Genomic DNA, 230,686 nt, shown 5'->3' on the forward strand with positions numbered 1-230,686 from the left:
TATGTTATTGTGATGCTGTTTTGAAAAGAAGTTTTTTATTTTAGCTTGGATGAAAGAGTTGACGTTAAATCATCAAAATTTATGAGGGGTCCTACAGGTCCGACAGCAGTTAGTGTTGGAGTGGAATTTGTAAAAAGACGATGTGCTAAGTCAGTTAATCTTTTAGGAGTGATGAGATTGAGGCGTTCAATTGTTTCCGATATTGGAATTGGTCGACCATAAAGGAGTATTTGGCGAGCAATGAGATGTGCTTGACTAGAGGGATTTTCCTGTGACATTGTCAGATTCGCACGATATTGCGTTTGTGCTCGTTGCAGTTCATTGGCGTGAATGTTTTTACTGACCTTGGAAAGTTCATCAAGAATCACGGGAATAAGTTCTTTGAGCCCTTCTTGTCCGGTAGCTGCGTGAACACCAAAAAGCCCAGTATCTGAAAATCCCCAATGAAAAGCATAAATAGAATAGCATAATCCACGTTTCTCTCTTACCTCTTGAAAAAGACGTGAAGACATACCACCACCAAGAATGATTGAAAGAATTTGGGCCGCATAAAAATCACGCGCGTGATAAGCACGCCCTTCAAACCCTAGAACAACTTGTGTATCCATTAAATCGCGATATTCACGAAAGTCGCCACCGACATAATTTGCAAGATTAGTAAGAGGTGCGGTTGAATGGGAGCGAAAAGTACCAAGACGACTTTCAACTTCTCGCAAGAAACTTTCGTGTTTTACAGCTCCTGCAGCAACGACAATCATACGATCTGCACTATATTGTTTATTGATGAAATCATGGAGATCAGTAGATGTAAATGATTGAATAGTTTTAGCTGTTCCTAAAATAGAGCGTCCAAGGGATTGATGACGAAAGGCTGTTTCTGTAAAGTGATCAAAAACAATATCATCAGGAGTGTCATGAGCGGCACCAATTTCCTGAAATATTACTTGTTTTTCTCGTTCTAGTTCATTGTCGTCAAATTTTGAATGCATTAAAATATCGGCTAAAATGTCTATAGCAAGTGGAATATCGCTTTTAAGTACACGTGCAAAGTAAGCTGTTGTTTCAATACTGGTTGTGGCATTGATTTCACCGCCAACATCTTCAATATCGGTTGCAATTTGAAAAGCAGTGCGGTTTTCGGTTCCTTTAAAAGCCATATGCTCAAGAAGATGAGCAATACCATGCTGTGTGGAGGTTTCATTGCGTGAGCCCACTTTAACCCATATTCCGAGGGCAACACTATCAATTTGTTGCATTGTATGTGTGGCGATAGTCAAGCCATTACTAAGGCGACATATATCTACATCCATGTATTTACAACTCCATTAAATAAGCTAAATACCTCATTGTAAGGGTATTAGAATATTCTTGATTTAAGTTAATGCAGCTAACTTTAATAAGATGCACGCGATTTTAAAGAAATATAATCTTTTACTATTTTTTCATCATTAGCAAGACTTATAAAGTGTTCTTCGCGTTTCATTACATCATTGAGATGAGATGGCCATGGGGCATGAAGTCCACAAGCACTTTTAATAGTATCAGGAAATTTAGCTGGATGAGCCGTGGCAAGGACGATCATTGGAATATGCGGTTTTTTGTTTTTACGCGCTACTTGAAGAGCGACGGCTGTATGTGGATCAACAAGATAGCCACTTTCCTTATAGACACTATCAATTGTTTGAGCTGTTGCAGCCATGTTGCTTTTCCCAGCGGAAAATAGGGAACGAATATTTTTGAGTTGCTTTTCATCAAGAGTAAAACGTCCTGATTGTTTCAAGTTGTCCATTGCATTGCGAATCCACATTGGATCACGATTGCCACTTTCAAAGAGCAAACGTTCAAAATTAGAAGAGACCTGAATATCCATAGAAGGTGATGTTGTATGAACTATTGGTTGTGTTTCGTAAATACCACTGGTCAATGTACGTGCAAGGATGTCATTATCATTCGTTGCGATGACCAGTTGAGCAATGGGTAATCCCATACGGGCTGCAACATAACCTGCAAAAATATCACCAAAATTTCCAGTAGGAACAGTAAATGAAACAGCTCTATCAGGAGCTCCTAAGGAAAGCGCAGATGAAAAATAGTAAACAATTTGCGCCATGATACGTGCCCAATTTATAGAATTAACACCTGAAAGCGCTCTTTTTTTACGAAAATTGTGGTCATTAAACATTGCTTTGACAAGAGCTTGGCAATTATCAAAATTTCCTTCAATTGCAATGGCATGAACATTTGAACATTGATTGGTTGTCATTTGCCGTTGTTGAACAGGTGATACACGTCCTTTGGGAAATAAAATAAAAATATCTGAGTGTTCTTTTCCAGCAAAAGCTTGTATCGCAGCCCCTCCTGTATCACCTGATGTTGCAGCAATAATCGTTGCAGATCTATTTTTTTTAGTCAAAACATAATCCATCAGCCGAGAAAGAAACTGCATTGCAACATCTTTAAAAGCTAAAGTAGGACCATGAAAGAGTTCAAGGATAAATTCATCTGCTCCAGTTTGTCGTAACGGACAGATTGCTGGATGGTGAAAGGTTGCATAAGATTCAGCGATCATACTTTCAAAAGCTGTATATTCGATTTCGTTATTCACAAAGGGCCACAAAATAGTTTTAGCAATTGTTGTATAGGATTGGCCACGAAGTGCCCGTAACGCATCAAATGAGAGCTGAGGAAATTTATCTGGCAGATAAAGTCCTCCATCACTTGCCAACCCTGTCATGATCGTTTCCGTAAAGCTTAAAGCAGGAGCTTCACCTCTCGTGCTGATATATTCCATAAGTCTTGTCCTTTTTTATTTCTGGAAAATTGGTGAAGTTATTTATTTCACGTTTTTCATAATATTTAAATTATTAAATGGATAGTTTTTTTACTCAATAATGAAAGGCAATAGTCTAAAGCATTTTTATTTTTGAGATATAAACGTCAAAAGTTCACAGAAAATCTGTTAAAGTCGAAATTTTTTTCTCTATTATTCATTCACTTAAATTTTGCAATATATCTTCATTTGTGCACCTTCTTAAATAATAAAATCAAATAGATAGAATGGTATTTATTGAAGAATTTTTTTTGTAAAACTCAATCATTCATATTTATTTTATGCTCTTATACTTTGTAACAATTAAATCTGCTAAAATGAATGTTGAAATGATATAAATCAAAATTCATACTGAAAGATTTATAAGGTAATTTTATGGCATTTCGTGCGCAAATTTATACTTTGAATAATTTTTGTTTAGCTTAATTTATTATTTTGTATACTAATAGATATTATATTTGTTCTATACAGTATGGTAACCTAAATTTTATCCATAGAAAACATACGACAGCCTGCTACATGATGTGAAGCAGGCTGTAAAGTATTCTCATTTTAAATAGAAAAAAATAACTAAGTATCTTTGAATTATTTGCCTTTAAGTTTTCCTATTGCCCATCCGATTGTCCCGCTAAATATGGACATAAAAAATCCAGTCAAGAATCCAAAACCCAAAGCTCCTACTGTAGAAAAAACTCCTAGCGTAATTGGTTCAAATACTTTCTCAAATTTTCCTTCAATGGCAGTTTCACTTTTTGCTCCATGAGTGAAACTTGGGACATAAAGAGAAGCTATATCGATAGCTTTTTTCTTTCCCTGTTCTATTAGAGAGACAGTTTCCCATTGAATATCATTTTTCAAATGATTGGCATGAACATTTATAACTTGTGAAAGCAAAAAAACAACTGCTATAAAAATATTTAATATATAAGTTTTCAATACTTTAATCATAATTTATCACCAATACTTTTATTTTAATTTGAATTGAATTGAATAGATGCATCGGCAGAATTAGTGCACATTGAGAGAAACAGAAGCATTTAAAGCTTTTTCATTCTTAATGTGATAATTCATTAGTTTTTTGTCATCAACAATGGATAAATACAAAATATATCCATAGTTTATATTTCGTATGAGAAGGTTTTATTCTAATAAAATTTCAATTTTAACGAGATTTAAAATACGATATTATTTTACCTATTATCCATGCTAAAAACATGCCTATCGTACTTGATGCATATCCAAGTGCCATCCCAACACCAAAGGTTCCGAGTGTAAGAGGTTCAACGACCTTTTCAAATTTTCCTTCAAGAGTAGTTTCATTATCCACTCCAAGATTTAGAATGGGGCTATAGAGAGAAACGGTATGGACTGTATCCTGTCTTTTCTGCTCTATGGCAGAAACAAAAATATTCTCACGATGAGTATTATTTTGCAAATAGTTTGCATGCACATTTACAATCTGTGAAAGAAAAAAGGCAGACATAATGAAAATACTTAACATATGATTTTTTAACAATTTAATCATAATTTACCTCAAATATTTTATAATATTCAATATATATATATGCGTAAATTTATACTTTGGATATTTGGATATAATCTACAACATTTATCTCTTGTATCAAGAGAAGCTTCATTATGTAATTATTTACAACAAATAATAGATTCATAATGAAGCTATTATTCTAGAGTTCTAGACGAGACTGAATTATTTGAACATTAACACTATGTCCTTTATCCAACTTATTATCGATCCTATAAAGCTCATTGCATATCCAGCAAACAATAGTCCCACTCCTATAGTCATAGGCTCAACGACCTTTTCAATTTTCCCTTCACCTGTTGTTCCATTTTCTGTTTGATAATTTACAGATGGAACATAGAAAGAAGTCGTAGAAACTACATCAGATTTTGCATACTTTACTTGTTCCATTGGGAAAACAGAAAGTTCCTCTTTTGGAGTATCGTTTTTCAAATAGTTTGCATTAACATTTACAGTTTGTGAAATAAAAAAAGTGCTCGCTATAAAAATGCTTAAGATATAATTTTTAAATATTTTGACCATAACTTTACCTCAAATATTTTTAATTTATAGATGTAAGAAAATATACATAATGTTTATATATCTCACACTATATACAATTTTGATATTTCAATATGTATTTTTAGTCAATAATAAAAATACATATAAAAATATAAATATAATTTTTTATAAACATTATTGTAAAAAAGTAACAGTAATAATTACAGAAATATTTTTTAAAATTTTATGAATTGTTTTGTTATGTGTTATATATAAATAACATGTGGTCATCGTATAATTTTTATAAAATGATATTAATATTATTTTTTAAATACATTTATAGATACTAAAAAATATACAATTATCTCATAGTATAAAGTAGAGCTCGAATTGGATAGAGATAAATGATATTATCTTTGTCTCGCCAATGTGAACAGCATATTACTGTGATGTAAAGCAGTGTATAGAAGAATATCAATTCAGACACATTTATGAGTGCTGAAAGATCGGCATTAGATAATATTTTTAACATTTTCTTCTTTCCAAACTGAAAATCCGCTTTTATTTTTAGAAGGGGTGTCTTTCCTAAAGTTGGATTACTTTTGAAAAGATCTGATTTCATTGCTTATTTAAAAAGTCTATGTAAGTGCTTTCGGAAAAATTTGAGCAACTACTGGTATCTCTTTACGTTGTTTAAGGTTATTATATGTTTCATATTTATGTGCTTTTTTAAGAAATCCGTCTCAAGGTACTCAAGCCTATTTTGCAATAATAGATATGATGATAAAGCCCCATAATATAAAATTCTTAGGGCATCAGAATCTTTGACGTTTACAAAGAAGAAAGATGGCACCGCCATACACTTTGCTCGCTCCTAATGTTGCTACAGATCTTTGCCTCTTGAGATGATTTATTAAGAGGCATTTTTATTTCTTTATTTAATTCAGCATATCCAGATTTGAAATGAGAGAATCTCACAATATTCGGTTTTTTCATTTAATTTGAATAATGATAAATTATGATTATAAATCAATGTTTTTGCCTGTAAATTACTTGCTATGAAATGTTTTTTATAAAATGCACATCTTCATAAGAATGTATTCTTTTTATCTTTTGTAATCTTAGGGAGGTTGTACCAATTGATGCTGTTTAAATACTGTTTAAGCAGTAAAGTAAATAAGCCTTCAACAAGTTTACGAGATTTGGATTGAGTAAATATAAGCCATTCTAACTCAACAAGGACACTTTTATTGTTTTCAATAAACTCTTGTGTTCCATAGATTCTGGGAATTTTAATATTTTTTTCCATAATCAATACGCACATACCCTACAATTTTACTATAGTGTGTGATTTTTTTGATCAGATGAAAAAGGCTAGCAATTTTCATATCTTATCGAGCAAGGCATCGTAATATTCCTTTTTTGACAAATATAATAATTTATCCGGATGGGCTGCTGAGGTTGGGAGTGGATATCGGAGTTGAGATAGATAAGCAGGGTTTGATTGTTATGAGCTTGCACCCCTGTTTTTTGCTTTTTTAAAGCACGTGCAATGGTTAACTGACTTATGATTACTCAACGAGGTGCTATATTTTTTTCCTTCACATTGAGATACAATTCACCCGTGTTGTGAATTACGCATTTATTGAAGTTATTATAAAAGAAGTAGCGAGAAGAGAAGGGCATTTGAGTAAAAATGCTTCTTACAAGAGTTTACAAACTGATATATTCAAGAGATTTTTTATAATAGATCTCGCCATACTGCCATTGCTTCTAAGACTTCTCCTAAATGAGCATGTTTTGCGATAACTGTTTCTGCGCCAGCTTCTGCAAGTGCATTAGAGTGACCAAGATAGCTATGGGATCCTCCCGTAAAGCCGATGACACGCATGCCTGCTGCTATGGCTGCGTGTACACCATGAAGTGAATCTTCTATAACGATAGTGTTTTGGGGCTCTGCCTGTAATTGTTGTGCGGCAAAAAGGAAAATATCAGGGGCCGGTTTCGTTCTTTTTGTTCCAACTTCAGGTGCTGAAAATATTTTACCTTCAAAAAGGTCATAGAGATCAACCGTGGTGAGCATCTCTTTTATATCTACGCTTTTTGCATTAGAGCAGATACAGTAGGGATAGCGTGTTTGAATAATTTCTACTGCTTCTCTTACATCATCAATAGCCCGTAATTTAGTTTTTATTTGTGTACGAAAAATATTAGTCATTTGATCTATGAGATGAGCAGAAATTGGTTTTTCTGTTTCCTGTTCAACGTGTTTAAGAATATCGCGAAAGATAAGTCCTGCAAAACGCTCACTTAATTCTTCGGGTGATATTTCATATCCTGTTTGTTTGAGCAATTGAGATCCAATTTTTGCTGCAAGATATTCAGAGTCGACGAGAACCCCGTCACAATCAAAAATAATAAGATCTATCTGAGGCATAAGATATTCCTTTACATGTTACGAGATGGACAACTTTTATGAAAACGATATTGAGAGGATCTTATTTCATAAAAATCTGCTTTGAAAATGATTCTTAATTCTTTTACGAAATAAAAGATATGGGAACAGTACATTGAAAAAAAGAAAAATAAGGTTTCATTCATATGAAAGTTTTTTTACTTAAAAAAACAAAAACAATTATCAATTTTGTATAATTTTAACGATACGTTTACGCTATTTTGTAAATATGGATTGGTAATGCGGGCCTATAAACTATTTTGGTTGATTATAGGGCAAATTCAGTTAATTTTGTTGGGTTTTTCATGACAGTTATTCAGCTTCAAAAAGATTTTCTTCGTACCCCCTCACAGATGCCATGGCGCAATAAAATTTTTAAAGGAGATTGTGTTTCTGTTCTAGAAAAACTTCCAAAACATTCCATTGATATGATTTTTGCGGATCCACCCTATAATTTGCAATTGGACGGAGCTTTATACCGTCCAGATCATTCGCTTGTTGATGCGGTTGATGATGCATGGGATCAGTTTGAGAGTTTTGCTGCTTATGATGCTTTTACCCGTGCATGGTTGCTTGCTTGTCGTCGTGTATTAAAACCCAACGGAACACTTTGGGTTATCGGATCTTACCATAATATTTTTCGAGTTGGGACGGCATTACAAGATTTAGGTTTTTGGATGCTTAATGATATTATTTGGCGCAAAAATAATCCGATGCCTAATTTTCGAGGACGCCGTTTTCAAAATGCTCATGAGACGCTTATTTGGGCCGTACGAGATCAAAAAGATAAAAAGTACACATTTAATTATGATGCCTTAAAAGCGGCAAATGAAGATCTACAAATGCGTTCAGATTGGCTTTTCCCTCTCTGCACTGGAGCTGAACGTTTAAAGGATGATTCAGGGCGTAAATTACATCCAACACAAAAACCGCAAGCGTTATTAGCGCGTATTATTATGGCTTCTAGTAAACCTGGTGATGTTATTCTTGATCCGTTTTTTGGTTCGGGAACAACAGGTGCTGTTGCCAAGCTTTTAGGGCGTGATTTTGTTGGGATTGAACGCGAGCAAGATTACATTGATGCAGCATGTGAGAGAATTGCATCGGTTAAACCTTTAGCGCAACCAGAACTAGCGATTTTGGATAGAAAAAAAGCAGAACCGCGCGTAGCATTCAACAGTTTGCTTGAAGCAGGTTTACTCTATCCCGGAGAAGTTCTTTATGATCGCAAGAAGCAAGTATCTGCTATTGTAAGAGCTGATGGTACGATTATGCATGGTGGTGAAGCGGGTTCAATTCACGCAATGGGAAGAAAGGCTCAAGATTCGCAGAGTTGTAATGGTTGGACATTTTGGTATTATGAGGAAAATGGACGCTTGAAGTCCATAGATCATTTAAGAATGATCATACGTTCACAAATGTTAAAAACGGGTGTTTTATGAACTAAGCTGATTGCTTCATTCTAGAGTGATCATCAATGTATCTGATCTTGATTGAGATGGAGGTGGGGCCGTTTATGCCTTTCTTAGATGTTTTTTATTGACACACTAATCTCGCTTGTAAGCGGCAAGCGAGTATTTTTATGCTTCTTGTAGAAGAAATTAAAATGAGAAACTTTCACTCTATGTTCTAATTTGAGTTCCAAAACAGTAAAATTTCAATATAATTTTATGAAAATGAAAGACTAGAATTAAAAGGCTCATTCAGAAGTTCAAAATTAAGTGCTTTTTTGAGATAATACGTACATCTGTAAAGTGTGTATGATGTAATTTATTTATAAAGATAATTTAGCGTTATTCACATTGAGTTTCCCCGAATATCGTCAAATTTTCTTATTTCAAACGTGTTCCATATTGAATCAATGAAATTTACTTGCTTACATGTCATCAGCGGAGTTGGCGTGTGAATAAAAATTGTTAAAGAAAAAATTAAAAGTACCTTTTATGAACCGTTTCAAGTGCCAAGGGTTGTTTTAGGGGACTGGTAAATATTAGGGGACTGGTAAATATAATGATGGTACGGATTTGCTCCTTCATAAGCGAAAAAAGGATAGATCCTGAAATTTAAATCTAAGCTTTTCTATCCCTCCTTAATTCTTATCTGTAGGAAAAATTGGTTATTTCATTTTTTTAAATTTTTCTTTTACAGATTAAGAAATGGTTGCTAGAGATACAAAAGTCTCTGTTAGAAAACATTTTTACGAATAGGGAAGGTTATTTAAATCTGAAAGAATTGGGAAGTGCTACAGAAATGGCTTTTTTCATAACAGTAGGTAGTGCTTCTTCGGCAAGATGTTGAATGTTACACCACCAACCATTTTCACAATTCATTTCATGAACATCCTCAGTATAGTAAACATCGAGTTTTAGAGAAAAGTGAGTAAAAACATGCGTAATTTGTCCTTTGAATTGCCAATTGGCAGTAAAGGGTGCGTTTTGGAGCCCATTTTCGTTGTTTATGCCAATATTGTTAGGAATTTGGGTCATTCCACCAAGGAGCTTTTGCGTCTGTCGTTTTTCCAAATAAATTTGTCTCTTTTTATTAAGGACCACAAAAGCAATACCTGTTTTTGAAGGGCGTTCTTTTTTAGGGGCTTTGACTGGAAAAGATTCCGGTTGTTGCGTCTTTGCTGCTTTACATAAACATTGAAGAGGGCAGATATAACAAGATGGTTTGCGTGGAGTACAAATTGTTGCTCCTAAATCCATCATTGCTTGAGCAAAGTCACCAGGACGATTTAAAGCAGTAATTTTTTGTGTTTTTTCTTTAATTTCAACTTTTGCTTTTTGTAATATTGAAGTGATAGCAAAAAGGCGCGCTACCACACGTTCGACATTACCATCAACCACTGCTACAGGGTGATTAAAAGCAATTGAAGCAATGGCTGCGGCAGTATAATCTCCAATACCGGCTAGAGTTCGCAATTCTTTTACAGATTGTGGAAATTGTCCTGCGTAGTTTTCAACAAGTTGTTGCGCACATTTTTTAAGATTACGTGCGCGTGAATAATAACCAAGTCCAGCCCATGCTTTCATGATGTCATCTTGTGAGGCTTTTGCTAAAGAGGAAAGATCAGGCCATAGTTTCAGAAACTTTTTAAAATAAGGCTTAACTGTTTCAACGGTTGTTTGTTGAAGCATGATTTCAGAAAGCCAAACTTGATAAGGATCAGGACGGATACCTTGTTTTTGCTTTTCGGGGGTAATCCGCCATGGGAGATGTCTGTGATTTTGATCGTACCAAGCAAGGAGGTGCGAAGAAATTTCATACATGATTGTTTTCAAGCATAGGAAGATATAAAATGCAAAAGAAAAAATTATTTATTTTGTTGATATTTCATAAATTGAGGAGGCAATAATTTTTAGATGAAACAAATGATTTTAATTTAGTAAGCGATTGAACAATGATCTAAAAATGAGAAAACAACTTAAAAAACATATCTTTTATTCTCTTTCTGAGACGGTATACAAAATACTTGATCCAGTTTTACGCAAACGGACAGGGCTTAATGTAGCGCTTATAGAACATTGGCCACAAATTGCGGGCTATGATATCAGTGAACATACAATGCCGCTTAAAATTATTTGGAAACGTCGTGCAGATCAAGATGATGTTTTTCAGCCAGCAACACTTGTTGTCGCATGTGAAGGATTTGCTGCGTTAAAATTGATGCATGAAACAGAGGAGTTACTTCATAGAATTAACGGATTTTTTGGCTATATTGCTATTGATCGCATCAAGATTGAGCAAAGGAGTATGTCGGTTTTTATGAATCACTTGCCTCTAAAATCATCTTTGAGTGAACAAGACAAAAAATGCGTGGGAGAAATGCTTGAAGGAATTGAAGATAAAAGCTTGCGCCAATCACTTTATAAACTTGGCTGTTGCATTTTCTTGGAAAAAAATAATAAATAGAAAGATATTTTATATATTTTTCTTTAATATATGAGAAAGCATTGGATTCTTATTCGTTAATAACAACAGAAAAGTATTATTTATGGTAAAATATCGTTCTTTTTTATCTTTCGGGATAATTTTTCTCTTCATAACGATTGTACAAAACAGTGTAACAGTTGCTTTAGCGCGTGATCCAAAACCAGTGGCAACTGTTGATATGGAAGAGCTTCTCCAATCGGATAAAGTAAAGGATCGCTTTGAGGGAGAGGCGGATGCACCGGTCATCATTGTTGAGTATGCTTCGTTGACATGTGCCCATTGTGCGCATTTTTATAATGATATACTTCCTCAAATTCGTAAAAAATATATCAAAACAGGAAAAGTAAAACTGATTTTCCGCGATTATGCTTTTGATCCTCGGGCAACAGCAGGTTTTATGTTGGCACGGTGTGCACCGGAAGATCGCTATTTTCCTTTGATAGAAGTTTTATTTCAAAAACAAAATGAATGGGCTTTCGGAAAAGATGCTCTAACACCATTGAAAAAAATTGGCTTAATGGCTGGTTTTACAGATGAAAGTTTTACTGCATGTTTGAAAAATCAAGCCATTTTAGATGAAGTGAATGCATCCTTTGAGCGTGGTAAAGAGCTTGGTGTTACAGCAACGCCTACTTTCTTTATTAATGGTAGTAAATATGAAGGTGCCATGAAAGTAGAAGACTTTTTTTCGGTGATTGATAGTTTTCTTAAAAAATGAATCTTAATCTTCCAGAAGATGGATAGTGATACTTTTTGTCATTATCGCTTTTGGAAGGATTAATAGTATGCATTTATGAAGCAATATTTTTTGTTAAGCCGATTTTGAATCAAATCATTGCTTTTAAGTGAGCCTAGGTTGAATGATGTTTTGATGCTGATATGGGAGGATTTGTACAGTGAAAAAATGGGTTTATAGTTTTGGAGATGGAAAGGCAGAAGGAAGTGCAAGTGAGCGTAACCTTCTCGGAGGTAAAGGGGCTAATTTGGCAGAAATGAGTAATCTTGGTTTACCCGTACCACCCGGATTTACGCTGACAACAGAAGTTTGTAATTTTTATTATGCCCATGACAAATCATATCCAGAAGAGCTACAGGAATCTGTTAAGAAAGCACTAAAACGCGTTGGTGAACAAACAGGACGTGAATTTGGAAGTGAGCAAAAGCCACTTTTGCTTTCTGTTCGTTCAGGGGCTAGGGCTTCTATGCCAGGGATGATGGACACAGTGCTTAACCTTGGCATGAATGATGAGACTGTAAAAGCCATTGCTTTACAAGCTAATAATGAACGTTTTGCTTATGATAGTTATCGGCGTTTTATCCAAATGTATTCTAACGTTGTTTTGGGGTTAGATCATGCGTATTTTGAAGAAATTCTTGATGAAGCAAAAGTACGCAATGGTTACACTATTGATACAGAAATGACAGCAGATGATTGGAAGAACATTATTACTTCTTATAAAGCATATGTTGAAGAAAAATTAGGAAAACCTTTTCCACAAAATCCTGAACAGCAGTTATGGGGAGCAATTGGAGCCGTTTTTTCAAGTTGGATGACAGCACGTGCAGTTACCTATCGCCGTTTACATAATATTCCTGAAAGTTGGGGAACGGCAGTTAATGTGCAAGCTATGGTTTTTGGCAACATGGGTGAAGATTCGGCAACAGGTGTTGCTTTTACACGCAATCCATCAACAGGGAAAAAAGAGCTTTATGGTGAATTTTTAGTTAATGCGCAAGGGGAAGATGTTGTGGCGGGCATTCGAACGCCTCAAAATATTACAGAAAATGCGCGTATTGTTGCTGGCTCAAATAGGCCGTCATTAGAAAAAATTATGCCTGAGGCTTTTTTGAAATTATGTCAGATAGCGCAGAAGCTTGAGCAGCATTATCGGGATATGCAAGATCTCGAATTTACCATTGAAAAAGGTAAATTATGGATGCTTCAGACTCGTTCAGGAAAACGCACGGCTCGTGCGGCTCTCAAGATAGCAATTGAAATGGTTGAGGAGGGGTTAATAAACCGTGAAGAGGCTGTGATGCGTATTGATGCAAAGTCGCTTGACCAACTTTTGCATCCAACACTTGATCCCAAAGCAGAACGTTTTGTTATAGGACGTGGTTTACCTGCTTCTCCTGGAGCCGCAACTGGTGAAATTGTTTTTACTTCAGAAGAGGCAGAAACTGTGTCGGCAGAAGGTCGCAAAGTTATTTTGGTCCGTATAGAAACAAGCCCAGAAGATATTCATGGTATGCATGCTGCGGAAGGAATTTTAACAACGCGTGGCGGTATGACAAGTCACGCTGCTGTTGTTGCGCGGGGGATGGGAAAACCATGTATTTCTGGTGCTGGCAGTGTGCGGATTGATTATAACACAAATACGCTGTTTGCTTCAGGAGAAAGCTTTAAAAAAGGTGATGTTATCACAATTGATGGTGGAAGTGGAGAAATTTTCAAAGGGAAAGTTGCAATGTTGCAGCCTCAGCTTTGCGGAGACTTTGCAAAATTAATGGAATGGGCTGATGGGATGCGACGTATAAGAGTTCGCGCTAATGCTGATACACCATCTGATGCCCGTATGGGGCGCTCTTTTGGGGCTGAGGGTATAGGTCTTTGCCGTACGGAGCATATGTTTTTTTCTGATGAACGTATCGTGGCCATGCGTGAAATGATTTTAAGCCATGATGAAAATGGTCGTCGTAAAGCACTAGATAAGCTTTTGCCAATGCAGCGTTCAGATTTTATTGAATTATTTGAAATTATGTGTGGTTTACCTGTTACTATCCGCTTGCTAGATCCACCATTACATGAATTTTTACCTAAAACGAAAGCAGAAATTCTTGATGTTGCAACAGCTATGGGTGTTTCTGCTGAAGTTCTTGCTGAACGGGCTCAGCAGTTGCACGAATTTAATCCTATGCTTGGATTACGTGGATGCCGTTTAGCTATTACTTATCCTGAAATTGCAGAAATGCAAGCGCGGGCGATTTTTGAAGCAGCAGCAGAAGCTGCCCAAAAATCTGGATCTCCTGTTATGCTTGAAATTATGGTGCCACTTGTTGCGCTTAAATCTGAACTTGATTTTGTAAAAGCGCGTATTGATCAGGTTGCTGAGGAAGTGATGAAAGAAAAGGGAAGCACTATTCAATATATGGTTGGGACGATGATTGAGCTTCCAAGGGCGGCGCTTCGAGCAGATGAAATTGCTGAAACTGCTGAATTTTTTTCATTTGGAACAAACGATTTGACACAAACTACTTTTGGGATTTCCCGTGATGATGCTGCTCCTTTTTTGGCAACCTATTTTCAAAAAGGTCTTTTAGAGCAAGATCCTTTTGTGTCTATTGACCGTGATGGAGTAGGAGAACTTATTACCATTGCTGCACAGCGTGGACGATCAAAGCGTGCAAAAATAAAATTGGGAATTTGCGGTGAACATGGAGGCGATCCTGCCTCTATTGCTTTATGTGAAGAAAATAATCTAGATTATGTTTCGTGTTCTCCTTTTCGAGTACCAATTGCTCGTTTAGCAGCAGCTCAAGCCGCAATAGCAAAAAAGGGTATAATGGGTTAATATTTTTTTGTTGTATAGTTATTACTAAAATAAATTTTTATATATTCTTTTATTTTCTTTAATAAAGGAAATAAAGTGCTTCTAAAATGCACGATAAGTTATGTTACACGAGAAAGTGTTTTTTTGAGAAGTTTATGAGAGAAAATATGAAGCAGGATAGACAAAGATGTATTATTAATACACTTTCTATTGACGAACCTCTTGATAGAGAGAAATGTGTTATTGTGCAGTCAATTTACACGTTTGCTTTTTTATAGGGGAATGAATTCCTCACGCAAAATAGAATGCTCCAAACAAATGCATTTTTTTGCACATCATGCTGTTTGAGATAGACATTTCTCAGTGGATGCCCCATTTCACATTGACATTCGTGGAATGGGGATTGTGTAAAATTTCCCGTAAGTTTATAAAAATCTTCCCAAAGTATATAAACTCTACTATGCACTACCATCTTTACATTTATGAAGGAATATCAAAGTTATACAATATGTTGATTTATAATGATAATTTATCATTTCAACTTCTTTTATAATGAATCAATCAAAACCATGTTTTTTGCATGTTACAGGCGGAATTAGCGTCTGTGAATAAAAATAAAGCAAGGATATGCTTCTTATGAATCATCTCAAGTGTCAAGAGCTGTCACAAATTGAAGGTAGGTATAGTGTTGTAATGGTGCCCGGCTTGCTTCGTCACAAGCATAAAGATGATAGCGCACAAGTGGGGTTGCTATTATTATTCACGGGCCGTTGTTGCGAAATGGGCTTGGGTGCTTTAGAAATGTTTTTTTAAGAAAGCCCGTGAATGGCAATCCACATATATTCCGTTTAGGACATTTTGTTTTACGTGAGGAGGCGTGGGCCCAAAAAGATACGAGCTAAAAAAAGCATGAGGCAATAGGTAATCTCCATTATTTTAAAGACATTGCTTTAGATGTCTTTGAAAGTCGTAAAGCTGAATTAAAAGGAAATGGCAAAGATGAAAATTGGTTTCTCCCCTTAAAATTTCATATTCTTCCCAAATTAGACTGTCTCTCTGTTTCAGAGAGTATACAAACAGAGATACGTAATGCCCTTGCCTCCTATTTGGCATACAAAAGCTATAGCAGTTGAGAAAGTACTAAAACTGTCTTAACATTTGCTTCAAACATGCTGCTGCGTTAGGTTTAGATGTTAATTTATAGGCGACACCAAAAGCACACGTTCTCTTAGAAAACAACGTCATAAAACACAAAACTTTCCAGCAATAGATTGGAGAGAATTGCCGATTTTTTATCAGACACTTTGCGAAACAACAACCATAATACAACTAGCTTTACGTCTACTTATCCTTACAGATGTTTGCACAAATTCTTTGCATCATATTTATAAAGATCAAATTGACGATAAGATATGGACAATTAGTGGCTCGATAATATGAAAGGTTTACGTGATACTACAAAAATTTCGTGTCCTTTTATCATCAGAAGCAATAAAAATTCTAGAACGACCGCGTTTGCTATTTTGCAATATTTCTTTTTTCTGCAATCGGTTGTGGTTTTCTTACAGCAAGTTGTATGGCTCAATATGTAATGTGTAAGAAAACCATTCTGATCGATTGAATATAAGAGGGCTTGAGATGAAGGAATGTTTGAGGGCATTAAACAAGCGAAAGATGAATTATCATTATAAATTAAGAGATTATTTTTATAGTATAGATGATTAGCTTCAATTTAATAAACCAATTTCACGCATTTTCATTAAAATTGTGTGATTAATTTTACCTGTTACAGGAAGATCAAACATTTTTTGAAATTGTTTTAAGGCTTCTATCGTCTTTTGATCTTCTATTCCTGTGACAATAACCTCTTCATTCCCAAAAATATGTAAAGCTTTTTGCACTTGTATAATATCTTCGACAGAAGGCTCTGAAATAGCTTCTTTTAAGTGCGTCATATTTTTTGTTTCTATTTCGCTCTGCTTAATTAATATCGCAATTTCATCTGTTGCGGGATTAGATAGAACATTCTTTTGCATTCTCTGAGCAGCTTGTTGTTTCCATAAAGTGATGGCACGGCGTGTTTTAGGTCCTTCCAGTCCATCTAAAGGTCCATCATAAAGTCCTAATTTTGCTAGTTCTTTTTGCTTTTCCAGCATGCTTGCTGATTGAGGAGGTAAAGGTGAATTTGTATGGTGATGACTTGGAGAATGTAGAGAAGTTACACGAGAGAGTTCTTGTGATTTTGCTTCTTTTTCCAATAAAGTAGAGCTCTTCCCTATACTTTGAACGGAGGAAAATTTCATTTGAGTTAAAATATTTTGATGCGTTGTCATTTGCGAAAATAAAGCATTAAATGAAATAAATAAAAAACTAATGCTAAAAAGAAGAGATCCAACAAAAAATAAAGTATTTTTTCGTGTATAGAAATAAAGAGTTTTTGCTATCCAAAAAATAAAATGAAAAATTATAAGAAGAAGTGTTATAACAATACTACTAGAGTATTTACGGTGTTTTACAGTTTTTTTTCGGGTCGTCTTTCGTTTTTTTGTCATCATTTTTATTTTCAGTTGCGTTTATGTTTCACAAAGAAACGAATGCAAATTAGTTCTTACTTTTCGCTAGAGAGAAATGCATTTACATTATTGTTTTTTCCTTTCAAACTCCTAGAATAAGCAGCTTCATTCTATCAATGTATAAGTTGATCAATCAACAAGAGCTCTTATCAATTTTCATTAATTTCAGATTTTACAAATCTTTCAATATGTATAAAGAGAACATCGAATGATTAACGTTCAAGAGCATTTTAGTGTTTGCAAACTGCATTATCACATATAATCATCTCAATAATAATATCACGTTATTCTTCATTTTTGGCGCAGGTGTTTGCCTATCATTTAAAAACAAGTTAGAGACTATTTTTCTATAACGTTAAAAAGATAAGAGTCATTATATTCTTTACAATTTACATATATAGGGTTACTTTTCTGTAAACGGTTTGGTGAGAATACTGGTCTCTTAAGGTTATTATATTTTAGTGGAGCTACTTTTGTATCAATTAAATTGATGTTTACAATGTTATAGAAAAACTTGTCTTGAGATATTGAGATGGAGTTATAAGAGATGAAGGTATTGTTTGATCTTTTGATCGACATATTGATCATGTTGGTGATGTTCTAGTAAAAGTTTTATAGATAATATAAATATTTTATCACTACTAGAGTCAGAATAACAGAGTCTGACTCTTTTTAGCCTTTTCAACTAAGCTAAGATGATGAACTATTATTTAAAATAAGTATGTACACAATATGGAAAAGAAATTGGACTCTGTGTTTAATCCTTATCTCATTGCTACACTTTCTTGTGGAATAAAAGGTTATAAATGTGGGGGGTACATTTCTTAACTCTTATGCACGATCATGGTTATATCTCTCACTTTTTATCATGGTATGTTCATTAATATGATCAGCCTGTAAGTGTATAATTGGGATGTTAAATTTTTACTGAATAGACAATGTATCCCATTTTATACAGCGGCATTGTGCCATATTTATAAAAAAGCCAATGATATAGATCCAATAAATGAATACTCAATTTTATAAAAAACAAATTTTATAAATTGTTTATAAAGAAACAGTGTATAAAATGCTTCTTTTATTGTATTTACCACTGCGGTACATTGATTGCCCATGATACGTTTTTTAATCAAATTATCATTTTTTTTATTTTTTATTTTTGTCATTATTTCATTTTTTGTAGCAGATCCAAACAGTAACCATTCTTCTAGCCCCAAAAATAATGAGACAACAACGAGCGATGTGATTATTGCTTTTAAGAAAGCTTTAAATGACTTAGGAGCATTTTGTGACCGTAATATAGAAACCTGCAAAGTAGGAAAATCATTTTTAAGTTCACTTGGTGAACGCGCATATTACGGTGCGAGAGCTGCTTATGAATATTTAGGCAACATATTAGGGAACAACAATAATATCAGAGATTTCCCCTAATGTTTCTTGCAAAATCGCAATACAAGAGTTCTTATAAAGCCATACAATGTTATCTTGAAATAAGGATTTTTAACGTTCTTTGTGTTATTTATGTTAGGAAGAATAAATATTTATTTTTTATAAGTGTATTTAAGAATGATTATTCAAACGAAACAGGACTAAAATAATGGCGGAAACAATCGGTAATATCATAGAGAACTTTTCGCTTTTGGATAATTGGGAAGATCGTTATCGTTATGTCATTGAGCTTGGCCATGAATTGCCACCTTTTCCGGAAAGCGCTAGAAACGATGCTCACAAAGTTCCTGGTTGTGTTAGCCAAGTGTGGCTTTTATCTTCACGTAATAACTCAGAAGATCCAATATTGACGTTTCAAGGTGATTCCGATGCTCATATTGTGCGTGGACTTATTTACATACTTCTTGCTTTTTATTCAGGCAAAAAAGCTTCTGAAATTCGCAATTCTGATGCTCAAGAGCTCTTTGAAAAACTTGGTTTAAATGAAAATCTTACACCACAACGATCAAATGGTCTGAAATCAATGATTAAACGGATTCGTAACGAAAGCTATATATAATCCCCTTGGTAGAAATTATTATATATACAAAAGCTTCACACAAAACATGTATACTAAAATCAAATTTATACACAAAACCATTATTTTCGCAAAATAAGATTATTTAGTTTTTTTCCGTTTACTTTTGCGTCCAAGACCCATTTCTTTGGCCAAAGCTGATCGTGTTTTTGCATAATTAGGCGCCACCATAGGATAAGAACTATCTAACTGCCATTTTTCACGATATTCCTCTGGCAACATTCCATAATGTGTCATGAGATGACGCTTTAGAGATTTAAATTTCTTTCCATCTTCAAGGCAAATGAGATAATCAGGAAATACTGAACGCTTTGGATTAACAGCAGGCCTTTGTTTTTCAACTTCGACTTCTGTTAACTCTAGATTTCCTGCTTTACGAAAAGCAGCATGGACATCAGCAATTAAACTTGGCACTTCAGTCGGTCGAATAGAATTATTACTCACGTAGGCAGCAACAATATCAGCAACCAATGTAATAACTAAATTGCTTTCAGTCTCTAAGACTGCACGATGTTCCATTCTTGTTTCCTTTAATTTAAAATTGAGTAATTCAAAATCGAGATATAGTGCATATACTCATGATATAAAGATCTCATGCACACGAGTTTCATATTGTACAAAAATCTTTTTTGTCAATTCAATTATTCTATAAAATTGCCAAAACACAAAAAAATCAAATAAATACCTCTTTTTTGTCATAATATAAAATAAGAAAAACGAAATTATTACATGCTAAAATATATTTTTACCCTATAACATATCATACATAATATACAATACATTAGAAATATAAAAAAATATAGGATAAAATTTATTTATTTTTTTTGATAATGTAAAAATAAAATTACTAATTATAAAAATATAATATATAAATTAGTATTTTTTATTTTGAATATTTATAATTGAGTAATTTTATTTTTAATAAATTTTAAATTTATTTTTATTATTTATACTTATTAAATTTAATAATAAATAACAATCTATATTATAAATAAGACACAGTGGAATTACTTATAATATAAAACTATTCATTAAAACGACATATAATATTTTTATGTTTTATACACAAACGAAAACACTTTAAATATACTTATTGCTTTCTATAAAGTTATAAGATTATACTGTTTCAAAAAAAATCAATTCTTTTTCTCATAGTTTAATTGTCTTACCAGTCACTTTCGTTATAAAAATGGTATTATATCCCTAGAAAACAATAGCTGTGATATGTAATGGACAGAAAGATATTAGTTTTAAAAATTATCATGGCGCTATTTTTACAAGTGAATAGAACTTATAGATTTTTACACTTGCATCAATAATTGTGATTCTAACATATAAACGAAGCTGTTAACATATTTTAATATAGGATTGTGTATGACCCGCACTTTTGCAATTCCTCCCAAAGCATCTAGAATCACTCATAAGGAAATATATCATGGTATTTTTCGTGATGATCCCTATCATTGGTTACGTGCGTCTAACTGGCAAGATGTTTTTAAAGATCCTAACTGTCTTGATCCAAATATTCGACATTATCTTGAAAAAGAAAATGCTTATCAATCAGCTCAAATGGCTGATACAAAACCATTACGAGATTTGCTTTTTACCGAAATGAAAAACAGGATCCACGAGAATGATAGTTCTGTTCCTATAAAACATGGTCCTTTTGCTTACGGATTCTCTTATGTTACCGGAGGCCAACAACCACATTATTTTCGGACACCAAGGAATGGCGGAGAAAAAAACGTGTACCTTAATGGTGATGTCTTGGCAGAAGGCAAAGAATATTTCAAATTTGGTTCAGTTCAAGAATCTCCTGACCATATACATGTGGTATGGACCTATGATGACAAAGGATCAGAATTCTATACAGCTAAAATTCGTAATTTTGAGACATTGTCTGACTGTATGGACACAATTACTGATACATCTGGTCAAATTGTATGGGATGCTAAATCTGAAGGTTTTTTCTATACTAAAATGGATAAAAATCACCGACCTTCAGAGCTCTATTATCACCGATTAAACACTGATCAATCACAAGATAAGCTTATTTTTCGCGAAGACAATCCAAGTTTTTTCTTAGATGTAAGCGGCTCTAAGCTTAACGATATTATTTATATTAATATTCATGATCATGAAACATCAGAGATCTGGTTGATTCCTGCTGAGGCGCCTTTTACTAATCCCCAATGTGTACGGAAACGACAAAAAGGTATTGAATATTCACTTACAGCAGGTGGTGATGTCTTCTATATTCTGACCAATCTAGATAATGCAAAAGATTTCAAAATTATGGTAGCGCCATATACATCCCCACAATCAGAAAATTGGTCTGAGTTTGTCCCACATCAGCTTGGGTGCCTAATATTATTCCATGATGCTTATCAAGATTTTCTTGTCTGGATCGAACGGTTTGAGGGGCTTCCACGTATAAAGGTAATGGAACGTACCACTAAACAAGTTAATTCCATTGCTTTTACTGAAGAGGCTTATTCTTTAGGTCTACAAGGGGTTGCAGAATATAACAGTCCAACTATTCGTTTTTCCTATTCGTCTATGACAACACCTGATCAAGTGTTTGATTATGAGATGAAAAGTCGTAAACGAATGCTTTTAAAAACGCAAATAATTCCCTCTGGGCATAATAAAGATGCATATGTAACACGACGTATTACAGCAATAGCAGACGATGGTGAGAAGATTCCTATTTCACTTTTTTATCACAAAAACACTCCTCTTGATGGTGGTGCGCCTTGTCTGCTTTACGGTTATGGTGCTTATGGGATCTCTATTCCTGCCAGTTTCAATAGTAATATACTTTCTCTAGTAAACAGAGGTTTTATTTACGCGATTGCTCATATTCGCGGAGGAAAAGAAAAGGGAGTAGAATGGTATGAGAAAGGAAAACATCTCTTTAAGCACAATACATTTACAGATTTTATTGCTTGTGGGCGTTACCTCGTAAACAATAAATTCACTTCTCACGACCGGCTTATTGCTCATGGTGGTTCAGCAGGGGGCATGTTGATGGGAGCCATTGCCAATATAGCTCCACAGGATTTTGCTGGAATCGTAGCGAATGTGCCTTTTGTTGATGTCTTAGCGACAATGTTAGATGCTTCATTGCCACTCACACCTCCAGAATGGGCCGAATGGGGGAATCCTCTTGAATCAGAAGAAGATTATAAGCTTATTGCTTCCTATTCGCCCTACGATAATGTCAAAGCTCAAAACTATCCCCCTATACTTGTGATGGCAGGATTAACAGATCCTCGTGTAACTTACTGGGAGCCTGCAAAATGGGTGGCAAAATTACGAGACTTAAAAACAGACGATAATGCAATTTTATTACGTATTAATATGGATTCAGGGCACGCTGGTGCAGCTGGACGTTTTTCAAAGCTAGAAGAAATTGCCTATATCTATGCATATATTCTAAAGATAACAGGGAAAGACTGTTGCTAATCCATAATATCTTTGTTTGAAAGTCCCTCATAATTTATTGGTTTATAGGGACTTTCATACACTAAAAAATTATCTAGATAGCTTAAAGTTCACATTCTTCATAAAGTTTCAAAACATAGTCCCAATTAATTAAATGGTCTACAAAGGATTCGAGGTACTTCGGTCGAGTATTGCGGTAATCAATGTAATAGGAATGTTCCCACACATCGACACCTAAAATAGGCCGAGCATTGTGAATTAAGGGATTTTCGCCATTAGGCGTTTTCATAATTTCAAGCTTGCCATCTTTAACAGCAACCCACGCCCATCCAGAACCAAATTGGGCACTAGCAGCAGCAATAAAATCAGCGCGGAATTTGTCGTAACCACCTAGATCAGCGTCAATAGCTTTTGCTAACTTTTCAGGAAGTTTTTGGCCACCACCATCTTTTTTCATCCAAAGCCAAAAGTGGTTATGATTGTAATACTGTGCTGCATTATTAAACAAACCAATATTTTTTCCAAAACTTTTTTTAACAATATCTTCAAGGCTTTCATTTTCTAAGCCTAACTCTTTCACAAAATTATTGGTGTTGTTAAGATAAGCGAGGTGATGCTTATCATGATGATATTCAAGCGTTTCGCGTGACATATAAGGTGAAAGGGCATCGTAATCATAAGGCAACGGGGGCAATTCAAAAGCCATTTAAAAATCTCCTCGATTCTAATTGTTAAGCTTACTTCATAAGCCTAATTTGCCATTTACCGAATTTAAAAGCAAATGTTGAATACCTATTTGTATGAAATTAGTTTTAATGTCTCTCTTTTTGTAAAAGAAGCTTTTAGGAAATGCATGCTCATTAATCAAAAGGTCCTCGGTCTATATAAAGATTGCTTCTGAAGATTTTTTACATCTATGAATGGGTAATAAATATCATTATCTTTTGAATAAAAAGTAAATGGAAATAGCTATTATTCCTTGTTTTTGTATCTATATTTTTTCAAATACCATATAAAATGTTTTTAATTTTTGCAAAACTCTTCTAACCTATAGGTGTATCATAGTGTTTTCAACAGAATATTAAGTGTTATTTTTTAGGAGATATTTTTCAATGTGCTTGATTTCATTTTATGGCACCATCCGTGAATAATATAATGTAAAAACCGGTGGACATTACCATCTTTACGCTTAATAAAAGAGCACAGCAGCACTATCACATACTTTACCGGTCCCCAATGGTGACAGCTTTTATCTTAGTTAAGCAAGATGAGATTTTAGTATATCAAGAAAAGCAAATCATATGCTAATTTATTAGATACATGAGTAAACTACAAGATTTTCATTTTCTGTTCCTAGGACATCAATACAAAGAGCAAAATAATTGGTGGATAAATGGTTTCTATTTGTGTTAAAAGCACAACCGTATATCAGTTTCTGCTACGAATTTGTATTGATGCAATGCCATACAAGACTCAGGCACTTTATGATAAAAAAGTAAGGTCTTTGATTTTCAGATATTGCGTCCAATCACAGGAATCGCTATAAGGTGCAAGAGTTGCTATAAAGCATGTTTTTTTGGGGTATAGCCAAGCGGTAAGGCACCGGTTTTTGGTACCGGCATTCCCTGGTTCGAATCCAGGTACCCCAGCCAATTCTAGTAAAATTAGTTAATCAAATTTCGGCTTGAGAGTGGATCAATCCCCTTAACCGTCTGTTGCTATTCATAGCAAGTCTGGTAAGCTGAAAAATACCCATTTGTAGCGGATTAGCTCTAAATATGGAAAGGCTTTCTTTTACTATAGCTATCGCTTAAAGAGCTCTTTTAAAAGCTTCTTTTTTATAAGAGGGAGGGGAAATGGTTTATCCGCACTTGCTTTAGAAAAACTATTTGGCTGGATTTTGTGCTCTGTAGCAACACCAGCGCGCAATTTTTCGTATTTCACCATCTTCATTACGTCGAACAGCGTAGCAATAATGCTAATTAGGAAACACATACCGCTGCATGTCACGTACCATACCAGCAGCATGTCCATAGGGTGCTACACAATCAATAAACCATACGTATTTTCCATTCTGCCAATCCGCATCGGGTAAAAATTCTCCCTTATCAAGCATAGATTGATGATTTTTTTCATCTAAAAAAGCCCAAGTGATAAAGGCACAAAATTCTCCACGTTCATTTTTATAGAGTTTATATTGCCCAGTCTGTAAGGCGGGTCCTATGTTGCGTTCAATATCCCAAATTCGCCAGCGGCGGTATAAGGGAGATGTAAGCATTAAAACAATCATGGCACCCAAAGCCGTAAGAGGATCTATGAGTGATGGTGATGAATTTTCATTTACAGACATTATCTTTCCTTTAGAGATTGTTCTAAAACTTTGGTAATAGGTTCAAAGAAATAGGAAATGAGACGCCGTTTTGAGGTAATGACATCCGTTGCCACAGTCATGCCAGGGATAAATTTAAGATGTTTGTTATTCAAAGTGATGTGATCTTGGTCAATTTTGATTAAAACAGCGTAGACACCATTAATTTCTTTATTATAGCGCGCTGTAGCGCCTACATTAACGACTGTACCGTGGATAACACCGAAACGTTCAGGTGGAAAGGCAGAAAACTTGATGTAAGCACGTTGGCCCTTTTCTAAAAAACCAATATCTCGATTATCAAAAAACGCTTCAACAATGAGACCACCTGCATCAGGGACAATACGCATAAGCGTTTTACCAGCTTCTACAAAGCCGCCCAAAGTATGGATACTTAAATCATCGATACGTCCATCAACAGGCGCATAGAGTGATAAGTGGTCAAGATGGTATTGAGTGCTATCAAGCTTTGCTTTTAATCCTTGAAGATTCAGTTCTGTTTCACGCGACAGTTGGCGATAGCGGGCGATTTCATCGGAAATGAGACTTTTCCGTTGTTGGCGGAGGGTGTTTATTTCGGCGGCATTTTCTTCCAAACGTCTTTGATTGGTTAAAATTTCATGCTCGACATTTTTAAAGTCATGTAAACGCTCTAAATAAACGGCTTGGCTAATGACTTTTGTTTCCATTAGGCTTTTTGCAGCTTTTAATTTTCCTTGGCTTAATTGACGATCATCTTCCAACCTATCTAATTGCGCATGTTGTGTTGCACCGCTGCGCTCGACGCGGTCCGCTTGTGCTTTTAGCGCTCTTAATTTATCTTGGAGAGATTGAAGGGTAGCGCTAATGAGTTTTTCCCCTTCTATTCTTGCAGTCGTGTTGCCAGAAGGAGGAGCTGGCAGATAGGCAAGCCCTTTGGCTACAAAATCTTTATCCAAAGGATCACTTTCATGCAAAGCTGTTAAAATAGCTGTTGCGATTTGTGCTTAAAGGGTTTGTTGCGCGATATCTGCTTGAACACGTGCGCACTCATTGAGGGCTTCACGGGGATCTAATTGAATAAGGAGATCACCTTGATGAACAAATAGCCCTTCTTTTACAAGGATTTTCTCAATGCGTCCTGTATTTTGCGCTTGGACCAGCTGAACGTAAGCGGTGGGAATAACACTTCCTTGCCCCCGTGCAACAATCTCTGTTTTTGCGATAAAGCTGCCGATCACAATAAAGAGAAATAAAGCAATTAAAACAGCAACAACCATATGAAGCGTTGGTGACAAAGGGCGCAAATAGGGAGCTTTATCTGCCATTTTTTGCCTCCAAATCAGTAAAGTTTAAGACGGTTGCATGCTGAGGAAAGAGGTCACTTTTGTGGGTAATAACAAGAACAATACGTTCTTGCGAAAGTTTATATAAATGCTCAACAATTTGTGCACTGACAGTGTCATCCAATGCGGAAGTAGGTTCATCCAAAATAAGAAGGCTTGGGTTTATCAGAAAGAAACAAGCCAAAGCCAAGCGTTGGCGCTGACCACCTGATAAAAAACCACCTTGCTCTCCTACTTGAGTATTAAGTCCTAAAGGCAACTGAGCAATCAAATCATGGCAAGCACTAACATATAGTGCAGCGTCGATTTCATCTTTAGTGGCATCTGGTTTGGCAAGAAGCATATTCTCAAGAATGGTTCCGGAAAAAAGGCAAGGATTTTGAGGAAAATACGCGATTGTTTCACGCACGCTACGGACATCAAAATTCTGTAAAGGTTGGGCGTTAATCAATATCTTTCCGCTTGTTGGGGGTAGAGTCCACAAAGGAGCTTCGCCAAGGTTGTTTTTCCGCACCCTGAAGGACCAAGTAACATAATTGGTTGCCCAGGTTGTAAACAGACATCAAGATGATTGATAATGGACTTATCTCCATAAGAAAAACAGAGATCGTTGGCTTCAAGATGAGGAGGAGCGCTGAGTTGAAGAGGCGGCTTTTCTTCTTCCCATTCTGAAGGGGAGTTAAGAATATCGCCCAAACGAAGACGAGAGATTTTCAAATGCTGCCATTCTTCCCATAGGGATGCAAGGCTTAAGATAGGACCAGAAACATTTCCAGCGAGGAGATGAAAGGCAATAAGTTGCCCTAGCGTAATCTGGTTTTGAAGAACTGCTTGAGCACCAAAAAAGATAATAAAAATAGTGAAAAGATCACCAAAAATATGGCTCATGGCTCCATTGAGAAGATGCAATTTACTGGTTGTAAGGCTTTGATCTAAACTACGGGCTAGAGTTTCTTGCATGCGTATCGTATGAGCAGATTCTTTTACGTGTGCTTTAATGGCTTCAAGATTGGTAAAACTTTCAATAAGGCGCGATTTATGGACAGCTTGCAGAGTGAAAGCACGGCGTAATTGGCGGCGCAAGAAGGGACCGACTAGCGCTAAAGAACCCATTTGTAAAGGTAAAATGATAAGGACAATAAAGGTCAGTTTCGGACTAATGGAAAAGAGTGCAGCAATATAAATAATGGCAAAGAGAACATTTAGCACAGTTGTGGCGATGGTTCCTGTTAAAAAACCGCGAATTGTATCAACTTCTCCAATACGTGAAAACAATTCTCCCACTTGCCAACGGCGTAAAGTGGGCAAGGAGAGACTTAAAAGATGGGTGTAAATGCGCCGTCCAAATTCTAGCGTAAGCCGATTGGCTAAATAAGCTCCTAAGTAGCCTGATAGAGTGCTAAGAGCAGTGCTAAACAGCATGATAGCAACCATCAAGACAACGATAGCATAGAGACTTTCAATACGCTGAAAAGGGAGAATACGGTCGATAATCGCTTGAAAAATAAAAGGATTCACCAAGCCCAGCAAACGCAAAACAACAGCAACGCAACTGAGTTCGATAACATAATAGATATATTTCTTTGTTGTTCTTGTAAACCAAGAGAATGATACAGGTTTTTCTTGTGAATGACTCATTTGAATTTATGATTTTATTTAAGAGAAAGAGCGATTGATGTCGCATATTTAAACAGTATTGTAAATAGTATTATATTTATACAAAATATACATTTTGTATAAATATAATATAAACATAATTTATTTATTGTTTATACAGTATTTTATTGTTATTTATACAAATTATATTTGACATTTTCTAAAATGAACAATAATGAATTTTCCACTGTATCGTTGTGATACAGTTATTTTTAATAATAAAAAGAGGATTTAAATGGGTAGTTCAAGCTCATCAAATGATTCAAGTAGTAACTCACATCCAAAAAGTTGGCTTTTTCCAGAAGAAGATGATTGTAGCCCAGGAGCTCATGCCCAAGCAGCAGGTGCAGGCGGCATCATAGGAGAAATAATAGGAGGTATTGCTGGTGCAGTTGGAGGTCTTTTTTCTGGACCGAAAGGTGTCGGTTCTGGCTTTGTCAATGGAGCAATAGGAGGTGGACTAGCAGGAGCTGGTGACGCTGTGGTAGATAAATACAATGCATGCTATACGGCACCAAGTTGTGAAACAAGCGATTATGTTGAAGCAGCTGCCATACACGGAGGCATAGGAGCAGCAGCTGGTGCATTATTTGGTCCGCAAGTAGCACTAACAGGCGGATTAGGAGGAGCTGCTGACGGTTTGATAGATAAGTACAATGAATGCCATCCGAATCCAAGTTGTGAAGTAAGCGATTATGTTGTATCAACAGCCATAAAGGGAGGCGCAGGAGCATTAATTGGTTTATTAGGTGGTCCGGAAACAGCAGTCGCAGGCGGAGTAATGGGAGCTATTAGTGGTTTTAAAGATAAGTACAATCAATGTCATCCGTAAAGTAGAGGGAGGCTGTTTCTAATTTATTTAGAAAATAGCTAGTAAGATATTTCTGAGATCAGTGATATTGTAAACATACTTTAAAGCTATGGCTAAACTGATTTCAGGGATATTTTTGTGTATGATAATAGATATTTTATTTTGGATTTTTTTGTTATGAATACTTTTACTGGCTCCTTATTGGCAACGTTTATATGTGGATTTTTAATGTTTTCTTACAATAGATTTAAAGGTGAGAACTGGAGTATAAAAAGGACAATATTATCAACAATTATGTTTTTTATATTATATTATTCTGGAAATTTATTAGTTAAATATATGGGAATTTTATAAAAATTATTTATATATAAAATTATAATTATTTGAGTTAAGTTTATTATTTGAATTATAATCTATTGCTCTCTCTATTAAATCATTCATAAAGTAGATGAAATTTCAGTCTGGATTTTTTGTTATGCATACTTTTACTAGCTCCTTAATGACAGCAATTGGATTTGGACTTTGCATGTTTTTTTACAATAGATTTAAAGGTAAGAACTGGAGTATAAAAAGGACAACATTATCAACAATTAGGTTTTTTATATTATATTATGCTGCAAATTTATTAATTGAATATATGGGAATTTTAAAATAACATAAAATAAAGTTATTATCAGTATTTTATTATTTATTATAATTTATGTATTTTTACAAATTATAGTTTATTTTTTGCTAAATAGCATGCTCATCACATGATTCAATTAGTAACTCACATCCAAAAAGTTTGCTTTTTCCAGAAGAAGATGATTGTAGCGCAGGCGCTCATGCCCAAGCAGCAGGTGCAGGCGGCATCATAGGAGAAGTAATAGGAGGTATTGCTGGTGCAGTTGGAGGTCTTTTTTCTGGACCGGGAGGTGTCAGTTCTGGCTTTGTCAATGGAGCAATAGGAGGTGGAATAGCAGGAGCTTCTGGAGGTCCTGTTGGTGCGCTCGGTGGAGCAGTAGGCGGCGGACTAACAGGAGCTGCTACCGGTTTTATAGATAAATACAATCAATGCCATCCGTAAAGTGGAGGGACACTGTTTTTAATTTATTTAGAAAATAGCTAGTAAGATATTTCTGAGATCAGTGATATTGTAAACATACTTTAAAGCTATGGCTAAACTGATTTCAGGGATATTTTTGTGTATGATAATAGATATTTTATTTTGGATTTTTTTGTTATGAATACTTTTACTGGCTCCTTATTGGCAACGTTTATATGTGGATTTTTAATGTTTTCTTACAATAGATTTAAAGGTGAGAACTGGAGTATAAAAAGGACAATATTATCAACAATTATGTTTTTTATATTATATTATTCTGGAAATTTATTAGTTAAATATATGGGAATTTTATAAAAATTATTTATATATAAAATTATAATTATTTGAGTTAAGTTTATTATTTGAATTATAATCTATTGCTCTCTCTATTAAATCATTCATAAAGTAGATGAAATTTCAGTCTGGATTTTTTGTTATGCATACTTTTACTAGCTCCTTAATGACAGCAATTGGATTTGGACTTTGCATGTTTTTTTACAATAGATTTAAAGGTAAGAACTGGAGTATAAAAAGGACAACATTATCAACAATTAGGTTTTTTATATTATATTATGCTGCAAATTTATTAATTGAATATATGGGAATTTTAAAATAACATAAAATAAAGTTATTATCAGTATTTTATTATTTATTATAATTTATGTATTTTTACAAATTATAGTTTATTTTTTGCTAAATAGCATGCTCATCACATGATTCAATTAGTAACTCACATCCAAAAAGTTTGCTTTTTCCAGAAGAAGATGATTGTAGCGCAGGCTCTTATGCTCAAACAGTAGGCACAGGCGGTCTCGTGGGAGCCGTATTAGGAGGAGGGGCTGGGTGCAGTAGCTGGTCTACCTAGAGTAGTAGGAGGCGGATTATTAGGAGCTGCTATCGGTTTGATAGATAAGTACAATCAATGCCATCCGTAAAGTGGAAGAACACTGTTTCTAATTTATTTAGAAAATAACGATAAAGATATTTCTGAGATCAGTGATATTGTAAACATACTTTAAAGCTATGGTAATTGATTTCAGGAATATTTTTGTTTAAGACAATAGATATTTTATTTTGGATTTTTTTGTTATGAATAATTTTACTGGCGCCTTATTGGTAACGTTTATATATGGATTTTCAATTTTTTTTACAATAGATCTAAAGGTAAGAACTGGAGTATAAAAAGGAAAATATTATCAACAATTACGTTTTTTATATTATATTATTTTGGAATTTTATTAGTTAAATATATAGGAATTTTAAAATAATATAGAATTACGTTATTATCATTATTTTATTATTTATTATAATTTATATATTTTTACAAATTATATTTGATTTTTTGCTAAATAGCATGCTTATCAAATGATTAAAGTAGTAACTCACATCCAAACAGTTGGCTTTTCCAGAAGAAGATGATTGTAGCGCAGGCTCTTATGCTCAAACAGTAGGCACAGGCGGTCTCGTGGGAGCCGTATTAGGAGGAGGGGCTGGGTGCAGTAGCTGGTCTACCTAGAGCAGTAGGAGGCGGATTATTAGGAGCTGCTATCGGTTTTAAAGATAAGTACAATCAATGCTATCCGTAAAGTGGAAGAACACTGTTTCTAATTTATTTAGAAAATAACGATAAAGATATTTCTGAGATCAGGGATATTTTTGTTTATGATAATAGATATTTTATTTTGGATTCTTTGTTATGTATACTTTTATTAGTTCCTTAGTGACAGCAATTGCATTTGGATTTTTCATGTTTTTTTTCAATAGATTTAAAGGTGAGAACTGGAGTATAAAAAGAATAATATTATCAACAATTATATTTTTTATAATATATTATTCTGGAAGTTTATTAGTTAAATATATGGGAATTTTAAAATAATATAAAATCAATTTGTTATATTATTTTAAAATATAATTATAAGGTGTTATTTGTAGAGTTATTTATAAAAAATAAGTTATTATTTTTATATAATATTTATCTTTAAAAAATTTTTACTGATTACATTGGGATAGATACTTTAAATCAGTATTGTCATCAAGAGTTCTGTTTTTTATTTCCTATTTTTGAATCTTTTTAATTATTTAAAGAATGAGTTGTTTTGAGATTATTGTCTTTTGTATAAGCATTGTCAGTTTATAGTTTTTGAAAAGTGATTGTTTGCTTATGTATCATGATTTATTGAAAAATAAGCAATTTTTGTGAAATAAAGTGTCTTCTCTCTCGCTCTTGATCGTTATTCATCGTCTTGTGAAAGAGGAAGGGAAGCGATTTCCGTATCAAGGGCATCCATAAAATCGATAATAAAAGCAGCATTCGTTCCCAAATCTCTTGGCAAATAACGAGAAGCAGAACGCATATCAACAAAAGTGGTATCCCCTTCATCAGTTAAGCGTATCACGATATCCGAAATAAACCCAAGGTAAAAAGTTTTAGCTCTCGTTTCAATATAAAGCGCATTTTCTTCACCTTTAAACTCTCGTTGAGCCACAACAGGCCAATCATAGTCTGCTAAAACATTAAGAACAGATTCGCGAATATGGTCAGGTGAACCATCATAACGGCGCCCCGATAGTTCTGGCCATTGTGACATTTGTAATGTTTCTTGTTCAGTCAAAACACTTTTGAGCGGTAAAGCATCGCTGGGACGTATTGTGCGAAAAAAAGCCGGCGGGCTTTGTGTATCGGTAGAAATATCGTAAAGAGCCGGTAAGGTAAACCAAAGTCCAAAAAATAACATCAGTGGTGTAGCCGTTATTACCGAATAAATGATCCCTTTTAAAGCTTTCATTCCCCCTAGGGCTCCATAGACCCATAAGCTGTAAAGTGCTTTTAAAGCAAGAAAAAGAGAAATAATCACACAGCCGGTAGAGATTCCGATCAAAATTATGAAGTCGGTTACGTTAATGACGGAAAAACGTTGTAAAATGACTGAAAATAATAAAATAAAGAACGCTAATCCACCAAATCGAGGGGACCATACTGCTGCTCTTGAAACGAACCGAACATATCTCTTCTTCATGAAGTTTTTTCCCCTCAATTGTAAACTATAAGCCAAGTTTTTTCAGAGTGCCTATCTTACAAAAAGCTTCTGCTTATAAGAGAAAAATAAAGCACTTATTTTTGAGGTCAAGGATGCATAATGTCTTATAAGTTTCCAGCGATTATTTTCGCACTTCATTGAAGGTAATCAGTATTTCTTCTATAGTTTATCATGTCATTGATGCGAACTTTATGGAAACGTTTGTAAATAAAAAGAAATAAATTCAAATAGCAAGCTTACAGTCGTTAACAGCATATTTTTCTAGAACTTTACTCTTGATTTTTCTCTTCTGATTGCGGGGAGTTTTTTCTGTCAGATAATGCGTATCAAATAGGATATGATGATGTGCAATAGAGATTTCATTCTACCTCAATAAAAAATTGAGGGATCTACAATCAGACAAACTTGAATTCGAGTATTCGATTAATAGAGAAAAAAGATAACCATTTTGAGAGGCTTCGTTTATTTTGTGTAGAAAGTAAGGTGTTGTCCAAATGAGAGGTTAGTCCGTTTTTATTCATAAAATATGCGGCAGGTCGCAGATGAAAGGAAAGCTTCACTTTCCTTTTTTGCAAGTGAAGAAGGGGCAAAAATACGTAAAATGACAAAACCTTCATTCAAATTTTTAGCAACCAAAACTGAATTAGCATTTATTTTAGGTTTTGATTTTTTGAGTTCTATTATTTGTATTGGTTTTCCAATAATAAGATCGAGTGTAGCATCAGGGGCTGTTCGGTCATTAAGGCTATAGAAAATAATTCCTTTGTGTGTGTAAGCAGCGAGTGACCAAAATTGTCGTGTTTTCAAAGCTTTTAAATGAACAGGTCCATTTTCAAGATTAAATCTGCAGACTTTAAGAAGAAAGAGTGGATCAGCAGATTGTTGAATAGGATTATCGGGAGTAAAAGCAACAAATTGATAAGGGGCGCCGGATTTTTTAAGTGCTGTCCATATATTATTTTGTGCCCAATAGGGGATGAGAAAGAGAACGCAAATATGAACGATAATAGCGCCAATGATTGCAAGAAGTGCGATATAAATGAATCTAGTCACAATTTATTTGTCCTGATGGAATTTGTTCTATTGATGGCATTGTAAGCTTTTGTAATGCCGTTGCAGAGATGATTGGGGTATCGTATAAGGTAAGAATAAGCCCGAATTCTTTTTGACTAACTGTTGCAAGCCAATTGCCGGCTTGCGGTGTAGGTGAAATATTGATGCGCAATGAGCCATCATGCTCATAAGTAATAGCGTTCGTGTGGAGTTCAAAAGGTATTTCTTTGGATGAAGTATAGGGCTTTAGGGATTTGTCAGCTGTATAAAGGGTAAAAAGACGGGTTTCAGGAATGGTGCCTTTGAGCAAATAATGACAGCGAGGGTGGAGTGGACGCCCTTGGTTATCTTGCCAAATCTGGAATTGTATACCTTCAGTACGTCCGAGTGAAACAATGCCTTGTTTAGCGGTGCGGGCGCGGGTATAGGGATCCATATTGGCGGTTCCCATTTGTGGATAAGCACTCCATTTTCCAATTCTAAAGAGTCCAAAATGATGAAAGGAATTGAGCACATAATCGACACTCAATTTTCCACATAAAATAGAAAAAGCGAAGATAAAAAAGAAAATGGTGATATTAAAAAACATCAGTGAATATCTTGAATTCAAAATGTTGAATCTCCAGTTGTTTTCATCTTCAAAGAAATTGCAGATGGTTTTTTCAGATCTTTGTTAATCAATCGCACAATATTCAATGTTTCAGGAGAAAGCGTAGAGGGTGTTGGGGGAAAAAATTCAGAATCTACATGGGAGGAAAGTATTGGGGGATGATAAGGAAGAAGAGAATCTTTAACACCATAGAGTTGTTTGAGCATAATATTTTGGTGTGCAGCAAGCATGATGCGTTGCCATATCATGGCAGGGACTCCACCCCCAAAAGCACGATTCATCGGTGAAAAGTTATCATTTCCCATCCATACCGCTCCAGTATAATTACCAGTAAAGCCAACAAACCAAGCATCACGATAGGATTGTGATGTTCCAGTTTTCCCAGCGACAAGAGTCATAGGCAGAGCAGCACGCTTACCAGACCCTCGTGTTGTGACACCCACCATCATTTGGTTCATATAAGCTGTTGATTGTTCACTCAGAACTCGGTGTAATTTTTTTCCGTTATGTTCGAGATCCCACACGACACGACCATCAATTGTTTTGATTTGTGTAAACCCATGACGATTACCAGCTATCCCGCCATTCGCAAAGACATTAAAGCCTGTAGCTTGATCCATGGGGGTCATGTTGGAAGTGCCAAGAACCATCGTTTTGTGTGATAAAATATGCGCGTTAATCCCCATATTCTTGATGAGATCTATGATGGGTTGGGTATCGCGGTGAAGATATTGATAGGTGAGATACACAGGGACTGTATTAATGGAAAAAGCTAAAGCTGTTGCTAAATCAATTTTCCCCAAATAACGACCAGAATTATTTTTTGGTGTCCACCCCCCCCAATTGATGGGAGCATCTAGAACGATTGTTGAGGGAGACAGTCCGTGTTCCAGTGCGGTTGCGTAAACATAGGGTTTGAATGAAGAACCAGTTTGCCGTCCGCCTTGTGTTGCTCTGTTAAATTGACTCTTTTTATAATCTAGTCCTCCAACAATTGCGCATACGGCACCGTTATTATCGAGTATAACAGTGGCAGCTTGTGTTACGCGATATTGTTGACCATATTGATGTAAATGATATGCAATTGATTCTTCTGCTGCTTTTTGAATATTCGGATCAAGGGTCGTTTGAATAATTAAACTATGGCTTGGAAGTTGATTACGCATTTTTTTGACTTCCTCGAATGCCCAATCAAGAAAATAATCAGCCTGATTATTTTCTATTTGGGGAAGTGCCCTAGCAGGGTGGCGATGCGCATTGATAATCTGGCTCTTCGTCATAAAGCCACTATTAACAAGATTAGAAAGGACTACATTGGCACGTGTTTGAGCCGCAAAGAGATGACTATGAGGAGCATATTTTGTTGGAGCTTTAAAGAGTCCTGCTAACATAGCAGATTCACTTAAGGATATATGACGTATGTTTTTTCCAAAATAAAATTTTGCCGCTGCGGCAATACCAAAATTATTTCCTCCCATATAGGCCCGGTCAAGATAAAGTTGTAAAATCTGTTTTTTGCTAAAATTTGCTTCTAGCCAAAGAGCAAGATAAGCTTCTTTGATTTTACGTGTTATGGTTCTCTCGTTTGTTAAGAATAAATTTTTAGCCAATTGTTGTGTGAGAGTTGAGCCACCTTGCACCACACCGTTAGCTTGCATATTTTGTGAAATTGCCCGTGTAAGTCCTTGAAAATCAATACCCCAATGATCAAAAAAACGACGGTCTTCTGTAGCAAGAACCGCTTTAATGACAGTGTCAGGCATTTCTTCAACGGGGACAGAGATCGCTGGCAATGCACCACGGTGCCCAATGGAATTTCCATAGCGATCTAGAAAAAGAATGGAAAAGTTTTTAGGAGAAGACCAATCTGTTTTGGTCAGTTCAAAAATAGAAATGCCTAAAATAGTGAAAAGAGTAAATCCCATCAACCCTAATGTCAGTATTTCATCGAGAACTTCAACGATAAAACGTTTCCATCCTTGAAGATGAAAATTTTGTGAGACGATTTTTGCCTTTTTCCAGAAAAAACTGTTAGCAGAACGAATGTGATAAAGCGCTGTGTCTAATCGTGCGTCTAATTCAATGAGAGCAGGACTGTGAAATGGCTTACGATGTTGCCTTTTCTTTTTTTTAAAAAAATCAAACATTTAAAGAGAGCCTATGGCAAAGAAATACAACCAAACAAATCTACAATAATTATATGGAGTAGAAGTATTTTTTTGCTATAGTGCTAACAGAGAAAGAGTTTATTTTAGAATTATTCATTTTTCGTAAGATAGTGTATTAAGATTTTATTATTTTATTGAATAAATTTTATTCTCATTATTAAAAATATTTTATTTTGAGTTTTTAAAAATTTGGAATAATATTAATGTGTTCTTCTGTAAGATAGAGGATAAATTATTTCCATTTGTGATTTTTAAGTCGACCCAAAAAAACCATTATTTCTTTTATCCTTTATCAAGGAAAAGAAGAGATGGGTTACTGAAATATTTATGATGAAAAAAAAATTCTTGTTTGTGATAATAGCAGCTTTTTTAGGAGCAGATTCTGTTCTAGCTTCTGGGTGTGCTGAAGTAGGTAAGAAGGTTGCCGCGCAAGAGAGCGGGGTTCTCGTCCGTTCAAAATCGGTAGTTCAGGACGGAAAGGACATGTGTGCAATTGTAGTTGTTGTACCAGCCCGTAATGGTGAAAAGTTACGTCGTGTTGAGTTTTTTGTTCCTGCTGATTAGTTTTTGGCAGATGGTGTTGTGATGCGTATCTTAATCGTTGAAGATGATCGGAATCTTCACCATCAATTAGTAGAAGCTGTAAGACGTGCAGGATATGTCTCCGATAGTGCTTTCGATGGTGAAGAGGCTTATTTTTTAGGTAGCACAGAGTCTTACGACGCGGTGATACTTGATATAGGTTTACCGTATATTGATGGTATTCGTGTTGTTGAAAAATGGCGTCAAGAAGGGCACTCCATGCCTGTTTTAATGCTAACAGCGCGAGACCGTTGGTCTGATAAGGTGCACGGTATTGATGCTGGGGCTGACGATTATGTTGTGAAGCCATTTCATTTGGAGGAAGTGATGGCGCGTTTACGGGCATTAATTCGTCGCGCTACGGGACATGCGACAAGTGCATTATGTTGCGGAAATGTTTTGTTGGATACGAAGACGTCTCGTGTTTTTGTGGATGGTCAGTTGATTAAACTAACATCTTATGAATTCAGACTACTTTCGTATCTCATGCATCATTGTGATAGGGTCATTTCAAGAACAGAGCTTACTGAACATCTTTATGATCAGGATTTTGATAAGGACTCGAATACGGTGGAAGTCTTTGTAGGTCGGTTACGGAAAAAGCTTGGAGTGGATTTGATTGAAACTATTCGAGGAATGGGGTATCGCGTGAGAACGCTAGGTGATTAATGAATACTTTCGAAGAGAATAATTGGTGTAGGAGGTTCTTTTTTGTAATTACTCGATCTCTCAGTTTACGTGTTATGGTCTTATCAACATTATGGGTTGTTATTTCTCTTTTATCGATTTCTGCAGTAAGTATTTTATTTTATAAACGTTCAACTGAACAAAGCCTAGAGCGTATTCTTTCTGCTCAACTCTACAGTCTTATTGCAACAGTGACGGTGTCATCGGAAGGTACTTTGAGAGGAGGGGCTGGGATTGATGATATTCGTTATTCTGATCCAACAACAGGATGGTATTGGGAAGTTGTTGCGATATCCCATAATTTAAAAGGAAGATTGACATCCCCCTCATTGGGAACAGGCGAGATATTTACACCAAGTGATGTTGATATACCTTTTGACAATAAGTTCTTTCGCTCTTATCGGATAAAGGGGAACAATGGTCAAAAGCTACAAGTGATTGAGAGTGATGTTGTTCTTGATAATGAAAATCATATTGCACGTTTTCGGCTTGTTGGGAATATCGATGAAGCTCATGCCCAGGTAAAGGAATTTAAGCGAACTTTGCAAATTTTTCTTTGGAGTTTTGGTATCGGGAGTGTCCTTATTAATATTGCTATTATTTTCTTTAGTTTTCAACCGTTGAAGCTTATTCGACGCGCATTGAATGATATTCGCGAAGGAAAAGTTCACTATGTGAATACGGATTTAGTAAGCGAAGTAATGCCGCTTGTACAAGAGATGAATGCTCTCATTAATAATAATCAGCGTATTATTGAGCGATTTCGCACACAGGTTGGTAATCTTGCTCATTCATTGAAAACGCCTCTATCCGTGATTATGAATGAGACAGATAAGATGCGCGGAGAAAAGGCTTGTTTGTTGAGAGAGCAAACGCAAATAATGCAAGCTCAAATCAATCATTATCTTCAGCGTGCGCGGATTGCAGCACAATGCGATAGTATTGTCTATCATACGTCTGTTCGCAGTGTGCTTGAACGTTTAGTGCGGGTTATGAAAAAGCTTAATCCTGAAAAACAAATTCAATTTATTATGGATGTTGATGATATTGTTTTTTCTGGAGAGAAGGAAGATTTAGAAGAAATTATAGGGAATTTGATTGAAAATGCTACTCAGTGGTCTCGAGCAAAGGTTTTGATCTCTTGTTGTTTAGAAGAAAATGTTGAAGAAACAGAATATTTTAGTATCTTTGTAGAAGATGATGGCCCTGGTTTAACAGAAGACAAAATGGAGGAAGCATTAAAAAGAGGGCGGCGGTTTAATGAAAGTAAACTAGGGGCAGGTTTAGGGCTAGCAATTGTTTCAGATATGGTCAGTGAATATGGTGGCAAGCTCTTTTTATCACGTTCTGATTTGGGTGGGTTGTATGCAAAAGTTTTATTACCTAAGATGGGAGAATAACATATTTTCGCCTTAAGCAAGAAATGTCTATAAAGTTTGTAAAGCAGTATTTTCAGATAATACATAAAGAGTAGGGAAACATTGTTTTTAGTTTCTTTGCTTAATTGATATATATGATAGATATTTATAATATTTTCCATGAAAAAATGAATTTTTATCAATTCACATCACTCTTCTCATGAAGATGGTAAAATGTAAGCGAGTCATTCTCTGTGCGTATTGGAAAAAAATGATATGCTTTTATTAATTTTTGCAGCATTTTTTCTGACTTTTCTGGCAAGTATTCTTTTTCTTTCACTACGTTTTGACGATGATATAAAGAAAGAATGGAAAGTTCAAACCGTGGATGGCTATAGAAGTCATAAGCATACGATTGAGTTTAACAAGCTTTATATGCATTATAAAAAAAGAAATATTCTTAAGGCTTTAAGTATTTTATTTGTTCTTCTTATGACATGGAATATTTATGGTCTGACAGGCAGTCCAGAAGTGAAAAGTTATTTTTTTAGCGAATTAATGGATAAGGATCCTAAAACTCTTAGTAAGCAAGAAAAGCTTATTCGTTTACAAGTGCTTTTTTTCCGTGCACCTCATGATGGCAAGCTAGCAGATGCGTTAGCGGTAGGGTATCTCGAAGAAAGCCTTTTTCAAGAGGCTGTGAATACTTATTTAGACGCACTTCGTTTGAATGGAGAAACAGCTCCAAGGCTTGTAGGATATGGTTTAGCATTGGTTGGTTATGAAGGGGGAGTGATAACACAAGAAGCACAAAATGCTTTTCAAAAAGCAGCAGATTTAGCGCCAACAGATTTTTATCCACGTTTGTTGTTGGCCGATGCATTGCATCAAGCAGGAAAAACTGCGCAGGCAGTGCAATTTTTACAAAGCTTTCTTGATACAATGCCTGAAAATTTTTCAGGACAATCACGTGTTAAAAAAATGATGATTCAGTTACGTGATTTATCGCGTGAGCATACAGAGAAAAGAAATCTTGCACCTGTGTAGAAGATGTGCAAAGCTCTTAAGAAATAAAATATTGATACTTAATTATAACGTATTTAAACTTTTTTCGCAGAGTGTCTATGAACAGTCAATCTTTAAAGAGTTCTGCCTCATGGAAGGTTATTTTAGAGCAGCGAAAAAAAAGGCGCTTACTGATCATATTATTATGTTGTTTGGTTATGACAATTGCAGCAAGTCTCATAGTGTATGCAATGCGTCATGCGGTCAGTTTTTTTAGAATGCCCTCTGAAATTACAAGAGAAGATATTTTAACGGAGCGCCCTTTGCGTTTGGGTGGCTTTGTTGAAAAGGGAACCGTTCAATATGTTGGAGAGAGAGGCGTTATTTTTTTTGTAACGGATAACAAAAAACATGAAAAAGTAGTTTTCAACGGTGCCTTACCGGATCTTTTTCGTGAAGGTCAGGGAGTGATTGTAGAAGGGCATTTTGATAAACAGGGTTTTTTTATAGGGATGCGTATTTTAGCAAAACATGATGAAACTTATATGCCTAAAGAAACAGCTGATCGTTTGAAAAAATATTACAGTATGGAGAAATAATTCGATTGTGCTTGTCGAACTGGGTCATATTTTTTTAGCTGCAGCATTTTCAGTAAGCTTATTAGGGGCGTTCTTACCTGCTTTAGGTGTTTGGTGGAGAGAGCGTTTGTTAATGCAAACAGCTGTTCCTCTAGCATATATCACTTTTACATTACTACTTTTATCTTTTTTAGTGATAATTTATGCTTATGTCGTATCTGATTTTTCTGTTTTGAACGTTGTTGAAAATTCTCATTCAGAAAAACCGATGCTCTATAAAATTATAGGTGTTTGGAGCAACCACGAAGGCTCTATGTTGTTATGGGTTTTAAGTCTTGCTTTTTTTAGTGCATTGATGGCCTTTTTTAGCCAACATTTTCCAGAAGATTTTAAGACGCTTGTTTTAATTTGCCAAAGTTGGATTACAAGTGCTTTTCTTTTATTTATTCTTTTTGTATCCAACCCATTTTTACGTGTGAATCCACCAGCATTACAGGGAAATGGTCTCAATCCTCTTTTACAAGATATCGCATTAGCAATTCATCCACCGCTACTTTATTTAGGTTATGTCGGTTTTTCACTTTGTTTTTCTTTTGCCGTTGCGGCATTGATTGTGGGACATGTTGATAGAATTTGGGCGCGTGGGATTCGTCCATGGCTTTTACTTTCTTGGTGTTTTTTGACATTGGGTATTATGGTTGGCTCCTATTGGGCTTATTATGAGCTAGGATGGGGGGGCTATTGGTTTTGGGATCCTGTTGAAAATGTTTCGTTTATGCCTTGGCTTTCAGGAACGGCTCTTTTACATTCTGCTCTTGTTCTCGAAAAACGAGAAATATTGAAAAGTTGGACTTTGTTTTTAGCGCTGCTTACTTTTTCCCTTTCTCTGATGGGAACTTTTCTTGTGCGTTCGGGGCTTTTAGTTTCTGTTCATAGTTTTGCTGTTGATCCAGCACGGGGGCAAGCAATTCTTGCACTTTTATTGTTTTTTACAGGAGCGGCTTTTCTTCTTTTTGCTTTGCGCACCCCTATTTTAAAAACAGGAAATTTTTTTCAACCAATTTCACGTGAAGGGTTTATTGTTTTAAATAACTTGTTACTAACAACAATAACAGCAACAGTATTGATTGGTACGCTTTATCCTTATTTTATTGAGATATTAACAGGACAAAAAATTTCTGTAGGGGCTGCTTTTTTTAACCTTACCTGTGGACCGCTAATGGTTTTGCTGTTGTTGTTTGTTCCGTTTGGGACAATGATGGCATGGAAACGCGGTGATTTTCTTGCAGTTTTTGAACGGTTATGGTTTGTTTTTGTATTGGTTGGTATCGTCTGTTTTGTAATATTTTATGCGACATCTGTGCGTGATATTTTTGCCGTTTTAGGGATTGGGCTTTCAGCGTTTGTTTTTTTAGGCAGTTTAGCGGATCTATGGGGAAAGAGTGGATATGGCAAGAGAGCTTTTTCAGTACGCGTTAAGAGATTTCTTGGATTGCCATGGTCTACTTTTGGTGCAGCAATAGCACATATGGGATTAGGTGTTACATTATTTGGTATTGTTTGTGTGGCAAGTTTTGGGCAAGAACGTATTTTAATCATGAACGTAGGGGATAGGGTGACGATAGCGGATAAAACGCTTCATTTTGATGCAGTGTATGATGATGTTGGTTCGAATTATTCGGCAATGGAGTTTTATTTTAAAATATATGAAAATAAAAACATTGTGGGTCATGTAACAGCCTCAAAGCGATTTTACTCGAGCCAAAATACATCAACAACAGAAGTTGGTCTGAAAAATCATGGCTTATCGCAGCTATATATTGTACCAGGACATATCGATAATCGGGGTCTTGTTGTGCATGTATGGTGGAAGCCTTATGTAATATGTATTTGGTTAGGGGCATTCATGATGGCTATGGGGGGATGTCTTTCTCTTCTGGGGTATTGGTTTCGCATTGGTATGTACAATAGGGTAATGCCTGCTTTAAATTTTTGGAAAAGACATTGAGATGAAAAAAATTCTTTGGATTGTATTTTTTTTAATTGCAACGTTTCCTTTTCAATTAGCAATAGCAGTAGAGCCGGATGAGATTTTAAAGGATAAGATTCTTGAAGCGCGAGCACGCCATATTTCATCGCATTTACGTTGTCCGGTTTGTCAAAATCAATCAATTGATGATTCAGATGCTGCTTTAGCACGTGATTTACGGCTTTTAATTCGGGAAAGGCTAAAAATGGGCTATAGTAATCAGCAAGTCACTGACTTTCTTGTTGAGCGATATGGTGAATTTATTCTCTTGAAGCCACCATTGAATAAAATAACTTGGTTTTTATGGTTTTCGCCTTTGATCATTATCATCATTGGCGCAAGTATCATATTTTTCCACTTCAAACGGAACAATCATGAGAAAATAATGAGTTATGTGAATGAAGAAGAACAGCCAAAAATGCCATTGCATTAAAAAAGATGTTATATAAAAGAAAAAAATCAGATCATCTGCAATGAGCATACAATCTTATTGTAATTATATTAGGGAATACTGAAACCTTACAAAACTTTAATAATTTAGACAGAAAATGGTAAGGTCTGGTGTTTTATAAGTGATCGAAATTGGAATAAAGGTATGATTGAATAGGAGCATAGAGTAAATGGTTAAAAAGGCTTTCTTTAAAACATTTGTCGCAGTGAGTTTTTCTGCGATATTGGAAAGTGCACTGTTTTTTAGTGGATGTACATCAAGCTTGTGGATAACAAAGGCTCATGCAAGTTCTGTATTTACTTCGTTAATACAACAACAGGGATTTGCCGATATTGTTGCTCAAGTGAAACCAGCCGTTGTAGCAGTACAAGTAAAGAGCAATAAAAAGAAAGAAGATAGGTTCTTTAGCAACTTTTTTAGTGGTCCAGGACTTGATCAATTACCAGACCAGCATCCTTTAAAAAGATTTTTTAAAGAGTTTTATGATTTTGATAAACCTAAAAATAAATTTCCCCACCAATCGCAAAGACTCCGTCCTGTTGCTTTTGGATCGGGTTTTTTTATTTCGTCTGATGGGTACATCGTGACCAATGATCATGTGATTTCTGATGGAACAAGTTATACTGTTGTTCTTGATGATGGTACAGAATTGAATGCAAAGCTCATTGGGAAAGACCCCAAAACCGACCTTGCCGTATTAAAAGTGAGTGATAAAAGAAAATTTTCCTATGTTGATTTTGGTGATGATTCAAAGCTTCGTGTTGGGGATTGGGTTGTTGCCATTGGGAACCCATTTGGCCTTGGTGGAACTGTGACAGCAGGTATTGTTTCTGCACGTGGACGTGATATTGGCACTGGTGTGTACGATGATTTTATTCAGATTGATGCTGCTGTTAATAGAGGAAACTCTGGTGGTCCAACGTTTGATCTTAATGGAAAGGTTGTTGGGGTTAATACAGCAATTTTTTCTCCTTCTGGAGGAAATGTTGGGATTGCTTTTGCTATTCCGGCAGCGACTGTAAAACAGGTTGTACAACAACTTATTGAAAAAGGTTCAGTTCAACGTGGTTGGTTAGGTGTTCAGATTCAGCCGGTAACAAAGGAGATTTCCGATTCAATAGGTTTGAAAGAAGCCAAAGGTGCTTTGGTTACTGATCCGTTAAAAGGACCGGCAGAAAAGGCTGGTATTAAAGCGGGTGATGTAATTATTTCAGTGAATAATGAAAAGGTTGCTGATACACGTGAGCTGGCGAAACGTATTGCAAATATTAAACCAGGAGAAACGGTAACTATAGGGATTTGGAGATCAGGTAAGGAGGAGAGTATCAAGGTTAAGCTCGCTTCAATGTCTGAAGATGAAAGTAAGAAAGAGGCTTCAAAATATTCAAATGAACGGGGTGATTTAGATGAAACATTGGAAGATTATGGTCTGATTGTTATACCCTCTGATGATGGTGTAGGGGTTGTCGTAACGGAGGTCGATACCGATTCAGATGCTGCAGATAAAGGGATACGTCCTGGTGATATCATTGTGACAGTAAATAATAAACCGGTTAAACGAGTCTCTGATATTGTTAGTACAATCAAAAATGCTCAGCAGTTAGGACGAAAGGCTATACTCTTACAAGTGCGAACAAATGATCAAAATCGTTTTGTTGCTCTACCAATTTTGAAAAAATAAGGCTTTAGTTGTAGGACAAATGTTTATTAAACATTTGTCCTACAACATAATAAAGTAATGGAGATACGTTTTATGAAGATACTCGTTATTGAAGATGATCATGAGACGGGGCATTATCTCGAAAAGGCTTTTTTGGAAGTAGGGCATTCCGTTGATGTTGCTTATGATGGGGATACGGGATACGCTTTAGCGACCACGGAAAATTATGACGTTATGGTTGTTGATCGAATGCTTTTGCATCGTGATGGTCTTTCTATTATTGCTGAATTGCGCGCTAAAGGCAATGAAACACCGGTTCTTATTCTGTCTGCTTTAGGGCAAGTCAATGATCGTGTAACGGGGTTGCGTGCAGGGGGAGATGATTATTTGACAAAGCCTTATGCTTTTTCTGAACTTCTTGCGCGTGTTGAAGTTTTACAACGGCGGAAAAATCCTAAAGAAGCAGAAACTGTTTATTGTGTAGGTAATCTTGAGCTTGATCGGCTAGCACATACGGTAAAACGGGGTGATAGAAACATTCTATTGCAACCACGAGAGTTTCGTTTACTTGAATATTTGATGCGCTATGCGGGGCAGGTTGTTACACGCACTATGCTTTTGGAAAATGTTTGGGATTACCATTTTGATCCACAAACGAATGTCATTGATGTCCATATCTCCCGTTTGAGAGCCAAAATTGAAAAAGATTTTGATGTTCCCCTTCTCCATACCGTGCGTGGAGCTGGATATATGCTGAAAGCACCAGATAACAAAGCATGAATCGTTTGATTAATATAATGCGCACGACGGCGCTAAGGCTTTCAGCACTTTACATTTTATTGTTTGGATTGGTGGCAACAGGGCTTTCTATTTATATGACGGCATTTTCTGCTTCATTGTTAACAGAGCAAACTGAACAGGCTTTACATGAAGAATTAAAGTATATTGAAAATGCTTATAATTATGGGGGATTATCCTTATTAATGCGCACTATTGATTATCGTTCAAGACAACCAGGAGCATTTCTTTATCTTGTCACGGATTCTATGGGGCGTATTTTAGCAGGAAATGTAGCACGTATTGAATTAGGTCTTTTGAATCAGAGTGGTTTTATTTCTACCTCTTTTTTATACTCCCGTTTTGGAGAACATGGCAAAACAAGTGAACATCGCGCTTTGGCGGTTATTGTTGATTTACCTAATGCTATGAAGATTCTTATAGGACGCGATTTGGATGAGCCAGAACGTTTTGCAGTGGTTATTCGTAAAGCTGTGGTCATTGCACTTGCTGCAATGGTTGGAGGCGCTTTACTCATATGGTTTTTTGTTGGCAGGAGAGCTTTACAAAGGATTGATCATGTAACGGCTGCATCACAGCGCTTGATGGATGGTGATTTCAGTGGGCGTTTACCTGTCTCTGGAGTAGGGGATGAGTTTGATCGATTGTCAGCTAATCTTAATGTTATGTTAGACCGCATTGAAGAGTTAAATATTGGTTTACGTCAAGTATCAGATAACATTGCTCATGATCTGAAAACGCCGTTAACGCGTCTTAGAAATCGCGCTGAAGAGGCGCTTTCAGGAAATAAGACAAAGCTTGAATATCGTCAGGTCCTTGATAGGGTTATTGCAGAATCAGATCAACTTATTTGTACGTTCAATGCGATTTTAATGATTTCACGTATTGAGGCCAGCAATGCAATTGAGCATCTTGAAATGATGAATATGAAACTGATCCTTGAAGATGCTGTTGAGATTTACGAACCTTTTGCTGAAGAGTCAGGTGTTTTACTTCGGTTGGGGAATATATTTAATAAAGACCTTAAGTTGAATCGTGAGCTTGTTGCACAATCAATTTTTAACCTTATAGATAATGCCATTAAATATGCGTCTAAAGGTGAAAGGAAAGCGGAGGTTTGCTTATCAATGGAATATCGTGATGAACATTTATTAGTTGTTGTGAGCGATAATGGACCAGGAATAGCAGAGGATAAACTTGAAAAAGTGACAGAACGATTTGTTCGTCTTGAAGAAAGCCGCACACAACCTGGGTTTGGGATTGGTTTAAGTATAGCAAAAGCAGTTATGAAGCTTCACGGGGGTGAGTTGTTACTTGAAAATGCAAATCCAGGGCTTAGGGCTGTTTTGTTATTTCCTTAAAGATATTTTTCTTCACTTTTCTCTTTTCATACGTAACAACTATTTTAAAAGTATAAAGCAATAGAAAGGAAGGCAAAATGCTTTTCAAGGGAGCGCAGACGAAACAAGCTTTTTTAAAAACACAGCTTCTCCCTTTATGCCCTCTCGATAAAAGTGGTTCCCAATGGTTAAAAGACATGGAAGAACAAGCAAGGGAAGAAGGTTTAGAATCTCTTATTTCCCTTATCTTAGAGAGTGGAACGCAGATTGATTTTATCAGTTCAGTTATGACCTTATCTCCTTTTTTGCGTGAGGTTTTAATTGCCAATCCATCATATCTTAGTGCTTTATTAAATGTTGATATAGAAACAAGGCTGAGCGAAATTATAGATGATATTACGGCTATTGATAAGGATGAAACTATAAATGAAACTTCATTAATGGCTGCTTTAAGGCGCAAAAAAAGAGAAGCGCATGTTCTCATTGCTTTAGCTGATTTGAGTGGTGTTTTTACTTACGAAGTTTCATGTGCTTGGTTGACACGTTTGGGCGAAGCAGCATTAAGTGTAGCGCTGCGTTTTCTATTAAGAGAAGCGCATGATCATGGTAAGATCAATTTATTAAGCCGTGAGAATCCAGAAAAAGACTGTGGTTTAATTATTTTAGGGATGGGAAAATTAGGAGCAGGAGAACTTAATTATTCTTCTGATATTGATCTTATTGTTTTCATTGATGAAACATCACCTCATATTGGTAATCTTTCTGAAAGTGTTGACGTATTTTCTAAAATGGTACGCCGATTAATCCGTATCATTCAAGAACGCACTGCGGAAGGATATGTTTTTCGTCTTGATTTTCGGCTTCGTCCAGATCCAGGATCAACCCCTTTGGCCTTACCAGTAAGGACTGCCTTGCGGTATTACGAAGGGCGTGGACAAAATTGGGAACGAGCAGCCATGATTAAAGCACGTCCAGTTGCTGGCGATAAGAGGGCAGGTTTTAACTTTCTTAAAGAGCTTTTTCCCTATGTGTGGCGGAAATATTTAGATTACGCTGCTATTGCTGATATTCATTCGATCAAACGTCAAATTCATGCGCATAAAAATTACGGTCAAATTGCAGCTTATGGGCATAATATAAAGTTAGGTCGTGGTGGTATTCGTGAGATTGAGTTTTTTGTTCAGACACAACAGCTTATTGCCGGTGGGCGTTTTCCTCAATTACGTGGACGTCAGACAGTTGCAATGTTAGCAGAACTTCACACGCTTGGTTGGATTAGTGAGAAAACAAGAAATAGTCTTATAAAAAGTTATGCTTTTCTTCGAAATGTGGAACATCGGATTCAGATGCTTTTCGATGAACAAACACACCTTCTTCCAAATGATATTGCTCAATTCACGAGTGTTGCCTATTTAATGGGTTATCAAGACAGTAACAGTTTTATCCGTGATTTATTAAAAACACTTCAGGTTGTTGAAAAACATTATGCAGCACTGTTTGAGAATGAGCAAGAACTTGGTTTAGAAATTGGTAATTTAGTTTTTACAGGTGAAGAAGATGATCCGGAGACATTAATAACGTTAAGCCGTTTAGGCTTTGAAAGAGCAAGTGATATTTGTCGTATTATGCGCACTCTCCATTGTGGTCGTTATAAAGCAACGCAATCAGCCGAAGCACGCGAGAGATTAACGGAATTAACACCAGCTCTTTTGAAAGCTTTTGGTGGGACAAAACGAGCTGATGAGGCGATGTTGCGTTTTGATAGTTTTTTACAGGGCTTACCTTCAGGAATTCAGCTTTTTAGTCTTTTACAGTCTAATCCCTCTCTTTTGGATATGCTTGTCCTTATTATGGGTGCTGCTCCACGTCTTGCAGAAATTATTACACGCAGATCCCATGTTTTTGATGGAATGTTAGATCCGAATATTCTTTCAGAATTACCAACAAAAGCGTATTTAGAAAAACGGCTTGAATATTTTCTTGAAAATATTCTTTCTTATGAGGAAATTCTCGACCATTTAAGAATTTTTGCAGATGAACAACGTTTTTTAATTGGTATTCGAATTTTGAATGGTGCAATTACAGGAGAAAGAGCGGGTTTTGCTTTTACTGCGCTTGCTGATCTTATGATTACAAAAACATTTGCTGCCGTTCAAGAGGAATTTTCTCGTCTTCATGGTAGTATTAAAGGGGGGCGTGTTGGCATATTGGGTATGGGGAAGCTTGGAAGTCGCGAATTAACAGCAGATTCCGATGTTGACCTCGTTTTGCTTTATGAACACGATGATGATGCAGAAATATCTGATGGAGAAAAGCCTCTTTATATCTCTCAATATTATACGCGTTTAGCACAGCGCCTCATTTCTGCTTTATCCACTCTTACAAGCCAAGGTGTTCTTTATGTCGTTGATTTAAGGTTACGGCCGTTAGGCAATAAAGGACCTGTTGCTGTTTCTTTTCCATTTTTTAAAAAGTATTATCGCCAAGAAGCATGGATATGGGAATATCTTGCTTTAACAAGGGCTCGAGGCATTGCAGGAGATCCTGATTTTTTACAAAAGCTAGAAAATGAAGTGTGTGCAATTATTGCTATTTCTCGTGATAAGAAGGAAGTTGCAAAAGAAGTATGTGAAATGCGTTCCTTGATTGCAAAAGAAAAGCCGCCAAAAAATCAATGGGATTTAAAAACGATGTCTGGTGGCATTATGGATTTGGAGTTTATTGCTCAATTTTCTCTTATTACGCATGTCATTGAGTTTCAAATTGGAGCAACAACAGCTGATATTTTAGATCACTTACCAGACAGTTTTCTTAATCAGTCATGTATTGCTGATTTACATTATGCCTATCATCTTTATACAAATTTGAGTCAAATTATACGGCTTTGCTTAAATGATTCTCTTGATCCCAATGATATGCCACCTGGATTAAGTGACCTTTTGTTAAATAGTGTTGGGGAACCTGATTTGCTTCGTGTTGAAAAACTAATTGCAGAAACTGGGCAATTGGTCTGTTCAGTTTTTACAAAAATCATGAAACATTAAAATAATTTTATAAGAATAATAAAAATTATTAATTCCGTTTTTATATATTAATTTTTGTCTTTTATTTCATTACACACTTGAGAGGGTTAGAGTGAAGTTCTCTACTGGTTTCTCAAGTGTGATGAAAAAAAATTTCTGTTAGATGTGTCATTCTTTATACAAAAAGCGATGAGTGACGAGTTTAGTGAATGATATTCTTTATGAGCCTTATCTCATGTGTATGATAAAAGCATATGGGTCATTTATTAAGCAGCGGTATATCAGATACATTTATGAATTAAGGGATATTCAACACAAAAATATATGCAAGAGTGTTTTTATCGTACATATTTATATAAAAACTTATAGAGATTATGTCTCATTACACTAATAATACCAAAATATTAAAATCAATATGATAAAAATCTTTATTGATTACATATCTCATTTTTTCAAAAAATTGATATTATAATTATTTGTATAATCATGATTAATATGAAGCTATAAAAGCTAATATGTAATAATTAATGGAAATATAAAGCATATTTAAATTTTTTTATAATATTATTTATTAAAACTAATTTTATTTTTTTATAACTGTGTCATTTTTGCTATAGATTTTTAAAAAAAACTGTGAAACTATTTACTATTATTTATGTATCACATTAGCTTTTAGGGGAGCAATTATGATTACAAAGTATTTAGTCTCAACATCTATCTTTTCTTTAATTTCAATTTCTGTAGTACAGGCGGCGGATATGGTTACTCCTGAACAGCCCGTTCCTGTTATTGCAGCTCCTGCTTTTTCTTGGACAGGATTTTATCTTGGAGGACAGATTGGTAGCTTTTCAGGTAAAACAACTGCAAGTTATTTAAAAGATGAGACGGGGATATGGAATCCAATTGGAAAGGAGGATTTACCTAAACTTTCTGGTTTTATAGGGGGAGTTTATGCAGGTTCCAATATTGATATCGATAATGGTTTTATTATAGGTATTGATACGGATATTATGTGGTCTGATAAAAAGGGTACAAAAGATATTAATCGACCCAAAAAAAGTCAAACTGAAGAAGATTCTTCAGAAGAAGCAAATCTAACAAGAGATTCTCATGAGGAGGATTCGACAATACCTATTGAAGCTGTACGTCATACTTTAAAACAAAAATGGGCTGGTGCTACGCGGGTGAGAGTTGGTTTTGCGATTGAGCGTGTAATGCCTTATGTTTCTGGAGGGATTGCTTATACGCAACTTCAGAATATTTTTGGGTTAGTTGCTGACAGCAACAACAGAGCAGTTAATTTTTCTGATTGGTTGCATGATGAAAAAAAGACCATGATTGGTTATACCCTCGGAGGTGGTGTTGATTTTGCAATGGCTGATAATGTTATTGTGCGTGCAGAATACCGTTATTCAGATTTTGGTAAGAAGAAGTTCGTGCATGATAAATTTGAAATGGGCTACAAGACAAACGATTTCCGCGTGGGTGTAGCTTATAAATTTTAGTTTTTGCCGAATTAAAAATTCAAAAGTCTCATTTTAGAATGAGGCTTTTATTTTTTAGATATGTGCAGTGAAATATCCTTCACTCAAAAGAGTTACTATTTTATTCGAACAATACGTTTATTTATAAATATAATTTACTTTTTCATGTTGAGTGAGAGACCCAAGTATCATAAGATTTTCTCATTTTAAACCTATACCATGTTGAACCAGTGAAAACCATGTCTTTTGCACGTCAAAAGGAGGGAGAGCCGTGAGATAAAAAACATGAAAGAAAGAATAAAAATACTCCTTATGAACCTTCTCAAGTGCCAAAGGCTGTCGCTGCATTGGGACTTGGCAAAGTGTGAGATTTTGATACTAGCTGGCTTTTTCATAAACGTAAAGATGGTGCTGCTAAATGGACTTATCATTACATTATTCATAGGTGCTGTGGGAAATGGATTTGGGTGCTTTAAAAGATGCTTTTTTAAAACAAACACATGAATTGGCAACTTAATTGCGTTTTGTTTTATTTGAAATACCTCTCATACAATCGACGTTTCTGTTTTTCATTGTCGTAAGATATTTATTTAATAACAAAAAATCGTTAAAGCACGTAAAACTACATCCGCAATAAAACTTAATAATAATAATTTATATTAATAAAATATCTATAAAGATTATTATAAAGTGATTTATAGGAAAAAATAGATAGCAAATTATGAATTTATCGAGACATAAAAAACATTATTAACTATGCCTATTATAGAAATAGAATCTATTATTTTTATAAATCTTTTAAATGTACGATAATAAATGTCGAATGAAATAGTAGGGGATTATTTAAAATATATTTACGATAAATCTGTATTGACGATAAATCAATCAACATCATTTGTTCATGAACTACAAGTATGTTTGGTTATTGAAATTATATACTTTAGTTATTGATTTTCAGGTATAGAATCTGAATGAGGTTCTCTATTATTCTATAGAATATACATCACTGTAGTGGTATAAGGATTTTGCGCATTAGATGCTTTTGGAGGAGTGTATGATAAAATTCAAGGCATGATTTGTGTGTAGAACTTTGTGAAGTCAATCACATGCACAATTAGCAGGTGGAATCTGTGCGACAAGAATCTGGATTATTTATAGATCAGGTGTGGTAGAAGTTTTCGTCCTTTAGGACGGGAAGGAAGTAGACCGATGAGCTTGTAAAGCCAGTCATATAAGAGGGGTAGCAGATAGAATTCTCTGAGAGAAATTAATTTATCGACAGAGAAAGTGAAACTTTGTCTTTTAAGGAGAAAAAGGGAAATAAGAATTATGATTTCCAAAGGGATATGAAATAAAAATATTTTCGTTTTTGGTTGTTTTGGCAACTATGAAGGTGTTTAAAGATTAATTGTTTCAATACATGCAATCTCGTTTTGAGGGTTGATAATGCTATAACGTTGCAATTGGCAGTGCCATTGATTTTGTAAGTGTTCAATGGAAAATAAATTAAAGCCTGCGGGTGGTTTTTTATCACCAAAAGCTTGTGATGCGGAAGGAACACCAACAATAGGAATTTTTTTAATTGGTCCTTCAATGTAATTCAATGTGGGTAAATGAGTATGTCCGTGAAGAATAAGTTCGCAACCGTGATATTTGATAACGTCTAGAAAACGTTTTATATCTCGTAGTTTTTTATGCCAAGATGTTGCCTTGGGAAAGGGGGGATGGTGAATCATGACGACACGAAAAAGGTTACGCTGTGCTGCTTCCTTTAAAAAGAGCGGTAAAGTTTGCGCTTGCATTTTACCAAAATAACCAGAAGCTTGAAAAGGTGGTGTCGCGATGGCTGAAGAAGTTGCTATGATGGCGACATTTTTGCGAATGCGCATATAAGGAAAAAGAAAGGCGCTTTTTTGAGGGACATCACCTGTGATCCAAGGTTTAAAAAGAGTACATGCTTTTTGGAAAGCACCGCGGACATAGGCGTCATGATTTCCAAATGTCAAGGAAATATCTTGAGGTTGTCCTAAGTTAAGTAGCCAACGATGTGCTTGTTCAAATTCCTTATCTAGAGCAAGATTAACAAGATCACCAGAGATCACAAGATGATCAGGTTTTTTTTTGTTCAAGACATCTATTAAAGTTTCTAGGACATTTGTTACCATTTGACTCTTACGTTTTCTTTGCCAATTCAGATAACCGGTAAGACGCTTTCCAGAAAGTTCAAAAAGGGAAGGTTGCGGGAGAGGGGAAAGATGTACATCCGATATATGGGCAAGATAAAACATAAAAGCTCGTAGAGTATTAAAAATGATTTAGATAATAAGCATAAGATAAGTTGATACTTAAAGGCAAGAAGGATTGTAAAATGAAAAATAGCTTGTTGAAAATATGAGAAAATTCTTTTAAGAATTAACGCTGTATTGTATTTTTTATGAAAAGAACAACATAATACAACATATCATTCTTGGTAGCCGATATGTTTTTTCTATGATGGGATAGACTTTAAAATGATGGTCATAAAGTTTTAAGACTTTTAAACAGCTTTCATACGACCACACATTATCATAAAAAATCTAATTATTCAGTATAAAATGCAAAAGAATGTATTGTATTTATCAGGAATTTTTACGGTTTTTGGCTGCCATGTATTGCTTTTAACGGGAGATTTTTTCACGCAAAACAGAACGATTCAAGAAGAAGATCCCAAATAAAATATCATTGTGTTGTACATTCATATATTTGTTTTGAAGAGATATTTCCCAGTGCGCTTGATCGCATTTCACGAAAGTTCTCAATTCTATGAAAAGTCTCGTTTATAAGGCTTATTATGCGCCACCATTTTACATTTATACAAGGTGCAAAGTAAAACCATCATACTATTCCCTCCCAATTTTGTGAAAATCCTTGCTTTAAGAGGATTCATAAGAGGTACTTTACTCTTTTCTTCAATGGTGTTTATTCATACAGATCTCTTTTAATGATGTGCAAGCGAGTGATTTTAATTAATTTAATATAGAAAGTATTACAAAAAAGAAAAACCCTACAGGGAATAATAACTCAATATGACAATAATGATAAATTATCATTATAGATCAATGTTTTTATCTAATTGTAAAAGACAAGAAAATACACAAAAAAATAAGCTGAATTTTAAGACTATTATATGAAATTTCAGATTTTTCAACGGCTTTCACGATACCACATGCTGCTCAACAGTAAAAGGCAAGCAAGCAGCGCCAAGAAACCAGAAAATATCGAAAAATAAAAGGTATTAATTAAACGGGTTTCTGTCGCTTCTTTCAGAACAATTGAATGTGCTGGGGAAGAAGACGGGTTTATTTTTGATTGAATCAGCTTGAATGGAGGAAGATGAATGTTTTCTTTTCCCTCAGGGTGTAACCGTCCGATGTAACCACCGGTGTGCTTAATAATGGGAGCTAGTTTTTCTTGTGTTGAAATTAAGTCAAACAATTCAAGATTATCGAGTATCCCTACAGAAGAAAGTATTGTTAAATCGCCATTTTTAATGGTAAAAATTCCTGTTTCATCAGTGGTCCCGGTTGCGCTGAAGAGACCTTCTTGCTCTTTGGTGAGAGTGATATTTTCTTTTTTTCCAGAAGGAAAGGTTATTTCAGCGGGTTCTGGATGGTCTTTTAGAGTTTGGCGGCGAATTGTTAAATGATGATGGCTGCTGGTTGCACTTAATTTTTCTTCCTCAAGCTCTGGTTCTTTCATGAGCCAATGGGCAATACGACGATAAAGAGCTGCATAAGGACCGCCGCCTTCGAAACCTCGTGCCCAAAGCCAACTTTCATCGGAGAGCAACATGCCTACACGTCCTTTATCAACATGCGCGAGAAGTAAAAGTGGTTGTTCATCGGCTCCTTTCATGAGGGCGATTCCGTTATTTATGTTTTGAATAGCAATTTGTCGCAACCATTGCCCCCATTGAGAAGCTGGAAGGTTAAGTGTTGCAAGTCCCCTTGTGACAGGATGGCGCTCACCTTCTTTGGTTAATGTGGGGCGAAAAGGCTTTTCAATAATAGTTCCATTGGGCAATGCCGGTAGAATGCTTATTAAAGGTGTTTTCGCAAGTGAGTTGTTTTTTGTAAATTCAGGTCCTGTTACCATCAGCAATGCACCCCCCTTTTGTACATATTGGGCGATATAATCATAATAGATTAAGGGTAGAGCAGCAGAGTGCTGGTAGCCATCAAGGATGATGAGATCAAAGTTATTAATCTCTTCAACAAAGAGTTTTCTTGTCGGAAAGACCACCAAGGATAATTGGCTTAAGGGCGTATTATCTGCTTTGGTGGGAGGACGTAAAATAGTAAAGTGAACAAGATCAATATTGGAGTCACCTTTCAAAAGGTCTCGCCATGTCCGTTCTCCATTATAAGGAGCACCTGAAATAAGAAGAACGCGTAAATTTTCTCTGATTCCTTCAATGATTGTTATGGCGCGGTTGTTTTCAAAGCTTAGTTCACCTTTGTGTGGATCGGTTATCACTTGGATAATATTTTTTTCAGCATGAGGAAGGGTAATTTCAGTTTGAAAAATCACGCCAGGAGTTACAGAATAATGGCCAATGTCTTGCCCATTGACGCTTAATGTAATATTTGCTTTCTGTGGTATTGTTTTTTGGGCTGGCCCTTTATCTTCTACCAAAATGGAGAGCGTTTGTGGTTTGTTGACAAGGGCAAAGCGTGGAGGAGAAATAAACTTGATTTGGCGATCAAATTCATCTGAGTGCCCTGTAATCAGGGCATTGAGAGGGGCTTCATGATGAAGGTCTGATAGGTCAGGAATGTCATGCACTTGTCCATCGGTGATAAAAATGGTTCCTGCATAACGAGAGGGCGGTACATCAGATACTGCTTGTTTTAAAGCCTCAAACAAATTCGTTGAGGGCGCATACTGATTATCAGCAAGTTTTCCAGCTTCAATAAAGCGTGGTTCAAATTGTGGATAATGCGCTAATGCTTGCGTTAATTGCGCGCGCGCTTCATCACTGTCGTTTGTACGTGTTCCAAATGTTTGGCTTTTGCTGCGGTCAATAACAATACCTACGGTGCTTTTCAGTGGTTCGCGCTGTTCTTTTATGATCATTGGATTGAGCAAAGCAAGGATGAGGGCGCTTAATGCCATCAGACGAAATAAAGAACCTTGACGTTGCGTAACAAGACCAACAACGACAAAAAGCATTGATATTCCACTTAAGAACAGAATCCAAATGAGTGGTAAAAAAGGCTGAAAAGTGAAAAATGATATCATTGCCTTCTTTCTCTTTTAAAGCGTTCCAAGAGTGCTGGAACATGAACTTGGTCCGCTTTATAGTTTCCTGTAAGAACATAAAGGACAATATTTAAACCTGCACGAAATGCCCATAGACGTTGCATTGGATCATTGGGAACAAGGGGATATTTCCATGTCCCTTTTTCATCGAGTGCCCAAGCCCCGGCAAAGTTATTGGCGGTGATGAGAAGAGAACTTACATTATCACCGCTAGCAAGAGAATTTTTATTTTTTTTGTTTGTTGATGAGGATTCAATCCATAAAGGTGAACCACGGTAGAGACCAGGAAAATCTGGCATAATATAAAAAGAACGTGCAACAACATGATCCGTTGATGCTGGCTCAATGGATGGAATATTTAACTCTTTTAAGATATCTCGTAATCGTTGCGTTTCTGGAGTGGCATCTCCTTCAAGATTAAGATTACTCTTTATCTGATCGCGTGTGTCAAATAAAATTGTTCCCCCATGTTTCATAAAGTTATTTATTTTTTCAAGACTTTTGGGGGTAGGTATAGGACTCTTAACATCAATTGGCCAGTAAATAAGAGGATAAAAAGAGAGTTCATCTTTATCGAGATCAAGTGCTGTAACAGAGCCTGGGGTAAGCATTGTACGTTCTGCGATAAATTGACTTAACGCTTCTAGACCACTTTTACTCGTTGTATCAATTTCATGATTATTGGTTATAACATAGGCAAGATGTGTTGCACCAGCAGCTTGTACACTATCATGATGATTTTCTTTCGTTTGTGCATGAAGTGTTGGATCATATGAAAATAAGGCAATAAGACTTATAAAAGGGAGGAGAAATATATTACGCCGTTTCATGAAAGAAAAAATATCTCCCATCCATAAAATGAGAAAATTGTCAAAGGCGAATAATAAGATGGCTAATCCTAAAAGTGGACCGATAAGATTTTTTTCTTTTGTATCGTAAGATAAAGGGCTTTTATTAAGAGAAGTTGGCAATGATGATTGTTTCATCAAGTGCGACGAATGAGTTAAGAGATTGAGTGCATAAAAATCGCTTTTGACACCATAAAGTCCTGGGGGAGTATTATAGGAAGGATGGGGTGGATTTTGAGAGTCAAAGACCAGTGGAACAACATGAGAGGGCGGTACTTGTAATTGTCCGTCAGCGGCTATGGTTCGCCACGGGTTTTGTACCATTGTTCTTTTTTCTCTATGTGTTAGGTTGGTGTTTTCGTGAGACCCTAATGTGATTAGTTTTTGCAACATTTGTGCAAAAAAGCCAGAAAGAGGAAGATTAGACCATGTTGGGTCAGGAGCAACATGAATGAGAATGAGGGTTCCTTTACCACGTTTTGCTGCGGTAATAAGAGGGGTTCCATCCGCAAGGCTAAGCCACGTTTTTTCAAAAAGATCTGGGGCTGGTTCTGCGAGGATTTGGCGCGAGACAGAGACATCTTCTGGAAAAGGGAGATCAAAGAAAAAACTATTTTTTGCAAAAGGAGCAAGCTTTTGTGGTTTCGTCCAAGACATAATACTTCCAAGGAAACGTTGACCCTGACGCAGCGGTATCGGAAGGAGACTATCATAATGTTCTGCACTACTGAGTTTTTCTCCTGCAAAGCGGATGAGTGTTCCCCCTTTATTCACAAAATCAGAAAGTTTTTTTTCTGCTTTTTCAGGCATGTTAACCATGTCGCTCATAATGAAAACAGATGGATTTTGTTTAAGCAAATAATCAATATCCGTTGAAAGCTCTCTTCCACCGGCGGTTATAAGCTGTGTATATTCCTGTAATGCTTTGATAATGTAATAAAATGGAGAAAGTAAAGGCTGTGCCATTTCATTGGTATCGGGTGATAGAAGAGCAACACGGCTTATCCTATTATGGCTGTCTACCAAGAAAGTTGCAGCAGCATGGTTTTGATTATTCATTTTTATCCAAGCGATGTCATTGCGTAGTTCAAGTGGTACATCAAAAGGGACAAGAGCTGTTGTTTCTCCTTCAGAAAAATTTTTCGTAAATTGACCGAGAAGTTGATTGTTTGAATCGTAGAGGTTGAGTGTAGCGGAAGTTTTGCCGTGTGTTGTTGAGCGGATAATACGCGCGACCATACTTCCATCATTATTTTCTACGGATGTTATACCGATTAAATCGGAAATATCCGCCAAATACCATAAGAATTTTTCAGGTTTTAATTCTTCAAGCAAAGCAAAAGTTTGCTCATCTTCATTTGTTTGTAATCCATCACTTAAATAAGCAATATCAAGAGGTTTTCCTTTGGTTATTTTTCTGAGTTTTTTTAAGACATGCACACGGTTGACAGACCAAGGACGCGGTTGCAAATGCATTAAATGCTGTTTTATAATCTTAGCTGGTTGGGGCTCTATATTGGAGATATCATTTTCAGCCGTTGCAACAAGGTAAATATTTTTTTGCTGTTTTTCTGCCTGTGTAAGGAGCATTTCAGCGATAGAGATGCGCTTTTTCCATTCTTTTACAGAAGCCCAACCATTATCAATAATGAGTGCAAGGGGTTGAGATCCCGAAAAGCTGATTGGTTTTTGATTCCACGTGGGGCGTGCTAAAGCTATGATAACAAGTGCCGCTATGGTTAAACGCAACAAGAGCAACCACCAAGGTGTATGTTTTGCTGTTTCCTGCTGATGAGTCGGTTTGGGTAAGAAGCGTAACGGAGGGAAAAGCTCTTTACGCGGAGATGGAGGAGTTATCCGCAACAGCCACCAAATGACCGGTAGGAATAAAAGCCCTAGTAACAGAAAGGGAGCAGAAAAACTCAAAGCGCCCCCCTTTTTTGCAATGGAGAGCCGCCCATTGTATTTGCAAGATAAAAAATGGTCTCTGTTAAAGGTTGATCCGTTGTACTAACATGATAAGACCATCCTTGGCGTGCGCAAAAATTTGCCAATTCTTGTCGCCTTGCGTGATATAGTTTACAATAGTTCTTACGAAGATCTTCTGCTTTTGTGGAAACATGTTTCTCTTTCGTTTCAGGATCAAAAAATTCTGTGTGGCCTGTGTAGGGAAAGCTTTCTTCTGCGGGATCAGAAATTTCAATTAAATGAGCTGTCACCTGTTTTGTAGTTAAAACAGTTAAATGTTGGATGATTTTTTCAGGATAGTCGAGAAAATCACTCATTATAACGACATGTGAAAAGCGTGTAATCGTTGAAAAATCCGGAAATGAATTTTCATCTGAATGATTTTCTAAAGCAAAGGCTATTCGCTCTACGACATTTGATGTCATTGTGGGGGACATTAAGTTTGGAATAGCAATATGTTCGCCACTGCGAGCAAGAAGTGATGCTAGGGTAAGGGTAAGAATAATGGCATGATTACCTTTAGAGATTTTAGAAAAGCGCGAACAGTAATGCATTGATGCGCTCTGATCGAGACAGAGCCAAACGATTTGTGTCATTTGCCATTCGTGTTCGCGGAGATACGTATTTTCATCACGCGCTGAGCGACGCCAATCAATGCGGGTAATGGATTCTCCTTCCATATAGGGACGAAATTGCCAAAAGTTTTCCCCATTACCGCGTTTACGTTGTCCATGCCATCCGGTTATCAGTGTATTAGCGATATGACGCGCTTGTAAAAGGAAATATGGCATTTTGCCAATATCCTTATGGAGTTCATTTGCCAGCGACAATGGAGGCTTTTGTAAAACTTTTTTGCCAATAGCCATTCAAAGAGCATCTTTCACAAGATTATTGATAATATCTTTTACGGTTATATCTTCAGCACGGGCAGAAAAATTAAGAGCCATGCGGTGTTGTAATACGGGATAGGCCAATGCTTCAACATCATCAAGTGAGGGGGCTAAGCGTCCATAATAAAGAGCACGGGCGCGAACACAAAGTGAAAGGGCTTGTGATGCCCGTGGACCAGGTCCCCAAGAAACATAAGTATTAGCAAGGCTATTGTCTTTATGAGGGCGAGTTGAGCGGACAATTTTTAAAATAGCTTCGATCACATTTTCTGAAAGAGGCATTTTGCGAACGATATTTTGAATTTTTTGCAATTTTTTGGCAGATAAAATTGGTTTTGCATTTGATTTCTTTTCTTTTGTTGTTTCTAAAATGATCCGTCGCTCTGTTGTGAGGTCAGGATAGTCAATATCGATTTGCATCAAAAAGCGATCTAGTTGCGCTTCAGGAAGTGGATAGGTTCCTTCTTGTTCGAGAGGATTTTGCGTTGCAAGAACATGAAAAGGTTGTGGCAAATCATAACGGTTCCCTGCAACAGTAACATGATATTCTTGCATAGCTTGTAAAAGGGCTGACTGTGTCCGTGGAGAAGCACGATTGATTTCATCGGCCATGAGAAGTTGCGTGAAAATAGGACCTTGAATGTATCGAAAAGAACGTTTACCGTCTTTATCGGAATCCATAATTTCAGAACCAATAATATCCGATGGCATTAAGTCAGGAGTAAATTGGATGCGTTTTTCGTCAAGCCCTAAGACTGTTCCCAATGTTTCAACAAGACGTGTTTTTGCAAGTCCTGGAGCACCAACAAGAAGGGCGTGACCACCAGCAAAAATAGCGATTAAAGCATATTCGATTACCTGATTTTGCCCAAAAATAACTTTGTCAATTTCTTGTTGTAAAATATCCAATTCTTTGTGTGCCGTATCAATATCATCAATAATGACTTGAGCCTCATGATTGATATTGACCTTTTTTACAGAATTGGATGATGGATCATGTTGACTCATATTTCTTCCTTAAGGCGTTTGTCGCAAAAATGGTAATTTTCTCTGCATGATAATGGATATCTTATTGTTTGTAACAGAAAATGAGAAGAAATGAAGTATCATATGCCATTTTTTCATATTCGTATACAAGAAGAGAAAAGTTTTTTGGAAGGAATAGACGTGTTTTATAAGGGATGTCTTAAAAATTTTGTTGTATGAAGAGAGTTCTTTAAAGCAATGAAGACAACTTTTTTGAAAGGTTAAAGGGTGAACATAAGACAGGACTTCAAACAGGTTGCGTGGTTACAACAAAGGGATATCCAAACACTTCTTCGTGTTTTGTCTTTGGAGGGAGAAGAGGCGCGTATTGTAGGGGGAGCAGTGCGCAATCAACTGCTAGGGCAGCCTATTAGTGATATTGATATTGCAACAACCTGTTTGCCGCAACAGGTTATTGCACGTGTAGAAGAAGCAGGATTTAAAGCTATTCCTACAGGGATTACTTTTGGTACAATAACAGTAGTTGCTCATTCATGTTCCTATGAGGTTACAACGCTTCGCTGCGATATTGAAACAGATGGTCGTCATGCAAAAGTGGCATTTGGTCGTGATTGGAAAAAAGATGCTGAACGGCGGGATTTTACGATAAATGCGCTTTATTGTGATGCTGCTGGCAATCTTTATGATGATGTGGGAGGTTTGAGTGATATTGCTAGCCGAACAGTTCGTTTTATTGGGATTGCAGAAGATCGTATTTGCGAAGATTATTTGCGTATTTTACGTTTTTTTCGCTTTTTTGCATGGTATGGAGCAGGGCGACCTGATGTACAAGGATTGAAGGCATGTGTTCGTTTAAAAGACGGTTTAAAAAAACTTTCTTCTGAACGTATTTGGGCAGAAATGAAAAAGCTTCTTACGGCGTTTGATCCAACGCGTGCTCTGTTATGGATGCGACAAAGCAGAATTTTGGCACTCATTTTTCCTGAAACAGAACGATGGGGTATTGATGCAATTCACGCATTGGTGAAGACAGAACACGCTCTTGGTTGGAAAGTTGATCCATTGTTACGGCTAGAAAGCCTTCTTCCTCCTGACCCCATACGTCTTCATGAAATGGCACAGCGCTTGCATTTTTCCCATAAAGAAAGAACGCGATTAAAAGAATGGGCAGAGTTAGAAATAATAAACCAAAACAGTTCTGATCATTTTGTGCAAAAACTGATTTATTTTCATGGACGACAGCCAGTTTTAGATCAATTATCGTTGTCTGTCGCTGCATCACATCTCGATAATCTGGAAAAAAGTGATGCTTTGCAAAAAGCAGAGGATTATGTCAAGCTTCATCAACTTGCCAAAAAATGGCAGATTCCAACTTTTCCCATTAATGGTAACGATTTAATAAAGAAAGGTTTTGCTAAAGGTGTGCTTTTAGGAAAAAAGCTTAAAGAGTTAGAAATGATATGGGTTGAAAGCGGATTTTTAATGGATCGTCATGTATTATTAGAAAAAATTGATTTATAATAATAATTCATTATTCGTCATGTGAAACAAGAGCTCTGAATATTGTAAGGTTATTTCAAACCTGTTCTTATTACATCAATCAAAATTATAGCCTTACACATTACAAGTGGGGAAATCCGTGTGAGGAAAAATGATTACAGAGAGAAAAAAAGTCTCGTATGAACCATTTCAAAGATAAGGATTTTGAAAGTGAAAACGGATAAAAAGAATAATGATAGCGGTTTGCACTTTGTATGAGCATAAAGAGGGGGATGTCCAATGGATTTTTACTATGAGGAGTATTTAATCATTCATAGGTGGTGATATGAAATGGATGTGATGAGCATTAAGAAATATTTATTTTATCAGCACTTGATTGTTGGAAAATGATAAGCGTTATACGCTCTAACTGTTCTTTATATGTTGTATATTGTTTTCGTGATAATTTATGGGTTTTTATAGGCATTCTGTAAGTTATTCCAAAAGTATTATTGAACTTTATGCGCTTTTAATTACTCATTATATTCTACTAAAGATTTTAATGGAATTGTTGTGTTTTTATAGATTACAGTTTCTTTCATGATAACCAATTTGTCGTAATGCTTCTCCCGTTGTTATGGCTACGCACATGGCGAGATTTAGAGAGCGTGCCTGTGGTTGCATGGGAATTTTCAATGTGTAATCGGCAGCTTCATGAACATAATCGGGAACCCCAGCTGTTTCACGACCAAAAAGTAAAACATCATTTTTTTGATAGCATATCTGCGTATAGCATGTTTTTGCTTTTGTACTTAAAAGCAACAGACGGCGGTTAAAGTGTTTCATGGAGCTTATAAAATGTTGCCAATCGATGTGTCGTTCTAAGGAAGCATATTCGAGATAATCCAATCCTGCGCGTTTGAGATTACGATCCGACAGATTAAAGCCTGCGGGTTCAATAATGTGCACATGTAAACCAAAACAAGCGCTGAGACGTAAAATCGTTCCAGTATTACCAGCGATATCAGGTTGGAAAAGAGCTATATGAAGTGTCATGTTCTCTGTAATATGATTTTTCTTTCGACTTTGTAAAGAAGCGCCACAATTTATTCGAAAAATATGCTTTGAGAAATACATGTTTTTTTACGTTTAATTTTTATTCACTTTAAATTTCAGGGAAAAAGTTATGTACACAGGTTTGTTTGGGATAAGAGAGAATCTCCCTATTAGGGACTTCCTTTATATTGAGCGATACATGAAATGGATTGGCTCATTATGTTGAAAAGTGGGATATTTAATAAGGTTAGATCATCCATTTTAATGAAAATCAACAAAATATGCTTTTTATGCAAAAGCAGAAGCGGAAAAAATACTCATTCAACCAGTTGGAATTGAGGGAGGGAGAGGTGCTGTAAATGTGTTAAAGAAATAATCGATAAGCTCAACTTATTTACTGAGACCTGGTCATAACAAGACTATGTTTCTTTCTTTAGGAGTGTTTATTTACACGCTATCTCCATTTTTCACAGGCGGGGGAGTAATTTTGATTGATTAATATGAATAGGTTTGAAATGAAAGAAGTTTACGGTGTTTCAGTATTTCATTCACTCTGTAAAACGATGAATTATCATTATAAAGCAGTTTTTTGTATAGACCATACAAATGGCAGAAGTTTTTTACAGGCATGTTGTTATGGTTGAGGCAACTCAGTGATCAAGCATTGTACAATGGGAGAGGGTATGGTAGAAGAATGTTTTAGCAAATAGTCTCTTTAAGTTAAGGCCATGGTTGAGCAAACGAGGCGGGATTTTCTGTTTTTGGTAACAGCTGTTGCAGGAGCAGTTGGAATGGGAGCGGTTGCGTGGCCTTTTATCCGTCAGTTGCGTCCAGATGAAGCTATTTTGGCATCTTCCTCTGTTGAGGTTGATCTTTCTGGTATTGAAGAGGGGATGTCGGTGACGGTAAAGTGGCGAGGACAGCCTGTTGTTATTCGAAATCGTACGACAAAAGAAATTGCTGATGCGCGCGCTACTAAATTAAGTCTTCTAAAAGACCGTCAAGCGCGAAATCCTAATCTTGAAGGTGAAAAAGAAGCAACAGATTTTGCGCGTTCAGCAGGTAAAGGACGTGAAAATTGGCTTATTGTTATTAATCTTTGTACGCATCTAGGCTGTGTAACACTTGGGCAATCGGGTAAATTTGGAGGATGGTTGTGTCCTTGTCATGGGTCTGTTTATGATACTGCTGGAAGAGTGCGGTCAGGTCCAGCTAACTATAATTTGGCTATTCCACCTTACCAATTTCTTTCTGATACTTTGCTCAAAATAGGATAAGGTTATGACAAGCTTTCCTCCTTATTGTCCTAAAAATGCTCTTGCTCGTTGGTTTGATAAGCGTTTTCCTCTTCCTCGTTTTTTTTATAATACATTTATAATTTTTCCTGTTCCGCGTAATCTTAATTACTTTTACACATTTGGCGGTATTTTGACCATTATGCTTTTATCACAGCTCTTGACTGGTATTGTCTTGGCTATGCATTATGTTCCAGATATTCATTTGGCTTTTGAAACTAGTGAACGATTTCGGCGTGAAGGGCAGTTTGGTTGGCTTTTTCGTCCATGGCATTCTGTAGGATCTTCGTTTTTTTTTATTGCTGTTTATATCCATTTGGCACGTGGACTTTATTATGGTTCTTATAAAAATATGCGAGAAATGGTGTGGGTTACAGGTATTTTTATTTATATCATCATGATGGCAATAGCATTTTTTGGTTATGTGCTTGTTTGGGGGATGATGTCTATTTCAGCGGCTTCAGTGATTGCAGGGCTTTTAAAAACGATACCTTTGGTGGGGACATGGTTGCATGAGACACTTCTGGGTGGTTATGGCGTAGGACAACCAACGTTGAATCGTTTTTATGTTTTCCATTATGTTTTATCATTTGTTTTGCTTCTTTTTGTGGGGCTGCATATTTGGGCAATCCATTGTGTTGGGCAAGGCAATCCAACGGGTCTTGCTATACAATCAGATAAGGAAACGGTTCCATTTTCACCTTATGCGCTTATCAAAGATATTTTTGCTATTACTGTTTTTCTGATCTTCTTTGCCTGGTTTTTGTTTTATATGCCCGATTATATGGGGCAGGCTGAAAATTATAATGTGGCAGATCCTTTAAAAGCACCTCTTCGTGTGGTTCCAGAATGGTATTTTTTGCCTTTTTATGCGATACTTCGTGCTATAACTTTTGATATTGGTATTTTCCCTTCCACTTTTGTGGGCTTTGTTTTATTCGTCAGTTCGATTTGCATTTTAATTTTTGTGCCATGGTTAGACCGCTCTAAAATATGTTCAGCAAGATATCGACCTGTTTATAAAATTTTCTTTTGGGCGTTGGTTATTGATGTCGTTTTCCTTGGTTGGTTGGGGTCAAGAGAAATAAATGACAAAATCCTTTTATGGACGCAATTGGCTACGGTTTATTATTTTATATTCTTTTTGGTTATTTTGCCTACTTTGCCAGCCTTTGAAAAAAATTGTTCTCTTCCTTCTTCAATTATGCAAGATTTAAAACAGAAAAAAAAGAGACTATGGTAAATGTTTTTGTCGGACTGATTGTTATCGTTGCTATGAGCTTTTCTGCTCAGAGTTTAGCGAGAGATGCCTCTGATCAGGAGGAGGAATTTATTTCTTTTCCTTTAAGGATTCCTAAAAAACAAGAATGGAGTTTTTCAGGTCCATTTGGGTTTTATGATAAGGCGCAATTGAGGCGTGGGTTAAAGGTTTATAAACAAGTTTGTTCCAGCTGCCATGGGCTAAAATATGTGGCTTTTCGCAATTTAAAAGCTCTTGGGTATGATCAAGAACAGATTAAAGCTTTGGCGGGGCAATATGAAGTGCGCGATGGTCCTAATCGAGAAGGAAAATTTTTTAAACGTGCTGGGGTTGCAACGGATTATTTCCCTTCTCCCTTTGCGCATGAAGAAGAAGCAAGATTTATTTTGAATAGTGCTTATCCTCCAGATTTGTCATTGATGGTACGTGCACGTAGTGTATCTTTGCCTTTTCCTGCTTTAATTACTGATGTATTATCTCATTATGATACAGCGGGTCCAGATTATATTACAGCTCTTTTAACAGGATATCAGAAGGCACCAGAAAATATGAAAATTGCTGAGGGTTATTGGTATAATCCTTATTTTATTGGCGGGAATTCTTTAACTATGGCTCCTCCTTTGAGTGATGGTATGGTTTCTTATGAAGATGGAACTCCAGAAATCATTGAACATTACGCGCGCGATGTTTCTGCTTTTTTGATGTGGGCTGCCGATCCTCATATGGAAATTCGTAAAAAAACCGGTTTTCGTGTTATTTTATTTTTAATCATTTTTGCAGGGCTTGTTTATATTTTAAAAAATCGTATTTGGTGTGGTTTAGAAGAAGAGTTAGAGAAAGAAACAAAAGACGAAATAAAGAAAAAATGATAAAGCGACAAGGCTTGAAAGAGTATAGAGTATAAAGAGCATAAGGAACAAATCTGTTTATGATGCATTGAGATTTTATAAAGTAAAAGCAAAGTAAAAACGGAGATGTTAAAATGAAAAAAATTGCATGTACTACTCTTATGTCAATTTTGATGGTTTCTAGTACTTACGCCCAGTCTTTTGAAGTGCCTTCAAAACCTGAAATGATCTCTTCTACGGGTATTGTACAGGTGGGGGTAGATAAGTCTGTGCGTTATGTGACACCTTTAGCAACGGATTTTGTTGCTTCCAGCCTTATAGGCGCCAATGTCTATAATATAGAAGATGAAAATATTGGTGAAGTAAAAGATATTATTTTGCGTGAAAATAATATTGCAGGGTTTGTTGTTGCTGTTGGTGGTTTTCTTGGCATAGGCGAGAGTTATGTAGTCGTTTCTCCAGAAACAATCCAGATGACAAATGATTATGGTAAATGGAAACTCATTACAAATGCGACAAAGGATTCTTTAAAGGACGCTCCAACATTTAAATACGAAGGGCGTTGGGCGCGCTAATTTTATATGTCCATTCTTTAATGGATAAAACTGTTGCTATCATAATAATATGCTAGCAACATTTTTTTTGTTCAAAAAATTCTTGGCAGCTTTTGCTACAAGATTCCAAGGACCTATTACAAGGTTTTCAAGATAAACTATTAAGACAGAGTGAAGATTTAAGTATTATGTTTAAATAACATGACATCGCCATCTTGTACAATGTATTCTTTTCCTTCATCGCGGGCTTTTCCTGCTTCTTTTGCACCACTTTCTCCACCCAGAGCAATATAGTCATTGTAACTGATGGTTTGGGCACGAATGAAACCGCGCTCAAAATCTGAGTGAATAACGCCAGCTGCTTGGGGAGCTTTTGTACCACGCGTAATTGTCCATGCTCGTGTTTCCTTAGGCCCACAGGTGAAGTAAGTAATGAGATCAAGCAAAGAGTAGCCAGCACGAATAAGGCGATTTAAACTTGGTTCGAAGAGTCCTAGAGCATTGAGATATTCTGATGCTTCAGCATCACTCAGTTGTGTGATTTCCGCTTCGATAGAAGCAGAAATGATAATGCTTTGCGCATTTTGCTCTGTTGCCATTTTTTCAACTGTTTGGGTAAAGCTATTTCCATGAGCGGCGTCATTTTCGCTTACGTTACAAACATAAAGTACAGGCTTGGAGGTTAAAAGATTCAAACTCTTAAGAATGGGGTGTTCATCGGAAGAGATATCTTTGAGTAATAACCGGACAGGGTTTCCCTGTTGCAGTATGTTTAATGCTTTTTCCATAAGGGGTAAAATTGTGAGAGCTTCTTTATCTTTTCCGGTTGCTCGTTTACGAATTTGTATGATTCGTCTCTCAAGACTTTCAAGATCCGCAAGCATGAGTTCGGTTTCAACGGTTGTGGCATCACTAACAGGATCAATACGCCCTTCTACATGGGTAATATCTTCATTTTGAAAACATCGTAAAACGTGGACAATGGCATCGACTTCGCGAATATTGGCTAAAAATTTGTTTCCTAAACCTTCGCCTTTTGAAGCTCCTCGTACAAGCCCCGCAATATCGACGAAGTTAATGCGTGTAGGAATTATTTCTTTTGAACCAGCGATTGATGCAATTTTTTCCATTCGTAAATCTGGAACAGCAACTTCACCGGTATTGGGTTCAATGGTACAAAAAGGATAATTGGCAGCCTGTGCAGTGGCTGTTTTTGTTAATGCATTAAAAAGAGTTGATTTCCCAACATTAGGTAATCCGACAATACCGCATTTAAAGCCCATGAGAGTCTTTCTTTTCTTTTGATTTTATAGTCAAGATAGCTTCTTTTTTATAGCATATTTTCAGAAGAGTTATAGTCTTTGTGTTGCGATAAGTGAGAAAAAAGTCTAAAGTAACAGATAATCTGCTTTTTTACCTTAGTTCTTCTTATCTTAATGCTCTCCTTAGTCTCAAGGATAAGAAAACTTCGAATTAATGTTAATAATGTGCTAAGTTTTTCATGATATGCAAATCTGCATAAATAATTAATCGGAGAAAATAGAAGAGTGTTATCTCGTTGTGCCTTTTTAATTGCAGCACTTTTAGCTTTGGCTGGATGTGCTACACATCAGTCAGATATGTCATCGGTTCCTTTTCAACAAGTTCGATACATTCCACCAGAAATACAGGCTTTGTACGGTCCTGTAACGAATGAGACCTATTTGTTACCTGCTGTTGATCTTGCGACAATTGATCCAAAGTTTTGGCGACAAGAAGTGATTTATTATACATCTTATCCACCTGGAACATTGGTTATCGATACGCAAGAGTGTTTTCTTTACCTTATTGGTGAAAATGGAAAGGCTTTGCGTTATGGGATTGGGGTCGGTAAGGAAGGTTTAGCATTTGATGGTGAAGGGGTTGTACAGCGCAAGCGTCGGTGGCCAAATTGGGCTCCTACTGCAGCTATGATGGCTCGAGAACCAGAACGTTATGGTCATCTTGGGAAAGGAATGCCACCAGGACCCGATAATCCATTAGGTGCGCGGGCACTTTATTTGTTCAAAAATGGGAAAGATACACTTTTCCGTATTCATGGCTCACACGAATCGTGGTCAATTGGGCGTGCTATTTCAAGTGGGTGTATTCGTTTGCTTAATCAAGATATTATTGATCTTTATGATCGTGTTCCCGTTGGTTCGCGTGTTGTGGTCTTACAAAACAATAGGAGTATTCCTACAGTTTATAGTCAACAATCAAATGGCTATGATCCGCTACAGTCGACCATTCAGCCAAATGATTTTTTTTAATTTAGGGGAGAAGATTGGAGAGAGCCATTTGAATCTTTTGGTTTGCTGTTCAATCTTCTCTTTCTCTCAAAAGAGAAGATAAGCCTTTCTTTTTCAAAAGTGTACATAAGCTTGTATTCTTATTCTGTTTTCTAGCTTCTCACGTTGCCAACAGATTTTGCCTTTGAGAAAGTTTATAAGAGGCATTTTTTTCTTTTTTCAAGAGTTCTTATCCATATGCTTCACGCGACTGTGATACGCAAGTCAATGGCTTTGATTGTTTTTTATCGTTTGTGAAATTTCATTCATAAAGAGGGATTTATCATCTTTTATAAGGAGAGCGATATTTTTTGCAATTGCCTCTAAGAGAGGGGATAACCATTCTTGATCAGATTTGGTAAAATTTCCCAGAACATGCTGATGAACAAGTTCTTTTTTTCCAGGATGACCAATTCCTATGCGTATACGACAATAGTCAGTACCACAATGGGCATCAATAGACTTAATACCATTATGCCCATTATTTCCTCCACCAATTTTTATACGAACTTTTCCCGGTGACAGGTCTAACTCATCATAAATGATGATCAAATTCTTCAAATCTAATTTATAAAATCGCAAAGCTTCACCGATAGCTTGACCAGAAAGATTCATAAAAGTTTGCGGTTTTATAAGAAAAATTTTCTCATTATTTATGAAACCATTGGAGATTTCTGCTTGAAACTTCTTCGACCATGGAGAAAAAGAGAAGGACTGATAAATGGCATCAACAGCCATAAAACCGATATTATGGCGGTTATTTTGATATTGTAAACCAGGATTGCCAAGACCAGCAATAAGCCACATGTGCATCTTCAGTCAAAGTATGAGTAAGATAATGTCTCATAAATTAAGGCGGAAAGAATTCCCGCCTTTTGAATTTTATGAAGTTTGCGTGTCTTCTTCATCGTCTTCTTGTTCAGAAGTTTCATCACTGACATCCATGCCAGCAGGAGCTGAAATGGTTGCAATGGTAAAATCTCGATCTTGGATGATGGGAGTCACATCTTTTGGCAGTTGCACTGCTGAAATGTGAATAGAATCACCAATAGAGTAGCTGGCGAGATCAATTTCAATAGCTTCAGGAATAGCACTTGCTGGAGCAGTACATTCAATTTCGTGCCGGACAATATTGAGGACACCACCCTTTTTAAGTCCAGGTGCTGTATCTTCATTGAGGAAGTGGACAGGAATATTCACTTCTACAACGGATTTTGCTGAAATGCGTAAGAAATCTACATGGAGGGGAAAGTCACGCACGGGATCTAATTGATAATCTTTTGGCAAAACCATAATTTTTTGCTTGTCAAGAATAATCGTTGCAATGGTGGTACGAAAACCACCGGCATGAATTTTGTAGAAAATTTCTTTATAGGGAACTGTTATTGCCAAAGGGGGTTGTTTTTCACCATAAATGACAGCAGGAATAAGACCGTTGCGGCGAAGTTCACGGGAGGACCCCTTACCAACCCGCTCGCGTTTTTCGGCCTTAAGAGTGTAGCTTTTGCTCATAATTTAAGTCCTTTTTACATGATTGGAGATCCTTCAAAAACAATAATAGTTTTTGCATGGATATGAAGATATGCGCTAACCAACAGCGATCGCTCCATTCTGCGTTGCCTCCAAGGGTGTCTACGCAGAAGCTTGTTCTATAATTCAAACTATTCATAGATGCAAGAGTTGTGGGAAAAATCGATGATTTCTACCGTTAAAAAGGAGGAAATGTTACAAATTACGGTGTGGATGGAGAATCAACCAATATGCGCTGGCACTGATATGTTCAAAATCAAACACTGGAGATGTTATGAAGGTTGAGATTGCCTTGGGTGAGATGTCAGAGAGTCGTGCTTTGCATAAATCGATGCCAGCACTTCTTGATCTGGAAGAATTATTGGCGACACGTCTTCTTGTACAAGGTAATTCCGGTTCAGGGAAATCACATCTTTTACGCCGTCTTTTGGAGCAAAGTGCTAAGTGGGTGCAGCATTGTGTAATTGATCCAGAAGGCGATTTTGTAACTTTGGCAGATAAATTCGGTCATGTTATTGTAGAGGCTCAACGTAGTGAATTAGAATTGACTCGTATTGCTCATCGCATTCGCCAACATCGGGTTTCAGTGGTATTTAATCTTGAAGGTTTGGATACTGAACAACAGATGCGTGCTGTAGGGGCTTTCCTTGGGGCACTGTTTGATGTGGAACGTGATTATTGGTATCCTATGCTTGTCGTTGTCGATGAAGCACAATTGTTTGCTCCAACTGCGGCAGGAGAAGTTTCTGATGAAGCACGTAAGATTTCTCTTAGTGCTATGACCAATCTTATGTGTCGAGGTCGTAAACGTGGTCTTGCTGGTGTTATTGCGACACAACGTTTGGCTAAGTTGGCCAAAAATGTTGCTGCTGAAGCTTCAAACTTTTTAATAGGGCGGACTTTTTTAGATATTGATATGGTGCGCGCTGCTGATCTTTTGGGAATGGAGCGCCGCCAAGCGGAAATGTTTAGAGATCTTGAGCGGGGGAATTTTATAGCTTTAGGTCCCGCTTTATCACGACGTCCCTTACCAATCATTATCGGTTCTGTTGAAACTTTGGCACGCTCTTCTAGCCCTAAATTAATGCCACTTCCAACAGAGCGGGATGATGTGCAAGAGCTCGTTTTTACTGCTTCACCAGAGGAAATTTTAAAGCCATTTAAACAAATACGAGAGCCGATGAGGGAAAAATCAATGCACGAGATGTTAGAGGAGGTAGTGCATAAAAAACAAGAGTTGTTGGAAGAACCCCCAAGTTTATTTCCTGAACTTTCTGATGTTGAGCGTGACGGCCAAGCAGAACATATTATTCGGGAAATTCTTGAAGATTATGAGGCTTTTTATCGTTCAACAGCGGTGCTTTATCAAGATTTTTCAGTTCGTTGTCGTATCCATGGTATGTCAAAGGTTCCTTTTAATCTTTCACAGTTTCGGCGTAAATTGGCTATTGCTCAGGCTTTTGTTGATGAACAAACGGCTGTCAGTGAACATTGGAAACATATTTTGCAGATATCAGAAAGTTTAGAAGAAGATGTCCAAGGAGTGTTCTTGAATGTAGCACAGGCTGCATTAGGGGGAAAGCCATGTCCATCGGATGCATTTTTAGCACGTCTTTATGGAACTCATTCTTTAAGCCGTGCACGCCGACTTTTAACCTACTTTGAAGAGCGTGGACTTATTGTTATTCACACGCATTTTAGTGGTCAACGTATTGTTGCATTTCCTGATCTTGGTGTTGAAACAGCACCCGGAGACCCCAAGGAACCACTTTAACCAAATAAGCTGGAAACCGATTGTTCTGCTGCTGTCCTTGCTATTGCTTCCCCAATAAGGTCGGCAATGGGCAAAACACGAATATTATGGGCGTTCTCAATAGCTTGTGTTGGCATAATTGAATCTGTAATAACCAATTCTTTCATCTCTGAATTGCTAATTCGTTCGATTGCATTACCAGAAAGAACACCGTGCGTGATATAAGCCGTGACACTATTGGCACCATGTTTAAGCAGAGCACTTGCTGCATTGCATAAAGTTCCACCTGAATCAACAATATCATCAAGCAAAAGGCAATCTTTTCCCGATACATCTCCAATGATATTCATAACCTCTGATTCACCGGGACGTTCACGACGTTTATCCACAATAGCAAGCAAACTGTTCAAACGCTTGGCGAGCGAGCGTGCGCGTACAACACCACCCACATCAGGTGAAACAACAATAACATTTTCAAGAGAATAATGCACTTTGACATCGCGAGAAATGACAGGAACAGCATAAAGATTATCCGTAGGGATATCAAAAAAACCTTGAATTTGTCCTGCATGAAGGTCTAATGTTAAAACACGATGGGCCCCTGCTTCAGTAATCAGGTTGGCAACAAGTTTTGCGGAAATGGGAGTACGCGGACCAGGTTTACGGTCTTGGCGTGCATAGCCAAAATAAGGGATAACAGCTGTGATGCGACGTGCCGAAGAACGGCGAAGCGCATCAATCATGATGAGCAATTCCATCAAATGATCATTGGCAGGATAGGATGTAGATTGCAAAACAAACACGTCCTGTCCACGTACATTTTCATGCAGTTCTACAAAAATTTCTTGATCAGCAAAGCGCTTTACAGTTGCTTTGCCTAAGGGGATGTTCAAATAATTTGCAACATCTTCAGCTAGGCGTGGATTAGAATTTCCGCAGAAAAGTTTCATAGTAGAACCTCTAAATCATCATGGTGGGAATGCGACACGGTTTTTAATTTCTTTTTATTAAATTGCAAGAGAACGATTACAAAAGCCTTACAATTTTATCGATTATTGTTAAAGAGCTATGCGGTATGTTTTCTCTTTTTCCAAAAGTTTGTTGCTTTTAGAGCAAAGTTTTTTCTCCATGCGACAAAGAAATACGTATTGATTAAGCTTTTTGGTTATTACTTTATAAAAAAATGCTTTCAATATGGGGAATGTTTCATATTTAAGATGAATGAAGGGGAGTAAATAACAAAGAAGTATAATCTTGCTTTCAATCATTATAACTAAACATTGAAAATGATTCAGAGCAAATGCTATCATATTTTATGGGCTGGTAAATGATTTTGTAAAAAAAGCAAAGTACAATAGGATTTATTTTTACATTTGGGTAAAAATTTTAGTTTTGCAGTTTTGGTATTGTTTTAAAAAATAAAAGGGGATCATCTTTTATTTTTTAGCATAATAGTAGAAATTTGCCGTCCGTAATCAGGTTCACTACGGTGTATTGCACGGCGATAGGAGAAAAAACGCTGTTCATCTTTGTAGGTGCAAAGCTCTACACAAGAAGCATTAACGCCTGCTTCTATGAGTTGATGCATAATGAATGCCCACAGATTAAAGTAAAAGTGATTTATTTTGTCTTTTTTTATAAAATATTTTTGGTATTTACTGTGGCAATCAATAAATTGGTCGTAAAATTCGCTTGTTACTTCATAGTGGCAAGGACCAATACAAGGTCCAAGGACTGCTGTTATTGATTGTCTTTTGGCTCCTTGTTTTTCCATAACAGCAATTGTTTTCTCGATAATTCCATTTAAGCTTCCGCGCCAGCCAGCATGAGTTGCAGCGATGACACCTGCTTGTGGATCAGCAAACAGAATGGGTCCGCAATCTGCTGTAAGAATGCCGATTACGAGTTCTTGTGTGGTGGTAACGAGAGCATCGGCTTTAGGAGGGGAGCCGATAAAAGCTTTATCAACGACAACGACTTCACAAGAGTGTATTTGATTGACAGTGACTAAATTTTGTATCTCAACATCAAAATAATGAGCGACCAAAGTGCGGTTTTGTATAATATGTTCAGGGTGATCATTTGAGCTTTGGCCAACATTAAGGCTTTGGTAAAGGCTTTTTGAAACACCACCTTGACGAGTAAAAAAACCATGTTCTATCCCATGGGTTTGTAAAGTAGAAAGATTTTTTGCAAGAATGGGATGAGGGATAGATTTCATAAAAGTTCCTTATGGAGATTATTGGAAGCGAGGGTGGAGATGTTTATTTTAGTCAATGAATATTTCAGATACTGATGTGCTTATTGACAAAAGCGACGGTTATCAAAATTGGGGAGGTATGGAGATGTTTTTATCACAAACATGTAAAACTTTAAATAATTTTCCCATTTGATCTTGACCAGCAAGCCGTTCGATGTCCTGGCGGATTTTGTCTTGTAGTGTAGCACTTTTACTTACTCCAAGCTGTTTTGCGCGCTCCAGTAGCCCCATTTTTAAAAGAAAATCTCCTTGCTCGAAGATTTCAGCAAAACAACCTTGTTCAAGGGCTATGTTTTTTAAAAAAGAAAAATCAACATGGGATGTTAAATCATGTTCACCAGGGGCATCAAAAATATCACGGAATCTATGTTTTGACAGTGCTTGCAGTGTATCGCCAAATGCAAGATCAGCAGCACCATAGTCGATAAGTAAAGCAGAACCTGTCACTTGTACTAAATGGTGGCTGATTTGTTGCATGAATTGATGCCGTAAGGGGGAATATTCAAAAATTGTTCCGTCAGGCACTTTAGAACAATAGGTTTGTAGATAAGAAGAGGGAAGTTTATGCGGGGCAGCAATAAAGATGAGATCTCCATCTTGATTGACTGTAATGCAGCGCTCTTTCCATTCTCCATTGACTTTAATATATTGGTTGATAGGGAGTGTATCGAGAAGTTCATTAGCTATGAGGAAGAGAGGTTTTGAGGGGATTTGATTAAAATTTTCAATGCTATGGATTTGTTTTTGATAAGGGCAAAGGCGCTTTTTTTGTTCTTTTGCGAGTTTTTCACTTATTTCAAGGAGAAAAACCTCAGCTGCATTAAATGCTGTCGTAGATAATTTTTGAATGGTACGCAAAACATCATCCATGAGAGTTCCACGTCCTGGACCTATTTCAGCGAGGATAAAAGGGTGAGGACAACCATGAGCGTTCCAGCTTGCGAGAGTCCAAATCCCAATCATCTCTCCAAATAATTGGCTTATTTCGGGTGCTGTAATGAAATCACCAGCACGTCCAAAAGGTGTTTGTGTTTGATAATAACCAAATTGAGGATCGGTAAGTGCCAACGTCATATATTGGCTAACAGTGATTGGTCCATTAAGGGCAATAATTTCTTTAATTTTTTCTTTTAGATTGGTCATTTTCTGTCGATTTATATTTAAAGGCGTGGAGAAGAAGATAAAACCCTAAAAGAAGCATGGGAAGAGATAAAGCCATGCCATAGGTAAAACCAGTAGAATGGAAAAGAGTCGAAAACCATTCTGGATCTTCTTGAGGCGCACGGTAAACTTCAGAAATGCTGCGTGCTACTGCGTAGCCTATAATAAATGTTCCTGCAACAGCTCCAGGGCGCTTTAATGCCTTGAAGGCAAAAATGATAAGGCATAAGATGATGAAGAGAAGAAATCCTTCCATGAAAGCTTCGTAAAGTTGGCTTGGATGGCGCGGTAGATAGTGAGGATCGAGAGGAAAACAAACAGCCCAAGGACGTGTGGTAATATTGCCCCATAACTCTTGGTTAATGAAGTTGCAAATTCGTACAATGCCGATACCAATAGGAGCACCTGCAGCAATGATATCAAACATGGCTCGTATGTTAATATGATTTTTGCGGGCAAACCAGACCATAGCAATGATAATACCAATAAGTCCGCCATGAAAGGACATTCCCCCATCCCATACGGCAATGATAGCACTTGGATGGTTAAAATAGTAAATGGGATCCCATACAAGAACTTGTCCTAAACGCCCTCCGACAACAACACTTATGGCAGACCAGACAACAAAATCTCCGATCTTTTCTTTATCCATAGGAGGGTGGTCTCTATACCATAGAGATGTTTTTTTTAATAATTTTTGCGCATACCACCAAGCAAAAAGAATCCCCACCACGTAACCAAGTCCATACCAATGAAGTGCTATGGGACCTAGCTGGATAATGACAGGATCAAGAAAAGACGGAAAAGCAATGGCTGGACAAGAAAGATTGTTCATGAATTAAGCATCTTACATTATACGAGATGAATATAAAGTGACTCTGATGATCAGAAATGACAGATGAATGCACAATGGTCAAGTCAGTAGGGAGGCTAGTCAGAAAGGGGAATAGATTTCCACTGGTTTATTGCGGTAAAAAAATATGGTGATAAAAGAAATATTAAAAAATCTTAAAAAAAATCGTCATGAAAAATCTGCACAGTATGTAAAATATAGGGTAAAAGGAACAAATTACAGTATCTAAATGTTATGAGAATACGCTATAATGCGTGCGTCAATAATTAAAATTTAAGGAAAAATGTTATGCGTAATGGATCAAATCGTATTCTTGATGAATTAGCAAAATTAACAACAGATGCTGCTGACGTCGCGCAAGGTATACGACGTGAAGCTGGAACAGCTTTTCGTGTGCAGGCTGAAAAGATAGCAAACAAACTTGGTCTTGTTTCTCGCGAAGAGTTTGAGACTTTTAAGGAGATGATGCTGAAAATCCATGCTGATAATGCTGATTTGAAAAGGCGTCTTGATGATTTAAAAAAAGATGATTTAAAAAACGCAGACACAAAAAAAAAGTAAGATAGTTTCTTAAAAAAAGAATCTTCAAAAAAATATCCCCAATTTTTCAATATGATGCGTGAAACTAAAAAATGCTTAATCTTGAGTCTGTTAGAGCGGAGCATTTGTCTATTTTTGATTTTTTTTTGGGTAAAATACATTTTTTTGAATCAGGGGGGCTGGCGCTATGAAATTGTATCAATACACTGAAAAGACTTGATGATTCGTTTTATGACTATCAGGTTGCCCTAAACAGCGCGATTGTGTTCTGGGTGTTTGTGTGCTGTCGATGTTTTTATGTGTATTTGTTTGTTGTAAAGGTTCTGATTGTAGCAAAATATTGTTACAGTTTAGGCGGTTTATATTCTGTTGACAATGTTTTTAAGATGATTGAGGATTGTGATGAGGCTTGCATTTTGGGCCACAGAGAGAAAAGAGCACCCTGTTGACTTTATCGAACAGATTGCCTGTGAATATGATTGGTCGTTTGAGCGGGATGCGCAAGATGAAATTAGCGTTTGTGTGGAAGGAAAGCGCGCAAATTATCGTCTTGCTTTTTCATGGATGGAAGAGCATGAAGCACTTCATTTGGCTTGTTCGTTTGATCTTTTTATTAAAAATGCTCGAACAGCTGAAATACAGCGCTTATTGCTAGCAATTAATGAAAAGTTGTTGTTGGGACATTTTGATTACTGGCAAAGGAATAATTCAGTTATTTATCGGCAAGGTCTTCTTTTGGCTGGTGGGATGCATCCATCTCATATACAGGTTGAAACATTGTTGATACATGCACTTAAAGTCTGTGAAAGCCATTATGTTGCATTTCAGATGGTTGCTTTGTCGGGAGAAAGTGCTTACAAGGCACTGCAGTACACTTTGTTTGAAACTGTAGGGAATGCCTAAAATACACAGTCTGTTATTTTTACAGATGGTTTGCTGAAATATTGCTCATAGGGGGATATCAAGAATAGCGCGTAATCCTCCGAGTGGGCTCTCATCTAATTGTATATTGCCACCATGGCTGCGTGCTATGTCTTGAGCAATAGAAAGACCAAGTCCTGTTCCACTTGCATCTTGATTTCGCGCTTTATCAAGTCGAAAGAATGGCTTAAAAACTTCTGTGCGCATATTTTCATGAATTCCAGGTCCATTATCATCGATTATTAATATAAAAGATTCTTGTTGAGAGTTAGCTGTTAGTGTAACGGTTGTGCCATAACAAAATGCATTTGATACAAGATTGCTGACCAAGCGTATGAAAGCACGGGGACGTACTTGTATTTCTGTAGGACCTTCAATGGTGTAAGAAAATTGACGTTTGTGAAGATGAGCATCGGCGGAGAATTTTTGCATAAGAGCATTTAAATCAAAAGTCTTGACACTTTCACTTCCTTCACCACGAGCAAAAGCAAGATAATCTTCTAACATATTTTGCATGTCACTTACATCTTGCTCAAGCGGTTTAATATCAAAGTCAGTATTTACTAATGCTAGCTGAAGTTTAAAGCGTGTAAGAATGGTTCTTAAATCATGACTTACTCCTGAGAGCATCATGGTGCGTTGTTCGATTTGGCGTTCAATACGTTCTCGCATACGTAAAAAAGCAATGCCAGCACGACGGACTTCATCAGCTCCTTGTGGTTGAAATCCTTTTGGTAAAGGACGACCGCGTCCAAAGCTTTCTGCTGCTTCAGCCAATTGTTGAATGGGTTTGATTTGGTTGCGCAAAAAGTAAATTGCTATCAGCAATAAAACAAGCGCTGTTCCTACCATCCAGCTTAAAAAAATAGCAGTATTGGAAGCGTAGGCTTGGCTGCGTGGAGCAAAGACGCGTAAGATGTTGTGACCAAGGTGGATACGGATTTCAACAAGATTAGAATCGCCTACTGTATCAATCCAGAAGGAGCGGTTAATTTGGCGGGTGATTTCTTCACTCAGAAAATAATCAAGAATTGCGAAAAATGGTTTAGGTCCTGGAGGGGGAAGAGGGGAAGGGGGCAGGATAGAAATATTTAATCCCATGCGTTGTTGTGCAATACGCTTGATATCTTCATAGTTATCTTGTTGCGGATATGTTTCAATGATATCGATAATAGCTGAAATGTCATGCACGACAGCTATTGAAAGACGCTCGGTTACCATTTGCCAATGGCGTTCCATAAAAACGTAAGCAATGACTGTTTGCAGAAGCACCATAGGAGCGATAATAATGATCAAAGAGCGGGCATAAAGCCGTTTAGGCATTTTTTTCGTTAACCATCGAAGAAAAAATCTTAAAGGTTTGATCATTCTTGTGCCTATTCAATAGAGAGTTTATACCCTATTCCTCGCACGGTTTGGAGCCATATAGGCAGTGGTGGGTTTTTTTCGATTTTACGACGAAGGCGGTTGATCTGTACATCAATGGTACGTTCACTTATATTGCTGTCATCGGTCGCGAATTTATGGCGCGGAATTGTATTGCCTGCATTTTCGGCAAAAATGACCATCATTTCTTGTTCTTTATCTGTTAATTTAATAATTTCTCCCCCTTTTTTGAGTTCGCGCCGTGAAATTGAAAATATATAAGGTCCAAAAACGATCTGCTCAATTTTGGGTTGGTGAGGGGGAAAACCACGCCGTAAAATGGCATTGATACGAAGAAGAAGTTCACGAGGGTCAAAAGGCTTAGCAAGATAATCATCTGCACCCGCTTCTAAGCCATGGATACGATTGTCTATTTCTGATAAAGCTGTTAGCATGAAGATAGGAACATCCTTTGTTTGCCGGAGTGAATGAGTAAGATCAATACCGTTTTCACCAGGCATCATGACATCAACAATAAGAAGATCAAAATCTAAACTTGCCAACAGTCGTCTTGCTTCATTAGCATTGGCTGAAACTGAAACACGAAATCCATTTTTAATGAGAAACTGAAATAAAAGATTGCGGATACGAGTGTCGTCATCAATCACAAGAAGGTGAGGTGCGTCATCACACAAAACTTGAACATGATCGGACATTCTTAAAAACCTTGATAAAAATTTAGTTTACACAAAATGCAAGTTTACATAAGTTGTATAAAGCTGTCGAGCAGCACCTTTACCTTAAAGGAGAGAAAGTTTTATTTATAAATTTAAAAAAGTTATTTTTGAAAAGGATATTATGGGTAGTCTTAATATACATATTATTCCAGTTACGACATTCCAACAAAATTGCACTTTGCTTTTTGATAGTGAATGTAAAACGGGGGTTCTCGTTGATCCCGGTGGTGATTGGCCGCGGATTCAAGACGTAATCGAAAAGAATGGCGTTATCGTTGAGGCTATTTGGATAACACATGGTCATTTTGATCATGTGGGAGCAGCAATGCAAGCGAAAGAGGCGCTTAATGTAAAAATTATCGGTTCACATTGCGATGATAAGCCTGTGATGGATGCCGTGAGCGAAAGCGCAAAAAATTACGGCATCACTGATGCATGCATCTGTATTCCTGACCAATGGTTAGAAGATGGTGAGTGCGTTCATTTTGCTGGACATGTGTTTAAGGTTTTTCACACCCCAGGACATTCTCCTGGTCATGTTATTTATTTCAATGAAAAAGAACGCTTAGCTCTCTTGGGTGATGTGCTCTTTCGTGGTTCTATTGGACGCACTGATTTCCCCTTCTGTTCTCATGAAAAATTGATGCACTCTCTTCGAGAAAAAGTTTTACCCTTAGGCGATGATGTTTGTTTTATCTGTGGGCATGGTCCTAAAAGTAGCATAGGCTATGAGCGCCAAAATAATCCTTTTCTTCAAGATTTTAATATATGAGCAAACAAAAAAACGCTTTGAAGCGTTTTTTTGTGCCATTTAAGACTTTTTTAGTAGAACAGAAGTTAATTTATTGGGGCATAACAAATGTGTTCCAAACCATTACGGTCTCGAAAAGTCCCTGTTTTAGGGTTGAAGGAACGGTATTTTTTCTTGCAATAGTTAAGCCAATCAGATTCTAATGATTTCTGGAGTGGCTCATATTCCACCGTTTGCTGCACTTGATAAACTCTTTGATTTTGCGGAACTTTTTGATAAATCACCTGATTTTTTGGTACTATTTGATAAACCACTTGTGGCTGTTCTGGTTTTTTTAAAATTGTACCAAGAATACCCACTGCTAAAGCATCTCCTGAGTTGTCTATATGAATATTACTGTGTTTTGTCTTTTTGCGCTCAATGTGATGATATGTTTTGTTTTCAACATGATGATAATGATGATGATAATGATGATGATGATGATGTTGTTGTTGTTGTTCTGTCCTATTATGTTTGGCTTCAAATCTTCTAGAGTTTTCTTCAGAACGCTTGCGGAAATCATCAACAAACTTTTGGAAATCATCAGAATGACAGACATTTTTGCTATCAGAACAACGGGAGCTAGAAAAACTGGAACGCCAAATATCAATTTCCTTATCCATTTCCCTTGTCGCATCATCTCTTTCTTTACGCATCTTCCTCATCATATCATCTATTTCTCTCGTGATAGAGTGAGTAACATCCCATGCCATATCCGCAAGCGTTGTATTTAGCGGCATGAAAACGGTTGCAGTTGACATTGCTGATAATACCGCTAGCTTGATCACCTTTTTCATAATGATGCTCCTTGTGTAAATTCGTATTTTTCACATCCTACACATTTCAAACTGAATAGAGCCTGAACAATTTTGGACTTTATTGTGACAAAACAAAAGAAAATTCATTTAGTTAAACCCATTGCAGGTACAGTAAAATAAAATCATGAAAGAATTTTGATTTCAATTAATGTACTCTACTTGAGGCTAATTAATAAGTTTTTATTGACCCCACCCGATTTTTTACTATGGAATATAAACTCTTTATTTAGGGATAATTTTTGTATCATTTGATACAATATAAATTTAATAATAGGTGTATAAATAAAAGTTATCATTTTTTATCATATGCTTATGGTGCTATGATAAAGTCTTATTTTAATTTATTTGTATTATAGAACAGCGTCCTATTTTAATATTATCTTGTGAGGATAAATAATATTTTAGTTCGATATCAGAGTATAAATGTATAAATATAATATATTTTAGGAATTTATATATATAAGATGTTTTCTTTAAATTTGTCTGCTTTTTTAGAGTTTAGAAGTTTTTTACTTTTTTAGGGATTTTTTTATAACGCGGTTTAACAAGAAAAATTGCTTAATCGGCCATACGCTTTGTGAGAACTGTCACCAATGTGCGGTAGCCTTTTTGAATTGTTTTACGAATTTCATTCACAACATCATCGACTTGATTGCTGGCTGGACGAACCTCTGTTGGTGGATCAATGAGCCCTGTTGGACAAATAATTTGTTCTGCAAAAGTGCCATGAGATTGTTATATTTCCCAGCGTCCTGGTGTTGCAGAGACGGCAATAGTTTGTGGGGGCGCATGGCATCCCATTCTGCTTCCATGAAAAATTGATGCAATCCCTTCGAGAAAAAGTTTTTCCCTTAGGCGATGATGTTTGTTTTATCTGTGGGCATGGTCCCAAAAGTAGCATAGGCTATGAGCGCCAAAATAATCCTTTTCTTCAAGAGATTTAAGGGGGAGGGCATCAAAAACCCGCTTTAGAGCGGGCTTTTCTCAATGTTAATTCAATTTACTGGAGCATAGCAGACATGATTTAAGCCATCACGGCCTCGAAAAGTACCTGTTTTAGGGTTGAAGGAACGGTATTTTTTCTTGCAATATTGAAGCCAATCAGATTCTGATGATTGTTGTACTGGCTCATATTCCACCGTTTGCTGCACTTGATAAATCACCTGATTTTGTGGTACGTCTTGATAGACAATTTGTGGCTGTTCTGGTTTTTTAAAAACTTTACTAAGAACTGCACCTGCTGCAAGAGCAAGAATGCCCAATGCTAAAGCATCTCCTTGAATATTACTGTGTTTTGTCTTTTTACGTTCGACATAATGATATGTTTTGCTTTCAACATGATGATGTTGTTGTTCTCTCCATGTCTGGCTGAAATAATGACGCTTGTGGGGATCATCAAAAGAGTGATGTTTACTATGAAAAGAATGGGAGCTAAAATTGCGAGACGGTAAACCAGACTCCCTCTTCATTTCACTCATTTGATACCATGCCATATCCGCAAGCGTTGTATTTAGCGGCATGAAAACGGTTGCAGTTGACATTGCTGATAATACCGCTAACCTGATCATCTTTTTCATAATGATGCTCCTTGTGTAAATTCGTATTTTTCACATCCTACATGTTTCAAACTGAATAGAGCCTGAATAATTTTGGACTTTATTGTGGCAAAACAAATGAAAATTCATTTAGTTAAACCCATCTCAGATACAGTAAAATAAAATCATGACAGAATTTTGATTTCAATTAATGTACTATGCTTGAGGTTAATTAATAAGTTTGTAGTAAGAGTACCCGATTTTTTACTATGGAATATAAACTCTTTATTTAGGGATACTTTTTGCATCACTTGATACAATATAAATTGAATAATAGGAGTATGAATAAAAGTTATCATTTTTTATCATGATTTTATGGTTCTACGATAAAGTCTTGTTTTACTTTATTTGTGTTATAGTACAGTGTAATATTTGAATATTCTTTTGTGAGTCTAAATAATATTTGAGTTCGATATCAGAGTATAACTGTATAAAGATAATATATTGTAAGTAATTTTTTGATATATACAAAACATTCTCTTTAAATTTGTCTGCTTTTTTAGAGTTTAGAATTTTTTTACATTTTTAGGAATTTTTTATAACGCGGTTTAACAAGAAAAATTACTTAAAAAGTTAATAAAGTTTAGGCATTTTTTGTAAAAAGTTCTCTCTCATGGTGTTTTAGATAAATTGGAGCTCCCTTGATGTTTGAGGTTGTCTGTTTTGCGGATAATGCTGTTTGCTTTTGAGCTTTAGTTGTTTTTTTAGAAGAGCTGAAGATTATTTTAGGCGGTTTGAAATTTCTTACTCCTTTGTTGGTTGCGTTTTTTTTCGTTTTATTGTTGCTTGATTAGGGGGGGTTACCAGATTTTCCTTTTCGATTTTCCAAAATACCAGTATCCATGGTTGGTCCCATGTGTGCAAGGTCTGGTTTGGAGAAAAGACTTGGTTGTAATACGGGCTCAAGGGTAGATTGTTCGCTATGATGAGTTAAGGGGTTCTCAGGGATTTCTAGTTCTATCTTTTGTAATTGTTTGATTTCATCGCGAAGGCGTGCTGCTTCTTCAAAGTTGAGATCAGCAGCTGCTTCATGCATTAATTTTTCAAGGTGTTTAATATGAGATGCTAAATTGTTGCCAACCATATTTTTTTTCTCGATGACATCAGGGGTAATTGTGCGAATATGGTCGTTTTCATAGCCTGAATTGAGAATATCTCCGATATTTTTTTTGATACTTTTGGGTGTGATATGGTGTTCTTCATTATAGGCTATTTGTTTTTGTCGACGTCTTTGTGTCTCCTGTAAGGCTCGTTCTATGGAGCCTGTGATTGTATCTGCATAGAGGATAACGTGGCCATCTACGTTACGTGCAGCACGTCCGATTGTTTGTATGAGGGAAGTTTCAGAGCGCAAAAAGCCCTCCTTATCAGCATCTAGAATGGCAACAAAACCACATTCTGGAATATCTAAGCCTTCTCGGAGCAAGTTGATACCGATGAGGACATCAAAGGTGCCAAGCCGCAGATCGCGTAGAATTTCAATGCGTTCTAATGTATCAATGTCAGAATGCATATAGCGTACACGAATATCTTGTTCGTGGAGATATTCAGTTAAGTCCTCGGCCATACGCTTTGTGAGAACTGTCACCAATGTACGGTAGCCTTTTTGAATTGTTTTACGAATTTCATTTACAACATCATCGACTTGATTGCTGGCTGGACGAACCTCTGTTGGCGGATCAATGAGCCCTGTTGGACGAATAATTTGTTCTGCAAAAGTGCCATGAGATTGTTCTATTTCCCAGCGTCCTGGTGTTGCAGAGACGGCAATAGTTTGTGGGCGCATGGCATCCCATTCTTCAAAGCGTAAAGGGCGATTGTCCATACAGGAAGGTAGGCGAAACCCATATTCTGCTAGGGTTGCTTTTCTTCGAAAATCACCTCGGTACATGCCTCCAATTTGGGGAATGGTTACGTGACTTTCATCGATAAAAACAAGAGCATTGTTTGGAATGTATTCAAACAAGGTTGGTGGTGGTTCTCCGGGTTTTCGTCCTGTTAAATAGCGTGAATAATTTTCGATTCCAGAGCATGAGCCGGTGGTTTCCAACATTTCCAAATCAAAAATTGTACGTTGTTCTAAACGTTGTGCTTCTAAAAGACGTCCAGCTGCGTTCAACTCATCAAGGCGTTGAGCGAGTTCCATTTTGATCGATTTCATCGCTTGATTGAGTGTTGGGCGTGGTGTTACGTAGTGTGAGTTGGCATAAATTTTAATCGATTGAAGATCGTCTGTTTTTTGTCCCGTTAGAGGATCAAATTCCGTAATTGTTTCCACTTCATCGCCAAAGAGCGAAATACGCCAAGCACGATCTTCGAGGTGGGCAGGGAAAATTTCGATTGTATCCCCTCGAACACGAAAGGAACCACGAATGAAATTGATATCTTGTCGATAATACTGTTGAGAGACTAAATCAGCCAAGAGTTTTCGTTGATTGAGTTTATCACCTTTTTCTATTTTGAAGGTCATAGCAGTATAAGTTTCTACTGAACCAATCCCGTAAATACACGATACAGACGCGACAATAATGACGTCATCACGTTCAAGGACAGCACGTGTTGCAGCATGGCGCATACGGTCGATTTGTTCATTAATTGAGGATTCTTTTTCAATATAGGTATCAGAGCGTGCAACGTAGGCTTCTGGCTGATAATAGTCATAATAGGAAACAAAATATTCGACGGCATTGTGGGGAAAAAAACTTTTAAACTCTCCGTAAAGCTGCGCTGCTAGAGTTTTATTTGGTGCTAAGATTAAAGCTGGACGCTGTGTTTCTTCAATGATTTTGGCCATTGTATAGGTTTTTCCTGAGCCGGTAACACCCAAAAGCACTTGTGTACGTTCATCTTTTTGAATTCCCTCAACCAGAGTTTTAATTGCTTGAGGTTGATCTCCTGCAGGTTCAAAGGGTGTTTCGAGTTGAAATGGAATGCCACCTTCAGATTTTTCAGGACGAATAGGGCGGTGAGGTGTCCATAATACGCCATTCTTAAAAAGAGGATTGCCTGAGGCAATCAGAGCAGAAAGAGCCTCAACTGTTGCTGTAACACCATTTTTCATTGTTGTATCCTTTAATAGAAAAGTGCTGGTGATTTTAAAGAAAATACTAATTTTTACAATTTCATTACGATAACAGCAAAACGTTATTGAACAGATTTATTTTGGTTTATTGGAGCTTTCATTAGGATATTGATCAAGTTTTTTCTATGAGACGAATTCTTCGAAGTGGTTCTTTGGAGGGGGCATATTGTGGTTGTTCTTGGACACTATTGCATTTTTGCCATGATGATATTTAAGATGGCATAAATTATTATGGCTGTTATGGAGAATAATCGGTACGTTTGGGCACTAAAGACATTGTGTATGTGTGATAAAGATCATTTCCATCTTTAAATGAAAGATAACGAGATGACACCCAACCTATTTGAGTGTTATATCGGATATGGCACCAATTGCCTTCACAGTTTTTAACAAAAACCAATTCTCCAGCAGAGATTAAGCCGCAAAGTGCATACTGAGTGCTGGGACCTGTTCTAAAATTAAGATTTCTCGTAACAAAAGCATCCGCAGCTTCAGATACTGTTGTGGCGAAAAAGAAAGAGCCAAACATAAAAAAAATGACGATTTTTTTCATTCTTCTGTAAAGAATTTCTTTAGAGATTTTCTATCCTTCTCTCTTTGTATCCCATATGATTTCTTTTGCTAGATTATGATAAAACAGAAAAAAATACAATTCTTTCTTCTTTAGGAGATTTTAAAGAGAAGAGTGAAGTTTAACGTTTTAAACACCAAAATGAGATGTTTTAATCACTATTTGTGCATGTTTTGTTTCCTTTATTTATTTTTGTATGGAAAATAGCGATACTGTACTATATAATAAAAAAGATCGTAGTTTTCGGATTCCAAAAGTAATTTTGGAAGCCGTTTTTTGTGTTTTTATTAAACCTTCCGTGTAATAGAAAGGGACGGATTATGGAAAAAGTTCCGATGACTACAGCTGGTTTTGAGAGTCTTAAAGAAGAGTTGCGTTGGCGTCAACAACAGGAGCGTCCGCGAATTATTGAAGCAATTTCTGAGGCGCGTGCACATGGTGATTTATCAGAAAATGCTGAGTATCATGCAGCTAAAGAAGCACAAAGCCATAATGAGGGGCGTATAAATGAGCTTGAAGATTATATTGCCCGAGCAGAAGTTATAGATGTTTCGCGTCTTTCAGGCGACAAAATAAAATTTGGAGCAACCATTAAACTCTTGGATGAGGATACAGAAGAAAAAAAAGTGTATCAGATCGTAGGAGATCAAGAAGCTGATGTAAAGGTTGGTAAAATCTCTATTTCTTCGCCTATTGCACGTGCACTCATTGGAAAGCAAGAAGGTGATGTGATTGAGGTGAATGCACCAGGTGGTGCGCATAATTACGAGATCATTAAGGTTCAGTATATCTAAATAACATATGGATTATTATGCGTGTATCTTTGGACGAAACTGAAATTATTGCGCCTCACTTTAAAAGGCGTTTATCGGGAGTAACATCTACGATTATTCAGCTTATTCCACTGCAACGCGAACAGGGTGTGCGTATATCCACTTTAGGGTTTGGTTTACCACAAACTTTGCCGACTCTTGCCTTTAAGGACCTTTTCGGACTTTGGAAAAGTCCGAAAGGGAAGCCATTTCGTATTTGGCATGCACGACGCAATATTGAGATGCTGTGCGGGGTGTTTTTACGCGATGTTTTGCGAATGAAGCTTAAACTCATCTTTACTTCGGCATCTCGACGCGAACACAAGCCTTTTACCAAATGGTTGCTTCGTCGTATGGATAAAGTTATCGCTACTAGTGTATGTACGGGAACCTATCTAGAAGTGCCTCATAAGGTTATTATGCATGGAGTGGATATTAGGCGTTTTTCACCCCCCAAAATTCCTGATGATTACTTTCCAGCAACTGGGGTGCCAGGAAAATATGCGGTAGGATGTTTTGGGCGCGTGCGCTATTTAAAGGGTACTGATTTGTTTGTGGACGCGATGATAGCATTATTGCCTGACTATCCCGAATGGACAGCACTTATCGCTGGTCGGACTACAGAACAGCATTATGGTTTTGAAAAGAAATTACGACAGAAGATTGCTGAAGCTGGTTTAAACGACCGCATTATTTTTCTTGGTGAAAGGCTTGATATACCTGTGTGGTATCGCCGTTTATCACTTTATGTGACTCCTTCTCGTTTGGAAGGTTTTGGTCTGACACCATTGGAGGCAATGGCATCACAGACGGCTGTAGTGGCGAGTGATGTAGGAATTTTTAAAGAATTGGTGGTCAAGGGAACAGGAACAGTTGTAAAAGCAGGAGATGGAGCGGCTTTAAAAGCAGCAATTGAACCTTATTTTGCTGATGTAGAAAAAACATTGGCAGCCGGAAAGAAAGCTTTAACCCATGTTCGTACGCACTTTCCTTTGGAAAAAGAGGCAACCGAGATTGAGCGTGTTTACAAAGAACTGTTTGCGGAAAAAACACTTTGATTATTATATCAAAAATCTTTTTGAGGAGTGATAAAAAGTTTTTTCCTTAAAGATTTTTCATAGTCATCAAGAAAACAGCTCAATGATATAAATGTTATTTTACAAAATTTATATTTTCTTTAGTAGAACGCTATAAGAAGTTCTCAAAATTTTGGATAAAATATTAAAAATGTATACGCTTGAGAGCAACATGTGCTTTATGATAAAGCATATTAGGAGAGAGGAAAGCTATTTTTATTCAGTGATATTTTAGAATAAGAAAATAATGCTTTAACTCAAGTCTAGATATACGGTGTCGTACTGATATTGTTCGTTTTGGAAGACTTAAATAGATGGAAAAAACGTTTTCTTGTCTTAAAAAAGATATTTATGGTGTCTCCATGGGTAAAATAGTCGTACATATTTTCAATAAATTCATAATAAGATGGATCTAAGATCAATATATATATATGATTTCTATAGATAATTTACCTTTTTAATTTGAATAAGAGCTATCCTCTTGCACATCACAATTGGAAGAAAGCATGTGGTGGATAAAAACTATTGAAGACAGGGTGTAAAGAGATTTCTTATAAATTGTCTGAACTGCAGGTTGTTACGGCATTAACAGAAAGAAAATAATATGGTGGTACTAATTTATATCTTATTTTGTGGTACCGACTTGCACCTTATTATTATTTAAGTAAAAATGATGGTGCCCATTTTATATCTTTCATGAGAACTGTCGTGAAATGGGGTTGATGAGTATTGTGAGATTTTTTTTACAAACAAGCTTGTGAATCCATAATATAATAGCATTTTTTCTATAAGGATGTAACTCTATTAAAGAGAAAAAGCACTTTTATCAGCAAATATTCATATTTTTTGCATGAGAGATTATTCGTAAAAAAAGGATGTTCTATGTGCCCACTTTATTTGATAAAGAAGATCAATAAAGTGAAGTTTTATATGTTCTCGATTTGAAGGCTCTTGGTATTTGATTGTTCTTGTCGAATTATTTTTATATCAACATTTATATCGTTGATATGATGACTTGTATGAAATTTTAGGAAATCTTCAGTGGATTGAGTAAGGGGTGAATATTATGACTCATACTGTTCACGCCTTTTTATATTGTAAATTTTTTATCATAGTAGAATAAAATGCTCTATGCATTAGAATTGTTCACGCCAGAAAGCGGGAATAAAAAGGACGAATATTGTTATGATTTCAAGGCGTCCAGCTAACATTAGAAAACTTAAAATCCATAAAGCATTATCGTTGATTGTAGAGAAATTACCAGTGGGGCCAATAATATCTCCAAAGCCTGGACCAACATTTGAAAGTGCGGTTAAGACTCCCGTAAAGGCAGAGGTAAAGTCAAGACCGGTTGTAAGCAAAAGTGCAGTGCCGATAACGAGGCAAAACATATAAAGACAAACAAAAAACAAAACGGCTTGAGCAACATCGTTTGATATATTTGAGTGATCGTAGCGGGCCTTTACAACGACATTAGGAGAAAGAAGTTTTTCTATATTTGTTTGTGTAATACGCCAAAGAATAATGAGGCGATTGATTTTCATGCCACCAGAAGTAGAACCAGCACATCCGCCTGTAAAAGAAACAATGAAGAAAATTCCAAGCGCAAACGGTCCCCAAAGTTGATAATCTTCAGCGCTGTAACCTGTGGTGCTAATAATGGATGAAAGGTGAAAAATGACATCAAGGAAAATCAAGTGGAACGCGCGATGATCATAAAACCGTAGCCATGCCGCTAAAGCAAAGCTGAAAAGGAGAACGATATGGAGAAAAACAATCACTTGTGGGTCAAGGAAGCGTTTGGAGTGTCCAGGAAGGACTAATTTAACATAAAGTACGAAGGGCAAAGCAGAAAGCAACATGAAGATTGTTGAAATAATTAAGATGGCTGGTGTATCAGAAAAATAACCAAAAGAAGCATCATGCGTTGAAAAACCAGCTGTTGCGACTGTACTCATTGCATGGTTAATGGCATCAAATAAATTCATGCCTGCAGCAAAATAAGAAAGCATACAAGCCAATGTTAACCCAACATAAGCGATGATAATTCCGTTAGCAATTTGGTTGATGCGAGGCAATATTTTTTCAGATTTATCAGATGATTCCATATGAAAAAGTCGTACGCCACCCACACGCAGTGAAGGCAAAAGTAAGAGGGCTAAACCGATAAAACCAATACCCCCAATCCAGCATATAAGAGAACGCCATAACAAAATACTTCGCGATAAATTATCAAGATCAGAAAGGACTGTGGAGCCTGTTGTTGTAATTCCAGAAACAGATTCAAAAATCGCTCCTGCTAGAGAAATGGGAAGAGGAGAAAGATAAAGAGGTAAGGCACCTACGATACTTCCTGTTAGCCAAAGGCAAACAGTGAGCATAAAGCCAAGCCGTGCTGAAAAACGACAAGTAGCTCCCTTAGTTGCTAAAAGAATCAGCGTTGCTAACATGGTGGTTATGGCACAAGAATAGAGAAAGGTTATCCAATTACGATTGTTGTCGTGCAGATCCACAAAAATTGGCAAAAGCATTGCTCCTGCCATGATTAACGCAAACCGTGCACAAACATTGATAATAAACTGAAAAATGACCGTTCCCTATCTTTGTATCTCTTTTTATTATGGTTTTGTGCTCATAAGAATTTACGTTTTTCTCTTCATAGGATAAAGATTAATCCTTAACATTAGCATGCCTTGATGAAATTTGTAATCAGACCTTTTCATAAAACTTGAAAATGAAGTATGTATAACATAATTGGAGTTCTTGAAAAATATTTTTTTAAAAGGCTGCATTCCGTTATCATTTATAGAATAATTAAGTTATAATAAAGTGAAGGGGATTTAATGGTACAATCACATATTCGTCTGCTGATTATTGGCTCAGGTCCGGCTGGTTATACAGCGGCGATCTATGCAGCAAGAGCAATGCTTAAGCCGGTTTTGGTGACGGGCTTGCAGCAGGGTGGACAATTGACAATTACAACTGATGTTGAGAATTATCCAGGTTTTGCAGATCCCATTCAAGGACCGTGGTTGATGGAACAAATGGCGAAACAAGCTGAGAATATGGGGACAAAAATTTTCTATGATACAATTATAAAGGCTGATTTGTTGAAGTATCCTTTTGTTTTATATGGGGATTCAGGAACACAATATTCTTGTGATTCCCTGATTATTGCAACAGGAGCTCAAGCGCGCTGGCTTGGTTTAGAAAGTGAACAGACCTTTATGGGCGGTGGTGTGTCCGCTTGTGCTACATGTGATGGCTTTTTTTACCGTGATAAGGACGTTATTGTCGTGGGAGGAGGAAATACCGCTGTTGAAGAAGCACTTTATTTATCGCATTTGGCTAAAAGTGTAAGCGTGGTTCACAGGCGGGGGCAGTTTCGGGCAGAAAAAATTTTACAAGATAGGTTGCTTGCTTGCAAGAACGTACGTATCATTTGGGATCATGTGGTGGAAGAAATTGTGGGGCTGCCTGCACAGGGGGCAGTGGGCGCTGTTGTAACAGGGGCACGTCTAAAAAATGTTAAGACAGGTCACGAGATGACAGTGAATGCAGAGGGAATATTTATTGCTATTGGGCATGATCCTGCTGTTTCTCTGTTTGAAGGACAGCTGAAACAAAAACGAGGCGGCTATTTATGGACAGCACCGGACTCAACAGCAACAAGCATTGCTGGTGTTTTTGCTGCTGGGGATGTAACAGATGAAATATTCCGCCAAGCTGTAACAGCTGCAGGAAGAGGATGTATGGCAGCGTTGGAAGCAGAACGGTTTTTGGATATACCTAAGCGTTAGTAATTCATTGAGAACATAAAGAATCTAGAGGTAGAATTAATTGTGGCGCCACCGTTGGATTGGGATAAGTTAAGGGTTTTTCACGCTGCAGCAGAAGCGGGATCTTTTACGCATGCTGCTCAAAAACTTCATTTATCTCAATCAGCAGTTTCACGACAGGTTTCGGCTTTAGAACAAGAGGTTGGGGTATCCTTATTTCAACGTCATGCGCGTGGTTTGATTCTTACAGAACAGGGAGAAACTCTTTATCGTACAGCTCATGATGTTTTGATGAAGCTTGAAAGTGTACGTTTGCAATTAAGTGAAAGCTATGAAAAACCAACGGGGCACTTGCGTGTGACCTCGACCTTTGGAATGGGGGCAGGGTGGATTGCAGAGCGTATGCCAGAATTTCTTAGTCTTTATCCTGATATGCAGGTTCAGCTTTTGCTTTCCGATGAAGAGCTTGATTTGACAATGTGTCATGCGGATTGTGCTGTTCGCTTACATCAACCCCAACAACCTGATCTTATACAAAGAAAACTCTTTACAATTCATATGCATGTTTATGCTTCGGAAAAGTATATTGCAAATTATGGAAAGCCGGAAAAATTGTCTGATCTCGATGAGCATCGTATTATTTCGTTCGGTGAACCTGTCCCACCTTATTTGTCTGGTTTAAATTGGTTGGAAAAGGCTGGTAGAAGTGATGGATCATTGCGCGTTTCAGTTCTACAAATCAACAATATTATCTCAATAAAGAATGCGCTTATGCGTGATCTTGGGATTGCTGTGCTGCCTGATTATATCGTCAATAATGATGAGCATTTGGTGCGTCTTTTTCCTGATATGGTTGATATTCCTTCGTTTGATACTTTTTTTTGTTATCCTTATAATTTAAAGAATTTGGCAAGATTAAATGCTTTTCGAGATTATATTTTTTTAAAAGCCCGTCAGTGGTCTTTTTAATGTTAATGCCTTAATTTATAAGGAATAATTAACTGTTCTATAACTTGAGACTCCCTAATATTCTTTCGTTTCAAATTTGCCTATATTGAATCAATTAAAACTATTCGTTGCATATTAAAAGTGGGGGGAGTCCGTGTGGAGAAATACTTTTGGAAAAAGGGATAAATGTTTTTTATGAATACTAGCGAATGTGAGAGTTATTATATATTGAAAACTGGACAATCGTGTGATGGTGTAGCTTACATTTTTATATTTAATTAAAAAGAATGGTACATGATGGAGACAAATTTAAAGCTATGTGTTTATTGCATAGCAGATACGCTTAAGTCTTTATTGTACTTTTTCTTATAAGATGACATAGAATACTATCTCTTGATTATGTTGCCTCCCAGTGCATTTTCTTGAGTGTTCCCTTACGAAGATCTATCAGATTGATTTTATCTCTGAGGATTTTCCAAATTTGCCGGACAGATGTCCGGCTTTTTTTTATTTTTGAAAGAGCTCCTAGAAATTGCAATATATGGGAGGATGATAAGGAAAAAATTTCGAAATTTGTAGATATCCAACATTTTTTTAAGAATACTACAATTCAATAAGGAGTTTGAGAGAGATTTATCATGTTGTAGCATAAAAGTCTGTCTTTTAGGGACGTGATATAAAATATTTAAAACTTTATACATGAAGTGCTTTTTATTAGAGTGTGAGGTGAATATTTAAGGCAGGTTTTGTTCATAAAGCCTATGAAGTAAATCAAGTCGTTATTAGATAGAACTTAAAGGAAACTGGATTGTTTACATAACGACGGGAGGTGGCTTCTTCTTCATTTTAGGACCAAGAAGAAGCCGAGAAATAAAAAAGATTTGATTGTAAGGGCTCTTGATTATAAGGGCAATTGTATTTAAAAGTTCTCGATCTTTTTTAGAGTTATAAATTGAATGGAGAAAGCAGAAAAGGTTTTTCATCTTTCATGATAATAAACCGATTCATTTATTTGATCGCTAGATTTTTTTGATCTTTATCTACATGTGTTTATTCATGGATATTTTTACTGAATCGATTGATTCAGGTCATGATACAGTTTCCGATATTTTCTCGCCTATACTGACATTCGGCAAAAAAACGATCACAAGAGATGGTATTAAAAATTTTAAATTAAACTGTTGCAAAAGCGCTGTATACGTATACAAGCTTCTTCAAGTAATTCTTCTGATGTTGCATAAGAAATACGAAAAGCTGATCCAAGTCCAAAAGCAGATCCTTGGACGACAGCAACAGCTTCTGTTTCTAGAAGCGCTATGGCAAAGTCTTCATCATTCGTAATACATTGACCGTTGGGTGTTTTCTTTCCAATAAGTCCTGTGCAAGAAGGATAAACATAAAAAGCACCTTCGGGCGTTGGACAGTGAATGCCAGGAGCTTGGTTGAGCATGGAAACAACGAGATCACGGCGTTCTTGAAAAATACTTTTATTTTTAGCGATAAAGTCTTGTGGTCCATTGAGAGCTTCAACAGCAGCCCATTGTGAAATGACACTTGTTCCAGATGTTTGCTGACCTTGAATGGTATCCATAGCTTTAATTAATTCTTGTGGTCCGCCTGCATAGCCGATTCTCCACCCCGTCATCGCATAGGCTTTGGAAACACCATTCATTGTAAGTGTACGCTCATAAAGCGCTGGTTCTACTTGAGCTGGAGTAACAAAGGTAAAACCCTCATATGTGAGATGTTCATATATATCATCGGAAAGAATATAAACATGAGGATATTTTACTAAAACATCTGTGAGTTTTTTCAATTCATTATGTGTATAAGCGGCACCTGATGGATTTGAAGGAGAGTTAAAGATGAACCATTTGGTTTTGGGGGTAATGGCAGCTTCTAGCTCTTGTGGTTGGAGTTTATAAGAAAATTCGGCTTTTGTTTCTAAAAAGACAGGCGTACCATCGTTGAGTGCGACCATTTCTGGATAACTTACCCAATAAGGAGATGGAATGATGACTTCATCCCCTTTATTTAAAGTTGCCATCAATGCATTAAAGAGAATCTGTTTACCACCGGTTCCAACAATAATTTGCTCTGGTTCATAATTGAGATTATTTTCTCTTTTAAACTTTGCAGAAATTGCTTGGCGCAATTCTGGAATTCCAGATATGGGAGGGTATTTTGTTTCTCCTCTTCGAATAGCTTCAATGGCCGCGTTTTTGATGTTGTCTGGGGTATCAAAGTCTGGCTCTCCAGCGCTTAAAGCAATAACGTTGCGCCCTAATGTTCTTAAATGACGGGCTTTTTGGGAAGCAGCAATTGTTGCAGAAGGTTTGATACGAGACAGTTTGTCGGCAATAAAAGCCATAATTTTAAATCCTTATATTATATCAACAAATGGTTATTGCTTTAAGGATATTCTATAAGAGATTATATTGTATGCAATAAAAAACTTCCAAAATACTCTTACACGGGCTTTATATTCATCTTTTTTGAGATTTTTACAAGATAATCTCTTCGTAGATTTTATGAAAGTTTTTGAGGAAGTATAAGGGAGGTTTGATAAATTGTGCAAAGGAGATAAGCAGCCTTTTATGTTAACAAGATAAAATGATGCTTCATACAAAATAAAAAAAATCTTCGTCGTTACAGACGAAGATTTTTAAATAAAATATTGCAGAACTTAAACCTTAAAGAGCTGCAAGATTGCCAGCGGCAAATTTTCCTGAACGACGATCTTGAAGAACATCATAGGAAATTTTTTGCCCTTCATTAAGACTGTTTAGACCAGAACGCTCGACGGCAGAAATGTGTACAAATACATCTGCACTACCATCACTAGGCTGAATAAATCCGAAACCTTTTGTTGTATTAAACCACTTAACTGTTCCTGTAGACATAGGAAACTCCTTAGAATATATAATTATATTGAGTATTGAAGCTTTCATTCCTTCAATACGGTTGTAGATCGAAATTAGGTGGGAGAAGTTTCGTCAAAAGTGCAGATCGCACAGGAAAGAAAGTCACGTAACCGAAAATTCGATGAAACCTCTATAAAAGTCTTTAGAACAAAAAGCAAGTCTTAATCAAATTTTATATAAAGAAAAAATAAGAAAACAGTGTACATTTTGCTGAGTAGAGAAAATTCAACTGAAATAACTTTGTAGTGAACGTACTTCAAGGCGCCTTTTTTTGAGTACTTTGATCGCTTCTACGACGGCTTCGGCTCCAGCTATTGTTGTATAATAGGGAACATTTTGCATGAGTGCTGCATAACGTAATGATTTTGAGTCTGAGATGGCACTGGCAGTGCTAGTTGTATTAAAAATCAATTGAATTTGGCGATTACGAATAGCATCTTCAATATGGGGGTGTCCCTCTAGAACTTTGTTGATTTTTGTTGCTTCAACGTGGTGTTCTGTGAGAAATTTTTGTGTTCCACTTGTGGCGACAACAGAAAAGCCAAGCTCAGTTAAACGTTTTACAGGATTTAAGATGCGTTTTTTATCTTCATCTCTTACAGAAACGAACAAAGTTCCCTCTTTAGGGAGTTTTACACCAGCTCCAAGTTGGGCTTTAGCAAAAGCAAGCGAAAATTCATAGTCAAGTCCCATAACTTCACCGGTTGAACGCATTTCTGGACCAAGAAGTGTATCAACACCTGAAAAACGAGCAAAAGGAAACACTGCTTCCTTGACGGCAATATGTTGTTTTTTCTGCAAAGAAGGTAATCCACCATAAGCTTGAAGAGCATCATGAAGTGTTTCTCCTGCCATAATACGTGCAGCCATTTTAGCAATAGGGCGACCAATCGTTTTTGCAACAAATGGGACAGTACGTGAAGCACGGGGATTGACTTCTAAGACATAAATGGTATCACCTTTTATAGCATATTGTACATTCATTAAGCCGCGAACATGAAGTGCTTGTGCTAATGCTTTGGTTTGGCGCTCTAATTCAGTAACTATTTTATTTGAGAGCGTACGGACTGGTAAAGAACATGCTGAATCACCAGAGTGGATACCAGCTTCTTCAATGTGTTCCATAATACCAACAATCAGTGTTTCTTTGCCATCACATAGACAATCAACGTCTACTTCAATTGCTTCTGTTAAATAGGTATCAAAGAGAAGCGGATTTTTACCAAGCAATATATTGATTTGTCCTGTTGTGTCGTTAGGATAACGGACTTTGATATCTTCTGAAATTAATTCAGGGACACTCTCAAGTAAATAATTTTGTAAGCTACGTTCATCACGGATAATTTGCATAGCACGTCCTCCTAAAACATAAGAGGGACGTACAACCAATGGAAAGCCTAGTTCGTGGGCAATGAGGCGTGCTTGTTCGATGGAGTGAGCAATACCATTTTGAGGTTGTGTTAAGTTAAGTTTAAATAATAGTTTTTGAAAGCGATCTCTATCTTCTGCTAAGTCGATAGCGTCAGGTGAAGTACCCAAGATAGGAATGTTGTGTTTTTCTAGAGCGCTTGCCAATTTCAAGGGTGTTTGTCCGCCAAATTGAACGATGACTCCAACCAAATCTCCTTTTTCCTGTTCTGCTTCTAAAATAGCGATAACATCTTCTGTTGTTAAAGATTCAAAGTAAAGACGATCAGAGGTATCATAGTCGGTTGAAACTGTTTCAGGATTACAGTTAATCATAATCGCTTCAAAGCCTGCATCACGCAGTGCAAAAGCAGCGTGGCAGCAACAGTAATCAAATTCAATACCTTGCCCAATGCGGTTTGGTCCACCGCCTAAAATAGCAATTTTTTTGCGTTCAGAAACGTGTGCTTCCGAGTGCTCTACACCTGCAAAGGGAACTTCATATGTTGAATACATATAGGCTGTAGGAGAAGAAAATTCAGCGGCACAAGTGTCAATCCGTTTGAAGACGTGTTTAACATTCAGTGATTTGCGTAAAGCTGCGATATAATCGGGTTCTTTTCCAGTAAGGGAGGCTAATCGCGCATCTGAAAATCCCATAGCTTTTAACATACGTAAGTTATCTGAGTCTTGGGGTAATCCATGAACGCGGATACGCTGCTCCATTTCAATGATGGAGGCTATTTGTTCTAAAAACCATGGATCAATTTTGCTAATTTGGTGAATCTCATTTAAGGGTAAGCCTGTGCGCATGGCTTGAGCAATGTAGCGTAGACGATCAGGGCTTGGTATTGCAATGGCGGAGCGTATAGAACTTTTTTCATCACCTTCAGCATGCTCTGGAATAACAATTTCATCAAGACCCGTAAGTCCTGTTTCAAGTCCACGGAGTGCTTTTTGTAACGATTCTTGAAAAGTGCGTCCAATTGCCATGACTTCTCCTACAGATTTCATCGCAGTTGTGAGGACAGGTGATGAACCGGGAAATTTTTCGAAAGCAAAACGAGGAATTTTTGTTACAATATAGTCAATAGAAGGTTCAAATGATGCTGGTGTTGCACCACCCGTGATATCATTTTTTAATTCATCAAGAGTATAACCAACAGCCAGTTTGGCCGCTACTTTGGCAATGGGAAACCCCGTTGCTTTTGAGGCAAGCGCTGAAGAGCGAGAAACACGCGGATTCATTTCAATAACAATGAGGCGCCCATTTTCAGGATTGACAGCAAACTGTACATTGGATCCCCCCGTTTCAACACCAATTTCGCGCAAAACAGCAATGGAAGCATTACGCATACATTGATATTCTTTATCGGTTAAGGTGAGAGCAGGTGCTACAGTGATCGAATCACCGGTATGAATCCCCATTGGATCAATGTTTTCAATAGAACAAACAATGATACAGTTGTCGTTCTTATCACGAACAACTTCCATCTCATATTCTTTCCACCCTAAAACACTTTCTTCAATTAAAACTTCTGTTGTAGGCGAAGCTTCAAGACCGCGTTCGATAATTTCATAAAATTCAGAACGATTGTAAGCGATTCCACCACCGGTTCCACCAAGGGTAAATGAAGGACGAATAATAGCTGGAAGTCCAATAACATCAAGAGCTTGAACTGCTTTTGCTGTTGCATGGGCGATATAATGTTGTTTGCGATCAGTTTCGGTATGTCGCCAGTTGCGCTCAAGTTCTTCGAGTGCTTTGTCAAGTGCAGCACCAGAAAGTTTTGCTTTAAGTTCAGCACGCGTTTTTGCGTGCTGTCGGCGATTTTCTTCTTTTAGTTCTGTTGCATTGGCTAACATAGAGCGTGGCGTTTCCAAACCGATTTTTGCCATCGCTTGGCGGAATAAAGCACGATCTTCAGCTTTATCAATAGCATCAGCATTGGCCCCTATCATTTCAACATGATAGCGGTCTAAAATACCCATACGCTTTAATGATAAAGCAGTGTTGAGAGCTGTTTGTCCTCCCATAGTGGGCAAAAGGGCATCGGGACGTTCGTGGGCAATAATTTTGGCAACTATTTCAGGAGTAATGGGCTCTATATAAGTTGCATCAGCTAGATCTGGATCTGTCATGATCGTGGCAGGATTAGAGTTTACCAAAATAATTCGATAACCTTCTTCTTTTAATGCTTTACAGGCTTGAGTGCCTGAATAATCAAATTCACATGCCTGACCAATGATAATAGGTCCTGCTCCGATGATAAGAATAGATTTTATATCTGTGCGTTTGGGCATGGCTTTTTCCTATGACAAATATCTGTGCGCGATTGTTGCGGGTAAAATATTTCAGTTCTGAGGCTACAGTCATTTTATAAGTTAAGTGACAAAGAAAGTAAGCACTAAAATACCTTTTCCATGCTTTTTTTCATAAAATTAAAGATAAATTTCTTTTTTGAGCTGAGTCATCTCGTCAGTATATCAAAAGTATGATCTTTGATAAAAAATAATAATAGTGCTCCAACAAATTAGAATATTTAAGCATACTGTGGAGAATAAAAAGCCGGAACATCTTTCCAATCCATTGCCGGCATATTTTGTGTTTTATGACGTTGTTTGCCTAAAGAGGACGCGCGCTTTTTCTGTTGCTTGTAAAACATAAGCTATTATTTATGGTTCGATGAGATTTCGTAAAATGAAATGGGAAGTTTATCTTGTTAATCCGTAAAATACTACCGTTTAGAGCTCTAATATAAGGTATGAAAATTTACCACATTAAGGTGTTTTTTGTTAGAGTATATGATAGAATTCAGGGCAGGATTTGTTTGTAGAGAGCTTGTGAAATAAACCATATGAAATGGTCTCAGTTGGAATCTGTTAGATAAAAAGCAAGATTGTTGATAGATCTTTTCTGGTTGAAGTTTCCGTTTTAGGGTAGGAAGGAAGTCAATCGATGTATGTTTCCATTTCATAAAAGGGCGAGAGTGTATTTTAATACAATGGCTAAGGAGATAATTTCAGAATGATTTTGTTTGTTGTTAAAAGATAGTGAATACTCTCTCTTTACTTTATGGATGATGTTCAAAACTTTTTAAAATATTTAAAAATATAAAGAAGGCTAAAATGCTGAACATTTCCCAAACGAGAATATTCTGTTTGAAAGATGTATCAATAGGAAAGCTTTTGGTGGCTAGGTCTCAAAAAGGGATTTGTTATATAGCGTTAGGAGACACTATAGAGCAATTATTACAGGGGTTTACGATACGCTTTGGTGATGCACAACAAGTTGTAGGTGACAATACATTTAAGAGAGAAGTTGCCCATATTATAGCCATGATAGAAACACCTAAGTTGGTCAAAAAATATAATTTTCCCTTAGATATAAATGGTACAGTTTTTCAACGACAAGTATGGGCAGTATTATGTGATATACCATGTGGTGAAACAATTTCATATGAAGTCTTAGCGTGCCGTATTGGTATACCGAACGCTTTTCGTGCCGTTGCTAATGCGTGTGCACGTAACGAATTGGCTGTTATCATTCCTTGTCATCGTGTTGTGCGTAAAAATGGTTTTATTTCAGGGTATCGTTGGGGATCCAAACGGAAACAGATTTTGCTACAACGAGAACAAAATGGAGGAATTTAATTTTGTGTGATGGGCATTATAATCGTTACAGTTGTCCCTTTCATTTCTTTTGAGGTAATTTCAAGTTTTCCTTTGTGGAGTTCTAGCAAGGAGCGTGAAATGGCTAAGCCAAGACCTGAGCCCGTGTGAGATTTAGTAAGCTGATTTTCAACTTGTTCAAAAGGTTGCCCAAGTTTTTTAATTGCTGATTGGGGAATACCAACACCTGTATCTGTAATTTTAAAAATAAGGCTGTTTTTTTTCTTGAAAGCGCAAACATCAATATTTCCGCCAGAAGGCGTAAATTTAACGGCATTAGAGATGAGATTAAGGAAAATCTGTTTCATAGCACGACCATCAACTTCAGCATGAAGTTCTGGCGTAATGTTTGTTGTAACAACAATATTTTTTTCTTGAGCTTGAGGCGTTAATGTCCGTACTGCTTCACTAATGATGGGCTCAAGATCGGTATTTTTACAATCAAGCGTAAATCTTCCAGCTTCAATTTTTGACATATCAAGGATGTCATTGATAAGGGTTAGAAGATGGGTTCCTGAATTGTAAATATCATGCATATATTCCTTATAGCGTTGTGAACCAAGAGGGCCAAAAGTCGATTGTAACATGATATCTGAAAAGCCTAGAATAGCGTTAAGTGGAGTGCGCAATTCATGGGACATATTAGCCAAAAACTCTGATTTAGCTTTGTTAGCACTTTCAGCACGCTCTTTTTCTGCCTTGAGACTTTTATTAAGTTTTTCAACTTCTGAGGCACGTTGTTGAGCACTTCCTCGAGCACGTTTGAGTTCTTGAATGAAAGAAAAAAGACGCCTTTCACTGTCTTCAAATTTTTCCTGTTGTTGTTTAAGCTCAGAAATGTCAGTACCAATACAAACCAATCCTCCGTCTTGGGTTCGCCGTTCGTTAATTTTGAGCCAACAACCATCTGCCGTTTGGCGAATACTGGTTAAGTTACCAGTACCATCATCTTTAAGGGGATATTCACTGAGTGCAGGGCGTGCCATGGCTTCGACGGTTGCACGTTGGATACCTGATTGTAGAATTTGTTTAGGAATAGCGGCATATTCGCAAAATTTGCTGTTGGACATGACTAAACGTCCTTCAGCATCCCACAAGACGAAAGATTCTGAAATGTTTTCAATTGCATCACGGATACGAAGGTCGGCTTGCGCTGTTTGTTCAGCCAATTGTTGCTGTTCACTAATATCGAAGGAAATACCAACCAAATGGGGTTCTTCTTCTTCAGTAACTTCAGCACGAATACGCATCCAGACATAATGGCCATCGGCATGACGCATGGGAACGTTAATATCGATATGCTTTTTTTTACCACTCATTAATTCCTGAGCAAGATCAAAAAAATTCGCATCATTTGGATTGATAATGGCGCTAATTTGGGAAATTGAGAGCAATGCATCCTGAGGGATATAGCCGAGCATTTCGTACATTGCTCGTGACCAGTAGACGCGTCCACTTGCCATATTCCAATCCCATAGTCCACAGCGTCCACGCATCATTGCCATATCAATACGGTTTTGAATTTTTTCTGAAACAAGATCCGTTTTGCGTGCTCGTACAATTTGGTTGTAATAAGCATAAAGAAGAGCGAGGATAACGCCACTAGTTCCAATGAACAGAGTTATATTTAACGAGAGAATTTTCCGCCATTCCATGGCGCTATCTTGCATCTTTTCGCTAATGAATACGCCATATTGCCCATTTTCTGTTTGGTGAAATGAAGCAAGAGCAGGGGCATCTTTTCCTATTGTGATTTTCATAATTCCAATGTGCTGACCAAGAGATTGTAAAGCAATGCTGTCAGAGATAAAATCTTGCAAAGGTTTACCTAAAGCAATCTCTGAACTAGATGAAGCTAAGACATTTCCCTTTTGATCAATAATGGCGATCAGAGTGCTAGGATTAATAAGCTCTTGATTACGAAAAGTGGTGAGGATATTTTGTAAATGACTATGAGAAAGGGTAGAGACTTTTCCTTTCTGAGAAACAGCCAGTAAGTCATGATTAATTGTATTGGTAATATGAGAAGCTAAGAGAGTGATGGTAGAACGCGTGTTTTTATCAATCGTGTTACGCCAATCATAGAGTGATACAAAACGAATTGATGCAAGTACAATAAGAAATGCTACAATGACAAATGGAAGTGAGCGACGCAACCAAGGCTCAATAAAGAGAAGCTTTTGATAGGCAGAGCCAGAAAGCAGATGAATACGTTTTTTCTGCGCTTTATGACTTGGAGCGCTCGATTTTGAATCAGCATACACCTCCGTTGGCGCATGATATGCGTCCAATTTAGCCATTTCCAGTTCCTTTAATTATGGAATAATGTGATTTAAAAACTGCTTCGATATTCATAGTAACCCCATCGAGTGCAATGAATCAAAACAGGAGTCTTCTGTCCAGTCTTTTTTTTAAAAAAAATAATTTTACTTCTATGAATTTGGAATATGAAAAGGAAAAGGCACTTTAAACATGATCTATAAACAGGCTTAGATTGCCTGTTTATAGATTTAATGATGATCGAATAGTCTGTAGAATTTATTTAAAAAATATTATAGAATATTGATTTAAAATAATTTTTTCGTTTCAAGTGAGCAGACGGTTGATGATATCAGCGACATCACTTGATAACTTTGGTGCAGCAGCAATCATTTTTAATTCAGTTTCAAGTTTTTGTTGTCGAATGGGTTCTAATTGTCGCCAAGAGCGCATCGTTGTTAATAATCGTGAAGCGAGCTGTGGATTTTTTTTGTCAATTTCCAAAATAATTTGGCAAAGAAAATGATAAGACGCTCCATCCATCCTGTTAAAGCCCGTGAGATTGTTAGAGGCAAAGACACCGATTAGGGAACGCACACGATTGGGATTATCTTTTGAAAAGAGCGGGTGTTGCATGAGCTTTTGAACATTCTCGAGCGTTGATGCCCCTGCAACCATTGCTTGAATGGAGAACCATTTATCCATGACCAAAGGATCATGGTGATAGCGGTTTTCAAAATCATTTAAGGCATTTTGCGCCTGCTCACTTTCATTAAAACGCTTCACGAGAACAGCGATACTAGCCATACGGTCAGTCATATTATCAGCTGTTGCATATTGTGTGGCAGCACGATTTGGATTGGCCTCAGTAATGGAAAGATAATCCAGTATTATATTCTTTAATGCTCGCTTTCCAGCTTGTACAGTGTTTGGTGAATAGGGCTCTTTAGTTTGCATTTGCCCATAAAATTTTGTGAAGAGCCCTTGATGTGTATGCGCGAGCGAAGCTAAAAACTGATTGCGCACATGATGAATACGCTCTGGATCAATATTTTTACCAAGTGTGTGGGCAAGTTCAACTTCGCTCGGTAAACTTAAACAAAATGCACGAAACTCAGGTTCAAGACTTTCATCTGTAACGATAGCTTCAATCAATTTTATCAAAGCAGAGGGCATACCCTCTTTTGCTTTTGTTTCATCTTGAATGCTTTGAATCAAAGCTTGCGTCATTAAATGATTAAGAGATTGCCAGCGATTGATGTGATTGTCATCATGTTGTGCAAGAAAAATAAGTTCGCTTTCATTGAATGGAGTTTGTAGATTGATTGGTGCAGAGAAGTCTCTAAGCAGTGATAAAACAGGTTTTTCACGCAGACCCTTTAATGTAAACGTTTGGTTTTCCTTGGATAAAAGCATAACGTTTGATTGAATATCTGTATCCGCTTCATAGGTGAGGTTTTCTCCATTAGGTCCTAACAAGCCAAATAATATAGGGATAAGCATGGGCTTTTTTGTATTTTGTTGTGGGGTTGCCGGAATATGTTGCTTTGCATGAATTGTTAAAACACCATCGCTATAATGACTATCGATTTCTACATTTGGTGTTCCAGCTTGTTCATACCACAACATGAATTGGGAAAAGTCTTGACCAGATACTTCAGCAAAACAGGCGATAAAATCTTCAATTGTACAAGCTTGTCCATCATGACGTTGAAAATAAAGATCAGTACCTTTACGAAATAGAGAGGGTCCTAAAATAGTCCGTATCATGCGAACAACTTCGGCACCTTTTTCATAAACAGTTGTGGTGTAAAAATTATTAATTTGGCTATATTGACGAGGACGTACAGGATGCGCAAGAGGTCCTGCATCTTCTGCAAATTGCGTCGCTTTTAATGCTTTTACATTTTCAATTCGTTGTAGGCTGCGTACATTTTGATCTGATGAAAATTCCTGATCACGATAAACAGTGAATCCTTCTTTTAAACAGAGTTGAAACCAATCGCGACAGGTAATACGATTACCGCTCCAATTATGGAAATATTCATGTGCAATGACACGTTCAACATTTCTATAATCCTGATCGGTTGCTGTTTCAGGATCTGCCAGAACATATTTATCATTAAAAACGTTAAGTCCCTTGTTTTCCATTGCTCCCATGTTAAAGTCGGACACTGCAACAATATTGAAAATATCAAGATCATATTCGCGCCCAAAACATTGTTCATCCCAACGCATGGAACGTTTAAGAGCATCCATTGCATAGGTTGCGCGTTTGGTTTTTCCTTTTTCCACATAGATACCAAGCTCGATACGTCGTCCAGATACAGTTGTAAAATGATCTTCTAACTTATCAAGATCTCCACCTACTAAAGCAAAGAGATAGGATGGTTTGGGATAAGGATCTTCCCAAATGGCAAAATGGCGATTATTCTCTAAAGTTCCTGTTTCCACCAGATTACCATTTGAAAGCAAGATTGGGATTGTTTGGGAATATGCCTCAATTTTCACTCTATAGGTAGAAAGAACATCTGGGCGGTCGTAAAAATAAGTAATACGACGAAAACCTTCCGATTCGCATTGTGTGCAATAAACACCATTTGAAAGATAAAGGCCCATAAGTTGGCGGTTGCTTTCAGGATTCAGTTCCGTAACCAATTTCAATGTAAAAGGAGCTGCTGGTGGCGTTGTAATTTCTAAACGTGAAGGCGTCACTTTATAAGTGTTTGGGGCTAATGTCTCATCATTAATAGAAACGGAAATTAAAGTAAGATCATCACCAGAAAGAACAAGAGGTGTTAATTCTTTTGTATTGTGACGGGACTCAATAGACAATATGGCTGTAACATAGGTTTTTGTTGGTGCCAATTGGAAGGAAAGTTGTGTTTTAGGAATAACGTAAGGGGTTGGCTGGTAGTCTTCCAAACGATAAATAGGTGTTGTTGGCTGTTCCATAGTTTTTCCCATTCATATTTTAAGAGTTAAAGAAGGTTTTTAATTTTAGAGTCAAAGAAGATTAAAGAATTACAAAAGGCTATCGAGGCGATTTTTTACTTCTAAGAAGTCTATCCATGTAAGTTTTTTTTGACTAGGGGTTCGGAGAAGGTAGGCAGGGTGGAAAGTTGGCATAACAGGTATTTTTATATTATCCTCACTTTCATAAATATGCCATTTCCCTCGTGTTCGGATAATCCCATTTTGAGATCCCGTAAGAAGCTGTGCAGCAATGCCTCCCAGTGCTATAAGTACACGAGGACGCGCTAGATAAATGTGCCGTTCAATAAAAGGGCGGCACAAGGCGACTTCTCTTGGTGTTGGTGTACGATTTCCTGGTGGACGCCAAGGAATAGTGTTGGCAATGTAAACATTATTCCTTGTTAAGCCAATTGATGCGAGGATTTTATTAAGCAACATTCCTGCTTTTCCCACAAAAGGAATTCCTTGTATATCCTCTTCTCGTCCTGGTGCTTCGCCTATAAGCATCAGGGGGCTTCCTGCTGTTCCATCTGAAAAGCAGGTATTTTTTGCTGTCAATTTTAGTGAACAGCCATTAAATGCGAGGAGCGCAGATTTTAATTCATCAAGTGTTTTTGCATTGTTTGCACTCTCTATAGCTGTGGGTTCATTTTGTATAGCCCCCCTAGAGTTATGCAGCGGACGATGATCTGATTTTACGGTGGGAGATGTTTTGGGAGATGTTTGTTGATTATGAGAAATGTTCACGACAGATATTAATTTGCTCTCTGAACAAGCAGACTGCTTAAAACGATTAATAGGGAAATCTGTCAGAACAGCATCCGCACCACTTTCTTTATAAAAGTTTAAGAGTTCTTCATAGGAAATTGAGCACGGCGTTTGATTTAACATTTTATTTTTTCTAATGATCTAGCAACTATAGATCAAACAAAATTATCCTTCAAGTTTTATAAATGTATTCGCTAGCCATTAATGTACAAGAACGCTGATAGGATTCTCTCTTTTCACAAAAAAGGCAAATCGTAAAATGCGAGTGTTCGCGATTATATACATCTTTAAATGTACAATTTGTTTAAATTACGCTATTTTAAATTTTTAAACAGACTAAGTTCTTTATAATAAAAGAATTCTCTACTGAATGCAAGTGGTATGATAACATTTTTGATCATTATATTCTATATTTAATAATTAATGAAAGTTACTTTTATAGTATTTTATTTATAAAATTAATTATAATTTTTTTATTATTATATTATTTTTAATAATTTTTATTAAAAATATTAAATATATTAATGAGATATATAAATATTACTTTTATATGAAAAAATACTAAGACTTTACAAACTGTTTTTACAATGGTTTAAAAGTAATGTGTGGGTATATGCTTTTGCTTTTTTTACCGCTTCAGTCATAGATTCATTTAACGCCAAATGCGCAGCAATAGCGCTTGAGAGAATGCAACCTGTTCCTCGCATTGTTCCTTTTAAACGTGGCGTAGAAATATTTATGACTTCAGTTTTGTCAAAGAAGCTATCAATTGCAAGAGGACCCTCTGCATGTCCCCCTTTTACTAAAATAGATTGAGCTCCCAATGACAAAAGTTTTTTTGCTTGTTGTATTGCTTGCTCATCATAAGATGCCAATGGACTTTGGCTAAGAAGAGCAAGTTCTTCTCTATTCGGTGTTAAAAGAGTAACATGAGAAAGCAGTTTATCGATCATCGTGTCGATGATTGTTTCCGTTGTTAGTTTTCCTCCTGATGAAGCGACAAGTACGGGGTCCAAAATAACTGGGATATGGGGATAGTCTTTGAGTACGTTACAGATTGCTTCTATAATTGCTTTTGTCCCCATCATACCGATTTTTATTGCGCTTATTGGATTTGCTTCTAGGGCAGCACGCATTTGCGCAGCGACGAGGTCTTCACGCATTGGAATGATTTCGGCAACGCGATTATCATCTTGTACGTTAACACAAGTGATTGCTAAATTTGCTTTTATTTGAAAATGTGCAGCGGTTTCTATATCACGAACAATACCGGCACCTCCTGTTGGATCTGTGCCTGCAACAATAAGAATGGAAGGTATCAACGCCATATTTGTGTCACTTTTATCCACTGTTGGACACGCTCTTCAGGTTTTTTATGGAGGATAATATCAGTCACAACAGCAGCACTATTTGCTCCCGCTTTTAAAACACCAACTGCGCGTTCTGGTGTTAAACCACCAATGCCCACCAAAGGTAAAGCACCAATCCGCTTTCTCCATTGTTTGATTTTTTCTAGTCCTTGCGGCATCCATTTCATTTTTTTTAAGATTGTCGGATAAATAGGACCAAGTGCAATATATTCAGGATTAACAGAGAGTGCGATATCCAATTCATGTTCATCGTGTGTACTAAGACCAACTTTTATACCACTTTTACGAATTGCGTGAAGATCAGCATTGCTTAGATCTTCTTGTCCCAGATGAATAAAATTGCACTTTTCATCAATTGCTATTTCCCAATGATCATTAATAATTAATTGTGCTCCCAATTTATTGCATATGTTTTTTGCGCGCTTGATATGTTGACGGATTATTTGTTGATTTTCATGTTTCATACGCAATTGTACGAGCTTGATGCCAAGAGGGAGCAAACGTTCAACCCAATCAGCGTTATCAACGATGAGGTAAAATGGATCCAGTTTCATGAAAATACTGCTTTTCCAATGACTGGCGTTGAAGGGACTGCCACATTGCGTGCTTCGATCATGCCAGCTTTATATCCCATACGTCCTGCTTGAACAGCTTTAGAAAATGCTTCAGCCATTAAGACAGGATCACCTGCTTTAGCAACTGCGGTATTAAGCAGTACTGCATCGTAACCGAGTTCCATCGCAATGGCGGCATGTGATGGGCGTCCAATGCCGGCATCAACAACAAGAGTAGCGTCAGGAAGGTAAGCACGGATAGAACGCAATCCATCAGTATTATGAGGTCCTTTGGCAGAACCAATAGGAGCACACCAAGGCATAATAACACGGCAACCAATGTCAAAAAGTTTTTCAGCAACAATGAGATCATCCGTTGTGTAAGCAAAAATTTTGAAACCTTCATTGTTTAAAATTTGAGCTGCTTCGATTAAGGAAAAAATATTTGGCTGTAAGGTATCTGAATTACCGATAATTTCGAGTTTAATCCAAGCTGTTTTAAAAAGATCTCTTGCTAATTGGGCTGTGGTTACGGCCTCTTTAACAGTATAACAACCAGCAGTATTAGGAAGCACTTTTACCCCAAGTCCTTGAAGAAATTGCCAAAATTGTCCACCTTGTTTTCCACCTGCAGTTTCACGGCGCAAGGAAACAGTTACAATTTCCGTATTCGATTTATGAATAGCATCACGAAGGATTGCTGGTGAAGGATATTGCGCTGTACCTAATAGAAGACGGGAAGAGAATTGTCGTCCATAAAGATTCAGCATAATTTTAGCCTCCTTGCATTGGGCTTAAAATTTCAATTTTATCTCCTTCATGCAAGACAAATTGGCTTCGTGCATCTATGGGAACAACTTCAGCGTTAACAGCAGTTGCAAGCCAATTTCCTTCATACCCCAATTCTTCAAGCAAGAGACCGAGAGTCATAACTTCTGTTTGGACTGTTTCACCATTAACAAATATTTGCATGCTTTATTCCAATGCCAATTCCATTGCTCGTTTTGCCATTTCTGGAGACAACAGAAAACCATGTCTATAAAATCCATTAATAGAAATAAAGTTACCATCTTTATGCACAGAAGGGAAGTTATTAGGATAACATGGACGAACACCAACGCCAGATTCAATAATTTCTGCTTCAGCAAAAGCAGGATGTAAAGTATAAGCCGCGTTGAGCAGTTCCATCATTGATCTCACTGAGATTGCACCATCAAAGTCACTTTCAATCATCGTTGCACCAATCATAAAAATATTATCTTGTCGAGGTACAATGTAGAGAGGAAACCGTGGATGAAGAAGACGAATTGGACGCGAAATTTTAATATCGGTGCAGCGCACGAGAAGCATTTCGCCGCGTACGCCCCGTATATTTTTATCTTTTCCTAAACGTGCTATTCCTGTCGCATCAATAACAATATCAAAATTTGTTTCAGCCGTCTCTACATCAACAAAACACGCTCCATTGTTGAGAAGCTTTTCTTTTAAAGCCATAAGTGCTTTGCGAGGATCAATATGGGCTTCATTTTCATAAAAGAGTGCACAGTTAAAACGTTCCGCAAGATCTGGTTCAAGATGAGCTATCTCTATATTATCTATGGTTTTGTGATTATGCGTGCGTCCAGAAAACCGTTCAAGCTCTCCTCTATCTCGTGTAGGTGCAACCACTAAAGTGCCTTTTTGTATGACAAGGTTGGGAAGCGTTTTACGCCACCACTGTATAGCTTGTATACCAAGATCTTCAACAATCTGTTCCGCATTTTCTCTCTCACAGTAAGGTGCGAGCATTCCTCCTGCATACCAACTAGCACTTCCTATAGGAGAATGAGGGGGAGCCGATATAGTAACAGAAACACCTTTTTGCTGTAATATAAAGGCAACCGTTAAGCCGCCTACACCTGCACCTTTGATAAGAATGTTCTTCAACTGTTTACTTTCTTTTTTTGAGGAGAAATGATTTCCATATAAAGATCACCATTTTTTTGATATTTTTCGGCCATGGCGATCATACCTTCCCCTTTTGTTTTTCTTATTGCTGCTGCCTCACGAATATCATGAGAAATACGCATAGAACAGAATTTTGGTCCACACATGGAACAAAAATGTACCAATTTATGGGCTTCTTTAGGCATTGTTTCATCATGAAAGGCACAGGCTGTTTCCGGATCAAGAGAAAGGTTGAATTGATCATGCCATCTAAAATCAAATCGTGCACGCGAAAGAGCATTATCGCGCAATTGTGCTCTAGGCAAACCTTTGGCAAGGTCAGCGGCATGAGCAGCAATTTTATAAGTGATCACACCAGTTTTTACGTCATTTCTATCGGGGAGTCCTAGGTGTTCTTTAGGTGTTACATAACACAACATAGCTGTTCCAAACCATCCAATCATAGCGGCACCAATTGCTGATGTAATATGATCATAACCAGGAGCAATGTCGGTTGTAAGAGGTCCCAAAGTATAAAAAGGCGCCTCATGACAGAGATCTAATTGTTGCTCCATATTTTCTTTAATTTTGTGCATTGGGACATGCCCAGGACCTTCAATCATAACCTGTACATCTTTTTTCCAAGCAATTTTTGTCAATTCTCCCAAAGTTTTAAGCTCTGCAAATTGGGCTTCATCATTGGCATCGGCAATAGAGCCAGGGCGCAATCCATCCCCCAAGGAAAGAGAGATGTCATACGTGCGTGCAATATCACAAATTTCATCAAAATGTTCATAAAGAAAACTTTCTTTGTGATGCTGCAAGCACCATTTTGCCATAATAGAACCACCTCGTGAAACAATACCTGTTACCCGATCAACGGTCAAAGGGATAAAAGGTAATCTTAATCCCGCATGAATGGTAAAATAATCAACACCTTGCTCTGCTTGCTCAATAAGAGTATCACGGAAAATATCCCATGTTAGGTTTTCGGCAATACCCTGTACTTTTTCGAGTGCTTGATAAAGTGGAACAGTTCCAATAGGAACAGGGGCATTTCGAATAATCCACTCACGAATATTATGAATATTTCGACCTGTTGAGAGATCCATAACTGTATCTGCTCCCCAGCGAATGGCCCAAACCATTTTATCAACTTCTTCTTCCATAGATGAAGTCACTGCTGAATTGCCAATATTAGCATTAATTTTAACACGAAAATTACGCCCAATAATCATGGGTTCGCACTCTGGATGATTAATGTTTTGTGGAATAATGGCGCGTCCACAAGCAATTTCATTGCGAACAAATTCGGCAGTATAAATTTCTGGTATTGATCCAGCAAATGTTTCATTTGATGGTACATTTTGCTGTTCTTTTACTGCTAATCCTTCATTTTCTCGTATAGCCACATATTCCATTTCTTCGGTAATAATGCCTGCGCGCGCGTAAGCCATTTGTGTAATTGCTTTGCCATTTTTTGCTCGTAAAATGGGACGTTTTTGTTTAAAGGTTGGTGTAAGGTTTTTATCAGAAGCCAATCCATTATCTTCAGGTTTAACTAATCGTGCAGGATAAGTTTCAGTATCATCCCGCTTAGAGAGCCAAGGCAAGCTAATTGCTGGCAAGCCTTTTGTAATATCAATGATCATATCTTTATCTGTGTAGGGGCCAGAAGTATCGTAAACTTTTAAAGGTTTCTCACCACTGCCATCAGTCAGTGAAATTTCACGCAATGGTACGCGCACATCAGAAAAGATAGGACTTTGTTGATAAATTTTGCGTGAAGCGGGAAAGGGGTTACAACTGATTGATGGAGTATTTTTCTGCACAAACTTTTTCCTTATAGATACAGAGTTCAAAAATAGGTTGCGATGTTAATGGAGATATATTCAAATTATCAATTACGAGCATTCGGATGAATAGAAATAGTATTTGCTTTATAGCAAAGCAAACCGAATAAAGCTCAAGAAAATTTATTTTGAAAAATTGATACAATATCTATTCTAATATTTGCATGCCTCCTCCCATTTAAAGTATTTTTTTAATACGAATATGGTTGGCTTAAATATCTATATTGTCAATCATAAAAATATATTTAAATGATTTTGGTGTGTTTTTTAAGAGTGAAAATAGATATTATGAAGTGATAAACTATGATACTGAAGCTTTTATAAACAAGAATAAAGTTAAAAACGGATTATCAAGGAAAAATTAGATAGTTTATAGCTCTGATCGAGATTTTTTTCATATTAAAATAATAACTCAGAATACCATAAGATTCTTTCATCATACATCTTTTCATATAAAATCACTTCTTGCACGTCATCAGTGGGAGCATATGGGGCAAAATACTTGAAGAAAGGAAGCGAAAAGTCATACATGAACATTCTCAGATGCGAGGACGATCGCAATGTGGCGACCAACAAAATTGTATAATGGGTTCCAGCTTGTATCTTCAAAAGCTTAAAGATGATGATCTGTAATGGCTTTCTATTGTATCATTGACGTGTGCTATCGTAAAATGAACAGAGTATATTTTGAGCAATATTTCTTTAAAAAGTGCGTGATATGCAATATCATTATATTTTGTGTGGGGCATTCTATTTTTCATGAGGAGATATTCCCATTAAGAATGCGATAAACAAAAATGTGAAACAATACTTAATCTTTATTATTAAAAAATGATGATGAAAATGAACAAAGGCTTTTCATCTTGAAATTTCATCAACACTTTTAAAGAGTTGGAAGAGAGAAAGCAAAAGGATGTATCTCAGTATAAAGTACTACTTAAATTCATTTTCTGAGACATAAAGCTCTTTGTTTTCAAGGTAAAGGTACTCAAGAGTCATGTGATATCGTGCAGTAATATTACAGATAAGAAATCACTCATTATATACAAAAAGATATACAAAAAGCTTTCTAATTATAATGAAGTGCTCTTATTTATTATAATACAACAAGAAAAAAATTGAGTAAATTCGCCTCAAAAAAATTTTTAAACACTAAAATAGGGAATAAATAAAACAAACGCAAACAAAGAATTATTATAATAATGATTATCAAAGCCAAAAACCAATTTTGGAATAAGTAAGGAATTATGAGGAAGAGTAACCAAATTCCCACTAATATTGCTATTATTAGCAATGTTACAATTGGTAGCCATATAAAATCTGCAGCTATACAGGAAAAGATGATTGGTATACCCCAGAGATAGACAAATGTGTTAACAAGAGACTCATAGATAAATTCGTTAGTGAATTCTTTATCTAAACTATCATAGCATTCTATAATTGCTTTGCATTGTTCCACTAATATCATAAAACTCGTTATGAACACTATGAAAGATATAAAAAATAGCTTATCTTTTAGATCTTGTTAAAAAAATCATTTTTAAGTAGTTCAATTATACTAAATAATGAGGTAAACGCTGGAAAGAATAGAGAAGAGCACCAATAATTGCAAGATGTTGTTGAGAATGATTTATTATTCTTGCAAAAAAAATATACATATAATAACATATATAGAAATATGCTAAATGCGGGAGGGGAGAATTTGGTTACGGGGCATTAAAAAAACAAGGGTATTGTTCATAAAAATTGGGGGAGGGTGCTAGGTTATGTTTTTTAATGTTTTCCGGATCGGATACAACCTTCAGATGTGGTGAAGGTGTGTGGTATTTCATTTCCAGTTCAATGAAAGTGTGAGGAAATGGCCATATTGAGTATATTCTCTATGGTGCATTTAGATTGAACAAAAGCCTGTTCAAAAAAACATTGGTGCTGACCTTGTAACACAATTTCAGGAATAAATTGAATAAAATAGAACAAAGCATTTGCATGTGAATAAAAACATAATGAAGCATGCAAAGAATTTAAAGCTAACTTTAAAATTTTAATACAAGTGATAGCCAAAAGATAGAGTTTCCTTGTTTTAAAATATCAACGAGATAGATTTAAACTATTGAAAAAAATAAAAAAGATAATGCTTAAGTCAGAAACTTTCTATGTGGATGATAAGTTATTACATTCGATAATGGTTATATGAAATCCATAATAAGGAAAATTTTGAACAGTATTTATAAATTTTGCAACAAGATGCAAGATTTGAGAAATATTTATATAACAACAGCAAAGCAACAAAACAAGATATTAAGTAACATCAGATGAGGTGGTTACATCACACATTAGAAGAGAAAACATTAATACTAATGTTATGAAAAGCATCTGGTGAATTTAGGTTATTAAATTATAAGGAGTGAAGAGAGGTAAAATGCGTAAATACGGATGGTGCAGTGATTATGATGTACCAATCAACAGTGGCAGCACATTTTAGTGCACAGAACGAGAATTTGTTAGAAAAACTATGAAAATAATGGGGGATTTATAATGTCTAATATTTACAATTGGTCTCTAAAGGCTGATGAAAATGCTTATTCAGATAGTATCATTAATTGGGCAGAAGGTCAGCCGCCTAGTTCTGTTAATGATAGTGCACGGGCGATGATGCAGCGCGTGCGTGAATATCTTGCAGATAATGGTGGATCTATTAATTCAAGCTTTACAGTAAATGTGGAAGATAAAACAACATTAATTACCTTAAAGACAGTTTCGCCTATAAAAAAATACAACAATGATATCATCATACGTTTTAAAGCTTGTGGTGTAAATATTGGCTCGACAAAAATAACTGTTAATAATATAGGAGAAAAGCTTATCTATAAAGCAACTGATGCGGGGGTTATACCATTAGAAGGTGGAGAATTTCAAACAGATGGCATTTATGAAATGGTATACAATAATGGTGTTTTAATAAAAGAGCATGAGGGGTGGTATTTATTAAATCCTACACCACCAAAGATAGAAAGTTTTCCCTCTGGATTTATTGCAACATTTGCTATGCAAAATGTGCCAAATGGTTGGCTTTTGTGTGATGGTAAGGCCTATAAGCGTGAAGATTATCCGCAGTTATTCAACGCAATAGGTGATAAATGGGGAAAAGACAGCAATAAAACTTTTAAAGTTCCTGATTTTAGAGGCATGTTTTTACGCGGCTTTGATAATGGTCGGGGGTTAGATGGTGGTAGAAAATTTGCAGATGAACAACAAGATAGCATAAAGTCGCATACGCATATTGGGAGTATTGAAAATGCAGGCGAGCATGCGCATAATTTTGAGTATAAAGGAGTTGGATGGCCAGTTGGTGATATTGGGAGACTACCGAACCATTATACCTATAATGCGACCCTGAAGGGGAGAACAGGTTCTGCTGGCGCACATACACACAAGGTAACTCTTTCCCATACGGGTGAGGCAGAAACGCGTCCTGTTAATGCAACCGTTGTCTATGCTATAAAATCATGAGTATGTTTGAGTAATAATAATCTATACACCCTGATAATTTTTGTTAACGCGGAGCAATTCCGCGTTATTTTCATATGCATATGAAGAGGAAGTCTATACTGTTAATAGGATACTTGAGAGAATCAAAAAAACAATTTAAAAATGATTGAAAGAAAGAGTTAAGGATATAATTTATTATAAGAAAAAGAAAATCATAACTTTTTTATAATTGTATGATAACATAGGGAAAATGTATTAAATCATTTAAACTGTGCCATGAAGAGATCTGGAGATATATTTGTTCATAAGGTGTTTTGATAGGGGATAAGGTGATAAAATTATTCAACCTGAGGCATAAAAAGTACAATATTTTTAACGTTTTTTGTGTAAAAATAGCATACCCCTGTATGAGTTAATTTATCTCATAAAGATATCTCTCATCTTGTTGTCCATTTCATTTCTTTGCATTGCTATGGTGTAGGCTTTATCTGTAAATGATAGTATTCCTTGAGTGGAATCATCGTTATGCTTGTGAAGCAGCAGACAAATGCTATCTCTCTCCTCATTCCTATATTCCGCATTGTTTTTGTATTAGGGGGCTTACAAGAAGCGTTATTGATTTTATTTTAAAGTTTTTATTCAATAGTTTAATTCTTTGTGATATGCCAATAAACGATTTTTTAAATAGAGAGAGAAAAGTAAAAAATATCATTATAAATCAATATTTATTTATACAAAAAGCTAAAGTATATGTGTTATAAAGAAAATATTACCATTAAAGCTACAAATAAATTTTTATAGATGGGAGAAAGGTACTTGATTTCTACATAGTCCTTAGAAGATATAAATAATACACCCCATTATTATAACAAAGGCATTTGTACGCATTTCTTGAAACATTTTTATAAAGATAAAAGTGATAGAAAGAGTGGAAAAACGCATATTTATGTTGTATAAATTCGTATTATCTAACAGCTTGATAGCAAAACAAAATTTCGCATGTTTTTAGTTATGTAAAATCTTGAAAGATTTTAAACTAGTGGTTTTTTCTCAAAATATTTTTAGGGTGTTTGGTTTTCTTTTTTAAAATGACAGATGACAAAAAGAAGTTCATATAAAAATAAAAAAGATTCTTAAATATTTGCATGTTTTATTTTTCTATGGACTTTAGTTTTTAGATTGAAACCGATAGCTTAGAGATCTAATTTCATAGGAGGAGGCTGTTTGAGGGAGTATAAATGGGATATCTTCTTTAGGTAATTCAGAAACGTTTAAAGAACAATGATAAACATCGCGAAGATTTTGTGTTGTCAAAACGTTAGTTGCATTTCCTTTGCAATAAATCTCTCCTTCCTTGAGCAAGATCATGTTATCTGCATAATGTGCTGCGAGATTGAGGTCATGAAGAACAGCAAGAACGCCGCCACCAGAATGGGCAAATTGTTTAGCAATATCCATAACGATGATTTGATGTTGAATATCGAGGCTAGCAATAGGTTCATCTAATATCATCCAGCGAGGAATCCCATTATGAACAGGTTTCCAGATTTGGCAAAGGACACGGGCAAGTTGTACTCTAGCTTGTTCTCCACCTGATAATTGGTGATAATACAGGTTGCCATAATCAGAAAGGTCAACGCACTCTAAAGCTTTTTGGATAAGATTTTGCATTTCGGCTTTGGTAATGGTAAATTGGTTTACAGAAAGGCCAAGCCCTACAACTTCATGGACTAAGAATGGAAATACGAGCGTTGTTGATTGTGGTAGCACAGCGCGCATTTTTGCCATTTCATGAGTTTTTGTTTGGCATACATTATAACCATTTAAGGTTATTTTTCCACTGTAAGGAATTTCACCACTCAGAGCTTTGATAAAAGTACTTTTCCCTGATCCATTAGGACCAATAATAATGGTAAAAGCACCACTTTTAGCTTGAAGATTAATGTGTTTAAGAATCTGCTTCTTTCCGCGCTGAACACAAATATTTGTCGCTTTAATCATGAAAAGTCTGTTCCTCGTTTGCATATAAGGATCCATAGAAAGAAAGGAGCACCAAAAAGCGCTGTTACAATCCCAATCGGCAATTCTGCGGGGGCAACAATTAAGCGTGCAAACGTATCAGCAAAAATAAGTAATGCTGCTCCCAAGAGAGCAGAGCAAGGAATGAGATAGCGATGATCAGGACCAATGAGTTGACGTAAAATATGAGGAACAATAATACCAATAAAACCAATACCACCACTGACAGCAACAGCACTACCACACATAAGGGCAACAAGGGGAATAGCAATATTTTTAACGCGTTGAATATGGAAACCAATATGGCCAGCAACAGCTTCTCCAAGAGCAAGGGCATTAAGTGCTCGTGATAAAAAGGGAGAGAAAAGAAGACCAATAACGATGAAAGGGAGAACGAGCCATACTTTCAACCATGTAGCGCCTGCAAGAGAGCCAAGACTCCAAAAAGTGATATCACGGAGTTGTTGGTCATTTGCGATAAAAATCAATGTTCCAACAACTGCACTGCTTAATGCACCAAGAGCAATACCAGCAAGCAGCATGGTTGCAATAGAGGTAAAGCTATTATGCGTTGCTATTATGTAGAGAATAATCGTTGATAAAAGTCCACCAAAAAAAGCACCTATGATAACTTTGTAAGGCTCTAGAAAAGGTGCAAATGAAACAGGAAAAGCAATACCGACAACAATTGCTAAGACTGCTCCAAGTCCAGCACCTGCTGATACACCTATAATTCCAGGATCTGCAAGAGGATTACGGAAAAGCCCTTGCATAAGAACACCGGAGACAGCTAAAGCTGCTCCAATTAACAATCCAAAGATAACACGGGGAAGCCTTATGTCGATAAGCACGAGGTAATCACGCGTTTTACTACTTACTGAAAAATCTTGTGTAAGCATCACATGGAGGAGATCAAGGAAAGAAACCTTTGCGGCACCATTCAAGAGCCCACCAAAAATACTGAAGGTAAGGAATATTATTAAGCTTAATAATAAAACCTTCCCCTGCTTTGAACGGTTTATTTTTTTACCTTCTTTTGTTTCAGGTAAATGCATCATGGATGTACCGTCTACCATTTTTATCAGCTCTTACCGTTTTGATTTGCACCATAAAGTATCTCAATAAGCTCTCTTGATGCGTCTGCAGTGCGTGGACCAAATCCTAAAAAATACATAGCATCCATCTGTTTTATGGCATGATTTTTTGCTGCTGTTGTTGCTTGAACTGCCGGTATGGCTAAAATCTTATCAATGCTAGTTGATCTTGCACCATGTTTTACAAGTAAGATAACATCAGGATCTGATTTCAATAACGCTTCGCCGTTGAGAAGTTTATATCCTTTATAATCGGTGATAGCATTGATAGCACCTGAAAGTTTTATCATACTATCAGCTGCAGTACCTGTTCCAGATGCCATGACGCGTCCATTTTGCACAGAGAAAACAAAAAGAACACGCTTTGGTGTTGTTACTTTCGCCAAAAGCGTATCGTTTTCTAAAAAATTACGCTTCAATTTTTCAATTAACGCAGCGGCTTGAACTTCCCGATGAATGGCTTGACCAACGAGGCGAATCTTTTCTATCACATTTTCACGGGAGTAGTCTTCTGGTATGATCACCAGAGGGATTGATGTTTTTTTGAGAATATCAATTGTTGAAGCGGGACCGCTTCCTTCAACAAGCAATATGCCCTCTGGGGCAAGTGATAAAACACCCTCCGGTGAAAGAGCACGCATATATCCAAGCACAGGAAGCTTGAGCGCTTCTTGCGGGTAGACGCTTGTACTATCACGGGCGACAAGCTGATCTTGGGCACCCAATGCATAGACAATTTCTGTAAGTGCTCCGCCGATAGAAACAATTCGAGCATTTTCAGGAAAACGGGTTGTGGGTTCAGCAATCACTTGTTTAGAAAAACAGGTAAGAGAGAGCAGTAAACATATAAGGAAAAGGTTTGATAACCTATGCAAAAGAGATATGAACATGTCTGACCTTACCTTATCTTAGTTACTGCTGTTTTCTTGGCTCGATGGTAAACCATTCAATAAAGAGCGCCAATCTTCACGTTCTTTTTGGCCCTCCTTGCGTACGCCAAAGAATTGAATAATCATCTCATCATCTTTATCGAAAACTTCAAGTGAGTTGACATATCCATCAATTGTAGGTTTGCGAACACGCCATACCTTCTTGATTCCAGAAACGAGTAAATGGAGGTGAAACTTCTGATCGAGAACATTAAGCCAAGGTCCCATTTGCTTAATATTCTTTACTTGCCCAGTGAAAATTTGGATACATCCTTTATTTCCAACAAAACACATAATTGGTAACTCTTCTTGTGCAACTTGTTTGAGCATCATCTCAACAGCTTCTATTTTTAACTCATCGGCAAATTCATTTCCGGCATGTTTTACGGCATTATGTCGATTAATTTTCAGTTCAGAAATAATTCCATGAAGTTGATGCACATCAGTCATCTGTCGCCAACGATCTCGGAACTTTTCAACATCTAGCTTTGCCGTATCACATTGTACTGGAGTAGGAGCGGGAGAAATATCAAGTGCGGATGATTGATCGTCATGAAGCAACTTTTCAACAAGTGCAGCCCATTCTTCCATATTTGTTGCGTCTTGAGAATAGAGTTTGAAAATAGCAATGCCATATTGATCAAAAAATTGCAGACTTTTCATAGGTGTTCCGAGAATAGTCACGTCATGCTCGAAACCAAACTTCCACTGTTTTGAAAAAATACGCAAGTCAATTTCACCGAGTGTTATCGGAATATGCTGACTTTGAACAATCTTCTCAAAACATCCTGTTATTTCATGGACAGCATTTTCATTCCGTGTTAATGCCATGACTATTCCAAGTTTAGGAGCATTTTCCAAGAGAGTAGCGACATCAGCGCGTAGTTTTTTTGCTTTTCCAATTGTACAATAAGCCGCAATGAGTTCTGCTTCGGATATACCAATAGAGTCCGCGAAATCGCGGTTACGCATTTCTTTTTTTTCTTCACGCAAGTGAATAATCATTTCGGCTGTGTATGACATGGGCTTATCCTTATGTTACCTGTTTAAAGGTTAATTGTTTAATTTTAAAACTCAAAAACAGTGAGTTGAACCACTATCAACTAATGGTTCAACTCACCACCAAAAAAGCCCTTATTTTATCAACAATAGAACAATAAAAACCAATAAATACAAAGAGTTAAAGCGCAAACCTCAAAATTCGTTGTTCAAAGAACAATGAGAACAGAAACGCAATAATTTATTTTTTATCGATATAACCTTTTTAATTGATCTAATGATTAACAAAAGTGACTAAAATTTTTGCACGAACGAAACTTTAAAGTTGCGACCAGGCTGACTATAATAATCCTTCGGTGTTGAGCCGTCATCGGAAGGAAGATCTGATACATTCCAATATTTTTGATTGAACAGATTATAAACACCAGCCCTTATAACAGGACCCTTTTCACCAAATGGCTTCAACCAACCTGACACATCAATAATATTATAACCTGGAATTTTTTGATAGTCCGATTCCTTAGCAACTTTATCACGTTTGGCAGATGAGGTAAGAACAACGTCTGCTCCCCAGATTTCTTTTGCATATCCGATCCCAACAATCGCTTTTAAAGCTGGAATTGAGTTAAGATATTCATCTTTATCAATATCTTTTCCTTGCGAATAGGCAAGAGCAAAATTGCTATGGAATCCACCATTAAGAGCCAAATGTATTTTTGCTTCAGCACCATAAATACGCACATTTGCACGATTTATATAATGGCGACGTGCTAATGGGAATTCCTCTGATGGACCTTTATCCATAGTGTCTATGAAGTCCTTGTATTGATTGAAAAAGGCACTGACTGAACCACCCAAATTTCTATTTCCATACCTTATACCAACATCATACCCATTGCTCGTTTCTGCTTTAAGATCAGGGTTGCCCTTCGAGTAATAAGCAGAGGGTTTTATATAAGAGACGTAAAGTTCTGCAATACGTGGTGCACGAAAAGCCTGTGCCCATTGGGCATAAAGCGTTACTTGATCACGAACATCCCACTCCACACGTAATTTGGGAGAAAAACGTGAACCATTTCTTTCTGGAGGAAATTTGTCAGAAAGTAGAGCTTTCTCATAAGAAGACGTTTTCTGAGGGACATACTTATACCAATCATAACGAATTCCAGGTGTGATACGGAAATGGTTATCGGCAAGGCCAATTTCATCTTCGAAAACAAAACCCAAATTATAGCCATTTGTATCTGGTGAATCTGACCGATTAGCGGGCACAAAGAGGCATCCCCGTGCATTTTCCGGCAAGTGACAATTATCTTTCCCGAACAAATAATGATGAAACTTAGATGACAAGACATTAGCGGCAAGCTTTAACGTATGGTCTACAGTGCCAATATGAACCTTCTTGAGAGCATCAGCATTGAAACCATAATTGGTATTACGCAAAAAATTATCTCTCAAAAAATCCCCTTTGGGTGCCCGAACACGAAATGAAGTCATAATATCATGACTTGACTGTCTTTGCCAATAAATCTGTCCACGAAACGCATCAAAAAGTGCATCTTCATTGCCGTTATAGTCATAAGAAAGAGAAAGGCGTTCACGGAGTTTGTCGTCCTTGTCATAAACGGAACCACGGGCATAATATCTTTCAGAAGCATTCAATGAATGTGTATCAACATTGTGACCAAAACGTTCTGCTGTAAAACCAAGTCGGTGATTGTCATCAAGGTATTGGTGAATTTTAAAGAGCAAATTATTTTGGTCAAAATGAGCAGGGTTTTTACGTGTGCGCTCTCCATAACCTTCTAGGGTTCCCATATTTTTGCGCTCATGACCTTCCGCATAAGAACCTTGGAAAAGGAAAAACGTTTGTTGAGCACGCATTGCAACAGCTTGATCTACGTGCCAACTATTATCAACAGAATGATAACCACTTCTTATAAGACCACCCCAATTTTTTCCTTCTGTGATAAGATCTTCAGGATCAAGGGTACGCAACGCAACAACTCCTCCCAGTGCACCAGATCCATAAAGACTAGAATCCGGTCCCTGAATAACATCAAGTGTGGAAAGCGCACTAAAGTCAAACATTGTGTTACCACTGTTATTACGCAATATATCATTGAACCACGGAAGAACAATACCATCCACTGTTGTGAGAACACGGTTTGCTTCTAAACCACGAATGACAAAACTGTTATTACTTGGGCTATACCCCACGGTTGGATAAAGACGACTAATATCATAGGCATCAGTTATTTGTTTCTCACGAATATCCTTCGCGGTTTTCCGATCTGTCAGAATAGTGACCGAATCCAAGGCCGTCCCTATTTTTTTCTCTTCAATAACAATTGGTTTGAGTTCAGTGACAGCTCCTCCATCTTTATTTCGTGCAAAAACAAATGAAGGTATACAGACCGATAATGCACTTAAAATCACACAGCTTTTATAGATATTTTTTCGTCTTATTTGCATAACACATCACAACCTTTTTAAACATCCCCTCTCTGTTTTGAAATTTTATTTACATACAAAAAGGCTGGACCCGCTGATTAAAACTTGCCAGCCAAGCAGAAGTGATTTTGCCAACAAGACAAAACCACTAGAAAACCATATTAAACATGACAAAATCAGTCAAGAAAAAAGTTGCAATTTCAAAATAGCCTGTTTTAATGAGATTTACACCAATATTAAGCTTAAAATAGCGGCAGAAGAAACGATGAATTTTGAAAATACGACGCAATTATTAACTCTTTGGATTGGTGCATTTGTTGGAGCTTTATTTTTGCATGTATTATTGGGAGCGCAGTTTTATTTTCAAAGTACGGGTGTAAGTAATAGCTTGCTCTCGTCGGAGATTATGCTGACTTTTGTGCAAGAAACTATCTATCCGGATGTTGATACAGATTTGTCAGATATTCATACAGAGTCGGATATTAATACAGAGTCAAAAGTATTACAGTCTGATCTTTTAGAGAAGGAGTCAGAGGAATTAGAATCCGTGGATGAAGTTCAATCGGAAGAGCCTCAGCATATGGTAGAACAAGATGACTTAAAGTCTTTGGAAGAGCCCCTTCCTCAAAAAGTGGAGCATAAAGCGTTTATCAAAAAAACAATACCGATGCCAAAAGCTGTAGTAAAGCGCTCCAATGCAAAGGCGGTACGTTCTTCTTCCACCAACAAGGGCGTCAGTACAGCAGGGCTTGAAGATATGTTGTTAATGGAGTGGTTAGCAAAGGTACAGTCACAATTAGAAAGGCAAAAAAATTATATTGTGGGACAGCGTACCAGTCGTGCAAAAGGAACGGTGAAGTTAGAATTTATGGTGCATAAGCAGGGGAGTATTTTTTCTAGTCGTGTAGCAGTCTCTGCTGGTAATCCGGAACTTGATCGATTAGCGATGGCGGCACTTCAACGCGTTGGTTCTTTTCCACCCCCCCCCCCATCAAAAGTGAATAAAATAATCAGAGTATCCTTGATATTTAGCTGATTTTTTATATGGGGCGCTTTTCTTATAATATATTGATTTATAATGATAATTCATCATTTTGTATTTGAAATAAAAGATCCTAATAGCATAGGGTTTTCTCATTTTGAATTTATTGATACTGAATCAATTAAAATTACTTGCGTATACATCATAAGCAGGTTGGTATGTGGGTGCTATTTAAAAAGGAATAAAAACACGTCTTATGAACGCTTTCAAAGTACTATTTGGGAAGTTAAGGCATATTATTTCCGTCGACCAGAAAGCAGGTCGGTTTTTATATCTATTTTCCCAGTGAGTCTTGCTTTGTAGACACCATAATTTTCCATGACACGCATCACGTAATTACGTGTTTCTGTATAAGGAATACGCTCAATCCAATCAATGACGTTATCGAGAGATTGTCCTCGAGGATCGCCATAACGTTTTATCCATTCATTGACACGACGGGGACCCGCATTATAGCCAATAAGAGTTAGTATATAGGATCCATTAAAACGTTCCAATTGTTCATTAAGAAAATGGGCACCTAATGTTGCATTATAATGAGCATCACTGCTAAATTTTTTAGGAGACCATGCAATTGAGTGTTTTTTTGCCAATGCTTTTGCTGTTGTAGGAAGCAATTGGAGTATACCTTGTGCACCTGCTTTTGATATGGCTGTTGGATTAAATTCGCTTTCTTGGCGTGCAATGGCATAGATAAGCGATTTTTCTTCTACAGAAATATTAGTAGAAGCTGGTATAGCTCCCAGAGGATGAGAGAGTGCACCGACATTTTTTCCCTGAAAAACAGCCATTTTTCCAATTTTGAGACTGGTATAATAGTCTCCGTTTTTTTCTGCCATAACAGCCAGAAGGGCTAATTCGCCGGGACTTTCTATTTTTTTTCCGAGCTCTCTATAAAAAATTTTAGCAAAATCAGCATAGCCGGCTGCTTCAAGACGTTGAATTGCTTTGATCGCTTTTCGTGCACTAAAATGTTGTCGCTCAGCGGTTGTTGGTTTGGGAAAGGAAACTTTAAGCTTTTTTTGGTTGAGTCGTGCAGCGGCTAATTGACCATAGTAAGTTGCACCAAAATGAGCTGCGCGATGAAAGTATTGCTGGGCATTTTTATGTTCTTCTAGCGTTTCTGCTGTTCGTCCCATCCAGTAATATCCACGTGATGCAGAAAAAGGTAAAGAAGAGAGTTGAGGAATACGTGAAAAATGCTGCATTGCCAATTTAGGGTTATGAAGAAACCGTAGTGCGTACCATCCTGCATGAAACTCAGCATCGATAGCTAATGCAGATGTTATACCAGTGTGCATTGCAACGAGTTGATAAGCAATTTTTGGTTTGTTTAAATCGAGCATTTCACGAGAAAGGGCGCGTTGTTCTTTCCATAATGAATGAGGGTTCATAAGGTGGAATGCATCTTTTGATGTTTTCATCATGAGTGCTGCAGCTGCATTATATTGCTCTGTTCGTCGAAGATGGCGTATTCGAGCAAACTGAAAAAGAGGATCTTTTTGCCATGATCTTTCTACAGCTTTTAATTTTTGTGTAGCTCTAGGATCATTTTTTTCAACGGCCACAAAAGCATCAAAAAGAGATTGAGCATGGGCTAATTTTGCAACGCGTGCTGCTGAATCAAAACGATATGCATACAGCATAAACTGCATGCGTTTCAGATGATCAATAGGTTTTAATGCAGCGCTTGCATTTTTAAGAACAAATATTTCTTCTTTTGCATTAAGCTGTGTTTTATGCCACCATGGCGCAATAACGTGTCGAGCACGAGTGGTTTGTCCCGTTGCAATAAGTGCTTTAGCGAAGAGAGCCATTCCTTGCGCTGTTTGGGGCGGGTGATGAGAAAATTTTTGGATGATTGCGCGTGTGAGGTTGGTTTCGTTAAGAAAAGCACGTTCAGCATTGCGTTGCATCGTTTCTATACCGGGCCATCCTTTTAGCATGTTGATTGCATTAAATATTTCAGAACTTGGTATATCAGCTTGGTTTGATATCCCCAGCGCCCATGTCAAAATATGACGATCAAGGCTATGTTTTTCCATTGAATTACGAAGATTTATTGTTTTTGCAATATTGTTGTTTGCTAGTGCATCTAGCCCAGCTTTCAGTTTCTGAAGTGTAGCAGTATTGTGTAATGTCGTGTGTATCTGTTGAAGAGGCTCTAGAGCTTCTTTTTCGGTAAAGGGAGTAGGGCGCACCAAAGGGATTGGCGCTTTCCCGTGCAAAAGGGGTGTTTGCGCGGATGCACTTGAAAATAAAATTCTTATTGCCAGTATAAGTGCAGTAAAGGTTGATACGAAAAGAGAGGTGGAAAATACACGCATAGAGAAAAGACCTTGAGACCTTGCTTTTTGTAAAAACTTAAGGATTTATAGAACACAAGCATGAAAAACGCGTTAATATAGACGGCTTATTTTAAAAAAATGTGCAACATTTAAGGAGGAATATTTTTATCTTAAGAGGGCTTTTTTTGAAATTCATCTTGCTTCAATGATAGAGCAAGATTATGCTCTATTTAAAATTTATAAAAGGCGATTATTAAAAAAAATAAAAGCGAACATTATAGGGAGTTTATCATGCTCAAGGGAGCTATAACTGCGCTTATTACACCGTTTGATAATAAGGGCGCAATTGATGAGAAGGCGTTTTGTGATTTTATCGAATGGCAGATCACACAAGGGATTAACGGTGTAAGCCCAGTTGGGACAACCGGTGAATCAGCAACGTTAAGTCATGAAGAACATAAGCGGATTATAGAATTGTGTGTTGAGCAGGTCGCAAAGCGTGTTCCTGTTGTTGCTGGAGCGGGATCAAATAGCACAAGTGAGGCTGTAGAGCTTGCACAATACGCGCAAAAAGCTGGTGCAGATGCAGTTTTGGTTGTCACTCCCTATTATAATAGACCAAATCAATCTGGTTTATACAAACATTTTTCTTCCATTGCCAAAGCTGTTTCTATTCCGATTATAATTTATAATATTCCTGGTCGTTCTGTTATCGATATGGCTGTGGAAACGATGAAAGACCTTTATCAAGATTTTAAAAATATCATTGGTGTAAAAGATGCAACGAGCAGAATTGAACGCGTTAGTGAACAACGTGAAAAGTGTGGGAAGGATTTTGTACAGCTTTCCGGTGATGATTGTACAGCGTTAGGTTTTAATGCACATGGAGGTATGGGGTGTATTTCAGTTTCCTCCAATGTTGCTCCAAAGCTGTGTGCAGAGCTTCAAGATGCTTGTTTTCGTGGTGATTATAAAACAGCACGAGAATTAAATGATCGCTTGATGCCTCTTAATCGTGCTGTGTTTATTGAGCCTAGTCCAGCGGGTATTAAATATGCTGCTGCAAAATTAGGATTTTGTGGTGATACTGTGCGTTCTCCGATTGTTCCGTTAACAGAAAGAACAAAGAAGATTATTGATGCAGCCCTCAGTCATGCTGGTATTTTAAAAGCATAAAATGATATTGACAAAGCCATGAATAAAAAAAAGAACGCGCCCGTACGGAAAATAATTGCTGACAATCGTAAAGCACGTTTTAATTTTGAAATCCTTAATAATCTCGAGGCCGGTCTTGTCCTTCAGGGAGCGGAAGTAAAGTCCTTACGTTCTAATCATGCCAATATTGCTGAAAGCTATGCGAGTTTTGAGAATGGGGAATTATGGTTAGTAAACAGCTATATTCCTGAATATACGCAGGCTAATCGTTTTAATCATGAACCGCGACGTTTGCGCAAGTTATTGCTTTCAAAACGTGAGATGGCACGTTTTTTTAATGCAACGTCTCGTGAAGGAATGACGCTTGTTCCTCTTAAACTTTATTTTAATGAACGTGGGCGCGTTAAGTTGGAGATTGCTCTAGCGCGGGGGAAAAAACTTCATGATAAGCGAGAAACAGAAAAAAAACGCGATTGGGGACGTGAAAAAGCAAGACTTTTAAAAAGATATGGATGACGAATGCGATCTAGGTATCCTTTATTTATAGCGCTGGTTTAAAACAGTTTTAGCATTGATCTAAGTATGTTTTTGCTGCTTGAAAAATTTGGTGAAACATGGCGTCTGTCAAGCGTCCAGTATTTGTATTATAACGAGAACAGTGATAGCTTGAAAAGATGCGTAATCTGCCGATGTTATTGATTTCGCCGTGTCCAAAAGGGTGAGCTAAAACTTTTGCATTAAGGGCACGTATCGTTGAATGGTGTGCAATGGTTCCTAAGGTAATAACGGCTTTAAGTTTGGGAAGATTTGTTAAAAGAGGTGAGAAGAAATAGCGGCACGTGTTAATTTCTGCACCGGTGGGTTTATTTTCTGGTGGAACACAACGAACAGAGTTAACGATTGCTGCATCAATCAGTTCAAGAGTATCATCTGCTCTTTCTTCGAAGGTTCCTTGGGCAAAACCAAATTTTTTTAAAGTTGAATAAAGTAAGTGCCCAGCATAATCACCAGTGAACGGACGTCCAGTTCGATTTGCTCCACGTAATCCAGGAGCAAGTCCAACAATAAGAAGGCGCGTTGTGTCTGCTCCTTTATAAGGAAAGAAGGGGCGCACCGGTGCGTTATACCAACTTGGTTCTTTTACACGCCAGTCAGCGATAAACTGATGGAGCCTAGGACATAAATTGCAATTTTTGGGTGGTTCTGGGAAAAGTGATGTTAATTGGTTATTCATGGTGTTAGGCATCAATCGTTTTTTCTATTTTTTTGAGTCTTTTATAGCGTATATGACGGGTTATGTTTTGAGAAACAATCTATAATGAATATAAATAAAATTTAATATAAACTTATTACTAATTATTGTGTAAAGAGAGGTAATCTTTCAGTAATTTATTCGATGAATAAGAGCGTAATACACATGATGTTCAAAGAAAAAATCTCTCTCTTTAAGATAAAATATTATCATAAAAATTATGCATAAGGCTGCCTTTATTGCAAAGGATTTTCAACAGCTGGTATTCTTTTTAAAAGGATAAAGACTCCAGACAAGTATTTTGTCAAGAAAGAGCTCCCTCTGTTTGAAGCCAATCTATTGGAATGCTTTTAAGAGCAGCTTTGATAACGGGCATGAATAGGTTATACATTTTTATAAATTTTCTTAAATAATTTCTTTAATCAAAAAATATAAAAGTTTGTGTTGTTTTTCTTGTGTTTTGTTTTGATTATTGTATATACTTCCCTATCCGCTATTAAATTTTTTTATTTGAGAAAGAGGCATAAATGGCCCGCGTAACGGTAGAAGATTGTATTGATAAAGTTGACAACCGCTTTGAATTGGTACTTTTAGCAGGTCATCGGGCGCGTCAGATTTCACAAGGAGCGCAGATTACGGTTGATCGTGATAATGATAAAAATCCAGTTGTTGCTTTGCGTGAAATAGCAGAAGAAACATTGTCGCCTGCTGATTTAAAGGAAGACCTTATTCATTCGCTGCAAAAGCATGTGGAAGTAGATGAGCCAGAAATGGCAAGTGAATTTATTACCCATTCAGGTGAAGCTGAAAGTGTTTTTAATACGTCGTCGCAAGAAGAAGGTACTTCATTTGATCATATGTCAGAAGAAGAGCTTTTAGCGGGTATTGAAGGTTTGGTTGTTCCAGAAAAAAGTGACGATTATTAATTGCAGCAATTTATGTTACAGGAGTAAAGATACCTTGTCATGTGAGGAGCAATTATTTTTCTTGTCTTTTATTGATAGGACGTGTTCAATAAAGATTAGGGGTGTGAAAAGATAAAGGATATGCTCGTATGATGCGTCAGTGTGAGCTTGTTGGACGTGTTCAACGTTACAAGTCTGACGTAGATGAGGCTCTTTTAAACAGGGCCTATGATTATGCAATGAGAAAGCATGCACATCAAAAGCGTGCGTCAGGTGATCTTTATTTTTCTCATCCTTTAGAAGTTGCTGCTATTTTGACGGATATGCGGTTGGACGAGGCAACGATTGCTGTTGCTCTTTTGCATGATACAATTGAAGATACAAGCGCTACACGAGCAGAAATTGATCAGCTTTTTGGTTCTGAAATTGGGAAGTTGGTTGAAGGACTTACAAAGCTTAATAAGCTTGATCTTGTATCAAAGAAAGCTGTACAGGCAGAAAATCTTCGTAAACTTCTTATTGCTATTTCTGATGATGTTCGCGTTCTTTTAGTCAAACTCGCTGACCGCCTTCATAATATGCGTACCCTTGGTGTTATGCGTGATGATAAACGTCGGCGAATTGCTGAGGAGACGATGGATATTTATGCGCCACTTGCAGGTCGTATGGGTATGCAGGATATGCGCGAGGAATTAGAGGATCTCTCTTTCTTTTATTTAAATCCAGAAGGTTATCGTACGATTACTAATCGACTTTCTGAATTATTGAAACACAACCGTGATTTGCTTTCCACAATTGAAAATGAATTGACAAAGCTTTTTTTCGAGCACGGCATTAAAGCAGATGTTAAAAGCCGTCAGAAAAAATCTTATTCAGTCTTTCGCAAAATGGAAAGTAAAGCATTATCTTTTGAACAGTTATCGGATATTTTTGGTTTTCGTGTGATTGTTGAGTCCGTGAATGATTGTTATCGTGCTCTTGGTGTCATTCATACGACATGGCCAATGGTTCCTGGTCGTTTTAAAGATTATATCTCTATACCAAAGCAAAATGATTATCGTTCCATTCATACAACGATTGTGGGACCATCGCGACAACGTGTTGAATTGCAGATTAGAACTGCTGCTATGGATGAAATTGCTGAATATGGCGTTGCGGCACATTCCATTTATAAAGAGCAAGGTTCTAATTATTCGGCTTCGAGGTTATCAAATGAAACAAATGCGTATGCATGGTTGCGTCAAACGATTCAATCTTTGTCAGATGGAGATAATCCGGAAGAATTTTTAGAACACACAAAGCTTGAGCTTTTTCAAGATCAAGTTTTTTGTTTTACGCCGAAAGGTCGATTAATTGCTTTTCCTAAAGGAGCTACTCCTATTGATTTTGCTTATGCCGTCCATACCGATATTGGTGATTCTTGTGTGGGTGTGAAAATCAATGGTCGTATTATGCCTTTAATGACCAAATTAAAAAATGGTGATGAGGTTGATATTATTCGTTCACATGCTCAAATTCCGCCGGCTGCATGGGAATTTCTTGTTGTCACAGGTAAAGCACGTTCAGCTATTCGACGAGCAAGTCGTGCTGCGGTACGTAAACAATATTCGGGTTTAGGATATCGTATTCTCGAGCGTTCATTTGAATATATGGGAAAACAATTTTCAAAAGACGTTTTGAAGAAAGTTTTGCCACGTTTAGCACGTAAAGATGTAGAGGATGTATTGGCTGCTGTTGGGCGTGGGGAGCTGTTTTCCGCTGATGTGATTAAAGCGGTTTATCCTGATTATCAAGATCACCGTGTAGTACAAAAGTCATCTTTTAAGCCTGGGGAAGAAGGTTGGTTTAATATTGAGAATGCTCAAGGTATGATTTTTAAAGTTCCAGAAAATGAAAAGAATGCAATGGTCGAGAATCATCAATCTAAAGCATTGCCTATTAGAGGAACCCGTGGAGATATACCGGTACGTTTTTCACCGGAAGGAGCAGTGCCTGGAGATCGGATTGTTGGTATTATGCAGCCTGGGGCTGGGATCATTATTTATCCAATACAGTCTTCAGCTTTGATGGCATATGATGATCAGCCAGAACGATGGATTGATGTCCGCTGGGATATTGATGCCCAAATGAATGAACGTTTTCCTGCACGGATAAACATTTTGGTTGTAAATAGTCCTGGTTCTTTGGCTGAAATTACACAAATAATTTCTGCTAACGATGCCAATATCCAAAATTTATCTTTTATCCGTACAGCACCAGATTTTACAGAAATTATGATTGATTTGGAAGTGTGGGATTTAAAACATTTGAATCGTATTTTTTCTCAGTTAAAAGAGGCAGGTTCAGTAAGTACAGTACGGCGGGTTCATGGATAAAAGAAAGATTTTGCAATGAATACACAAGATGTCATTGATATTTTTAAACAAGCAGATGCTATTCTAGAAGGGCATTTTATTTTAACATCGGGACGCCATAGTGCGACTTATATGCAAAAAGCGAAAGTATTCATGCATGCTGACTTGACGGAAAAGTTGTGTCGTGGATTAGCTGAAAAAATCAAAAAATCTATCGAGGGAAAAATTGATTATGTTGTTGGTCCCGCAATTGGCGGCCTTATTCCTTCCTATGAAACTTCACGGCACCTTGGTGTTCCTTCTCTTTGGGTAGAGCGTGTAAATGGCATCTTTGAATTGCGTCGTTTTGAAATCAAGAAGGGGGCACGGGTTGTTATTGTCGAAGATATTGTGACAACGGGTCTTTCCATTCGTGAGACTATTGAGGCGCTTGTTGCAGCAGGAGCAGAGGTATTGGCCAGTGCATGTATCCTTGATCGTTCTGGTGGTAAGGTCAATGTTGGGGTTCCATTGATTGCGCTTGCTGAATATGAGATAACCTCTTATACTAGTGATGCACTTCCTGCAGAGCTTTCTGTTCTTCCAGCGATTAAACCAGGTAGTCGAAATATTTAATTGTCTTTCTATTTTTTTTTGTGCAAAAGCTTAAAAAGATTAATTTGGATGATATAGATTATTTCATCATCAAAAGATGTATATTGAGAGTCATATGCTTTTTCGTAGTCGAGAACCAATAGATTTTGTAACGCGTATTCGACTTTGGTTATGGCCACGTCGTTCATTTTCTCGCTCATTTTGCTACATACATAAACGTATTTTGCGTATATCAGCAACACCGCATGAAGTAGCATTAGGGGTTGCTGTTGGCATTTTTTTAGCTTGTTCCCCTTTCTTTGGGTTGCATATTATTTTGGCAATATTTTTATCTTGGCTTTTGCGTGCAAACTTTGCTGCCGCAATCATTGGGACGATTTTTTCTAATCCACTCACATTTTTATTGATTGTCATGGCTGATTATAAAGTAGGGTATTTTTGTTTATCACTTTTTAGCGATGTCAAAGAGATTTCTCTTTCGCAAATTCGTGCTCTATTTAATGGTTTGACATTGTCAAATCTCTCTCTCCTCTTTAAAGGCGCATGGGACACAATTATGAGTCCTATGATTTTAGGTGGAACTCTTTTAGGTATTGTTTTTGGTGGTTTATCTTATATAGGTGTTTACAGAGCAACGGTTCGTTTTAAACAAAAGCGATATCAAAAGATTATAAAAAAAGGCGTTTAAAGAAGCGTTCATCGTAAGAAAGATCGGGTAATATCGTATGATTGTTGGTCTTGGAAATGATCTGGTTGATATACGACGTATTGAGAAAATGTTGGTTCGTTATGGTGAGCGTTTTACCCAACGTATTTTTACGGATATTGAAAGGAATAGATCGGAAAATCTCAAAAAAAGCTCTTCTTCCTATGCAAAAAGATTTGCTGCTAAAGAAGCATGTGCTAAAGCCTTAGGAACGGGAATCGCTTGTGGGATTAATTGGAAAGACATGGGGGTTATTAATTTGCCATCTGGTAAACCAATAATGCAATTAACAAATCGTGCGCAAGTACAACTTCAAAAGTTATTACCTCCTCATCATGATGCAGTTATTCATCTTAGCATAACAGATGATTTTCCTTGGGCACAGGCATTTATTATTATCGAAGCACTTCCACGTGGATAGATGGTGTGAGAGATTGTGCTTTTGTTATTTGAATATTATGATGAAAAAAATTATATCTGTGATGAGAAGGCAGTTGGTGATGATCCAAAAAGATAAAGTGCATAAAAAAGAAAAAAAAGGTGGGGTTCGTGAATTTATTTCTGTTTTAATACAGGCTCTGCTTTTAGCAGCGGTTATTCGGACACTTTTTTTCCAGCCTTTTAGTATTCCTTCCGGTTCAATGCGTCCTACTTTGTTGGTGGGAGATTATCTGTTTGTTTCTAAGTATGCATATGGGTATTCTCATTTTTCCATCCCATTTTCTCCTCCTCTTTTTTCTGGACGGATTTGGGCATCTCAGCCTCAACGTGGAGATGTGGTCGTTTTTCGCTTACCAAGTAATCCAAAGATTGATTATATAAAACGCGTTGTTGGGCTACCAGGTGATCGTATACAAGTCCGTCAAAGTGTTCTTTATATTAATGATGAGGCTGTTTCCCGTCACTTTATGGGGGAAATTGATAATTCTGATATAACAGAGGTTAACTATCCTGTTGAGGTTTATCGCGAGACAATGCCTAACGGTGTCAGTTATGATACACTTGATTTAGCTTTCATCCCGAAAGTCGATGATACAAAAGTCTTTGAAGTTCCTCAAGGACATTACTTTATGATGGGAGATAACCGCGACAATTCAGATGATAGTCGTTTAGATGTAGGCTATGTTCCAGAAGAAAATCTTATTGGTCGCGCGAGCGTGATTTTCTTTTCCATCAGTAACGGTTCAAGTGCTTGGCAGGTTTGGCGCTGGCCATTTGATGTGCGTTGGAAGCGTTTGTTTTCTTTCATAAATACGGTTCATGATTTGCCGCTTATCAATCAAGGAAACAACGATGAAACGTCTAATGATTGATCAGCTTTTCAAGCTGACGGGGCATCGTTTTAAAGATGAAGAGAGGTTAAAGAAGGCATTAACACACTCGAGTGTGCAAGATTCGGAACAGGGGAATTATGAACGACTAGAGTTTCTAGGGGATCGGGTTTTAGGGCTTTTGATTGCAGAAATGCTGTATCAACTTTTTCCTCAGGCAAGTGAAGGTGAATTATCAGTCCGTTTGAATCATCTGGTCAACGCGCAGACATGTGCTGATATTGCGCGTGAAATGAGGCTGCCTGATATGATCCGTGTTGGTTTTGAGATGAAAAATTTCGAGGGGCGTCGACTCATCAATATGCATGCAGATGTCGTGGAAGCTTTGATTGCCGTGATATATCTCGATGGAGGCTTGGAAAGCGTTCGCCCTTTTATTCAAAAATATTGGCAAAGTCGGGCAAAGAAAATGAATGCTGGTCGGCGTGATGCCAAGACCGAATTACAGGAATGGGCGCATATCCAAGGCAATGCACAACCACATTATCAGGTTATAAAACGTTCAGGTCCAGATCACGATCCTGTTTTTATGGTAGAGGTCAGTATTTCTGGGTTTGCTTCAGAGATTGGGCAGGGAAGCTCCAAAAGATATGCCGAAAGAATGGCAGCTGAAAAAATTTTGCGACGAGAGGGTGTATGGAAAACAGTGGGAAAAAATGATCATGAGTGACGTTATGAAAACGCGTTCTGGGTTTGTTGTGCTTATTGGGATGCCTAATGCCGGTAAATCGACATTGGTTAATCAATTGGTTGGAACAAAGGTTTCAATTGTAACGCATAAGGTACAAACAACACGAACTTTAATCCGCGGTATTGTCATTCATGATGATGTGCAAATTGTGTTGGTCGATACACCGGGTGTTTTTCGTCCCCATAAGCGCTTAGAACGTGCCATGGTTTCTGCTGCTTGGGGAGGGGCTAAGAGCGCGGATGTTCTGCTCGTTTTAATTGATGCTCAAAGTGGTCTTTCGGATGAAGTTGATATGATGTTAGATATTGTAAACAACATGAAACAAGAAAAAGTTCTTGTTCTTAATAAGGTTGATACAGTTGTTAAATCATCTCTTCTAGCGTTAACCACTAAAATAAATGAACGTGTAAAGTTTGCGCAAACATTTATGATTTCTGCTCTAAACGGTTCTGGTTGCAAGGATTTACTTCATGCGTTGAGTAATATGATGCAGGAGGGACCATGGTATTATCCGGAAGATCAAATTTCCGATATGCCCATGCGTCATCTTGCTGCTGAAATTACGCGTGAAAAACTTTTTCTTCGTCTTCATGATGAACTTCCTTATTCCTCAACGGTTGAAACAGAAAACTGGGAAGAGCGTTCAGATGGTTCCGTTAAAATTAATCAAGTTATTTATGTTGAGCGTGAGAGTCAGAAAAAAATTGTCTTAGGAGCAAAAGGCGATACAATAAAAGCGATTGGTCAAGCAGCACGTAAAGAACTAATGAAAATTATGGATCAAAAGGTTCATCTTTTTCTCTTTGTGAAAGTGCGCGATAATTGGGATACCGATCCAGAACGTTATCGCGAAATGGGATTGGATTTTTAAAAATAAGATTTTTAAAAATAATTAAAGTAAAATGAAGTGGAAAGAACAAGCCGTTATTCTTGGTACACGCCAATATGGTGAAACAAGTGTTATTCTTGAGGTTATGACACGTGAACATGGTCGTTATATGGGAGTGGTAAAAGGGGGGCGGTCGCGTCGTATGGCAGCTCTTCTTCAACCTGGAAATTTTGTGGAAGCTGAATGGTGGGCTCGTTTAGAAGAGCATTTGGGACTTTTTCGACTTGAAGCTCTTGATTTACACGCGGCGCGATTAATCTGTCTACCAGAAGCACTTTATGCTTTGCAATTGATAGCTTTTCATTTGCGGCTTCTTCCCGAACGTGATCCACATCCCGTTTTATATGATATTTTACACCTTTTTATGCAGAATTTTGATGAACCATTTGTAACTGCAGAATTGCTTGTACGTTTTGAAATGCGGCTTCTTGAAGAACTTGGTTTTGGTCTTGATTTATCTTGTTGTGCTGCAACAGGTCGTCAGGAAAGGCTGCATTACGTATCACCAAAATCTGGACGGGCTGTCTGTGAAGAAGCAGGGGAACCTTGGAAAAAAAAGCTTCTCATTCTACCACAGTTTCTTGTGCAAAGAACAACTCGTCCTACTGATTCTAGTGACATAATAAATGGTTTTATACTGACGGGTTTTTTTCTTATGCGTCATGTCTGGGAGCCACGAGATATAAAGCAGCCGTCAGTGCGCATGAATTTGATACAATTGTTTGAGCGCCAATTTGGTATACGAGCATTAATTTGTTGATCTGATGATAATTGAATGGAAAAATGAAAGTTTTAAAGACAATTGCTGAAGTCCGCCAATATACTTCAGAGGAACGACGTTTAGGTTTTTCGATTGGTTTTGTTCCAACAATGGGGGCATTGCATGATGGTCATCTTGCATTAGTACAGTATGCAAGAGCAATGTGTGATCGCGTATTGGTTTCTATTTTTGTCAATCCAAAGCAATTTGGACCTCATGAAGATTTTTCTCAATATCCAAGAGATTTGAAGGGCGATTGTGCTTTGTTAAAAGAAGCAGGTGTTGAATGTGTTTTTGCCCCTTCTGTAGATGAAATGTGGCCACTGGGAAATGATACAATTGTGCAAGTGAAAAAATTATCACGTATTTTGATGGGAAAATTACGTCCAGGGCACTTTTGTGGTGTAACAAGCGTTGTTGCTAAATTTTTTAACATTGTTCAACCAGATAAGGCTTTTTTTGGGGAAAAGGATTTTCAACAAATTTTAATTATTCGGCGTATGGTTGAAGATTTGGCTTTTCCTATTGAAATTGTTGGAGTTCCTATTCTACGGGAGTCAGATGGTGTCGCTTGTTCTTCACGCAATCAGTTTTTAACATTAGAAGATCGTAAAGCTGCCAAAATTATTCCTGAAAGTGGGAAAGCTGCTAAAAAGCTTTACCATGAAGGTGAACGGTCGGTTGATAAATTATGCAAAACTGTTCGTGATATTTTACAACAAGAAACGCGTGCAATCATTGAAGCAATAGATTTGCGGGATATGGAAACTTTATGCGTGGTTAAAGGAACATTGAATAAACCAGCAGTTTTACTTCTTACTGTTCGCTTTGGAGAGGTAAGGCTGATTGATCAATATATATTGCAAGAGAAGGGCGGAAAATGAGTGTACATAAAACCGTAAAGCGTATAACATCTTCCGAAATACGTACAAGAAAGGGACAACAGCCAATTGTTTCTTTAACAGCTTATCAAGCTTATACTGCGCGGATTGCTGATCCATATTGCGATATCCTTTTGGTTGGTGATAGCGTTGGTATGGTTGTGTATGGGTTTGAGACAACGCTTCCTGTTAATTTAGATATGATGATTTTACACGGACAAGCCGTGGTGCGTGGATCTCAAAAAGCTCTTGTGGTTATTGATATGCCTTTTGGCTCTTATGAGGAAAGTCCAGAGCAAGCTTTTTTTAATGCATCGCGTATTCTTGCTCAAACGGGGTGTGGTGCAGTTAAGCTTGAAGGTGGTGTTTATATAGCGGAAACAATTGATTTTTTGTGTAAACGTGGCATTCCAGTGATGGGGCACATCGGTCTTACACCCCAGGCGGTGAATCGTTTTGGTGGTTTCAAAACACAAGGACGAAAACAGAGTGATTGGCAAAGAATTGAAGCCGATGGGGCTGCAATTGAGGAGGCCGGTGCTTTTGCTATTGTTTTAGAAGGGATTGTCGAACCTTTAGCAGTAAAACTGACAGAAAAGCTTTCTATCCCTACGATCGGTATTGGTGCATCCAATCAATGCGATGGACAAGTATTGGTTATGGAAGATATGTTGGGCTATGGTGTTCATGTGCCAAAATTTGTACGCCGTTATGGAGACCTTGAACAAGCCATGGAAACTGCAATAAAGAATTATGCAGAGGATGTCACATCTCGTGCTTTCCCAGCGGATAATGAAGTTTATAAATTAAAATAAACTTCAGTTTAAGATGAAAAGTTTAACAAGGGAACATTTGTTATTTTGATAATGAAAGTGTATTATTTCATATATTTTGTATGCAATTTGAGCTGTGATTTTTTCCATTTCTTTAATGGAGTCACTCCTCTCATGCAAAACAGAACGCCATTGGGTTGCTAAGTCATGTGCTTTTTTTAAGAAAGCTTTCTTGGGGACTCAATCCTATTTCGCGACGGCGCTTGTGAATGGTATAGCGGTAAAGCCCCTGTGAAGTGTACAATTTATAGAGCGCCCCCATCTTTACGCTTCATAAGAGACATTTCAAATTCTTTCTTTAAAAGTTTTTACCCATATGCCGGTCCCACTTATGACGTACAAGAGAATGGTTTTGATTGATTCAATATAAACAGATTTGAAATGAGTGAATCTTACGATATTAGTGGCTCTCATTCAACATGAAAAAACAATGAATTATTATTATAAATCAGTGTGATGAGTCTTTAATGATAGGGAAGGAACAATGCGAAGAGTCTATAATCTTTGGGCATCCAAGGCATTGAAGCGAGTTAAAAATGCGTTTTCAATTTGTTGGGTAGAGTAGGGGTATAAATTAAGATCATCGGGTAAAATATTATTGGGAGAGCCAAAATAGCGAAGGGCTTCTTCTCTACTAAATCCAGCAAGCGTAATCGCTTCATAATATGCAGCGATACGGTCGGCTTGTTTGATTTTTTTTAAAAGTTTTTGAGAAAGATCAACGGGAAGAGAAAAGCGCATGTGGATAGCATCTTGGATGCCCTTTTCAATGCGTTCATATTGTTTTCCTATGACAGCTTTAAAGGGGGAAATCATATCGCCGATGACATATTCTGGAGCATCATGAAGAAGAGCATAAAGACATTCGTTGCTTCCCGATTGTGGAAAAAGTTTTTGAAATATTTGTTCAACCAAAAGTGAATGTTGTGCAACAGAATAGGCATGCTCCCCTCGTGTTTGACCGTTCCAACGTGCCACGCGAGAAAGTCCATGGGCAATATCTTCAATTTCAACATCAAAAGGAGAAGGGTTGAGAAGATCAAGTCGCCTTCCAGAGAGCATTCTTTGCCAAGCGCGGGCTTCTCCATTTTTTAATAATTCAGCTTTAGCCATGCGTATTTTCTATAGTATTTTCAGGAAAGGTAAAATTCATATTTTCAGCAATGTTTATAGTGACAGGAATGTTTTTTACAGTAAAGGGGATGTTATGATCCATAGCATCTTTGACGTGGTCAATACGCATTAAAGCGAGAGCCTCATTTTCTACACACGTTCCCAAGTAGCCAAGCACTTTTGTTCCTGCTTCAATGCTAGATTGAGGGGTTAATTCACACTGGCCTTTTACAATAAAAATACGGCGACGTGCTGCACGGCGATGGTGCATTCGTGAAACAATTTCTTGTCCAATATAACATCCTTTATTGAATGAGAGTCCATTGATTTGATCGTAATTAATATCATGAGGAAAGACTTTACCAATTTCATAGTCTTGATCACTTTCCGCAATTGCATAACGGATACGCAATTGATTCCATGTGTCATGATATTCTGAAGTCAAAAAAGGTTTTTTGCCATAGATTCGTATTATTTTTTCTTGTTGTGGGAAGCGTTTATCAACAAAACTTGAATCAAAATTTAAAGAATCTGATTCATTATTCAAAGAAACCGTAACAAGCTTTTGTAATGGTTGTGTAATTTCTACTTTTTTACGCAGCTTATAGAGCAACAGACGTTGGTGAAGCGTATCAGCTAAAGGCATTCTGATATCAATCAGGTAACCATTTTCTTTTTTTCCGATAAGAAAATCAGCAAGAACCTTTCCTTGTGGGGATAAAAGGGCTCCAGGGAAAAGTTCCTGTGGGCTGATTTTTTTTACATCTGTCGTGATCAGGGATTGTAGAAAATCTGTTGCTTCTTCGCCTGTAATTTGAATAAGCCCGCGGTTTTTTAAGCAAATGGCATTTTGTTTTTCAATCATGGTTCTTGCCTTTCTGCTCAAAGTTACATAATCGATAAGTGAGCAATATGTAAGGAGCGTGGCTATGTTTAAAACATTTGATACAATTTTTAAAGGTGCAACACTTGTGAATCATGATGGAAGAAGCAAGCGTGATATTGGTATTACAAATGGTCGTATTGCTGAAATAGGCGACCTTACATGTGCATCGGCTAGTGAGGTCATTGATTGTACGGGGCTTCATATTTTACCAGGAATTATTGATAGCCAAGTGCATTTTCGTGAGCCAGGAAATGAATATAAGGAGGATTTGGAAAGTGGCTCGTATTCTGCTGTGTTAGGGGGTGTTACGGCAGTTTTTGAAATGCCTAATACCAATCCATTAACAACATCAGAAGAAACATTAAGCGATAAGGTTCAACGCGGATTTCATCGAATGCATTGTGATTTTGCATTTTGGGTTGGAGGAACGCGTGAAAATGCTCATGAACTATCTGAATTAGAAAGACTTCCTGGTGCGGCTGGAATTAAAGTCTTTATGGGGTCCTCTACAGGTGATCTTTTGGTTGATGATGATGAAAGTGTACGCCTTATTTTGAAGAATACACGCCGTCGTGCGGCTTTTCATTCTGAAGATGAGGCGAGGCTCAAAGAGCGTAAAATATTGCGTATTGAAGGGGATGCATCGTCACATCCGATTTGGCGTGATGAAATTGCGGCATTAAAATGTACGCAGCGTTTGGTAAAAATTGCCCATGAGACGAAAGCACGGATTCATGTGTTACATCTTTCGACAGAAGAAGAAATTGATTTTCTAAAAAAACATAAGGATGTTGCAACAATTGAAGTGACACAACATCATTTGACTCTCACGGCTGATGATTATAAGAAGTTTGGTACATTAATTCAGATGAATCCGCCTATTCGTGAGTCGCGCCACCGTGAAGCTCTTTGGTATGGTGTTCAACAAGGAATTATTGATGTTTTAGGCTCAGATCATGCGCCTCATACCCTTGAAGAAAAACTTCAACCTTATCCCTCTTCACCTTCAGGAATGACAGGGGTGCAAACAACAGCAGCAATTATGTTGACACATGTGAATGAAGGAAAAATATCTCTTGAACGTTTTGTTGATCTCACTTCACATGGCCCTAGTCGTATTTTTGGTATAAGCTGTAAAGGGCGCATTGCTGTTGGGTATGATGCTGATTTAACCATTGTTGATCTTAAGAGAGAAGAAATTATTACGAATGGCTTAATTGGTTCGCGTGCCGGTTGGACACCTTATGATGGTCAAAAAGTTAAAGGTTGGCCTGTTGGGACTATTATCCGTGGTATGCGCGTTATGTGGGAAGGTGAAATTGTCACACCTTCACAAGGAGAGCCTGTTAAATTTATGGAAAATTTGGTGTAAAAAGATTAAAAAGTGTGTCGTAAAATATCATCTTTTAGAGTGATGATATAGGGTATGTCAGCCTCTTTGGCACATAAGTATTTTTTTATGCGTGGTGAATATTCTTAGGCTTATTTGTAGAAACTATGAAGCAAATTACATGAGTGGGAAGCCAAGAGGAATCTTGTTCAACAAGAACCTAGATTATTTACAGAAAAAATTTAGTTAACAATCTTCATCCTTTGAGGTGTGGGGAGGAAGCCAAAGAACGATTTTGTATGGGAAGAAGGCGCTCATACGAATAAAAGCGTATCGAGACATTATTTTTTAAAAGTCTCTCTATTTTCAGAGCTGGTTTATTGCTCTCCGCATTTGTGAGAGGAATATCATTGATATCGCTAAAATTGAGAGAGATACTTTTTGTATAGATTAATTATTTATAATGCATGAGGAGGTTTTCAGATAAAATTCTTCCTTCCTCAATGTATCTTTGATTGGCTTCAATGGCTGCTTGTGTACAATGATGATAATTTTCTGAGAAAGCACGATACGCTTCATTAAACGCTTCATAAAAATAAGCACGTCTTTGTGGAATGGGGTGTTCTGCTTCAATCAGTGCATTCATATAATCATACCATTGGTTTGTTGGAGGATCGCAAAGATTTTGGAGAGAATGCAATGATCCTAAAATTTCTGCTAGTCGGAGTAATTTTCTTTCATAAGGTGGAGATTGTTGCGCAAAGGTTGGCATTGAAATGACAAGAAATATTAAAATAATGATGTTCATCAATCTATTACGCATTATTTTTATTGCTTTCTTTGAATAAAACTCTGTACAGATGAAATAATTTTGTCATGAGAACTGTGTAAAAAAATAGAGTTAATTGCTACATTATTCTCAATTATTGATTATAAAATATAGGGCGTAAGAGGCAGTAAGGAACCCATTGTGGAATATTGAAAATACTGACGAAGCTTTGTGTGGTTAAAAATTTAAGATTTGCTTCCTGAAAGCTATCTATTTTTCACATAGATTTATATTGTATTGCCTATAGAACTTTTTCTAAGCTCGTTTTCTTTAAGGAGGAAAAGCATCTCTAATGATAGAATGCTTTTGTTCAATCAAATAAAATAGATTGTTTTTATGATAAATGATGAATACAGCCGTGAATACTAGTGGGAAAATGGTAAGAAGAATTTACTATAAGATAAAAGTTTTGAGCCTAAACCGCGTAATACGATAAGTTGAGATAAGATACATCTAAAAGGAGCGGTGCATAGTATCGTCCATGGAGTCAATAATGAGAGAGTTGCGATTTTATAATACGCTGACACGTAAAAAAGAAAATTTTACACCAATAGATCCGACAAGAGTACGTCTTTATGTTTGTGGTCCGACAGTTTATGATTATGCGCATATAGGAAATGCACGCCCTGTCATTGTTTTTGATATTTTATTTCGTTTATTGCGTCATGTTTATGGCAATGAGCATGTTCTATATGCGCGTAATATTACAGATGTTGATGATAAAATTAATGCACGAGCAGCTTTTGAATATCCAAACTTGTCATTGAATGACGCCATTCGTCAATTAACAGAACGTACATATTTCCAGTTTCAACAAGATACAATAGCACTTGGTTGTCTATTACCAACCAGTCAGCCGCGCGCAACCGAGCATTTAGAGGAAATGCGCTCTTTAATTGAAAGATTGCTTGAAAAGGGGCACGCTTATAAAGCGGAAAATCATATATTATTTTCTGTAAGTAGCATAAAAAATCCTCCCCACTATGGGGCATTTGCAAATCGTTCTTTAGATGAAATGAGGGCGGGGGCGCGTATTGATGTTGCTGCTTATAAAAGGGAAGAGATGGATTTTGTTTTATGGAAACCTTCTGTGGAAGGGGAGCCAGGTTGGGAATCGCCGGCCGGAATTCCTGTTTTAGGTCGTCCAGGTTGGCATATTGAATGTTCTGCGATGTCAATGGCAAAGTTATTAGCGCCCTATGGCGGTGGTTTAACTTGTGATGATCCAACCGCGAATGTTTTTGATATCCATGGTGGTGGACTTGATTTAATTTTTCCTCATCATGAAAACGAGATTGCACAAAGTTGTTCAGCTTTTGGGACGGAGCGAATGGCAAATTTTTGGATGCATAATGGTTTTTTACAAGTTGAAGGAAAAAAGATGTCGAAAAGCTTTGGCAATTTCATAACTATTCGTTCTGTTTTAGAGAATAACTTTTGGGAGTTTAATGGTATTTTAACCGATGAAATGAAGAAAAATTGGGCTGGTTTGTCTGCGCGTTTTTCGATGTTGCAAACGCATTATCGTGAACCATTAAATTGGACAGCACAGCGTTTAATACAATCGAGCAGCGAACTGTATCGTTGGTATGAATTGCTTCGCAGCAAAAAAAGTGAGATGGAAAACAATGAAGCAATTAATGATACTTTGATAGATGCACTCAGTGATGATCTTAATACTCCAAAAGCACTGACTCTTTTGCGAAAGTTTTATAAAGAAGGGAATGCGTTGGCTCTTGCTAATGGGATGAATTTATTAGGACTGTTACGACAAGAATGGATTAAAGAAATAGACTGCCCATTATTTATAAAAAAAATTTTTCTTGATTCAAAATTTATTGATCAACGTATTGCTGAAAGACTACGACTTATCCATAATAAAGAGTGGGAAGCAGCGGATACAATTCGTGATGAGCTTGCAGCTGAGGGGATTCTTTTAAAAGACAGTAAGGATCCGCAGAGTGGTGAGCGCATAACTGTGTGGGAAATAAAACGATTTTAATTTTCCTATTCCAGCAGCTTACATAAATAAAGGGAGGAAAGTTTGATGGAATTTTTATATCATTATGGATATATCGCGCTTAAGCTGGCTGTAGGTCTTGTTGCCTTCTTATTTATTTTAAGAACAACAGGACGGGGGAGTCTTAGTCAGATGACACCAGTTGATTTGGTCAGTAATTTTGTTATGGGAGGTATTATTGGCGGAGTTATTTATAATCAGAATATTAGTAGCATTCAATTATTGCTTGTTTTACTCATCTGGCAAACCTTGATTACATCTTTTAATTTTTTTGCACGCTATTCAGTTTTTTTTCGTCGTCTTATCGCGGGGCGGAATATTACATTAGTTTTAGATGGGGTTTTCCAAATAGATAAGATTAAGAACTTAGGGATCAATGTTAATGATCTCATTACGATGTTACGTCTTAAAGGGTGTCACTTACATGAAGCCGCCTTTGTTCGTTTGGAAACCAATGGTGATTTCACTGTCATTAAAAAGGAAGAGGGGAAGAAATCGACGATTTTAATAGAAAATGGTGAAGTTATTGATGATGGACTTAAAGAGATTGGTAAAACAAAAAAGTGGCTTCATGCAGAATTGAAAAAAAAACATGTAAAAGTTGAAAATTTATTTGCAGCAGAGTGGTATGAAAATACAGATCAAAATAATAAATTGTATAGTGGATTATTTCTTGTTCCTTTTTCAAAAACAGTCTAACTTCAAACAACGAGTAGGTATAGCTTATTGGAAGCGTAATGAAGAGATAAATCTATAAACAACCACGGGGGGTATTTTGCCTTTTTCGTGTGGATGATAGAGAAGTAAGGACTTTATGAAACGCAATGAAATGACAAAAACTGTATCATCAGATACAGGGAGAACTCTGCACACACTTTACAATTTATGGCCCTATATGTGGCCAGTAGGTCGGCGTGATCTAAAAATACGTGTGCTATGGGCAATATTTTATCTTGTTTTGGCTAAGCTCGTTCTCATATCTGTACCGTATTTCTTTAAATATTCTACGAATGTGCTTGATTCAAGCTTTCAGTTACCTGAATGGTTCCCATCCAGTTTGATTATTCCCATCATGCTCGTTTTGGCATATAATGTCGCACGTATTATGCAGGCTGGATTAAATCAATTACGCGATTCTCTTTTTGCCACTGTTGGTCAATATGCTGTTCGTCAATTGGCTTATAAAACCTTTGTACATATGCATGAGTTATCCTTGCGATTTCATTTGGAACGCCGAACTGGTGGGCTTTCTCGTGTGATTGAGCGTGGTACAAAAGGAATTGAAGCGATCGTAAGATTTTCAATTCTGAACACAGTACCGACAGTTCTAGAGTTTATATTAACGGCACTTGTATTTTACATAAGTTATGGGTGGCATTATCTTCTCATCGTTGTTGCAACGGTTGGATTATATATCTTGTTTACCATTAAGGCGAGTGATTGGCGCATTCGTATTCGGCAACAAATGAATACAGCAGATACTGAGGCCAATACGCGTGCTGTTGATTCTCTTTTGAATTTTGAAACGGTGAAATATTTTGGCAATGAAACTCTAGAAGCCGATCGATTTGATGCTTCTATGGTAGGTTATGAAAAAGCCGCAACAAAGATTTGGACATCGTTAAGCTGGCTTAATTTTGGTCAGGCTCTTATCTTTGGTATTGGAATGACGATCATGATGCTGATGTCAGCTTATGAAGTTTTTTATAAAACACAAACTTTGGGTGATTTTGTTTTTATTAATGCACTTTTAATGCAACTTTCCATTCCACTGAATTTTATTGGTTCAATTTATCGTGATATTCGACAAGGTTTAACGGATATTGAAGCAATGTTTGATCTTTTAGATGTTCAGAAGGAGATCGTTGATAAATCGGATGCTAAACCGTTAGAGATAAGCGATGGGACCATTCGTTTTCATCAGGTAAAGTTTTCCTATGATTCGACACGTCAGATTCTCAGAGATATTGATTTTGAAGTTCCTGGAGGAAAAACAGTCGCCATTGTCGGTCCATCTGGTGCAGGTAAATCAACTATTTCTCGGTTGCTTTTTCGGTTTTATGATGTTGACGCGGGTTCTATCACAATTGACGGGCAGGATATTCGTGACGTAACACAAAAGAGTTTGCGTGAAGCGATAGGCATGGTCCCACAAGATACAGTGTTATTTAATGATACAATTGCCTATAATATTTGCTATGGGCGTCCAAGTGCTACAGATGAAGAAATGCGCAAAGCTGCTGAAATGGCACAAATATCAAAATTTATTGAAATTTTACCGGAAGGTTTTCAGTCTATGGTAGGAGAGCGAGGTCTCAAATTATCAGGTGGTGAAAAACAACGTGTGGCTATTGCACGGACACTTTTAAAAGCCCCCCCACTTCTTATCCTAGATGAAGCAACATCGGCTCTTGATACGGCAACGGAACAGGAAATTCAACAAGCATTGGATATTGTAAGCCGTGGACGTACAACATTGATTATTGCTCACCGTCTTTCTACTGTTATCAATGCTGATGAAATTTTGGTTCTTAAAAGTGGTCGTATTATTGAAAATGGGGCGCATACAGAGCTTTTACGCAAGAAAGGTTTATATGCTTCAATGTGGAATAAGCAGCTTGAAGCATCGAAAGCTGAAGAAAAATTACGTAAAATACGTGAAGAAGATGAGACGAGTGTTGTTAATCGTAAAAAATAAATAGGGCAAAATGTAATCTATATCTTTATATGGAGTGATTGATTAAATACATAAAAAGATACAAGAGGAACAAAAAGATTTGTTGCTTGTTTAAGTTTACGATGAATAGGAAATTATATGAGTATTCTGCAATCTTTCCATAATAGCTTTGTACCGGTTCATAAAGAGGGTTATCCTTTTATTGTAGCGTTTTTTGTTATTTCGCTCATTCTTGGTTGGATATGGAGTCCGTTGTTTTGGTTTGGTCTCGTTCTCACGGTGTGGTGTATATACTTTTTCCGTGATCCAGATCGTGTGATCCCTTTGAATTCAAATTGGGTTATGTCGCCTGCCGATGGGCGTATTTCATTTGTGGAATCATGTGTTCCACCTGAAGAATTAGGATTAGGGAAAGATGAAATGATCCGTATTTCCATTTTTATGGATATTTTTTCATGCCATATTAATCGTATTCCTATCAGTGGTACAGTAGAGTCTATCGTTTATCATCCAGGTCGATTTACCAATGCTGAGTTTGATAAAGCTAGCCAGTTTAATGAGCGTAATGGGATGGTAATTGATAGCAAACATGGTAAAATCGGTATCGTACAAATAGCGGGAATGGTTGCACGCCGGATTGTTTGTTGGTCAAAAGAAAACGATGCCGTTATGATTGGTGAGCGATTTGGATTGATTCGTTTTGGTTCTCGCCTTGATATTTATATACCAACTGAAATGAAATTGCGTGTTGCAGTTGGACAGACAGCAATTGCTGGAGAAACAGTTTTGGGTTCTTTTGATGATAAGAGTGCCACAACGGACTTCAGATACGATTAGGACTCACAATGAAAAATTTTTCGCCATTTTCTTCATTCAATCCTGAGGGGCAGCATGATGATGTTGCAAGTCGGCGGCGTTCACCTACATCAATGCGGTATGTCATTCCCAATATCATTACTATTTTAGCAATTTGTGCAGGGATGAGCAGCATTCGTTTGGCTTTTGAACATCGCTATGAAGCTGCTATTTTAATGGTGCTTTTGGCCGCAGTTTTAGATGGTGCTGATGGTCGCATTGCCCGTTTAATAGATGGTAGTTCATCTTTTGGGGCACAGATGGATTCTCTTGCTGATGTTATAAATTTTGGTGTTACCCCTGCACTTATTGTTTATTCCTTTATCTTGAATCAAGCAAATCACATTGGTTGGGTTGCAGCCCTTGTTTATTGTGTTGCTTGTTGTTTGCGATTAGCACGTTTTAATGTGATGTTGGATAACACCAATATACCTAAGTGGCAGAAAAGTTATTTTGTTGGTGTTCCAGCACCAGCAGGAGCATTACTCCTTTTATTGCCTACCTATTTAGGCGCTCTTGGTTTGGTCCCCAATTGGGGGTGGGCATTATTTTTTAGTCTTTATACTGTAATTATTGCTTTTCTTTTGATTAGTCGTTTACCAGTATGGAATGCAAAAACAATTGATCAAAATTTAAGGCGCGATATCGTTATACCATGCATGTTGGTTATTGTTATTTATGTCGGTTTTCTTGCGACTTACACATGGAAAACTTTATTGATTACAGCTGTTAGCTATATGATTTTTCTCCCCTGTAGTTTTATCGCTTATAATAAACGTGCTACTTTAGAAGAGAAAAAGGCTGATGCTAAAGCTATCCAAGAATCATAAAGTGTTTCATTCTTCTGTTGAGAAGCACAGGAAAAAGAGAGAATCAAACGATTTACTTCTCCGATGATGATCAGTCAGGTACATGATAATCTACAAACCGATTTTTATGGACATTAAAGAGTTTTCCAGTTTCTTTTAAATCAGGTGATAACAAATGTACTATCTTTTTTGCAACCTCTTGTGGTGAAGGGAGAGTTTGTGGATCTTCACCGGGCATAGCTTCAGCGCGCATGGCAGTGCGTGTGGCACCAGGGTTGACACAATTAATCTTAATAGGGGTTTGTTTGAGTTCTTCTGCCCAACAGCGGGCAATCATCTCTAAAGCCGCTTTAGAGGCTGCATAAGCTCCCCAGAAAGGGCGCGCAGCATGCGCAACGCTTGAGGATAACAGAATGGCTCGTCCAGCATCAGATTCTCGTAATAAAGGCTCAACAGCTTTCATTAAGCGCCATTGGCTGAAAAGATTTATTTGAAAAACATCTTCAAATACCGTGTTTTCTATATGCGCTATTGGTGAGAGTGTTCCAAGGATTCCTGCGTTTGCAACGATAATATCAAGTTTTTTCCAGCGTTTGGCAATTGAGATAGCAAGAGTATCGATGTTTTCCATATGATGCAAGTCAAGGGGAACAAGGGTTGCATGAGCCCCTTTTTCTTGGATCTGATTATCTAATTCAGTAAGTCCACTGACTGTTCGTGCAAGAGCAATAATATGAGCGCCGCGTGTAGCAAGCTCGAGTGCCAAATAATAACCAATTCCTCTTGATGCGCCAGTAACAAGTGCAACACGCCCATGGAGACTAAATTTTGTCATCATTAATCTCTTGTTCTAAGAACAGATGATTGATGAGTTTTGGAGAGGTTTTCTTGATCAACCAGCTGCGTAGGATAATATCCAGTAAAATAATGGTCAGTAAATTGTGGATCGGCATTATTCCGTTTTTCTCCTGCTACAGCAAGATATAATCCATCCGTTGAAAGAAATTCTAATGAATCCGCTCCAATAAAATCACACATAGATTTTAAATCTGGATATTGATTTGCTAAAAGGCTTTCAACTTTAGGTGTATCAATACCATAAAAGTCGGGATAGAAAATCATAGGGCTAGAAATGCGCATATGAACTTCTTTTGCTCCTGCATCACGGAGCATTCGCACAATTTTAAGAGATGTTGTTCCACGTACAATAGAGTCATCAACAAGAATAACACGTTTTCTTTCAATCACAGGACGGTTTGCAGAATGTTTTAATTTGACACCAAAAGCACGAATTTGTTGTGTTGGTTCGATAAAAGTGCGACCAACATAGTGATTACGAATAATACCAAGCTCGAAGGGAATTCCAATTTCTTGTGCATAGCCAATTGCAGCAGGAGTTCCTCCATCAGGAACAGGAACCACAACATCACCCTCACAAGGGGCTTCCTGTGCTAAACGTATTCCCATATTTTTGCGTGTTGCATAGACACTACGCCCTCCAACGATTGAGTCCGGACGGGCAAAGTAAACATATTCAAACAAGCAAAGTTTTTCTGGTTTTTCATTTTTTGGTTTTATAATTTTTTTAGTAATTTCCCCATTTTTTTGTATTTCACATATGATGATCTCCCCATTTTTAACATCACGGACATACTTTGCTCCAATAATATCAAGAGCACAAGTTTCAGAACAAAAAATAGGCTTACCATCAAGTTCCCCCATCACGAGGGGTCTAATCCCTGTTGGATCGCGTGCAGCAATAAGCTTTGTACGCGTGAGCGCTAACATAGCATATCCACCCTCTACTTGCCGAATTGCATCAACAAAACGATCAGAGGACGATTCATAACGTGAGCGGGCAATAAGATGGAGAAAAACTTCTGAATCTGACGTTGATTGACAGATAGCACCAGAAGCGATGAGTTCACGGCGTAATGTGAGACCATTGGTAAGATTACCATTATGAGCAATAGCAATGCCTCCAGCTTTCAACTCAGCAAAAAGGGGTTGAACATTGCGTAATGCTACTTCTCCAGTTGTTGAATAACGGGTATGTCCAATAGCGCGATTTCCTGGTAAGCGTGCAAGTGTTGTAGGATTGGTATAGTGATCACCAACAAGACCTAAATGCTTTTCTTGATGAAACATTTTATTATGGTAGGAAACAATACCAGCCGCTTCTTGCCCACGATGCTGAAGTGCGTGGAGTCCAAGAGCTGTTAATGTTGCTGCATCTTCATGCCCAAGAATACCAAAAACGCCACATTCTTCATGAAGGGTATCATCATCTAATGAAAATTCTTGACAGAAAACATCACTCTTTATCATCATATTCTTTCAGTTGTGATACGAAGGAATCATTAATATCACATTCTACATCATTTAGTTCTCTTTCCTCATGAAAAACTATTCTCTATTTTTTGAAAATTATCTTTATTGCATCAACAAAACGATCAGAGGACGATTCATAACGTGAGCGGGCAATAAGATGGAGAAAAACTTCTGAATCTGACGTTGATTGACAGATAGCACCAGAAGCGATGAGTTCACGGCGTAATGTGAGACCATTGGTAAGATTACCATTATGAGCAATAGCAATGCCTCCAGCTTTCAACTCAGCAAAAAGGGGTTGAACATTGCGTAATGCTACTTCTCCAGTTGTTGAATAACGGGTATGTCCAATAGCGCGATTTCCTGGTAAGCGTGCAAGTGTTGTAGGATTGGTATAGTGATCACCAACAAGACCTAAATGCTTTTCTTGATGAAACATTTTATTATGGTAGGAAACAATACCAGCCGCTTCTTGCCCACGATGCTGAAGTGCGTGGAGTCCAAGAGCTGTTAATGTTGCTGCATCTTCATGCCCAAGAATACCAAAAACGCCACATTCTTCATGAAGGGTATCATCATCTAATGAAAATTCTTGACAGAAAACATCACTCTTTATCATCATATTCTTTCAGTTGTGATACGAAGGAATCATTAATATCACATTCTACATCATTTAGTTCTCTTTCCTCATGAAAAACTATTCTCTATTTTTTGAAAATTATCTTTTCATGAGAGTGTTGCCCATACGTATGTTTATTGCTGTCTTTAAACAAATTTTCCGCCTTTTCGAGAACCGATCCAATATCTTTTGGGAGTATTTCCCAAACTTTTTGTCCTAGTGAATCTAAAATAGGCCTTGTTTTTGCATTTTTTAACCAATTCGCTTGAAGCTCGGGTTTAATCAGTGCATTAATCAGCAACATACCGATGACCATGATAAGTAAACCGCGAAGTGCTCCAAAAATAAAACCAATAGCACGGTCAAGAATACCAATTCGACTATCAATAATAAAATCAGAGATCTTCATTGTAATAATTGAAGTAATAATGAGAACAATAATAAAAATCGTGACCAATGTTGTGATCAATGCAATCATTTTATTAGAGAGATAGTGTTCAAAGAAAGGTAAGACAGGCTTGAATAAAAACAGTGTCGTAATAGCTGCAACTGCCCAAGAAATCAACGATAACACTTCACGTGAAAACCCTCGAAGCATAGCAAGAAAAGCGGACAACAGGATGATTACTACGACAATTCCATCAAGGATTGTTATGATCATTTGTTTGTTCCTTATACATAAAGTTGTGTTCTTCTAAGTCTATGTGCAAATATATTTTTTGTTCTTATAGCAAGGATCTTTTGTATTTTATAGAGTTTTTTCTATATTATCATATCTATGGTGCAGATCATTTTTTACTTACGGTAAGAGTAGCAACGAGTTCCGGAAGGTCGGAGAAAGTTTTTTGTTGAAAATTGAGCGACTTCATCATTTCGGTTGTTGTTGTGGGATGAAATGCTCCTTGAAAGCCGAGTTTTTTTGCTTCATTGATGCGCTGTGCTGAATGTGAAACAGCGCGGGTAGCTCCTGAAAGACTGACTTCACCAAAATATACATAATCCGTTGGCAATGCGATATTGGCAAGAGAGGATACCAAAGCAGCGGCTACAGCTAAATCAGCAGCGGGTTCTGATATGCGATATCCACCTGCCACGTTCAGATAGACATCATGCTGTCCAAAACGAATGCCGCAATGGGCTTCTAAAACGGCAAGAATCATAGAAAGACGATTTCCATCCCATCCGACAACCGCACGTCTTGGTGTCCCAAGGGAAGAAGGAGCAACAAGCGCTTGAATTTCTACGAGTATTGGGCGTGTCCCTTCCATTCCCGCAAAAACAGCAGCACCTGGTGCTTTTTCATTACGTTCTCCTAAAAACAATTCGGATGGATTTATCACTTCGCGTAATCCTTTATCAGACATTTCAAAGACACCAATTTCATCTGTTGGTCCGAAGCGATTTTTTACAGTTCTAAGAATGCGATAATGATGTCCTCCTTCACCCTCAAAATAGAGAACGGCATCAACCATATGTTCAACAACTCGAGGACCAGCAATTTGCCCATCTTTTGTAACATGACCAACAAGAACAACGGCGGTTCCCGTTTTTTTGGCAAAGCGGATCATTGCTTGAGCACCGATACGTACTTGTGTGACAGTGCCGGGTGATGAATCTGCTGTATCTGACCATAGGGTTTGAATTGAATCGATAATCACCATATCAAGGTTTTTATGTTCGCTTAAGGTTGCCAGAATATCTTCAACATTGGTTTCAGCAGCAAGTTTCACCTCTGTATTGTTAGCTTCAAGCCTTTGCGCGCGCAGACAAATTTGCGCAATAGCCTCTTCACCTGAAACATAGATAACATTATATCCTTTGCGTGATAAAGCAGCAGCTGTTTGTGTCAGCAATGTTGATTTACCAATACCCGGATCACCTCCAACAAGGAGTGCTGATCCACGGACAAAGCCCCCACCGGTAACACGATCAAGTTCAGCAATACCAGAATGAATACGTGGAGTATCTTCGATATTTCCAGAAAGAGATGTGAGTGTGACAATGCGTCCTTTACGAGCATTCTGTTTAGGACCACTTCCTATGCCGCCATTTATAGTTTCTTCGATAAGGGAATTCCATTCTCCACAAGCACTACATTTTCCCGCCCAACGAGAATGGACAGTTTCACAATTTTGACAGATAAATTGAATACGATTACGCGCCATGTTAATTTAACCGATTTGCTCTGGAAGATAATTGCTATCGGCCAGATCACTGAATCGTGTGAAATCAGATTGAAAGGCAAGTGGCACGATTCCTGTCGGCCCATGGCGCTGTTTTGCAATAATAACATCAGCTTTTCCAAAAGCTTTGTCCATTATTTCTTGCCATTTTGTATGTTCTAAGCTACCTAATTTTGGTTCTTCATTTTTGAGATAATATTCTTCGCGGTAGACAAACAGAACAATGTCGGCGTCTTGCTCAATTGAACCAGATTCACGTAAATCTGAGAGTTGGGGACGTTTATCTGTTCTATTTTCTACTTGACGTGAAAGTTGAGAGAGAGCGATAATAGGAATATTCAATTCTTTCGCTAACGCTTTTAATCCTGTGGTAATTTCTGTGATCTCTTGAACACGATTTTCTGATGAACGCTTTGAACTGCTTGTCATGAGTTGGATATAGTCAATAAACAAGATATCTAAACCATGTTGTCGCTTGAGACGCCGCGCACGAGCAGCTAATTGCGTAATTGATATTCCCCCAGTTTGATCAATATAAAGTGGTGCCTTTTGTAGTTGGTTCACCGCACGAATAATTTTTGAAAATTGTTCATCTGAGATATTACCACGCCGAATATCAGAAGAAGAGACTTCTGTTTGTTCAGAAATAATACGGGTTGCAAGCTGTTCGGATGACATCTCAAGTGAGAAGAAACCTACAATACCCCCTTCATTTTCTTGGATATTGGCATTACGATTATAAGCATTAGCAATATTAAAGGCAATATTGGTAGCCAGTGAGGTTTTTCCCATACCAGGGCGTCCTGCAAGGATAATTAAGTCAGATGCTTGTAATCCTCCCATTTTTTCATCAAGTGTTTTAATATGGGTGGCTATCCCTGATAATTGTGAAGAGCGCTTTTTCGCAGCACTTGCCATATCGATAGCTTTTTTGATAGCCTCATTAAAATTTTCAAATCCACCTCCATATTTCCCTTTTTCTGCTAGCTCAAATAACTGATTTTCAACAGTTTCAATTTGTTGGGTAGGCGTGAGCTCTACAGGAGCATCAAAGGCTGTATTGACAACTTGAGTTCCAAGGTTAATCAAAGACCGTCGGATAAAAAGATCGTAAATGACGCGTCCATAATCTTCAGCGTTAATAATAGTGACTGCCTCTGTGGCTAAGCGAACAACATACTGGTATACAGTAATATCTCCAATTTTTTCTTCCATTTGGATATAGGGCTTGATTGTAACTGGATCTACACGTTTTCCTGTTTTAATAAGGTGAGATAAAACATGATAAATTTTTTGATGCAATGGTTCAAAAAAATGTTCTGGTTTTAGAAAATCTGAAACGCGGTCAAGAGAATCATTGTTGATAAAGATGGCACCAAGCAATGCCTGTTCAGCTTCAATATTATACGGAAGCTGCCGAAAAGAAGGAGAATCTTCCTTCTTTGAAGAGCTGACATTAACAACGTTAGTTTCTTCCATAATATTTTTCCACTAAAATTCTAAGTCTAGCTACTTTAGGCGATAAATTGAAAATCGTATAATTAAAAGAATAGAGCTACAAATCTTCATTTTAAGTTAAAATTATATAATTTTTCAAAACCCTCTTTTCGTTGCTCATCTATCATTTGTGTATTATTTATATAACATTGATCTATTTTATTTTATAATACGTGATTTTAAAGTGGAAGTTTTGCTATTCTAAATTTAAGTGTTTTGAAGTTATGTGACCTTAAAATTCCAATATCTGTGTAAGTAGAATTACTTTTTTATAACTGAAATTATTTCAGATCATGTGTTGATATAATCAACTTACCGCTCATACAAACCTTACCCTTAAGGGTAGAACTTTAAATTATTTTTGCTTTAGATGCTAGACAACAAAAGAAAATTTCCTCTTAGTGATATTATCATTCTCGGCATGTAATGCCTTTAAATAATATATTCCTAATTCTTTCATAAAAATTAGGTTCTTTATGTATGATAGCCATAAAATACCCAGTTTTAAAGTGTGAGTATTTTATGAGCAATATTTAAAATAGAATAAAAAATATAAAACAGAAAGCAAAAATAGCAATTAAGCTTCTTGATGAGAACTGTTTATATCGTTGTCATTAATTTCTTCTACCAATAATTCTTCCTGATTTTCTTCTAATAATTCTTCTTGAATATTATATATTTCTTTAGCAGAAGTGAGAGTTTCACCTTCTGCTTGGCGTTGTGCTTCACTGGTAGAACGCGCAACATTAATAATCACAGAAATTTGAACCTCAGGATGTAAGCTAAGAGTGATTGTGTGAAGACCGATCATTTTTATTGGATGGTTAAGTTCGACTTGATTTCTCCCAATAGAAAAGCCTTCATCTGTTATAATTTCAGCAATATCACGTGTTGATACAGAACCATAAAGTTGTCCTGTTTCACCAGCAGAACGAACAACAATGAATGATTGTCCATCAAGTTTTTCAGCAACTTTTTGCGCTTCGCTTTTGCGTTCAAGATTACGGGCTTCAAGTTGTGCACGTTGTATCTCAAAATGTTTTTTATTGGCTTCATTTGCGCGTAAAGCTTTACCTTGAGGCAAGAGAAAATTACGCGCATAACCATCTTTAACTGAGACAATATCACCCATCTGACCAAGACGAGGAATGCGCTCAAGTAAAATAATATCCATAGTTTTTCCTTTCGAACAAATAAATTTAGTGGAGTTTTTTGCGTGATTGAAAATTATATTGAATAGCAGCCCAAATTCCCATCAAAAGCATCATGAAAACAATAGGTGGAGTAAAAACGACTGTTAAAATAGCAATATAAACAAGAGAAAGTATAATAATCCGACCGTTTACCCCTTTTGTAATATTGTGAAGATATGCTAGACCACTAATTAATATGATGACAGTGTATGCAGTACTAAAGACACGGGTACTCAAGTTAAGAGAAGCGCTCAACTCAACCATCGATGCTATGCAAACAATAATGAAAATAACAATTCCAGAAATTGGAAGGCGGAGAGTTTGGCTCCAATCATCACGGGGTCTTTTCAGCCATTTCATGTGTTGTGCTGCTATCATGGAAAAGTAAAGGTTACCAATGAGAAAAACCAAACTATAAAGAGTCAAAGAAACAGCAGTAAAAGTTGCTGGATGCGTCATTAAAAGCTCACTAAAAGCGCGTATATCGGCTTCTTTTATTGACTGTGATTGTTGCAGAGTTTGTGCTATGTTTTCGGTGATTTTTTTTGCAATGACGGGTGTGGAAGGACGGGTTTGAACATAGAGCCCAATGAAAGTTGCTATAAGAGCGATAAAATTAGTTAAATGAAAAATAACCGATGATAATGGATACCATATCAGTTCGTTTTCTTTTTGCGCTGGTCGTGCAAGCCCAAGAAGCCAAGAAGCATAGACAGCAGGAAGGAAAAATAAGAACATCAAGCCAAGAGCAATATAGGTATTAGTGGTTATGATAAGAACAACAGTGGCACTTATGAGGGCGATGAGACTGGCTAATGTTCCTTGACCGAACGCAACAATAAAAATTGGCAATGAAAGAAAGCAGCCAAGAAGAAGAGAAAAAAAGGGCGCGATATTTGCAACACTGATGATTGCCATTCCTATTACAACAGCAAATAATCCTGCTAAAATACCGATTAATATCTCATAGGTACGATTTTTTTTCATTTATTGCTGTCCTGCTTTCTGCAGTTAGGGGCGTGTCAATACCCCAACTTTGACATGTAATAGCTTAACATAGGATGCAACAAGCTATTTTTAAAACCATATAAGAAAAGCAACTGGATAAACTCTCCAGTTGCATAGCGTATTGATCGTTTACTTTATAATGTACGGAAGTAAGCCTAAAAAGCGAGCACGTTTGATAGCATTAGCTAATTCACGCTGTTTTTTTTGACTAACAGCAGTAATCCGTGAAGGAACAATTTTCCCACGTTCGGAAATATAACGTTGTAACAACTTGATGTCTTTATAATCAATTTTGGGAGCATTAGTCCCTGAAAAAGGACATGTTTTACGACGACGATGAAAGGGGCGACGTGCAGAGTTTTGATTGGTATCAGTCATCATTCTACCCCTTCTATAGCATTTTCACGTTGACGACGCGGAAAACGAGGACGCTCTTCATCGTGTCCAATGTGATGGCTATTGCGATCAAGGTGTGAGAGCATAGCAGATTTTTCTTTTTCGTGTTTTTCTACGCGAATGGTCATATAACGCAAAATATCCTCATTGATGCGCATCTGACGTTCCACTTCAGCAATTGCTGAAGCTGGTGCATCAATATTGACCAAAGTATAATAAGCTTTACGGTTTTTACGAATACGGTAAGCAAGAGGACGAAGTCCCCAATTTTCTACACGCCCAACTTTTCCACCATGTGCTTCAATGACACCTTTGTAGAGACTCAAAAGTTCATCAACTTGCTGCGGTGTAATGTCTTGTCGGGCAAGGAACATATGTTCATAAAGAGCCATTGTTTTGCCTTTCTTCAATTAAATCTCACCGGTTTTAGCGCAAAGCCTCTGCGACTTGTCTTTTTTGGAAATCCAAAGAAGAAAGGACGCGTTTACGATTCGAGACATCCGAGAGCGGAGACACGGGAGGCCGGAAACATTGTATTTCCTACTGATATTTTACAGCCCTCCGTTCAACCTCCAGCTAAAGTGCCGGCAACGAATATTTCATATCTACAGGTTATCTTTTAAAATAGCAAGTTTATGCACATAAAAAAATTGATTTGTTAAATCTTGATATATTTCCCTCTTCTACAAAAAGATAGTACTGTAACATAAAGGAGAGAAAAATGGACTTTTTAAACCAGATTGATGTTACACTCTTTGAAATGTTTGTCGGCAATCATCAAGCTTGGTCGATTGTAGTTTTGTTTAGTATTTTTTGTGCAAAGTTTTTAATTTACATTATTCCTCTCCATCTTTGTGCGTTGTGGTTTTGTGGTGGGGAGAGGGAACGATGTGTCGTACTAAGCATTTGCATGAGTATTTGTGCGGCTCTTTTCGTAGGTTATCTCATTTCTCTTTTTTATTTTCATCCTCGCCCATTCGTGGTAGGGTTAGCGACACCGCTTATTCAACATCGTGCAACAGCTTCTTTTCCTAGTAATCATGCCTTGACCATTGCATCTTATGCAGCTAACTTTTATTTTTACCGATACAAAGTTGCTTTTAAATTTGCCACGGTGTTTTTGTGCTTGATCTGTTGGGCGCGCATCTTTGTGGGTGTACATTATCCCTTTGATATTTTAGCAGGTGCAATTTTAGGAAGTCTCATAAGTTTGGGTGTTATTCAGTTTATAGCTCCCTACTTTCCTAAGTTTTTATATCAAATTCCGCCTTTAAAATATAATTTTAAGAGTGGTATTCGTTTTAAATAAAGGGCTTTATCTTGATTTGTGCGGATGAATAAGGTCAAAAGAAAATAATTTAATTGTACAATTTTAGGAGTTGGTAAATGGGTGCAGCTTTTATTTTTCCAGGGCAGGGAAGTCAACTTGTTGGTATGGGGAAGGCGCTTACAGAGCAATTTATTGCCGCACGGATGGTTTTCGAGGAAGTTGATGATGCTCTGGGTGAGAAATTATCAAAGATCATTTTTGAAGGACCAGCAGATGTTTTAACGTTAACAGCAAATGCACAACCGGCATTAATGGCTGTATCCATGGCTGTCATTCGTGTGATGAAACAATTAGGGTTTTGTATAGAAGAAAAGGTAAAGTTTGTTGCTGGTCATTCTTTAGGCGAATACTCGGCTCTTTGTGCTGCTGGTACATTTGCTCTCACAGATACGGCAAGACTTTTGCGTATTCGTGGCAATGCTATGCAGGCTGCTGTCGCAGTTGGTGAAGGTTCTATGGCAGCACTGATTGGTTTGGAAGAGCACGTTGTGGAAGAAATTTGCGAAACTGTTTCTGGAGAAGGACTATGTCAGATTGCTAATGATAATGGTGGTGGACAATATGTTATTTCAGGTAAAGCAAAAGCAGTTGAGACAGCGGTAGAGATTGCATCAACAAAAGGTGCAAAACGTGCACTTCTTCTTCCAGTTTCTGCACCTTTTCATTCATCTTTAATGCAACCTGCTGCTGATGCCATGAAGAAAGCACTTTTGACTGTTAACAAAATGCCTCCTATTGTTCCTTTGATTGCCAATGTTTCTGTTGCACCTGAGAGCAATCCAGAGCGTATTACTGCTCTTCTTGTTGAACAAGTGACTGGGAGGGTGCGATGGCGTGAAACGATAGAATGGATCGCTGCTAATGGGGTTGATACGCTTTTTGAAGTTGGTTCTGGAAAAGTATTAACAGGTTTAACGCGTCGTATTAACAAAGATATAAAGGGGGTAACAATTGGAACAGTTGATGAAATAGAATCAGCGCTAGGCATGCTTGGCGTTTAATCTATAAGGAGTAAAAAAATGTTTAGATTAACAGGACGTAAAGCTCTTGTAACGGGGGCTTCGGGAGGAATTGGTGAGGCAATTGCACGCTGCTTTCATGCACAAGGAGCCATTGTTGGACTTCATGGAACACGTGAAGAAAAGCTTAGAGAAGTGGCGGCAGAATTAGGGCAGAATGTTTTTGTATTTCCCGCTAATCTTTCTGAACGCCAATCGATTAAACAATTGGCTGAAGTTGCAGAAAGAGAAATGGATGGCGTCGATATTTTGGTTAACAATGCGGGAATCACTAGGGATGGTCTTTTTGTGCGTATGCAAGATAAAGACTGGGATGATGTTTTAGAAGTTAACCTAACAGCTGCTTCTCTTTTGACGCGTGAATTAATACATTTTATGATGCGCCGCCGTTATGGAAGGATTATTAACATTACATCTGTTGTTGGTGTTGTGGGAAATCCTGGACAAACGAATTATTGTGCTGCAAAAGCAGGTTTGATAGGTTTTTCTAAAGCATTGGCACAAGAAATTGCTTCGCGAAACATCACTGTCAATTGTATTGCTCCAGGATTTATTAAATCTGCAATGACAGACAAGCTTAATGAAAAGCAAAAAGAAGCCATTATGGCGGCGATTCCAATGAAGCGTATGGGAAGTGGGCAAGAAATAGCCGCTGCGGCTGTTTATTTAGCAAGCGATGAAGCAGCCTATACGACAGGTCAAACACTTCATATCAATGGTGGAATGGCAATGATTTGAGTATTTATTTTATTCCACATTGATTTATGAGTTGTATTATTTTAGATAGTAACGATTGAAATAGAAAGATGCATCTATTTCTTTAACATGGCCGTTGATCAATTGATGTCGGAATGTCAGATTGGTTCATTTTGTAGGGGATATCCACAGGATGTTTTAAATCATTGCTAAAATCTTTTAAAGTGATGCATCTATTGCTTGATTAGATGAGCCGATATAGTTAACCAAATTATAGGAAAATATAAATTCGAGGATTTCAACATGAGTGATACAGTAGAGCGCGTTAAGAAAATTATTGTGGAACATCTTGGGGTTAATGCTGATAAAGTTGTAGAAAATGCAAGCTTTATCGATGATCTAGGGGCTGATAGCCTTGATACAGTTGAACTCGTTATGGCTTTTGAAGAAGAGTTTGGGGTAGAAATTCCAGATGAGGCTGCTGAAACGATTTTCACAGTTGGTGATGCAGTCAAGTTCATTGATAAAGCTTCTGCATGATTACTAAAGGGCAAAGGCATAAATTGCTTTTGCCTATATTCTTCGGAGCTCTTTTGAAAAGAGAGCTTTGAGAGGTGAAGTTTAGTTCAAGGTTAGAAGTTATGAGACGTGTTGTTGTTACTGGTTTAGGATTGGTATCTCCATTAGCTGGTAATATTGAATATAGTTGGAAACGACTTCTTGAAGGAAGAAGTGGTGTCCGACGTATTACTGAGTTTGATGTGTCAGATTTGCCATGCCAGATTGCTGCGCGTATCCCTTTAGGGGATGGAACAGAGGGGACCTATAATGCTGATTTGTATATGGAACCTAAAGAGCAACGTAAAGTTGATGCATTTATTGTTTATGCAATGGCTGCTGCTAACCAAGCGCTTGCAGATGCAGAATGGTTTCCTAAGAATGATGAAGATCAGATTTGTACAGGTGTGTTAATTGGTTCAGGAATTGGGGGAATTGAGGGCATTGTTGAATCTGGTTATACGCTTCGTGATAAGGGACCTCGTCGTGTTTCTCCTTTTTTTATTCCAGGTCGTTTGATTAATCTTGCTTCTGGTTATGTGTCTATTCAATATGGTTTACGAGGGCCTAATCATTCTGTTGTAACGGCTTGTTCGACAGGAGCGCATGCGATTGGTGATGCGGCACGTTTGATTATGTTTGGTGATGCCGATGTCATGGTGGCAGGGGGGGCCGAATCTCCGATAAATCGGATATCTCTTGCAGGTTTTGCAGCTTGTAGAGCTCTTTCTACTTGTCGCAATGATGATCCTGAACGGGCGTCACGTCCTTATGATGCTGATCGTGATGGTTTTGTGATGGGGGAAGGAGCGGCAGTTGTTGTTTTAGAAGAGCTGGAACATGCCAAAAAACGAGGAGCGCGTATTTATGCTGAGGTTATTGGCTATGGTTTATCTGGTGATGCTTACCACATTACAGCGCCTTCAGAAAGTGGTGAAGGGGCTCAGCGTAGTATGATGGCTGCTCTTAAGCGTGCACAAGTGAATGTGAGTGAACTTGATTACATTAATGCTCATGGTACATCAACGATGGCTGATTCTATAGAGCTAGCAGCTGTTGAACGTGTTTTAGGGAATTATGCACCACAAGTATCCATGTCATCAACGAAATCATCTATCGGGCATTTACTTGGTGCCGCCGGTGCTGCTGAGGCTATTTTTTCTGTTCTAGCTATACGGGATAATATAGCTCCAGCGACACTTAATCTTGACAATCCGTCGATTGAAACGAAAATCGATCTTGTACCACACAAACCGCGTGAACGAAAGATTGATACAATTCTTTCTAATTCTTTCGGATTTGGTGGGACAAATGCATCGTTGGTGATGCGACGTTTTAGTGGATAGTAAGTATTTTTATTTAATTTCTGCTTTTGAGTTTTCTACTTTGTTATAAGGTGAATGAGAAATTATAATATTGTCCTTAATCGCTATTGAGGGGTTATGTCCGGTGTGAAAAAAGGAAAATCATTAAAGGACGTAAGTGATTCCTCTTCGAATCATTTAGCATATAGTTATGACATGTTAGTACATAAAAAACGAAAGAAATCATCGATCGTCCGTAATCCGTTGGTTATTCTCGGTCATTTTTTTCTTATGCTGATTGTGGTTATTCTTTTCGCCATAAGTATTCCTCTTTATATTGGAAAAAGTATTTTTGAAGAAAAGGGGAAAATTGAGGAAGAACAAATTGTTCTTATCCATCCTGGCACAGGAATTCGTGAAATTGCTTCATTGCTAGAAAAACGTGGTTTCATTCGATCATCAGATATTTTTGTTTATGGGGTTGGTTATCACCAAAAAACAACGCATCTGAAGGCTGGTGAATATTTAATTCCAGCACATGCTTCGATGCAGGATATTATGGATATTCTTGTGAAAGGAAAATCTATTGAGTATACATTTACAGTACCTGAAGGTTTAACGGTTCAGCAAGTTTTCGATCGATTAGCTGCGAATGAAATTTTGATTGGAGATCTTCCAAAAATTTTGCCTCCAGAGGGCTGTTTAATGACGGATACTGTTCGTTTTATTCGGGGGACAACGCGTAAAGAGATTGTAAACAGATTGCGTGAAGAACAGACAAAATTAATTCATGCTATATGGGCTACGCGTTCGCCTGATTTACCCATTAAATCGATTGATGAATTTGTTATATTAGCCTCAATTGTTGAGAAAGAAACGGGAATTGCAGCAGAAAGACCAATGGTTGCTGCGGTATTTTATAACCGCCTTACAAAGCATATGCGTCTTCAATCGGATCCAACAGTTATTTATGGTCTCTTTGGAGGAAAAGGAAAGCCATCAGGTCGTGCAATTTATCGTTCAGATCTTGAGAAGGAAACACCATATAATACTTATAAAATTAATGGTTTGCCTCCAACAGCTATTGCAAATCCAGGTCGAGATTCTTTGAAAGCGGTGGCACATCCACCAAGCAGTGACGCACTTTATTTTGTTGCTGATGGTTCAGGAGGGCATGTTTTTTCTCGAACTTTAGAAGAACATAATGTGAATGTTCGCAAGTGGCGAGAATTAAAGGCAAGACATTGAATTTATAACGATAACACATCTTTTTGCATCGTAAATGAGAATGCAAAATATAGTAAAATTTTTCTCTTTAAACTTTTTATGAGAATGATAGAAAAATCATTTTTTTGTCTGTCACAAGTAGGATTAGCGTATGGATAAAAATATTTAAGAAAGCAGTGAATACACTGCTAATAACGTATCTCAAAAAAGAGCAGAATAACATTGAAAACTGCTAAGAAAACACATTGATTAGGGGAAAGGTTGAGATAATGTATAATTCAAATTTTGGAGAAACATTTATGAACAAAGTAGAGTGATGTAATGACAGTCTTCGAAAGTAAATTGAGTGCTATAAAAATAAATCAACGCCGCGGTTTTTTATTTATTCTCTCTTCACCTTCAGGTGCTGGTAAATCAACAATTTCTCGATTACTTCTAAAAGATGGACAATTAGAGCTTTCCGTAAGTGTGACCACAAGGAAAAGGCGTCCTAGTGAAGTAGATGGACTGCATTATCACTTTATTTCAAAGGAAGAGTTTGAATATAAGCGTGATAGAGATGAATTTATTGAATGGGCAGAAGTTCACGGAAATTATTATGGCACTTTACGTGAAACTGTTGAAAACGCATTGAGTATTGGCCGTGATATGTTATTTGATATTGATTATCAAGGTACCGAGCAGCTGCAAAAAAAGATGCTGGGAGACACTGTATCTGTTTTTATCCTTCCACCATCAATGAAAGAGCTTGTTTCGCGGTTACATCGTCGAGCAGAAGATAGTCAAGATATCATCAATTTACGATTGGAAAATGCACGAACGGAGTTAAAGCATTGGCGTTCTTATGATTATGTTGTGATTAACGAAGATTTAGATCAGTCTTTATCTTTTATTAAATCAATTTATTTAGCTGAAACCGCAAAACGCGAGCGCTGTTCTTATCTTGACTCTTTTGTTGATGGGCTTATTGCTGAAAAGATCGATAAATGTCTTGATTAAAAAAGATTGTATAACAAAAATTGCAATTTTTTAGAGAACTAGATGCGCTAAAGTTACAAATTCGGAAACCGAGAGCGTTTCAGCACGGCGCGTTCCATCAATTCCAGCTTTTTCTAACAGCACTTCACCTCCAAGTATTTTGAGATTTTGACGAAGCATTTTTCGCCTTTGTCCAAAGGCGGTTTTTGTGACGAGGCTTAGTTTTTGTGCAGAGCAGGCAAGAGGTTGTGTTCGCGGAATAATATGAACAACGGAAGAAGTTACTTTAGGTATTGGTATGAAGGCTTGAGGGGGCACATCAAAAGCAATTTTAGCAGTGGTACGCCAGCCAGTTAAGACACTAAGACGTCCATAATGAGTAGATTGAGGTTTAGCTGTAATCCGTTTGGCAACTTCACGTTGAAACATCAATGTCATTGATTCATAAAAAGGAGGCCATGGTTCAGTCAAAAGCCAATTTAATAAGAGTTGTGTTCCAATATTATAGGGAAGATTTGCAATAATGCGAGGTTTTTCTGGGCTTGTTTCAAAGAGTTTTGAGAAGTCTTGCTTCAGTGCATCATTACAAATAATTTTTAATTTTTTAGGATAGTGTTTTTCTATTTCTAAGAGAGCTGGTATGCAGCGTTCATCGCGTTCTATTGCTGTTACAATGGCGCCCTTTGCTAGCAAGGCTCGTGTGAGACCTCCAGGACCAGGACCAATTTCAAGAACAGGTTTTCCTTCTATATTACCTGCATGATGAGCAATTTTAGATGTTAAATTAAGATCAAAAAGAAAATTTTGCCCCAAAGATTTATGCGCTTGTAATCCATATATATCAATGACCTCACGTAGAGGAGGGAGATTATCTATTGGCATGGTATTAAACTATTTTCGGCAAGTTGATTTGCAAGTTTAAGAGCAGCAATAAAGCTTTCGGGAGAGGCTATCCCTTTATCAGCAATGTCAAAAGCAGTTCCGTGATCTGGGGACGTGCGAATAAAAGGGAGACCTAACGTGACATTAACAGTGCTATCAAAGTCTAATGTTTTAACAGGGATAAGGGCTTGATCATGATACATACAAATGGCAACGTCATATGCCTTTCTTGCGCATTCATGGAACATTGTGTCGGCAGGCAGCGGGCCTGCAATATTGAGTCCTTTTTTTTTAAGATATTCAATAGCAGGAGTGATAACTTCAATATCTTCTTTTCCCATTGCACCTTCTTCTCCAGCATGAGGATTAAGACCAGCAACAGCTAGTCGGGGTGACGTTATTTTAAACCGTGTTTTTAAGTCACATTCAGTAATAAGTACCGTTTGAATAATTAAATCACGGGTAAGCTGTGAAGGAACATTTTTAAATGGAATATGAACAGTTATTGGTACTGTTTTTAATCGAGGTCCTGCTAACATCATAACTGGATGATAACATTTATGAAAAGCTTTATGGGCTAAATCGGCTAAAAATTCTGTATGACCTGGAAATTGAAAACCGGCATCATAAAGATTCTTTTTTGCAATAGGACAAGTGATAAGTGCACATGCATGGCCATTTTGAATCAATTGAACACAGCGTTCAATTGCTTCAATGATTCCAGCGGCATTATTCGATGAAGGTATACCTAATTGATCACTTTGTTTGTTTTTTAATGGTATGATAGGAAGAGCGTTTTGAAAATTTTTTGCGGAATTATTGATTAAAACAGATTGCACCTCAACATCAATCTGTAAAAAACGAGCGCGCGAACGAATAACATCTGGATCAGCAAGAAGCACAAAAGGTGGAATTTGGCGCGTAACACGCAAATTCCACGCTTTTAGGACTATTTCAGGACCAATTCCGGCAGGATCACCACCGCTAACAATAAGAGCAGCCATTATGAATTTTGAATGCGCGCCACTCGCCGCAGTTCTCCTAAATATTTGTCGCTTAATTCTTCAAGTTTTTGCGGGCTTCTTTTTTTACTATCTTGAAGAGAAAATATTAGTCGAGCGACATAATCATCAGAAACTCTTTTTATTTTGCAGACAGCAATTGCTTCTATTCCATCAGATGTTTCTTGTAATTTTGTCATTTTTCCAGCAGGCGTTGCAAGAATAGCTTGTTCCCATGCATTGGGAAGTTGGGGTTCCAGAAACTTTCCTAAGTGGCGGATAGTAACGTCTAAAATACCTCTTGCTTGATTGTGAGCATTGGCACATCCACGGAAATGTGCGCGAAAATTGCTTGCTTCTCTTTGACGTCTTTCAAAAATTTCTGAACGACGATGTGCAGGAATAACAAAAACAATTCGCTGTAATGTATATTCATTGGTTGAAGGTTTTACACCACCATTTTTTAATATCCTGCGTACAGCTTCTTGTTCGCTAATCATACCTGTTTCAGCTTGATAGCGTGCACTAACAAGACGCCCCCATCCTATTTGTCCACGGATGTAATCTTTAAAGTGTTGCACAGTGATCTCAGTTTGGATCAGAATCTGGTTGAGCTGATCAATCGTCATATTATTTTGTGTCGCAAAATTCTCAAAAGCTTTATCAACTTCATCATTGCTTACTTCAATATTACGACGTTTTATTTCAATATTTTTTAGCTTTTCATCGATAAGCTCTTTTTTAGCCTGTGCCACCAAATTGCCTTGCTTTTGTTGTAATCTGAGAAAAGCAAGGCGCCTTTGTATATCATAATTTGTGATGGGGTTGCCATTAACTGTAACAACAATAGAAGTCTGCGCAAAGACTGTCGGAATCAAAAATTCATTTATTAGAAGGCTACTTACGCTCAAAGACGCAATATAAAATAAAGCAAGAACACGCTTTTTCAATTTATTCATGTGAATAGGCTTTCGCATTGTTTATTAATTCTCATCAACAACTTAAAATATACTCTTTCTTTCATAAAAACAATGATAAGTTAAATGACTGATACATTCTCTTTATAAATTAATCTATCTTTTTTCCGATATCTGCAATCGTACGCAATGAAAGAGAGAAATTAAAGTTTTGCAAGGGTGTTTTCCTGCCTGGATTCGTTACCTGTTGATAACCGAATGTTAACCCGAAACATTCATCTGTATAATTCAAGCTAATTCCTCGCTTTACAAACGTACCAGATACTAAATCATAACCGGCGTTGCTATTAATAGACCAATAATCTGCCAGTTTAAGTCCTGTTTGAAAAGAAATTTCTTGGCGCTCTTGAGGATATTCATAATCTGGTTGCTTTGCGATATAGGCATATTGTAGAGCCGCCCAAAAATTTTGCCATTTTTGTGATGCTTCGATTTCACTACGGCGGATTTTTCCTGTTTTTTTGTCAAAGCGTCCACGCGTTTCTAAGGAAAAACCACTTTTATGGGTCGCACCAAACATTGCAACATAGTCTGAACGTTTTGCCTCTAAGCTAGAATGAATACCGACATTGACAAAGTCCTTTTCTGCAAAAGAATTCTTTCCTGCTAGATGAAAGGATTGTCCAACAAGAGCATAAAGAGACCAATTGTCATTAAAGCTTCCAGAATATCTTAGACCTATATTGGCTCGTGTGCCACCTTCTACACGATCATAACCAGAAAATTTGTCTCGTTTAAAGAGAGTGGTTGCATCAAAGACAAAGCTTTGAGCATCTTCATTAGGAATTTGTCCAATATATTGTTCATTATTGCGTATAAAAATTTGTGCGGTTGGTTCTATAATATGTGTAGAATGATCAGCTGTAATGAGGAAGGGATAGCGTAGTTCCAAGCCTGCTGTTGCCATGCCACGAATTGTTGAACCATGAATTGCGGATAAGGCATTGTTTTCTGTAGAATCTGTATAATTTTCGCTTGCATTGGTTGTAATAATATCAGCTCGTAGAGAGAGAAGAGGGGTTAATATGAGGCCATTGTGCGTGTTGAAGCGCTTTTTCCACTGAAGCTCGTTTGTTAAACGCAAACTATTTCCAGCCATACCAGAAAGTCTTACTATGTTGAGAGGGTTTCCCTTCTGGTCGTGTGAACTGAAGTCAGCATGACGACGATAAATTGATTGTATATTACTATGGAAGGTAAGCTCCCCATTATAAATGGGTTCATCTGGTGTGAAAAAATAATCGATGCGCGGTAGGACCCAAGCTTGCCGAGAGTGACGTTCATAATGAGGATCATTCAATAATGAATCTTGAACTTTAAAATGATAAAAATGCATATCAAAATAATTTTTTCCTGCAAGACCATTCAGATAGATCTGAGAAAGTTGTGTAGGATTGCTATAGTTTTCAAGTTTATAGGCACGACTAAAATGCCGATCTGATTGTGCAAGAATATCCCATCCATAAGTCCAGTGTGAATTAATACGAAAGTCCCCTTTTGTTGCCAGCATATAACGGTTTTTATGCTGTGCATCAATCGTATCATTATCAAATCTATGCTGTTTCATTTGGTATATATGAGCAAAGCGAATATTATAACTGCCCATTTTTAAACGTTGACGCCATTCCCCTTCGGTTAAAAGCCCTTGTTGGGTATAAACGGTAGAAGAAAGGGTAAAATCATAGTGAGGGGCGAGATTCCAAAAATAAGAATTCTTTATCCCCATACCGAGATAATCAGTATAAAAAAAATGAGGAGTAAGCAGACCGCTAGCACGCCTGACAGTTGGATCATAGATCTCAAAATTTGGAAATTTTATAATCGGGACACCAAAAACTTCAAAACTGCTGTTTTCAAACCGAATTTTTTTGATACTATTATTCCATATGATCTTTCTTGCTTTAATTTTCCATAGGACGTCTCTATCTGGTTTATAAGAGCAAGGTTCACAGGCTGTATAGGTTGCATTTTCAAAGACTGTTATGTGATTGTTTTTGCGTGTAGCATTTTGGGCTGAAAAGTGAACATTGTTGGCTGTATCAATACGTAAGGCGTTTACAAAACCCTCGCCAAGATCTTTGGTCATATCAATTTGGTTGGAATAAATTTTATTACCATCCTTTTGAGTAATTTCAACGTTCCCTTGTGCTATAAGCCGTCCTGTTTTTTGATTGTAAATAATTTTTTGAGCGACAACTTTATTGCCATCATATTCGATTTGGACATTACCTTGTGCAGAAACAGTGTTTTCATCACGATTGTAGATGAGTTCATCCGCAGAGAGCAAAAGAGGACGTTCCGGATTTTGAATGCGACTTTGAGAAGGAGACATAAGGCTTTGAGCGTGCGCACAATAAGACAAAGCGCCTCCTAAAATAACCCCCATAACACTTTTAAAAGCGAGAGCACTTAATTTTGTTAAAATAATTTTTTTAAGCGTTAATGCTTTCACTTAGCCATCCTCTTTATGAAGTAAAAAAGAGATTCCTAAGAATAACGCGATAACAACGGGTGTCCAAGCTGCAATAATTGGTGGAATATATCCAGCATTACCAAATGCTTGAACGAGTACGGAAATAACATAAAGCATAAACCCAGCTATTACGCCACCAAGAATCAACTTTCTAGATTGCCCAAAACGTGTAAAATTTAAAGATACAGTTGCTGCAATGAGGGTCATTGCCACAAGCAATGCCGGTAATGCAATCAAAGATTGGAAATACATATCAAAATTATTAGCAGAATAGCCAAATGAACGTGCAATCATAATTTTTTTTGGCAGTTGATAAAATGGAATAGTCGCGGGATTCACTAAACGTTCCGTTAAAAATTCAGGTTTTAGATTAGTTTTTATTTGCAACACGGCAAATTTTTCAGGAGGATGCCCTATTTTATAGATTGTTCCATTTGTTAATAGCCAAGATCCATTAGTCAAGGTTGCTTTTGGGGTATTAATCCAATTTTTGACGGTTGCGTTGTCCTTGTATTGTACAAAGGTTGCATCGAGAAGAGAAAGTCCTTGGTCAGTGATAAATTTAGCACCAATGGTTGTTCTGCCTAAATTTGTACGTTGTGTTAACCAGTGGATATCTGTATTATGAAGAGGTGTTAGTACATTGTTATTGCGCCATTCAGTCATCTTTTTTTCTGCTTGAGAAAATCCCCATGCAGCAAGTGGATTAATGAGAAGAATTGAAAATAATCCCAAAAGAAAAGCTCCCAAACAGGCTGGCATAAGAAATTGCCATGCCGAAACACCGATTGAACGAGTCACCACAAGTTCAAGTTTTTTGTTGAGCGAGATAAGTGTTGCCATTGCAGAAAAGAGTGCAATGAAAGGGATGAGTTGTTGCATGATAAAAGGGATGCGTAAAACAGAGAGGAAAAATGCATCTTTTGCTGTATGATGCGGAATGGAGGATAGCCTGCCGGAGTTCTCTGTGAAATCGATTAAAAGAGCAAGAACAAAAATGCTTCCCCAGAAATAACAAGTTATTTTAAGATAACGTATAAAAAAGTATCGTCCAAGTGTCCACCCAATCATGATATTTCATCCGAGGAATCTTGAGATTTTCGATGTTCAAATTTGTTCATTACTTTTTGAAAAGCGATTTGAATAATCTCATTAACTTTTGTAGGGAGCCCAATTTTATGATTCGTTAAAAGCATAAAAAAGACAAATGCGCTTGTCCCTATGGGCATAATATAAAGGAGAGGAACGTATGCAAGATCGTTCTTTGCTTTTTCTGCGAAAAAATATCCTATCCAATACACCAGAAAAGAAAGGGCAATTGCCGAGAAATTTGCGGAATGACGAGCTTGTCGATGGGAGCATACATCCCCTGCCGCTGCTAATGCAATAAGTGAAAAAACAATAGGGTAGAGCCATTGTGTTAATCTGCGGTGAAATTCAGCTTTATATTGGAGTGGTTTTCGTTGATAGTAGGGATCTTTTGGATCAGGGTTTTGTAAATAAGAAAGAGACCGATCTTTTGGATAAAGAGTAGGTGTTTTATCACTGGGGATAAACTCCCCTAGGCTAAAAGTATATGAGTTAAATTGAACGATTGAAACACTGTTATTTTGATGGTTGACTCTTTCTATTTCACCGTTATTGAGAACCAGAAAACTGCCGTTTTTATTGCTCACAATGGATGCGTCTGTTGCATAATAAAAAAGATCAGTCTTAGGATCACGCTGGTCGGCAATGAAAAGGCGTTCAAGTGTTCCATTTGGATTTCGTTCGCCAATTTCTATGTAAAGGTTATTGGCGAGTTTTTGAAAGCTTCCTTCACTAATGAATAGATTAATAAGATCAAAATGAGCGCTTGCTAGCATTTGTCGCATATGAAGACGCGCTTGAGGAACAACAAAATTAGCTATAGAAAAGGAGATACAGGATGTAACAATAGCAAGAAGAAGGATAGGTTTCCAAACAGTACTTTTAGGAAAACCAGAGGCATTTATGACAGCAAGTTCTGAGTCTTGATGCATTGCTGAGAGGATGGTTGTAACTGCGATCACTAATGCAAATGGAATGACAAGAAAAATAACAGAAGGAACCAATGAGAGTGAAAATTGTAAGACTGTGAGGAGTGTTTGTTTGCTTGTTGTGAGAAAGTTTATCCGTGCGAGAATTTGTACTGTCCAACTAACGCCCACTGCTGCAATCATGACAGAACTAAACAAAACAAGGACACGTTTCAGGATGTAGAACTCAATAATACGCATAAATTGGGGAAAATCCTCAGCCTTTAATTCGATAGCAAATATTTTTACTGCTTTCGGTTAAAATGTAATAAAGTTTGAAAAAATATCCTTCCATGAATTGGATATTTTAACTAAATAAATAATATAAAATTGCCTATGAGTTCCTCTTTAAATTTTCCGTACATTATATTTTATTTTCAACTATAGTCTACAAAGAATCTAGAAAATAACTTAAAAAACTTTTTTATTAACGTTGAAAATAAAAATTTTTGTCTTTTAAAGACATGTGCAAAAAGATAATGATCTCAATCAAAAAAGAGGGTTTATATCTTGAACCGTTTCCTTTTATATTGGGGGTATGGAAGTTTCTCTAAAAAAGATGTTAGCTTTTTATAAAGAGTGATGAGGGCTTAAGAGGTTGGATATTTTATTCTATCATTTGACGCAGTCAACGCTGAAAGATATTTTGCCAACGCTTGTAGAGCGTGCATTGGCTCGTTTTGGTAAGGTAACAATACAATGTGTAAGTGAAGAACAACGCGATTCTATGGATATGCATTTATGGGTTTATGCGGATGAATCATTTATTGGACATGGAACTGAGTGTGATCAATATTCAAACTTTCAGCCTGTATTTCTGACGACAGGACAAGAAAATCCGAATGATTCAAAGATTCGTTTTCTCATAGAGGGAGCCGTATGTTCGAATATTGATACTTATCAACGGCTTGTTGTGATATTTGATGGTAGAAATGATGAGCAGTTGAGTCTTGTTCGTGCACAGTGGAAAAAATATAAAATGGAAAATCATAATTTAACGTATTGGCAACAGACTGAAGATCGTTGTTGGGAAAAACAGGTTTAATGCGTCTCATCTCTGTTGTTCTGATTTTTATAGGATTGGTAGGAATAGTAAATCCAGCGCTTTTTATTGCGAAAGGATCAGGGGGAGGGCGTTGGGTTTTTATTGTGATTTTTCTTTTAGGCATATTAAAGATATGGTCTACAATTAAAAAAATGAAACGGCATCATGATAATTGATCGAATTTTGCTTGTTTTATGGGCTGTGATATTGGCTTTTTTTTGCGTTTCGTGGTTGGGAACAACACATATCCTATCAGGAATGTTTACTGTTGCTTATATAAGCAATATTGCAGATTTTTTATTTTTCTTTTTAAGCGCTTTGTTCGCGGGAATATTGTGGTGGAAAATACCGCAACCCATGTCTTTAAAAATGAAACTGGCAGCATTTTTGCTGCCAGTACTTATTTTATTCTTCTTTATTATATTTTAGTTGGATATTTCATCATCTGTAAATCCGACGAAGCAAATCAGTGAAATAAAAGAAGCAAGAAGCAAATAATAGCCGATATAAGATGTATCAAAATGCTGTACCAGATATTCTGCAATATAAGGCGCAAGAGAGGCTCCCACGATACCCGATAAGTTGAAAGTAATAGAAGAACCAGTATATCGAATTGCTGTTGGGTATGGTGAAGCCAAAACAGCACCAAGAGGACTGTATATCATCCCCATGATAGACAAACCAATAACAGACATTGCAAGGACTCCTATAACTCCAGAATTTAAGAAATAAGGAATTGCAAAAGAATAGATACCGGTGATGATTGTAACCCAAATCATCAAAGTTCTACGTCTAATACGATCAGCGAGTCTTCCAGTGATGACAGTAAAAATTCCACAGAAAATAGCACCAACAATTTCGACTTGAAGAGCTTGATAAAATGGCAATTGCAGATGGTTTGTTGAGTAGCTTAACAAATAAGCAGTGACCAAGTAAAACAAAACAAATGTTGCCATACCAGAAAATATTCCAAGAAATAGGATTCGTGGACATTTTAAAAAGACATCGATGATAGGAACTTTGACTCGTTCCTTACTTTCAAGAGTTTTTTTGAATTGAACAGTTTCATTGATTGAAAGACGGACCCACAATCCTATAATCATAAAAACAACTGAAGCAATAAAAGGAATGCGCCATCCCCAAGCTAAAAGTTCTTCATGATCAAGGAAATGCAACAGACCTAAATAAACGGCAATAGATAAAAATAAACCGATTGGAACACCCAATTGGGGGAACATCGCGTACCAGCCGCGCTTTTCTGGAGGGGCATTTTCTGTTGCGAGCAAAACAGCTCCTCCCCATTCTCCTCCTAATCCCATTCCCTGTCCAATACGGCACAAGGTCAAGAGGAAAGGGGCAAACCATCCAGCGGTTTCATAAGTAGGAAGAAAACCAATAATGACTGTTGAAAGACCCATCGTGAGAAGAGAAGCAATAAGTGTTGCTTTTCTTCCAACTTTATCTCCAAAATGTCCAAAAACAATTGATCCAAAGGGGCGGGCAAAAAAGGCCGCTCCAAAGATCAGGAAAGATTGTAAAATGGCAATCTGATCATTTTGTGTTGGAAAAAACACATGAGGAAATATGAGAGCTGCGGCAGTGGCAAAGACATAGAAATCAAAGAATTCAATTGTTGGGCCAATAAGGCTTGCAAACAAAATGCGACGAGGGGAATTTCTGTTGCTTTTACCTTGCATTTCTAAGTTTATAGACATGAATAGAATGTCCCTTTCAGTATATGACAAATCAAATGATGAGTTAACTGACTATAATTATAAAAATTTCAAATTACTGTCGAGTCGATATTATGATGTTTCTTATATATTAGAACAATGGTTATGGCTTGATGAGCATGAATAAGTGTTCTTTAGATTATCCAAGTTAAATAGAATAAAGACACTGTTTTAAATGCTGTAGAGGATGAAATATGTGGATATAAAGGCTGCTCTCATTAATATTACTGTTTCCTTTAATGTTTAATGCCATTTTTATCTATTGAGGGATCAATCTTATTTATAGATCAGCCTTTGGTATCTCAAAAATATTTTTCATAGATGTAATTATAACACTTTTTAAGCGTATCTGAAAGAAATTAAATCTTTTATTTGTGCATGTATTTTAAAACACAGGATGTATATTTGATCTGTCAGAGTTTAGTCCATCGAATGCTTTATCATCTTAAAAAAACATGAGGTTGAGCAATTGCATTGAGTTGTTTTGGTCTATGCACTTTTTTCTAAATAGGGAAACTTAAATTTGAAATTATGGAGTGTGAATAATGCAACGCAAATTGAAATTAAGTTTTTGTGCGTTAATGACCAGCGGTTTTTTTGTCAAGATTGCGAGTGCAGATGGAGTAGCGACACCAAAAGAAAAGTTATTAACACCAGTAAGTATCAGTGAACATCTAGAAGAGACAAAAAAAATGTTATCGGAAGTGAGGGGATTAAAAGAAAAAAAAGGGGGATCAAAAAGGATAGAGAATAAACAGATAGTAGAAGGAAGTAAGTCTTCAGAAGAGGAAAGGAAGAGATTAGAAAGCCTATTCTTTGAAGTACTCACAAATTCAATAATAAGTGATGGTGCTACTGTCTATATTACTAATCGTGACTCTGAAGATTCTGAAATAAATAGCTTTAAATATGAAGATGCAGGCTATTCCATCAATAATACGATTCAAGAAGGTGGAAAACTCTACATTGATGCAGCAAGTGTTAGCAGGGATACGACAATTGAGAGTGGTGGTATTGAATTCGTCCAAAATCTGAGCAGTTCAGAATATGCCACTGTTAAAAAAGGTGGTAAACAAATTGTTGAGAGTGGTGCAAATGCTGAGGGGGCTAAAATCTATGGTGGTGAGCAGATTATTTTTGGTAAAGGGGTCCTTGGAACTGGTTTGTCGCGTAAAGATAAGGAAAGTAGTGCTTATAACACTGAAATTTATGCTGAAGATGGAATCCTAGGACTACAAAGTGTCTATAGTGGGGGGATGGTTGTTGATACAAAGGTTATGAAAGGAGGTGTCCAGAATCTTGATGGTAAAGAGAATTTTAATAACGGATTCTCAGAAGATACTGATACAGCTGATACAGAAAATGAGGATTTTACAATCAATGAGGGGGCTTTTGCACTTAGTACCGAACTTTTTAAAAATGGTGCGCAGAATATCTTAGCAGGAGGGAATGCGAGCGAAGTTACTTTATATGATAGAGCTACTCAGAAGATATATGATTCTGGATACGCGGATAATCTAACAATTAACCACCAAGCACAATCATGGGTTTTTGCTGGTGCAATATTAGATAAGGATACAAATGTTAATGATTTTGGCAACCTCTATCTTTATGCTGGGAATGGTGAAGCTGTTACGGAAGTAGAAAATCTTATTTTAAATGGAGAAGATGCCAAGCTATACATTATTGCTGTTGAAGATAATGGCAAAAAATCTCAGGTTAATATCCAGAATGTAACTGGAAGTGGCAGGGTTATTTTTACGTCTTCTGGGGCTGATAAGCATTACTCTAAGCTTAATATTGATAATCTATCAGGTTCTTTACATTTTGAGTTGAATGTCAACTTTGCCAAGCATCTTAGTGATTATCTTGTTATTAAAGAAAGTGGTTCAGGTTATCATACAATAAGTATTACTGATTCTGGAGGTGAGGTTATAACCCCTTCCCACAAAAAGCTTAAATTAATTTCTGATCATAGTGGAAACGCTCATTTTACTCTGACAAACAGTTTTGGTGAAAAAATCAGAGCTATTGATGCCGGAACATACATGTACAGTTTGAAACATAGAAAAAATGAGAGCAGTGGTAAAATTTGGTATTTAGACGCGAATTATGCTCTTGATGAGGAAAATACCTCTTTATTTTCTGATTTTAACTTGCAACCATCTGCGATGGCTTCATTATCGAATGATCTCATAGAACGCACAATTGAAAAGGGAATGATTATTACGATTGCTGATCCTAGCTTTGATAGTAACAGTGAGAAAGTTGATAGCAATGGAGAAACTTCAATTAGTAATATAGTTAAAGATGCTGGAAAGCTTTCCGTTTATAACGGTGGTTTTAGCCTGTATACGATAATTCAAAGAGGCGGTACTGAACTTATTAGAACACAGGGTCTTTCACAGGATAGTACAGTTAAGAGAGGGGGAAAACAAAAGGTTGAAGATGGGGGAAAAGCTGAAGGGGCTAAAATTTACGGTGGTGAGCAGTTTGTTTCAGGAAAGTCTAATATCAAAGGTGGGATGGTAAGGAGTAGCGCCTATGACACTGTCGTTTCTGGTAAAAATGGAGTGCTAGGATACCAGAATGTGTATGATGATGGAGAGGTTTTTAGCACAAAGATCATGGAAGGAGGGGTACAAAATCTTTTTGTGGAAGAAGATCTAGACCATTATAGCAGTTTTGCATTTGATACGAAGATCTTTTCTGGTGGAGAACAACACGTTTTAGCGGGAGGAATCGCGATTGGTGTTCTCTTACAAGGGAATGCTTTTCAAGCAATAGATTTAGGAGGCTATGTAAAAGATTTAACGATTAAGGATCAAGCACAATCGTGGTTACATTCTGGTGCAACACTAGAAGGAAACACCATGATTCATGATTCTGGACGGATTTATCTTTATGCTGGTGCTGAGCAATCTCATACTGAAGTAGAAAAAATTGTTTTAAATGGCAAAGATACCACATTATACTCTATTGCTTCCAAGATGGATGGTGAAAGCTCTTTGATTGAGGATCTAAGCGGGGATGGACGCGTTGTTTTTACTTCTACCGTGTTTAATCCACATTACTCTAAACTTGAGGTCGGTAATCTTTCAGGTAATTTACATTTTAGGTTTAATACTAATTTTGCAGAACAGCGCGGTGATTATCTTCTTATAAAAAAAGGAGCAGGTCATCACACCATCAGCGTTATCGATTCTGGTGTTGAAATGACCAATTCTCTTCTACAAAATCAGAACTTAGTTTTGGAGCTTGATTTAATTCATGATCAAAGCGGAAATGCGCATTTTACTCTGATAGATTTTTTGGGTGAGGAGATAGCTACTGTTGATAATGGAGTCTACATGTACGCTCTCAAGAAAAGAGATCATAACGGTGGAAAGATTTGGTCTTTATCGACACCATCTACATCGGAAAAAATTTCTACTCCTATCTTTCCTCCATCTCATACGGAGTTGCCTATAGATAACTCTTTTGAGCAAGACAATACTGTTTCTCCTTCGGAAGATTCTAGAGCCAATTCTTATACAGGTGATTTCAATTTTTATGCAGAGGATTTCATTACTGGTCTAGGTAAAAAATTTTTACAAAACTCCATACTCGGTGACAATAGCATAGTTTATATTGTTGGTGATGGAGAAACGGATGATTTTAAATTATCCATTAATAATACAGTTCCAGAAACTGCAACACTCTATGTTAAGAATGGTGGTTTTAGTAAGAATACAACAATTGAAAATGGTGGTTCAGAGATTGTAGGGGAACAGGGTATCTCAGAATTTACGATTATTTACGAGGGTGGAAAACAAAGAGTGGAGGGAGGAGGATCCGCATTGAGAGCTGAAATTTATGGTGGTGAGCAGCTTGTTTTCGGAGATAGTTATGTAAATGGTGAAATTGTGGGAAGTAGCACTTATAACACGACACTTTATGGTCAAGGTGACACGCCGGGACAGCAGAATGTATATGATGATGGGATGGCGGTGGGAACAAAAGTGATGAGTGGAGGAATACAAACTCTTGCTAAATGGTTTGCAGATGATGATAATTTTGTACAAAAAAGTGGTGGCTTAGCCGTGAATACTGAGGTTTTCGCGGGTGGGGTACAGCGGCTGTTAGCAGGGGGAGAGGCGGACATTGTGACTTTACACCGCCATGCTGCTCAAGAAGTTCATGCTGGTAGCATTGTAAAAAATCTAACAATTAAAGAAGGAGCCAATTCATGGGTTTTTGCTGGTGCGATGTTGGAAGAAAAAATAAAGATTCATGATTTTGGACAAGTTCATATTTATGCTGGAAATAATAGCTTTTATACTGAATATAAAAATTCTCAGACAACAGTAGATGATATTAATTTAGAGGGAGAAAACGCTAAATTATACTCTATTTCTACTGGATATGGAAACACAGAAATCTATATTAAGAAGCTAAGCGGTGTGGGAAATATTATTTTTACTTCTACAGAATCCGATTTACATTACTCTAAACTTTATATTGATAATCTTTTTGGGAGTCTACATTTCGATTTTAATGTTAGCCTTGCAGAAGGAGAGGGTGATTATCTCTTTATCAAGAATGGTCGTGGTTCTCACACAATAAGTATTGTAGATTCCGGTATTGAAATTGTTGATCCTTCTTCAACAGAACTTGATTTAATAGTTGATCAAAGTGGAGGAGCACATTTTACTCTGAGAAGCTTTTCTGGTGCAAATGTTAAAACTATTGATGGCGGAATCTATATGTATGGTTTAAAACAGAGAATTGATGAGGATGGGGGTGAAAAAGTTTGGTATTTATCTGCGGTATTTATTGATAATGTTTCATTTCTCAACAGTTTGCCACGTAGTAGGAGTAGATCTGCGTGGCATTTAAATCAAAATCAATCAGTTTCTTCTCTTTCAACTATTACAGTTACAAAAGAGCATGCTATTAAGTTGCTACATCGAAGAGAAAACCGCCAAAACTTAAGGCAAAAATCTCCAGATTCTGTATCTCTAACTGTTTCAACTCTTGGAAGTCAAATTATTGAAGGGGCATATCCAGCAAGTCCTCTTCATTTTTCTGATGGAAAGCAACCTGCTGTTGTTTCAGAATCTTCACAATCTTTAGCTGATCAAATGATTTTGCGTCCAGTTCATAAAGAACAACCTTCTCCACAATTGAGAGAGACGCTTTCAGTTTCTCACTTTTTAACCACTCCCTCTACAGATGCGGTATTGTCTATGTCTGTGGCTCCAGCGATGGTTTTTCACAATGAAATGCAAACCGTGCGTGCGGGAAGAGGAATTCTAGATAAAAGTAACAAGAATGCAGCTTTATGGACCTATGCGATCAAGTCTAAAGAGAGTATTGCTACAGAGCATATAGATTTTAAGTTGGATCAGACAGGTATTGTTTTAGGGATCAATAGTTTAAGCGAGTGGGAAAATGGAGAATTTTATATAGGTGGTTTTGGCAGTTATGACCGCGCGCGCATTGCGCATGCACGGGGTGGTATAAGCGGTATTAATACTTATGGCATTGGCGCTTATGTTACTTATTTGGATCATAGTGGTTGGTATCTCGATGGTATTTTAAAATATAATCATTATCAGAATACTCTAAAGGCCGTTTCAACGAATGGTTTAGGGATTGAAGGAAGTTATAGGCAATGGGCGGTGGGTACTTCCTTTGAAGCAGGTTATCGACTTAAGACGTCAAAGAGCAGTTGGTTGCAGCCTTATGGACAATTTACATGGTTGCAAGTTGAAGGTAAAGAAATCAAGTTATCAAATGACATGATAGGTGACATGCGTCCATTCACTTCATTACGCAGTGAGGTTGGCATATCTTTAGGATATGAATTTGGTTCTCGTATGGATTCCTCATCACTTGCGTATATTACAGCAGCATGGTTGCGTGAGCATAAAGATGACAACCATACATTGATTAATCAACGGCATTCATTTACCACTGACTTATCGGGTAATGCAGGTAAGTTAGGAATCGGTTTGAGCAGTTTAGTGAGTGAGAAGTTAAAGTTATATGGTGAGGCACATTATGTTAAAGGACGTAAAACAAAACAGTCCCTTCAGGGTATTTTAGGTGTACGCTATAGTTTCTAATTATATGGTTATTTTTTAGTTATCTTTAAATGTATGATTGTTTTTAAAGGTCTTTAATTGAAGGTTCAGAGAACAATTTTTCAGAGCATGCAGCTTCGCTTTTCATGATAAACTGTATACCCTTATATACTTTATTATGCATTACTTTTTCTTTGATAAGAAAACTCCGAGGAAATGCTAAAGAAGCACTATAAAAACGCCCTTATATTCTTGATCAAAAAAGTATTTAAAAAACTGTAGAGAACAGTTTTTTATGGGATAAAGAGGATTTTTAAGAAGGATTGTTTGCAATCTAAGGTTGAAAATATGTTTTGTAGAGCTAATTACGTTTAGTGTCTATGCAGGCGTGAAGGGGGGAGGATATGGCTCTACAATATAAATGGAAACAACATTGTTGGATACTCATGTTGAGCAGCTGTTTTGTGCAAGCTGCTGCTGCAAATGAGGGGGGGGCAGCACTTTTTTGTCAATCTTCAAGTTATGAAAATGATAAAGTATTTCAAGATCAATACAATGAGGATATGAAAACAGGCAGATGCATACTTGGAGCATCTAATGATGTTATTATAAGGATGCGCAATGAATTAGACTTTTTAAAAAAGCCTAGCGATTTTATCATGGATAAGGGCGCTAGAGTGTTTGCGAGTCAACAGGAGCTTGACAGCAGTCATCGTGACAATGCTGGATATAATGCACAAGAACAAAATACTGCGTTTCTTAAAAAGCCTGAACTTATCTCCATTAAAGATGGGGCAATGTTAGAAAATTATATCCTTGATAATGAAGGTAAAGCATACATTTCAAATGATGGTGAGATTAATAGTCCAGGGCGATCCATTAATAACACTGTAAGGAATGGTGCAGAGCTTTATGTGTATGCAGGAGGACTCAGTGAGAATAGTAAAATTGAACATGGTGGAATTGAAAATGTCGAGGCTTTAAAGGGGAAACAAGGCTTTTCGAAAAATGCTGTCGTTAAAGAAGGTGGACAACAAAGTGTTGGAAATGGAGGAAAAGTAGAGGGGACTAAAATTTATGGTGGTGAGCAACTTGTTTTCGGGGAGGGGGATGTTGGAGGAGAGGTTAAAGGGAGTAGTGCTTCTCATACTGTCATTTATGGTCAAGATGAAATACTAGGCCAACAAAAAGTATATGATGGCGGAAAAGTTTGGGATACGAAAGTTATGCGAGGGGGCGTACAAGAGGTTGGAAAAAAATCTCAAAGTGCTAAAAATGGTGGTTTTGCATTTGACACAGAAGTTTTTGGCGGTGGTAAACAGCGTATCTTAAAAGGCGGTAAGGCTATTGGAGTTACTTTAAATGAGAGCGCTATTCAGGAAATATATTCTGATGGATCTGTAAAAAATCTAACAATGAATGATGAAACAAAATCATGGGTGCATGCTGGGGCAACATTAGAAGGCAAGACACAGGTAAATCATTCTGGGCAGATTCATCTTTATGCTGGGAATGATCAACATCGTACCATAGTAGAAGATATTATTTTAAATGGAAAAGATACAAAACTGTATTCTATTACTGATGAGTTTGATGGAAAAAGTTCTTTGATACAAAAATTAAGTGGTGAAGGGAGTGTTATTTTTTCGTTTACAGGTTCTGATCCATATTATTCTCAGCTTCATGTGAATAATCTTTCAGGAAATTTACATTTCGCGTTCAATACGACGATTGCTCATAACCGTGGTGATTATCTCTTGGTTGAGAAAGGCGCTGGGAAACATACAATAAGTGTTGCTGATTCTGGAGTTGAAATCACGGATCCTTTTTCAAATAAGCGTGATTTAATTAGGGATAAAAGTGGTGGCGCACATTTTACGTTGACAGATCTTAAGGGTGACAAAATTAACGCCATTGATGGTGGAACGTATATGTATGATTTGAAAGAAAGAAAGGATGAAAATGGAAAAGTTTGGTTTTTATCGGCAGACCGCCTCAGTGGACCAGAGCCTTCTATGCCAAATCCGACAGATCCTTTTTTTCCTGGTGAAACATCAACAACCCCCTCTACAGATGCAGTGTTAACGTTGTCCGTAGTTCCTGGACTTATTTTTAATAATGAGTTGCAAGTTGTACGGAATGGTAGAAAAATTTGGGACAGAAATAAGAAAGATATCGAACTATGGACTTATGGGATTAAGAGTAGAGAACGTGTTGCGACAGGCCATACACACTTTAAGCTTGGGCAGACAGGTTTAGTCTTTGGTGCTGATCAGTTGAGTGAATTAAGGCATGGAGAGTTGTATGTTGGTGGTTTCGGTAGTTATGATCAAGCACGTGTTTCTCATGCACGAGGTGGTGACAGCGATTTGAGCTCTTATAGCATTGGAACTTACGCAACTTATTTTGATCATCGTGGATGGTATATGGATGGTGTTTTGAAATATAATTATTACCGAGATAATTTAAAAGCCATCTCAACGAATAATTTAGCTATTCAAAGTCATTACAATCAGTGGGCGATAGGTGGATCATTTGAGATTGGCTGTTATTTTGAACCGGCACAGAATACTTGGATGCAGCCTTATATCAAGCTAACAGGTTTGCAGGTTGAAGGTAAAAAAATAAAACTTTCCAATGGAATGATAGGTGATCTAAGTCCATTAACTTCATTCCGCAGTGAAGTTGGATTAACTGCAGGACATGAATTTTTTGTGAATTCAGAAACTTCATTAACAGCTTACATTATGGCAGCTTGGTTGCGTGAGAATATAAATAATAATTATACGACAATTAATAACCAGTACAAATTTATTACAGATTTATCAGGCAGTGCAGGTAAATTGGGAATTGGTTTAAACGGCTCGGTCAATGATAAACTGACACTTTATGCGGAAGCACATTATCTGAAAGGACATAAGATTAAGAATGCTCTTCAAGGTATTTTAGGATTACGCTATAGTTTCTAAATATGTGTGTACACGGCTGATTAACTTTATGAATGTAATTGCTTTGCATGCTTAAACAGATAACGCTCGATTTTGTCTTCTCGAGAGTGTAGAGATCTTCTTAAACAGTAAGGATATTTTTATACTCTCCTTTGAAGGCACGAGCGTTTTTTTCATCTATAACCTCAAATATTGAAAATTGTTCCTTGAACTCAAGTAAACAATTTGAATTTTATTCAGATTTTCTGCCTTAAGTTAGAACTTTCTAGCTGCTTATAGATACACAACTTAAAGTTGTTTATATTAAAAAAATACACTTAAAAAGTGTTTTTAAACATAAATAAAACACATTACGATACAATCTAAGACGAGTTACCTACGTAGCCGTGGGATATTTTTCTAAATAATTGAGAGTGGAGTGTCGATAATGCAGTATAAACATAAGTTAAGTTTCTCAGTATTGATGATCAGTAGTTGTCTTGTACAAGTTGCAAGTGCAGTTGAAAACAGGAATGGAGAGCTAACAAGAGCAACACATGTGCGAAATAGAGAAGAGGAACAAAAAAAATTAGAACAGATTGCTAGTTTTTTTAAAAATAATATTACGATTGAATATGGTGATGTAGAGCTTGTTGAAAATGGAAAAACTTCTGTAGGTTCCACTATTAAAAAAGGAGGGATGCAAATAGTTACACGTGCAGGAATTGCAATGAACGCCAAAATTTTGGGAGGTCAGCAGTTTATTCATGAAGAGCCAAATATTGATCTTACACTCGTGGTTAGACGAAGTAGTGCATATAATTCCACAGTTACTGGTGGAGATGGAGCAATAGGGCAGCAGAATGTGTATGATGGGGCAGAGACTTGGTATACGAAAGTGGGAAAAAATGGAGAACAAAATCTTTATGCGGGGCAAAGAAAAGAAGGGGGGAGAGCAATGTTTACAGAAGTTTCTGGTAATGGTAGACAGCACGTCTTAGCACTAGGGGAATCTTTGTCTACTACTTTGAAGGATCAAGCTATTCAAGTTGTATATCCTAGAGGGTTTGTGAATAGTTTAACAATTACAGATTCTGCCAAATCGTGGCTACATGTTGGTGTACAAGAAGTCGTTGGAGAAGTAAGGATCAATGGTGGCGGAGGACTTTATTTATTTGCTGGTGATTCAACAAACCATATCACCAAGAAAAGCATTCCTATAGAAAGAAAATCTGACGAAATAATAAAACCTGATGAAATAATATTTGAGATTGGTGAACGGGATACCCAGCATAAACCTCAGATTAAAATTAAAGATTTAGGTGGTAATGGAGGGACTGTTACTTTTACTTCTATTCCGTATGATCCACGACATATTTCGCTTCATGTTGAGAAACTTTCAGGGGATTTACATTTTCGTTTTAATATAAATGCTATGGGAGATTATAATAGCGATTATTTGTTGATCGATAATGGTGCCGGTAACCACAAAGTAAGTGTTACAGATTCTGGTCGGGAAATTACAGATTCTCTCCTACAAAGGAATGGTTTAGTTAGCGGAGTCAATTTAATTACCGATAAAAGCCAAGAGGGAGGAGCTAATTTTACTCTGGCAGACCTTTCGGGAACGGACATTACAGCTGTCGATGGTGGAGTCTATCAATATCAATTGCTGAAGAGAGATAGATGTGCTGATTCTAGTGGTAGTGCTACAATTTGGTATTTAGGAAGAGCCTCTGAAGGTACGACACGTTCGGATACTGAGGTACAGTGTGTGAATAAGAAAGAGAAGACTCCTCTTCCATTATCTGCAAGGAGTCGTACGCAGTCTGGTCAAGCTCCCTCTTCTGGAGGGAAAAATACCAGTCCTCGTCCACCTACTAAAAAAGAGATGCCCAAGCAACGTCCTCCACGTCATTTAAGAGGGGCACAGAATGTCTCTAGTGTTTCGGTATCTCCCTCTCAAGAAAATCGCACTCATGTGAAGTCTCCTCCAACAAGTTCTCTTCATTTTTCTGATGGAAAGCAACCTGCTGTTGTTTCAGAATCTTCACAATCGTTAGCCGATCAAATGATTTTGCGTCCAGTTCATAAAGAACAACCTTCTCCACAATTGAGAGAGACGCTTTCAGTTTCTCACTTTTTAACCACTCCCTCTACAGATGCGGTATTGTCTATGTCTGTGGCTCCAGCGATGGTTTTTCACAATGAAATGCAAACCGTGCGTGCGGGAAGAGGAATTCTAGATAAAAGTAACAAGAATGCAGCTTTATGGACCTATGCGATCAAGTCTAAAGAGAGTATTGCTACAGAGCATATAGATTTTAAGTTGGATCAGACAGGTATTGTTTTAGGGATCAATAGTTTAAGCGAGTGGGAAAATGGAGAATTTTATATAGGTGGTTTTGGCAGTTATGACCGCGCGCGCATTGCGCATGCACGGGGTGGTATAAGCGGTATTAATACTTATGGCATTGGCGCTTATGTTACTTATTTGGATCATAGTGGTTGGTATCTCGATGGTATTTTAAAATATAATCATTATCAGAATACTCTAAAGGCCGTTTCAACGAATGGTTTAGGGATTGAAGGAAGTTATAGGCAATGGGCGGTGGGTACTTCCTTTGAAGCAGGTTATCGACTTAAGACGTCAAAGAGCAGTTGGTTGCAGCCTTATGGACAATTTACATGGTTGCAAGTTGAAGGTAAAGAAATCAAGTTATCAAATGACATGATAGGTGACATGCGTCCATTCACTTCATTACGCAGTGAGGTTGGCATATCTTTAGGATATGAATTTGGTTCTCGTATGGATTCCTCATCACTTGCGTATATTACAGCAGCATGGTTGCGTGAGCATAAAGATGACAACCATACATTGATTAATCAACGGCATTCATTTACCACTGACTTATCGGGTAATGCAGGTAAGTTAGGAATCGGTTTGAGCAGTTTAGTGAGTGAGAAGTTAAAGTTATATGGTGAGGCACATTATGTTAAAGGACGTAAAACAAAACAGTCCCTTCAGGGTATTTTAGGTGTACGCTATAGTTTCTAATTATATGGTTATTTTTTGATTGATCTCAATGTGTGTAGAAGGATTTTCAAACCTAGATCGAAGTATCTAGGTTCATCCTCTTTAAAGAAGAAGGCTTTCAAAAAGGTATATATTTTGCATGTTTGGCTTTTCTTATGACTTCAATGATAAATTTGATGAGAGGCATTTAAGATTATACAAGAAGGTTCAATGTTTATTGAGAGTCGGTAGCGCATCTTTATGATGGGATGAGAAATTACAGGTATTTCTATCAAAGTTTTCTTTATAATTCATTCTATATTTTTGAGAATTTGTGTAGATTTTTGCAGAGTCACTTGGCAAATCGCTTCTTGCTCGCTATAGAAATGGCGAGAGAATATTATAAATGAAATAAAGGTGGTTAAATGGCTTTAGAGCGTACTTTTTCGATGATTAAACCAGATGCAACCCGTCGTAATTTGACTGGCGCAATTACTAAAATGCTTGAGGATGCGGGCTTGTGTGTTATTGCGTCTAAACGTGTCTGGATGAGCAAACGTGAGGCTGAAAATTTTTATGCTGTTCATAAAGAACGCCCTTTTTTTAGTGAATTGGTTGAATTCATGTCTTCTGGTCCAACTGTTGTACAAGTTTTGGAAGGCGAAAATGCAATAGCTAAAAACCGTGAAGTAATGGGGGCTACGAATCCTAGTGATGCAGAAGAAGGGACAATTCGTAAGGTTCATGCTTTATCGATTGGCGAAAATTCTGTCCATGGATCCGATAGCGCTGAAACGGCAAAAACAGAAATCGCCTTTTGGTTTTCTGAGGTAGAAATTGTTGGTTAATCAAGAGTTTATAATAATAAAGCGTTTATAAGAAGCAAAAATCCGAAACACTATATTTCGGTTTTTTGCTTATGAGATTATAGACTTTTTTGAAAGCATAGGGAGCATTCATCGTTGTTAGCATTTAATATTGCAGCTGCTTTTGCAAGAATATAAAATCTATTTACTCTTTTTTTGAAGAGCTTTTATCTACATGCCACCCTTACTTGTAATGTGCAAAAGAGCGTTTTATTGATTTATCATTAATAGATTTAAAATGAATCAATTTTATGCTATTTTCGTCTTTTATTTAAGTGCAAAAAGATAAATTATCATTATAAATCTCCATACTATTCATAGGATAACGTGTTTTAAACCTGCACGAAAATAATCCCATCCTGTCCACAATGTAAGGAGGGCAGAAATCCACAGCATAGTAATGCCGAACTCTATTGTGTAAGGGAAAATTTTATTACCGGCTGGTCCAGCTAAAAGAAATACAATAGCGATCATCTGTACAAAAGTTTTCCATTTTGCAAGACGAGAGACAGGAACACTAACTTTTAACTCAGCCAAATATTCACGTAATCCTGATACAAGAATTTCTCTGCAAAGAATGATAATAGCTGCCCATAGTGTCCACCCAGCGATGGTACTGTCTGCGGCAAGCAAGAGCAAACAAGCAGAGACGAGAAGTTTATCAGCAATTGGATCTAACATGCGACCAATATTGGATGTTTGTTCCCAAATACGAGCAAGGTAACCGTCAAGAAAGTCAGTAATGGATGCAACGATAAAAATGGACACAGCAATCCAGCGAGTGATATCACTTGATTGTAATCGCCCTTCTAAAAAAAAGCATGCAACAACCATTGGGACTGCGACAATTCGTGCATAAGTTAAAATATTTGGAAAAGAAAAAGTATGATTTTTCATGGAGCCATTTTTAATTCTTGTGAAAGAGAATATATTTCCTAAACGTAACAAGGCAAAGGTTATGAAACAAGCCTATTTTTCATGAAAATGGTTATGAATTTTTTGTGCAATTGTCATAGAAATTCCCGTAACTTTTTTTAAATCTTCAAGTGAGGCACTAGCAATAGCCTTGGCACTTCCAAAATGATGAAGCAACGCACGCTTTCTTGTCGGACCGATATTTTCGATTTCATCAAGTGGGTTTTTGAATGTTTCTTTTTTTCGTTTTATCCTATGAGCTCCAATCGCAAAACGGTGTGCTTCATCACGCAGACGTTGCAAAAAATAGAGGATAGGATCACGTGGAGGAAGTGTAAAGGGGGGGATACCTTTTATAAAAAATCGTTCACGTCCCGCATGGCGGTCAACACCTTTGGCGATTCCAACAACTGTGAAGAGGTCATTTAATTGTAATTCAGCAAGTATTGCATGTACGCTGTTGATTTGTCCTTCACCACCATCGATTAAGATAAGATCAGGCCAAATGGGAAAAAGATCATTATCTTTTATGTCATGACTTCTATTTGACTGATCATGCTCTTTTATAAGGCGTGAAAATCTTCGTTTAATCACTTCTTTCATCATGCCAAAATCATCGCCAGGCGTGATATCTATTGAGCGAATGTTGAATTTGCGATATTGATTTTTAACAAATCCCATTTGACCAGCAACAATCATAGCACCTACAGCATTTGTTCCCATGATATGAGAATTATCATAGACTTCTATCCGGCGTGGAGGAAAAGGTAGTTGGAATGTTTTGGCAAGACCTTGAAGCAATTTTGTATGAGTGGCTGTTTCAGAAAGCTTATGTTCAAGTGCTTCATGAGCATTGAGATAGGCATGATTAACAAGAGTTTTCCGTTCACCTTGTTTGGGTAAAGAGAGAGACACTTTGTGATTTGCTTTGAGACTCAATGCTTCTGTAAGAAGTGTCTTTTCTTCAATTTCTTCAGATAAAAGGATGCTTTTGGGAAGTGGTTTATCATCGTAAAATTGAGCAAGAAAACTCGCTAAAATTTCAGTACAGGAAAAAGAGGGATCTGCTTTAGGAAAATAGGCACGGTTTCCCCAATTTTGCCCCATGCGAAAAAAGAACACTTGAATACAGGTCATTCCTTCTTTTTGCGCAATTGCAAATACATCCGCTTCTTTTATCGTTTGAGGATTAATACCTTGATGGCTTTGTATATGAGAAAGGGCTGATAAGCGGTCACGATAGGAAGCTGCTTGTTCAAAATCAAGATTTTCTGCGGCTTTATGCATAGCTTGAACCATATTACTTTTAACAGATTGATCTTTTCCCGAAAGGAACGCTTTTGCTCCCCTCAGCAGTTCTTTATAATCATTGTCACTAATTTCATGGGTACAAGGTGCGGAACATCGCTTAATTTGATAAAGCAAACAGGGGCGTGTACGGTTTTCAAAAACTGAATCAGTACAGGTTCGTAATAAGAAGGCGCGTTGTAAAACATGAACTGTTTGTGTCACTGCACCAGCAGAAGCAAAAGGACCAAAATAGTGAGCTTTTCGTGTTCGGGCACCACGATGTTTGTAAAGTCCAGGCACTCGATGATCATCTGTAATCATAATATAAGGGAAACTTTTATCATCACGTAGTAATACATTAAAATGTGGATGCAATCTTTTTATGAGATTGGCTTCTAAAAGGAGTGCTTCTGTTTCTGTATGGGTGACGATAAATTCCATATGATATGTTGCGCGAATCATGCGGGTAATACGATTATTGTGTCCTTGTTCACGCGTATAGTTTGAAACACGTTTTTTGAGATTACGAGCTTTGCCAATATAGAGAATATCACCATTTTTACCAATCATCCGGTAAACCCCTGGCTTATGCGGAAGGTGTCTAACAAACTCTTGTATGAATTTGACACCTTGGAATTGATTTTTCTCATTATTTTGATTGGCATTATTCCATGTAATGTTAGAGAGAAAAGAAAGCTTTTCCCGCTCATTTTGCGGACAATTTGTATTATTTTTCAGGACCATTCCGTTTATTAAGAATATGCTTGTTGTTTAATATATGAAATATTCTTTTTTATTAAATAATGATTATTTATATCCTTATAATTTTTTCTATAAATAATATCTTATAGCATAAGAGTATGATTTTAGAGAGCCGATTTTTCATAAAAAATATGAGAGTTGTTATTCTAAAATAGTTTTATGAATTTACTCAATTTATCCACTAAAATGATTGGAATAGGAAATTCATGATGATCAAAAAGATAGACGTTCTTTTTGAAGCCACTTATGCGTTATTTGGGCGTTTTCATCTTGTCCCAGACGGTTGATAAGAAAGGGGCTGAGTTTTTTCATTTCTTCTTCCAAAAGATAAGGAGGGTTAATAATAATCATACCACTTCCATTCATTGTCGGTGGACTTGAGCTTTTTCGGATACGCATTTCAAGCTGTAGAATCTTAGGAATTCTAGTTTGATAAAGCGCGTGAAGAAAACTTTCAATTTCTTTATCATATTTAACAGGATACCATAAAGCGTAGATCCCTCCAGAAAAGCGACGATAGGCTTTCATTAATCCCTCAATAAGGCGGGAAAATTCTCCAGTTTTTTCAAAGGGAGGGTCAACAAGGATAAAGCCACGTTTTTCTTTTGGTGGTACATGAGCGTTTAAGGAAAGCCAACCATCTAAATGCAGAACTTTTGTCTGATAATCTCCGGCAAAGTTTTTTGCTAAAATATGATAATCTTCGTTGTGCAATTCTATTGCGGTGAGGCGATCTTGTTTCCGTAATAATTGACGAATAAGAACAGGAGATCCAGGATAAAATACAATTTCTTTTTCCCCTTTATTAAGGGCATCAATGATATCACACCATGGACAAAGGAGTGCTCTTAAATCTTCTGGGATAGGAGTTGAAAAAAGCCGTTGGACACCTTCGCGCCACTCTCCTGTTTTATGTGCTTCTAAAGAAGAAAGGTCATAAATACCGATTCCAGCATGCGTATCTATAACGCGAAAAGCTTTTTCTTTGCGTTTGAGATATTCTACAATGCGAGTGACAATAATGTGTTTAAAAACATCAGCAAAATTGCCAGCATGATAAATATGCCGATAATTCATGGAATAAACTCTATCATATGTATAACTGTACCGGATTATTAGCATAGAATATTAGAATTGATATCCATAAAAATACTCTTATAGAAATCAAATAATACCCTCACTCCCAAATAATACCCTACAGAAAAATATTAATGTCATAGGAGCATTTATTCACTGGGCTATTTTCATATTATGAGATTCATCATTAAGATCTTAAATTTTTTTATATGAAAAATAGATAGGGAGAGGGCAAACATTTCAATAGAGATAGTTATGTTGTAAGAGAAGTTTCTTATGATCGCGGACTCTTTCAGGAAAACTATAAAAGACAAGCAATTAACGAGAATATTAGTGAAGTTTGTTAAAAAATTTAAGGTTATCTTTCAAATTCATTCATAAATTTACTTGTTTAAAGATTAAAGAATTTAAAATGCTTGATAAAAACATTGTTACATTTATCAGTTTTTTTAGCGAGCGTAAAATTATGGATAGAGCAATAAAGTGCTGGTATTATAGTGATAGATTTTTATAAAAGTGTGGATGAATCTCATTGGTTTAAGCGAAACCCAAGCTTTATATTATACATGCTAAATGGCTAGATTATTGTGTATGGTGCTAAAACAAAACTTTTAAAAAGTGATATGTTCTCTGCAAGCGATCTCAATAAAATGAGGGGTTTTTAACTAAAGTAAATAGGTGTATCTATCTCTAACACTGTATTATCTAGCGGCTTTATGAGATAATCTTATGAAAAGACTAGGATAAGAAATTCTTTTACATGGATTGTGCTTCGATTCCATGCTTTTGATTGGATGTAATTTTCTATTAATGCCCATTCTGTTTTCAATACTGAGATAAGTTAAGCACATGATATTATGAGAACGCATGCCCAGAATCCGGAGACTTGTAATAGTTAGGGCATGCAGCGGTTCAAAGAGCTGGTTATATGGAGGTATTTTACTGAATAAAGGCGCAAGCTGGTACCATTTTTATTTTTTAGTATTGGCCATACCTCTTGGCACTTGACCTGATTCATAAAGTGCATTTTTACTCTTTCCGCGAATAGTTTTTATCCACACGTCAGATATTTAATTGAATGCGATGATGGCTTATATTTCGTATTGTATATGGAATAATGGATGATAAAATTCCCACCAACGCAAAGAATAAATCTTATGCGTAAGATGATAGTTTTTAAAGAGACTGATGATGTGTCAAGAAAGTTTTTTAGAGATTTTTCTTTCTGAATTTTTTAATTGAATACGTAAATTTTTTTACAGCATGGTATGTTTTTTATCAGTAATGGATAATTTGGAGGAAATATTTGTAATGATACGTACAACATTGTTTAAAAGGAAAGACATGAGCTATAGTATTTACAGGAAGATGAGTAACTAAGAGATCAGATGAAGTTATTTTAGAAAAGTTTTTAAGCTTTTTTAATTTTATATGAAGCGGTTTATCATTTTTGAATGGTTTGTGTTATAATACGCTAAGAAGGGATGAGATGATAAAAAGTTCTTTTGCAATAAAAGCGTGTGATTGTTTTTAAGTTAAGAAGAAAATATATAATTAAGATATTATATTTGATACATTCTTCAGAGGAAGCATGAATAAATGAAATCAAATTTAAAAGCATAAAGTTAGAGAGAGTAATGGGTAATATTTTTTCACCAACGCATTTAATTATAATTTTACTGATTATCTTTGTGCTTTTCGGTCGCGGTAAGATTTCTGAATTAATGGGCGATGTTGCTAAGGGAATTAAAGCCTTCAAAAAAAATATGAAGGAAGAAGATGATGGCATTGAGGATAAAGTTGAAATGGCTACTACTTCCCAAATAATTGATGTAGAATCTCAACAATCTCAGCCATTATCGGTAAAACATGTAACAGCGCGCAGAAAGGCTTCTTCTGCTTCTAAAAGAAGCAAAACATCTGTTGCTAAAAAACAGCGTGTCAAATAACAAAAACGTAATCATCATTGTGCGTTATTTTTTGATGAGGAAGTCGAATTAAGAGATGTTTGGGATTGATGGACCAGAGTTTGTCGTAATCTTACTTGTTCTCATCATTGTTGTTGGACCGAAAGATTTACCTAAAATATTAAAGACAATAGCAAAGGTAAGAGCTCATATGTGTTTAATGGCAAAAGAGCTGCGTCATCAGTTTGATGATGCAATAAGACAAATCGAGCTCGATGATTTGCAAAAAACATATTCGGATATTAGCGATTCAAGCAAGAAGTTGACAGAGACTTTTGATCCCATTCAAAATACATTAGAAGATATCCACGATAATTTGGATGTTAAGGCAACACACCATAAATCAGAAAAAGGTAAAGATTTTTTGGAATGCGATCACAACGTAACCAATAAAGATATGACAGGATCTATAGCTTCTAAAGATAAAGAAGATGTGTCATGAATGTTAAGAAAGATGAAGTTGATGCCCATATGGCACCACTTTTAGAACATTTAATCGAACTTCGTCAACGAATTATTGCTGCCCTAGTTGCATTTATGATCGCTTTTATGATGTGTTTTCTTGTTAAAGATTATATCTTAAATTTTTTACTATGGCCGTATCAGTGGGCAATGAAAATAGCAGGGGGTAATCCTGAGGATATTCGTTTGCAATCAACGCAAGTATGGGAAACTTTTTTAACGAAGATGAAGCTTTCTGCTTTTGGGGGAATTATTTTATCTTTTCCCTATACGGCTTTTCAGTTTTATAGTTTTATTGCACCAGGGCTTTATAAAAATGAGCGTATGGCTTTTTTACCATTTCTCATTGGGGGGCCTATTTTATTTTGTATTGGGGGAGCGTTTGTTTATGGTCTATTAGCGCCAATAATACTATGGTTTAGCCTTTCTCAACAATTTCTTCCAGATGTTCATTTAAAAATAGAGTTTATAGTGCGTATTTCTGATTATTTGGGCTTTATGACATCATTTATCCTAATTTTTGGTTTGATTTTTCAATTACCTCTTGTCATCAGTCTTTTAACAAAAGTTGGATTTTTAACGTCTCATGATTTGGCGTCTAAACGAAAATGGGCTATTTTACTTTCTTTTATCATTGCGGCAATCATAACGCCGTCGGATTTTTTTACGATGTTTGCAGTGGCTTTACCAACGATAGCACTTTACGAGATTTCAATTTTAATTGCTTACAGTATAGAAAAGAGAAGAAAATCCGCTTAAGAAAAGTGTATAATCTTATGCGATAAGAAATTAATAAAAAAATATAAATGAGGAATTTTTATGCTTGATATTAAGTGGATTCGTGACAATCCTGAGAAATTAGATAAAGCACTCGTAAGTAGAGGTCTTGAGCCGCAAGCTGAGAGGTTAATACAACTTGATCTTGCACGTCGGTCGCATATTGCTAAGGTACAATTGGCGCAGGAACGTCGCAATGCGGTTTCAAAGGAAATAGGACAGGCTTTAGCGGTATCTGATCAGCAAAAGGCTGAAAGCTTTAGAGCTGAAGGTGAAGAGATTAAAATCTTTCTTTCCTCTGCAACAGCGGAAGAAAAACAGCTGACGGAGAGTCTTGAAAAAATTCTTTCAGCACTTCCAAATATTCCATTAGATGATGTTCCAGAAGGTAAAGATGAAAGTGATAATGTCGTCATTCGACATTTTGGTACACCTCCAACATTTAATTTTACACCAAAGGAACATTTTGATCTTGGTCAAGATCTCAAGCAGATGAATTTTGAACGAGCTAGTCGTTTGTCTGGAACACGTTTTACAATACTTTCAGGGGCGTTAGCACGGCTAGAACGGGCATTAGGTCAATTTATGCTTGATGTGCATGTCAATGAGCATGGTTATACAGAAGTCTCAATACCTTTTCTTGTTCGTGATGAGATTGTTTACGGAGCAGCACAATTGCCGAAATTTGCTGAAGACCTTTTTCGTACAACAGATGGTCGATGGCTTATTTCTACGGCAGAAGTGCCATTAACCAATTTGGTCAACAATGAAATTCTTGAAATATCAGATTTACCACTGCGATTTTCTTCTTTATCTCCCTGTTTTCGTTCAGAGGCGGGAGCAGCCGGTCGTGATACGCGCGGTATGTTGCGTCAGCATCAATTTTGGAAAGTTGAAATGGTCTCAATTACCAGTGAAGAGCAGTCTTTAATTGAATTAGAACGTATGACAGAATGTGCAGAAGATATATTAAAACGACTTGGTTTGCCTTTTCGCACAGTGGTTCTTTCTACGGGTGATATGGGGTTTGCAGCACGTAAAACCTATGACATCGAGGTTTGGCTTCCTGGTCAAGAATGTTATCGTGAAATTTCTAGCTGTTCAGTTTGTGGAGATTTTCAAGGTCGTCGTATGAATGCACGTTATCGTACAGAAGGCGATAAAAAATTGCATTTTGTTCATAGCCTTAATGGTTCTGGTACAGCTGTTGGACGTTGTCTTATTGCCGTGCTTGAAAATTATCAACAGGCTGATGGATCAATTGTTATTCCAGATGTTTTACAACCTTATATGGGAGGCATGCGTTGTATTACTGCTTAATTTTACGAAAGGAGAGACAATATGCGTTTATTGCCAAGAGGTGATAATATGCAAACGCAAGTTTTTGCCATTTTAAAAGAAGCAGTTTGTCAGTATAATAAAAGTGCACCTCCATTGGAGATTGAATGATACTATGGGGCAAAAGGGTATTTTACAATTTCGTGAGGAGTTAGCCGCTCTTGTACTGAAAATGCGTAGCAAAGGCATTGATGACGTGCGATTTTTTTCGGCATTAGAGAAAATTCCGCGTCAACAGTTTGTTTCTGCTCCTTGGTTTAATAGTGCTTATGATAATAAGGTTATTCCCCTTGAGTGTGGTGAATATATGGAACGTTTGGAAGAACAACTCTTAATTCTTTCGGCATTATCGTTGAAAAAAAGGCATCGCGTTTTAGAAATCGGTACAGGATCTGGTTTTTGTACTGCGCTTATGGCATGTCTGAGTGACCGTGTGACAACGATTGATCGTTATAAAACGCTTGTTGATTTGGCGCGCCAAAAATTTCAAACTTTAGGAATTGAAAATATTATTATACGGCAGATTGATGGAAGTCATAGTGTGACAGGCTTGGGATCATTTGATCGCATTCTTATTTGGCCATCACGTTTTGATGAACCCAAGGAATTTTTAGAACTTTTAGCTGAAAACGGAATTCTCATTCAGGCGATAGGACCTGACGAAGGGGTACAAACGGTGACGCGCTATACAAAAATTGGTAGTCGATTTGAGTGTTTAGAACTGTTCCAAGTGCGTTACCAACCTTTTATTAAAGGCATTGCGGAGATACTTTAATTTTTAAAAGCTAAGAAATTTCTGCAAATTGTCTATGTTAAATTCATTTTGATCTTATATAAAGATATTTATGAATAAAACATCTCATTTTAACTCTTCGGTAATTTAAAAAAGCTTTAATAGAGTGAGTTGATTATTGATGAGTGAGCAAAACGATGTGTCTAAAAGCTTTGGATAATATTTTCCAGCATAATTTTCAGAGAATAACTTTTTTAGCGGTGGTAACTATTGTTGCTGGTTGTAGTTCTGGTACACAGCGTTTTTCTAATATGTTCTCTCATCGTACGGTATCATCTCAATCAAATATATCGAGCACAATGTCTATAGATCCGCGAATGCTATCATACGGTAGTGGTATGATACAAAGCACTGAATTGCCGCCTGTGGAATCAAGCGATGATTCGTGGGGAGATGACAATTCTCCCTATAATTTTCCACATCAAGGTAGGATAACTTCTTCTGATGGTCGCGTTATGGGCTCCCCTCCACGTAATCTTGGAACTCTTTCTCGTTCACAAATGGATAAGTCTCCTATTTTTCGGCGGAATTCTTATATTGTCCAGAGTGGAGATACACTACTCAGTATTGCACGACAAATAGGGGTTAGTGTTGAGGCATTAAAATTAGCAAATGGTATAAACAGTAATTCCATTTATATCGGTCAGGTACTTGTTGTTCCAAGCAGGCGTACATTAGCAGCTTCAAATGCACACAATAATAACGATTGGACAGTGTCAAAAACAGAATCTGCAGCCCAATCTCAATTGATGTCCTCTATAAAAAACAAGAAGTCCTCTCCTATATATAAAGCTCCTGTAACAACGCCACCCCCTGCAAAGATGAACAAATCAAGTTCTGAGAAAAATTTTTCTAAACAGATGACGCAATTGAATCATGAGACTGGTTTGTCAAATACTGTTACGAATACAGATAATATGACGACTCCGCAAGCCACAGGAATTTCTAAGATGCGTTGGCCAGTACGAGGGCGTTTGTTAAGCCAGTTCGGTCAAAAAAAGGGAACAGTAATGAATCGAGGAATAGATATTGCAGTGCCGGAAGGATCTTCGGTAAAGTCGGCAGAAAATGGTGTTGTTATTTACGCGGGAGATGGATTAAAAGAGCTTGGTAATGTTGTGATGATTCGACATGAAAATAATATTATCACTATTTATGGATGTAACAGTAAACTTGTTGTTAACAAAGGACAAAGGATAAGACGCGGTGATGAGATTGCTAAATCTGGTGTTTCAGGAAATGTTAAAACGCCACGTGTCTATTTTGAGATGCGTAAGAATTCATTACCTGTTGATCCCCTTAAATATTTAGAAAACTAATTGATTGATGACTTTAAAATTTGAATAGCCTTACAGTTTATAGAAACTTCATGAAAAACAATTGATTTTCTTAAATCAATAACATTGCAGCAAAAAATCATTGGTTTAATCAGAGTATTTCGTTGGGGCGTTAGATATTACCATCTTTGTGTTTATGAAAGTGTAAGGCAATAGCATCATACTATTTGTCAGCTTTCAGTGTTCCAACTGCTCTTGCATTTGAGAGAAGCATGAAAAGAGATATTTCACGCTTTTCTTAAAAAGTTTTTATCTACAGGCTCATTTCATATGTGAGACGTGCAAGAAAATCGTTTTGATTAATTCAGAGGGTTTGAAATGAGAGTATTTTACTGTACTTAGATCTGTCATTCGATATCAAAAACGATGAATTATCTATATAAATTAAAGTTTTTTCATGAGAAAAATTATCTTGTATAATTTATTGAGTTAGTGAAAAATTCTATATTTTAGGATATATAACAGGGGAAAGTGAATCTATTTTAAAGATTTTTCTCATTGTATTTTGGTATTCTATCTCTTAAGGATTTATTGTATTTTTGTAAAGCTGTGATTAGATTATGTAGTTATTGCTTTTTATGATAAATTCTTTAGGAATTTTTTCTGTATCGGAATTTCATTTTAATAGAGTGGGAAATACCTGAGGTTTAACTATAGGAGATGAAAATGTTTATTACGAACGCTTATGCTCAAGTTGCAGGCGATGTTTCCGGTGGAATTTCATTTGCTAGCGCTGTCCCTCTCATTTTAATTTTTGCAATTATGTATTTTTTTATGATTCGTCCACAGCGTGCTCAAATGAAAAAACGCCAAGAAATGCTTAATGCAGTACGTCGTGGTGATACAGTTATAACGGGTGGTGGTATCATCGGCAAAGTTACGAAGGTTCACGACGAGAGTGGTGAATTAGAGGTTGAAATTGGTGAGAGTATGAATATTCGTGTTATTCGCTCAACATTAGCTGATGTGCGCGTTAAAGGTGAGCCGATTGCAGAAAAAAAATCAAAGCTTAATGCTAAAACAAAAACACCACAAAAGTCTAAATCTAAAACGACAACGAAAGAAAATATGAGTGTCTCTAAAGAGAAAAAAGCTATATCAAAGGAAAATGCATCTTAAGGTGTAGTGGCAGTTTTAAGCATTTTTATAAAAAGCTTGGCAAGATCAGGACAATTTCATTGGAAAAATAGCTTTTATAGTGGCTACAGAAAATGGAGTTTTTGTTTCCTTGAGATTATTAAAATAGTTGCTTTATTTATAGAATATTACGCAATTTTTTTCTGTTTTTTAAACAAGATCATTGTTTCTATAAAAAGAAACTTGCGAGTAAATAAGCTGAGAAAACTTTTTAAAAGATAGATTTATTTAAGCAGGTATAGCTTTTGATTGCGGTTTATTATCAAATTTTCATATACTCGTTGTATGAGAAGATTAGGGTTTTATATAAAATTTCCACTTCAATACTAGGCTATGGTTAAGATATCAATGTTTGTATCAGCCTTCCTTTAATTTTATGGTGAGAAGTAGTAAAGACAATTGGATTATTCAAAAATAAAGGGTGCTTGTTCATGTTCGATGCAATTCAAATTCGTGAAGCGCATTTTCCAAGTCGCGCACCTATTGATGCTTATGGAAATGGTGGATTTCGTTTTGCTGATATGTCTCATAGAGGTTCTATTATTTGTGTACCATCAGGTATTTATGGCATTGATATGGCAGGACCTATTCCCACTCAAGAGGATATATCTCGTATTTTAGAAGAAGCTTCTGAAATCGAAGTTTTATTAATAGGTACTGGAATTGAATTATTGCGATTACCTGAAGAGTTACGGGTTCTTTTATGGGAAAAACGTATTTCATCAGATACAATGAGTACGGGAGCGGCGGTGCGTACATTTAATGTTTTATTGGCTGAAGATCGCGCTGTTGCGGCATTATTATTTGCGGTAGAATAGAGTATTGTTTAATAAAAAAATTCTCTCATCTAGTATGAAAGAATTGTGTGATTACTTTACTGCGCCGTAAAATACCGTCGTTTAAAGTGGTGATATAAGGGGAATAAAATATACATAACTTAACGCATTAAGTGTTTTTAAATACAGCAGCAAGTATTCAGGGCAGAGCTTGTTCGTAGTTCAATGAATCACATGAGTGATCAACTCTTGGCACTTGAGGCAGTTCATAAGAGACATTTTTAATTCTTTCTTATACAGTTTTTACCTACAAGCCAGCCCTGCTTGTGACGTGCAAGGGAATAGTTTTGATTGAGTCAACATGGAATTGGTTTGAAATGAAAGCATTCTACGATATTTGGGATTCTAATTTAACATATAAAACAATAAATTATCATTATAAATAAATATGTTGATAGTAATAGAAACTCACCGAGAGCAATTGGATTTTTTACAAATTGGTATTGGTAAGAATCTTTGTCCTTTAGAATGGGGAGGAGGTCAATGATTTGATGAAGTTTTTATGATCAGTGCATTTTTATAAATAACATTGTCATCTATTCGGTGAAAAAGTGTTTTGCGTTGTTTGTTATTCTAATTTTCACTATGCATGTTACGATTAGTTTTTAACTTTTTTTACTGCAAATGAAAATTTGAAGTCTGATAAGATAAGTTTTATCAGAAAAGTTATTTATTTAATTTTTTTCTTTCTAAAACGAAAAGTGACTAGAAAAGAAATTTTAATTCATAATACAGTTAAGAGACACATTTAAAAATCTTATTTTCTGAGCTGTATTTGCTTATCCCTCATTTTTTAATATGAATAAAAAGAGGATATTAATTTCATTGCTAAAAAAGGGACGTTAATAGGTTCGAATGATAGGCTCTCTTCCTTATTGTCTTGATATTTTACGTACCATAGATCGTGATCGCTATATATCGGTTTTATTTGCGCCTAAAAAAAAGCGCCAAGCATTGGCTGCTCTTTACGTATTTAATGCTGAAGTTTCTCGTATTCGCGAAAGTGTACATGATCCACTCATAGGAGAAATACGGTTACGTTGGTGGTATGATTCTATTGCTCATGGTGAAATACAAACGAGTGGAAATAATCCGATTTTGAGTGATTTATTGAAAGCAATGACTCTTTTTAATTTACCTAAGACAGCTTTTTTACGTTATTGTAATGCACAAATTTTAGATCTTTATCACAATCCAATAGAAACGCTTCATGATCTAGAGCATTATTGTGGTGAGACAGCAAGCATAATTTTACAGCTTTCTTGTCAGATATTAGATCCTGATACTGCACAAGAGTTTACAGATATCTATGAACATGGAGGGATATCTCAAGGATTAAGTGGTGTATTGCGTCTTTTATCATTCATGCAATCACGATATCAATATTATTTACCTACTGATATATTAAAGGCTGTAGGAGTGAATAGGGAAGATTTGGAATCTCATCGTCTCAGTGATCAACAAAAGGGTCGTATTGTTGAAGCTATGGTAGCATTATCGCGCGATCATTATACCCAATTTCACGAGTATTCTTGTGCTTTACCTAGAGTTCTTAAGCCAGCTTTTCTTCCATTGGTCATTGTACCGGCTTCTCTTCAAAAAGCTATACAGCTGGGGGCTGAAATTTTTCAAGAGAATGCAACGTTGCCATTGATATATCGCTATTGGTTGATAACAAGGGCAGCAATAAGCGGCAATTTTCCAAAGATATTGTAAAAGAATATTACTATGTCGGAATGCGTAACATATAGACTGATTTTCTCATATGAAGATAAAAGGAACTATGGTGTTTCCAAACCATTTTTTGTTATAAAAAATGTTGATGTTTTGGTTGTTATGAGCGCAAAAGAATAAGAAATTTTATGATCTTGAAAATACGATGTATTTCTTTATCGGTAATATGTTTTATTCAGTGTATTGGAAGGGTGAGATGCAGAGAAAGAAAAATATGAGATAAAGCTCAATACATTGGTTTGTTTGATGAAAAACTTTTAAGTATGTTGATTGTATCTCATTTGCAAATGAAATAAAATTTCTATTTTATGAGAGAAGTTGTCTTGGCAGTCTATAAGTCTATAAAAAACTCTTATTTTTGAGAAATTATAAAATCATAATTGATGACTGTTATGATTTATGAATATATTGATTTATAATGATAATTCGTTTTTTCTCATATTGAATGAGAGTCTTGAATAGAAAAAGATTTCTTCATTTTTATAATGAATTTTAAAAATAGTTTTTTTGTATATTATAAGTTGGGTGTGTAAATGAAATCATTTAAAGAAAAAGCAATACGCTCCTTATGAATGAGTATTAAGAGTAGCAATATGATAAGCTATAAATGAATGACGATAGGGATGACATTTATAGCTTAATGGGTATAGCTTAGTGTGCGGCAACTTTTACAACCTTTGGATGGATAATATTTTTTAATGCGTTGCAAAAACGACTCTACATTCCGTTGACTATTTTCTCGCAAATCCATACATGCACTGATTTGCGAGAGAATTAATCATTATACAAATACTGATCCTAAGATATGGAAACAAGAGACCTATCTTACCTCTTCAACTATAGACGAAGAGTTGATGGAAACTTTATCGAATAAGTTCTTTAAATTATGCACAATCTTTTTATTGGAGAGCGTTAAAGATCTGATTATAATTTGTGCTATTAATTTCCAAAGGGTGTTCTTTATTGGCAACTTGTAGCATTTCTAGCTTGAGATCTTCTCTTATCATCATATCTATATTGGTGCGAACCTCAGTTGAAAGAGTATGAGGCGTGATATCTTGAGGCATGGTTACAGTCTTTATTTGATAAATGATACGGTTTGTTGAAACTGGACCTTTTATGATGCCATAATGACCTTTGGGAGCAGAAAATAATGCTTTAATCCCTTCAACGCCAAGGGGGGCAAATGAGTCTTGACGCCGGAGGGCTGGTGTTGTTTGTTTTGTAACAGCAAGGGTATGAGCAAGAGCAACAAGACTTTTTCCTTCCGTGAGCTGCTTGAGAGCATTTTGGGCTTTTTCATCAAGAAGACGTTGAATTTCCTCACTTTTCCATTGAGAAAGAACATCTAGCTTAGCCTCTTCAAGTGTCTTATCGCGGGCAGGAATAATTTTATCGACCTTATACCAGAGATAACCACCATTTTGAAAAGAGAGAGGATCAAGATCGACTCCTTCGTTTGATTGATAGATGGCATTCAGTAAAATATCTTTTTGAGGTAAATCCGTGAGTATTGCACCTTCAAGCGTTTTTCCCGTTTTATCAATGGTAATTGTGCGCAAAGATAACTTGTATTGATCAGCTAGCTCTTTGAGAGAAGCACCCTCAAAACGAGCATTTTCAATGGCTACATAATTGTTACGAATATCATCAGTAGCACGATTTTTGGCAAGTGTTTGGCGAATATTTTCTTCGACACTTTCAAAAGGAAGAGAGCTTGAGGGTTCAATATGTGTGACGCGAATGATAACAGGACCCTGTAAGTCATTTATCACAGGACTGACTTGGCCTTGTTGAAGTTCAAAAACTTCAGATGCTAGATGATTAGGAAGTTCATTTTCTGCAATAGGCCCTTTTTTTATGTCATTAAGAGTCTTTTTTTCAGCTTTTACCAGTTCATCAAAACTCAATCCATCAGCTATTTTTTTTACTGCATTATCGGCTTCTTCACGTGAGGGGAATCGCAGTTCCTCGAATGTACGCTTTTCAGGCGTTACAAAACGTGAAGCATTTTGTGTATAATAGGCTTTTGCCTCATCTGTTGAGATATCTTTAGGTTTTACAAAATTATTAAGTTCCATAGATAACAAAGAGACAGTGCGGTATTCTGAAGCACGAAATTGACTTTGATGTGTTTTAAACCATTTTTGTAGTGTTTCGTCATCAGGATCAGCAATTGTTTCCTTTTCTTTTAGATCAATAACGAGATAATCAGCAATACGCATTTCTCCTTGATAAAGAGCAAGTGCTTTATAAAAGAGATTTGGTGCTTTCATATCAGAGAGTAAAGCTGAAATAAGTTGGTTACGCTTTTCTTGTTTGGAGTAATAATTAAGAAAAGCACTTTCACTAATACGTAAATGCTGAAGATAGTTATAAAATAAATTTTTATCAAAAGTGCCATTTACTTGGAACATCTTATCAGAACCAATCGTATGAGCTATTGTATCTTTTGAAAGACTTATTTTCATTTTACGTACTTGTTCATCAAGCAATACATTTTGTTGTAATTGATTAAACACAAAAGCAGGAATTTGGTATTGCTGCATTTCATTTGCTGTAAACATACGTCCAAGATGAGCCGCCTGGGCTAAACGTGCACTTTGATCGGCAAGTGCGAGACGATAATCATCGACAGTTACTGTGGATTTTCCAGAAGTAATAAGATCTCTTTCACTTTTTTTGTGTAAATGCGGTACTCCCCATAAAAGAATGAAGCATAAGAGTAAAATAGCAAGGAAAATTCTGAAAATCCAAGAATTTGTAGCACTTCTTATGACGTCAAGCATTGTTCAATCCTATTTTTAACATAAATTATTACAAAAGCAGTAATAGAATTTGCAATAAAGAGACAAAAGATGCAAGCTTTAAAGACTTGCTTTCATGTTATAATTTGGTAACTACAGATAAACAATGTATTGTAAGAGCTCTTGAGGTGAAAATATGTCTCCAAATACTCGGCCTTTTCTTGCTGGAAATTGGAAAATGAATGGAACGGGTGAAACACTTGGAGAGTTGCGTGCTATTGCTACAGGCGTTAGATCTGATCTCAGTCATCTTTTTGAGGCGCTTATTTGTGTCCCAGCAACGCTTTTATCCCGTGCTTCTGATATGCTGGATGGCAAAAATCTCCTTTTGGGAGGACAAAATTGTCATTTTGATGATCATGGTCCCTATACTGGAGATATTTCAGCTTTTATGCTTAAAGAAGCAGGAGCAAGTCATGTCATCATTGGGCATTCAGAACGTCGTACAATGTACCAAGAAAATAATGCGATTGTTTGTGCCAAAGTGCAAGCTGCGTGGCGAGCAGGTCTTGTGGCTCTTGTATGTATTGGTGAAACATTGGAGGAGCGTAATAATAATAAAGTACTAGATATTCTCACGCAGCAGCTTGAAGAATCTTTACCAGATGATGCAACAGCAGAAAATACCATTATCGCTTATGAACCTGTTTGGGCGATAGGCACCGGCAATACAGCGACTCCAGAAGATATTGCAAAAGTACATCATTTCATTCGTGATAAGGTGCGCTCTCGTTTTAGTGATGAAGGCGATAAGATACGTCTGCTTTATGGTGGGTCCGTAAAGCCATCCAATGCATTTGAGCTTTTAAGCATTCCTCATGTTAATGGTGCTTTAATAGGTGGAGCAAGCTTAAAAGCGATTGATTTTTTAACTATTTGCGATGTTTGTCGTAAACTATAGTAGAGAAATTTTAGTTTCTCCTTGGATTGTGTGTTATTTATGTGTAAATAGCTATGAAAGAGTTATTTGAAGAGCAGGGTTTATGCAAACAGTACTTATAGTTATTCATTTGTTGATTGTGATTACTCTGGTTGGTGTTATATTAATCCAACCTTCAGAAGGTGGTGGGCTAGGTGTGAGTAATAGCTCAGGGTTGATGAAAACTCGTGGATCTCGAAATCCTTTAACACGTTTGACTGCTATTTTAGCCTGTTGTTTTTTTGTTGTGTCTATTGGGCTTACCGTGGTGGGTAATATATCAAATTCTAGTTCTGATATTTTAAAGCGTATACCGGTTAATTCAGAGCAGAATTCTACCAATAAAGGATCAGAATCAGTCCCATCATCAGATGGTGAGTCTTCTTCCCCTTCTATTCTTGAACAGCTAGGAGGCAATTCGAATTCTCCGCAGGAACAGAAACAGTCCGCAAATCCTGAAGCAGAAAGTCCAGTTCCACCGGTTCTTGAAAATACAGTTCCGGATAACAGTACGAAATAGTTTTTTAAGAAAATATAGACTTTTTAAAAAGGTGATTTTTTCACCTTTTTTATTTTAGAAGAAAAATTGTTTCTTTTTGCATTTTTTGCTGGAAAAATCATTATAAATTGCTTATCACCATAAGCCCATGGCACGTTATGTTTTTATTACTGGTGGTGTGGTTTCTTCCCTTGGAAAAGGCATCGCAGCGGCGGCGTTAGCAGCGTTATTACAGGCTCGTGGTTATCGTGTACGTCTTCGCAAACTTGATCCTTATTTAAATGTTGATCCAGGTACGATGTCACCTTATCAACATGGTGAAGTATTTGTGACCGATGATGGTGCAGAAACGGATCTTGATCTTGGTCATTATGAGCGTTTTACTGGGCGTTCTGCAAATAGCCAAGATAATATCACAACAGGGCGTATTTATCGCAATATCATTGAACGAGAGCGGCGTGGTGATTATTTGGGGGCAACAGTCCAAGTTATCCCTCATGTTACGGATGAAATTAAGAGATTCATTACGATGGGAAATGAAGAATTTGATTTTGTTTTGTGTGAGATAGGCGGAACGGTTGGTGATATTGAAGCAATGCCTTTTCTAGAAGCGATTCGTCAGCTTCGCAATGAGCTATCAAGACAAAGTGTCGTTTATGTCCATCTCACATTAATGCCTTATATACCTTCGGCAGGTGAATTAAAAACGAAACCAACACAACATTCTGTCAAAGAATTGCAAGCAGTTGGTATTTCTCCTGATATTTTGCTTGTACGTGCAGATAGATCTATTCCAGAAACAGAACGGTGCAAATTATCACTTTTTTGTAATGTTCGCTCCAATGCAGTCATTCAGGCATTAGATATGCCAACAATTTATGATGTTCCTATGGCATATCATAAGGAGGGTTTGGATTCTGAAGTTCTTTGTGCTTTTGGAATCGATACGGCACCTTCCCCTCAGATGGATCGTTGGGAAGATATTACGCATCGTATTCACCATCCTGAAGGAGAAGTTACGATTGCTGTTGTAGGAAAATATACGGGTTTAAAGGATGCTTATAAATCTCTTATTGAAGCGATTGCACATGGTGGTTTAGCGAATAAAGTAAAAGCTAATATTGAGTGGATTGATTCGGAACTTTTTGAAAAAGAAGATTCTGTTTCAGCTTTACAAAAAGCCCATGGAATTTTGGTTCCAGGTGCTTTTGGGGCACGAGGGGCAGAAGGAAAGATTCGAGCAATTCAATTTGCACGAGAGCGTAAAGTCCCATTTTTAGGGATTTGTTTTGGGATGCAATTAGCTTGTATAGAAGCTGCGCGCAATATTGCACAGATTAAGAATGCTTCGTCAAGTGAGTTTTGCGAAACAGAAAATCCAATTGTAGGTTTAATGACAGAATGGCTTAAAGGAGACGTTCTTGAAAAACGTACAAGAAATGGTGATCTCGGCGGATCAATGCGTCTTGGTGCTTTTGCTGCTGAATTAAAAGAAGAGAGTCATATTGCTCAAATTTATGGGATAACCAAGATTGTCGAGCGACATCGTCATCGTTATGAGGTTAATATTGATTATAAGGATAAGTTAGAACAGTGTGGTTTGATTTTTTCTGGGATGTCTCCTGATGGTATTTTACCAGAAACGATAGAATATGCAGATCATCCATGGTTTATTGGTGTTCAATATCATCCAGAATTAAAATCTCGTCCTTTTGATCCTCACCCGCTTTTTTCTTCTTTTATTGAAGCCGCTGTAGAACAAAGTCGATTAGTTTAATGCATAAATTGGGTTACTTTGCTTTTGAGGGATAAAATGACTAAACCAAATGCCCGTGTGAAAGTTGGAAATATTATTTTTTCAAATGAAATGCCTCTTTCATTAATTGCAGGGCCGTGTCAGATGGAAAGTCGCGATCATGCTTTTGAAATGGCTGGTCGTATTAAAACAATTACCGATCAGCTTGGTATCGGGTTTGTTTATAAATCGAGTTACGATAAAGCTAACCGAACTTCTTTGGGTGCGGCACGTGGTATTGGTCTTGAAAAGGCAATGGCTGTTTTTTCTGATTTAAAAAAAGAGTTTAATTGCCCTGTACTAACTGATGTGCATACAGAAGAGCAATGTACAATTGTTTCTTCTACGGTTGATATTTTACAAATACCGGCTTTTTTATGTCGTCAAACAGATCTTTTGGTAGCAGCCGCCAAAACAGACTGTGTTATTAACATTAAAAAAGGTCAGTTTTTAGCGCCGTGGGACATGGAGAATGTTTTAAAAAAGGTTGTTTACAGTGGTAATCCGAATGTTATGCTTTGTGAGCGAGGCACGTCATTTGGTTACAACCGACTTATTTCTGATATGCGTTCATTGCCTATTTTACGTTCATTTGGTGCTCCTGTTATTTTTGATGCAACGCATTCTGTTCAAGAACCTGGGGGGCAGGGTGCTTCATCTGGTGGACAGCGTCAATTTGTTGAAATTTTAGCGCGTGCAGCTGTTTCTGTTGGGGTAGCTGGTATTTTTTTAGAAACACATCAAGATCCAGATAATGCACCTTCTGATGGACCCAATATGGTTAAACTTGATAATTTACAAAGATTGCTTGAGACTTTAATGGAGTTTGATTATCTGTCAAAGAAGTTGAATTGAGAAGAGAAAAACACTTCATTAATAGGACATTAGAAATGAATCAAGACTTTTATTGGATAAGGAAACACATATGACTATAATTGTCGATATCATTGGACGTGAAGTTCTTGATAGCCGTGGTAATCCAACGGTAGAAGTTGATGTTCGTTTGGAGAATGGAGCTTTTGGTCGCGCTCTGGTTCCATCGGGAGCTTCAACAGGAGCACACGAGGCTATAGAGCTTCGTGATGGTGGTTTGCGCTATCAAGGGAAAGGTGTTGAAAAAGCGGTTGCTGCAGTTAATGGCGAAATTCTTGAAGAACTTGGTGGGCGGGATGCAACAAATCAAATTGCTATTGATCAAGCAATGATTGCTTTGGATGGAACGCCAAACAAAGCCCGTCTTGGTGCCAATGCACTTCTTGGTGTTTCATTAGCTGTTGCAAAAGCAGCTGCGGATTCATTAAATTTACCTTTGTATCGTTATATTGGTGGTACACAAGCGCATATTCTTCCAACCCCCATGATGAATATTATTAATGGTGGCGTTCATGCTGATAATTTGATTGATTTTCAAGAGTTTATGATTATTCCTATAGGAGCTCCTACTGTAAGAGAAGCTATCCGTTATGGCGCTGAGATTTTCCATGCATTGAAAACGCGTTTAAAAGATGCGGGTTATAATACCAATGTTGGTGATGAAGGTGGTTTTGCACCTCAATTTAAAAGTGCTGATCAAGCTATTGATTTTATTATGGAATCTATCATGATATGTGGCTATAAACCAGGTGAACAAATTGCCATTGGTTTAGACTGTGCTTCAACCGAATTTTATAAAAATGGTTCGTATTTTTATAAAGGTGAGGGCAAATGCCGTGACATCCAAGAGCAGGTAGATTATTTAGCGCAGCTTGTGAAAAATTATCCTATTATTACAATTGAAGATGGAATGGCAGAGGATGATTGGGAAGGTTGGAAGTTACTCACTGACACAATTGGAGAAAAATGTCAGCTTGTTGGCGATGATTTGTTTGTAACGAATTCAGCACGTTTGCGTGATGGTATTAAAATGGGGGTAGGCAATTCTATTCTCATAAAAGTTAATCAAATTGGTACATTGAGTGAAACACTTGATGCTGTAGAAGTAGCACATAAAGCAGGTTATCGTGCCATTATATCTCATCGTTCAGGCGAAACAGAGGATTCTTTCATTGCAGATCTTGCGGTTGCAACGAATTGTGGACAAATTAAAACAGGTTCTCTTGCGCGTTCGGATAGATTAGCAAAATACAATCAACTTATTCGTATTGAAGAAATGCTAGGAGCCCAAGCGCGTTATGCTGGTGATTTATATCGTGTATAGTTGCGAGCAAAGAGTGTGAGAGTATGATATTATTTAGACTATGAAATTGAGATTTTTTATCAAAGGCATATACGCAATAATTTTTAAGTGTTTAAATTTATAGGGATTAATATGAGAGGTATAATTATTAGTCAAGACCAAGGAAATTATCTCGTTTCGGGTGATGATGGTAAACGTTATCAGTTTGCGACTTGGGATTGGTTGGGAAAGAATCCACCAAGGATTGGTAATGCTGTTGATTTTGTCTGTGAAGGAGGTGTTGTCAGTTCTGTTTTCCCATTGTTGAGACCAGGTACAGAGAACACAAAGATAATGTTCGCACTGCTTTGTTGGGTTGCAGGTATCTTTGGTGTTCATCGCTTTATGGTTGGTAAAGTTCGGACTGGTGCTTTAATGCTGGTTCTATCTTTATCATTGTTTGGATTGATAATTACCGGTATTTGGGCAATTGTTGATTTTATAGTCATTGTTGCTGGAAGATTTACGGATAAAGATGGGAATCAGATTACAGATTTGTAAAAATTTTATAATAAAAAGAAAATAATTAAGTTTACTTTTTATTTCGATCAATATATTGAGTTGCATAATGCAAGATTATTGTACTCTATTTCTTTAATGTGAGATATTAAGAGAAATATGCACAGTTGAATAAAAGTATTGAAAAAGACTGTGCTATTTTATGTGGGTAAAACAACGGCGTAAATCCACTAAGGTGTGTTTTGTATTGCTGCTTATAGCAGCAGAAAACATTAGCTCATTGGGGAGCTCAAAACTATTTTAATTTCACGTTTATCACGGCTGCTACAAATTTTATTTACACCGTGAGGTTAATCAACATATTATAAAAAGAAATAATCTCTTTATGAATAACACATGAGGAGCAGCTTTATAGGTGTTAAAGATGAAAGGTACGATTATTGGTCAAGATCAAAGGGTTTATCTCGTTTTTGGAGATGATGATAAGCGTTATCAATTTTTGCCTGAAGATTTTTTAGGGTAAAAACACCAAAGGTAGGGGATACCATTGATTTTGTCTGTGAAGGGATACCATTAAATCTATTTTTCCTATCTCGGTTGAAGGTCAGTCACAAAAATTAAATGTGATGCTAGCGATCGTTTACTTGTTTTTTTGTGCATTGGGGATTCATCAATTTATGGTTGGTAAAATTGTATCGGGCCTTATAATGCTTCTTATTAAGTGTAATAGGTCTACTATTTCTGGGGATCGGGTTTTTGACAACTATACTTTGGGCATTGATTGATTTTATATTTATTTAACAGGAAATTTTAGGGACAAAGATGAGGGTAAATTGAAAATAACAAATTGTTTGAGTGTATAGATTTGGTAATGAGGTATTAATCAAAATCGTGCATAGTTGGGCAAAATATTAAAAAATTTGTGCTGTAAAGACTGTGCTATTTTATGTGGACAAAGCAGAAACGTCGATCAATCAAAGTGCGCTTTGTACTACCTCTTATGACGGTGGGAGTCTTAAGCTATTTCAGTTATCACATTTATCATGGTGAGTATGGATTGTATTCACGCAGTGAAGTTAATCAGCATATTAGCGAATTAGAAAAGGAGCTTCATAAAATAGAAGCTGAGCGGATATTCATGGAAAAGCGTATTTCTCTTTTACGCAATGGACATATAGAAAAAGATATGCTGGATGAGTATGTCCGAAAGAATTTGAACTTTTCTAAGCCAAATGAACTGACAATCTTAATACCTTGAAATGATACCAAAGGTAAATGAAAAATCGCTTACTTTAAACAACAATCAGCAATGATATTGTTTAAGCCGATTGATAAGGCTTGTAACTTTTGTTCGTAAAGGTTATTCCTAAATAATCATAAAAGGGAGTTTAATATGGCAGAACGACTTAAAAAAAATTCTGCGTCGGTGGCGCGCACTGCATTATCAAGCACCACAAAGAAAGCACCAATAGCAGACTTTACAAAAGAAGAAGAAATTGATGCTTATCGTGAAATGCTTTTAATTCGCCGTTTTGAAGAAAAAGCAGGACAACTTTATGGTATGGGGCTTATTGGGGGATTTTGTCACCTTTATATTGGTCAGGAAGCCGTTGTTATAGGAACATTGAAAGCGGCAAAAGAAGGTGATCAGGTTATTACGTCTTACCGTGATCATGGTCATATGTTAGCCGTTGGGATGAGTCCGCGTGGTGTCATGGCAGAATTAACGGGACGTCAAGGTGGCTTTTCCAAAGGGAAAGGTGGCTCGATGCATATGTTCTCTAAAGAAAAGAACTTTTATGGAGGACACGGTATTGTTGGTGCGCAGGTTCCAATTGGTTCAGGTTTGGCATTTTCGAATCAGTACCTTGGTAAAGATAATGTGACATTGGTTTATTTTGGTGATGGTGCCGCAAATCAGGGGCAGGTTTACGAAAGTTTTAATATGGCTTCACTTTGGAAGCTTCCCGTTGTTTATATTATTGAAAATAATCAGTATGCTATGGGAACGTCAGTTTCACGTGCATCTGCAGAAACTGATTTTTCCCGACGTGGTCTTTCTTTTGAAATTCCAGGTATTGTTGTTGACGGTATGGATGTTCGATCAGTAAAAGGAGCTGCTGATGAAGCAATTTCTTGGGCACGCTCAGGTAAAGGACCAATCATTCTTGATATGCAGACCTATCGCTATCGTGGTCATTCCATGTCTGACCCAGCAAAATATCGTTCAAAGGAGGAAGTCCAAAAAATAAAAGAGGAACACGATCCGATTGATCAAGTAAAAAATCGGATTCTTAAACAAAATTTGGCGAGCGAAGACGATTTAAAATCTATTGAGAAAGAGGTTCGTGCAATTGTTGCTGATGCGGCAGATTTTGCACAAAGTGATCAAGAGCCAGATGCTTCTGAGCTCTATACTGATATTTTAGTTTGATGCGAGGGAAGCAAGTATGTCTATTGATATTTTGATGCCGGCGCTTTCACCAACTATGGAAGAAGGTAAACTGTCTAAATGGCTCAAGAGAGAAGGTGATAAGGTTAGCTCTGGCGATGTTATTGCTGAAATTGAAACGGATAAGGCTACAATGGAAGTAGAGGCCGTTGATGAAGGTACTCTTGGTAAAATTTTTGTGCCTGAAGGTTCTGAAGGCGTAAAGGTTAATACTGTTATTGCGATTTTGTTAGAAGAAGGTGAGCGTGCTGAGGATATTTCGCAACCTACTGATACAGCAAAAAAAACTAAGGAATCTCCTCTTTCTCTGGCATCGTCAGTTCCGCAGTCTGCTTCTACTTTTGATACATCTCCTAATTTTGATATTCCAGCGGGAACACAAATGGTTACAATGACAGTTCGTGAAGCGCTTAATCAGGCTTTGGCTGAAGAAATGCGGCGTGATGAAAAAGTTTTTCTCATGGGGGAAGAGGTCGCGCAATATCAAGGTGCCTATAAGGTTAGTCAAGGTTTGTTGGAAGAATTCGGAGAACGCCGAGTTATTGATACCCCAATTACAGAGCACGGCTTTGCTGGGCTGGCTGTCGGGGCTGCTTTTGGAGGGTTACGTCCTATTGTCGAGTTTATGACATTTAATTTTGCGATGCAGGCGATGGACCAAATTATTAACTCAGCAGCCAAAACACGTTATATGTCTGGTGGACAAATGACCGCTCCTATGGTTTTTAGGGGTCCCAATGGCGCGGCTGCCCGTGTTGGTGCTCAACATTCTCAATGCTATGCTGCATGGTATAGTCATGTACCAGGTCTGAAAGTTGTCATGCCTTATAGTGCTGCAGATGCAAAAGGTTTGCTGAAAGCTGCTATTCGTGATGATAATCCTGTTATTTTTCTTGAAAATGAGATTTTGTATGGGCATCAATTTGATGTCCCTCAATTGGATGATTTTGTTTTGCCTATTGGTAAGGCGCGTATTCATAAGTCTGGACAAGATGTGACGATTGTCGCGTGTGGAATTGGAATGCATTATGCCGTTCAAGCGTTGCCGGAAATTGAACAATTTGGTATCGATGTTGAATTGATTGATTTACGAACCATTCGCCCGATGGATCTTCCAACAATTCTTTCTTCAGTTAAAAAAACAGGTCGTTTGGTAACGATTGAAGAGGGATTTCCTCAGTCATCCGTGGGAACTGAAATAGCAACGCGTGTTATGCAGCAGGCTTTTGATTATCTTGATGCGCCAATTGCTACGATTTCTGGTAAAGATGTTCCGATGCCTTATGCTGCTAATCTTGAGAAGTTGGCTTTGCCTAATACTGCTGAGATTATTGAGGCCGTTAAGGCTGTGACATACAGAGCATAACGGAGGAAAGCATAATGCCCATTAAAATTACAATGCCAGCACTTTCCCCTACGATGGAAGAGGGAAATTTAACAAAATGGAATATTAAGGAGGGAGATAAGGTTTCCTCCGGTGATGTTATTGCTGAAATTGAGACGGATAAAGCGACAATGGAAGTCGAAGCCGTTGATGAAGGTAGGGTTGCCAAAATTGTTGTTCCTGCTGGAACACAAGGCGTTAAAGTAAATGCTTTAATTGTTGTTTTAGCAGAAGAAGGTGAAGATTTAGCTGAAGCGGCAAAAGTTTCAGAAGAAATCTCTTCTTCTACAAAACAAGAACCAGAGGGCGTAAAACAGACAGATACTCTGAAACAGACGGACTCAAAGGGTACAAAAATGTCTCATGAATCATCAGCTCAGCAATTAATACAGCAAGATAAAAAGGTAGCGCGTCTTTTTGCCTCTCCCTTAGCGCGGCGATTAGCATCTCAGGAAGGCCTTGATTTATCCCTTATTTCTGGAAGTGGTCCGCATGGGCGTATTATCAAGCGCGATGTAGAAAAAGCTGTGAGTAGTGATATTTCTAAAGTGTCTTATTCATCACAAATAGGGGAGCTAGTAGCTACAGGTGCTTCTGACAAACAGATACTGAAACTCTTTAAAGAGGATGAATATACCTTCGCACCCCATAATAATATGCGTAAAACAATCGCAACACGTTTGATGGAATCAAAACAGAGAGTTCCACATTTCTATGTAACGGTAGATTGTGAACTTGATGCGCTGTTAGCACTGCGTACACAACTGAATGCTGCTGCACCAATGATTAAGGGGCAGGAAGAAACTCAGCCTACTTATAAGCTTTCTGTTAATGATATGGTGATCAAAGCTGTCGCACTTTCTTTGAAAGCTGTTCCTGATGCGAATGTCTCTTGGCTTGAAGGCGGAATGCTTCATCATAAACATTGTGATGTTGGGGTTGCTGTTTCTATTCCCAATGGATTAATTACGCCGATTATTCGCCATGCAGAGGAAAAGCCGTTATCACTTATTTCCAAAGAGATGAAGGATTTTGCAAAGCGTGCGCGTGAGGGCAAGTTAAAAATGGAAGAATATCAGGGTGGAACAACAGCTGTATCAAATATGGGGATGTATGGTATAAAAAGTTTTTCGGCTATCCTTAATCCACCGCATGCGACGATTTTTGCGATTGGTGCAGGGGAAGAACGCGCTGTTGTTAAAAATGGTGCATTAGTTGTTGCGACAGTTATGTCAGTTACAATTTCTGCGGATCATCGTGCTGTCGATGGTGCTTTAGCCGCAGAGCTCGCGCGGGCTTTTAAGAAGATGATTGAAAATCCATTAGCAATGTTGGTTTGAACTGTTTAACAGTTCTTCACGTAAATTGTGAGAGAGTGTGTTAAGAGAATAAAAACAAATTTAAGAGTTTGAAGAGCAATGTTATTGCTATTTCTGGTTTGGGTAAAGCATTTACGTGAAGCTTAAAGAAAAAGACATAAGATAATTCTGTGATGTTGTTTTGCAGTTTTAAGTTCAAAAAATGCATATCCGTTTTATATATATCCATGGAGGAATTACTGTGGCAAATCTTTATGATGTAATTGTGATTGGATCAGGTCCAGGCGGATATGTAACCGCAATTCGTGCAGCACAATGTGGTTTTAAGACTGCGATTGTTGAACGTGAACATTTGGGAGGGATCTGTTTAAATTGGGGGTGTATTCCAACAAAGGCCCTTCTACGTTCAGCGGAAATGAAACATTTTGCTGAACATGCAAAAAATTATGGACTAAAAATTAATGGTTCAATTGAGGCAAACATCAAAGATGTTGTGGCACGTTCACGCGGTGTTTCAGCACGTTTAAATGCTGGTGTTGATTTTTTAATGAAAAAAAACAAAATTGATATTATCTGGGGTGAAGCAAAGCTTACTAAAGAAGCGAAGAGAAGCCATCCTGCGGAAATTATGGTTTCTTCATCCTCCAAACCGATTATGCAACCGCAAAATCCAGTCCCTAAAGGGACGTTAGGGGAGGGAACATATCAAGCAAAGCATATCATTATTGCAACGGGTGCACGTCCTCGTGTCCTTCCTGGTATTGAGCCAGATGGAAAACTCATTTGGACTTATTTTGAAGCTATGATACCGCCAGCAATGCCAAAATCGCTTTTGGTTATAGGGTCTGGGGCTATTGGCATTGAATTTGCCTCTTTTTATTGTGATATGGGGGCGACAGTAACTGTTGTTGAAATGATGCCCCACATCATGCCTGCTGAAGATATTGAAATTTCAACGTTTGCTTGTAAACAGTTAGAGAAAAAAGGTTTACGCATTCTTCGTCAAGCAAAAGTAACAAAGGTTGAAAAATCTTCTGATTCTGTGACTGTACATATTGATGTTCAAGGTAAAATAGAGTCAATGACTGTTGACCGGTTGATTTCGGCTGTTGGGGTGCAAGGTAATATTGAGAATCTTGGTTTAGAAGCTTTGGGAATAAAAACCGATCGCGGGTGCATTGTAACCGATGAATGGAGTTGGACGGGGGTGGAAGGCATTTATGCTATTGGTGATGTAGCAGGTCCTCCTATGTTGGCACATAAAGCAGAAGAAGAAGGTGTGATATGTATTGAGCATCTTGCAGGTTTAAAGAATGCTCATCCGCTTGATAAAAGAAAAATTCCAGGGTGTACATATTGTACACCACAGGTTGCCTCTGTAGGGCTTTCAGAAGCTACAGCAAAAGAAGCAGGTTATGATATACGTATTGGTCGTTATTCTTTTGCTGCGAATGGCAAGGCGATTGCTTTGGGTGAAGATCAGGGGTTAGTAAAAACAATTTTTGATAAAAAAACAGGACAGCTTCTTGGGGCCCATATGGTAGGGGCTGAGGTAACAGAATTGATACAGGGTTTTGTTATTGCTATGAATCTTGAAACAACAGAAGAAGAATTAATGCATACTGTCTTTCCACATCCGACTTTATCGGAAATGATGAAAGAAAGTGTATTGGATGCTTATGGTCAAGTTTTAAACGCTTGATGACTGGATTGTATGAAAGATTTTATATTTTTGATTGTTACTTCGTATTTATAAGGCAAAGGCTTAAATGGTTACGGTTGTTGATAGAGTTACAAATAGACGTTTGCGTCATCCTGAAAAGGCACATCGTCCTGATACAAGCGTTCAAAAAAAGCCAGATTGGATTCGTGTAAAAGCGCCAACATCGCCAATTTATAAGGAAACACATGGTATTGTACGTACGCATAAGTTAGTGACTGTATGTGAAGAAGCTGGTTGCCCTAATATTGGCGAATGTTGGAGCCAGCGGCATGCTAGCTTTATGATTTTAGGTGAAATATGTACGCGTGCTTGTGCTTTTTGTAACGTTGCAACAGGTATTCCACTTGCCGTTGATGATAATGAGCCAGAACGTGTAGCCGATGCTGTTGCACGGATGGAATTAAAACATGTTGTCATTACATCTGTTGATCGTGATGATCTTGCTGATGGTGGTGCTGAGCATTTTGCAAAAGTTATTTATGCGATTCGTCAAAAAACTCCTAAAACAACAATTGAAGTTCTGACACCTGATTTTCGTCATAAGGATGGCGCTTTAGAAGTTGTTGTTGCTGCTAAGCCTGATGTTTTTAATCATAACTTAGAAACAGTTCCTTCTAAATATTTGAAGGTTCGTCCAGGGGCACGTTATTTTCATTCAATTCGTTTATTACAACGCGTTAAAGAACTTGATCCAACAATTTTTACAAAATCGGGAATTATGGTTGGTCTTGGGGAGGAGCGAAATGAAATTTTGCAATTGATGGATGATTTGCGCTCTGCTGATGTTGACTTTATGACGATTGGACAATATTTGCAGCCTACACGAAAACATCATCCAGTTGTTCGTTTTGTGCCTCCTGAAGAATTTGAGTCTTTTGCCAAGATTGGTAAAGTAAAAGGATTTTTACATATGGCCTCCAATCCTCTGACGCGTTCATCTCATCATGCTGGAGATGATTTTGCTATTTTGCAAAAAGCGCGTGATGAAAAATTTTCCTTACAGAGATAATTATGCCGATTTTTACAATACATCGGCAGATGACTCATAGTGCCAATGAAATGTTTGAGCTGGTTTCAGATATTGAGCGTTATCCTGAATTTTTACCAATGTGTGAGTCTTTGATAGTACGTTCTCGAAAAGAGTATGGGAAAAAAATGTTGCTTCTTGCGGATATGACCGTTGGCTATAAGATTATCCGTGAAACTTTTACGACTCAAGTATTTCTTCAGCCGGAAAAAAATCTTATAGAAGTTAAATATATTGATGGTCCATTCAAATATCTTGAAAATCGTTGGTCCTTTCATGATATTGAAAATACCAATGCATGTAATGTAGAGTTTTTTATTGATTATGAATTTAAAAGTAAAACGCTTGGATTAGTGATGGGCTCAATGTTTGATATTGCGTTTCGTAAATTCACCGACGCTTTTGAGAAGCGTGCGCATCAGATTTATGGCTCTACGATAACATAGTCTATTCTGTTATTTTTTAACAATACGTATTGCTTATAACGGCGTGAAGGTGAAAACTGGTTTCCATCTTTACTATTTGTTTTAATTCATCTTTTTCAGCTTTGAAAAGCATATTAAAGGAATATCATTTTAAATGATGAAGATGATGCACAGCTTCACGCTTTTGTTTCTCTTTTTTAATAGAGGCATATCCAAACAAAACGCCCAAATAGGACATGCTTGCGTCATACCCATTTCATAATAAATAGTATAGATACTCGTAAAAGTATATAAATAAACATCTTTACACTTATGAAGAAGTCAGCCTGCACCATTTATTTGCTATCTCTCGAGATGTTGCGCGAGCTCTTAGCATTTGAGAGAGGTACAAGTATCCTTTTCTTTAATCATTTTATTTATACAGTTTTTTTCTTGTGGCGTGCAAGTGAATAAATTTGATTAATTCAACTGAAAGTTGTGGTGCAATAAATCATTTTTTCAAGATGTTGACGATTATAGACTCAATGTGGAATAGAGAGCTTTGAAATTAGTATGGGGAATTCAGTGAAGCAATTCCAGAATCATTTTAAAAACATTTTCAACAGTTGCATGGCGGATAGCATTGCGGTTAAGATGACCAAAGTGCATTTCTTTGTGCAGAGTTTTATGATTTTTGTAAGCAACTGCGCAATGCACAAGTCCTACAGGTTTATCAAGACTTTCTCCTCCTGGACCAGCAATTCCTGTTACAGAGACTGCAATGTCAGCTTGTGAATGTTTTAATCCACCCTCAGCCATTGCAAGAGCAACTTCTTTTGAAACGGCGCCATAGGTTTTTATAAGTTCAGCACAAACGCCAACAAGGCGTGTTTTAGATTCATTTGAATAAACAACAAATCCACAATCGAGAACATCTGACGAGCCTGCAATATTTGTGAGGCTTGCAGCAATGAGTCCTCCTGTACAAGACTCTACAGTTGTTAACAGCAAACCTTTTTGGCGAAAGATATTAAGGACTTCATGTGCTTGTTTTTCACAAAGATATGTCATTGGGGAAGTTCTCCTGAATAAAGAACGCTCGCTGTTGCAAGAGCAGCAATTCCTTCACCACGACCAATAAATCCAAGCCTTTCATTTGTTGTTGCTTTGATAGAGATTCGATCAGGTGTCATTGAAAGTATTGTCATAAGATTTTCTGTCATGGCATGACGATAGGGACCAATTTTAGGATTTTCAGCGATAATTGTGATATCAACATTGGCGATACGACCACCTGCTTGTTTTAGAATATCAAGAGCATGACGGAGAAAAATTTCTGATGATGCATTTTTCCATTGGGGATCAGAGGGAGGGAAATGTGTGCCAATATCTCCAGCACCTCGCGTAGCGAGCAGGGCATCTGTTAGCGCGTGAAGAGCAACATCTGCATCGGAGTGTCCATTTAATTTTTTATGAAAAGGGATTTTTATACCACATAAAATAAGAAAGTCACCTTCCTCGAAAGAGTGAACATCATAACCATTGCCGGTGCGGATATCAGGAAACATTTGCATTTTCTTTTGGAGATATAAATGTGCGGTATTAAAATCTTCATGCCATGTAATTTTTATGTTGTTAGGATCCCCAGGAACGATACGCATAGGAATTCCAAACCATTCGGCAATCGCAGAATCGTCAGTGAATTCTTTTTTGCAAGCTTGTTTTGCTTGCTTATGGGCCGCTAAGATATGTTCAAAGGGAAAACACTGTGGAGTTTGTGCACTATAAAGATGGGTACGGGGAATTGTTTCTAAAACATGCTGATTATTTACACGTTTAAGGGTATCAGAGATGGGAAGAACAGGAAGAACACCTTCTTGAGGCGTGATTGTATTGTGAATGTTATCAAGAAGCTTGTTTTCGATAAAGGGGCGTGCACCATCATGAATATGCACATATTGGAGATTAAATTTTTTGAGTGCCTGAAGTCCATTTAAGGTAGAGATTTGACGTGTATTGCCTCCTTCAACGATAATAAGGCGCTCTTTAAAATCACCAATAGCTTGTTCACAGATTTGACGATCTTCTGGATGAATAACAAGGATAATTGTTGTGATAGCTGGATGCTGCAAAAAACAATGCACGGTATGATAAATAATCGGCTTTTGTCCTAGAAGCCGATATTGTTTTGGAATTTCATGGGGAGATCCTGCTCTTTCACCACGTCCAGCGGCTAATATTATTGCTGCAATAGAAATACCTAATCTCCTTGTATTATAATCTTAGTTTGCCTTTTTGTCATTAATTTTAAAATGATTTTGAAAGGATGGTTGTTGTAGATCAGCAAGGGATATCACGGATAACACCTCAAAAAAAGCATTTAATGCTTTTTGAAGTGCGGTATTTAAACCACAAAAATCGATCAAGGGGCAAGTTGGTTCTGCAGTATCGAAACATTCTGCTAGGGAAAAGTTATCTTCTGTTACTTTCACAACATCAGCGACTGAAATCTCTGCTGCGGGTTTCGCCAATCTAACTCCACCATTGCGTCCACGCACTGTTTGTATAAAACCTGCTTGAACAAGCAGCTGAAGGATTTTAAATAAAAAAAGTTCTGAAACGGCATATGCTTTAGCAATTTCTGGAACACGACTGAGAGTTCCCTGATTATCTGCACAATACATGAGCATTCGAAGAGCATAATTTGTTTGTTTTGTTAATCGCATCTCATTTCCTTCGTAAAGTATCGTCGAACACAGTTTATTTTAAAGATATTTTGCAAAATGTAGAAGTTCTTTCTCGTTGACTATATTTGCTCTATTTTAAATGTAGTATTAGTATTGTCAATTTTTGCTACAAAAGGTTATATGAGAATAATGGGATAAGGGTATGTAAGCTCATGACGAATATAACATCTGTGACGAATCTTCAAGACATAGATAAAAATACTTATAACGATGAGTTGTATCGTTTAAGTAAGGTATATATTTTTTTAGGGATTACAATTATTGTATTGGCTTTACTTACGGCCTCTGTTTCATTTATTATTCTTATTGGATTAACCCCTGTTGTTCCCAGTAGAACAGTAACTCTTATTCTTATAGGGATTAATAGTTTTTGGGTTTTAGGGCTTATTGTCATCGTTTTTTATGAGATGATTCCGATCATTCGTGCTTGGCGTTCAAGGCGTGCAGGGTCGCGTCTTCATGTGCGCCTTATTTCATTGTTTGCACTTGTTGCAACAATGCCAGCTGTTGCTGTAGCTCTTGTATCGGGTCCAGCACTAAATTTGGGACTTGATCGATGGTTTGATACAACAACGCGGCAAATTGTGGGCTCTTCTATTGATTTAGCAAATGCTTATGCAGATGAAATGCTTCAAAATTTAAAAAATTTATCCTACGCGATGGCATTTGCACTTGATAACAAAAAACTCTTAGAACGTAATCCAGCTGAATATAGGATGCAATTGACGCGCCATGCTATAGGACGCAATTTGCGTGGCGCATTTTTGTTAAGTTCTAGCGGAGCTATTTTTATATCGAGTGCTCTTGGTGATGAAGATAAACTGCCAATTCCTCCTTCCAATCTTATTGAACGTGCAACCAGTGCGAGGCCTTTTTCTTTTCAACCAGGCGTGCATGATTATTTTGGTATTATTTTAAAATTTACCAACATTCCAAACACATTTCTATATTTGGTGCGTGACGTTGATAAAGGTGTTTTATCTGCTTTGCGTTTGACAGAAGTCAATACAGATCGTTATCGTGATTTAAATGAAAATCGCCTGCTGACGCAAATTGCATTTGGTATGCTTTATTTATGTCTTTTTTTTAGTTTATTCCTATCAGCTATTTGGGCCGCTATTGCTGTCGCTGATCGCTTAGTACGTCCTATTCGTCTTCTCATTAGTGCAGCTGATGATGTTGCTACTGGAAATATGGAAATTTTTGTGCCAGTACGAGCAAAAGATGGGGATATTGGGCAATTATCCAAAACTTTTAATTACATGGTTAGTGAATTGAAAAGTCGGCGCAATGAGTTGATTGCAGTGCGTGATCAAATTGATGAGAGAAGGCGTTTTTCTGAAGCAGTGTTATCGGGTGTAACAGCAGGAGTAGCAGGTATAGATGATAATGGTGATATTACAATTATTAATCGGTCTATTGAAGCGATGTTTGATATTCGCTCTGAACACGTTGTTGGACAAAGTCTTTTATCTTTAAGTGCTGAAATTTGGCAGGTTTTTCAGTTTGCACGTTCATTGGATCGTAAAAATCATCGTGAGCAGGTTACTTTAAACGTTGCAGGAAAAGAGCGTGTCTGTAATGTCCAAGTTACGATGGAAGAGGATGATGGACAGGGGCAATCTTGGGTTCTAACAATTGATGATATTACAGACCTTGTTGCAGCGCAACGTACAGCGGCGTGGGCGGATATTGCACGGCGTATTGCACACGAAATAAAAAATCCCCTCACACCCATTCAGTTATCCGCCGAACGCATTCGTAAACGTTATAACAAAGTTATTACACAAGATAGAGAGGTCTTTGAGCGGTGTATTGAGACAATTATTCGACAGGTTGGAGATATTGGGCGTATGGTTGATGAGTTTTCCTCTTTTGCACGTATGCCCAAACCACAAATGCATATTTTAGATATACGAGAATTGTTGCGCGAAGCATGTTTCTTGATAGAAGTGACACGACATGATATTCATTTTGAGCAAGATTTAGGAAGTCTACCACTTATGGGTGCATTTGATAACCGTCTCATTGTACAAGCTTTTTGCAATGTTATCAAAAACGCGAGCGAATCCATAGATTCAGTTGTGCGAGAGGAAAATATTCACGGTCATATTCTTGTCCGTTCTTATCGTCAAGAGGAATGGGTGGTTGTGGATGTTGTTGATAATGGGAAAGGACTTCCTAAAGAGCAAAGACAAAAGTTATTAGAGCCCTATATAACAACGCGGGAAAAAGGAACAGGGCTCGGGTTAGCCATTGTGCGCAAAGTTATTGAAGATCACGGTGGTTCCATGGAGCTTCATGATGCACCGGAGAGTTTTTATGAAGGTCGTGGTGCGATGATCCGTTTGATATTTCCGGCGGATGGGGGTAAGCAGGGTAGTATTATACAAGCCATAAATCATAAGATAGGGGAATAGTATGGTATCAGATATCTTGATTGTTGATGATGAAGCAGATATTCGTGAGCTTGTTGCTGGTATTTTAGATGATGAAGGTTATGAAACGCGTGTTGCTTGTAACTCTGATGAAGCATTGGCTCAAATTAGTGAGCGTATTCCAAAGCTCATTTTTTTGGATATTTGGCTACAGGGTAGTCGTCTTGATGGTTTAGCATTGCTTGATGAAATTAAAACGCAATATCCGGCTCTTCCGGTCGTTATGATCTCTGGTCATGGTAATATTGAGACGGCTGTTTCCGCTATAAAGCGAGGGGCATATGATTTCATTGAAAAACCTTTTAAAGCTGATAGACTTGTATTGGTTGCAGAGAGAACACTTGAAAACTCAAATTTAAAACGTGAGCTTTTAGAATTGCGAAAGCGTTCGAACGAGACATTAGAGTTGCTCGGAAAATCGACAGTTGTAAAAAATTTGCGTCAAATCATAGAAAAAGTAGCACCAACCAATAGTCGCGTCATGATAACAGGTCCTTCAGGGGCAGGAAAAGAAACTGTTGCACGAACTATTCATGCGCTCTCAACGCGTTCGAATGGGCCATTTGTTACAATAAATGCTGCAACGATTACTCCGGAAAGAATGGAAATAGAGCTGTTTGGCAGTGAAATGGAAGGAAGAGAGCGCAAGATCGGTGCCTTAGAGGAAGCTCATGGCGGTATATTATATCTTGATGAAATTGCTGACATGCCACGTGAGACTCAAGGTAAGATTCTTCGGGTGTTAACGGGGCAGACATTTGAAAGAGTTGGCGGCACAAAACGTGTTAAAGTGGATGTGCGTATTATTTCTTCGACAGCGCAAAATCTTGAAAACCTCATTTCTGATGGGCGCTTTAGAGAAGATCTTTTCCACCGTCTTTCGGTTGTTCCTATTGCTGTTCCGCCCCTTTCAGCGCGTCGTGAAGACATTCCAGAACTTGTACATCATTTTGTAAAAACAATATCACAGCAGGTTGGGATTAAACCGCGTGCAATCAGTGATGATGTGATTGCTATTTTGCAAACGCATGCTTGGCCGGGTAATGTGCGGCAATTACGCAATAATATTGAGCGTCTTCTTATTCTTGTGCGGGATGGTGATGGTCCTATAACAGCGGACTTTCTTCCCAGTGAAGTAAGTGATTCTTTGCCACGTCTTCAAATGGATTCAGATGAAAGTATAATGGATTTGCCGTTACGTGAAGCACGAGAATTGTTTGAAAAGAGATATTTAGTGGCACAGATTGGGCGTTTGGGTGGAAATATATCACGTACTGCTGAATTTATAGGCATGGAGCGTTCAGCTTTGCACCGTAAACTTAAAGCGCTTGGAGTTTCTTAAAGCGATGCGTGTTATTATTTGCGGAGCAGGACAGGTTGGGTATGGGATAGCAGAGCGTCTTGCTGCTGAAAATCACGATGTTACTGTTATTGATATTGAAACGAGATTAATTGAAAAGATTCGCGATACATTGGATGTGAGAGGTTTTGTTGGTCACGGTTCACGTCCTGAAGTTCTTTTGGCTGCAGATGCAGACAAAGCTGATATGTTGATTGCTGTCACTTTGTTTGATGAAGTCAATATGGTAGCTTGTCAAGTAGCACATTCATTATTTAATGTGCCCACAAAAATTGCTCGTATTCGTTCACAATCTTATTTAGAACCACGTTATAAGACGCTTTTTTCCAGAGAGAATATTCCCATTGATGTGGTTATTTCGCCAGAAGTTGAAGTTGGGGAAATGGTTTTGCGCCGTATTGCTTTACCTGGTGCAATAGATGTTCTTTATTTTTGTAATGATGATGTTGTTGCGCTAGCCTTGGAATGCATGGAAGATTGTCCAGTTATTAATACACCTTTGCGTCAATTAACAGAGCTTTTTCCAGATCTTCATACGACGGTTACCGCTATTAAACGTGGCGCGGAATTATTGGTTGCACATTCAGAAACGCAATTACGCGTTGGTGATATAACCTATCTTGTTGTTGCTCGTGATCAAATGCGCCGTGCTGTTGGGCTTTTTGGTCATAAAGAACAAGATGCCCACCGCATGATTATTGCAGGAGGCGGTCACATTGGCCTTTATGTTGCACAGGCTATTGAAAAGCGTTTCCATAAATTAAAATTGAAGATTATAGAATCGCATAGAGAAAGAGCTCTCACGATTGCTGATCAGCTTGAAAAAACAACAGTTTTATACGGTAACGTGTTAGATCCAGTGATTCTTCAAGATGCGGGAATTGATCAGTCCGATTTAATGATTACATTGACCAATCAAGATCAGGTTAATCTCTTAAGCGCTATTATTGCTAAAAGATTGGGCTGCAAAGCCAATATGGTATTGATTAATAATGTTGCCTATCAAGAATTTAGTCGTGCTGTTGGTGTGGATGCATATCTTAATCCCCATAGCGTTACAATATCGAGAATTTTGCAACAAATGCGCCGTGGACGTATTC

General features: G+C 37.2%; 178 protein-coding genes, 1 tRNA gene and 4 pseudogenes (1 of these 183 running past the window's edge). 98 read left to right on the forward strand and 85 right to left on the reverse strand.

Annotation, left to right across the window (positions count from 1 at the left end):
- Positions 1-35 precede the first annotated feature (35 nt).
- From ACFIJK_RS00460 to ACFIJK_RS00485, 6 genes are all read right to left on the reverse strand, one after another.
- Positions 36-1,310 carry a pitrilysin family protein gene (locus ACFIJK_RS00460; RefSeq protein WP_012754834.1) on the reverse strand — a complete coding sequence of 425 codons (1,275 nt, stop codon included), beginning with the start codon at positions 1,308-1,310 and terminating at the stop codon, positions 36-38.
- 83 nt (positions 1,311-1,393) lie between these two features.
- On the reverse strand, positions 1,394-2,791 hold the full coding sequence (thrC, locus tag ACFIJK_RS00465; RefSeq protein WP_375625715.1) for a threonine synthase: 1,398 nt from the start codon (positions 2,789-2,791) through the stop codon (positions 1,394-1,396).
- A gap of 624 nt (positions 2,792-3,415) precedes the next feature.
- Positions 3,416-3,778 (reverse strand): hypothetical protein, encoded by a 363-nt coding sequence (locus ACFIJK_RS00470; RefSeq protein WP_375625717.1) that lies wholly within the window; start codon positions 3,776-3,778, stop codon positions 3,416-3,418.
- A 214-nt stretch (positions 3,779-3,992) separates the two neighbouring features.
- Positions 3,993-4,355, reverse strand: coding sequence for a hypothetical protein (locus tag ACFIJK_RS00475; protein ID WP_375625719.1), 363 nt, complete (start codon positions 4,353-4,355; stop codon positions 3,993-3,995).
- A 183-nt stretch (positions 4,356-4,538) separates the two neighbouring features.
- Positions 4,539-4,895 (reverse strand): hypothetical protein, encoded by a 357-nt coding sequence (locus ACFIJK_RS00480; RefSeq protein ID WP_375625721.1) that lies wholly within the window; start codon positions 4,893-4,895, stop codon positions 4,539-4,541.
- 1,699 nt (positions 4,896-6,594) lie between these two features.
- Positions 6,595-7,290, reverse strand: coding sequence for an HAD family hydrolase (locus ACFIJK_RS00485; RefSeq protein WP_375625723.1), 696 nt, complete (start codon positions 7,288-7,290; stop codon positions 6,595-6,597).
- Between the two features lie 371 nt (positions 7,291-7,661).
- Here ACFIJK_RS00485 and ACFIJK_RS00490 point away from each other — a divergent pair, with 371 nt between their 5' ends.
- Positions 7,662-8,750, forward strand: a complete 1,089-nt coding sequence (locus ACFIJK_RS00490) for a site-specific DNA-methyltransferase (protein ID WP_375625970.1) — start codon at positions 7,662-7,664, stop codon at positions 8,748-8,750.
- A gap of 771 nt (positions 8,751-9,521) precedes the next feature.
- On the opposite strand, the gene mutY is transcribed toward ACFIJK_RS00490, so the two are convergent.
- Complete coding sequence (mutY, locus tag ACFIJK_RS00495; RefSeq protein ID WP_375625725.1) at positions 9,522-10,580, reverse strand: A/G-specific adenine glycosylase; 1,059 nt, start codon at positions 10,578-10,580, stop codon at positions 9,522-9,524.
- Between the two features lie 142 nt (positions 10,581-10,722).
- On the opposite strand from mutY, the gene ACFIJK_RS00500 reads away from it, so the two are divergent.
- The 3 genes from ACFIJK_RS00500 (at position 10,723) to ppdK (ending at position 14,816) form a co-directional block, all read left to right on the forward strand.
- Positions 10,723-11,223, forward strand: a complete 501-nt coding sequence (locus ACFIJK_RS00500) for a DUF721 domain-containing protein (protein WP_375625109.1) — start codon at positions 10,723-10,725, stop codon at positions 11,221-11,223.
- An 82-nt stretch (positions 11,224-11,305) separates the two neighbouring features.
- On the forward strand, positions 11,306-11,962 hold the full coding sequence (locus ACFIJK_RS00505) for a DsbA family protein (RefSeq protein WP_375625108.1): 657 nt from the start codon (positions 11,306-11,308) through the stop codon (positions 11,960-11,962).
- A gap of 178 nt (positions 11,963-12,140) precedes the next feature.
- On the forward strand, positions 12,141-14,816 hold the full coding sequence (gene ppdK / locus ACFIJK_RS00510; RefSeq protein WP_375625727.1) for a pyruvate, phosphate dikinase: 2,676 nt from the start codon (positions 12,141-12,143) through the stop codon (positions 14,814-14,816).
- 1,706 nt (positions 14,817-16,522) lie between these two features.
- Here the strand turns inward: ppdK and ACFIJK_RS00515 are convergent.
- Positions 16,523-17,347: a peptidoglycan-binding protein gene (locus tag ACFIJK_RS00515; protein WP_375625190.1), complete on the reverse strand. Its 825-nt coding sequence runs from the start codon at positions 17,345-17,347 to the stop codon at positions 16,523-16,525.
- 1,134 nt (positions 17,348-18,481) lie between these two features.
- On the opposite strand from ACFIJK_RS00515, the gene ACFIJK_RS00520 reads away from it, so the two are divergent.
- The gene (locus ACFIJK_RS00520) at positions 18,482-18,799 is read left to right on the forward strand and encodes a DUF5330 domain-containing protein (RefSeq protein WP_375625729.1); all 318 of its coding nucleotides are present in this window, start codon (positions 18,482-18,484) and stop codon (positions 18,797-18,799) included.
- 166 nt (positions 18,800-18,965) lie between these two features.
- The gene (locus tag ACFIJK_RS00525; RefSeq protein WP_273724544.1) at positions 18,966-19,376 is read left to right on the forward strand and encodes a SufE family protein; all 411 of its coding nucleotides are present in this window, start codon (positions 18,966-18,968) and stop codon (positions 19,374-19,376) included.
- 99 nt (positions 19,377-19,475) lie between these two features.
- On the opposite strand, the gene ACFIJK_RS00530 is transcribed toward ACFIJK_RS00525, so the two are convergent.
- A complete protein-coding gene (locus ACFIJK_RS00530) occupies positions 19,476-19,913 on the reverse strand; it encodes a MucR family transcriptional regulator (protein WP_012754848.1) in 438 nt (145 codons plus the stop codon).
- 855 nt (positions 19,914-20,768) lie between these two features.
- Here ACFIJK_RS00530 and ACFIJK_RS00535 point away from each other — a divergent pair.
- Positions 20,769-22,862, forward strand: coding sequence for a S9 family peptidase (locus ACFIJK_RS00535; protein ID WP_375625731.1), 2,094 nt, complete (start codon positions 20,769-20,771; stop codon positions 22,860-22,862).
- 82 nt (positions 22,863-22,944) lie between these two features.
- Here ACFIJK_RS00535 and ACFIJK_RS00540 read toward each other — a convergent pair whose 3' ends face one another.
- Positions 22,945-23,547, reverse strand: coding sequence for a superoxide dismutase (locus ACFIJK_RS00540; RefSeq protein WP_375625105.1), 603 nt, complete (start codon positions 23,545-23,547; stop codon positions 22,945-22,947).
- An 871-nt stretch (positions 23,548-24,418) separates the two neighbouring features.
- On the opposite strand from ACFIJK_RS00540, the gene ACFIJK_RS00545 reads away from it, so the two are divergent.
- A tRNA-Gln gene (locus tag ACFIJK_RS00545) sits at positions 24,419-24,493 on the forward strand.
- A 326-nt stretch (positions 24,494-24,819) separates the two neighbouring features.
- Here the strand turns inward: ACFIJK_RS00545 and ACFIJK_RS00550 are convergent.
- The 4 genes and pseudogenes from ACFIJK_RS00550 to ACFIJK_RS00565 form a co-directional block, all read right to left on the reverse strand.
- Entirely contained in the window at positions 24,820-25,191 is a 372-nt protein-coding gene (locus ACFIJK_RS00550) for a toxin-activating lysine-acyltransferase (RefSeq protein WP_375625733.1), read from the reverse strand.
- On the reverse strand, positions 25,191-26,147 hold the full coding sequence (locus tag ACFIJK_RS00555) for an HlyD family type I secretion periplasmic adaptor subunit (protein WP_375625735.1): 957 nt from the start codon (positions 26,145-26,147) through the stop codon (positions 25,191-25,193). Before ACFIJK_RS00555 ends, ACFIJK_RS00550 begins: the two co-directional genes overlap by 1 nt.
- A gap of 48 nt (positions 26,148-26,195) precedes the next feature.
- Positions 26,196-26,516, reverse strand: a complete 321-nt coding sequence (locus tag ACFIJK_RS00560; protein ID WP_375625737.1) for a biotin/lipoyl-binding protein — start codon at positions 26,514-26,516, stop codon at positions 26,196-26,198.
- Positions 26,506-28,172: pseudogene (locus ACFIJK_RS00565) on the reverse strand (peptidase domain-containing ABC transporter). Before ACFIJK_RS00565 ends, ACFIJK_RS00560 begins: the two are co-directional and overlap by 11 nt.
- A gap of 253 nt (positions 28,173-28,425) precedes the next feature.
- On the opposite strand from ACFIJK_RS00565, the gene ACFIJK_RS00570 reads away from it, so the two are divergent.
- Both ACFIJK_RS00570 and ACFIJK_RS00575 read left to right on the forward strand, forming a co-directional pair.
- Positions 28,426-29,022: a hypothetical protein gene (locus ACFIJK_RS00570; RefSeq protein WP_375625739.1), complete on the forward strand. Its 597-nt coding sequence runs from the start codon at positions 28,426-28,428 to the stop codon at positions 29,020-29,022.
- A gap of 763 nt (positions 29,023-29,785) precedes the next feature.
- The gene (locus tag ACFIJK_RS00575; protein WP_375625741.1) at positions 29,786-30,067 is read left to right on the forward strand and encodes a hypothetical protein; all 282 of its coding nucleotides are present in this window, start codon (positions 29,786-29,788) and stop codon (positions 30,065-30,067) included.
- A 2,249-nt stretch (positions 30,068-32,316) separates the two neighbouring features.
- Here the strand turns inward: ACFIJK_RS00575 and ACFIJK_RS00580 are convergent.
- The 4 genes from ACFIJK_RS00580 to ACFIJK_RS00595 form a co-directional block, all read right to left on the reverse strand.
- Complete coding sequence (locus tag ACFIJK_RS00580) at positions 32,317-33,102, reverse strand: DUF1499 domain-containing protein (protein WP_375625743.1); 786 nt, start codon at positions 33,100-33,102, stop codon at positions 32,317-32,319.
- Positions 33,103-33,636: 534 nt separating this feature from the next.
- Positions 33,637-34,176: a hypothetical protein gene (locus tag ACFIJK_RS00585; protein WP_375625103.1), complete on the reverse strand. Its 540-nt coding sequence runs from the start codon at positions 34,174-34,176 to the stop codon at positions 33,637-33,639.
- A complete protein-coding gene (locus tag ACFIJK_RS00590; RefSeq protein ID WP_375625102.1) occupies positions 34,169-34,765 on the reverse strand; it encodes a DUF1214 domain-containing protein in 597 nt (198 codons plus the stop codon). The genes ACFIJK_RS00585 and ACFIJK_RS00590 overlap by 8 nt, the downstream gene beginning before the upstream one ends.
- 17 nt (positions 34,766-34,782) lie before the next feature.
- Positions 34,783-36,933 carry a transglycosylase domain-containing protein gene (locus tag ACFIJK_RS00595; protein ID WP_375625746.1) on the reverse strand — a complete coding sequence of 717 codons (2,151 nt, stop codon included), beginning with the start codon at positions 36,931-36,933 and terminating at the stop codon, positions 34,783-34,785.
- A 348-nt stretch (positions 36,934-37,281) separates the two neighbouring features.
- Between ACFIJK_RS00595 and ACFIJK_RS00600 the strand changes: the two genes are divergently transcribed.
- The 12 genes from ACFIJK_RS00600 to ACFIJK_RS00655 all read left to right on the forward strand — a co-directional run bounded on the left by ACFIJK_RS00600 (position 37,282) and on the right by ACFIJK_RS00655 (position 51,970).
- On the forward strand, positions 37,282-37,518 hold the full coding sequence (locus tag ACFIJK_RS00600; protein WP_375625100.1) for a hypothetical protein: 237 nt from the start codon (positions 37,282-37,284) through the stop codon (positions 37,516-37,518).
- A 21-nt stretch (positions 37,519-37,539) separates the two neighbouring features.
- The gene (locus tag ACFIJK_RS00605; RefSeq protein WP_375625188.1) at positions 37,540-38,205 is read left to right on the forward strand and encodes a response regulator transcription factor; all 666 of its coding nucleotides are present in this window, start codon (positions 37,540-37,542) and stop codon (positions 38,203-38,205) included.
- Positions 38,205-39,623, forward strand: coding sequence for an ATP-binding protein (locus ACFIJK_RS00610; RefSeq protein ID WP_375625099.1), 1,419 nt, complete (start codon positions 38,205-38,207; stop codon positions 39,621-39,623). Before ACFIJK_RS00605 ends, ACFIJK_RS00610 begins: the two co-directional genes overlap by 1 nt.
- A gap of 234 nt (positions 39,624-39,857) precedes the next feature.
- On the forward strand, positions 39,858-40,628 hold the full coding sequence (locus ACFIJK_RS00615; protein WP_375625749.1) for a tetratricopeptide repeat protein: 771 nt from the start codon (positions 39,858-39,860) through the stop codon (positions 40,626-40,628).
- 77 nt (positions 40,629-40,705) lie between these two features.
- Positions 40,706-41,185, forward strand: a complete 480-nt coding sequence (ccmE, locus tag ACFIJK_RS00620) for a cytochrome c maturation protein CcmE (RefSeq protein ID WP_375625097.1) — start codon at positions 40,706-40,708, stop codon at positions 41,183-41,185.
- A gap of 7 nt (positions 41,186-41,192) precedes the next feature.
- Complete coding sequence (locus ACFIJK_RS00625; RefSeq protein WP_375625751.1) at positions 41,193-43,172, forward strand: heme lyase CcmF/NrfE family subunit; 1,980 nt, start codon at positions 41,193-41,195, stop codon at positions 43,170-43,172.
- A 1-nt stretch (position 43,173) separates the two neighbouring features.
- Complete coding sequence (locus tag ACFIJK_RS00630; RefSeq protein ID WP_375625753.1) at positions 43,174-43,626, forward strand: cytochrome c-type biogenesis protein CcmH; 453 nt, start codon at positions 43,174-43,176, stop codon at positions 43,624-43,626.
- A gap of 187 nt (positions 43,627-43,813) precedes the next feature.
- On the forward strand, positions 43,814-45,325 hold the full coding sequence (locus tag ACFIJK_RS00635; RefSeq protein WP_375625755.1) for a Do family serine endopeptidase: 1,512 nt from the start codon (positions 43,814-43,816) through the stop codon (positions 45,323-45,325).
- A 72-nt stretch (positions 45,326-45,397) separates the two neighbouring features.
- A complete protein-coding gene (locus ACFIJK_RS00640; RefSeq protein WP_012754868.1) occupies positions 45,398-46,084 on the forward strand; it encodes a response regulator transcription factor in 687 nt (228 codons plus the stop codon).
- Positions 46,081-47,463 (forward strand): ATP-binding protein, encoded by a 1,383-nt coding sequence (locus ACFIJK_RS00645; protein WP_375625757.1) that lies wholly within the window; start codon positions 46,081-46,083, stop codon positions 47,461-47,463. Before ACFIJK_RS00640 ends, ACFIJK_RS00645 begins: the two co-directional genes overlap by 4 nt.
- Before the next feature lie 77 nt (positions 47,464-47,540).
- Positions 47,541-50,486: a bifunctional [glutamine synthetase] adenylyltransferase/[glutamine synthetase]-adenylyl-L-tyrosine phosphorylase gene (locus ACFIJK_RS00650; protein ID WP_375625759.1), complete on the forward strand. Its 2,946-nt coding sequence runs from the start codon at positions 47,541-47,543 to the stop codon at positions 50,484-50,486.
- A gap of 665 nt (positions 50,487-51,151) precedes the next feature.
- A complete protein-coding gene (locus ACFIJK_RS00655) occupies positions 51,152-51,970 on the forward strand; it encodes an outer membrane protein (protein WP_375625090.1) in 819 nt (272 codons plus the stop codon).
- A 1,376-nt stretch (positions 51,971-53,346) separates the two neighbouring features.
- On the opposite strand, the gene ACFIJK_RS00660 is transcribed toward ACFIJK_RS00655, so the two are convergent.
- The 5 genes from ACFIJK_RS00660 to ACFIJK_RS00680 form a co-directional block, all read right to left on the reverse strand.
- Positions 53,347-54,237, reverse strand: a complete 891-nt coding sequence (locus ACFIJK_RS00660; protein WP_375625089.1) for a metallophosphoesterase family protein — start codon at positions 54,235-54,237, stop codon at positions 53,347-53,349.
- A gap of 895 nt (positions 54,238-55,132) precedes the next feature.
- On the reverse strand, positions 55,133-57,229 hold the full coding sequence (locus ACFIJK_RS00665; protein ID WP_375625762.1) for a glutamine amidotransferase: 2,097 nt from the start codon (positions 57,227-57,229) through the stop codon (positions 55,133-55,135).
- Positions 57,226-60,024, reverse strand: a complete 2,799-nt coding sequence (locus ACFIJK_RS00670; RefSeq protein WP_375625764.1) for a DUF4159 domain-containing protein — start codon at positions 60,022-60,024, stop codon at positions 57,226-57,228. Before ACFIJK_RS00670 ends, ACFIJK_RS00665 begins: the two co-directional genes overlap by 4 nt.
- A complete protein-coding gene (locus ACFIJK_RS00675) occupies positions 60,021-60,932 on the reverse strand; it encodes a DUF58 domain-containing protein (RefSeq protein WP_375625766.1) in 912 nt (303 codons plus the stop codon). The genes ACFIJK_RS00670 and ACFIJK_RS00675 overlap by 4 nt, the downstream gene beginning before the upstream one ends.
- A complete protein-coding gene (locus tag ACFIJK_RS00680; protein WP_375625768.1) occupies positions 60,933-61,964 on the reverse strand; it encodes an AAA family ATPase in 1,032 nt (343 codons plus the stop codon). It lies immediately after the preceding gene.
- Positions 61,965-62,210: 246 nt separating this feature from the next.
- On the opposite strand from ACFIJK_RS00680, the gene ACFIJK_RS00685 reads away from it, so the two are divergent.
- Positions 62,211-63,464 carry a CCA tRNA nucleotidyltransferase gene (locus tag ACFIJK_RS00685; RefSeq protein ID WP_375625770.1) on the forward strand — a complete coding sequence of 418 codons (1,254 nt, stop codon included), beginning with the start codon at positions 62,211-62,213 and terminating at the stop codon, positions 63,462-63,464.
- 537 nt (positions 63,465-64,001) lie between these two features.
- Here ACFIJK_RS00685 and ACFIJK_RS00690 read toward each other — a convergent pair.
- Positions 64,002-64,478, reverse strand: a complete 477-nt coding sequence (locus ACFIJK_RS00690; protein ID WP_012754878.1) for a tRNA (cytidine(34)-2'-O)-methyltransferase — start codon at positions 64,476-64,478, stop codon at positions 64,002-64,004.
- A 728-nt stretch (positions 64,479-65,206) separates the two neighbouring features.
- Between ACFIJK_RS00690 and petA the strand changes: the two genes are divergently transcribed.
- The 4 genes from petA to ACFIJK_RS00710 all read left to right on the forward strand — a co-directional run bounded on the left by petA (position 65,207) and on the right by ACFIJK_RS00710 (position 68,457).
- Complete coding sequence (gene petA / locus ACFIJK_RS00695; RefSeq protein ID WP_375625083.1) at positions 65,207-65,755, forward strand: ubiquinol-cytochrome c reductase iron-sulfur subunit; 549 nt, start codon at positions 65,207-65,209, stop codon at positions 65,753-65,755.
- 4 nt (positions 65,756-65,759) lie between these two features.
- On the forward strand, positions 65,760-67,016 hold the full coding sequence (locus ACFIJK_RS00700) for a cytochrome bc complex cytochrome b subunit (RefSeq protein WP_375625773.1): 1,257 nt from the start codon (positions 65,760-65,762) through the stop codon (positions 67,014-67,016).
- Complete coding sequence (locus ACFIJK_RS00705) at positions 67,010-67,903, forward strand: cytochrome c1 (protein WP_375625775.1); 894 nt, start codon at positions 67,010-67,012, stop codon at positions 67,901-67,903. Before ACFIJK_RS00700 ends, ACFIJK_RS00705 begins: the two co-directional genes overlap by 7 nt.
- A 113-nt stretch (positions 67,904-68,016) precedes the next feature.
- On the forward strand, positions 68,017-68,457 hold the full coding sequence (locus ACFIJK_RS00710) for a PRC-barrel domain-containing protein (protein WP_375625080.1): 441 nt from the start codon (positions 68,017-68,019) through the stop codon (positions 68,455-68,457).
- Positions 68,458-68,615: 158 nt separating this feature from the next.
- Here ACFIJK_RS00710 and ychF read toward each other — a convergent pair whose 3' ends face one another.
- Positions 68,616-69,719, reverse strand: a complete 1,104-nt coding sequence (gene ychF / locus ACFIJK_RS00715) for a redox-regulated ATPase YchF (RefSeq protein WP_375625777.1) — start codon at positions 69,717-69,719, stop codon at positions 68,616-68,618.
- Between the two features lie 264 nt (positions 69,720-69,983).
- Here ychF and ACFIJK_RS00720 point away from each other — a divergent pair, with 264 nt between their 5' ends.
- Positions 69,984-70,727, forward strand: a complete 744-nt coding sequence (locus ACFIJK_RS00720) for a L,D-transpeptidase (RefSeq protein WP_375625078.1) — start codon at positions 69,984-69,986, stop codon at positions 70,725-70,727.
- A gap of 243 nt (positions 70,728-70,970) precedes the next feature.
- On the opposite strand, the gene pth is transcribed toward ACFIJK_RS00720, so the two are convergent.
- Complete coding sequence (pth, locus tag ACFIJK_RS00725) at positions 70,971-71,552, reverse strand: aminoacyl-tRNA hydrolase (protein ID WP_375625972.1); 582 nt, start codon at positions 71,550-71,552, stop codon at positions 70,971-70,973.
- A 75-nt stretch (positions 71,553-71,627) separates the two neighbouring features.
- A complete protein-coding gene (locus ACFIJK_RS00730) occupies positions 71,628-72,257 on the reverse strand; it encodes a 50S ribosomal protein L25/general stress protein Ctc (RefSeq protein WP_375625077.1) in 630 nt (209 codons plus the stop codon).
- Between the two features lie 292 nt (positions 72,258-72,549).
- Here ACFIJK_RS00730 and ACFIJK_RS00735 point away from each other — a divergent pair, with 292 nt between their 5' ends.
- The gene (locus ACFIJK_RS00735) at positions 72,550-74,049 is read left to right on the forward strand and encodes a helicase HerA domain-containing protein (RefSeq protein ID WP_375625780.1); all 1,500 of its coding nucleotides are present in this window, start codon (positions 72,550-72,552) and stop codon (positions 74,047-74,049) included.
- Here the strand turns inward: ACFIJK_RS00735 and ACFIJK_RS00740 are convergent.
- The 4 genes from ACFIJK_RS00740 to lgt all read right to left on the reverse strand — a co-directional run bounded on the left by ACFIJK_RS00740 (position 74,046) and on the right by lgt (position 78,284).
- A complete protein-coding gene (locus tag ACFIJK_RS00740; RefSeq protein ID WP_375625782.1) occupies positions 74,046-74,978 on the reverse strand; it encodes a ribose-phosphate pyrophosphokinase in 933 nt (310 codons plus the stop codon). The genes ACFIJK_RS00735 and ACFIJK_RS00740 overlap by 4 nt on opposite strands.
- Before the next feature lie 479 nt (positions 74,979-75,457).
- The gene (pgeF, locus tag ACFIJK_RS00745; protein WP_375625784.1) at positions 75,458-76,249 is read right to left on the reverse strand and encodes a peptidoglycan editing factor PgeF; all 792 of its coding nucleotides are present in this window, start codon (positions 76,247-76,249) and stop codon (positions 75,458-75,460) included.
- Positions 76,250-76,351: 102 nt separating this feature from the next.
- On the reverse strand, positions 76,352-77,431 hold the full coding sequence (locus ACFIJK_RS00750) for a class I SAM-dependent methyltransferase (RefSeq protein ID WP_375625786.1): 1,080 nt from the start codon (positions 77,429-77,431) through the stop codon (positions 76,352-76,354).
- Entirely contained in the window at positions 77,406-78,284 is an 879-nt protein-coding gene (gene lgt / locus ACFIJK_RS00755) for a prolipoprotein diacylglyceryl transferase (RefSeq protein WP_375625788.1), read from the reverse strand. Before lgt ends, ACFIJK_RS00750 begins: the two co-directional genes overlap by 26 nt.
- A 306-nt stretch (positions 78,285-78,590) precedes the next feature.
- Here lgt and ACFIJK_RS00760 point away from each other — a divergent pair, with 306 nt between their 5' ends.
- Positions 78,591-78,863, forward strand: a complete 273-nt coding sequence (locus ACFIJK_RS00760) for an accessory factor UbiK family protein (RefSeq protein WP_375625790.1) — start codon at positions 78,591-78,593, stop codon at positions 78,861-78,863.
- 381 nt (positions 78,864-79,244) lie between these two features.
- Positions 79,245-79,745, forward strand: coding sequence for a YbjN domain-containing protein (locus ACFIJK_RS00765; RefSeq protein WP_375625792.1), 501 nt, complete (start codon positions 79,245-79,247; stop codon positions 79,743-79,745).
- A 45-nt stretch (positions 79,746-79,790) separates the two neighbouring features.
- Here ACFIJK_RS00765 and ACFIJK_RS00770 read toward each other — a convergent pair whose 3' ends face one another.
- Positions 79,791-81,131, reverse strand: coding sequence for an ATP-binding protein (locus tag ACFIJK_RS00770; protein WP_375625794.1), 1,341 nt, complete (start codon positions 81,129-81,131; stop codon positions 79,791-79,793).
- Between the two features lie 8 nt (positions 81,132-81,139).
- Positions 81,140-81,844 carry a response regulator gene (locus ACFIJK_RS00775; protein ID WP_375625796.1) on the reverse strand — a complete coding sequence of 235 codons (705 nt, stop codon included), beginning with the start codon at positions 81,842-81,844 and terminating at the stop codon, positions 81,140-81,142.
- 142 nt (positions 81,845-81,986) lie between these two features.
- Here ACFIJK_RS00775 and ACFIJK_RS00780 point away from each other — a divergent pair, with 142 nt between their 5' ends.
- On the forward strand, positions 81,987-82,637 hold the full coding sequence (locus ACFIJK_RS00780; protein WP_375625798.1) for an MBL fold metallo-hydrolase: 651 nt from the start codon (positions 81,987-81,989) through the stop codon (positions 82,635-82,637).
- 65 nt (positions 82,638-82,702) lie between these two features.
- Here ACFIJK_RS00780 and ACFIJK_RS00785 read toward each other — a convergent pair whose 3' ends face one another.
- Both ACFIJK_RS00785 and ACFIJK_RS00790 read right to left on the reverse strand, forming a co-directional pair.
- Positions 82,703-83,452 carry a BA14K family protein gene (locus tag ACFIJK_RS00785; RefSeq protein ID WP_375625800.1) on the reverse strand — a complete coding sequence of 250 codons (750 nt, stop codon included), beginning with the start codon at positions 83,450-83,452 and terminating at the stop codon, positions 82,703-82,705.
- Between the two features lie 582 nt (positions 83,453-84,034).
- Positions 84,035-84,276 (reverse strand): annotated as a pseudogene (locus tag ACFIJK_RS00790) (excinuclease ABC subunit UvrB); the annotation flags it as partial.
- Here ACFIJK_RS00790 and ACFIJK_RS00795 point away from each other — a divergent pair.
- Positions 84,265-84,417 (forward strand): annotated as a pseudogene (locus ACFIJK_RS00795) (MBL fold metallo-hydrolase); the annotation flags it as partial. The pseudogenes ACFIJK_RS00790 and ACFIJK_RS00795 overlap by 12 nt on opposite strands.
- Before the next feature lie 51 nt (positions 84,418-84,468).
- Here the strand turns inward: ACFIJK_RS00795 and ACFIJK_RS00800 are convergent.
- From ACFIJK_RS00800 to ACFIJK_RS00810, 3 genes are all read right to left on the reverse strand, one after another.
- Entirely contained in the window at positions 84,469-85,050 is a 582-nt protein-coding gene (locus tag ACFIJK_RS00800) for a BA14K family protein (RefSeq protein WP_375625802.1), read from the reverse strand.
- Positions 85,051-85,858: 808 nt separating this feature from the next.
- Entirely contained in the window at positions 85,859-88,129 is a 2,271-nt protein-coding gene (uvrB, locus tag ACFIJK_RS00805) for an excinuclease ABC subunit UvrB (protein WP_375625803.1), read from the reverse strand.
- 259 nt (positions 88,130-88,388) lie between these two features.
- Positions 88,389-88,703, reverse strand: a complete 315-nt coding sequence (locus ACFIJK_RS00810; RefSeq protein ID WP_273788409.1) for an SH3 domain-containing protein — start codon at positions 88,701-88,703, stop codon at positions 88,389-88,391.
- Positions 88,704-89,041: 338 nt separating this feature from the next.
- Here ACFIJK_RS00810 and greA point away from each other — a divergent pair, with 338 nt between their 5' ends.
- Both greA and ACFIJK_RS00820 read left to right on the forward strand, forming a co-directional pair.
- A complete protein-coding gene (greA, locus tag ACFIJK_RS00815) occupies positions 89,042-89,515 on the forward strand; it encodes a transcription elongation factor GreA (RefSeq protein ID WP_007347010.1) in 474 nt (157 codons plus the stop codon).
- A 17-nt stretch (positions 89,516-89,532) separates the two neighbouring features.
- Positions 89,533-90,591, forward strand: a complete 1,059-nt coding sequence (locus tag ACFIJK_RS00820) for a glycosyltransferase family 4 protein (RefSeq protein WP_375625805.1) — start codon at positions 89,533-89,535, stop codon at positions 90,589-90,591.
- Between the two features lie 1,154 nt (positions 90,592-91,745).
- Here ACFIJK_RS00820 and ACFIJK_RS00825 read toward each other — a convergent pair.
- Positions 91,746-93,140, reverse strand: a complete 1,395-nt coding sequence (locus tag ACFIJK_RS00825) for a TrkH family potassium uptake protein (RefSeq protein WP_375625807.1) — start codon at positions 93,138-93,140, stop codon at positions 91,746-91,748.
- Positions 93,141-93,452: 312 nt separating this feature from the next.
- On the opposite strand from ACFIJK_RS00825, the gene trxB reads away from it, so the two are divergent.
- Both trxB and ACFIJK_RS00835 read left to right on the forward strand, forming a co-directional pair.
- Positions 93,453-94,409 (forward strand): thioredoxin-disulfide reductase, encoded by a 957-nt coding sequence (gene trxB / locus ACFIJK_RS00830; protein ID WP_375625809.1) that lies wholly within the window; start codon positions 93,453-93,455, stop codon positions 94,407-94,409.
- Positions 94,410-94,451: 42 nt separating this feature from the next.
- On the forward strand, positions 94,452-95,357 hold the full coding sequence (locus tag ACFIJK_RS00835; protein ID WP_375625811.1) for a LysR family transcriptional regulator: 906 nt from the start codon (positions 94,452-94,454) through the stop codon (positions 95,355-95,357).
- A 1,147-nt stretch (positions 95,358-96,504) separates the two neighbouring features.
- On the opposite strand, the gene ACFIJK_RS00840 is transcribed toward ACFIJK_RS00835, so the two are convergent.
- From ACFIJK_RS00840 to carB, 3 genes are all read right to left on the reverse strand, one after another.
- Positions 96,505-97,707: a pyridoxal phosphate-dependent aminotransferase gene (locus tag ACFIJK_RS00840; RefSeq protein WP_375625813.1), complete on the reverse strand. Its 1,203-nt coding sequence runs from the start codon at positions 97,705-97,707 to the stop codon at positions 96,505-96,507.
- A 322-nt stretch (positions 97,708-98,029) separates the two neighbouring features.
- On the reverse strand, positions 98,030-98,239 hold the full coding sequence (locus ACFIJK_RS00845; RefSeq protein WP_012754908.1) for a cold-shock protein: 210 nt from the start codon (positions 98,237-98,239) through the stop codon (positions 98,030-98,032).
- Between the two features lie 246 nt (positions 98,240-98,485).
- Positions 98,486-101,971 carry a carbamoyl-phosphate synthase large subunit gene (gene carB / locus ACFIJK_RS00850; protein ID WP_375625815.1) on the reverse strand — a complete coding sequence of 1,162 codons (3,486 nt, stop codon included), beginning with the start codon at positions 101,969-101,971 and terminating at the stop codon, positions 98,486-98,488.
- Between the two features lie 825 nt (positions 101,972-102,796).
- Between carB and ACFIJK_RS00855 the strand changes: the two genes are divergently transcribed.
- Positions 102,797-103,321, forward strand: coding sequence for a methylated-DNA--[protein]-cysteine S-methyltransferase (locus ACFIJK_RS00855; RefSeq protein ID WP_375625817.1), 525 nt, complete (start codon positions 102,797-102,799; stop codon positions 103,319-103,321).
- On the opposite strand, the gene ACFIJK_RS00860 is transcribed toward ACFIJK_RS00855, so the two are convergent.
- The 9 genes from ACFIJK_RS00860 to thiC all read right to left on the reverse strand — a co-directional run bounded on the left by ACFIJK_RS00860 (position 103,318) and on the right by thiC (position 115,024).
- On the reverse strand, positions 103,318-105,639 hold the full coding sequence (locus ACFIJK_RS00860) for an ATP-binding protein (protein WP_375625819.1): 2,322 nt from the start codon (positions 105,637-105,639) through the stop codon (positions 103,318-103,320). The genes ACFIJK_RS00855 and ACFIJK_RS00860 overlap by 4 nt on opposite strands.
- 286 nt (positions 105,640-105,925) lie before the next feature.
- Complete coding sequence (pepN, locus tag ACFIJK_RS00865; protein ID WP_375625821.1) at positions 105,926-108,553, reverse strand: aminopeptidase N; 2,628 nt, start codon at positions 108,551-108,553, stop codon at positions 105,926-105,928.
- A gap of 69 nt (positions 108,554-108,622) precedes the next feature.
- A complete protein-coding gene (locus ACFIJK_RS00870) occupies positions 108,623-109,465 on the reverse strand; it encodes a uracil-DNA glycosylase family protein (RefSeq protein ID WP_273788417.1) in 843 nt (280 codons plus the stop codon).
- Between the two features lie 446 nt (positions 109,466-109,911).
- Positions 109,912-110,670 carry a hydroxymethylpyrimidine/phosphomethylpyrimidine kinase gene (locus ACFIJK_RS00875; protein ID WP_375625187.1) on the reverse strand — a complete coding sequence of 253 codons (759 nt, stop codon included), beginning with the start codon at positions 110,668-110,670 and terminating at the stop codon, positions 109,912-109,914.
- Complete coding sequence (locus ACFIJK_RS00880) at positions 110,661-111,266, reverse strand: thiamine phosphate synthase (RefSeq protein ID WP_375625055.1); 606 nt, start codon at positions 111,264-111,266, stop codon at positions 110,661-110,663. The genes ACFIJK_RS00875 and ACFIJK_RS00880 overlap by 10 nt, the downstream gene beginning before the upstream one ends.
- Positions 111,263-112,036, reverse strand: a complete 774-nt coding sequence (locus ACFIJK_RS00885; protein WP_375625824.1) for a thiazole synthase — start codon at positions 112,034-112,036, stop codon at positions 111,263-111,265. The genes ACFIJK_RS00880 and ACFIJK_RS00885 overlap by 4 nt, the downstream gene beginning before the upstream one ends.
- 4 nt (positions 112,037-112,040) lie before the next feature.
- Entirely contained in the window at positions 112,041-112,238 is a 198-nt protein-coding gene (gene thiS / locus ACFIJK_RS00890; RefSeq protein ID WP_273791115.1) for a sulfur carrier protein ThiS, read from the reverse strand.
- A gap of 3 nt (positions 112,239-112,241) precedes the next feature.
- The gene (locus ACFIJK_RS00895) at positions 112,242-113,192 is read right to left on the reverse strand and encodes an FAD-dependent oxidoreductase (RefSeq protein ID WP_375625826.1); all 951 of its coding nucleotides are present in this window, start codon (positions 113,190-113,192) and stop codon (positions 112,242-112,244) included.
- Entirely contained in the window at positions 113,189-115,024 is a 1,836-nt protein-coding gene (gene thiC / locus ACFIJK_RS00900) for a phosphomethylpyrimidine synthase ThiC (RefSeq protein ID WP_375625828.1), read from the reverse strand. Before thiC ends, ACFIJK_RS00895 begins: the two co-directional genes overlap by 4 nt.
- A gap of 2,556 nt (positions 115,025-117,580) precedes the next feature.
- Between thiC and ACFIJK_RS00905 the strand changes: the two genes are divergently transcribed.
- Positions 117,581-118,555 carry a tail fiber protein gene (locus ACFIJK_RS00905; RefSeq protein WP_375625830.1) on the forward strand — a complete coding sequence of 325 codons (975 nt, stop codon included), beginning with the start codon at positions 117,581-117,583 and terminating at the stop codon, positions 118,553-118,555.
- 1,146 nt (positions 118,556-119,701) lie between these two features.
- Here the strand turns inward: ACFIJK_RS00905 and ACFIJK_RS00910 are convergent.
- The 5 genes from ACFIJK_RS00910 to ACFIJK_RS00930 all read right to left on the reverse strand — a co-directional run bounded on the left by ACFIJK_RS00910 (position 119,702) and on the right by ACFIJK_RS00930 (position 126,050).
- Positions 119,702-120,535 (reverse strand): heme ABC transporter ATP-binding protein, encoded by an 834-nt coding sequence (locus ACFIJK_RS00910; protein ID WP_375625832.1) that lies wholly within the window; start codon positions 120,533-120,535, stop codon positions 119,702-119,704.
- A complete protein-coding gene (locus ACFIJK_RS00915) occupies positions 120,532-121,629 on the reverse strand; it encodes a FecCD family ABC transporter permease (protein WP_375625834.1) in 1,098 nt (365 codons plus the stop codon). Before ACFIJK_RS00915 ends, ACFIJK_RS00910 begins: the two co-directional genes overlap by 4 nt.
- Positions 121,630-121,634: 5 nt before the next feature.
- On the reverse strand, positions 121,635-122,537 hold the full coding sequence (locus ACFIJK_RS00920; RefSeq protein WP_375625048.1) for a hemin ABC transporter substrate-binding protein: 903 nt from the start codon (positions 122,535-122,537) through the stop codon (positions 121,635-121,637).
- 18 nt (positions 122,538-122,555) lie between these two features.
- Positions 122,556-123,599: a hemin-degrading factor gene (locus ACFIJK_RS00925; RefSeq protein WP_375625047.1), complete on the reverse strand. Its 1,044-nt coding sequence runs from the start codon at positions 123,597-123,599 to the stop codon at positions 122,556-122,558.
- A 270-nt stretch (positions 123,600-123,869) separates the two neighbouring features.
- Entirely contained in the window at positions 123,870-126,050 is a 2,181-nt protein-coding gene (locus ACFIJK_RS00930; protein WP_375625836.1) for a TonB-dependent hemoglobin/transferrin/lactoferrin family receptor, read from the reverse strand.
- A 244-nt stretch (positions 126,051-126,294) separates the two neighbouring features.
- Between ACFIJK_RS00930 and ACFIJK_RS00935 the strand changes: the two genes are divergently transcribed.
- Entirely contained in the window at positions 126,295-127,065 is a 771-nt protein-coding gene (locus tag ACFIJK_RS00935; RefSeq protein WP_375625838.1) for a cell envelope integrity protein TolA, read from the forward strand.
- Between the two features lie 242 nt (positions 127,066-127,307).
- Here ACFIJK_RS00935 and ACFIJK_RS00940 read toward each other — a convergent pair whose 3' ends face one another.
- Positions 127,308-129,398, reverse strand: coding sequence for a lytic transglycosylase domain-containing protein (locus tag ACFIJK_RS00940; RefSeq protein ID WP_375625840.1), 2,091 nt, complete (start codon positions 129,396-129,398; stop codon positions 127,308-127,310).
- A gap of 252 nt (positions 129,399-129,650) precedes the next feature.
- Between ACFIJK_RS00940 and dapA the strand changes: the two genes are divergently transcribed.
- Together dapA and smpB are read left to right on the forward strand one after the other, a co-directional pair.
- Positions 129,651-130,535, forward strand: a complete 885-nt coding sequence (dapA, locus tag ACFIJK_RS00945; protein ID WP_375625842.1) for a 4-hydroxy-tetrahydrodipicolinate synthase — start codon at positions 129,651-129,653, stop codon at positions 130,533-130,535.
- An 18-nt stretch (positions 130,536-130,553) separates the two neighbouring features.
- A complete protein-coding gene (gene smpB, locus ACFIJK_RS00950; RefSeq protein ID WP_012231306.1) occupies positions 130,554-131,030 on the forward strand; it encodes an SsrA-binding protein SmpB in 477 nt (158 codons plus the stop codon).
- Between the two features lie 49 nt (positions 131,031-131,079).
- Here the strand turns inward: smpB and ACFIJK_RS00955 are convergent, their stop codons facing one another.
- Positions 131,080-131,748, reverse strand: a complete 669-nt coding sequence (locus tag ACFIJK_RS00955; RefSeq protein ID WP_375625043.1) for a uracil-DNA glycosylase — start codon at positions 131,746-131,748, stop codon at positions 131,080-131,082.
- Positions 131,749-132,293: 545 nt separating this feature from the next.
- Between ACFIJK_RS00955 and rpoZ the strand changes: the two genes are divergently transcribed.
- The 11 genes from rpoZ (at position 132,294) to panB (ending at position 141,692) form a co-directional block, all read left to right on the forward strand.
- The gene (gene rpoZ / locus ACFIJK_RS00960; RefSeq protein WP_273791104.1) at positions 132,294-132,692 is read left to right on the forward strand and encodes a DNA-directed RNA polymerase subunit omega; all 399 of its coding nucleotides are present in this window, start codon (positions 132,294-132,296) and stop codon (positions 132,690-132,692) included.
- 128 nt (positions 132,693-132,820) lie between these two features.
- Positions 132,821-135,046, forward strand: a complete 2,226-nt coding sequence (locus ACFIJK_RS00965) for a RelA/SpoT family protein (RefSeq protein WP_375625844.1) — start codon at positions 132,821-132,823, stop codon at positions 135,044-135,046.
- A gap of 15 nt (positions 135,047-135,061) precedes the next feature.
- Positions 135,062-135,640 (forward strand): orotate phosphoribosyltransferase, encoded by a 579-nt coding sequence (pyrE, locus tag ACFIJK_RS00970; RefSeq protein ID WP_375619471.1) that lies wholly within the window; start codon positions 135,062-135,064, stop codon positions 135,638-135,640.
- A 94-nt stretch (positions 135,641-135,734) separates the two neighbouring features.
- A complete protein-coding gene (locus ACFIJK_RS00975) occupies positions 135,735-136,307 on the forward strand; it encodes a DUF2062 domain-containing protein (RefSeq protein WP_375625847.1) in 573 nt (190 codons plus the stop codon).
- A gap of 37 nt (positions 136,308-136,344) precedes the next feature.
- Complete coding sequence (gene acpS / locus ACFIJK_RS00980; protein WP_375625039.1) at positions 136,345-136,746, forward strand: holo-ACP synthase; 402 nt, start codon at positions 136,345-136,347, stop codon at positions 136,744-136,746.
- 79 nt (positions 136,747-136,825) lie between these two features.
- Complete coding sequence (gene lepB / locus ACFIJK_RS00985; RefSeq protein ID WP_375625849.1) at positions 136,826-137,638, forward strand: signal peptidase I; 813 nt, start codon at positions 136,826-136,828, stop codon at positions 137,636-137,638.
- Positions 137,619-138,326 carry a ribonuclease III gene (gene rnc, locus ACFIJK_RS00990; protein WP_375625851.1) on the forward strand — a complete coding sequence of 236 codons (708 nt, stop codon included), beginning with the start codon at positions 137,619-137,621 and terminating at the stop codon, positions 138,324-138,326. The genes lepB and rnc overlap by 20 nt, the downstream gene beginning before the upstream one ends.
- Positions 138,319-139,218 carry a GTPase Era gene (era, locus tag ACFIJK_RS00995; protein WP_375625036.1) on the forward strand — a complete coding sequence of 300 codons (900 nt, stop codon included), beginning with the start codon at positions 138,319-138,321 and terminating at the stop codon, positions 139,216-139,218. Before rnc ends, era begins: the two co-directional genes overlap by 8 nt.
- Before the next feature lie 31 nt (positions 139,219-139,249).
- Positions 139,250-139,996 (forward strand): DNA repair protein RecO, encoded by a 747-nt coding sequence (gene recO / locus ACFIJK_RS01000; protein WP_375625853.1) that lies wholly within the window; start codon positions 139,250-139,252, stop codon positions 139,994-139,996.
- A 23-nt stretch (positions 139,997-140,019) separates the two neighbouring features.
- On the forward strand, positions 140,020-140,880 hold the full coding sequence (panC, locus tag ACFIJK_RS01005; protein WP_375625855.1) for a pantoate--beta-alanine ligase: 861 nt from the start codon (positions 140,020-140,022) through the stop codon (positions 140,878-140,880).
- Positions 140,877-141,692, forward strand: coding sequence for a 3-methyl-2-oxobutanoate hydroxymethyltransferase (panB, locus tag ACFIJK_RS01010; RefSeq protein ID WP_375625857.1), 816 nt, complete (start codon positions 140,877-140,879; stop codon positions 141,690-141,692). The genes panC and panB overlap by 4 nt, the downstream gene beginning before the upstream one ends.
- A 513-nt stretch (positions 141,693-142,205) precedes the next feature.
- On the opposite strand, the gene ACFIJK_RS01015 is transcribed toward panB, so the two are convergent.
- Both ACFIJK_RS01015 and ACFIJK_RS01020 read right to left on the reverse strand, forming a co-directional pair.
- Positions 142,206-142,823: a YfbR-like 5'-deoxynucleotidase gene (locus ACFIJK_RS01015; RefSeq protein WP_375625859.1), complete on the reverse strand. Its 618-nt coding sequence runs from the start codon at positions 142,821-142,823 to the stop codon at positions 142,206-142,208.
- Complete coding sequence (locus ACFIJK_RS01020; protein WP_375625861.1) at positions 142,816-143,688, reverse strand: YgfZ/GcvT domain-containing protein; 873 nt, start codon at positions 143,686-143,688, stop codon at positions 142,816-142,818. Before ACFIJK_RS01020 ends, ACFIJK_RS01015 begins: the two co-directional genes overlap by 8 nt.
- Positions 143,689-143,752: 64 nt before the next feature.
- On the opposite strand from ACFIJK_RS01020, the gene ACFIJK_RS01025 reads away from it, so the two are divergent.
- Complete coding sequence (locus ACFIJK_RS01025) at positions 143,753-145,081, forward strand: dihydroorotase (RefSeq protein ID WP_375625863.1); 1,329 nt, start codon at positions 143,753-143,755, stop codon at positions 145,079-145,081.
- 412 nt (positions 145,082-145,493) lie between these two features.
- Here ACFIJK_RS01025 and ACFIJK_RS01030 read toward each other — a convergent pair whose 3' ends face one another.
- On the reverse strand, positions 145,494-145,862 hold the full coding sequence (locus ACFIJK_RS01030; protein WP_375625865.1) for a TIGR02301 family protein: 369 nt from the start codon (positions 145,860-145,862) through the stop codon (positions 145,494-145,496).
- A gap of 499 nt (positions 145,863-146,361) precedes the next feature.
- Between ACFIJK_RS01030 and cysS the strand changes: the two genes are divergently transcribed.
- The 5 genes from cysS to pssA all read left to right on the forward strand — a co-directional run bounded on the left by cysS (position 146,362) and on the right by pssA (position 152,250).
- Positions 146,362-147,870 carry a cysteine--tRNA ligase gene (gene cysS, locus ACFIJK_RS01035; protein WP_375625867.1) on the forward strand — a complete coding sequence of 503 codons (1,509 nt, stop codon included), beginning with the start codon at positions 146,362-146,364 and terminating at the stop codon, positions 147,868-147,870.
- Positions 147,871-147,915: 45 nt separating this feature from the next.
- Positions 147,916-148,587, forward strand: coding sequence for a DUF421 domain-containing protein (locus ACFIJK_RS01040; RefSeq protein ID WP_375625027.1), 672 nt, complete (start codon positions 147,916-147,918; stop codon positions 148,585-148,587).
- A gap of 115 nt (positions 148,588-148,702) precedes the next feature.
- Positions 148,703-150,586 (forward strand): ABCB family ABC transporter ATP-binding protein/permease, encoded by a 1,884-nt coding sequence (locus ACFIJK_RS01045; protein ID WP_375625869.1) that lies wholly within the window; start codon positions 148,703-148,705, stop codon positions 150,584-150,586.
- Positions 150,587-150,703: 117 nt separating this feature from the next.
- Positions 150,704-151,402, forward strand: coding sequence for a phosphatidylserine decarboxylase (locus ACFIJK_RS01050; protein WP_375625025.1), 699 nt, complete (start codon positions 150,704-150,706; stop codon positions 151,400-151,402).
- Positions 151,403-151,410: 8 nt separating this feature from the next.
- A complete protein-coding gene (gene pssA, locus ACFIJK_RS01055) occupies positions 151,411-152,250 on the forward strand; it encodes a CDP-diacylglycerol--serine O-phosphatidyltransferase (protein WP_012754949.1) in 840 nt (279 codons plus the stop codon).
- Between the two features lie 70 nt (positions 152,251-152,320).
- On the opposite strand, the gene ACFIJK_RS01060 is transcribed toward pssA, so the two are convergent.
- The 10 genes and pseudogenes from ACFIJK_RS01060 to rpsF form a co-directional block, all read right to left on the reverse strand.
- On the reverse strand, positions 152,321-153,064 hold the full coding sequence (locus ACFIJK_RS01060; RefSeq protein WP_375625024.1) for an SDR family NAD(P)-dependent oxidoreductase: 744 nt from the start codon (positions 153,062-153,064) through the stop codon (positions 152,321-152,323).
- 2 nt (positions 153,065-153,066) lie between these two features.
- Entirely contained in the window at positions 153,067-154,560 is a 1,494-nt protein-coding gene (gene purF, locus ACFIJK_RS01065; RefSeq protein WP_375625023.1) for an amidophosphoribosyltransferase, read from the reverse strand.
- 100 nt (positions 154,561-154,660) lie between these two features.
- Positions 154,661-155,182: pseudogene (locus ACFIJK_RS01070) on the reverse strand (class II glutamine amidotransferase); the annotation flags it as partial.
- Positions 155,183-155,264: 82 nt separating this feature from the next.
- Positions 155,265-155,840, reverse strand: a complete 576-nt coding sequence (locus ACFIJK_RS01075) for a CvpA family protein (RefSeq protein ID WP_375625022.1) — start codon at positions 155,838-155,840, stop codon at positions 155,265-155,267.
- Between the two features lie 127 nt (positions 155,841-155,967).
- Positions 155,968-157,344, reverse strand: a complete 1,377-nt coding sequence (radA, locus tag ACFIJK_RS01080) for a DNA repair protein RadA (RefSeq protein ID WP_375625873.1) — start codon at positions 157,342-157,344, stop codon at positions 155,968-155,970.
- Positions 157,345-157,350: 6 nt separating this feature from the next.
- Entirely contained in the window at positions 157,351-158,841 is a 1,491-nt protein-coding gene (locus tag ACFIJK_RS01085) for a replicative DNA helicase (protein WP_375619412.1), read from the reverse strand.
- A gap of 595 nt (positions 158,842-159,436) precedes the next feature.
- Complete coding sequence (rplI, locus tag ACFIJK_RS01090) at positions 159,437-160,033, reverse strand: 50S ribosomal protein L9 (protein WP_375625876.1); 597 nt, start codon at positions 160,031-160,033, stop codon at positions 159,437-159,439.
- A 25-nt stretch (positions 160,034-160,058) separates the two neighbouring features.
- Positions 160,059-161,039: a hypothetical protein gene (locus tag ACFIJK_RS01095; RefSeq protein WP_375625878.1), complete on the reverse strand. Its 981-nt coding sequence runs from the start codon at positions 161,037-161,039 to the stop codon at positions 160,059-160,061.
- Between the two features lie 150 nt (positions 161,040-161,189).
- Positions 161,190-161,438, reverse strand: coding sequence for a 30S ribosomal protein S18 (rpsR, locus tag ACFIJK_RS01100; RefSeq protein WP_375625880.1), 249 nt, complete (start codon positions 161,436-161,438; stop codon positions 161,190-161,192).
- Complete coding sequence (gene rpsF / locus ACFIJK_RS01105; RefSeq protein WP_375625882.1) at positions 161,438-161,848, reverse strand: 30S ribosomal protein S6; 411 nt, start codon at positions 161,846-161,848, stop codon at positions 161,438-161,440. The genes rpsR and rpsF overlap by 1 nt, the downstream gene beginning before the upstream one ends.
- 329 nt (positions 161,849-162,177) lie before the next feature.
- Between rpsF and ACFIJK_RS01110 the strand changes: the two genes are divergently transcribed.
- The 7 genes from ACFIJK_RS01110 (at position 162,178) to gmk (ending at position 168,589) form a co-directional block, all read left to right on the forward strand.
- A complete protein-coding gene (locus ACFIJK_RS01110; RefSeq protein ID WP_375625884.1) occupies positions 162,178-162,765 on the forward strand; it encodes an undecaprenyl-diphosphatase in 588 nt (195 codons plus the stop codon).
- Between the two features lie 77 nt (positions 162,766-162,842).
- The gene (fabD, locus tag ACFIJK_RS01115; protein ID WP_375625886.1) at positions 162,843-163,787 is read left to right on the forward strand and encodes an ACP S-malonyltransferase; all 945 of its coding nucleotides are present in this window, start codon (positions 162,843-162,845) and stop codon (positions 163,785-163,787) included.
- 18 nt (positions 163,788-163,805) lie between these two features.
- Positions 163,806-164,543 carry a 3-oxoacyl-[acyl-carrier-protein] reductase gene (gene fabG / locus ACFIJK_RS01120; protein WP_375625888.1) on the forward strand — a complete coding sequence of 246 codons (738 nt, stop codon included), beginning with the start codon at positions 163,806-163,808 and terminating at the stop codon, positions 164,541-164,543.
- A gap of 261 nt (positions 164,544-164,804) precedes the next feature.
- Positions 164,805-165,041 carry an acyl carrier protein gene (locus ACFIJK_RS01125; RefSeq protein WP_004860281.1) on the forward strand — a complete coding sequence of 79 codons (237 nt, stop codon included), beginning with the start codon at positions 164,805-164,807 and terminating at the stop codon, positions 165,039-165,041.
- A 101-nt stretch (positions 165,042-165,142) separates the two neighbouring features.
- Positions 165,143-166,405 carry a beta-ketoacyl-ACP synthase II gene (gene fabF / locus ACFIJK_RS01130; RefSeq protein ID WP_375625890.1) on the forward strand — a complete coding sequence of 421 codons (1,263 nt, stop codon included), beginning with the start codon at positions 165,143-165,145 and terminating at the stop codon, positions 166,403-166,405.
- Positions 166,406-166,501: 96 nt separating this feature from the next.
- Positions 166,502-167,611, forward strand: a complete 1,110-nt coding sequence (mltG, locus tag ACFIJK_RS01135; protein ID WP_375625016.1) for an endolytic transglycosylase MltG — start codon at positions 166,502-166,504, stop codon at positions 167,609-167,611.
- A 300-nt stretch (positions 167,612-167,911) separates the two neighbouring features.
- A complete protein-coding gene (gmk, locus tag ACFIJK_RS01140) occupies positions 167,912-168,589 on the forward strand; it encodes a guanylate kinase (RefSeq protein ID WP_375625015.1) in 678 nt (225 codons plus the stop codon).
- A 30-nt stretch (positions 168,590-168,619) separates the two neighbouring features.
- Here gmk and rsmA read toward each other — a convergent pair whose 3' ends face one another.
- The 6 genes from rsmA to lptF all read right to left on the reverse strand — a co-directional run bounded on the left by rsmA (position 168,620) and on the right by lptF (position 176,159).
- Positions 168,620-169,450 (reverse strand): 16S rRNA (adenine(1518)-N(6)/adenine(1519)-N(6))-dimethyltransferase RsmA, encoded by an 831-nt coding sequence (rsmA, locus tag ACFIJK_RS01145; RefSeq protein ID WP_375625014.1) that lies wholly within the window; start codon positions 169,448-169,450, stop codon positions 168,620-168,622.
- A complete protein-coding gene (pdxA, locus tag ACFIJK_RS01150; protein ID WP_375625893.1) occupies positions 169,441-170,454 on the reverse strand; it encodes a 4-hydroxythreonine-4-phosphate dehydrogenase PdxA in 1,014 nt (337 codons plus the stop codon). Before pdxA ends, rsmA begins: the two co-directional genes overlap by 10 nt.
- Positions 170,454-171,410: a SurA N-terminal domain-containing protein gene (locus ACFIJK_RS01155; protein WP_375625012.1), complete on the reverse strand. Its 957-nt coding sequence runs from the start codon at positions 171,408-171,410 to the stop codon at positions 170,454-170,456. Before ACFIJK_RS01155 ends, pdxA begins: the two co-directional genes overlap by 1 nt.
- A gap of 109 nt (positions 171,411-171,519) precedes the next feature.
- On the reverse strand, positions 171,520-173,880 hold the full coding sequence (locus ACFIJK_RS01160) for an LPS-assembly protein LptD (RefSeq protein WP_375625896.1): 2,361 nt from the start codon (positions 173,878-173,880) through the stop codon (positions 171,520-171,522).
- Positions 173,881-174,972: an LPS export ABC transporter permease LptG gene (gene lptG / locus ACFIJK_RS01165; RefSeq protein WP_375625898.1), complete on the reverse strand. Its 1,092-nt coding sequence runs from the start codon at positions 174,970-174,972 to the stop codon at positions 173,881-173,883. It abuts the gene before it with no gap.
- Positions 174,969-176,159, reverse strand: a complete 1,191-nt coding sequence (gene lptF, locus ACFIJK_RS01170) for an LPS export ABC transporter permease LptF (RefSeq protein ID WP_375625900.1) — start codon at positions 176,157-176,159, stop codon at positions 174,969-174,971. The genes lptG and lptF overlap by 4 nt, the downstream gene beginning before the upstream one ends.
- 397 nt (positions 176,160-176,556) lie before the next feature.
- On the opposite strand from lptF, the gene ACFIJK_RS01175 reads away from it, so the two are divergent.
- Genes ACFIJK_RS01175 through ACFIJK_RS01185 form a run of 3 tightly spaced genes read left to right on the forward strand, consistent with a single transcriptional unit; the run spans position 176,557 to position 177,432 of the window.
- On the forward strand, positions 176,557-177,003 hold the full coding sequence (locus tag ACFIJK_RS01175) for a DNA polymerase III subunit chi (RefSeq protein ID WP_330167384.1): 447 nt from the start codon (positions 176,557-176,559) through the stop codon (positions 177,001-177,003).
- A complete protein-coding gene (locus tag ACFIJK_RS01180) occupies positions 177,003-177,179 on the forward strand; it encodes a hypothetical protein (protein ID WP_375619424.1) in 177 nt (58 codons plus the stop codon). Before ACFIJK_RS01175 ends, ACFIJK_RS01180 begins: the two co-directional genes overlap by 1 nt.
- A complete protein-coding gene (locus ACFIJK_RS01185; RefSeq protein ID WP_012754973.1) occupies positions 177,169-177,432 on the forward strand; it encodes a hypothetical protein in 264 nt (87 codons plus the stop codon). Before ACFIJK_RS01180 ends, ACFIJK_RS01185 begins: the two co-directional genes overlap by 11 nt.
- Here the strand turns inward: ACFIJK_RS01185 and ACFIJK_RS01190 are convergent.
- Positions 177,429-178,718: an MFS transporter gene (locus tag ACFIJK_RS01190; protein ID WP_375625903.1), complete on the reverse strand. Its 1,290-nt coding sequence runs from the start codon at positions 178,716-178,718 to the stop codon at positions 177,429-177,431. The two genes, ACFIJK_RS01185 and ACFIJK_RS01190, sit on opposite strands and share 4 nt — an antisense overlap.
- A gap of 563 nt (positions 178,719-179,281) precedes the next feature.
- Between ACFIJK_RS01190 and bafA (ACFIJK_RS01195) the strand changes: the two genes are divergently transcribed.
- From bafA (ACFIJK_RS01195) to ndk, 4 genes are all read left to right on the forward strand, one after another.
- Positions 179,282-184,846, forward strand: coding sequence for a BafA family autotransporter (gene bafA / locus ACFIJK_RS01195; protein WP_375625905.1), 5,565 nt, complete (start codon positions 179,282-179,284; stop codon positions 184,844-184,846).
- A gap of 362 nt (positions 184,847-185,208) precedes the next feature.
- Positions 185,209-187,773: a BafA family autotransporter gene (gene bafA / locus ACFIJK_RS01200; protein ID WP_375625907.1), complete on the forward strand. Its 2,565-nt coding sequence runs from the start codon at positions 185,209-185,211 to the stop codon at positions 187,771-187,773.
- 406 nt (positions 187,774-188,179) lie between these two features.
- Positions 188,180-190,789, forward strand: a complete 2,610-nt coding sequence (gene bafA / locus ACFIJK_RS01205; RefSeq protein WP_375625909.1) for a BafA family autotransporter — start codon at positions 188,180-188,182, stop codon at positions 190,787-190,789.
- Positions 190,790-191,172: 383 nt separating this feature from the next.
- Positions 191,173-191,595, forward strand: coding sequence for a nucleoside-diphosphate kinase (gene ndk, locus ACFIJK_RS01210; protein WP_375625004.1), 423 nt, complete (start codon positions 191,173-191,175; stop codon positions 191,593-191,595).
- A gap of 333 nt (positions 191,596-191,928) precedes the next feature.
- Here the strand turns inward: ndk and pgsA are convergent, their stop codons facing one another.
- The 3 genes from pgsA to ACFIJK_RS01225 form a co-directional block, all read right to left on the reverse strand.
- The gene (pgsA, locus tag ACFIJK_RS01215) at positions 191,929-192,510 is read right to left on the reverse strand and encodes a CDP-diacylglycerol--glycerol-3-phosphate 3-phosphatidyltransferase (RefSeq protein WP_375625003.1); all 582 of its coding nucleotides are present in this window, start codon (positions 192,508-192,510) and stop codon (positions 191,929-191,931) included.
- A 72-nt stretch (positions 192,511-192,582) separates the two neighbouring features.
- Positions 192,583-194,562: an excinuclease ABC subunit UvrC gene (gene uvrC, locus ACFIJK_RS01220; protein ID WP_375625912.1), complete on the reverse strand. Its 1,980-nt coding sequence runs from the start codon at positions 194,560-194,562 to the stop codon at positions 192,583-192,585.
- Between the two features lie 231 nt (positions 194,563-194,793).
- Positions 194,794-195,657 (reverse strand): 23S rRNA (adenine(2030)-N(6))-methyltransferase RlmJ, encoded by an 864-nt coding sequence (locus ACFIJK_RS01225; RefSeq protein WP_375625914.1) that lies wholly within the window; start codon positions 195,655-195,657, stop codon positions 194,794-194,796.
- Between the two features lie 1,637 nt (positions 195,658-197,294).
- On the opposite strand from ACFIJK_RS01225, the gene tatA reads away from it, so the two are divergent.
- The 9 genes from tatA to ACFIJK_RS01270 all read left to right on the forward strand — a co-directional run bounded on the left by tatA (position 197,295) and on the right by ACFIJK_RS01270 (position 206,020).
- Complete coding sequence (gene tatA, locus ACFIJK_RS01230) at positions 197,295-197,606, forward strand: twin-arginine translocase TatA/TatE family subunit (protein ID WP_273788360.1); 312 nt, start codon at positions 197,295-197,297, stop codon at positions 197,604-197,606.
- A gap of 55 nt (positions 197,607-197,661) precedes the next feature.
- Positions 197,662-198,066 carry a twin-arginine translocase subunit TatB gene (locus ACFIJK_RS01235; RefSeq protein ID WP_375625916.1) on the forward strand — a complete coding sequence of 135 codons (405 nt, stop codon included), beginning with the start codon at positions 197,662-197,664 and terminating at the stop codon, positions 198,064-198,066.
- Positions 198,063-198,845, forward strand: a complete 783-nt coding sequence (gene tatC / locus ACFIJK_RS01240) for a twin-arginine translocase subunit TatC (protein WP_375624998.1) — start codon at positions 198,063-198,065, stop codon at positions 198,843-198,845. The genes ACFIJK_RS01235 and tatC overlap by 4 nt, the downstream gene beginning before the upstream one ends.
- Before the next feature lie 60 nt (positions 198,846-198,905).
- Positions 198,906-200,183: a serine--tRNA ligase gene (gene serS / locus ACFIJK_RS01245; RefSeq protein ID WP_375625918.1), complete on the forward strand. Its 1,278-nt coding sequence runs from the start codon at positions 198,906-198,908 to the stop codon at positions 200,181-200,183.
- A gap of 133 nt (positions 200,184-200,316) precedes the next feature.
- Positions 200,317-200,976, forward strand: a complete 660-nt coding sequence (locus ACFIJK_RS01250) for a protein-L-isoaspartate(D-aspartate) O-methyltransferase (RefSeq protein ID WP_012754986.1) — start codon at positions 200,317-200,319, stop codon at positions 200,974-200,976.
- 155 nt (positions 200,977-201,131) lie between these two features.
- Positions 201,132-202,313, forward strand: coding sequence for a peptidoglycan DD-metalloendopeptidase family protein (locus ACFIJK_RS01255; RefSeq protein WP_375625921.1), 1,182 nt, complete (start codon positions 201,132-201,134; stop codon positions 202,311-202,313).
- 684 nt (positions 202,314-202,997) lie between these two features.
- On the forward strand, positions 202,998-203,450 hold the full coding sequence (gene yajC, locus ACFIJK_RS01260; RefSeq protein WP_375625922.1) for a preprotein translocase subunit YajC: 453 nt from the start codon (positions 202,998-203,000) through the stop codon (positions 203,448-203,450).
- Between the two features lie 449 nt (positions 203,451-203,899).
- Complete coding sequence (locus ACFIJK_RS01265; RefSeq protein WP_273723333.1) at positions 203,900-204,286, forward strand: Mth938-like domain-containing protein; 387 nt, start codon at positions 203,900-203,902, stop codon at positions 204,284-204,286.
- Positions 204,287-205,159: 873 nt separating this feature from the next.
- Positions 205,160-206,020 (forward strand): phytoene/squalene synthase family protein, encoded by an 861-nt coding sequence (locus ACFIJK_RS01270; protein WP_375625925.1) that lies wholly within the window; start codon positions 205,160-205,162, stop codon positions 206,018-206,020.
- A gap of 917 nt (positions 206,021-206,937) precedes the next feature.
- On the opposite strand, the gene ACFIJK_RS01275 is transcribed toward ACFIJK_RS01270, so the two are convergent.
- On the reverse strand, positions 206,938-208,827 hold the full coding sequence (locus ACFIJK_RS01275) for a peptidyl-prolyl cis-trans isomerase (protein WP_375625927.1): 1,890 nt from the start codon (positions 208,825-208,827) through the stop codon (positions 206,938-206,940).
- Positions 208,828-208,981: 154 nt separating this feature from the next.
- Here ACFIJK_RS01275 and tpiA point away from each other — a divergent pair, with 154 nt between their 5' ends.
- The 13 genes from tpiA to ACFIJK_RS01340 all read left to right on the forward strand — a co-directional run bounded on the left by tpiA (position 208,982) and on the right by ACFIJK_RS01340 (position 223,083).
- On the forward strand, positions 208,982-209,746 hold the full coding sequence (tpiA, locus tag ACFIJK_RS01280; protein ID WP_375624990.1) for a triose-phosphate isomerase: 765 nt from the start codon (positions 208,982-208,984) through the stop codon (positions 209,744-209,746).
- A gap of 82 nt (positions 209,747-209,828) precedes the next feature.
- Positions 209,829-210,284, forward strand: coding sequence for a preprotein translocase subunit SecG (secG, locus tag ACFIJK_RS01285; protein ID WP_375625929.1), 456 nt, complete (start codon positions 209,829-209,831; stop codon positions 210,282-210,284).
- A 127-nt stretch (positions 210,285-210,411) separates the two neighbouring features.
- Positions 210,412-212,040 carry a CTP synthase gene (locus tag ACFIJK_RS01290; protein WP_375625931.1) on the forward strand — a complete coding sequence of 543 codons (1,629 nt, stop codon included), beginning with the start codon at positions 210,412-210,414 and terminating at the stop codon, positions 212,038-212,040.
- 36 nt (positions 212,041-212,076) lie between these two features.
- Positions 212,077-212,913 carry a 3-deoxy-8-phosphooctulonate synthase gene (gene kdsA, locus ACFIJK_RS01295; RefSeq protein WP_375625933.1) on the forward strand — a complete coding sequence of 279 codons (837 nt, stop codon included), beginning with the start codon at positions 212,077-212,079 and terminating at the stop codon, positions 212,911-212,913.
- Positions 212,914-212,983: 70 nt separating this feature from the next.
- Positions 212,984-214,255 (forward strand): phosphopyruvate hydratase, encoded by a 1,272-nt coding sequence (gene eno / locus ACFIJK_RS01300; protein WP_375625935.1) that lies wholly within the window; start codon positions 212,984-212,986, stop codon positions 214,253-214,255.
- 111 nt (positions 214,256-214,366) lie between these two features.
- A complete protein-coding gene (locus ACFIJK_RS01305) occupies positions 214,367-214,774 on the forward strand; it encodes a TM2 domain-containing protein (RefSeq protein WP_375625937.1) in 408 nt (135 codons plus the stop codon).
- A 904-nt stretch (positions 214,775-215,678) separates the two neighbouring features.
- Positions 215,679-215,990: a septum formation initiator family protein gene (locus ACFIJK_RS01310; RefSeq protein ID WP_012754998.1), complete on the forward strand. Its 312-nt coding sequence runs from the start codon at positions 215,679-215,681 to the stop codon at positions 215,988-215,990.
- Positions 215,991-216,125: 135 nt separating this feature from the next.
- Entirely contained in the window at positions 216,126-217,166 is a 1,041-nt protein-coding gene (gene pdhA / locus ACFIJK_RS01315) for a pyruvate dehydrogenase (acetyl-transferring) E1 component subunit alpha (protein ID WP_375625939.1), read from the forward strand.
- 16 nt (positions 217,167-217,182) lie between these two features.
- Positions 217,183-218,550 carry a pyruvate dehydrogenase complex E1 component subunit beta gene (locus tag ACFIJK_RS01320; protein WP_375625941.1) on the forward strand — a complete coding sequence of 456 codons (1,368 nt, stop codon included), beginning with the start codon at positions 217,183-217,185 and terminating at the stop codon, positions 218,548-218,550.
- A 14-nt stretch (positions 218,551-218,564) separates the two neighbouring features.
- Positions 218,565-219,908 carry a pyruvate dehydrogenase complex dihydrolipoamide acetyltransferase gene (locus tag ACFIJK_RS01325; protein ID WP_375625943.1) on the forward strand — a complete coding sequence of 448 codons (1,344 nt, stop codon included), beginning with the start codon at positions 218,565-218,567 and terminating at the stop codon, positions 219,906-219,908.
- Positions 219,909-220,128: 220 nt separating this feature from the next.
- The gene (gene lpdA, locus ACFIJK_RS01330; RefSeq protein ID WP_375625945.1) at positions 220,129-221,589 is read left to right on the forward strand and encodes a dihydrolipoyl dehydrogenase; all 1,461 of its coding nucleotides are present in this window, start codon (positions 220,129-220,131) and stop codon (positions 221,587-221,589) included.
- A gap of 67 nt (positions 221,590-221,656) precedes the next feature.
- Positions 221,657-222,619 carry a lipoyl synthase gene (gene lipA, locus ACFIJK_RS01335; RefSeq protein WP_273723360.1) on the forward strand — a complete coding sequence of 321 codons (963 nt, stop codon included), beginning with the start codon at positions 221,657-221,659 and terminating at the stop codon, positions 222,617-222,619.
- Between the two features lie 2 nt (positions 222,620-222,621).
- Entirely contained in the window at positions 222,622-223,083 is a 462-nt protein-coding gene (locus ACFIJK_RS01340) for a type II toxin-antitoxin system RatA family toxin (RefSeq protein ID WP_375625947.1), read from the forward strand.
- 540 nt (positions 223,084-223,623) lie between these two features.
- On the opposite strand, the gene ACFIJK_RS01345 is transcribed toward ACFIJK_RS01340, so the two are convergent.
- The 3 genes from ACFIJK_RS01345 to rirA are packed head-to-tail and all read right to left on the reverse strand — an operon-like array spanning position 223,624 to position 225,767.
- Positions 223,624-224,112: a CinA family protein gene (locus ACFIJK_RS01345; protein ID WP_375624974.1), complete on the reverse strand. Its 489-nt coding sequence runs from the start codon at positions 224,110-224,112 to the stop codon at positions 223,624-223,626.
- Positions 224,109-225,299 carry a bifunctional 2-C-methyl-D-erythritol 4-phosphate cytidylyltransferase/2-C-methyl-D-erythritol 2,4-cyclodiphosphate synthase gene (locus ACFIJK_RS01350; RefSeq protein WP_375625974.1) on the reverse strand — a complete coding sequence of 397 codons (1,191 nt, stop codon included), beginning with the start codon at positions 225,297-225,299 and terminating at the stop codon, positions 224,109-224,111. The genes ACFIJK_RS01345 and ACFIJK_RS01350 overlap by 4 nt, the downstream gene beginning before the upstream one ends.
- 24 nt (positions 225,300-225,323) lie before the next feature.
- Entirely contained in the window at positions 225,324-225,767 is a 444-nt protein-coding gene (gene rirA / locus ACFIJK_RS01355; RefSeq protein ID WP_273788340.1) for an iron-responsive transcriptional regulator RirA, read from the reverse strand.
- A gap of 173 nt (positions 225,768-225,940) precedes the next feature.
- Here rirA and ACFIJK_RS01360 point away from each other — a divergent pair, with 173 nt between their 5' ends.
- The 3 genes in view from ACFIJK_RS01360 to trkA are tightly spaced (at most 4 nt apart) and all read left to right on the forward strand, a layout consistent with a single transcriptional unit that may run on beyond the window.
- Positions 225,941-228,208, forward strand: a complete 2,268-nt coding sequence (locus tag ACFIJK_RS01360; RefSeq protein WP_375625950.1) for an ATP-binding protein — start codon at positions 225,941-225,943, stop codon at positions 228,206-228,208.
- A 1-nt stretch (position 228,209) separates the two neighbouring features.
- The gene (locus tag ACFIJK_RS01365) at positions 228,210-229,568 is read left to right on the forward strand and encodes a sigma-54 dependent transcriptional regulator (RefSeq protein ID WP_012755009.1); all 1,359 of its coding nucleotides are present in this window, start codon (positions 228,210-228,212) and stop codon (positions 229,566-229,568) included.
- 4 nt (positions 229,569-229,572) lie between these two features.
- Positions 229,573-230,686, forward strand: the 5' portion of a protein-coding gene (gene trkA, locus ACFIJK_RS01370) for a Trk system potassium transporter TrkA (RefSeq protein ID WP_012755010.1). It continues 263 nt past the right edge of the window; only the first 1,114 of its 1,377 coding nucleotides appear in the window; it begins with the start codon at positions 229,573-229,575; its stop codon lies off the right edge, out of view.

This window comes from Bartonella sp. PS17NMGDW (assembly GCF_042193555.1).
Lineage (GTDB): Bacteria > Pseudomonadota > Alphaproteobacteria > Rhizobiales > Rhizobiaceae > Bartonella > Bartonella grahamii.

What these genes read in the sequence shown, in the direction of transcription:
- ACFIJK_RS00525 (WP_273724544.1), top strand. Translation starts at nt 18,966, where the DNA reads ATGGCGGAAACAATCGGTAATATCATAGAGAACTTTTCGCTTTTGGAT.
- ACFIJK_RS01345 (WP_375624974.1), bottom strand. Translation starts at nt 224,112, where the DNA reads ATGACATATCTTTGTGAAAAACAAGCACATGAAGTCCTTAATATCTTT.
- ACFIJK_RS00580 (WP_375625743.1), bottom strand. Translation starts at nt 33,102, where the DNA reads ATGAAGAAGAGATATGTTCGGTTCGTTTCAAGAGCAGCAGTATGGTCC.
- rpsR (WP_375625880.1), bottom strand. Translation starts at nt 161,438, where the DNA reads ATGACTGATACCAATCAAAACTCTGCACGTCGCCCCTTTCATCGTCGT.
- ACFIJK_RS00680 (WP_375625768.1), bottom strand. Translation starts at nt 61,964, where the DNA reads ATGAGTCAACATGATCCATCATCCAATTCTGTAAAAAAGGTCAATATC.
- pepN (WP_375625821.1), bottom strand. Translation starts at nt 108,553, where the DNA reads ATGGAACAGCCAACAACACCTATTTATCGTTTGGAAGACTACCAGCCA.
- ACFIJK_RS01125 (WP_004860281.1), top strand. Translation starts at nt 164,805, where the DNA reads ATGAGTGATACAGTAGAGCGCGTTAAGAAAATTATTGTGGAACATCTT.
- ACFIJK_RS00760 (WP_375625790.1), top strand. Translation starts at nt 78,591, where the DNA reads ATGCGTAATGGATCAAATCGTATTCTTGATGAATTAGCAAAATTAACA.
- carB (WP_375625815.1), bottom strand. Translation starts at nt 101,971, where the DNA reads ATGCCCAAACGCACAGATATAAAATCTATTCTTATCATCGGAGCAGGA.
- ACFIJK_RS01025 (WP_375625863.1), top strand. Translation starts at nt 143,753, where the DNA reads ATGTTTAAAACATTTGATACAATTTTTAAAGGTGCAACACTTGTGAAT.
- ACFIJK_RS00860 (WP_375625819.1), bottom strand. Translation starts at nt 105,639, where the DNA reads ATGGCTAAATTGGACGCATATCATGCGCCAACGGAGGTGTATGCTGAT.
- serS (WP_375625918.1), top strand. Translation starts at nt 198,906, where the DNA reads ATGCTTGATATTAAGTGGATTCGTGACAATCCTGAGAAATTAGATAAA.
- greA (WP_007347010.1), top strand. Translation starts at nt 89,042, where the DNA reads ATGGAAAAAGTTCCGATGACTACAGCTGGTTTTGAGAGTCTTAAAGAA.
- ACFIJK_RS00515 (WP_375625190.1), bottom strand. Translation starts at nt 17,347, where the DNA reads ATGACAAAAAAACGAAAGACGACCCGAAAAAAAACTGTAAAACACCGT.
- fabG (WP_375625888.1), top strand. Translation starts at nt 163,806, where the DNA reads ATGTTTAGATTAACAGGACGTAAAGCTCTTGTAACGGGGGCTTCGGGA.
- ACFIJK_RS00640 (WP_012754868.1), top strand. Translation starts at nt 45,398, where the DNA reads ATGAAGATACTCGTTATTGAAGATGATCATGAGACGGGGCATTATCTC.
- ACFIJK_RS01235 (WP_375625916.1), top strand. Translation starts at nt 197,662, where the DNA reads ATGTTTGGGATTGATGGACCAGAGTTTGTCGTAATCTTACTTGTTCTC.
- rpsF (WP_375625882.1), bottom strand. Translation starts at nt 161,848, where the DNA reads ATGGCTCTTTATGAACATATGTTCCTTGCCCGACAAGACATTACACCG.
- fabD (WP_375625886.1), top strand. Translation starts at nt 162,843, where the DNA reads ATGGGTGCAGCTTTTATTTTTCCAGGGCAGGGAAGTCAACTTGTTGGT.
- ACFIJK_RS00935 (WP_375625838.1), top strand. Translation starts at nt 126,295, where the DNA reads ATGAATTTTGAAAATACGACGCAATTATTAACTCTTTGGATTGGTGCA.
- bafA (WP_375625905.1), top strand. Translation starts at nt 179,282, where the DNA reads ATGCAACGCAAATTGAAATTAAGTTTTTGTGCGTTAATGACCAGCGGT.
- ACFIJK_RS00470 (WP_375625717.1), bottom strand. Translation starts at nt 3,778, where the DNA reads ATGATTAAAGTATTGAAAACTTATATATTAAATATTTTTATAGCAGTT.
- tatC (WP_375624998.1), top strand. Translation starts at nt 198,063, where the DNA reads ATGAATGTTAAGAAAGATGAAGTTGATGCCCATATGGCACCACTTTTA.
- cysS (WP_375625867.1), top strand. Translation starts at nt 146,362, where the DNA reads ATGAGAGAGTTGCGATTTTATAATACGCTGACACGTAAAAAAGAAAAT.
- ACFIJK_RS00775 (WP_375625796.1), bottom strand. Translation starts at nt 81,844, where the DNA reads ATGTCCGATCATGTTCAAGTTTTGTGTGATGACGCACCTCACCTTCTT.
- rplI (WP_375625876.1), bottom strand. Translation starts at nt 160,033, where the DNA reads ATGGATATTATTTTACTTGAGCGCATTCCTCGTCTTGGTCAGATGGGT.
- ACFIJK_RS01340 (WP_375625947.1), top strand. Translation starts at nt 222,622, where the DNA reads ATGCCGATTTTTACAATACATCGGCAGATGACTCATAGTGCCAATGAA.
- ACFIJK_RS01290 (WP_375625931.1), top strand. Translation starts at nt 210,412, where the DNA reads ATGGCACGTTATGTTTTTATTACTGGTGGTGTGGTTTCTTCCCTTGGA.
- bafA (WP_375625907.1), top strand. Translation starts at nt 185,209, where the DNA reads ATGGCTCTACAATATAAATGGAAACAACATTGTTGGATACTCATGTTG.
- radA (WP_375625873.1), bottom strand. Translation starts at nt 157,344, where the DNA reads ATGGCGCGTAATCGTATTCAATTTATCTGTCAAAATTGTGAAACTGTC.
- ACFIJK_RS00485 (WP_375625723.1), bottom strand. Translation starts at nt 7,290, where the DNA reads ATGCCTCAGATAGATCTTATTATTTTTGATTGTGACGGGGTTCTCGTC.
- mutY (WP_375625725.1), bottom strand. Translation starts at nt 10,580, where the DNA reads ATGTATGAAATTTCTTCGCACCTCCTTGCTTGGTACGATCAAAATCAC.
- pdhA (WP_375625939.1), top strand. Translation starts at nt 216,126, where the DNA reads ATGGCAGAACGACTTAAAAAAAATTCTGCGTCGGTGGCGCGCACTGCA.
- recO (WP_375625853.1), top strand. Translation starts at nt 139,250, where the DNA reads ATGAAGTGGAAAGAACAAGCCGTTATTCTTGGTACACGCCAATATGGT.
- pyrE (WP_375619471.1), top strand. Translation starts at nt 135,062, where the DNA reads ATGAATACACAAGATGTCATTGATATTTTTAAACAAGCAGATGCTATT.
- rsmA (WP_375625014.1), bottom strand. Translation starts at nt 169,450, where the DNA reads ATGCCAATAGATAATCTCCCTCCTCTACGTGAGGTCATTGATATATAT.
- ACFIJK_RS00630 (WP_375625753.1), top strand. Translation starts at nt 43,174, where the DNA reads ATGAAAAAAATTCTTTGGATTGTATTTTTTTTAATTGCAACGTTTCCT.
- ACFIJK_RS00930 (WP_375625836.1), bottom strand. Translation starts at nt 126,050, where the DNA reads ATGCAAATAAGACGAAAAAATATCTATAAAAGCTGTGTGATTTTAAGT.
- ACFIJK_RS00700 (WP_375625773.1), top strand. Translation starts at nt 65,760, where the DNA reads ATGACAAGCTTTCCTCCTTATTGTCCTAAAAATGCTCTTGCTCGTTGG.
- ACFIJK_RS00530 (WP_012754848.1), bottom strand. Translation starts at nt 19,913, where the DNA reads ATGGAACATCGTGCAGTCTTAGAGACTGAAAGCAATTTAGTTATTACA.
- dapA (WP_375625842.1), top strand. Translation starts at nt 129,651, where the DNA reads ATGCTCAAGGGAGCTATAACTGCGCTTATTACACCGTTTGATAATAAG.
- ACFIJK_RS00780 (WP_375625798.1), top strand. Translation starts at nt 81,987, where the DNA reads ATGGGTAGTCTTAATATACATATTATTCCAGTTACGACATTCCAACAA.
- ACFIJK_RS00915 (WP_375625834.1), bottom strand. Translation starts at nt 121,629, where the DNA reads ATGGTAGACGGTACATCCATGATGCATTTACCTGAAACAAAAGAAGGT.
- eno (WP_375625935.1), top strand. Translation starts at nt 212,984, where the DNA reads ATGACTATAATTGTCGATATCATTGGACGTGAAGTTCTTGATAGCCGT.
- ACFIJK_RS00885 (WP_375625824.1), bottom strand. Translation starts at nt 112,036, where the DNA reads ATGCTGAATCTTTATGGACGACAATTCTCTTCCCGTCTTCTATTAGGT.
- ACFIJK_RS00490 (WP_375625970.1), top strand. Translation starts at nt 7,662, where the DNA reads ATGCCATGGCGCAATAAAATTTTTAAAGGAGATTGTGTTTCTGTTCTA.
- ccmE (WP_375625097.1), top strand. Translation starts at nt 40,706, where the DNA reads ATGAACAGTCAATCTTTAAAGAGTTCTGCCTCATGGAAGGTTATTTTA.
- kdsA (WP_375625933.1), top strand. Translation starts at nt 212,077, where the DNA reads ATGACTAAACCAAATGCCCGTGTGAAAGTTGGAAATATTATTTTTTCA.
- ACFIJK_RS00875 (WP_375625187.1), bottom strand. Translation starts at nt 110,670, where the DNA reads ATGGCGTTGATACCTTCCATTCTTATTGTTGCAGGCACAGATCCAACA.
- thrC (WP_375625715.1), bottom strand. Translation starts at nt 2,791, where the DNA reads ATGGAATATATCAGCACGAGAGGTGAAGCTCCTGCTTTAAGCTTTACG.
- panB (WP_375625857.1), top strand. Translation starts at nt 140,877, where the DNA reads ATGAGTGTACATAAAACCGTAAAGCGTATAACATCTTCCGAAATACGT.
- ACFIJK_RS01270 (WP_375625925.1), top strand. Translation starts at nt 205,160, where the DNA reads ATGATAGGCTCTCTTCCTTATTGTCTTGATATTTTACGTACCATAGAT.
- ACFIJK_RS00920 (WP_375625048.1), bottom strand. Translation starts at nt 122,537, where the DNA reads ATGTTCATATCTCTTTTGCATAGGTTATCAAACCTTTTCCTTATATGT.
- ACFIJK_RS00600 (WP_375625100.1), top strand. Translation starts at nt 37,282, where the DNA reads ATGATGAAAAAAAAATTCTTGTTTGTGATAATAGCAGCTTTTTTAGGA.
- ACFIJK_RS00550 (WP_375625733.1), bottom strand. Translation starts at nt 25,191, where the DNA reads ATGTCTGTAAATGAAAATTCATCACCATCACTCATAGATCCTCTTACG.
- panC (WP_375625855.1), top strand. Translation starts at nt 140,020, where the DNA reads ATGAAAGTTTTAAAGACAATTGCTGAAGTCCGCCAATATACTTCAGAG.
- fabF (WP_375625890.1), top strand. Translation starts at nt 165,143, where the DNA reads ATGAGACGTGTTGTTGTTACTGGTTTAGGATTGGTATCTCCATTAGCT.
- ACFIJK_RS00615 (WP_375625749.1), top strand. Translation starts at nt 39,858, where the DNA reads ATGCTTTTATTAATTTTTGCAGCATTTTTTCTGACTTTTCTGGCAAGT.
- ACFIJK_RS00730 (WP_375625077.1), bottom strand. Translation starts at nt 72,257, where the DNA reads ATGAGCAAAAGCTACACTCTTAAGGCCGAAAAACGCGAGCGGGTTGGT.
- thiS (WP_273791115.1), bottom strand. Translation starts at nt 112,238, where the DNA reads ATGCAAATATTTGTTAATGGTGAAACAGTCCAAACAGAAGTTATGACT.
- ACFIJK_RS00940 (WP_375625840.1), bottom strand. Translation starts at nt 129,398, where the DNA reads ATGCGTGTATTTTCCACCTCTCTTTTCGTATCAACCTTTACTGCACTT.
- ACFIJK_RS01180 (WP_375619424.1), top strand. Translation starts at nt 177,003, where the DNA reads ATGCGTCTCATCTCTGTTGTTCTGATTTTTATAGGATTGGTAGGAATA.
- ACFIJK_RS01095 (WP_375625878.1), bottom strand. Translation starts at nt 161,039, where the DNA reads ATGAAAAAAAATCGTACCTATGAGATATTAATCGGTATTTTAGCAGGA.
- rirA (WP_273788340.1), bottom strand. Translation starts at nt 225,767, where the DNA reads ATGCGATTAACAAAACAAACAAATTATGCTCTTCGAATGCTCATGTAT.
- tatA (WP_273788360.1), top strand. Translation starts at nt 197,295, where the DNA reads ATGGGTAATATTTTTTCACCAACGCATTTAATTATAATTTTACTGATT.
- ACFIJK_RS01185 (WP_012754973.1), top strand. Translation starts at nt 177,169, where the DNA reads ATGATAATTGATCGAATTTTGCTTGTTTTATGGGCTGTGATATTGGCT.
- ACFIJK_RS01075 (WP_375625022.1), bottom strand. Translation starts at nt 155,840, where the DNA reads ATGATCATAACAATCCTTGATGGAATTGTCGTAGTAATCATCCTGTTG.
- ACFIJK_RS00770 (WP_375625794.1), bottom strand. Translation starts at nt 81,131, where the DNA reads ATGATCAAACCTTTAAGATTTTTTCTTCGATGGTTAACGAAAAAAATG.
- ACFIJK_RS00560 (WP_375625737.1), bottom strand. Translation starts at nt 26,516, where the DNA reads ATGGCAGATAAAGCTCCCTATTTGCGCCCTTTGTCACCAACGCTTCAT.
- era (WP_375625036.1), top strand. Translation starts at nt 138,319, where the DNA reads ATGAGTGACGTTATGAAAACGCGTTCTGGGTTTGTTGTGCTTATTGGG.
- ACFIJK_RS01305 (WP_375625937.1), top strand. Translation starts at nt 214,367, where the DNA reads ATGAGAGGTATAATTATTAGTCAAGACCAAGGAAATTATCTCGTTTCG.
- ACFIJK_RS00520 (WP_375625729.1), top strand. Translation starts at nt 18,482, where the DNA reads ATGATACGTTTTTTAATCAAATTATCATTTTTTTTATTTTTTATTTTT.
- ACFIJK_RS00610 (WP_375625099.1), top strand. Translation starts at nt 38,205, where the DNA reads ATGAATACTTTCGAAGAGAATAATTGGTGTAGGAGGTTCTTTTTTGTA.
- ACFIJK_RS01250 (WP_012754986.1), top strand. Translation starts at nt 200,317, where the DNA reads ATGGGGCAAAAGGGTATTTTACAATTTCGTGAGGAGTTAGCCGCTCTT.
- ACFIJK_RS00705 (WP_375625775.1), top strand. Translation starts at nt 67,010, where the DNA reads ATGGTAAATGTTTTTGTCGGACTGATTGTTATCGTTGCTATGAGCTTT.
- ACFIJK_RS01085 (WP_375619412.1), bottom strand. Translation starts at nt 158,841, where the DNA reads ATGGAAGAAACTAACGTTGTTAATGTCAGCTCTTCAAAGAAGGAAGAT.
- ACFIJK_RS01155 (WP_375625012.1), bottom strand. Translation starts at nt 171,410, where the DNA reads ATGAATAAATTGAAAAAGCGTGTTCTTGCTTTATTTTATATTGCGTCT.
- ACFIJK_RS00820 (WP_375625805.1), top strand. Translation starts at nt 89,533, where the DNA reads ATGCGTGTATCTTTGGACGAAACTGAAATTATTGCGCCTCACTTTAAA.
- ACFIJK_RS01265 (WP_273723333.1), top strand. Translation starts at nt 203,900, where the DNA reads ATGTTCGATGCAATTCAAATTCGTGAAGCGCATTTTCCAAGTCGCGCA.
- pgeF (WP_375625784.1), bottom strand. Translation starts at nt 76,249, where the DNA reads ATGAAATCTATCCCTCATCCCATTCTTGCAAAAAATCTTTCTACTTTA.
- ACFIJK_RS00880 (WP_375625055.1), bottom strand. Translation starts at nt 111,266, where the DNA reads ATGAAACTGGATCCATTTTACCTCATCGTTGATAACGCTGATTGGGTT.
- ACFIJK_RS00750 (WP_375625786.1), bottom strand. Translation starts at nt 77,431, where the DNA reads ATGACCAATCTAAAAGAAAAAATTAAAGAAATTATTGCCCTTAATGGA.
- ACFIJK_RS01225 (WP_375625914.1), bottom strand. Translation starts at nt 195,657, where the DNA reads ATGAATTATCGGCATATTTATCATGCTGGCAATTTTGCTGATGTTTTT.
- lptG (WP_375625898.1), bottom strand. Translation starts at nt 174,972, where the DNA reads ATGATTGGGTGGACACTTGGACGATACTTTTTTATACGTTATCTTAAA.
- tpiA (WP_375624990.1), top strand. Translation starts at nt 208,982, where the DNA reads ATGTCTCCAAATACTCGGCCTTTTCTTGCTGGAAATTGGAAAATGAAT.
- ACFIJK_RS00500 (WP_375625109.1), top strand. Translation starts at nt 10,723, where the DNA reads ATGAGAAAACAACTTAAAAAACATATCTTTTATTCTCTTTCTGAGACG.
- ACFIJK_RS01015 (WP_375625859.1), bottom strand. Translation starts at nt 142,823, where the DNA reads ATGGCTAAAGCTGAATTATTAAAAAATGGAGAAGCCCGCGCTTGGCAA.
- ACFIJK_RS01030 (WP_375625865.1), bottom strand. Translation starts at nt 145,862, where the DNA reads ATGCGTAATAGATTGATGAACATCATTATTTTAATATTTCTTGTCATT.
- purF (WP_375625023.1), bottom strand. Translation starts at nt 154,560, where the DNA reads ATGATGATAAAGAGTGATGTTTTCTGTCAAGAATTTTCATTAGATGAT.
- ACFIJK_RS01275 (WP_375625927.1), bottom strand. Translation starts at nt 208,827, where the DNA reads ATGCTTGACGTCATAAGAAGTGCTACAAATTCTTGGATTTTCAGAATT.
- pdxA (WP_375625893.1), bottom strand. Translation starts at nt 170,454, where the DNA reads ATGGCTGCTCTTATTGTTAGCGGTGGTGATCCTGCCGGAATTGGTCCT.
- ACFIJK_RS00655 (WP_375625090.1), top strand. Translation starts at nt 51,152, where the DNA reads ATGATTACAAAGTATTTAGTCTCAACATCTATCTTTTCTTTAATTTCA.
- ACFIJK_RS00635 (WP_375625755.1), top strand. Translation starts at nt 43,814, where the DNA reads ATGGTTAAAAAGGCTTTCTTTAAAACATTTGTCGCAGTGAGTTTTTCT.
- ACFIJK_RS00605 (WP_375625188.1), top strand. Translation starts at nt 37,540, where the DNA reads ATGCGTATCTTAATCGTTGAAGATGATCGGAATCTTCACCATCAATTA.
- ACFIJK_RS00595 (WP_375625746.1), bottom strand. Translation starts at nt 36,933, where the DNA reads ATGTTTGATTTTTTTAAAAAAAAGAAAAGGCAACATCGTAAGCCATTT.
- ACFIJK_RS00870 (WP_273788417.1), bottom strand. Translation starts at nt 109,465, where the DNA reads ATGTTAAATCAAACGCCGTGCTCAATTTCCTATGAAGAACTCTTAAAC.
- rnc (WP_375625851.1), top strand. Translation starts at nt 137,619, where the DNA reads ATGAAACGTCTAATGATTGATCAGCTTTTCAAGCTGACGGGGCATCGT.
- ACFIJK_RS00740 (WP_375625782.1), bottom strand. Translation starts at nt 74,978, where the DNA reads ATGAAACTTTTCTGCGGAAATTCTAATCCACGCCTAGCTGAAGATGTT.
- bafA (WP_375625909.1), top strand. Translation starts at nt 188,180, where the DNA reads ATGCAGTATAAACATAAGTTAAGTTTCTCAGTATTGATGATCAGTAGT.
- ACFIJK_RS00665 (WP_375625762.1), bottom strand. Translation starts at nt 57,229, where the DNA reads ATGATATCATTTTTCACTTTTCAGCCTTTTTTACCACTCATTTGGATT.
- ACFIJK_RS00660 (WP_375625089.1), bottom strand. Translation starts at nt 54,237, where the DNA reads ATGTTTTATCTTGCCCATATATCGGATGTACATCTTTCCCCTCTCCCG.
- ACFIJK_RS00825 (WP_375625807.1), bottom strand. Translation starts at nt 93,140, where the DNA reads ATGCTTTTGCCAATTTTTGTGGATCTGCACGACAACAATCGTAATTGG.
- lipA (WP_273723360.1), top strand. Translation starts at nt 221,657, where the DNA reads ATGGTTACGGTTGTTGATAGAGTTACAAATAGACGTTTGCGTCATCCT.
- ACFIJK_RS00475 (WP_375625719.1), bottom strand. Translation starts at nt 4,355, where the DNA reads ATGATTAAATTGTTAAAAAATCATATGTTAAGTATTTTCATTATGTCT.
- secG (WP_375625929.1), top strand. Translation starts at nt 209,829, where the DNA reads ATGCAAACAGTACTTATAGTTATTCATTTGTTGATTGTGATTACTCTG.
- ACFIJK_RS00910 (WP_375625832.1), bottom strand. Translation starts at nt 120,535, where the DNA reads ATGATTAAAGCGACAAATATTTGTGTTCAGCGCGGAAAGAAGCAGATT.
- petA (WP_375625083.1), top strand. Translation starts at nt 65,207, where the DNA reads ATGGTTGAGCAAACGAGGCGGGATTTTCTGTTTTTGGTAACAGCTGTT.
- lepB (WP_375625849.1), top strand. Translation starts at nt 136,826, where the DNA reads ATGATCCAAAAAGATAAAGTGCATAAAAAAGAAAAAAAAGGTGGGGTT.
- pth (WP_375625972.1), bottom strand. Translation starts at nt 71,552, where the DNA reads ATGTGGCTTATTGCTGGTCTTGGCAATCCTGGTTTACAATATCAAAAT.
- ACFIJK_RS00905 (WP_375625830.1), top strand. Translation starts at nt 117,581, where the DNA reads ATGTCTAATATTTACAATTGGTCTCTAAAGGCTGATGAAAATGCTTAT.
- ACFIJK_RS01045 (WP_375625869.1), top strand. Translation starts at nt 148,703, where the DNA reads ATGAAACGCAATGAAATGACAAAAACTGTATCATCAGATACAGGGAGA.
- ACFIJK_RS00735 (WP_375625780.1), top strand. Translation starts at nt 72,550, where the DNA reads ATGAAGGTTGAGATTGCCTTGGGTGAGATGTCAGAGAGTCGTGCTTTG.
- ACFIJK_RS01060 (WP_375625024.1), bottom strand. Translation starts at nt 153,064, where the DNA reads ATGACAAAATTTAGTCTCCATGGGCGTGTTGCACTTGTTACTGGCGCA.
- ACFIJK_RS01325 (WP_375625943.1), top strand. Translation starts at nt 218,565, where the DNA reads ATGCCCATTAAAATTACAATGCCAGCACTTTCCCCTACGATGGAAGAG.
- uvrB (WP_375625803.1), bottom strand. Translation starts at nt 88,129, where the DNA reads ATGAAAAATGGTGTTACAGCAACAGTTGAGGCTCTTTCTGCTCTGATT.
- ACFIJK_RS00765 (WP_375625792.1), top strand. Translation starts at nt 79,245, where the DNA reads ATGAGGCTTGCATTTTGGGCCACAGAGAGAAAAGAGCACCCTGTTGAC.
- gmk (WP_375625015.1), top strand. Translation starts at nt 167,912, where the DNA reads ATGACAGTCTTCGAAAGTAAATTGAGTGCTATAAAAATAAATCAACGC.
- ACFIJK_RS00460 (WP_012754834.1), bottom strand. Translation starts at nt 1,310, where the DNA reads ATGGATGTAGATATATGTCGCCTTAGTAATGGCTTGACTATCGCCACA.
- smpB (WP_012231306.1), top strand. Translation starts at nt 130,554, where the DNA reads ATGAATAAAAAAAAGAACGCGCCCGTACGGAAAATAATTGCTGACAAT.
- ACFIJK_RS01040 (WP_375625027.1), top strand. Translation starts at nt 147,916, where the DNA reads ATGGAATTTTTATATCATTATGGATATATCGCGCTTAAGCTGGCTGTA.
- ACFIJK_RS01050 (WP_375625025.1), top strand. Translation starts at nt 150,704, where the DNA reads ATGAGTATTCTGCAATCTTTCCATAATAGCTTTGTACCGGTTCATAAA.
- ACFIJK_RS01310 (WP_012754998.1), top strand. Translation starts at nt 215,679, where the DNA reads ATGTGGACAAAGCAGAAACGTCGATCAATCAAAGTGCGCTTTGTACTA.
- ACFIJK_RS00955 (WP_375625043.1), bottom strand. Translation starts at nt 131,748, where the DNA reads ATGAATAACCAATTAACATCACTTTTCCCAGAACCACCCAAAAATTGC.
- acpS (WP_375625039.1), top strand. Translation starts at nt 136,345, where the DNA reads ATGATTGTTGGTCTTGGAAATGATCTGGTTGATATACGACGTATTGAG.
- ACFIJK_RS01320 (WP_375625941.1), top strand. Translation starts at nt 217,183, where the DNA reads ATGTCTATTGATATTTTGATGCCGGCGCTTTCACCAACTATGGAAGAA.
- ACFIJK_RS00810 (WP_273788409.1), bottom strand. Translation starts at nt 88,703, where the DNA reads ATGAAAAAAATCGTCATTTTTTTTATGTTTGGCTCTTTCTTTTTCGCC.
- ACFIJK_RS01020 (WP_375625861.1), bottom strand. Translation starts at nt 143,688, where the DNA reads ATGATTGAAAAACAAAATGCCATTTGCTTAAAAAACCGCGGGCTTATT.
- lptF (WP_375625900.1), bottom strand. Translation starts at nt 176,159, where the DNA reads ATGCGTATTATTGAGTTCTACATCCTGAAACGTGTCCTTGTTTTGTTT.
- ychF (WP_375625777.1), bottom strand. Translation starts at nt 69,719, where the DNA reads ATGGGCTTTAAATGCGGTATTGTCGGATTACCTAATGTTGGGAAATCA.
- ACFIJK_RS00845 (WP_012754908.1), bottom strand. Translation starts at nt 98,239, where the DNA reads ATGTCTACAGGAACAGTTAAGTGGTTTAATACAACAAAAGGTTTCGGA.
- yajC (WP_375625922.1), top strand. Translation starts at nt 202,998, where the DNA reads ATGTTTATTACGAACGCTTATGCTCAAGTTGCAGGCGATGTTTCCGGT.
- ACFIJK_RS00645 (WP_375625757.1), top strand. Translation starts at nt 46,081, where the DNA reads ATGAATCGTTTGATTAATATAATGCGCACGACGGCGCTAAGGCTTTCA.
- mltG (WP_375625016.1), top strand. Translation starts at nt 166,502, where the DNA reads ATGTCCGGTGTGAAAAAAGGAAAATCATTAAAGGACGTAAGTGATTCC.
- ACFIJK_RS01110 (WP_375625884.1), top strand. Translation starts at nt 162,178, where the DNA reads ATGGACTTTTTAAACCAGATTGATGTTACACTCTTTGAAATGTTTGTC.
- ACFIJK_RS00650 (WP_375625759.1), top strand. Translation starts at nt 47,541, where the DNA reads ATGCTTTTCAAGGGAGCGCAGACGAAACAAGCTTTTTTAAAAACACAG.
- ndk (WP_375625004.1), top strand. Translation starts at nt 191,173, where the DNA reads ATGGCTTTAGAGCGTACTTTTTCGATGATTAAACCAGATGCAACCCGT.
- ACFIJK_RS00965 (WP_375625844.1), top strand. Translation starts at nt 132,821, where the DNA reads ATGATGCGTCAGTGTGAGCTTGTTGGACGTGTTCAACGTTACAAGTCT.
- ACFIJK_RS00505 (WP_375625108.1), top strand. Translation starts at nt 11,306, where the DNA reads ATGGTAAAATATCGTTCTTTTTTATCTTTCGGGATAATTTTTCTCTTC.
- ACFIJK_RS01255 (WP_375625921.1), top strand. Translation starts at nt 201,132, where the DNA reads ATGTGTCTAAAAGCTTTGGATAATATTTTCCAGCATAATTTTCAGAGA.
- pgsA (WP_375625003.1), bottom strand. Translation starts at nt 192,510, where the DNA reads ATGAAAAATCATACTTTTTCTTTTCCAAATATTTTAACTTATGCACGA.
- trxB (WP_375625809.1), top strand. Translation starts at nt 93,453, where the DNA reads ATGGTACAATCACATATTCGTCTGCTGATTATTGGCTCAGGTCCGGCT.
- ACFIJK_RS00535 (WP_375625731.1), top strand. Translation starts at nt 20,769, where the DNA reads ATGACCCGCACTTTTGCAATTCCTCCCAAAGCATCTAGAATCACTCAT.
- uvrC (WP_375625912.1), bottom strand. Translation starts at nt 194,562, where the DNA reads ATGGTCCTGAAAAATAATACAAATTGTCCGCAAAATGAGCGGGAAAAG.
- ACFIJK_RS00925 (WP_375625047.1), bottom strand. Translation starts at nt 123,599, where the DNA reads ATGTCATACACAGCCGAAATGATTATTCACTTGCGTGAAGAAAAAAAA.
- ACFIJK_RS00785 (WP_375625800.1), bottom strand. Translation starts at nt 83,452, where the DNA reads ATGAAAAAGGTGATCAAGCTAGCGGTATTATCAGCAATGTCAACTGCA.
- ACFIJK_RS00540 (WP_375625105.1), bottom strand. Translation starts at nt 23,547, where the DNA reads ATGGCTTTTGAATTGCCCCCGTTGCCTTATGATTACGATGCCCTTTCA.
- ACFIJK_RS01365 (WP_012755009.1), top strand. Translation starts at nt 228,210, where the DNA reads ATGGTATCAGATATCTTGATTGTTGATGATGAAGCAGATATTCGTGAG.
- ACFIJK_RS00690 (WP_012754878.1), bottom strand. Translation starts at nt 64,478, where the DNA reads ATGACACTTCATATAGCTCTTTTCCAACCTGATATCGCTGGTAATACT.
- ACFIJK_RS00710 (WP_375625080.1), top strand. Translation starts at nt 68,017, where the DNA reads ATGAAAAAAATTGCATGTACTACTCTTATGTCAATTTTGATGGTTTCT.
- lgt (WP_375625788.1), bottom strand. Translation starts at nt 78,284, where the DNA reads ATGAACAATCTTTCTTGTCCAGCCATTGCTTTTCCGTCTTTTCTTGAT.
- pssA (WP_012754949.1), top strand. Translation starts at nt 151,411, where the DNA reads ATGAAAAATTTTTCGCCATTTTCTTCATTCAATCCTGAGGGGCAGCAT.
- ACFIJK_RS00570 (WP_375625739.1), top strand. Translation starts at nt 28,426, where the DNA reads ATGGGTAGTTCAAGCTCATCAAATGATTCAAGTAGTAACTCACATCCA.
- ACFIJK_RS00480 (WP_375625721.1), bottom strand. Translation starts at nt 4,895, where the DNA reads ATGGTCAAAATATTTAAAAATTATATCTTAAGCATTTTTATAGCGAGC.
- ACFIJK_RS00975 (WP_375625847.1), top strand. Translation starts at nt 135,735, where the DNA reads ATGCTTTTTCGTAGTCGAGAACCAATAGATTTTGTAACGCGTATTCGA.
- ACFIJK_RS00840 (WP_375625813.1), bottom strand. Translation starts at nt 97,707, where the DNA reads ATGGCTTTTATTGCCGACAAACTGTCTCGTATCAAACCTTCTGCAACA.
- ACFIJK_RS01360 (WP_375625950.1), top strand. Translation starts at nt 225,941, where the DNA reads ATGACGAATATAACATCTGTGACGAATCTTCAAGACATAGATAAAAAT.
- ACFIJK_RS00800 (WP_375625802.1), bottom strand. Translation starts at nt 85,050, where the DNA reads ATGAAAAAGATGATCAGGTTAGCGGTATTATCAGCAATGTCAACTGCA.
- rpoZ (WP_273791104.1), top strand. Translation starts at nt 132,294, where the DNA reads ATGGCCCGCGTAACGGTAGAAGATTGTATTGATAAAGTTGACAACCGC.
- ACFIJK_RS00590 (WP_375625102.1), bottom strand. Translation starts at nt 34,765, where the DNA reads ATGTTTTTTAATATCACCATTTTCTTTTTTATCTTCGCTTTTTCTATT.
- ACFIJK_RS00675 (WP_375625766.1), bottom strand. Translation starts at nt 60,932, where the DNA reads ATGGCTATTGGCAAAAAAGTTTTACAAAAGCCTCCATTGTCGCTGGCA.
- ACFIJK_RS01190 (WP_375625903.1), bottom strand. Translation starts at nt 178,718, where the DNA reads ATGTCTATAAACTTAGAAATGCAAGGTAAAAGCAACAGAAATTCCCCT.
- ACFIJK_RS00855 (WP_375625817.1), top strand. Translation starts at nt 102,797, where the DNA reads ATGCTGAACATTTCCCAAACGAGAATATTCTGTTTGAAAGATGTATCA.